Genomic DNA, 230,686 nt, shown 5'->3' on the forward strand with positions numbered 1-230,686 from the left:
GCCCCGGGGCCCGTCTTTGGGGGGGGTTGGCTGTTGCCCCCCCCCCCACCCGCCCCTTTCCGTATACCGGGAGTGTTAGCGTCCCTGGTCGAATCGCTGACCCTCGACCTTGGAAGGGAGGAGGAGCAGGACGAGCAGCACAATGCTTCCGACGGTCGGGATGAAGGACAGGAAGAAGAAGGGGCCGGCGAAGTTGCCGTCGTGCAGTCGGCGCCAGGTGAGAGCGAGCGTCGGCACGAGAATCGCCAGCGAGAACACGGTCATGAGGCCGCCGCCGATGAGCATGAGCATCGCGCCGGTGCCCGCCGCGGCCGAGTCGACCGCGCCCATCGTGGGGTTGCCCATGCTGTCGACCGACATCCCTGCGGCAGTGGCTGACGCGGTCATCCCGATCCCGACGATCGACAGGATGGTCGGGATCAGCAGGACGAGCACCTGGAACAGTGCCACCCACCAGTACTCGCTGCGCGAGGCGCGGCCGGTGAAGTTCGCGTACTGCTTGAAGAAGCGCTTGATCGCCTGGCCAAATGAAGCTCCGTAGTAGGGGAGCGTGATGTCGTCGACGTTCGTGGTTCCCAGCGGCTGCTGCGGCCCCTGCTGGTACTGAGGGGCTGATGGGATAGTCATGATGAATCGCTTTCTCCTGGATGCATGTGCCATGTGATACGCACGGGTCCCCACCCGTGTGCACCGACTATTGCATCACATTCGAGGTCGATACGTTGGGCGGTGCTTGGCGCGTCTCGCCCGCGGTAGGCTGGATGCATGAGCAATCCACGTGCCGGCAAGGTGGCAGAACGCATTCAGCAGATCGTGGCACGGCGACTCGAAAAAGGGTTGCGGGATCCGCGCCTGGGGTTCGTCACCATCACCGATGTGCGCGTCACCGGTGACCTCCAGCAGGCGAGCATCTTCTACACGGTGTACGGTTCCGAGGCCGAGCAGACCGACTCCGCGGCGGCGCTGCGCGCCGCGACGGGCATGCTGCGCACCGAGGTCGGCAAGCAGCTCGGCACTCGTCTGACCCCTGCTCTCGAGTTCATCCACGACGAGTTGCCGGAGTCGGCGCAGCACCTCTCCGAACTGCTCGACGAGGCGAAGCGCCGTGACGCGGAGTCCGCGGCGCTGGCCGAGGGCGCGCAGTATGCCGGCGATGCCGATCCGTACGCCAAGCCGGCTGACGAGACCGAGGCCGAGCGGGACTGAGCGCCGCAGACGCTGCGCGGCCCGCTACGTCGGCAGTGAGGCGAGTCCGCCGTTCTCCACGATGAGTCCGTCGCTGACGAGCGAGTCGTAGGCGCGTTGCGCCTGCTCCGGCTCGCGAAGGCCGCCGTCCGCCGCTGCGGCGAGAGCCGCTGCGACAGTGATCGGGGTCGATGCGTCGCGGAGCGACTCCAGAATGCGTCCGCGCACTTGACGATCGCTCCCGGAGAACGCCGCCTGGCGCGGACGCTTCGCGGGTGCGTTGTCCGGGTATCCGGCGCCGCGCCACTCGCACCACTCGGCTACCGGGCACACGCCGCACTTCGGAGCGCGCGCGGTGCAGACGGTGGCACCGAGTTCCATGGCGGCCGCATTGAATCGCGCGGCCGCTCCGGGCTCCTCGGGCAGGAGTCGCTCCATATCGGTCAGGTCGGTCGGCGACGGCATGCCCGCAGCCGCGCGCCCGTGCATGACCCGGGCGATCACGCGACGCGTGTTCGTGTCTACGACGGGGTGGCGGTCTCCGAACGCGAACGCGGCGACGGCGCGAGCCGTGTACGGACCGATCCCGGTGAGTGCGAGGAGCGCGTCCACGTCGGCGGGAACGCGGTCGTCGTGCTGCTCGGCGATCTCCACGGCCGCCCGGTGCAGCCAGAGTGCGCGGCGCGGGTAGCCGAGACGTCCCCAAGCGCGGACGGCTTCGCCGGGTTCTTCGGCGGCGAGGGCAGAGGGCGTCGGCCAGCGCTGCATCCACTCCGACCAGCGGGGGAGGACGCGGTCCACTTGCGTCTGCTGCAGCATGAACTCGGAGACGAGAACCGCCCACGCGTCGATGTGCGGATCCCGCCACGGAAGATCGCGGGCGGCGGTCGCGTACCAGTCGTTGACGGCCGATGCGACGCGGGAGAGTTCTGCGGGCACTCGCCACAGTCTAGGTGAGTAGGCTGGACGGGATGGATGCGAAGTCAGAGCTCCCCGCCCAGGGCGGCATTCTGCTGGTCGATAAAGCCGAGGCGTGGACGAGTCACGATGTCGTCGCGAAAGCGCGACGCGCGCTCGGCACGCGGAAGGTGGGGCACGCCGGAACGCTCGACCCGATGGCGACCGGACTGCTCGTGCTCGGTGTCGGCCCGGCGACGCGCCTGCTGACGCATCTCGTGGGACTCGACAAGACGTACGAGACCACGATGCGGCTCGGTGAATCGACCGTCACGGATGATCGCGAGGGAGACCGGCTCGCGGTCGCCGACGCTGAGACCGTTGCCGAAGTGCTCGCCGATCCGGAGCGGATCGCTCGGGGGATCGCTGCGCTGAGCGGCCCGATCGAACAGGCTCCGAGCGCGGTCAGTGCGATCAAGGTGGACGGACGACGCGCGTACGATCGCGTGCGCAGCGGCGAAGACGTCGAGCTGAAGCGCCGGCCGGTCACGGTGCATCGCTTCGATGCGGGGGATCCGCGGCCGACGCAGACCGCGGACGGGTTCGCGACGATCGATGTCGATGCGACGGTGGACTGCTCGTCGGGAACGTACATCCGCGCGCTCGCCCGCGACCTCGGCGCGGACCTGAACCTCGGCGGTCATCTCACCGCGCTCAGGAGGACGCACGTCGGTCCGTTCTCCGTCGATGGCGCGGTGGCGATGGAGCGTCTCGCGGCAGGGGACCCGGGCCCGTTGCTCGACCCGGCCGACGTCGCGCGCGTCCTCTTCCCCGAGTTGACTCTCACCGCGCAGCAGGCGATCGACCTGGGGCACGGGAAACGCCTCGAGGTGCCAGACGCGCCGGACGCGCGACTCGTCGCCGCGACGGATCCGGAGGGGCGCCTCATCGGGCTGATCGAGGTGAAGCGCGGTGTGACGCGCGTGGTCACGAACTTCCCGACGCCCGATGGAGCGGCCTGATGGTCCTGTGGTTAGCGATCGCGCAGATCGCGGTCGCGCTCGCGGCGATGGTCCTGTGCCTCGGAGCGGGTCTGCGTCGCAGCGAGCCGAACGATTACACGATGGGGGCGACACTGCTCGTGACGCTTCTGCTGCTCGCGCAGGTGGTCGTCGCCATCGTTGCTCCGTTCGCCGGCAACCACGCCACGGGTGACCCGCTCGAGTTCTGGATGTACCTGATCGTCGCGTTCGCGCTGCCGATCGGCGGAGGATTCTGGGCGCTGATCGACCGGACCAGGTGGGCGAACCTCGTACTCGCGCTCATGCACTTCGCGGTGGCCGTCATGCTCTACCGCATGCTCGTGATCTGGGGATGAGCGGTAAGCTGGAGGGCGTGCCAGAAACCAGATCGAGTCGCGAGCCCGGCGTGGGATCACGCGACGCTGCGCGCGCACCGGTCAGCGCGGGCCGTGAGCGCCGTCGCGGCGCCGGTCGAGTGCTGATCGCGGTCTACCTGGTGCTGGCGATCGCAGCGACCTTCCGTTCCGTCTACCAGATCCTCACGAAGTTCGATGAGGCGCCGGTCGCATACGCGCTCTCGGCGGCGGCCGGGGTGGTGTACATTCTGGCGACCGTGGCACTCGTGAACCGCGACCGCCCCGGGTGGCGGGGCATCGCCTGGGCGGCGATCCTGTTCGAACTCGTCGGAGTGCTCGTGGTGGGCACGCTCAGCCTCACGGTTCCGGAGTGGTTCTCGCATCCGTCCGTGTGGTCGGGCTTCGGTGTCGGCTATGTCTTCATTCCGCTCGTACTGCCGGTGCTCGGCCTGATCTGGCTGGCTCGGACGCGCGGCGATGCCGCCGCGCGCGCCGGAGGGGGCTCACGCTGATGCGCACGTTCACGGCACTCGACGACCTGGCCGACGAGCCGGTCCGCGGGACCGCGGTCGCCATCGGCAAGTTCGACGGCGTGCACCTGGGGCATCAGGCGATCCTCACGCGACTGCGCGATATCGCCGCCGCCGAACAGTTGGAATCGGTCGTCTTCACCTTTCGCGAGAACCCGCTGAGGCTGCTCCGTCCGGACCGCTGCCCCGAGCCGCTCATGAGCCCGGATCAGCGCGAGACGGCGCTCGCCGAGGCGGGTGTCGACGTCTGCCTCATGGTGCCGTTCGATGAACGACTCTCGTCGATACCCGCCGAGGCCTTCGTGCGCGACATCCTGGTCGGTCGGCTCGGCACGCGCCACGTGATCGTCGGACCTGACTTCCGGTTCGGGCACCGTGGCGTGGGAGATGTGGCGCTGCTGCAGCGGATGGGTGAGGAGCTCGACTACACGGTCGAGGAGGTGTCGTTCGTCGTCGATGACGATCTCGGACGCGTGTCCTCCACGCGGGTGCGCGAAGCCATCGGTCAGGGCGACATCGAGCTCGCCACACGCATGCTCGGCCGTCCCGTTGCGGTGCGGGGGGACGTGGTGCACGGAGATGCGCGCGGCCGGGAACTCGGATTCCCCACGGCGAACCTGGGTGGCGCCGTCGAGGGCTTCGTGCCGAACGACGGCGTCTACGCGGGGTGGGCGATCGTCGACGGCGTCCGCCGCATGGCCGCGATATCGGTCGGCTCCAACCCGACCTTCACGCCCGAGGCGCAGTCGAGAGTCGAGGCGTATCTGCTCGATTACTCCGGCGACCTGTACGGAGCCCGGATCACGATCGAGTTCGTCCACCGCATTCGCGGAACGTACACGTTCTCGGGAATCGATGCGCTCGTGGAGCGCATGCACGACGACGTGCGCGAGACGAGGGCGATGCTGAACGGCGGGATCCTGCGCGACGAGTGCTAGACTGATCGCAGGTCGCAACCCGTGTTCCCCCGGCGCCCAGTGCCAGGCACTTCGTCAGGCGGGGGTGAAGGCGGCGGACCGCGCTCCCGGAAGACAGATCCGGGTCTGTGCTCACATCGATCAGGAGATCCATGGCATCCACCACTGCCACGCGCTCTGCCGGCGCTCGCAGCATGTCCACCACCTCGGCGAAGCAGCAGGGGAAGCGGCGTCACACGCACAATGAAGGCATCATCCCCCTGTTGGCCCGGGCGGTGCGCGAGGTCGAGGCCTCCGCACAGCGCGGAAAAGCGGCGGCGGCGAGCCGGACCAAGTTCCAGGTCATCGCGCTGCTGATGCGCGAGGAGCGCGCGCGGGTGCGCACCGACGAGAACGTCAGCGACTCGGAGCGCGCGGAGACGCTGAAGCGTCTCGACGGCATCGCATCGATCCTGGCCCGCACGGCGGCGCGCGACACGTCGCTCATCGCCCTGCTCGAGCCGACGGCTGCGCTGGGCGATGCTGCGAAGCAGCTCAAGCGGAAGATGCTGACGCAGGCAGGAATCGAATTGCCGGATGAGGCCCCCGAGCCTCAGCCCGCCCAGAAGTTCGTGCCGCCCGAGCTCGCAGAGCGGCAGGTCGAACCGCGAGGGGTCGAAACCCGGATCCGCACCAATCCGTTCCTCCCGCCGGATCTCAGCGGCGTCAGCGCGCCCACCCCGGTGGTGCGCCTCGCGAATTGGGAACTCCTCGGACCGCTGCTGAAGTCGTTCGAGCAGGGCGGAGGCGGGTCCGCCTGCATGGAGCTGCCCGAGCCCCCGCAGCCCGATCGACTTGCGCCGCGCGGGCAGGAGCTCATGCCGCACCAGGCCAAGTTCCTCGCCGCTGTCGCTGACGGGCACCGAAGCTTCCTGCTCGCCGATGAGCCGGGTCTCGGCAAGACGGCGCAGTCGGTGCTGGCGGCGTCGGTCGCGGAGTCGTACCCGCTCCTCGTCGTCGTGCCGAACGTCGTGAAGATGAACTGGGCGCGGGAGGCCGAGCAGTGGACGCCGCGCAGGCGCGTGACGGTGATCCACGGCGACGGCGACGACATCGATCCGTACGCCGACATCTTCATCGTGAACTACGAGATTCTCGATCGTCACTTGAGCTGGATCTCCCGGTTCGGGTTCCGCGGCATGGTCGTCGACGAGGCGCACATGATTAAGAACGTGCAGTCGCAGCGCTCGCGCAACGTGCTCGCGATCGCCGAGCGGATGCGCGAGCGCACGCCGACGGCGCTTCCGCTGCTCATCGCACTCACGGGTACGCCGCTCATCAACGACATCGATGACTTCCGTGCGATCTGGCGATTCCTGGGGTGGACCGAGACCGATCTGAGCGGCAACGAGAAGCCGGGTCGCGAACTGCTCGCAGCGCTCGAGGCGAACGGATACACGCCCGCGGATTCGGGGTTCTACCCGGCGGCGCGGCACAGTGTCGTCGACATGGGGATCGTGCGCCGGCGCAAGATCGATGTCGCCGCCGACCTGCCGTCCAAGCGGGTCGTCGACCTTCCGGTGGAACTCGACGACGATCTCGGGCGCGGCATTCGCGAGGCCGAACGGCAGCTCGCGCGGAAGCTGCTCGAGCGCTTCGTCGCCGCGAAGCGCGGGAAGCTCGGCGAGAAGCTCTCCGACGACGCGCTCATCCGCATGGTGTGCGCGCAGGAGCTCGAGGAGTCGAACGCCTCGGCAGACGGCATGAACGTCTTCACGATGGTCCGTCAGATCGGTCAGGCCAAGGCTCCCCTCGCGGCGGACTACGCGGCACAGCTCGCCCGCTCGGTCGGCAAGGTGGTGTTCTTCGCGAAGCACATCGATGTCATGGATCAGGCCGAGACGATCTTCGCCGAGCGGGGTCTGCGCACGATCTCCATCCGCGGTGATCAGACGTCGGCATTTCGTCAGGCCCAGATCGACGCGTTCAATCAGGATCCGGACGTGTCCGTCGCCGTGTGTTCGCTCACCGCGGCCGGCGTGGGCGTGAACCTGCAGGCCTCCTCCGATGTCGTGCTCGCCGAGCTCAGCTGGACCGATGCCGAGCAGACGCAGGCCATCGACCGCGTGCACCGCATCGGTCAGGAGGAGCCGGTCACTGCATGGCGCATCATCGCCGCGCAGACCATCGACGCCAGGATCGCGGAACTCATCGACGGGAAAGCAGGTCTCGCGGCACGCGCGCTCGACGGTGCCGACGCGAAGGACGAGGACGAGGACTCGGTGCAGCTCCACGCGCTCATGCAGGTGCTGCGCGACGCCATCGCTCTGGGGGCGGAGGGTCGCAACGCCTCCTGAGCCCGACGGAACACTGATGCGCGTCTTCCCCTAGGCTGGACCCGCGTGCGGATTCGCGCGTGGTCTTCTGGGCAGGAGGAGAGCAATGCGTATTGGAATGCTGGTCTCGGGCGGCGATTGCCCCGGGCTGAACGCCGCGATCCGCGGTGCCGTGCTTCGCGGTGTCGATGTGTTCGGGTTCGAGATGATCGGGTTCATGTCGGGGTGGCGCGGAGTCATCGAGAACGACTGGATTCCGCTCGACCGCCGTGCCGTTCGCGGCATCTCGCCCATGGGAGGAACGATCCTCGGCACGAGTCGGGTGAGTCCGTTCACGGACGAGGGCGGCGGAGCCGAAGGGATCCGTGCCCGCATGCGCGAGAACGATCTGGACGGCCTGATCCTGATCGGCGGCAACGGCACCCAGACGGTGGCTCAGATGCTGTCGGACGAGGGCATCAACGTGGTCGGCGTGCCGAAGACGATCGACAACGACTTGGGCGGGACCGACTTCACGTTCGGCTTCGACACCGCGGTGTCCATCGCCACCGACGCCATCGATCGACTCCGCACGACCGGAGAGTCGCACGGGCGCTGCATGGTGCTCGAGGTAATGGGGCGCGACGCCGGGTGGATCGCCCTGCACGCGGGCATGGCGGGCGGAGCGCAGGTGATCCTGGTGCCGGAGTTCCCCGAGTCGATCGAGCAGATCTGCGAGTGGGTCGAGAGCGTACGCGATCGCGGTCGCCACTCGCTCGTCGTCGTCGCCGAAGGGTTCCGCCTCGAGGGCATGGAGTCCGAGGTCACCCGCGCGGGCGTCGACGGGTTCGGGCGCCCGAGGCTCGGCGGTGTCGCTGAGGTCCTCGCTCCGATGATCGAGGAGCGGACCGGCATCGAGTCCCGGGCGACCGTTCTGGGCCATGTGCAGCGCGGTGGCGTGCCGACCGCGTTCGACCGGGTGCTCGCCACGCGCGCGGGCATCGCGGCCTCGGACGCCGTCGAGGCGGGAGACTGGGGCGTCATGACGTCGTTGCAGGGCAACGACATCGTGACCGTGCCGCTCGCCGAAGCCGTCGGATCGCTGAAGGTCGTGCCGCGGGATCGATACGAGCAGGTGCGACTGCTCTTCGGGTGATCTCCTTCGGGTGATCGCCGAGTCCATCCGACGAAGGTGAACAGTGCATGAACTCTCCAGGTGAACGGCGTGTGAAGGTTCGGTGAACTTGACCTGTCCGGGATGCGATGTAACGATGATCCGGTGGAATTCACCCTGATCGTCCTGCTGGTCATCGCTCTGGCACTGTTCTTCGATTTCACGAACGGATTTCACGACACCGCGAACGCGATGGCGACGCCGATCGCCACGGGAGCGCTGAAGCCGAAGACGGCGGTCCTCCTCGCGGCGGTGCTGAATCTGGTCGGTGCGTTCCTCTCGACGGAGGTCGCCAGGACCATCTCGGACGGGCTCATCAACGAGGGCGACGGCGGAGTCCTGATCACTCCGGAAATGATCTTCGCCGGCCTCATCGGTGCGATCGTGTGGAACCTCGTGACGTGGCTGTACGGGTTGCCGTCCAGCTCGTCGCACGCGCTGTTCGGCGGCCTCATCGGCGCGGCGATCGTGGGGGCCGGGTTCCAGGCCATCAACGGCGGTGTCTTCCTCTCGAAGATCATCCTGCCGATGCTCGCCGCACCGCTGACCGCCGGACTCGTGGCGTTCACCGCCACGAAGATCGCCTACTCGATCACCCGTCGTCACGATGGGAAGAAGGACGGGCGCGGGCGGTTCCGCTACGCTCAGATCGCTTCGTCCTCGCTGATCGCTCTCGCGCACGGCACGAACGACGCGCAGAAGACGATGGGCGTCATCACCCTGACCCTCGTCGCGGCGAACCTGCAGGAGCCGGGCACCGGCCCCCACTTCTGGGTGATCGCGTCGTGCGCGTTCGCCATCGCCCTGGGTACGTACTCCGGCGGATGGCGCATCATCAGGACACTCGGGGCGGGCCTCACCCAGGTCAAGCCGGCGCAGGGCTTCGCCGCCGAGACGAGCACCGCCGCGACGATCCTCGCCTCCAGCCACCTCGGTTTCGCGCTCTCGACCACGCAGGTCGCGTCGGGATCGGTGATCGGTTCGGGTCTCGGGCGCCGCGGCTCGAGCGTGCGCTGGCGCGCCGTCGGCCGCATCAGTCTCGGCTGGCTCTTCACCCTGCCCGCCTCGGCGGCGGTGGGTGCCATCGCCGCACTGGTCGCTCATATCGGTTTCTGGGGCATCATCGCGAACGCGGTCTTCGGCCTCGGATTCATTCTCTTCATCTTCTGGCGGTCGCAGCGCAACAAGGTGGATTCGTCGAACGCGATCCCGGTGCCGGACGTCGCCGAGTCGGGGTACGCCGTCCGCGTGCGCAAGGGCAAGAAGATCCGCAAGGTGAAGACGGAGACCGGAACCGTCCCGCCGCTCACCCCGGTCGCTCAGTCCGCGGTACGTGATGACGAGGCCGCTCGGGCCGCGCGTGAGGCCGAACGAGAATCCGGATCGACGGGAGAGGGGTCGGCTCGATGACGATCGAATGGATGGCATTCATCACGGTGTTCGTCGCGGCACTCGTGTCGGCCGCGGTGGTCGTGTCGCTGTATTCCCTGGGCATCCGCTTTCTGGCGATCCCCGCGCGTCCGGTTCGAGGCGCTGATGGAAGCGTCGCTCCGAACGGCCCGTCGCGCGACGATGAGAATGACGATGTCGACGCCGTCGGACGCCCGCAGTGGGCCACGGTCGCCGCGAACATCTGCTTCGTGCTGTCCGCGTGCTGCGTGCTCGTCGGGATCTTCCTCATCGTGCCCGGCCTGCACTTCTGGTGAGCCCCGGCAGCTTCCGTCGCACCGGCCGGACGCCTCGACGTATCCCAGCTTCAGTACGGGCCCGCGGTTAGTATTGGGGCGTGCCAGAAACCCCGCCATCCACTGACGCCGCGCACGAGCTTCCGCTCGGCATCCGCGTCGCGTCCGCGTGGTCCTGGCGACTCATCGTCATCGGCGTCGCGCTCGCCGGTTTCCTGTGGCTCGTCGTTCAGGTGCGGATCATCATCATCCCGCTCCTCGTCGCGATCCTGCTCACCGCTCTGCTCGCTCCGATCGTGCACTGGTTCCAGCGCATCGGCGCACCCAAGTGGGTCGGTGTCATCGCCGCGCTCGTGTCGTTCGGCGTGGCGGTGTGGTTCCTCGTCGCCCTGATCATCCACTACTCCCGAAGCGGCTTCCTGGACCTCGCGCAACGGTCTGAGGCGCTCTGGGCGCAGTTCCTGCAGTGGATGGATTCCGAGGCGAGCTTCCTCGGTCTCGATGCCAGTCAGATCGACGACTTCGTCGTGCAGATCCAGGAGACCATTCAAGATCACCAGTCGGAGATCTGGAGCGGCGCGCTCGGCGTCGCCACCACGGCCGGGCAGTTCGTCGCCGGCTTGCTGCTCGCGATCTTCTCCCTCATCTTCCTGTTGATCGACGGCAAGAAGATCTGGTACTGGGTGCTCGGGTTCACGCCGGCGAAAGCCCACGCTCCGCTCGATACGGCGGGCGTCGCCGGATGGGTGTCTGTCGGGCAGTACGTCCGGGTGCAGATCTTCGTGGCCTTCGTCGATGCCGTGGGCATCGGTCTCGGAGCGTTCCTCCTCGGGGTGCCGCTCCCGGTGCCGATCGCGATCATCGTCTTTCTGGGCTCGTTCATCCCGTTCCTCGGCGCGATCAGCACGGGCGCGCTCGCCGTCTTCATCGCCCTCGTCTACAACGGGCCGGTGAACGCTGCGATCATGCTCGGTGTGGTGATCCTCGTCAACCAGATCGAGGGTCACGTGCTGCAGCCGCTCGTGATGGGCAGTGCCGTCAAGGTGCACCCGCTCGGGGTGGTGCTCGTCGTCTCGGCCGGTGCGCTCGTCGCCGGTATTCCCGGCGCTCTGTTCGCCGTGCCGTTCGCGGCCTCTGCGAATTCGATCGTGAATGCGCTCGTCGCACGCGAGTGGGATCCAGACTCCGATCCGGTTGCCGAATACCATCTGCAGAACAAGAAACGACAGCGTGTGCGCAGCCGTGCCCGCTGGGTGGCGCGTCTGAGGCGCAGAGAGGGAAGTGCATGAGCTTTCACACCCCGACCCTGGAAGACTTCGAGCGGGCGCGTGACGTGGTGCACGCGATCACGCAGCGCACCCCGCTCGAGTCGTCGCGATATCTCGCGGAGGTGCTCGGTGTGCCGAAGGTCTACATGAAATGCGAGAACCTGCAGCGGACCGGTGCGTACAAACTGCGCGGTGCATACAATCGTCTGTCACGGCTCACTCCGGAAGAGCGAGCCAGGGGAGTGGTCGCGGCCTCGGCGGGCAACCACGCCCAGGGTGTCGCGTTCGCGGCGAGCGAGCTCGGCATTCAGGCCACCATCTTCATGCCGTTGGGCGCCGCGCTTCCGAAGCTGCAGGCCACGCGCGACTACGGTGCCGAGGTCGTGCTCTCCGGTGCGGATTTCGCGGCGACCAACGAGGCGGCGCAGCGTTTCGTGCGTGAAACCGGGGCGCTTTTCGTGCCGCCGTTCGATGACGATGCGGTGATCGAAGGACAGGGTACGGTCGCGTTGGAGATGTTCGAGGTAGCGCCAGAGATCGAGACGCTGATCGTCCCGATCGGCGGCGGTGGACTCATCTCGGGCGTCGCCGCGGCGGCGAAACAGCTCGCGGCACGCGACGGGCGCGAGGTGCGGATCATCGGGGTGCAGGCGGAGAATGCGGCGCCCTACCCGGTCTCCCTCGAGCAAGGGGAACCCGTCACGGTGAAGACCCGCCCGACGATCGCGGACGGTATCGCGGTGTCGCGCCCGGGCGAGCGCAACTTCGCGTTGATCAGCGAGTACGTGGACGAAGTCGTGACGGTGAGCGACGACGACATCGCTCGAGCGATCGTCATGCTGCTCGAGCGAGCGAAGCTCGTGGTCGAACCGGCGGGAGCCGCCGGTGTCGCAGCGATGCTCGCGGGGAAGATCCACGCGAGCGGCGTCACCGCGACGGTGCTCTCCGGAGGCAACATCGACCCCCTGCTGTTGCAGCGCGTCATTGGTCATGGACTCGCGGCCTCGGCCCGGTACCTCAAACTGCGCATCCTGCTCCAGGACGTTCCCGGCCAGCTCGTGAAGACGGCGTCGATCGTGGCGGAGAACAACGCGAACGTCGTCGAAGTGATTCACACGCGGCACGCCACCGAATTGCCGATCAGTGATGTGGAACTCGAGTTGCATATCGAGACGCGCGGAATCGAGCACGGCGAGCGCGTCATCGACGCGCTGCGGAGCGCGGGGTACACCGTGCGGGTGGGCGAGCGGTACTGAGACATCGTTCAGCAGCCGGACCGGTGACGGGGATCGGTCCGGCTCAGGTTCTCGCGCCCGCTTGCGCGGCGTAGAGCCTGATCGCGCGTCGTGCATCGTCGACGGTGATGCTACCCCCGGCGACGATGTGGAGACCGTACGCGTCCTCGAGGGCGACGAGGTTCATCGCAGTGTCTTCGAGAGGCCCGGTGAGCGAGAACTCGCCGGACGCGACTCCGTCCTCGAGAATCTCGCGATACAGCTGCAGCTGCTCGCGATAGAGCTGCTGGACCAGCTGATCGTGCAGCGGTGACTTCCCGGCGAGCACGTCGAACTCGTACAGGAGGCGCATGAGCGCGTCGTCTGGGCCGCTGGGGAGACCGGCGTCGATCGCCGTGCGCAGTTTGTCCGTGGAGCTCTCCTGCTGCGCGACGAGCGCGATGCGCTCGGCGCCGACGCGCTGCATGCCGGACGCGTGCGCCTCGACGAGGATCGCCTCGAGATCGTCGTAGTAATAGAGCAGGGCGCCGCGCGTCACCCCGGCCTGATTCGCGACGTCGGTGAGGGAGAGGTGTCGCAGACCGCGTTCGGCAGCGGCGTCCAGGGCGGCATCGATCACCTCGAGGCGTCGCCGCTGTTGGGTGTTCGGTCTGGCCATGACCCTCAGTATGCCAGTCGACGCACGCGCACGGTCCGGATCGTCGGGTTTCTTGACTTCTGCGTAAATTAATTTACTCTGGAGTGAAATAACTTGTGAGCGTCAGGATGGACATGGTCGTCGACACCCTTTACACCGGCGGGAGCATCCGCACCTTCGATCCCGAGCACCCCTGGGCAGGGGCGCTCGGCGTGACGGGCGATCGGATCAGCTACGTCGGGCCTGCCGACGGCGCGCCCGCCGCCCGTCGTACCGTCGACCTCGCCGGTCGTCTGTTGACGCCGGGCGTCGCGGACACGCACAATCACCTCCTCCTCGGCTTCGACGACCTCGCCGTGAGCCTCGATCAAGTGACGAGCCTCGACACCGTCCGCGCCCGGATCGCCGAGTTCGCGGAGCGGCACCCCGACCTCGAATGGATCTGCGCCGAGAACGCGCTCTATTCGGTCGTCGAAGGACGCAGGCCCCGCGCCGACGACCTCATCGGCGTCACCGATCGCCCCGTCTTCATCACCACCTACGATCAGCATTCGGTGTGGCTCAATCGCCCGGCGCTCGCGAAACTCGGGATCCTGGACGGCGGCGACATCGCCTGGGGCAACCCTGAGCGAGACCACCGCACCGGTGAGCCGACGGGGTGGGTCACCGACTTCTACACGAGCGCGATGACCATCGCCGGACTCGCCGAACTGCAGCGCAACATTCCGATGTACTCGCCCGACCGCCGCTACCGCAAGATCACGAACAGCCTCGATATGGCGGCCCGCTTCGGTCTGACCACCGTCGTCGAGCCGCAGGTGCCCCTCGCCGAGCTCGACCTCTTCGACCGCGCCGAGCGCGAGGGCAGGCTGACGAGCCGCACCATCGCGGCGATCTACCATCCGGTCGGTGCTGACGGCGACTTCCGCACGCGCATCACCGAGGCGATCCGTGAGACTCCGCAGCACGATCGCTTCGCCCTCGGGCCGGTGAAGCTCTATGCCGACGACGTGATCGAACCGCACACCGCCGCAATGCTCGCAGACTACGCGAACCGGCCAGGGCACCGCGGTCATCCGAGTCTCGAACCGTCGGAATTCGAACGGCTGTTCGTTGAGCTCGATCGTCTGGGGTACCAGGTGCACACCCACGCCACGGGCGACTGGGGCGTTCGGATGACGCTCGACGCCATCGCCGCCGCGCAGCGCACCAACGGACGCCTCGACACGCGGCACGGCATCGTGCACGTCGAGTGTCTCGCTCCGGAGGATCTGCACCGATTCCTCGACCTGGGTGTGGTCGCCGCGATGCAGCCGCGTCATGCGTCGCCCGACCTCGTTGCGGGTACCTGGATGGAGAACGTCGGCGAGTCGCGCTGGGATCGTGCCTGGCGCTTCCGTTCGATGATCGAGTCGGGCGCGCGCGTCACGTTCTCGAGCGACTGGCAGGTCGGTGAGATGGATCCGCTCGTCGGGGTGTACAGCGCCATGACCCGTGCCGGACTCGATGGGACCGTAGCCTGGACCGCTCGCGAACGGGTCGGACTCGATGCGACGCTCCGGGCCTACACGCTCGGGGGAGCGGAGGCCTTCCATCGCGAGCACGCGCTCGGCATGCTGCGGCCGGGATATCTCGCCGACCTCGTCGTGTGGTCCGGTGACCTCTACGACATGGAACCTGCCGAGATCCTCGACCACCGAGCCGACCTGACGGTGGTCGGTGGGCACGCGATCCACGATGACCACGGCGAACTGGACGGCGTCGCCGCAGCGGCATCCGTGCAGGATCCGGCGGGCGCGGGTCAGACCTGCACCGAACCGTCCGCCGATCACCACTGCCACGACCATGCCGGATAACCCCGGCCCGCCCAGCGCACCCACAACGTTGTGAAGGAGCACCCGATGTCCGCTCTCCCCTCCCACTCCTCGGTCGCCGCCGGCGACGATCAGCTCGCGCACGCCGCGACGCACGAGCCCGCTCGGTTGAAGCGCACGCTGAAACTGCGGCACCTCGTCTTCATCGGCCTCGCCTACATGGCACCGCTCGCCGTATTCGACATGTTCGGCATCGTCTCCGAAGAGACGGACGGGCACGTTCCGCTCGCGTACCTGGTCGTGATGGTCGCCGTACTGTTCACCGCCTTCAGCTACTCGCGGATGGTGCGCTTCTTTCCGATCGCGGGCTCCGCATACACCTACGCCAAGGAAGCGATCAACGCGCACGTCGGCTTCCTCGTCGGATGGGTCGCGACGCTCGACTATCTCCTCCTGCCGATGATCAACGCGATCCTGTCAGGCATCTACATGGGGGCCGTGTTCCCGGATGTCCCGTTCTGGGTCTGGGTCGCGCTCACGGTCGGCATCTGCACCGCATTGAACCTCGTCGGCGTGAAACTGGCGGCGAAGATGAACGTGCTGCTCGTATCGATCCAGCTCGTCGTCGCCGTCGTGTTCGTCGTACTCGCGATCACGAACATCGTGTCGAACAGCGTGCCCGTGACGTCGCTGCCGTTCGGGTCGAGCGACACCGCCGCGGTCTCGATCGCTGCAGGAGCGGCGATCCTCGCGCTCTCCTTCCTCGGATTCGACGCCGTCTCCACACTCGCCGAAGAGGCTGAGCGCCCGACACGGGACATTCCGCGAGCGATCTTCATCATCGTGCTCGTCGCCGGCGCCTTCTTCATCACGGTCACCTACGTGATGCAGTTGCTCTTTCCGGATGTCACGCAGCTCGCCGACATCGTGGGGGCTTCGCCCGAGATCGCGAAGTACATCGGCGGGGCGGCGTTCCAAGCCGTGTTCGTCGGCGGGTACATGATGGCCGTACTCGGGTGCGGCATCACCCAGCAGATGAGCGCCGCGCGACTGCTGTATGCGATGGGACGCGATGGTGCTCTGCCGCGACGATTCTTCTCGCGGGTGAACGCGCACACCGGCGTACCCGTGATGAATGTGCTCCTCGTGGCACTGGTCGCCCTGACCGCACTGTTCGTCGATCTCGACCAGGCCGCCTCCATGATCAACTTCGGCGCCTTCATCGCATTCACCTTCGTGAATCTGTCGGTCGTGTTCACGTTCTTCCGCTTCATGCAGCGGCGCACGGCCGGCGCGTGGTTCGGGTTCGTGCTGGTGCCCCTCGTGGGGGCCGTCATCAACGTGGCACTGTGGGTGAATCTCGATACGGTGTCGATGATCATCGGCGCGTGCTGGTTCGCTCTCGGACTCGGATACCTCATTGTGAAGACGCGCGGGTTCCGGGCGCCGGCCCCCGACCTGACCGGACCCGTCAACATCGACGTGTACGAGTAGGCGCCGCGCACATGACAAGAGGCCCGGCCCCGCGGTGAGCGGGACCGGGCCTCCGAGCGCAGCAGCGGGCTGCTAGCCGGTGTAGGTATCGACCGCGACGATGCCGACCTCGATCTTCTTGCCGTTCGGGGCCTCGTAGCTGGTCGAGTCGCCGATCTTCAGGCCGAGGATCGCCGATCCGAGCGGGCTCTCGGCGCTGTAGACCTCGAGATCCGAGCCTTCGCCGAGTTCCCGGCTGCCGAGCAGGAACTTCTCCCGGTCGCCGAGGATCTCGGCGGTGATGACGGTGCCGACCTCGACGACGCCACGGCTTTCGGGGGCGTCGCTCACGACTGCGTGCTTCAGGAGCTCGTCGAGGTCGCGGATGCGCGCCTCCATTTTGCCCTGCTCGTCTTTCGCGGCGTGGTATCCGCCGTTCTCTTTGAGGTCGCCCTCTTCGCGCGCCGCCTCGATGCGGGCGGCGATATCGCGGCGACCGGGGCCGCTCAGCTCGTCGAGCTCGGCCTTGAGTCGATCGTAGGCATCCTGGGTCAGCCAGGTCTCGTTGGATTCAGCCATGCTGGTCCTCACTCTCGCGGAAGCTGGTGCGACAGGTGCGCAGATGTCAACAACGCCTCGGTTTCCCGAGGCGCTGTTTCAGCGTAGCAGCCTCCGCGAGCTTCCGTGCCAGGTTGACCGCGTGTGCCTCACTCCGGGTCTTCGAGCACCCAGCAGCTCTTCACGCTGCCCGTCGTGGCGCGGTTCGTCGTTGTCACCGTCGTGCTCACCGAGTGGGATCGTTCTTCCGTGACGGGGAGTTCGACGATCTTCCAGCCGACGATCGCCTTGGTCGGGTTCTGCGCTTCGACGGCGCACGCGACGGGCGTGTGGGCGGGGCCCGTGACTTCGAAGCGCACATCGACCCGGTGTTCGTCCACAATGGTGCGGCCGATGTCTTGAAACTCGACCGTCGCGGTCTGCTGCCAGCCGCCGACGAGCAGGATCGTCATGCCGGCGATGACCGCGATTCCACCGGCGATCCAACCGAACCGCCGGTCGATACCGCGGCTTCGGGTGCGGCCGTACCGGTCATCGAGCGCGCGGCGCGCATCGTCGGCGTCGACCCCGGTGTTCGCCGACGGCGTCGGCTCGGGAGCCTCGGACACGGGTTCCTCCGAACTGCGCTTGGGTACACTTGAGGGTCGGGAGTCAGCTTATCGCGCCCCGCCCTCCTCGAAGTGAAAGGACGCCGATGACGTTCAGGCTGATCGCGGTGCACGCGCACCCCGACGACGAGTCGAGCAAGGGGGCGGCGACCTACGCCCACTATGTGGAGCGCGGCGTCGAGGTCCTGATCGTGAGCTGCACGGGGGGCGAGCGGGGTGACGTGCTCAACGAACTCGTCGCTCGGGATCCGAAGAGCCGTCGAGATCTGGCCGGTCTGCGGCGCGACGAGATGGCCGCGGCGCAGCGGATCATCGGGTTCGATCACCGCTGGTTGGGGTACCAGGATTCGGGACTTCCCGATGAGGGGATCGCGGTCCCGGTCGACTCGTTCGCGCACATTCCGGTGCAGGTGTCGGCCGAGGCGCTCGTGCGTATCGTCCGAGAGTTCAAGCCGCACGTCATGATCACCTACAACGAGCAGGGCGGGTATCCACACCCCGACCACATCCGGTGCCACGAGGTGAGTCGTTTCGCGTGGGAGGTCTCCGGCGACGCCGAGTCGTACCCGGACGCCGGCCCGCCGTGGACGATCAAGAAGCTGTACTACGAAGAGATCTTCAACTCGGAGCGTGTGAAGCACATCCGCGACACCCTGCTCGAGACGGATCCCGATTCGCCCCTGCGCGCGCAGATGGAAGAGATCGCGGAGCGCATGTCGCTCAGGCCGTACAGCGGAACGACCCGCATCGACGTCGGAGAGTACTTCGATCGACGCGACGAGGCGTTGCGCGCCCACTCGAGTCAGGTGCCACCCGACAGTCCCTTCTTCTTCTGGCCGAACGACCTGCAGCGACAGGCGTGGCCGTTCGAGGACTACCGGCTCGCGGCGTCGCGCGTGGCGACGACGGAGTTCGAAGCCGACCTGTTCCAGGGAATCGAGGAGGACGAGTGAACGTGCTGTACTCCGCGCCGCTGCTCGCGGCGACGGCGGCGCTCGTGGCCGCTGAGGACACGGAGTTCGATCCGGACCGGGTGACACCCGGCACGGCCGGCTTCATCGCGACGGGCATCTTCGCACTGGCCGTGATCCTGCTCGGCGTCGACCTCGGGCGTCGCTTGCGGCGCACGAAGTACCGCGCTGAGATCCGGGAACAGTTGGAGCGCGAGATGGCCGAGAACGAGGCGGCCGCGTCCGGTGAGCGGCTCGACGGTCGCGAGGAGTTTCCGGACGATCGCCCCGATTCCGAGGATCCGCGCGGACCGCGCGCCTGACATGGCGGGCGCTGACCCGCAGCGGGTGCTCGCGGAGGTCTTCGGGTACGACGAGTTCCGCGGTGACCAGGAGGCGATCGTACGCCGGGTGATCGCCGGAGGCGACGCGGTCGTGCTCATGCCGACCGGTGGCGGCAAGTCGCTGTGCTACCAGATCCCGGCGATCTGCCGCGAAGGCACGGGCATCGTGCTCTCGCCGCTGGTCGCGCTCATGCACGACCAGGTCGCGGCGCTGCGGCTCGCCGGGGTGCGCGCGGCGGCGCTCAACTCGTCGATGGACCCAGGCGAACGCCAAGATGTGATTCGCGCCTACCGCGAGGGCGAGCTCGATGTGCTCTACCTGGCTCCCGAGCGCCTCAGTGCGCCGGGAACCGTGGAGATGCTGCAGCAGGGCAGGGTGGCGCTGTTCGCGATCGACGAAGCGCACTGCGTCTCGCAGTGGGGTCACGACTTCCGACCCGACTACTTGCGTCTGGGTGAGCTCGCCGAGCATTGGCCCGATGTGCCGCGGATCGCGCTCACCGCGACCGCGACCCCCGAAACGCACCGTGAGATCACGGAGCGCCTGCGACTCGACAATGCCGAGCACTTCGTGGCCAGCTTCGATCGGCCGAACATCCGCTACCGGATCGAACCCAAAGGTCAGGTGCGTCGCCAGCTGCTCGACTTCATCCGGTCCGAGCATCCGGGCGAGGCGGGCATCGTCTACGCGCTCAGCCGGAAGCGTGTGGAGCAGACTGCGGCTGCGCTCGCCGAGGCCGGCGTGGACGCGGTCCCGTACCACGCCGGTCTGCCGGCGGAGCAGCGTCTCCGTGCGCAGACCAGATTCCTGCGCGAGGACGGCGTTGTCGTCGTCGCGACCATCGCGTTCGGCATGGGGATCGACAAGCCCGATGTCCGCTTCGTCGCGCACATCGATCTGCCGAAGTCCGTCGAGGGGTATTACCAGGAGACCGGGCGAGCGGGCCGCGATGGTCTGCCCTCGGAGGCCTGGCTGGCCTACGGACTGTCCGACGTGGTGCAGCAGCGGCAGCTCATCGACATGTCAGACGGTGATCAGCAGGTGCGGCAAAATCAGTTGCGCCATCTGCATCAGATGCTGGCGCTCTGCGAGGGGATCGCCTGCCGTCGCGTCTTCCTGCTCGAGTACTTCGGTGAAACCGGAGCGGAGCCCTGCGGCAATTGCGACGTGTGCCTCTCACCGCCGCGCACCTGGGATGCGACCGTGCCGGCTCAGAAGCTGCTCTCGACGGTGCTGCGTACCGCTAAAGAACGCAATCGCACGTATGCGGCGGGTCAGCACATCGATGTCCTGCGCGGCGTCACCTCCGAGCGGGTCACGCACATGCGGCTCGACGAACTTTCGACGTGGGGCATCGGTGGCGACCTCGCAACGCACGAGTGGCAGGCGGTCGTGCGCCATCTTCTGGCCACCGGCATGCTCGAATCACAGGGAGAGTACGGTGTGCTCGCACCGACTCAGGACGCGAAACCCGTGCTGCGCGGGGAGACGACGGTGCTCATGCGCGAAGTCCCGGCGCCGCGACGGGGCGGACGGAGCGTGGGGCGCGGGTCGGCAGGCGGAGGCAGCAAGCGGTCGGCCGCGGCGGCGGATCTCACTCCGGAGCAGGCGGAGGTCTTCGAACGGTTGCGGCAGTGGCGTGCGGCCGAGGCGAAAGAGCAGGGAGTGCCGGGCTACGTCGTCTTCAGCGACGCGACGCTCGCGGCGCTCGCCGCGCATCGTCCCACTCAGCGTGCTGCGCTGACGGCGATCCAGGGCATCGGCGACGTGAAGCTCGAGCGGTACGGCGACGCCGTGCTCGCGGTGCTCGCAGACGCGTAATTCACGCATCGATCCCGAGCGCCGGAGCGGGAAGCCCGTACTGCCGTCGCAGCGCCGACTGGGCGGCGTACCAGCCGTTCAAGCCGTGCACACCGGGGCCGGGCGGTGTGGACGACGACGCGAGGTAGACGCCGGGGAGCGGGGTCCGCCACGGTTCGGCGCTGAGCGTCGGCCGAGCGAGCAGCTGGGGCATCGTGATGGCTCCGGCGCTGAAGTCGCCCCCGTGGTAGTTCGGGTTGTACGCTTCGAGCTCGCGCGCGGTCGTCACGCGGACGTCGACGATGCGATCTCGGAAGCCGGGGGCGAACCGTTCGATCTGGGCGGTCACCCGTTCTCGCATGTCGGTGTCGGATCCGGAAGGAACATGCGCGTAGCTCCAGATCGCGTGAACGCCCTCGGGATTCCGGCCCGTGTCGAAGCCGTCCGGCTGAGCGAGCAGCACGTACGGGTGCTCGGGGATCGTTCCGCGGCTGACATCCAGTTCCGCTCGCGCAGTTTCTGCGCGGGTGCCGCCGAGATGAACTGTCGGGGCGATCGCGACCTCGGGGTCGCCCCAGGGGATCGGCCCATCGAGTACGAAATCGACTTTCGTCGCACCGTCCCCGTAGCGAAAACGGCGCAGCGAACGCGCGTACCGAGTCGGGAGTCGTGAGCCCGCGATCTCGGTGAAGACGCGTGCCGAGGTGTTGCAGATGATGGTGTCGAATGCGGAGAGCTCGGACAGATCGGTGATGCGGTGGTCCGTCTCGATGCGACCGCCGTGATCGATGAGGTCGGCGGCCAAGGCATCGGTGATGCTGCGTGAGCCGCCCACGGGCACCGGCCAACCGGTCGTGTGCGCGAGAGCTCCGAGCACCAGTCCGACGGCGGCGGGTGCGAGACCCGGGAGGGCGCCGATGCTGTGTCCGGCGACGCCGGTGACGAGTGCGGGCGCGGCCTCGCCGCGGAAGCGCAGTGCCCCGGCAGGGGTGCCCTGCTCGGCGACCCGGAGACTCATCGCGAGCGCAGCGCGAAGGTCGCGCGGTCGACGCAGCATCGCCCCGCCGAGCGCGAAGTCGACCACGTCATCGATGCGGTCGACGAGTGGACGGAACAAGCGTGAGTATCGTCGTCCGTCGACCCCGAGGCGCGCGGCGGTCCTGTCGAGGTCGCGATAGGCGACGGCCGCGTAGCGATCGCTCAGCGGGTTCGCGTAGGAGGCCTCCGGGACGACGAACTCGGTGCGCCGCTCGATCTCGAACGCGCGCATGAACTCGGTGGCGAGCGCCATCGGATGGATCGCCGAGCAGACGTCGTGCAGGACTCCGGGGCGCACCACCTCCGCCGTGCGCGTGCCCCCTCCGATGCTGGGGTGCGCCTCGAACACGGTGACGGGCACCCCGGCTCGGGCGAGGGTGACGGCGGCGGCGAGCCCGTTCGGGCCGGCGCCCACCACTGCCGCACCTCGATCGCTCATACGGTCAGGCTACCGGAGGACGCTCGGGTACGTCTCGTCATCTCAGGCGGAACGGATCCAGCGCGAGCAGCAGTGCGGCGGTCCAGTGACACAGGAATGCGAGCACCGTGAGCGCGTGGAAGATCTCGTGGAACCCGAAGGTGCCGGGAAGCGGGTTCGGGCGTTTCAGGGCGTAGACGACTGAGCCCACGGTGTAGAGCAGTCCGCCGACGATGACGAGGACCATCGCCGCTGGGCTCGCCCGAGAGATGTCGACGAGATACATGACGGCCGCCCAGCCGAGCAGCACGTACAACGGCACGTAGAGCCAGCGCGGGGAACCGATCCAGAACACCCGGAATCCGATTCCCAGCAATGCTCCGGCCCAGACCAGTGCGAGCAGGAGCGTGCCCTTTTCAGCGGGCAAGGCGAGCAGGGCCACCGGGGTGTAGGTTCCGGCGATCAGCAGGAAGATGTTCGCGTGGTCGAGACGACGGAATAACTGCTTCGTCCGCGGTTTCCAGTTGATGCGGTGGTAGAGCGCCGAGATGCCGAAGAGCAGCATGCTCGTGAGCATGAACACCGCCGACGCCCACTTCGCCACCGCTCCATGAGCGAGGCTGATCAGGACGATGCCCGCGGCGATCGAGATCGGGAAGGTTCCGGCGTGGATCCAGCCCCGCCACCGCGGTTTCGGATCCGCGGCTCCCGGTGCGGATCTCGCGCGCTCATGATCGATCGATTCGTCGAGCAACGGCACCGACAGACTGTCGGGTTCTGGGAAACTGCGGTCGCGAGACTCGGCTTCGGGTTCGCGTCGCTCGGCCATGGAACGAGTCTACGCAGCAGCCCTGAGCGGACGGGTATACGGGTGCTCGGTCGTCACGAGGGTGCACCGCGATAGACTCGCGACGTGCATTCCGATCCTGCGAGCGAGCTCGAGACGCCCCGTCCCGGGCTGCTCTATCGGCTGTACCAGCGCCGTCTGCGACGTGAGATCGATGCTGCGCGCGTGCCCCACCACATCGCGGTGATCGTCGACGGCAATCGACGCTGGGCCAAGCAGCGCCTGCAGGAGCGCGCGGCGTACGGTCATCGAGCGGGTGCACGGAAGATCCCCGAGTTCCTCTCCTGGTGCGAGGACGCGGGAGTGGAGGTGGTGACCCTGTACCTCCTGTCCGCCGATAATCTCGGCGCCAGGGATCGGCAAGAGCTCGAAGACCTCTTCGGGATCATCGGCGAACTCGCCCGCGAGCTCGCCGAGAAGCCGCGCTGGCGAGTGAAGCACGTCGGGGCCTGCCACGGTCTGTCCGAAGGACTCGCCGATGCGCTCGCCGCAGCCGAGGAGCGGAGTGCGGAACGGTCGGGCCTCCACATCAATCTCGCGGTCGGGTACGGCGGACGAAGCGAGATCGCCGCGGCGGTGCACGCCATCATCGAAGAGCACCAAGAGGCGGGCGGATCGATCGACACGCTCGCCGACCATCTGACACCCGAGAGCATCGGTGAACATCTCTGGACGAGGGGCCAGCCGGATCCCGATCTCGTCATCCGCACGTCGGGTGAGCAGCGTCTCAGCGATTTCATGATCTGGCAATCGGCGCACTCCGAGTTCTACTTCGTCGAAGCGCTCTACCCTGACCTGCGCGAGGTCGACTTCTTACGCGCGCTGCGCGACTACTCGACCCGGCAACGGCGCCTCGGCGGGTGACCGGCCCAGATGGCCTCCGCCCGCAATAGCATGGGAGGATGACTCCGCATATCCGCTCCGTCACGCCCGAGGTGCTGCGCGCCGATGCCATGCTCACGCCCGAGGGGGCCATCGACGGTGGCGAGCTCGAGTTCGACGAGACGGGCACGATCATCTATGCGGGACCGGCTCGCTCGGCATCGCGCGTGACTCGGGATCTCAGCGGACACGTCCTCATGCCGGGGCTCGTCAATGGGCACACGCACTCGGCGATGACGCTGCAGCGAGGAGTCAGTGACGATGAGGGGTTCATGCCCTGGCTCGCCGCAGTGCAGGCGATCGAGCAGCACCTCACCCACGACGACGTCTCGGCGGGACTCGATCTCGCGCTCGTCGAGATGATCGAGACCGGGACGACCGCGTTCGCCGATATGTACGTGTGGGACGAGTCGCTCATCGAGCAGGTGCGTGCTTCGGGAATGCGCGCCATGGTCGCTCCGGCCACATTCACTCGCGAGACGATCGGATTTCCCGGCGTCAGTGACGCGACCGGGTACGAGATCACCGAGGCGACCGAGCGGTTGGCCGAACGGTACGCCGGTGATCCGCAGATCAGGATCGCTTTCGGTCCGCACGCCCCCTACACCTGCGAGCCGGAGTTCTTGCGCGAGATCGCCGAGCGGTCGTCGCGGACCGGTATCCCGGTGCACACGCACGTCTCCGAATCGATCGCCGAGATCGATGATGTCGAGACGCGGTTCGGGGCGACTCCAGGGGACCACCTGGCCGCGCTCGGGGTCGTCAACGACCGACTCCTCGCCGCGCACTGCGTGCACCTCACCGCTGGTGAAGTCGCGCGATTCGGCGCAGCGGGTGCGTCGGTGAGTCACAACCCCGTCTCGAATCTGAAGCTCGGCAACGGTGTCGCTCCATTCATGGAGCTCCGCGCCGCTGGCGCCCGCCTCACGCTCGGCACCGACAGCGTCGCGAGCAACAACTCGCTCGACCTGTTCGAGGAGATCAAGACGGCGACGATCCTGCACCGCGGTGTGCGGCACGACGCGGCCGCTCTTCGCGCAGCCGATGTCCTCGATGTCGCCACCCGCGGGGGAGCGGAAGCCATCGGGTTCCCGTCGAGCGGGGTGCTGCGCGCCGGAGCGAGCGCCGACGTCATCGCCCTGGATGTCACCGGTTCTCACGCCACGCCGTTCTCCGGCGCAGAGGCACTGGTATCCCATCTCGGATTCGCGGCGCGCGGCACCGATGTGCGGCACGTCTTCGTCGGCGGACGACACCTTTACGCGGAGGGCGAGCACCTCACCCTCGACGCTCGTGCCGTTCGCGCACGAGCGCGGGCCGCAGCCGCTCGCGTGCGGCGCGGAGCAGCGTCGGACTAGGCGATCTGCGATCGATCGAACGCGTCGAGACTGATGCCCTGGCGCAGCACCTCTGCCGACCACTCCTGCGCCGAGAAGAGGCTGTGATCGCGATAGTTGCCGCAGCTCGTCGCGTCTGTGCCAGGCACGTCGTCCCAGGTCACGCGATGCGCGAGGTCGTCGAGCGATGACTTGATCGCCGCGCCGACTTCTGCCGGCGTCGGTTCGCCCCAGACGATGAGGTGGAACCCGGTGCGGCACCCGAACGGCGAGATGTCGATGAGTCCCTCGAGTCGGGTCCTCAGCAGTGCCGCGATCGTATGCTCGATCGTGTGCAGTCCGGCGGTGGGAATCTCGCCGGCGTTCGGTTGCACGAGGCGAATGTCGTAGTTCGAGATCGCATCGCCGCGGGGTCCGTGCTCGACACCGATGAGCCGGACGTAGGGGGCACGGACTTTCGTGTGATCGAGCGCGAAGCTCTCGACTTCGGCCAGTTCGATGTCGCCCATGGAATGTCCTCTCGTTGCCGGTCGGTCGCCGATACCGTCCCAGGCTACGCTGCTCGCCGCGAAACGTGCGGAGCTGACAGAGTGTTACGCCGCCTGAGGCAGGTCGGACTGGCTGAGCAGGACACGGGCGACCGCGCTGTGGCTCTCTCGTTCGACCTGCACATCCCAGCCCGTGCGGGCGAGCAGGGTGAGATCTGCCGAGGCAGAACTCAACTCATCGGTTTCAACGAGGTAGGTCGTGCGTCCCGGTCCGCGGAAGACGGAACGATGCTGCGCCCATTCGGGAACGCGGGTACCGCGCTCGCCGGCGAGGGCGTGATAAGGGGTAAAAAGTTGTGTAGACATGAGTGAAAATGCTTTCTATACGTGCGCGGTACGTGATCCGGCCTGGATCATCCGCGAATGTCGGTATCAAGCCGGAAGAAGGGGTGCCATCGTTCAACGGGCATCGCCGAGATCTCAAGGATCTGTGCGATGCGGTCCAACTGGACGCGGTCACCATCCGTGCTCGGGATGAAGAGCCATTCGTTCGCTCCGCCGCACCTCCCCGCACTGGGATGGGCCTGGCGAACAATCGTGACTCAACGACCTAGTATACACGTTCGGCACAGAATTGCTAGGCTGGTCCGCTATGGCGACTGTCGAACCACCCCTCTTGGTCTTTGCGCACGCGGATGAGGCGACGGCGTTCGCCGATGTACCCCACCTCGTGACCGGCGTCGGCAAGATCAACGCCGCCGCCGAACTGACGCGTGCCCTCTGCTCGGCTCCTGCGGTGCCGGCGGAGGTCATCGTGCTCGGTACGGCCGGCATCGTCTCCGACGGGACCGACGCGCCGCAGCTGAATCACGTCTACCGGGTGTCGGCGGCGGTGCAGCACGACTACTCCCTCCCGTCGCCCCGCATCGAACTCGCTCCCAGCCGGCTCGACGAGCGCGCAGCCGTGATCGCGACGGGTGACGTTTTCGTGCAGAACGACGGTCAGCGCGCGCAGGTGGCGAGCCTGGGAGCGTCGCTCGTCGACATGGAGACCTACGCGTACGCGGTCGTTTGCGAGCGGCTCAGCGTGCCGCTCCGGGTCTACAAGGTGCCATCCGATTTCGCGGACAGTGCGACGACGGGGGAGGAGTGGGACGAGATCGCTGAAACGAAGAGCGAGCAGCTGCGCCGCTTCTGGGATGAGCACCTTCGTGTGAGCCGACCCTGATCCCCGAGCGCGTCCGCTGAGACTCCTGTGCGTCACCCCGAACCTCGACCACGGGCGTGGAGAGTGGTCGAAAGTGTGCAATCCGGTATATCCTGCACCAATGGCTGAAAACGGATTCGCGACACTGCCTCAGAACGTACAGACGATGGTTATCGCGGGACTCGATCGCGAGATCGCCGACCGCACGAGTCTGATCGAGCGCGAGAAGAGCACGCGTCACCCCGACCAGAATTCGATCGACTGGTGGGAGGGGGACATCGTGGCGTCGCGCAATCTCCGCGATCGATTCCTGCACTTCAGCAGCCTGAGTCCGAACGCTTCCCGCGACCGCTAGTTCACGGCGCGCCGACGCGCGCGCCGGGGGCGTCTCGATTCGCATTTCAGATGCGGATCCCCTATTCTCTTTAGCGGTGACGTGTCCGAGCGGCCGAAGGTGCGACACTCGAAATGTCGTGTAGGGTAACCCCCTACCGCGGGTTCAAATCCCGCCGTCACCGCCGCAGAACCCCCGAACAGCACTGCATTCCAGTGAGGTTCGGGGGTTCTTTTCGTCTGCCTCGCGGGCGCTGGCTCGAGAGGCCCGGGAGCCCCTTCCCCTCAATTCCTGCGGAGCAGGCAGAGCTGGTCGAGCAGCGGGATAGCGCCGTGCTCGCTTCGCCAGCGAGCATGGACGAAGAGGAGCGCGCAGAGCGCGACGAAGCCGGAGACAAGTGCGTCGGGGATCGCGGTCATCAGTGTCCCCGCGAAGACGGCGGCGACGGTCGGGAGACCGAGCGCTCGGAATGTCTCAGCCAGTCCGTCGGCGGCGTGGCCGGTGCCATCGTGGAAGAGTGCGAGAACGACCGGCACGGCGACCGCAGCGCAGATGCACCCCGCGATGAGGCTCAGCGAGAAGTAGCGGGCGAACGTCCGTCCCATCGCGAACGAGCGCACTCCGTACCCCCAGACGAGCGCTCCGCTGATATTGACCAGTGTGAACGGCAGGGAAGCGGTGCTCCCGGCTGCGACGGCAGCGAGGCCGTGCGAAGTGGTCGCCACTGCGACACCGTACCCAGGTCCCAGCGCGACAGCGGCCACCGTGGTGCCGATCATGTCGAGGAAGAGTCCGAGCGAGAGCTCGGCGACGAGGAGCGCGCCGAGGGCGTTCATGGACACGCACGCGAGCAGCAGCAGAATGATGCCCCACCGGCCGAATGCCCGAGCCGAAGATGCAGCGTCGTGGTCTGGCGCGTGCGTGAGGTCGTCGTTCGGCGGCTGCTCGAACGAGGTTTGCTGCGGGGCCTCATCGGAGCGGGTGACAGGTTCCATCGGGGCGGGCGTTGACGCCCGTGCGCGGTGCGCGCTCTGGCATCGATCGCGCAGGGTGTCCGCCCGCGCCTCGCTCTCTCCCAGCGCGATCGCGATCTCGCGGATGAGCGCGGCGTCCATGCGAGCGCGTCCGTCACGAAATGCGTGGTACACCGTCGATCGCGGGGGCGTTGCAGCCGCCTCCGAGACACCGTCCGCGCTCCGGTCCACGCTGATGCGACGCGAGATCTCTGCAAAGCTCGTCTCGCCTCGCTGCGCCCTGAGGGCGCGAAGTTCGGCGGCGATATCGTCGAAGGTGACCGCGGCCTTCCGTTCGTCATCCACGTCGGGTCTCCCGTCTTCCGGCGTTCGGTTCATCCTATTCGGACAGTCCGTAACGGCGTCATCTCCTGAGTAACTGTTCGAGAACTGTGCGAGAACCGCTGAGATCTCGTGGAAATCGGGATCATCTCGGTAGCGTCGAGGTGAACATCACACCAGGCATGTCACACCTTTGGGGGAGGGCGGGATGGCAGGGTTCATCGAGTCGAGATCTGAACGGGAGCAGGTGTACGGATTGCTGGACCGCATCGAGTCCGGCATCGTGGCCTACGAGGAATGGGAAATCGACGTTCGCGAGTTCTCATCACCCACAGAGTTGCAACGGTCGCTTCGTGAGGTCCTGCCCCATATTCCCGTACCGGTCATCGTCGTCGCCCTCGACCTGCCGGCGCTGCGTGCCGCATCGAACGCACCGATGCTGTTCGAACGCCATCGAGGGGGTCGATCGCACCGCGGAATCCTCGAAGTCGACCGCCGGTACTTCAGCGGCGTGCCGCGCTCGGTCGAAGACCTCGCTGAAGAGTGGTTCGTCTCGTCCGGGGGTCGGGCACGGACCTTCACCCTGTCCCTGTCGATCGACGGCGGTCGAGTGCGTGGCTTCGCCGCCGATCACTGCCTCTCTCTCGATGACATCCGGGACCGTCAGACCGAGGAGGAGCGGGTCGTCAGTGAGGCCGGCTGGTTCGGCATCGGTTTCGCGGGCCTGCCGAGCCTGCTCGTGGTCCCGGCCCGTCGATCCCGATTGCAGGTGCATCTGGATCACGACGGATCGTACGTCGCGCTCACGGCTCGGGACGCGGGTGACCGGGATCGCGAACTGGTTCGAGAGCGTGCGTACGACGCCCGGTGGACGAAGTGGCTCGACGACGATGTGCTGCTCGAACAGCGGGAACTGGACCAAACTCAGCTCCGCGTTGAGGCGGCGGTGACCGCGCTCGTGTCCGACCGGAACACGCGGTGAGCCGTCACCTCGACGTCGTCCGCGCGATGTCGATTGAGATCGCGGATGTGGGATCGGTGTGTCACTGGACCCGGTCCGCGTGCGCCGTTGCGCCGCAATGGTACGTCGTCTGGGCCGTCGGTGATGAGCGCGAGGTCGAGCTGTACTGTCAACGGCACTATGTGCTCGCACTGGACTGGTGGGTCTCTGTTGAGCGCCACTCGGCGTCTCGAGTCTTCGACTACAGCGATCGGGGCCGGCTGTAACCCGGATCTCTCCGCGTTCCCGCCGGCCCCGATTCGTCCGAGTCGTCGTCGGGCTTACGCCGTCTGACCGCTGTGCTTGCCCTCGCCGATCTCCTCGACGAGCTTGGCGTTGAAGGCCGGAAGATCATCGGGCGTGCGGCTCGACACGAGTCCTTCATCGCAGATGACCTCGGCGTCGACCCACTTGGCGCCCGCGTTCTGCAGATCGGTCCGCAGGCTCGGGTACGAGGTGAGCTCGCGACCCTGCAGCACATCGGCATCCGTCAGGATCCATCCGCCGTGGCAGATGACACCCACCGGCTTGTGCTCGGCGAAGATCTGACGGACGAAGGCGACGGCGTCCGCGTCGAGTCGGATGTCATCGGAGTTCACCACGCCTCCGGGGAGGACGAGGGCGTCGTACTCACTCGCGCTGGCTTGCGCGGACGTCTGATCGACGCTCGCCTCGTGGCCGTTCTTCCCGGTGATGGTTCCGGACTCGGTTGAGATGAGTTCAGCGACGGCACCGTGCTCCGTCACTGCGTCCCAGGGGCTCGTGAGTTCGGAGTCTTCGAATCCGTCCGTAGCGAGGAATGCGACTTTCTTTCCGGTGAGATGCGACATACTTCTGCTCCTTCTCATTGGATCTGCGGTTGCACACGAGTCAATCGCGCGTCTCCGGCGTGACGCAACCGGTTGAGCGGTCGGCGGAATTCGGCTACGTCGCGCGTGTGCGGGCTGCGCATTCCGGACGTGCGGGTGCAGCGTGCGGGCAGGTGAGCGGAATACCATGAACGTATGACCCAGCTCTCACCCGATCTCGCGATCATCGGTTCCGGATCAGGCAACTCGCTCGTGACGCCCTTCTGGGACGACCGGCATGTCGTCATCGCCGAACAGGGCGTGTTCGGTGGAACCTGCCTGAACGTCGGGTGCATCCCTACGAAAATGTTCGTGCGGCCCGCGCTTCTCGCGCGCTCACCCGAGGAAGCAGCGCGACTGAACGTCACGCAGCGCACGGAGGGTGTCGACTGGCCCGCGATGCGCGATCGTATCTTCGGGAGAATCGACCCCATCTCGGCGGGTGGACGCGACTATCGTCTGGGCCTCGAACACGTGGAATTGATCGAGCAGCGCGTGCGGCTCACCGGGCCTCGATCGTTCGTGGCGGACGACGGCACTCAGGTGGAAGCCGAACGTCTCGTGATCGCCGCAGGGTCTCGCGCCGTGCTTCCGGACATCCCCGGCATCGACCTTCCTCAGGTGCACACCTCGGATACGATCATGCGCGTCGAGCGTCAGCCGCAGCGTGTCCTTGTCGTGGGCGGCGGATTCATCGCCTGCGAGTTCGCGGGTATCTTCTCCGGGCTCGGTTCGGAGGTCGTGCAGATCAACCGGAGTCAGCGACTCATGCGAAGCCTCGACGAGGAGGTCTCAGCGGCCTTCACCGAAGAGGCTTCGCGGCACTGGGATGTGCGTCTCGGCCGGGTGCTCGCCGGAGTCCGTTCCGGAACCGCAGGACGGGTGATCGCCGACATCGCGGTGCGTGATGCAGATGCGAGCACCGTCGCACGCGAGACCCTCGAGGTGGATGCCGTGCTCGTCGCAATGGGTCGGCGTCCGAATTCGGATCTCGTCGATGCCGCCGCGGCGCACCTCGATCTCCATGACGATGGGCGCATCATGGTCGATGAGTTCCAGCGCGTCCTCTCGGGCGGCTCGCCTGTGCCGGGGCTCTTCGCACTCGGCGACATCTCCTCGGCTGCGCAGCTGAAGCACGTGGCGAACCACGAGGCTCGCGTCGTAGCCCACAACCTCGAGCACCCCGACGACCTGGTCGCATCGCGCGCCGATGCGATCCCGCTCGCGGTATTCACCCACCCGGAGCTCGCCACGGTCGGCTGGACCGAGACGCAAGCGGTCGAAGCGATCGGGGCGGAACATGTGACGACGAAGACGCAGCGGTATGGCGACACCGCCTACGGGTGGGCGATGGAAGACGGGAACAGCATCTTCAAGGTCGTCGCCGATCGAAGAGACGGCAGGGTGCTCGGCGCCCACGTCATGGGACCCGAGGCGTCGAACCTGGTGCAGCCGATCATCACGGCGATGAGTTTCGGGATCGATGCGCACACGTTCGCCCGTGGTCAGTACTGGATCCATCCGGCGCTCATGGAAGTCGCCGAGAACGCGTTGCTCGGCCTCGACGTGCCTAACTCGCGAGACCCGGGTGCAATCTGAGGTCCTGACGGCTCGCGAGTCCGAGCTTCGCCCGTGCCTGTGAGAGGTGCGACTCGACGGTCCTGATGCTGCAATCGAGACGGCGAGAGATCTCGAGATTCGACAGGCCCCGCGCTGCGAGACGCGCAGCCTCCACCTCGCGGGGGGTGAGACTGGCGGCCGAGCCCTGCGGGAGGTCTTCGTCGCGCAGCCAGGGGACTTCACGCAGCATCTGCACGCGCACCTCCGCGATCTGACGGTCGCATCGCGTTGCGGCGCCTGAAGCGCGACGCTTGACGAGTATGGCGCGGGTTTCTCGCAGTGCGGTCAATGCGGGACCCGGGAGGCTCGCCTCCGTCAGCTTGTGGGCGACGCGCTGCAGCGCGGCCGGGTTCTGCTGGGCGGAGGCGGTGGTGTGCTCGTGCATGAGCGCGAGGATGCGGAGGTGCTTCTGCTCGTCGGGGGGAGTATCGAGCTGCGGGAGCCGTTCGGTCTGGCCGAGAAGATAAGCGAAGAGATGGTGAAGATTCCAGCGTGTTTCGCGCGCGGAACTGCGCTCGGTCGCCGCAGTCCACCTGCGCTCTTTCGGCGACTTCTGAGCGTAGGCCGTCGCCTGCTCGAGGATGCGCGTGACCGCGGAGATGCGTTCGCGTAGCCGGCGAGGAAGGAACCTGGGGGTGCGCTGCTCGAATCCACTCCATTCCATGAGCGAGCGCTCGGCGTGACCGGCGGTGACCGCGGTCGCCGTGGCCAGCAGATGCGTCAACCAGCGACGGTGCAGATCAGCTCGGGGCAGACTGTTCACCAGCGACGTGAGCTCCTCGGCTCGAGAGCGATAGTTGTCCGAGAGCAGAAGCGTCATGGCGTAACTGACCACCGCGGTATCGATGAGATCGCGAGAATCGGCCTCCTCAGTGAAGCCTGCGCGTTCGAGCAGGTGCAGGAAGCGCGTGTAGTCGGCCGGTGCAGGCTGATGTCCGTTCCACAGCAATTCGAATTTGAAGAGCGCGGCGGCTATCAGTTGCAGGTCCGGGGCACGATCATCGCGTGCCACTTGCCGGATGAAGGGCATCTCATCGGCGATCGATCCCGTGGCGTTCCAGAGGCGGAAGAGGCGAAGCACGGTAGCGTCCTCACCTGCCTCTTCATCATCGGAAGCAGATCGGAGCGTGGCCAGCCCGGATTCCGACTCGAGAATGCTGCGCAAGAATACCGATGCGAGACGTTCCGGCCGCGGGACTTCAGCGGCCTCGGCACTCGGGCTCGGTAACTTGACCAGCCCGTGCTTCGGTCCGCCGATGACACTCATGGCCCGAGCGCCGAAGGCACCGTCCAGTTGCATTCCCAAGCCGGCGCTTCGCAGGAGGAGCGCTCGAGCGCTTCCCTCTCGTCCGAACGCGACGAGTTCTTCGGTCGTCCGGCGCAGCACCGCACGGAGAGCCGAAGCTGCACCGGGTGCATCCGAGAACGATCCGGATGCCGCGAATCTCGCGCAGAAGAGCGAGTCAGCGGAACTCAGCGGGATGCCGAGCGTCTCTTGCAGCAGCAAGCGTTCAGCGGCGCTCTGCCGTGCGTGATCGAGCATCACGGGGGGCGCCTGGGTACGCACGGCTGCTGCGAGGAACGGGGGGACGCTGAGCAACTGCGTGGCCTCGTCCAGCACGATGACCCCGCGAGAGAGCAACTCGTGCACCGATTGCGAATCCGTCAGATCACCCGCTTGTGTCTGATCGAGAGGATCGAGCTCGGAGAGTACGACCGCGGCAGCGGCAGCCTGTTCCGGAAGCGGCCCGACGTTGAGCGCCGCCTCTCGGAGCGAGACGAGATGCAGTTCGCGGAGACCTCGCGTATCGATCGTCGATCGCAGGTCGTCGACTAGAAGGCCATGCTCGGCCAACATCAAGAGGTCGGTTGCCCACCCCGGCCGCCCGCGCGCGAGCTGCACGATCATGGACATCGTCACTGAGTCCACGAGGTGCTCGCTGCGTTCGTGCACCAAACGCTCGATCTCGGCGTCTGTCATCGGGTCGAGTCTGAGGTGCAGCCACCGATCCCAGTCGGCGAGCAGCGCGGGAATGTCCTGCATCACCTCCGAAACAGATTCGGCGAGCTGATTGGTCGCATGCCCGTTCTGCACCGCCGACACGCTGACGCCGCCCTCGGAAAACCGCTCGGCCAGCGCCGCAAGTAACTCGGGTTCGATGTACTCGAAGTCGTCGATGAAGAGAGCGGCTTCGGTCGGGGTGGACTCTGCGATACGAATCGCTTCTCGACCCGCACGGCAGCTCAGCCGCAGAGCCGGACGGCCGCTCGCGGACCACTGCGTCGCGAGGGTGTTGAGGACATGCGTTTTCCCGATTCCGCTCTCACCCATGAGAATGACGTGACGGCCATCTTCGAGACTGCGCAAAATTTCGGCGATCCGTGTTCCCCGAGGGAAATGTCGTCTGAATGGCATCCGCTCCCCGCTCCCCGTTCTCTGCGTCGTGGTGTCAACGAGAGTGCGTCGTCGCCACAGATGTTGTTCACCACATCCCCCAAACTCAGATTACCTGGGGGTTTCAGTGTTTTCAGCCACGATACGTAAACGAAAGCCGGATATCTCAGATCGGATCGGTACAAATCTGCGTGATCAGATGTGACTTTCTCAGTAGTCGATTTCTCATCGTCAGGGACGCTCGATCGGCGCATCAGCATCTCGCAGACCCATGGAGAACACTCCCAGCTCGCTCCTAGGCTCGGCCTCGTCGCGTGTGTCGTATTGCGTGCCGCAGTCGCACAGGGGAAGCGACTCTCGGCGTGCCGAGATGCACACATACGTCAAGGGGAGGGGATCCTTTGGGATACTCAGCAGATACCCGCGCGCGTCTCCGGAGAAAGCGGAAACGGGTGCTCGGGGGAGTTACGGCGGGGGCCACAGCCTTCGCCCTGATCGGCATGGGCGCCTCCGTCGCTCAGGCCGATCAAGTCACCACGGATGCCGACTCGGCCGCGCACGGGCACTTCGTCTGGCTCGAGGGGCTCGGCATCGACGTGGCTGGCGGCGCGAGCACCATCACCGAGTTCGATGCAGAGCCTGGGCCGACGAACGCATCCCTCAATCTTGAAGCTCTGGAAGCCGTTGAATTGAGCCTGGGGAACCTCACGCTCCCGTTGCTCTCGGACGGAGAGAGCCCCGGCTTGTTGAGCTTGGGGAGCGCGGGTCTGCTCGAGAGCTACTCAGCGTCTCCCTCGAGCACGGAATCCAACGCGGCTTCCGGACTCATCACAGCGGAGGGCGGCATCAACTTCGACGCGGCGGATGATCCGGCATTCGCTCCGGCGAGCATTGATCTCACGAGCCTCTTCAGCCAGCTGGGTATCGACGGTCTGACGGACGACGTCCTCGACGAGGCAACGTTCGAACTCGGCGCGCTCGCGTCGGAAGCTCAGAAGACCGGACCGGATCAGTCCAGCCAATACATGCTGAGCAATGCCGAGATGGCGCTGCACAGCCCCGCGCTCGACGATGTGGTCGGAGCGGTCGACGAGGCGACCGGAGCGGCGGGAGCAGCGCTTGACGGTCTGGTCGGCAGCGGCGGCGCCATCTCTGCGGTCGTGCAGACCGCAGTGAACGCGCTCCAAGGATTGTCGGTCGTTGGTCTTTCCATCTCGGTCGCGGACCTCGGAATCGACACCACCGGCCTGGTCGACAGCGTGCGTGAGGAGCTCTTGCAGACGCCGATTAACAACGCCGCCACCGCCGACGGCCCGGCATCGATCAACATTGACCTCTCTACCGGCACGATCTCCGTCAATGTTGAAGATCTGCTTATCGGACCGGGTGGCGTCTACGAGGGCCTCACACTGAGTACCCTCCCGGCGAATGCGGACCTCCTTTCAGACGATGTTCTGAACTCGATTGTCAGCGGAGTGACCGATGCTCTCACGGGAACGGGGCCGAACTCCCTGACGACGAAAGCGACTGATCTGTTGACGCAGGGCATCTACAGCCTGGCTCTCGATCTGAACATCCAGGCAACGGCACCGATTCTCGGAACAACGAACATCACTCTCGAGGACAGTGCTGGCAATCCTGGAACCCTCGGAGGCGTGCTAGGGATCGATGGTTACCCTGCCGCGGACCTCGAGGTGTCCGGTGGCGTACTGGGTGCTGTGGGAGGTCTCGTAACGCCCATCCTGTCAACGCTGCTAACCGGACTCGGAAACGCGGTGCAGCCCGTGGTGGACACTGCTGTCACGAACCTCAGCGTGGTGTTGAACGCGGCGCTTCAGCCGCTGATCACCGCGTTGACGGGTGAAGACGCGCTGTTCAAGGAGGCGCTCGACCAGGTTGCGACGTTCACGGTCAATGCGCAGCCCGGAAGCGGTGACTTCGGTGAGGGCAGTTTCACTGTTCGTGCTCTCGACCTTCAACTGCTCCCTGGCGTCTTGACTGATCCAGTGAACCTGCAGCTCGCCTCGTCCACGGTAACGGCGCTCGACGAAGCCGCGGCGACGCTGACGGGGACTCCGAACCCGGTGGAGCAGGGTGGCACGGTCACCCTGACCGGTGATGGGTTCGATCCGGGTGAGGATGTCACGGTGACGTTCCCTGATGGGACGACGACCACGGTGACTGCTGAGGAGGACGGGACGATTTCCACGACGTGGGATGTTCCGGCTGATCAGGAGCTCGGTGATGTGACGTTCACTGCGGTGGGTGGCACGAGTGGTCAGGAAGCGACGGCGACGGTGACGGTTGAGGCCGCTGCGGTTGATGCGACGCTGACGGGGACTCCGAACCCGGTGGAGCAGGGTGGCACGGTCACCCTGACCGGTGATGGGTTCGATCCGGGTGAGGATGTCACGGTGACGTTCCCTGATGGGACGACGACCACGGTGACTGCTGAGGAGGACGGGACGATTTCCACGACGTGGGATGTTCCGGCTGATCAGGAGCTCGGTGATGTGACGTTCACTGCGGTGGGTGGCACGAGTGGTCAGGAAGCGACGGCGACGGTGACGGTTGAGGCCGCGGTCGCTGACGCGAACGTCAACGCATCCGCATCGGCATCGGCTTCGGCAGACGCCGCAGCGGACGACGACGCAACCGCTTCGGCTCAGGCCGCCGCACAGGCAGCGGCTGATGAGGACGCGAACGCGACGGCTTCCGCCGCCGCAGATGTGTCGGCAAATGCTGCTGCCGAGGCGGCGGCGAACGAGGACGCCTCGACGGACGCTTCGGCCGAGTCCAACGCTGCAGCATCCGCTGCGGCCGAGGCGAGTGCCGACTCGACCGCTGATTCGGCCCAGGATGCGGACGCTTCGGCAGCCGCTTCCGCCGCTGCTGAAGCTGATGCGACCGCTGCGGCATCCGCTGCCTCGGAAGCCGCAGCTGAGACGGATGCGTCAACGGATGCGTCGTCGGCTGCGTCGGCCGACGCGACTGCGAACGCGAATGTCAACGCATCCGCTTCGGCTTCGGCTTCGGCTGACGCCGCTGCAGACGATGACGCGACCGCATCGGCAACCGCGGCCGCTGTGGCTGCCGCCGATGAAGACGCGAACTCGACGGCTTCGGCTGCGGCCGACACCTCCGCGAACGCTGCTGCTGAGGCAGCGGCGAACGAGGACGCGTCGACCACCGCTTCGGCCGAGTCCAACGCTGCAGCATCTGCTGCAGCCGAGGCGAGTGCCGATTCGACGGCTGACTCGGCGCAGGACGCGGACGCTTCGGCAGCCGCCTCTGCTGCCGCTGAAACTGACGCGACTGCAGCGGCATCCGCCGCCTCGGAAGCCGCCGCTGAAACCGACGCCTCGGCCACGTCGTCGAGCACCGCCTCTGCCGATGTGAGTGCTGACGCCGCCGCTGACCCGGCTGCAGATGCAACGGTTACCGCGGATGCTGACGCGAATGTCAACGCATCGGCCTCGGCTTCGGCGTCTGCGAATGCGGACGACGAGTCGAACGCAGCGGCGACCGCCGCCGCACAGGCCGCCGCTGACGAGGACGCGAATTCGACCGCTTCGGCTGCTGCCGACACCTCCGCGAACGCCGCTGCTGAGGCGGCGGCGAACGAGGACGCGTCGACGACGGCGTCGGCTGAGTCGAACGCTGCGGCCTCCGCCGCGGCTCAGGCGAGTGCCGATTCCACGGCTGATTCGGCTCAGGACGCTCAGGCTTCGGCTGCGGCCAATGCGGATGCGACTGCTGCATCTGAGGCTGCCGCGTCGGCTTCGGCGGAGGCTGCTGCCGAGGCGAATGCCTCGGCCTCGGCTTCGAGCTCGGCCTCGGCCGATGTGAGCGCTGATGCGACGGCTGCTGCAGCTGCCGCGTCGCAGGCGGATGCGGACGCATCGGCTGCGGCCTCGGCGGACTCTTCCGCGAATGTTGATGCTGATGCCTCGGCTGCTGCCGGTGCTGCTGCGGACGACAACACCTCGGCTTCGGCGAACGCTGCCGCGGACAACGCGGCATCGGGTTCGGCCGCAGCCAAGGGCGATCTGTCGAACACGGGAGCCTCGAATCTGGCGCTGATGGGGACCGCGGCGGCACTGCTGCTGCTCCTGGGTGCTGGTGCCTTCGCGCTCCAGCGGTACCGTAGTCGTCAGACGCAGTAATCGCTCTCTGCGCCCGGTGCGGGTGAGGTCGTGATGTCACGGCTTCGCCCACACCGGGCGTTTCGGGCGTCGCAAGCGTTCGACCGCCGTACGTCGCAGATCGAATCGAAGGAGAGCTGTGGGCTCAGAGTCGTTCCCCTCAGGCACTCGGAAGCCGAAGGTGTGGGTGCGCGTCATCGCATTCGCGGCGGTGCTGGCGACCGCTTGGCACATCTTCGCCTCGTTCCTCTGGATCGCACCACCGTCGCCGTTGCGCGAGGTGGTGCCGGGGAGTGCGTTGAGTTCGTACATGCTCCCGATGTTCGGGCAGTCGTGGAGCGTGTTCGCTCCGGAGCCGATCAACGGAGATTTCCACTTCAACGTCCGCGCCAAGGTGCAGGGCGATGATGGTGAGTTGCGGGAGACCGGCTGGGTGAGTGCGACCGATGTGGAGCTCTCCATGATCCGCTACAACCTGACGCCTCCGCGCGGTGGTTTGCAGTCGAGCGAGGTCGCATCGAGTTACAAGACCGCCTACGACAAACTTGAGCAGGTGCAGCGGACGACCGTGGGCGGAGATTTCGCCGTCGATGAGTGGCTGGTGGGTCTGGAGGCCGCGCTCGAGAATCAGGCGGAGGCGGCGACGCAGAACGCCGATGCGGATGAGGAGCCGGTGGAGGTGAACACCGCGGAGATCGCGCAGTTGGTCGCCGAAGAGCGCCGAGCCGCTGCGTATGCGACGCAGGTGGCCCGCGCGATCTGGGGTGCCGATGTCGAGGAAGTGCAGTATCGCGTCAGTCGTCAGAACGTGGTTCCGTTCGCAGATCGCCACAACGCCGACGCGGAGCGTCCTGAGCCTTCGGTGATCCTGCCGGGCTGGCGGGGTCCGGTCGTCGAGGAGGGGCAGGACGACGGCAACTTCGCCGAGACCTTCCGCAAGCAGTATGAGAGGAATGCCGAATGAGCGATCAGCCCACCACCCCGGTCGCGCGATTCGGCGCATTCATCGGGAGTCTCATCGCGGGTGCATGGATGGCCGCGATGAACGGACTCGGTCGAGCGATCGAGACGCTCGAACGTTGGCTCTTCAGCGGAAAGAAGTCACTGTACGGCTTGGCCGTCACGCGCATCATCTTCGGACTGACGGCATTCGGATTGCTGCTGACCAACTTCAGTACCCGTTTGTACACCTTCGGATCGGGATCGGCTTGGAACGGAGAGATGCGCGCGCCGCTCAGCGATTTCCCGCAGATATGGCTGTTCAGCGCATTCCACCGCGTCGCCGCGAACGATGTCGCCTTCACGATCCTCTATCTCCTGCTCATGGGCCTCGCAGTGCTCTTCGCGCTCGGCTGGCGGTTCCGGATCGTCCTGCCGGTGTTCTTCGTGATGTGGGTCAGTTTCATCGAGATGAACGACATGGTCGGCGATCAGGGCGACAATATGTTCAGGATCGCGTTGATCCTGCTCTTCTTCGCGGATCCCGCCGCGCGCTGGTCGCTCGACGCCAGACGGCGCGCGAAGCGCGAATGGTTCCCACCGGGAAGCTCGGGTCATCAGATCGGTACCGTACTGCACAACCTCGCCCTCGTCGCCCTCACCGCGCAGGTCGCGTTCGTGTACGCCGCGGGTGGCCTGTACAAGGCACAGGGCGCGCCATGGGCAGAGGGGTATGCGGTGTACAACCCACTGCAGACCGCGCGATTCGGGACCTGGCCCATCTTGAGCGATCTCGTGACCGCGTGGGGGCCGATGGTCGCGATCGCGACCTGGGGTTCGGTGCTGCTGCAGATCGCGTTCCTGTTCATGCTGCTGTCGCGTCCGACGCGACTTGCGGGCCTCTTCGGCATTCTGAGCTTCCACATCGCGATCGGCGTCCTCATGGGACTGCCGTGGTTCTCACTCACCATGATCGCGATCGACTCGATCTTCATCCGCGATCGGAGCTGGCACGAGCTCGGATCGCAGATCCGAGAGCGGTGGCGGGCGACTGCGCGGCAGGAGCCCACAAAGGCCGATGCGGTGGCTGACGCTGAACCGGTCGGTGTCGGAGGTGAGCGCTAGGCTCGCCGCATGGCGAAAACCAAGAGCGGGTACGTCTGCTCCGAGTGCGGGTGGCAGACGAGCAAGTGGGTCGGTCGCTGCGGCGGGTGCCAGCAGTGGGGCACGCTGCACGAGAAGGCGCCGGAGGGCGCGAAGCTCGCCCGTACCGTTGCCGCCACGGTGCCTGTTTCAGGGCGCGAGGCTCAGCCCATCACTCGGGTGAGCGGTGAACGGGTAGCGCATATGCCGACGGGCATCAGCGAACTCGATCGAGTGCTCGGCGGCGGTGTCGTCCCGGGAGCGGCGATCCTGTTCTCCGGCGAACCCGGAGTCGGCAAGTCCACGCTGCTGCTCGATGCGGCTGCGCGCGTGGCCGCGTCCGGTGCGCGGGTGCTCTACGCGAGCGGTGAAGAGTCGACCGGGCAGATCCGGTTGCGCGCCGAGCGCACCGGTGCGCTGCACGACACCCTCTTTCTCGCCAGTGAGACGGACCTGGCGACGGTGCTCGGGCACATCGAGCAGGTGCGCCCGGGGCTGATCGTCGTCGACTCGGTGCAGACGTTGGCGAGCGCCCAGGTCGAGGGCGGGGCGGGCGGTCCCGCGCAGGTGCGAGAGGTCGCGGCGGCGCTGATCCGCGTCGCGAAAGAGAGCGGAATCCCGGTCATCATCGTCGGGCACGTCACCAAAGATGGCACGGTCGCCGGCCCTCGGTTGCTCGAGCATCTCGTCGATGTCGTGTGCCACTTCGAGGGCGATCGGCAGACGGCGCTGCGCTTCCTTCGCTCATTGAAGAATCGCTACGGACCCACGGATGAGACCGGTTGCTTCCAGATGGCGAGCGGAGGCATCGAAGAAGTCTCCGATCCGAGCGGACTGTTTCTCAGTCGCACTGAAGAACCGGTCAGCGGAACCTGCGCGACGGTCTCGCTCGAAGGCCGCCGTGCGCTGCCCGTCGAGGTGCAGGCGCTCACCGCGACGAGCTCCACGCCGAACCCGCGTCGCGTCACCAGCGGCGTGGACTCCTCACGTATCGCCATGATCCTCGCGGTCCTGGAACGCCACACCGGCGAGAAGCTGCACGATGTCGACGTGTACGTCTCGACGGTCGGTGGGGTGCGGCTGACCGAACCCGGCGCCGACCTCGCGATCGCACTCGCGGTGCTCTCCTCCATTCGGGATCGTCCGCTGCCGCGAGACTTCGCCGCCGTCGGCGAGCTCAGCTTGGCCGGAGAAGTGCGTGCAGTGGTGGGTGGTGATCAGCGTGCGGCGGAAGCGAAGCGCCTCGGGTACGCGCAGTTCATGGATGCCGCGGTGAAGACCGTCGCGGCGGCGCGAGACCGACTGCTGCCACGGTCCTGAACCTCCGATTTCGTCGGCTCCGCGCACGTCACGCGTGCCCAGTTACGAGGAGTAGACTGAATTTTGTGAGTAATAACACGGTAGATGTCGTCCTGATCGGCAGCGGCGTGATGAGCGCCACGCTCGGTACCTTGATCAAGCAAGTGCAGCCGGACTGGTCGGTCACGATCCTTGAATCCCGCAGCGCCGTCGCCACCGAGAGCAGCAACGGATGGAACAACGCAGGCACCGGCCACGCCGCACTCTGCGAGCTCAACTACATGCCCGAGGCGATCGACGGCACGTTGAACGTCGACAAGGCCGTGAGCATCAATGAGCAGTTCCAGCTGTCGCGTCAGTGGTGGAGTTCGCTGGTCCGCGAGGGTGTGCTCAATGATCCGTCGTCGTTCATCAACGCGACCCCGCATATGACCTTCGTGCGGGGCGAAGAGAACATCGCCTACCTGCGTCGGCGCTGGGAACTCCTCCGCGACGAACCGCTCTTCTCCGACCTCGAGTTCAGCGAGGATCCGGAACAGATCGCGCAGTGGGCGCCGCTGCTCATCGACCGTCGGGCGAAAGATGAGCGCTTCGCGGCGACCCGCTCCGAGAGCGGAACCGATGTCGATTTCGGGTCGCTGAGCGTGCAGCTCATCGATCACCTGAAAGCGCAGGGCGTGGACGTCGAGATGTCGACCGAGGTTCGTCGCCTGCGTCGGCTGCCCGACGGCACCTGGGACGTGCTCGCACGCAACCGGAACGGCTACGGTCGCACGCGCATCAACGCGCGATTCGTGTTCGTCGGTGCGGGCGGCGGGGCGCTCTCGCTGCTGCAGTCGTCGAAGATCCCCGAGATCAAGGGGTTCGGCGGGTTCCCGATCAGCGGCAAGTTCTTGCGCTGCGACAACCCCGAGATCGTCCGTCAGCATCAGGCGAAGGTCTACGGCAAGGCCTCGGTCGGTGCACCCCCGATGTCGGTGCCGCACCTCGACACGCGTGTGGTCGACGGTCAGGAGAGCCTGCTCTTCGGCCCGTACGCCGGGTTCAGCCCGAACTTCTTGAAGAAGGGGTCCTGGTGGGACCTGCCGGGCTCCATCCGGTTGCACAATCTCGGACCGATGCTCAAGGTCGGCCTCACCGAGTTCTCTCTCGAGAAGTACCTGCTCAAGGAGCTCATGGCGAGCCGCGAGAAGCAGATGGAGACGCTGCGCGAGTACATGCCGGCCGCCCGGGCGGAGGACTGGTCGATGATCTCGGCCGGTCAGCGTGTGCAGGTCATGAAGAAGGATCCGGAGAAGGGCGGCGTGCTGCAGTTCGGCACCGAGCTCGTCACCGGCGCCGACGGCTCCATCGCCGGCTTGCTCGGAGCCTCCCCGGGAGCCTCGACCGCGGTGCACGCCATGCTCGACATCATGCAGCGCTGCTTCCCCGAGAAGTTCGAACACGAGTGGCGCGAGAAGATCGTCGAGCGCGTACCGTCCTATGGGTCCGGGCTGAACCACGATCGCGACGTCGCCGCCGCGTCGCTGGCCGAGACTGCAGAGGTTCTGGGTCTCTCGCGGCAGGCCGTCGAAGCCTAACGGGTGCGATGACCGGCGCCGGGAGAGCCGGTGCCGGTCACCACGGACCCCGGTCAGTCTTCAGTGATGAGCTGCTCCACGAAGGAGGCGGTGTCCTGCCACCCGGTAACGGCGTGACAAGCGACGCCCATCGCCCGCACCGGGTAGTCGTTCCCGGCGGGATCCAGGCGGTCGCCGACGAACAGCATGTCGTCCAGTGAAATGCCCGTGTGCTCGGAGAGTTTGCGCATCCCGTACGCCTTGTCGATGCCGCGCCTCGTGATGTCCACCGAGGTTGACCCGCCGCTGCGGACCTCCAAGTGCGGGAGCCGGTCCGCGACGGCGGCGCGCAGCGCATTCTTCTTCGCGCCGTCCGGATCCCAGACCTGCTTCGCTGACACGGGAGCGCTCTGGCCCAGTGCGGAGAACGTGACCTGGGATCCGCGATCCTCGAGGATCTCGCCCCACGGCTCGTGTTCCCACAGGCCCAGCCGATCGGCTTCCTCGCGGAGCGCCATCAGGGCGGCATCGCGTTCATCGGCGGTCAGATTCTCCTGGTACACCGTGTGCCACGCGGCGCGCTCGCGCCGCTCGTAGCGGGTGCCGCAGGTCGGCAGAAGGTGGAGTCGCTCCAACGATGCCTCGGTGACGTCGGGGGAGCGCTCGAGGCCGCCGACGAGCTGGGAAGCGAACTGCGCGAAGTTGCCGCCGGAGATCACCGCGACGGTCGTCCGCTCGAGGAGACCGAGCAGGGCGGCCACCATGCGGGGATCGACTGCCGACTTCGACGGAGCGAGTGTGTCGTCGAGGTCGAATGCGACCAGGAGAGGAAGCTGAGGCATCCGCTCATTCTTCCACAGGAGCTCACGCGAATGCGTACGCTCAGCCGTTGTGCAGCCAGACGGTTGTTTCGCCGCGAATGAGCGATGCGTCGCTTCGCAGCGGTCGAGTCGCACTGCTCAGCACGAGTCGGCCACGCATCTGACGCGGGAGTTCAATGGCCCGCGTGCTGAAGTTGGCGACCGCCGTCCACCCGCCGAGCCGGTCGATCCCGATGAGTTCAGGATGGCCGGTGTCGATCCATGCCAGTTCCGGGGTGTGCTGCAACGCGCGTCGCAGCGCGAGCGCACGACGGTAGAGCGCGAGTGTGGAACCGGGATCGCCCTCCTGGCATCGCACCGACACGTCCGCGAACCACGGAGGCGGCGGAAGGTCGGTGGGGCCGCCGAACCCGAATGAGGGGCCTTCCGGAATCCAGGGGAGCGGAACGCGGTGCCCATCGCGGCCGGGAATGGACTCCCTGCCGCGGAAGAACCAGGGGTCCTGCCGCTCGTCATTACCGACGTCCGTCACCTCGTGCAATCCGAGTTCTTCGCCCTGGAAGAGGCATGCTGATCCCGGAAGTGCCAGCATGAGGAGGGTCGCAGCTCGAGCGCGCCGGAGGCCCTGAGCGTCATCGTCCGCGGCGTAGCGAGTGGGGTGGCGCTCCACAGCGTCATGGGAGAGCGACCACGAGGGCGTGGCGTCGGACGCCGCTGCTAGCGCGAGGTGTTCGCCGATCGCCCGGCGAAAGGTATCTGCGGAGAATGGCATCGCGGCGAGATCGCAGGCGACCAGCTGCGCACAGCCCTCCGGCGGTGGAACGGGGGTTCGCGGGCCCGACTGAGCGCGGATCGCTCCGATCACGGTGCCGGGGGCGACGCCTGCGTCGAGTTCTCGCCGCCAGCATCGCGTGATGTCGTGCAGATCGCGACGGGCCCAGAACGACTCATCGGCTTCGACGCAGAACCCGTCCGCGCCGCGATCGGACCAGAAACGGAGGGTGCGCGAGAAGTCCGCGCGAACGTCGTCGTCGTCCCAGTCGAGTTCGGGGTGCTCCGCGGAGCCGCGATGACGAAACCACTGACCATCACCGACGGGTGCCCACACCGGATCTCCTTCGGCGGAGCGCTCACTGTCGGGAGGGTGTTCACCGCGTGCACCGCGCCCGTCTCGAAAGCGATACCGACCTCGAGCCCCTGATCCCGGTCCCGCCGCCACCGCCTCCCGAAACCAGGGGTGCCACTGCGACGTGCGGTCGGGAACCAACGTGAGGATCGCCCTGAGACCCGCGCCGTGCAGTCGTCCGACCAGGTCGTCGAAGTCGCCGAGCGTGCCGAGCCGCAGGTCGACATCGCGCGGATCGACCACATCGTATCCGTCATCTGTTCGGGCCGAGGGGAAGATCGGGCCGAAGCGCACCGCATCGATGCCGAGGGTGCGCAAGTACGGCACGCGAGAGCTGATTCCGCGAAGATCGCCGATCCCATTGCGGTCGGCGTCGGCGAACGCGTAGGGGAGCAGGTGGTACACGATGCACCCCAGCCAGGGTTTTGCAGGTGTCGAGCGGTCCGACATGCCATCCTCGTCGACTCGGATTCCCCACCGGCAACGCTTCGGAGCGACCGGCGGCCCACCCCAACTGGACACTGGCAATAATAACCGGCCACGCGTGAATGGACAAATGAAACTGGCAACTCGTGTGCATCCGCGCGCGGATGCGCTGAGTGAGCGATCTTCCACGCGCGCGAACGCTTCAGGACCGGGGAGCCGGCGGAGGAACCGGTGCGCCCTCGGGCGCGGGGATCTTCGCGTATGCCGAGGCTGCCGTCGCGGCTTCGGCGGGTTCATCCTGAGCACCGGGGCGCGGGCGACGCGGTGCCGGATCCCACCCCCGATCCACGAGCCGACGCTGCACCAGGATGGCGGCGCCCAGCACGATGAGGCCGATCACGACGATCAGGACGAGGCCGCCGACCGCACCGATCCGTGCTGCGGAGCCGATCGCCAAGCCGAACCACCCGAAGTCCGCATCGCCGAAGGTCGTGTTCTCGCCTCCGAACGCGCCGAGCACGGAGAGCAGGAAGGCGGGCAGGAAAGTGATGATCAGTCCGTTCACGAACCCGCCGACGAGCGCGCCGCGTCGGCCGCCGGTCGCGTTGCCGTACACTCCGGCCGCGCCGCCCGTGAAGAAGTGGGGAACCAGGCCGGGGAGGATCAGCGCGATGCCGAAGGCCGGGTTCAACCAGGTGGAGAGGATGACGAGTCCGACGAGTCCACCGCCGAAGCTGGAGATGAAGCCGATGAGCACGGCGTTCTGAGCGTACGGGAACACGATAGGGGCGTCGAGAGCGGGAATCGCCCCGGGCACGACCTTGGCCGCAATGCCCTGGAAGGCGGGAACGAGCTCGCCCAGGATCGTGCGCACGCCGAAGAGGATCACCGCGACCGCGACGCCGAACTGCAGGCCGTAGGTGACGGAGGTCATGAGGTAGTTGCCCACGTTCTCCGCTCCTCCGTCGAACGCCTGGAACGCGACGTCGGTGCCGGCGCGCACCATGAAGAGCACGGCGAGGATCACGTACATGATCGCCATGGAGAGTGCCGTCGCGACCATGGAGTCGCGGAGGAAGCGCAGTCCCTCGGGCAGTTTGAGGTCCTCGGTGGAGGGGCTCTTTCCGCCGACCAGCCTGCCCGCGGCTCCCGCGGCGATGTACCCGGCGGTTCCGAAGTGACCGATCGCGATGCTGTCGTCACCCGTGATCCGGCGGGTCCACGGGTGCGCGAGAGCCGGCAGCGACACCATCAGGATCCCGAGCAACAGCGCCCCGACCCCGACGACGACCGCTCCGCTGTACCCCGCGGTCGCGAGAATGATGGTCAGCATCGTCGCCATGAAGAGCACGTGATGCCCGGTCAGGAAGACGTACCTGAGCGGGGTGAACCGAGCGAGCACGAGCGAGAACACGAAGCCGAGGATCATGAGCCACGCGACCTGGCCCCCGAACTCCGCCTGGGCGATCCCGGCGATCGCCTCGTTGGTCGGCACCACACCCCGAGCGCCGGTCGCGCCCTGGATCATGACGCCGAGCGGTTCGAGCGAGGCGACGACGAGCGTCGCACCGGCGCCGATCAGCAGGAAGCCGAGGGTGGCCTTGATCGCTCCGCCGACCACCTGTCCGCTGCTCTTCCGCAGCGCGATCAGGCCGACCGCGGTGATGATGCCGATGAGGAACGCGGGCACCGAGAGGATCTCGTTGACCAGGAACTCCGCGATTGCAATAAGCCAGTCCATGATGTCCCTGTCAGATGTCGTATGCGTCGCGCAAAGCTGCGTCGACCTCGTCGGTGCTGGTGAAATTGGAGATGACTTTGACGGGGATCCCGACATCGCCGAGCGTGCGAGCGATCTCCCCGGAGGTCAAGATGAGGTCGGCGTCCTTCGACTTGCCGCGCGCTGAGATGGTGTCGGTCGCCTCTACCGAGAGGAACGGACTCCATCCCCAACGATCGAGCACCTGTTCGAGGGTGTTCTTGAGGAACAGACTCGTGCCGAGGCCGTTGCCGCACACCGTGAGGATGTGATTCCGCGTGCGTGCCGTCGATCGGGCCTGGCTCGGCTCGTCGGTTCCCGCCGATTGCCGAGACGAGTCCGCGTGATCGTCCGCGCGCAGCGGCTCACCACCGAGCGCGCGCAGGAAGTCCTCGGGAGCCTGGGCGTCTGCGAGGGCGCGACGCGTGTCCGAGTCGCCGAGGATCCCGGCGAGCTGCCGCATCGCATCCATGTGATCGGATGAATCGCTCGCTGCGAGTGCCGCCACCAGCGATACCGGATCATTGGTGGTGTGGCCGAACGCGACCGGCGTTCGCAGGCGGAGCCACGACATTCCGGTGCGGTGCACGTCGCCATCGGCGCGAGCGTGCGCGAAAGCGAAACCGGGCGCGACGACGATGTACGGGCCGTTCGCCTCGACGTTCCGCACCATCGACTCGCTATACGCCGCGTCGCTCACCCCTGCGGTCTCCAACAGCTTGCCAGCGGCGCGTATCGCTTCGCGCCAGTCGCCGGCGTCTGCGTCGAGAACGATCGATGAGGGTGCGGTGAGATCGTACAGCGTGGGCATCACAGCAGGATATCGTGCGCGATGACGCCGTCGTGCGCCTCGATCGTCATGAGAGGCGCATCGGCGCTGCCCGGCAGCTGGAAGCAACCGGCGAAACCACTGGGGATGCTTGACACTGTCGTTGCCGAGGCCGAAGCATGTTCCCATGGGACTGGGAAAAATCGTGAAGACCGTCAAGACGCTCGCCAACGATCCGAAGGTGCAGCAGCACCTGAAATCGGAGAAGGCGGAGCAGATCAGCGATTCCGTGCTCGACAAAGCCGCGGGAGCCGCGAACAAGGTGACGGGAGGCAAGCACGAGGAGAAGATCACGCGGGCGCGGGACGCCGCGGATCGAGCGATCGGGACCGACGATGACCCGGATGCGCGTCCGGGCAGCGCGCCGAAACAGTAAGCCGCGCGTCACACCCCCGTTGCGGGTCGCCCGCTGCGCAGGACCCCTCGCGTGACGAGTCCGAGGAGCAGCGCCCAGAAGGCTGCGCCGATGCCCCACACGGTGATCCCCGATGCCGCCACGAGGAGCGTCAGGGCGCAGGCGACGCGATCAGCGGTATGCGCCCACGCGCTCTGCACCGCGGAGGCCAGGGTGCCGATGAGCGCGAGTCCGGCGACCGCGGGGATGAGTCCGCCCGGGGCGGCGAGCGCGACCGTGGAGACGGCTGCGGCTCCGACCGCGAGGGGCACGTAGAATCCGCCGGCCCAAGCGGCACTGCGCCAGCGGCGCGCGAACGGCACACCGCTGTCGGGGCCCGCGGCGAGTGCAGCGCTGATGGCGGCGAGATTGATCGCGTGCCCCCCGAACAGTGCGGCCGTCGCGGAGCCGATCCCGGTCGTGATCAGGGCTGGACGCCACGGGGCGGTGTAACCGAACGATTGCAGCACGGCGGCACCCGAGACGTTCTGCGACGCCATCGTGACGATGTAGAGCGGGAGCGCGAGGCCCAGAACGGCCTGCCACGAGAACGTGGGCAGGACGAGAGCGAGCGACGGCGCCCACCGGATCTCGGCGGCGTCCGCCGCCCCGGTGGCGAACGCGATGCCGATGACCACCAACGCAGCGCCGAACGCCACGGGCACGGCCCATCGAGCCCAGAATCGCACGCCGAGCAGCCAGACGAGGGCGACGGGGAGGATCACCGCAGGGCTGGACACCGCCGCCTCGATCGGTACGAGGCACAGCGGTATGAGCACGCCCGCGAGCATGGCCTGTGCGATGCCCGCGGGGATCCGCGACATCAATCGACCGAGGAACGGCCAGAGCCCCGTCAGCACGAAGAGCGCTCCGCAGATCATGAATGCGCCGACCGCGTCGGAGAATCCGCCGGGCAGCCCGCCCGAACCCGCGAGTACGGCGGCGCCCGGCGTCGACCAGGCGAGGGACACCGGGACCCGATACCGCAGCGAGAGCACCAGACCGCCGAGGCCGACCACCAGACACAGGGCGCCGAGACCTGAAGCCGACTGGGTTGCGGACGCGCCCACCGCTTGCAGTCCGGTCAGTACCACCGCGAATGAGGCGGTGAAGCCGACGGCGGTGGTGACGAACCCGGCTCCTACTTCGTTCGCGTGCACACCTTCCATTATGGCGAGTTCGCGCCTACAGAGCGGACTCGCCCAGACCCCGGAGCGCCATCCACGCGGTGGCACGGTCGTCCGCTCGTTCGAGGGAGAGGCCGGTCAGCTCCTCGATGCGGGACAGACGTGCGGCGAGGGTTTGCCGGTGCATTTCGAGATCGCGAGCACTCGCGCGGTGCTGCCCGTTCGACGCGAGGAAGACGCGCAGCACACGCAGGAGCTCACCGTGCGCTCCCGAGGCATCGCGCAACGGGTCGAGCACGCGTACGAGCGCGGCGCGACCCGTGTCAGTGCTCCCAGCACGAACTCGACCGAGGGCAGGCGCGCGTACCGCACCACGATCTCGTTCTCGGCGAGCGCCGTCTCGAGCGCCTGCCGCGCTTGGACCGCGGTGTCGGCGAGCGCGTCGACGGCGGCCGGTTCGCCCACCCCGATGTGGAGCCGTCGCCCGGCGAACGGGGTGAGGTTCTCCACGCGCTCGGTCAGGGCCTCGATCAGGTCGCTGCGGACGAAGCCCAGCATGCGCGCGGGTGACGACGAGAACACGTACTCCGCTCCCAGCTCGTCGAGCCAGCGGCGCAGCAGCCGATCGGCATCGATCGTGCGGGTCCTCGAGCCGAGCGCGAAGCCGGTGAGGGTGGGATCGTGGACGCCCCATCGGCGCAGTAGGCCCAGCGCGGCGGGCCCGCCCGCGAGGAGGGTGTTCATCAGCGCCTCCCTACCGAGCTCTTCGGTGGTCGACGAATCATGCGAGCGCAGCAGGAGATCGAAGAGTTCAGCCGCGAGGGAGGCGAGATCGCGGGCGTGGCTCGTCGTCCCCGAACGCGTCGAAATCACGAGGGATCCGGCACGATCCCGATCGGAGCCGACCTGGTGCAGTTGCAAGCCGTCGTGCCGGATCCGCACGGGACGTCCGAGGGCTACCGCGGTGGCATCCGCGAGGTGCAGCCGCCCGGCACCGGCGCTCGTAATCAGTTGACCCTGCGCGTCGAGGAGCACGGCCCAACCGGTGATGCGATGCGCGAGTTCGGAGATCACGGCGCTCGCGCCACCGCGTCTGGCCGCCTGCGTGAGCACCTTCATGCCGGCCGACACCAGACGGTCCGCAGCGGCGCGGTCTTCGGAGACGAGTGCCGAAAGCGTTGCGTGCAGCGCCTCGCCAGTGAGGCGGCACCCGGTGATCGCGCTGATTCCCACGGCTTGCAGCCGCGCGCTCACCTGCTCGCCCGCCCGGTCGGTCACGAGCACCACACGGTCGAGGACCGCGGCTTCCTCGGGGACCGATTGACGGCGCGCGAGCAGTTCGTCGAGGTCTCCGGTGGCCAAGATCGCGTACCCCGGATGGCCGCCCACCACGATCTCCGAGAGTCGGGCCACGCTCTCGACTGGAACGCGCGCGGTGATCCCTCCGGTGACGAGGGTGCCGCCGACGGCGCGAGCCGCTGCCGAGAGAGTGATGGGCACGTGCGTAATGTACCAAATGTTGATTCTTCGTGTTGTTTATCGCCATCTGGTGCAGTGACAGGACGTGGTCGGGCTCCGTAGCATCTGGCAGGAGCGTCGAACGGTCCTGGCCGGATCGAGCGATGCGTGCACACCACGACGAAGGAGTTTCAGATGCAGGCGGTAGTGTTCCGGGATCCCGACAGCCCCGTAGAGGTTGTCGATGCGCACCTGGCCGGTCCTCGTGCGGGGGAGGTGCGGGTGAAGATCGCCGCCGCAGGCGTCTGCCACTCCGACCTGCACGTCAAACGCGGGGAGTGGGACGCGCCCGCCCCGCTCGTCATGGGCCACGAGGGATCAGGCGTCGTCGTCGAACTCGGCGCAGGCGTCACCTCGCTCGCCGAGGGCGACCACGTGGTGCTGAGCTGGGTGCCGCCGTGCGGTGAGTGCCGATACTGCCAGCAGGGCCACGAGGCCCGCTGCCAGAAGGTCGTCGACGTGAACAACGCGAACGGTTCGCTGTTCGACGGCACGTCGCGCCTGTCGAGCGCAGAGTCGGGCGAGGCGCTGCACCACTACCTCAGCGTGTCATCCTTCGCCGAAGAAGTCGTGGTGCCGGTCTCGGGTGCCATCAAGGTGCGCGATGACGCGCCGCTCGACGTCATCTCGGTCGTGGGGTGCGCCGTCGCAACCGGCGTGGGAGCGGTGTTGAACACTGCGGCGGTCGAACCCGGCGCGATCGTCGCCGTTATCGGATGCGGGGGCGTGGGTCTCAACGTCGTGCAAGGTGCGAAGCTCGCGGGAGCCGAGCGGATCGTCGCGATCGACGTCGTCGAATCCAAGACGGCGATGGCGATGCAGTTCGGGGCGACCGATCGCATCGATGCCTCGCAGTCCGACGCGGTCGCGCAGCTGCGCGCGCTCATTCCCGACGGCGTCGACTACGCCTTCGACGCGATCGGTCGCACGACGACGACCGAGCAGGCGGTGCAGATGCTGGGGCTCGGAGGCGCGGCCGTGATCGTCGGCCTCCCGCCGACCGGTGCGAAGGCCTCGTTCGAGCCCCTCGTTCTGGCAGAGGCGGACCAGCGGATCCTCGGATCGAACTACGGGTCCGTTCGACCCTCCATCGACATCCCCGCGCTCGTCGACCGCTACATGGACGGGCAGCTGAAGCTCGATCCGCTCATCTCGGGTCGGCGTCCGCTGAGCGAGGCGGCTGCAGCGCTCGACGACCTCGAGGCCGGCGGCGTGCTGCGCACCCTGCTCATTCCTTGACTCGCCGCCCCCTTCCACTCCTGCGGATCCCTCCGCTTCGGATCCACCCACTCAGAGGAGAGTGACGTCCTATGTCCACTACACACTCATCGGCTCCCGTCGACGCCGGGCTGCGTCACGGAGTCATGTCGGGGCCCGAGCTCGCGGCTCAAGCGATCGCGAACATCGCTCCCAGTGCCGTGATCGCGTTCACCGCTGCCGGGATCTTCGTCGGCGCGGGCAACGGCACGATGCTGTCCTTCGTCCTCGCGACCATCGTGATTCTCTGCGTCGGCTGGTGCGTCGCAGTGTTCGCGAAGAAGAACGCATGAGCGGGGTCGCTCTACACCTACGTGGCGAAAGGCCTCGGGCCGACGGGTGCCTACGTCGCGGGCGTCGCCCTGGTGATCGGCTGCTGGGGCATCGCCGCGGGTTCGCTCGGTGGTGCCGTCTCGTACTCGTCCGATCTGCTCCAACTGTTCGGTGTGCCCGCATCGAACATCGTGTGGCCCGTAATTCTCGCCATCGCGATCGGCAGCCTCGCCACGTTCTTCACAATCCGCGGCATCCGTATCTCGGCGCGCGTCTCGCTCGTGCTCGAGCTCGTCTCGGTCGCCATCATCCTCGTGCTGCTCGTCACCGCACTGACCGTGATCGGACCCGCCGCGTGGGACCCGGCGCAGTTCAGCCTCGAGGGGGCGCCGTTCCAGGGTGTCGCCGCCTCGTCTTCGGGGTGGCGGCGTCATTCTTCGCCGTCGTCGTCGCGCCCCTGAACGTCGTCGGACGCATCGTCTACGTGATGGGCAAAGAAGGTGTCGTCGCGGAGCGCTTCGGCCGCACGCACGACACGCACCTCACCCCGCACCGGGTGCTCCTCGTCGCCGGCCCGGCGGCGATCGCCCTCGACGTGATCCTGCTGGTCGCCGGAGTCCACCCGATGGACATCGTCGTGTGGGTCGACACGTACGGCACCTACGGCTACATGGTGGCGTACGCACTCGTCGCGGTCGCCTGCGTCGTCTACGTGCGCCGCGAGCGCATGCCGAGCGCGCTCGTCAGCCTCTGCGCCACAGTCGCCGTGCTCGCGATGGCGTACGTGTTCTTCGCGAACATCTGGCCTGTGCCCGCGTTCCCGCTCAACGTGATCCCGTACCTGTTCCTCGCGACCATGGTCGGTGCGCTGGCGTGGTTCCTGCATCTCCGAAAGGCTCGCCCCGAGGTGATGCGCATGATCGGCAACACCGAGACGAAGATGCTCGAGGGCGTCGGGTAGCGTCCCCTACCCAGGACACGAAAAAGCCGCGGAAACTGAGGAGTTTCCGCGGCTTTTTGGTCGGGATGACAGGATTTGAACCTGCGACCCCGTCGTCCCGAACGACGTGCGCTACCAAACTGCGCCACATCCCGATTGCGCTGTTTGCGCAACGACTACTCTAGCGGGTTCAGGGTGAAACGCGAAAACCGCGCGGATCCGAGTGTCGAGGCCCGTGCCGCCCGCATCACGCCGAGATTGCGCGAAGTCGCCCTTCGCGAGATGTGAACCCAGCACAACTGCGCTCTCGGTGACGAAGGAGGGCGCGGCCCGCACCCGCATCAGGCCGCGGCGCCCCGCCGCGCTAGGCCCCCGCGTTGTCCGCGCCGACGCGCACGTGCGCGACGAGGAATGCCGCGATATCGGCAGCCTCACCGGGTCCGATCGAGTGACCGATCCCCGCGTACTCGCGCACGGTGGCTTCGACATGGTGGGGGAGCCACTCGGCGAGCGACTGCACCCGCGCCGCGTCGATGACGGGGTCGGCGGGATCCCGCCCCCAGAAGACGGGCGGGCGCACCTCCGAGAGCAGCACGTCGTACTCTCCGAACCCTGGCGCGACGAAACCCGAGCAGATGACGCCTGCGGCGAAGCGCTGCGGTGCGACTCGCAGGAGCGAGGTGACCATGCATCCGCCCTGCGAGAAGCCGAGCAGCACCGCGGCGGCGATGCCGCGACCGGTCTCGGCAGTCACCTGTTGCTCGATCGCGTCGATCCACGCGATGACGCCACGGGCCGCGCGTTCGTACGGGGTTCCCTCGAACCGTTCGACGGAGGGTTCGGGCGCGGCCTGACCGGCTTCGGTGATGACGAGCGGCGCCCACGCGAAGCCGCCGAACTCTTGAACGGGGAGCGGAGCGCGCAGCGACGCACACACGTATCCGGGTGGGAGCGCCGGGGCGAGGCCCAGCAGATCCGTTTCGGATGCTCCGTACCCGTGGAGCAGGACGAGGAGCGGACGCTCGGCGAGCAGTGCGATCGCCCGCGCTTCGCGAGCCGGCGCACCGTCCACGGTCCACCGCACGAGAGTCTGGTCGATCGTCACGTCGCTCATGCCGACAGCCTACCGACGCGCCCGGTGCACGTGGCATTCGATTCGACGGTGCACAATGGCAGTATGAGCATCGATACCGCCGACCTGCCGGATCCGGACGATCGCCCCACCCCGAACGATAATCCGGGTTGGCTCAGCGAAGACGAGCTCAGGTTCGTCCGCGGGCGCCTGCCGATCGTGTATATCGAGGCGGTCCCGGTGAGGCTCGACAGTCTCGGACGCATCACCGAGGTGGGTCTGCTCCTGCGCAGCACACCCGAGGGGGTGATGACCCGCTCCTTGATCGCGGGCCGTGTGCGCTTCGGCGAGACGCTGCGCGAAGCGCTGTTCCGGCACCTCGAGAACGATCTCGGTCCGATGGCGTTCCCGCAGATGCCGGTATCGCCCGTTCCGACGCAGGTCGCGGAGTACTTCCCGATGCCCGGCGTCAGCGCGTTCGTCGACGAGCGCCAGCACGCGGTCTCCCTGGTCTACGTGGTACCGGTGACCGGCAGCTGCGATCCTCGGCAGGACGCGCTCGAGGTGTCGTGGATGTCTCCGGAAGAGGCGTTGGCGGTCGACACGCTCGATGAGTTCCACGGGGGCCGCGGCCAACTCTTGCGCCAGACGCTCGCGGCGCACGGCTGCTGACGCGCCGACGACCCCCCGATCGGGATCAGGCGGGGTCGTCGGACCGCTCGAACGTTTCCGCCGTGACGGTCGGCAGTGGTCCGCCTTCGCGAGCGTCTCGCCAGTTGTCGATTCCGGCATCCACGGCGAGTTCGTCGATCGCGGCGAGTTCGTCGCTCGAGAACTCGAGTCGATCGAGCGACGCGAGGTTCTCCTCCAGCTGTGTGACGCTGCTCGCGCCGGCCACGAGGCTGGTAACGCGCGAATCGCGGAGGGCCCAGGCGATCGCGAGCTGAGCGAGCGACTGATCGCGTGCTGAGGCGATCTCGTTGAGGCTGCGCAGCCGGTCTCGCAGTTCGTCCGTCACCCACGACGCGTCGAACGAGCCGCCCTGAGCTGCGCGGGCGTTGTCCGGGATCCCGTCGAGGTACTTGCTCGTGAGCAGTCCCTGCCCGAGCGGGCTGAAACCGATGATGCCCATTCCCTCGTCGTCGGTGGCGTCGAGCAGGCCCTCGGTCTCGATCCAGCGGTTCAGCATGGAGTACGAAGGCTGGTGGATCGCGAGCGGAGTACCGAGGTCGCGCATCAACGCCGCCATCTGCCGCGTCGCCTCGGGGGAGTAGGAGGAGATGCCGACGTAGTGGGCTCGGCCGGAGCGCACGACGAAATCGAGCGCGCGCGCCGTCTCCTCCAGCGGAGTGCCCGGATCGGGTCGGTGCGAGTAGAAGACGTCGACGGTGTCGAGGCCCATGCGCGCGAGCGAGCGGTCGAGGCTGGACACGAGGTACTTGCGAGCGCCACCGGATCCGAAGGGACCCGGCCACATGTTCCAACCGGCCTTCGTGGAGATCACGAGCTCGTCGCGGTAAGGCGCAAGGTCGGTCGCGAGCAACCGGCCGAAGTTGCTCTCGGCCGAGCCGGGAGGCGGGCCGTAGTTGTTGGCGAGGTCGAAGTGGAAGACGCCGAGGTCGAACGCGCGGAGCACGATCTCGCGCTGCGTCTCGACGGTGCGATCTTCGCCGAAGTTCTGCCAGAGTCCCAATGACAGTGCGGGGAGTTGCAGTCCGCTCGCTCCCGAACGGCGGATCGGGGTGCGGGCGTATCGGTTGTCTGCTGCCTCGAAGGTCATGCCGCGATGCTATCGGTCCGGCTACTTGGCGACCAGGGTCGTCTCGAAACGATAGAGATCGGGACGGTAGCAGTGGATGCCGTACTCGACGACTTCTCCGGCGTCGTTGAAGACGACTCGCTCCGTCGTGAGGACGGGTCCGCCGCGCGAGATCCCGAGCAGGTCGGCCTCGTCGCCTTTCGCCCGCCGCGCGCTGATCGCCTGGTTCGCCACGCGGATGGCGACGCCGCGCGCGCGGAGCACCTGGTAGAGCCCGCGGGTATCGAGGTCGTCCTCGGCGATGTCGGTGAACGGCGCCGGAAGGTAGTTCTCGAGGATCGCGACCGGCGTGCCGTCGGATCTGCGCACGCGGCGCAGGTGCAGCACATCGGTGCCCTCGGCGATCCGCAGCTGTTCGGCGATCTCCTCAGGCGCCGGAATGATCGCGTGGAGCAGGGTGCGCGTCGTTGGCTCGTGGCTCGTGCTCTGCAGATCGTCGTAGAGGCTCGTGAGCTCGACCGGTCGACTCACCTGGCCCTGGACGACCTGGGTGCCGATGCCGCGGCGACGGACGAGGAGACCCTTGTCGACGAGTTCCTGGATCGCGCGGCGCACGGTCGGGCGAGACATGCCGAGCCTCTGCGCGATAGAGATCTCGTTCTCGAGTCGGGATCCCGCTGGGATAACGCTGCTGCGGATCGCGCGCTCGAGTCGGCTCGCGACCTGGTAGTACAGCGGGACGGGGCCGTTGCGGTCGAGATCCGAAAAAACTTCATCGGGCCAGATGGTTTCGCTCGACATGGCTGCTCCCCAGCGTTTGAATGACATGACAATATGTCGACAGAGTGTCTATGTCACTCTACACCTGGCGGATTTGAGTCCGCGACTCCAGAAGAGTCCGTTTGTGCTATTGTTCATACAAATAAGAGCGTGGCGGGTCCAGTGGCGAGTACCGGACGGCCCGCGGGTTCCGCAGAGAGGGTGGTGACGAGGGATGCACGAACACGTCAGAGACGAGGTGCTCGCATTCGGGCGGCTCGGGGTGGATGTCTATCCGCTTCAAGACGGGGTGGGACTCGAAGACGTCGAAACGTTCGGCAAGTTCCTCGGCGGCAGCGCGGCGAACGTCACCGTCGCCGCGGCCCGGCACGGCCGGAATGCCGCGCTCATCTCACGCGTCGGCGACGATCCGTTCGGACGCTACCTGCTGCGCGAGCTCGATCGGCTCGGTGTCGACCCCCGCGCGGTCGGAACGGATCCGCAGTACCCGACACCGGTGACCTTCTGCGAGATCTTCCCGCCCGACGACTTTCCACTGTACTTCTACCGCAAGCCGAAGGCCCCGGACCTGCAGGTGGAGAGCGACGACCTCGACCTCGCCGCCGTGCGCGACGCGGCGATCTTCTGGTTCACCCTTACGGGGCTGAGTGAGGAGCCGAGCCGGAGCGCGCACCTCATGGCGCTCGAGGCTCGGCAGGGTCGCACGCACACCATTTTCGATCTCGACTACCGGCCGATGTTCTGGGCGACTCCCGACGAGGCGACCGCGCAGGTCGAGCGCGCGCTCGCCCAGGTGACCGTCGCGGTCGGCAACCGTGAGGAGTGCGAGGTCGCTGTCGGCGAGACCGAACCGCTCCGAGCCGCCGATGCGCTGCTCGAGCGGGGCGTCGAACTGGCGATCGTGAAGCAGGGCCCGAAGGGTGTGCTCGCGAAGACCCGCGACGAGACGGTCGAGGTGCCCCCGCACTTCGTCGAAGTCGTCAATGGGCTCGGATCAGGTGATGCGTTCGGTGGTGCGCTCTGCCATGGGCTGCTCGCGGGGTGGGGGCTCGAGCGGATCCTGCGATTCGCCAACGTGGCCGGAGCGATCGTCGCCACCCGCCGTGAGTGCTCGACCGCGATGCCGACGACCGCAGAGGTCGAGGCGCTGCTCGGAAAGGACGCCTGAGATGCAGACCATCTCCGAGGACGCATTCGCGAGACTTCGCGATCTGCGCGCGCACACGCCGAACGGAATCCCCGATGCGCTGGCACGACGGACGCGTCGACACCTGCTTCGCGGCGACGGCCGACTCTTCATCGTCGCCGCCGATCACCCGGCGCGTGGCGCGCTCGCCGTCGGTGCGAATGCGACGGCGATGGCGAATCGGTACGAGTTGCTCGATCGCCTGGCGCTTGCCCTCTCCCGGCCCGGCGTCGACGGCGTGCTCGGGACGCCCGACATCATCGACGATCTCGCCGGCCTCGGTCTCCTCGACGACAAGATTGTCGTCGGCTCGATGAACCGCGGCGGCCTGCGAGGCGCGTCGTTCGAGCTCGACGACCGCTACACCGCGTACGACGTGCCCTCGATGGTCGCGCAGGGCATCGATTTCGCGAAGACGCTGGTGCGCGTCGATCTGAGCGACGCGGGAACGATCGCGACGCTCGAGGCGACGGCGCGTGCCGTGGATGCGGCAGCGAACGCGCGTCTGCCGATCATGCTCGAGCCGTTCATGTCGAACCGCGTGGGGGGCAGGGTCGTGAACGATCTCAGCGCTGAGGCCGTGATCCAATCGACCGCCATCGCCTCGGGACTCGGCAACTCGAGCGCCTCGACCTGGATGAAGCTGCCGGTGGTCGAGAACATGGAGGCGGTGATGGAGGCGACCACGCTGCCGACATTGTTGCTCGGCGGCGACAACGGCGGCGATCCCCAGCAGACGTTCGCCACCTGGGAGCGGGCCCTCGCTCTTCCCGGCGTGCGCGGCCTCACGGTCGGTCGCACGCTGCTGTACCCGGAGGACGGCGATGTCGCCTCCGCAGTCGATACGGCCGCACGCCTCGTGCACCGAGATCTCGACTGAGCATTCCACCGACACTGTTCGCAACACCGAAGGAGCGAAGATGAGCAACGAGCTTCCCACCATTCACAACTGGGTCGACGGTGCACTCAGTACCTCGACGTCGGGCCAGACGGCTCCCGTGTACAACCCCGCGACGGGGCAGGTGCAGGCGCACGTGGCGCTGTCGAGTCAGGCCGAGATCGACGCGGCCATCGACTCCGCGCAGGCCGGCTTCGAGGTCTGGTCGGCCACCTCGATCGCGAGGCGCCAGACAGTGATCTTCAAGTTCCGCGAGTTGCTGAATGAGCGCAAGGCGGAATTGGCCGCGATCATCTCGTCGGAGCACGGCAAGGTCGTCTCCGACGCGATGGGCGAGATTCTGCGTGGTCAGGAGGTCGTCGAGCTCGCGACCGGGTTCCCGCACCTGATCAAGGGCGCGTTCAGCGAGAACGCGTCGACGGGCATCGACGTGTACTCGATCAAGCAGCCGCTCGGCGTCGTCGGCATCATCTCGCCGTTCAACTTCCCGGCGATGGTGCCGATGTGGTTCTTCCCGGTCGCCATCGCGGCGGGCAACGCGGTGATCATCAAGCCGAGCGAGAAAGATCCCTCGGCGTCGATCTGGCTCGCCGAACTGTGGAAGGAAGCAGGTCTTCCCGATGGCGTGTTCACGGTGCTCAACGGCGACAAGCTCGCCGTCGACGGACTGCTGCATTCTCCGGTGGTGCAGTCGATCTCGTTCGTGGGGTCGACCCCGATCGCCCAGTACATCTACGAGACAGCGTCGAAGAACGGGAAGCGGGTGCAGGCGCTCGGTGGTGCGAAGAACCATATGCTGGTGCTGCCGGATGCCGACCTCGACCTCGTCGCCGACCAGGCGATCAATGCCGGGTACGGCGCGGCGGGCGAGCGCTGCATGGCGATCTCCGTCGTTCTCGCGGTCGAACCCGTCGCAGATGAGTTGATCGCGAAGATCACCGAGCGCATCGGCAACCTGAAAATCGGGAACGGCGCCGGTGGTCCCGACGGCGAGCCCGATATGGGGCCGCTCATCACTGATGCGCACCGCGAGAAGGTGTCGGGATACGTCGACATCGCTGAGGCCGACGGCGCCAAGATCGTCGTCGATGGTCGCAACTTCCGGGTCGACGGGCACGAGGACGGCTTCTTCTTCGGGCCCACGCTGATCGACGAGGTGCCGACGACCTCGCGCGCCTATCAGGAGGAGATCTTCGGACCGGTACTGGAGGTGGTGCGCGTGCAGACCTTCGAGGAGGGCGTCGCGCTCATCAACTCCGGCCAGTTCGGCAACGGCACCGCGATTTTCACCAACGACGGCGGCGCCGCGCGCCGGTTCCAGCACGAGATTCAGGTCGGCATGATCGGGATCAACGTACCGATCCCCGTGCCGGTGGCGTACCACTCGTTCGGCGGGTGGAAGGCGTCGCTGTTCGGCGACGCGAAGGCATACGGCGTGCACGGGTTCGAGTTCTTCACCCGGGAGAAAGCCATCACATCGCGGTGGTTGGATCCGGCAACGCACGGCGGCATCAACCTCGGATTCCCGCAGAACGACTAAGTCGGCTTGAGCACCGACGCACCAGCACGCACGGCTGAGGAGGACGACATGACGCAGGATGCACAGCAGTGGTTTCACCGCCGCGGCGAACTGGCCGCGGAGGGGTGGGAGACGGTAGTCGATGAGCGGACGCCGGGGTGGGAGCACACCGGACTGCGGGTCGGTCGACTGTCCGCCGGCGAATCGCTCGAGCTCACGGGCGTCGGCGTCGAGCGCCTGGTCGTGCCGCTCAGCGGACCGCTGTCGGTGACCCACATCGAGAACGGGGCCGCGCAGGTGACCGAGCTCACCGGACGCGCTTCGGTGTTCGACGGACCCACCGACGTGCTCTATCTCTCGGCTGCGACGGAGGGGAGCGTCACCGCGGGTGTCGATGCGTCGGGCGACGTGCGGTTCCTCGTCGCGACCTCGCCGACCGACATCGTCCGGCCCACGCGCTACATGTCCGTGGCAGAAGTGCCCGTCGAGCTGAGAGGTGCGGGGGCGTCGAGCCGGCAGGTCCACAATTTCGGTCGCCAGGAGTCGCTCGATGCCGCACGGTTCATCGTGGTGGAGGTGATCACTCCGGCCGAGAACTGGTCCTCGTACCCGCCGCACAAGCACGACGAGCATGTGCCTGGCCACGAGTCGGAGCTTGAAGAGATCTACTACTTCGAGACCGCGCCCGTGCGCGATGCCCCGGAGGGTGTGCGCGAAGAGGATGCCTTCGGCATGTTCAGCACCTATTCGTCATCGGCCGGCGAGATCGAGATCGATGCGCGAGTGCGGACCGGCGACGTGGCGCTCGTGCCCTACGGGTACCACGGTCCCGCCGTGGCCGCGCCGGGGTACGACATGTACTACCTCAACGTGATGGCCGGTCCAGACCCCGAGCGGTCGTGGAACATCAGCGATGACCCCGCGCACGGCTGGGTCCGCGACACCTGGGAGGGGCAGGACCTCGATACGCGCCTCCCGTTCACCGCAGCACAGCAGTAGGCCCGAAGGGATCCGATATGAGCACGCGTCGCATGACGGTCAGCCAGGCACTCGTCGAGTTCTTGGCGAATCAGTGGACGGTCGACACGGCCGCCGACGGCACCGAGATCCGTGAGCGCACGATCCCCGGGATGTTCGGCATCTTCGGGCACGGCAACGTTGCAGGCATCGGACAGGCACTGAAGCAGGTCAACGTCGAGAACCCCGATCTCATGCCGTACCACCAGGCGCGGAACGAGCAAGCCATGGTGCATCAGTCGGTCGGTTACGCCCGCATGCACCGGCGACGCGGCACCTACGCCTCGGCGGCCTCGGTCGGGCCCGGCGCGACGAATCTGCTCACGGGGGCGGCGCTCGCGACGACGAACCGCCTCCCCGCGCTGCTCCTGCCGAGCGACACGTTTGCGACGCGGACGCCCGACCCCGTGCTGCAGCAGCTCGAGCAGCCGCACGACATCGGCCTCACGGTGAACGACGCGTTCCGTCCGCTCTCGAAGTTCTTCGACCGGGTGCAGCGGCCAGAACAACTCTTCTCCATCGCGCTGAGCGCCATGCGCGTGCTCACCGATCCGGCGGAAACCGGAGCGGTCACCATCGCGCTCCCGGAGGACGTCCAGGCAGAGGCGATGGATGTACCCGAGGCGTTTCTGCAACCGCGCGAATGGCGGATTCGCCGCCCGGTGCCCGAACGCGCCGCGCTCGCCGCAGCGGTCGCGGCGATACGCGCGGCGGAACGACCGGTGATCATCGCGGGTGGCGGAGTGCTCTACTCGGGCGCCGAGGAGCAGCTGCGCGCCTTCGTCGAGGCCACCGGCATTCCGGTCGGCACATCGCAGGCGGGCGGTGGCGCGCTCCCGTGGGATCATCCGCAGTACGTCGGCGGGATCGGTGCGACCGGCACGCTCGCCGCGAACCGCCTCGCCGCCGAGGCCGACCTCGTCATCGGCATCGGCACGCGCTACAGCGACTTCACGACCGCTTCGCGGACCGCGTTCCAGAACCCCGGTGTGCGATTCGTGAACGTGAACGTGGCCTCGTTCGACGCCTACAAGCACGGTACGCAGATTCCGGTCGTCGCGGATGCGCGCGAGACGCTCACGGCGCTGAGCGAAGCGCTCGTCGGCCTCGGTGTCAGTGATGCCTACGCGGATCGCATCGCGGCCGAGAACGCCGAGTGGGATGGACTCGTCGACGAGTCGTTCACGGCATCGGGGCTCGAACTGCCCGGCCAGCCCGAGATCATCGGGGCGGTGCAGCGTGCGAGCGCCCCGGCAGATGTCGTCGTCCAGGCGGCGGGATCTCTTCCAGGAGACCTGCACAAGCTGTGGCGGGTCCGCGACCCGCTCGGCTATCACGTCGAATACGCGTACTCCTGCATGGGATATGAGATCGCGGGCGGGTTGGGGGCGAAGCGCGGCCTGCTCGCCGACGGTGACCATCGCGATGTCATCGTGATGGTGGGCGACGGCTCGTACCTGATGCTCAACTCCGAGCTCGTCACGGCGGTCGCCGAAGGGATCAAGCTCATCGTGGTCCTGATTCAGAACCACGGCTATGCATCGATCGGGCACCTCTCCGAGACCGTCGGGTCCGAGCGCTTCGGCACGTGGTACCGGGAGTACGACGCGTCGGCCCGGAACTTCCAGAGCGGCGACCCGCTGCCGGTCGATCTCGCGGCGAACGCGCGCAGCTACGGCCTCGATGTCATCGAGGTCGAACCCTCCGAGCGAGCGATCATCGACCTGCGCGAGGCCGTGACGACCGCGAAGGCGTCGGATCGTTCCACGCTCATCCACATCAACAGCGATCCGCTGATCTACGCCCCTGACGGGGCCGGGTGGTGGGACGTGCCGGTGCCCCAGGTGTCGACGCTCGAGTCGACCCAGCGCGCTCGCGATGAGTACGAGGAGCAAGTCGCCTCTCAGCGCCCGCTGCTCGGATAGGGTGCGGAGAAGCCCTCGCAGAACCATGATCATATGTCTGAACAAAGTCGGCGAATTGCGCTAGGCTGGACTCGTGCCCACGGAGGCATCAGAGAGGATGTGCAGAGGTGAACGCTGACGTCAACCCGCAGGAGCAGGGGCTCCGCATCGGAACCGCGCCCGACTCGTGGGGCGTGTGGTTTCCCGACGACCCGCAGCAGGTTCCGTGGGACCGCTTTCTCGATGAGGTCGTCGCCGCCGGCTACGAGTGGATCGAGCTCGGTCCGTACGGCTATCTGCCGACCGACCCGCACCAGTTGGCGGATGAGCTCGGCAGTCGCGGGCTGAAGCTGTCGGCCGGGACCGTGTTCACCGGGTTCCACAAGGGTGACGACCAATGGCAGCGGGCCTGGGATCAAGCACTCGCGGTGGCCGGCCTCGCTTCGCAGCTCGGAGCTGAGCACCTCGTCGTCATCCCTGATCTGTGGCGCAGCGACGCCACGAGTGAAGTGCTGGAGTCCCGCACGCTGACCGATGAGCAGTGGACGAAGCTCGGCGCCGGTCACGATCGTCTCGGCAAGGCTCTGCTCGAGGAGTTCGGGGTGAAGCAGCAGTTCCATTCGCACGCCGACAGTCACATCGGGACGACGCGCGAGGTCAATCGGTTCCTCGATGAGACCGATCCCCGCTACACCAACCTCTGCCTCGACACCGGTCACTTCGCCTACTACGGTGGCGATAACCTGCGGCTCGTCGAGGAGCGTCCGGATCGGATCGGATACCTGCATCTGAAGCAGGTCGATCCGACCCTGCTCTTCGACGTGCTCAAGAACGACCAGCCATTCGCCGCCGCCGTGGCCGACGGCATCATGATCGAGCCGCCGTACGGGGTGCCCGACCTGGCGCCGATCATCGAGGCGGTGGCGCGGATCGATCCCGACATCTTCGCGATCGTCGAGCAGGACATGTACGGGTGCGCGGTCGACCGGCCGCTGCCGATCGCCACGCGCACGCGCGAGCACATCTTCGGGTGCACGCATCTGGCGCGCATCTCCTGACCGCGGTTCGATCGGCCGCAGCAGTAATCACACAACGAGCAAAGGAGTCGTCATGGTTCAGGATCTCCGGATCGCCGTCGTCGGCGCCGGCCGCATGGGGTCGGATCACATCCAGCGCATCACGCGTGTCGTGAGCGGCGCGTACGTTTCGGCCATCGTCGAGCCCGACGCGGGACGCGCGCAGGCGGCGGCGGCCGAGGCGCCCGGTGCTGCTGTGTTCAGTCGGATCGAGGAGGCGATCGCCGCTGAGGCGATGGACGCCGTTCTCGTGTCCACTCCGGGTCAGTTCCATGCGCCCGTGCTCGAGCCGGCGCTCGAGGCTCGATTGCCGATCCTGTGCGAGAAGCCGCTCACCCAGGACTCCGCATCCTCGCTCGACATCGTCGAGCTCGAACAGCGACTCGATCGCCCCCACATCCAGGTCGGGTTCATGCGTCGGTTCGACGACGAGTACGCTCAGCTCCGCGAACTGGTCGCCTCGCGGGCCAGCGGCGAACTCATGATGGTGCGGGCGGCGCACCGCAACCCCGACGTGCCCGAGCAGTACACGCAGAACATGCTCATCACCGATTCCGTGGTGCACGAGTTCGACGTGCTGCCCTGGGTCGCGGGGTCACGTGTCGTGAGCGTCGAGGTCAAGTACCCACGACGCAACTCGCTCGCCCTTTCGCACCTGCGCGAGCCGATCCTGGTCATTATGGAGCTCGAGAACGGAGTGCTGATCGACCTCGAAATGAACGTGAACGTGCAGTTCGGGTACCAGGTCACCACCGAAGCGGTCTTCGAGCGCGGTATCGCCCGCACCGGGGAACCCTCGGGGATGCAGGTGTGGCGCGATGGTCGAGTGTCGACGACCGAGCACACCGGATTCGAGACGCGCTTCGCTCGCGCGTATGACGCGCAGGTGCAGCGCTGGGTGGACGCGGTGCGCGACGGGCGCCTGGTCGACGGTCCGAACGCATGGGACGGCTACCTGGTCGCGCTCTGCTGCGAAGCGGGTGTCCGTGCGCTCACCGACGGCGGGGTCCAGTCCGTTGTCGCCCCCGAGCGCCCAGCGTTCTACGCCTGAATCGCAGCACACCGAACACCGAGGAGCCCTCATGGCACGCATCGCACTCGATCCGACGCCGTACAACGCGACGGTGCACCTGCTCGACTTCCCCGACCTCGTGGCTCGGCTCGGGTACGAGTACCTACAGCTCACCCCGAATCCCGACTTCGGCAGACACTTCCACCACCCGAAGGTCGACAGCGACCTCATCGCGAAGTTGAAGAAGCGATCACGCGATGCGGGGGTCACGATCACCTCGGTGCTGCCGGTGCAGCGCTTCGGCGGACCCGAAGAGCACCAGGTGCAAGCGGCGATCACCAACACGACCCGATACATCCAGATCGCCGCCGAGCTCGAGGCACCGATCGTGAACACGGAGTTCTCGGGGAGACCCGAGCAGGAGGAGGAATCCGAGTTCGCGTTCTACCGCTCCATGGAAGCGCTGATTCCCGTGCTCGAGCGCGAGGGCGTGAGCATGAACTTCGATCCGCACCCCGATGACTTCGTCGAGGACGGCCTCGAGGCGTGGCGCATCATCCGTGGACTGAACTCGGACCGCATCGGCTTCGTCTACGTCGGTGCCCACACGTTCCACTATGGTGATCGTGCGCGCACGTTGATCCCCGAGCTGGGCGACCGCCTGCGCGCGGTCTACGTGTCGGACACGTTCGACCACACGCGCTCGAACGGACTCCGCTACATCACGAACCCTCCGGGCAACGCGGTCCGGGTGCACCAGCACCTCCGGGTCGGCGACGGCGACGTGAACTGGCAGGAGCTGTTCAGTACGCTGCGTGCATCGGGATATCTCGAGGACCCGAACGCCCTGTTCGTCTCGAACGTCTTCGCCGAAGACGAGTACGCCGACGAGGTGTCGCGATTCCAGCTCGCGAAGATTCGCGAACTCATCGAATCGGCGGCTTGAATCGCTAGCGTGAGGACATGACCACTACGATTCGACTCAATAACGGCACCCAGATTCCGCACATCGGGTTCGGCACGTTCCCGCATGACGGGGAGGACTCCGCCGAGCCGACGCGTCACGCGATCGAGGTCGGCTATCGGTTGATCGACACGGCGCTCCGCTACGAGAATGAGCGGAGCGTCGGAGCGGGGATTCGAGCATCCGGAGTGACCCGCGATGAGATCGTTGTGACGTCGAAGCTCCCGGGGCGGCATCACGGTCGCGATGAAGCCAGAGTCGCGGTCCGGGAGTCGCTCGAGCACCTCGGTCTCGAGCGCATCGACCTCTACCTGATCCACTGGCCGCTGCCGAAACTCGATCGCTACGTCGACACCTGGAAGACGCTCATCGAACTGCGCGATGAGGGGGTCCTCGGGTCGATCGGGGTCTCGAACTTCACCTCGGAGCATCTGGATCGTCTGGTGACCGAGACCGGCGTCGTGCCCGCGGTCAATCAGATCGAGATGCACCCATACTTCCCGCAGGTCGATCAGCGGCGGGCCCACGCCGAGCTCGGTATCGTCACCGAGTCCTGGAGCCCGTTGGGGCGCGGGGGAGGCGTCCTGTCGGAACCCGTGGTGCTCCGAGCTGCGGATGCGCACGGGGTGACCCCGGCGCAGGTGGTGCTGCGCTGGCACGTGCAGCTCGGAACGGTGCCGATCCCGAAGTCGCGCAGTATCGAGCGGCAGCTTGAGAATCTCGCTATCCACGGCTTCACGTTGAGCGACCAGGAGGTGGCGAGTGTGACCGCACTCGGTCGACCGGACGGACGCATCGCGGGTCAGGATCCCGATGCCTATGAGGAGTTCTGATGCGGCGGGTAGCAGTATGCTGCACCTCACTTGATGTGAATTGACTATATGTCTTAACAATGTTAGGGTGACCTGGAGCGCTCCACAACCGGAGGTGGGGCGACTGCCGAAGGAGGCGAGATGTCATCAGGAACATCGCATGATCATGCGAGCACACTGCCGCCGTTGACCGCGGGGCCGCACCGCAAGCGGCTCGGATTCGTCGCGCTGATCGCGACCTTCGGCGGATTGCTCTTCGGCTACGACACGGGCGTGATCAACGGAGCGTTGATCCCGATGTCGGAAGAGCTGGGCCTGAGTTCCTTCACCGAGGGCATCGCGACGAGCTCCCTCATCTTCGCGGCGGCCGTCGGCGCCATGCTCGGGGGGCGTCTCTCCGATGGGTGGGGGCGGCGAAAGACGATCATCCTGCTCGCCGTGCTGTTCTTCGTGGGCACGGTCGTCGTCGTGGTCACACCCGGCCTCTGGGTGCTCGTAGCCGGACGCATCCTGCTCGGTCTCGCCGTCGGTGGCGCCTCGACCGTCGTACCGGTCTTCCTCGCCGAACTCGCCCCCTACGAGATCCGAGGTTCTCTCGCCGGACGCAACGAACTCATGATCGTGACCGGGCAGCTCGTCGCATTCGTCGTGAACGCCATCATCGGCAACCTGTTCGGCCACATCGACGGGGTCTGGCGCATCATGTTCGCGATCTGCGCGATCCCCGCCATCGCGCTGTTCATCGGCATGCTCCGCGTGCCGGAATCGCCCCGCTGGCTCGTCGATAAAGGCCGCCACGGCGAAGCGCTCGCCGTGCTCAAGACCGTGCGGAGTGCAGAGCGAGCGGAAGCCGAGATCGGCGACCTCGAGCAGGTCGTCGCTGTCGAGGACTCCCGGCAGCAGCTGGGGTGGCGAGCCGTGTTCAGCAACAAGAACCTCGTCAAGATTCTGCTCATCGGTATCGGGATCGGCGTGGCCCAGCAGCTCACCGGCATCAACTCGATCATGTACTTCGGTCAGACGGTGCTCATCGAGTCGGGCTTCGACCGGAGCGCCGCCCTCATCGCCAACGTGGCTCCCGGTGTCATCGCGGTGATCGGCGCGTTCATCGCCCTCGCGATGATGGACCGCGTCGATCGGCGCAAGACGTTCATCATCGGCCTGACGTTGACGACGACCTGCCACCTACTCATCGGGCTCGCGTCCATGCTCCTTCCCGACGGCAACCCGATGCGTCCCTGGGTCATCCTGTTCCTGGTCGTGGCCTTCGTCGGGTCGATGCAGACGTTCCTGAATGTGGCGGTGTGGGTCTACCTCTCCGAGATCTTCCCGCTGCACATGCGCGGCTTCGGAATGGGCGTCGCAGTCTTCGTCCTCTGGGTGACGAACGGCTTCCTCTCCCTGTACTTCCTGTCGCTCGTCGACGCGGTCGGCATCAACGGGACGTTCTTCCTCTTCGCCATCGTCGGAGCGCTGGCGCTCGCGTTCGTGTGGCGGTTCGTGCCCGAGACGCGCGGTCGCACGCTCGAAGCACTCGAGGAAGACGTGACGACCGGCGCGATCTACCTGCGCTGACCGCGAGGGGTTACGCCGGAAGCGCGGTCTCGATCGCCCCGATGATCTCAGGATCATCGGGGCGAGTTCGCGACCGGAATCGACTGACAGTGCCATCCCTCCTGATCAAGAACTTCTCGAAGTTCCACTTCACCCGGCCATCCTTACCGTTCGCATCGCGGGCGTCATGCAGTTCGGCGAAGAGCGGGTGCTGGTGGCGACCGTTCACCTTCACCTTCTCCATGAGGGGGAAGGTGGTGCCGTAGGTGACGGAGCAGAACTCCTGAATCTCGCCCTCACTGCCCGGCTCCTGCCCGAGGAACTGATTGCACGGGAACCCCAGCACGCTGAACCCGCGCGGGCCGTAGCGCTTCTGCAGTTCTTCGAGCTGCTCGTACTGCGGAGTGAAGCCGCACTTCGACGCCACGTTCACGACCAGCACGACCTGGTCGGCATAGTCGGCGAGGGACGTCGATGCGCCATCGATGGTGGTCAGCGGAATATCGCGGAGGTTCATGACGTCAGCGTACGCCCACCTCGACCGATCTGCGCTCAGCATCGCTCCGGCGGGCGGCATCGAGTACTGCGACGGTGTGCAGCGCCTCGTCGAGACGCACGGGCAGCGGTCCGTCTTCGGCGAGAGCGCGGTGCAGCCTGCGGTAGAACTCGGTGTGATCACCCGGGATCGCGGGAATGACGCGCTCACCGTCCGCGGTGGAGAGCACGCCCCACCGGTCCGGATCCTCGGCGCCCCAGGTGTCTCCCGCCGCGCGGACAGTCACCGGGCGCAGCCCAGCGAGCGCATCGTCGGCCTGCACGTCGCGCATGCGCGAGGCGTACGACCCCCGCGACCCGTAGACGATCATGCCCCGTTCGGCGCGGTACCCGAGTTTGCTCGACGAGACAGAACTGTACGCGCCCGAAACGTGGTGCAGGCCGAGGGCGAACCCCACGTCGACGCGGGCATGATCCGCATCGACCCAGTCGAGATGCGCGTCGACGCGCGCGACCGGTCCGAGTGCTTGAATCGCCTGATCGACGACGTGCGCGCCGAGATCGCGGAGCAGGCCATCACCGACACCCGGCTCGAGGCTGCCAGGCTCGTCCTGGTCGAGAATGAACGTTGCGCGCGCAGGCGTCCCCAGCTCACCGGACGTGAGTACGGACTGCAGCGTGACGAAGTCGGTGTCCCAGCGTCGGTTGTGGAACACGGTGAGCACCTTGCCTGCGGCGTCGGCTGCGTCGGCGAGCTCCTGCGCCGTCTCCAGATCGGGCGCGAACGGCTTATCGGCGACGACGTGGACGCCGCGTTCGAGGGCGCGAAGCACCAGTTCGCACCGCGTCGACGGGGGAGTCGTGATCACGACCACTTCGGCTCCCGCGTCGATGACGGCATCGAGGGAATCCATCGCCGGAACGCCCGGTGCCTCGCCCGCGAGCGAGGAGCAGCGTTCGGGGGAACGCGTCACGACGCCGACGAGCTTCCACTCGGGAGCCGCCTGGATGTAGGGCAGGTGGAAGAACTGGCCGCCCGAGCCGAATCCGACGAGTCCGAGGCGCATGGGGTCTCCTTCAGGTGGTGTGCGTGCGATCAGGGGAGGGGGCGTGCCAGGAGCGCGCTTCAGTGCGGGGTTCTGTGCAGAATAGCGTCCGATAGCGCACAGAATCCCGCACTCGGCGGTCAGGCGAGGGGTGTCGTCCGCCCCTCGTGACCAGCAGGCGGGGAGGCGGTTGGCCGCCGGGGTGGAGGCTGGCTAGTCGAGTGCCGCGTCGGCGTCGCGCAGCACCCGCGCAGCGACCTCGAGACCTTCGATCCGGCCGAGGGACACGTCTTCATGTTCGATGTTCACCCACATGTCGGGGTCGACCTCGCGGAGGGCGCGCAAGAAATCCGTCCAGAACGCCGTGTCGTGACCTCGACCGAGTGCCACGAAGTCCCACGCCGACTCCTTCGGCCACTCGTTCGCCCACTCGTCACCACCGAGGTTCGTGCGCGGTTCGTCGGGCGAGAGCCGGCGGAACGAGTTGTCGAGCACCCCGTTGATCGCCGCGACCTCGGGATTCACCCGCACGTCCTTCGCTGCGGCGTGGAAGACGAGTTCCCCGAGATGCCGCACGACCGCGACGGGGTCCATCTGCTGCCAGAACAGGTGGGACGCATCGAGTTCGACCCCGACGTGCGTGGCGCCCGTGAGCTCGATGAGCCGGTGCACGTCGGCCGAGTTGAAGACGAGGTTCTGCGGGTGCAGCTCGAGCGCGACCTTGACGCCGTGGTCCGCGGCGAACCGATCGATCTCGCGCCAGAACCGCGCGGCGATGTCCCATTGGTAGTCGAGGACATCGAGTGCGGCCGAGTTCCAGGCGTTGACGATCCAGTTGGCGACGGTCGCGCCGGGCTCGCCCCCGGGAAGACCGGACATGGTGACGACGCGGTCCTGACCGAGTCGTGCGGCGAGCTCGATGGAACGTCGCACGTCGGCCGCGTGCGCGTCGCCGATCGCTGTCTTCGGGTGCAGCGGGTTTCCGTTGCAGTTGAGGCCGGCGATCGAGACACCGGTACCGGCGAACTGGCCCAGGAATTCGTCTCTCGCCGCGTCCGAAGCAAGGATCTGGTCGCGGTTCGGCAGGTGTGCCGGAGGGAGGAAGCCACCCGAGTTGAGTTCGATTCCGGTGAGGCCGAGGTTCGATACGACCTCGAGCGCTTCAGACAGCGAGCGGTCGTGCAGGATCGCGTTGTAGACGCCGAGTTTCACGATGTTCAGTGCTCCTTCACTGTGACGGTGGCGCCGCCCTGTGCGGCGGACTCCGCCACGGCGGCGAGGAACTCCATGTTGTGGACACCGTCATCGAATGTCGCGCAGCGGGGGAGCGACTCGCTCTCCGGGATACCCGCCACTTCTTCGAGGAACGCGCGTGCCTGGTGGACGAAGAGGTCGTTCTGCCCGACCCCGACTCCCGGGGCGTCCATCGCCCAGCCGCCGGCGAAGCCGGGGTGCGCGGGTCCGAGCTGCACCGTCCGGTATCCGGTGAGGGCATCGTCGTCATCGTGCACGATCACCTGCACCTCACCCGGGTGTCGCTGGTCCCAGCGCGCAGCACCGTTCGACCCGAACACCTCGAACATGAGCGACGTGGGGTGTCCGGCGGCGACGCGAGACACCTCGAGCGTGCCGACCCCGTGCGCGAATCGGGCCGAGAACGCGGCGTAGTCCTCGTTCTCGACCGGCGCGGTCTCATCGCTCACGTTGCCGCGAGTATGTCCGACGACGGCGCCGAGCGGTTTCGGTCGTTCGGTGATCGAGGTGTGGAAACGTCCGCCCGAAACCTCGATGACGTCGCCGCTGATGAATTCGGCCACGTACGACAGGTGGCTGCCGACGTCGCCGAGCGCGCCGGATCCCGGACCACCCTGGTAGCGCCAGCTCATGGGCGCATCCGGTCGGCAGGCGTAGTCGGTCCAGTAGCGTCCGGAGAAGTGGAGGATCTCGCCGAGTCGTCCGGATTGCACGAGTTCGCGGATGAACGCGATACCGGGAGCGCGTCGGAAGCTGTAGCCGATGCGCGCGAGCACGCCGCGGTCGGACGCGGCTCGCGCGGACTGCGCCATGGCGCGCGCGTCTGCGATGGAGTCGCTCAGCGGCTTCTCGCACAGCACGTGCTTGCCGGCGGCGAGGAGCGCCTCGACGATCTCGCGGTGCAAGAAGTTCGCGACGACGACGCTCACGACGTTGATGCGGTCGTCGTCGAGGATCGCGCGCCAGTCCGCGTCGTGGCGTTCGAACCCGTACCGCGCCGCCGTCTCGGCACCGAGCTCGGTGTTGATGTCGGCGATGGAGACCAAGCGGATCGACGGCAGCGTCGGGCGATACACCGTGGATGCCGCTCGGTACGCGGCCGCGTGCGCCTTTCCTGCCATGCCCGCCCCGATGACGGCGACGCCCAATGAATCGGTCATAGTGTTCCTCCGTGCTCCTCTGCACCGCGGACGCTCCGGTATTGGAGCGCTCCATAATGCAGCGTACGGCGCATCTCGCGGCACGTCAATACGGGGACGGAACGCGTCCGTTGGAGTGCGGCTGTGCCAGGATTGAGCATCATCGACAGACATGGCGAAGGAGCACGCATGGGAACCGCACCGACGATTTACGACGTCGCCGAGCGTGCGGGCGTGTCGAAGTCGCTCGTGTCCCTGGTGCTTCGCGGCTCCGCGCAGGTGAGCGAGGAGCGGCGAGAAGCCGTGCTCACGGCGGTCAGCGAGCTCAACTACACCCCGAGTCGCCTCGCCGCTGGTCTGGCCGGAACGCGCACGCGCAACATCGGTGTCGTCGTCGATGATTTCACGAACCTCTGGTTCGCCCCGGCGCTCGCCGGTATCCGGGAGGCGCTGCAGGCGGGCGGCTACTCGATCAGCATCTCCGATACGGCGCTCAATGCGCACCTCGACCTCGACCCGCTCGAGGTGTTCCGCTCGCTGCGGGTCGATGGGGTGATCCTCGCCGGCGAAGTCTCCGACGAAGCGGCGCGTCGACTCGGCATTCCAGCGGTCGTGCTGGGCACGCGCGCCGTTCAGCCCGACAACGTGCCAGTGATCTCGAGCGACGAAGTCGCGGGCGGCCGTCTCGCCGCCGAGCACCTGATCGGACTCGGGCATCGTGAAGTGACGTTCATTTCCGCCCCGGGTGCCACGGCCGCGGCACGGGAGCGCGGGTACCGCGAGGCGATGGGCGCAGCGGGACACCCGGCGGTCGTCGCACCGGGTGCGGGCACGACCGAGATCGCCGGTCGTGAAGCGACTGCCGTTCTGCTCGAGCGAGGCGGTCGCCCCACGGGGCTGGTCACCGCCAACGACCGCATGGCGGTCGGGGCACTCGGTGCTCTGCATCGCGCCGGGCTCAGCGTGCCCGCCGATGTGTCACTCGTGGGGTACGACAACTCGCCGCTGGCCGCCTACGACTGGGTGTCCCTGACCACGGTCGATCCCGACTCGGCCACGGTCGGCCGGTCGGCCGGGGACGCGCTCATTGACCTCATCGAGGGAGCGTCATCCGACGCCGCGATGGTGCTGCTGGAGCCCCGCGTCGTCGTGCGGGACTCCAGCGGTCCGGTTCAGTAGACGATCCCGAACACCCACACCGCGAGGGTCATCGTGGTCAGGCTGATCAGCACGATGCCGGCAAGATTCAGGAAGACGCCGGCCTTCGCCATCTGGCCGATGCTGACGTAGCCGGTGCCGTACACGACGGCATTCGGGGGAGTCGCGACCGGGAGCATGAAGGCGCATGTGGCCGCAAGAGCAACCGGGATCGTGAGCAGCATCGGATCCACCCCGATGCCGATCGCGATGCCTCCGACGAGCGGCAAGAAGGTCGCGGCGGTGGCAGTGTTCGAGGTGATTTCGGTGAGGAAGAGGATCGCGGCCGCGAGAATCACCACCATCAGGACGACGGGAAGACCACCGATCCCCGCCGAAACCTCGCCGATCCAATCGGTGAGACCCGAGCTCGAGAACTGGCCCGACAGCGCGAGCCCGCCGCCGAACAGCAGCAGCACGCCCCAGGGGAGCTTGACCGCCGACTCCCAGTCGAGCAGTCGAACGCCTCTGGCGGCCCCTGCGGGAATGAGGAAGAGCAGGAGGCCGGCGGTCATCGCGATGCCGGCGTCTGAGATCGGCGGCTCCTCGAAGAGCAGTGGGATCGCGATCCAGCTCACCGCCGCGAGGGTGAAGATCGCGAGAACGAGCTTTTCACCGGTGGAGACGGGTCCGAGCTTCGCGATCTCGCCGCGGATGACCTCGCGGCCGCCGGGGATCGTGGTCACCTCGGGCTTGTAGAGCACCTTGACCAGCAGCCACCAGGTGAACGCGAGCATGATGATCGAGAGGGGCATGCCCACGAGCATCCACTGGCCGAAGCCGATGTTGATGTCGTGCTCCTGGCTGAGGTATGCGGCGAGCAGTGCGTTCGGCGGCGTGCCGATCAGCGTGCCGAGCGATCCCAGTGAGGCAGCATAGGCGATGCTGAGCATCAGCGCGGTTCCGAACTTCGTCTTCAGTGCGCCGGCTGCGCCTGAGCCCTTTTCGATGACACCCTTGCGCTCCATCGCCTCACTCACCAGCTCGAGCACTGAGAGGCCGATCGGCAGCATCATCACTGCCGTCGCGGTGTTCGACACCCACATCGAGAGGAATCCGGTGGCGACCATGAAGCCCGCGATGAGTGCTGCGGTGCGCTCACCCATCGCATTCAGCACCAGCAGTGCGATTCTGCGGTGCAGATTCCACCGCTGCATCGCCAGGGCGATCATGAATCCGCCCATGAAGAGGAAGATGATGTTGTTGCCGTAGCTCGCTCCGACGGAGTCGACCGTGACCGGGCTCTCTTCGGTTCCGGTTGCCAGAAGCGGGAAAGCCACGAGCGGCACGAGGGCGGTCGCGGGGATCGGGAGCGCCTCCGTCATCCACCACACCGCCATCAAACCGGCGATCGCGGCGGTCAGCCTGGCATCATGCGGAACATCGTCCGGCATGATCGTGTAGAGGAGGGCGGCGAGAATCAATCCACCGGCGAAGCCGAGCCATCGTGTGCTCGCGGTCCTGGGCGAGAGGCCCTCTGCCCGCTCACCGGGGGACTGGAGCTGAATCTCCGTGTTCGTGGTGGGTAACGGGGACATATGCGACGCGCGTTCGCCGGCTGGGCGTGAGCCAGACATCTCGATGCTCCTTTGAATCGGGTGCCGCGGGACCTGCCACGGGCACGTTCATTGTCATCACAGGTTCGGACCGCACCGCAACCTTCGCGCGCATCCCGGGGACGTGCTTACCCGGCCACGACCTCGATCGCACCTCGAACGATGGCGGCGGCGCCGCCCAGCGCGGCAAGGGTCAGCGCGAGTCGACGTGCAGCGTGCACTGAGACGTGTCGGACCAGTGCCGTGCCGATCATGATGCCGATCACGACCGTCGTGGGAATGCCGATGATGAGCCCGATCAGCGGCAGTTCGAGCGCGGCATGCTCGCCCACTGAGCCGACGACGAGTTTCGAGGTCACCGATGCGGCTCCCATCGTCATGAAGATCGGTTGCAGCGTTGCCGAGAATTTCAGCTGATCCCACCGTGAAACACGTGAGTAGATCACCATCACCGGCGCCGCGACACCGGATGTCGTGTTGAAGAAACCGCCGAAGAAACCGGCGATCACCGCGGCCGACCGGTGCTTCCACTCGGGGAGGCGACGCATCGTGACGGTGACCAGGAGGGCGAGGACTACGAGCGACCCGAGCATGATCGAGAGCCATCCGGACGGAAGGGCACTCACCAGCCAGGCGCCCGGCCACGCACCGATGACGGCCGCCGGAGCGATGAAGAGGTACGCCCGCCAGTCGATGCGGGTCCACACGGCGAACATGATGAGCAACCCGGACACGATGGTCGTCATGTTGGTCACCAGAACTCCGAAAGCGGGGCCCAGGAGGAGCGAGAGGACCGGGGCGACGACGAGGCCGACACCGGTGCCGGACAGGCGCTGCAATACCGTTCCGATGAGTACCGCCGCGGCGATGATCAGCGCTGTTCCGAGAAGACCCACGTTCGGCAGTCTACTCACGCGGGAGATGCGCGAATGTCTTGACAAATATTGTACCGGCCTCCATACTCTTGAAACGTACCTCATTGAATACGTTTTAATCGAGACAAAGGTGTCTAGTGACGACGACAATCCTCATCCCCGACCCGAATGAGCGCGCTCGGGCAGGCCGACGTCGAAAGTCCCGGGGCGGGCGGACGCCGTTCCGCTACCGCTTGCGTCTCTACGCGCAGAACCCAGTGGTCACCATCGGTGTCCTGGCGCTGATGCTCTTCGCCTACTTGATCGTCGCGCCGATCGTCTCTCTGCTCATCGATAGTGCGGTGGTGCATCGTCAGGACACGGGGATCACGCAGCAGGACGAGGGGACGCTGACCTCCTACTATCTCTGGCGCGTATTCGCCTCACCACAAGCGGTGAGTATCTTCTGGGACCCGCTGGGCAACACGTTGCTGATCGCCGTGTGCAGCATCGTTCTCGCGCTCGTCATCGGTATCTCGGTCGCGTGGCTGATGGTTCGGACGAACATGTGGGGGCGCAAGTGGTTCGCCACCGCGCTCATCGTGCCCTACATGCTCCCGGCGTGGACGTTCGCCCTGGCGTGGGTCACGATGTTCAAGAACCGCACCACGGGCGGTCAGCCCGGCTGGCTCGAGAACCTGGGGTTCACGGTGCCGAACTGGATGTCGTACGGGCAGTTCCCGATCATCCTGATCTTCGCGATCCACTTCTCGCCGTTCGTGATCCTCCTCGTCGGGAACGCACTCAAGCGTTTCGACGCCACACTCGAGGAGTCGTCGCGCCTGCTCGGAGCGTCGCGGGTGCGCACCACGTTCACCATCGTTCTCCCGATCCTGAGGCCCGCCCTGATTTCGGCCGTGACACTGATCCTCGCCAAAGTGCTCGGGGAGTTCGGGGTGGCCTATGTGCTCGGACTGCCGGTGAACATGAATGTGCTCGCCACGAGTCTGTACCGCAACATCTACAGCGACCAGAGCGGATCAGCGGCGGTCTTGGTGGCGGTCATCGTGCTCATCGGCGCGATCTCGCTGTGGGTCGACATGCACTTCTTGCGCGAGGCGAAGCGGTTCGTGACCATCTCGGGGAAGAGCGGAGCCAGCAATGCGGTCACCGAACTGCGTTCATCTCGGATCTTGGCCACACTGTCATGCACCGTCCTGTTCCTGGTGAGCGTCGCCATTCCGATCCTGGTGCTCGCGCTCTCGACGGTGATGCGTCAGCCGGGCATCTTCCGTTCCGAGAACTTCACGCTCGCGTTCTGGACGGGCCGGGATCTGCCGACGATCGGGTTCCCCGATGGCGTCCTGTTCAACGAAGAAGTCTGGGGTGCCGCCTGGAACAGCGTGTGGATCGTCGGGCTCGCGGCGACGATGGCCGGCATCATGGGTCTCATCGTCGGATACGTGGTGGTGCGCTCGCCGTCGAGGTTTGTCTCCGGGGCACTCAGGCAGATGGTGTTCTTCCCGTATCTCGTCCCCGGTATCGCGTTCGCGGTGGCGTACTTGTCGCTCTTCTCGGTGCAGCGGGGGCCCGTCCCCGCGCTGTACGGAACGGCGGCGATCCTGGTGCTCATCTATTTCACCGAGCAGATGCCGTTCGCGTCTCGGGCGGGGATCTCGTCGATGATGCAGCTCGGATCCGACCCGGAAGAAGCGGCGCAGATGTCCGGCGCCGGTTGGTGGCGTCGGTTCTTCACTGTCGTGCTGCCGATCCAGAAGGGCGCGCTCGCGACGGGAATGGTGATGGCGTTCATCTCGGGCATCAAGAGCTTGTCGCTCGTGGTGATTCTCGCCGTGCCGGGGATGGACGTGCTGACCACGCTATCAATCCGTCTCCTCGACATCGGCTATTCGCAGGCGGGGAACGCAGTCGTGCTGCTTGTCGCGGCGATCGCGTTCATCGGCACCTACAGCGTGCAAAAGATCATGAAGACTGACCTGGCTCAGGGAATCGGAGGCTGACCATGCCCACCATCACGCTCGACAACGTCGAGAAGAACTACGGGGGAGAGACGAACGCGGTGGAAGGGCTCGACTTGACCATCAACGACGGAGACTTCATGTGTCTCTTGGGCCCTTCCGGGTGCGGGAAGACCACGACCGTCCGCATGATCGCCGGCCTCGAGAACATCACTGACGGCAGCATTCGGATCGGCGACCGCGTGGTCGATGAGCCGAGCGCTCAGACCTTCGTGGCTCCCGAAAAACGCGACATCGGCTTGGTGTTCCAGAACTACGCGCTCTGGCCGCACCTGAGCGTCGCTGACAACGTCGATTACGGTTTGAAGCTGCGCAAGCTGCCGAAGACGGAGCGCACGGAACGAGTGGCCCGGATGACGGAGAAGCTGGGCATCGCGCCGTACCGGGACCGCTACCCCTCACAGCTCTCCGGTGGGCAGCAGCAGCGCGTGGCGCTCGCACGCATGCTGGCGGTGAATCCGCAACTGATGCTGTTGGACGAGCCGCTGTCGAACCTCGATTCCCGGTTGCGTCTCGAGATGCGAGCGGAGCTGAAGCGCATTCACGCCGAGTTCAACGCCACGGTCGTGTTCGTGACTCACGATCAGTGGGAGGCGATGACGCTGGCCACGCGAGTGGCCGTCATGAATCAGGGGGTGCTGCAACAGGTCGGCTCGCCCATGGATATCTATGACCGGCCCGTGAACCGCTTCGTCGCGAACTTTCTGGGGGTCCCCCCGATGAACTTCGTCGAGATGACGGAGGCAAGCCCGCAGCGGGAATCGGTTGTCGCATTCCTCGGTCGCCGCGTGCCGGCTCTTGATGAGATCGGGTCGATCGGTGTCAGGCCGGAGTCGCTGATCATCGAGCCGTCCGGGACGACATCTGCGTCCGAGCATCTGGTGCTTCCCGGTCGGATCGAATCGGTGATGCCCACCGGTGGCAGCTGGACCGTGGAGACGGCCGTGGGAACGCAACGCGTCTACGCGACGACGCTGCAGCGCGGTGCGCTCCACACCGGGGACGACGTCGATCTCGTCGCCCAGGCAGCGAGCGTGCACGTCTTCGATCGCAACGAACAACGAGTAAAGGTGGACCAGTCATGACCGATATCCGTACTCTCTCCGACTTCACGAAGCGGATCGCGCTCGAGGCGGGAGGCATTGCCATGGAGGGCTTCCGCTATCGCGACCTCGGGATCGACCTGAAGAAGGACTTCCACGACATGGTCACCCAGTACGACCGTGCCTGTGAAACGCACATCCGGAGCGAGATCCTGAAGTACTACCCCGACTCGACCATCGTGGGAGAGGAGGAGGGGTCGACGACGGGTACCGGGAGTCTGGCCTGGCATATCGATCCCATCGACGGGACCGCGAATTTCGCGCGCGGCGTCGCGATGTGGGCAGTCAGTATCGGCGTGATGCTCGACGGAGAGCCGGTGGTCGGGGTGGTCTACGACCCGCCGAACGACCACCTCTTCTGGGCTGACGATCGGGGCGCCTTCCTCGGTGACGAACCCATGCGCAGTTGGGGCTTTACCGAACCCGCTCAAGCGACCGTCGTCTTGAATTTTCCCCTGCCCCGAGATCTCGTCCATTTTCCGGACTTGGCGCTCAGACAGTTCGCCGAGGCGACCGAACAGTTCGCCCAGGTGCGCGCGCTCGGAAGCAGCTGCATCTCGTTGTGCTGGGTAGCCGCCGGGTGGGTCGACGCAACCATCTCATTCGAGGCGAACTCGTGGGACGTCGCCGCCTCGGCGTACATCATTCGTCAGGCGGGCGGAACGTACCTCACGTACGCCGATGGCGAGCCTCAGCCGCACCACCGCGACTACGAGAACCCCCATTACTATGCGGCGACGCCCGGCGGGAACTTCGAAGTGCTGCACGAAATCATGCGCACCCAGAGCCAGCGTCCGATGCCGGCGACCGCCGCAGCGTGACCGCAGCGAACCAGAAGCACAGAGACAGGAGCTCAACGATGAGACAGCAGATCACGCACCGAGCCGTCGGAGTGGCGGCGCTGACAATCGCATTCGGACTCGGCATCAGCGCGTGCGCCCCTCCAGGAGTGGCGGAAGGTGAGGCGCAGGAAGATGTTCGCGGCGAGGTCGAACTCCAGGCGGACGAAACGGCCGAGGGGTTCGACCTCGAAGCCTTGGTTGAGGCCGCACAGCAGGAAGGGCCGATCACGATCTACGACGAGACCGGAAAAGTCACGCAGATCGCTGAAGCCTTCACTGAGAAGTACGGTATCGATGCGGAAGGCGTCAAAATCGAGACGAACGCCATCGACAAGGTGAAGCGCGAGAGCGCGTCGGGCAACATCATCGCCGACATTCTGGCGATCTCCGAACCGCCCGCGGTGTATACGGAGCTGCTCCGTGACGAGGTGCTCACTAACTGGGTGCCGGGAGACGTGTACGACCAGTTGCCCGAAGAAGCACGGTATCCCTACCTGACCAGCGGAAACTGGCTCTGGTGGAGCTACAACACCGAGGCATACGGCGACACGTGCCCGGTGAGCAATATCTGGGAGCTCACCGATGAGGAGTGGACGGGGAAGGTCGCGATCCCCGATCCCGAGGCGCGCGCCATGTACACGAACATCTGGAACCAGTCGGCGCGCGATCACGCAGACGCATGGGAGGACGCATACGAGAAGCTGTACGGGGAACCTTTGGAAACTGACGAAGAGACGGCGTTCCACGAGTGGCTCAAGCGACTTGCGCAGAACTCACCTGCAGTGTTCAAGAGCGATGAAGAGGTCTCCGAAGCGGTGGGTGCGCCTGGTCAAGAGGATGCGCCGATCGGACAGATGGCGGCGGCGAAGTACCGCAACAACGATGAGAAGGGGTACCAACTCGCCCCCTGCACCGGTCTCGATCCGTACGTTGCGGGACCGATGCCGCAGACCATGGGGTACGTCACCCAGACGGAGAGCCCGAATGCCGCGAAGCTGTACATCCACTTCGCGACTTCACAGGAGGGGATGGAGTTCATCATGCCCGACGGCAAGCGCTCCTACGACCCTCGAGTCGTCGCTCCTGAGGACGCGCACGAGCTCGATCCCCTCATCTCTGCCGAGGTCCAACCGTTCAGTACGTCATACATGGAGGATGACTTCATGAAGACCGTGTCCTGGCAGGATTTTTGGCGCTCGAGTCGCTGACACAGAGTTCCCATGCTCGTGGGGTCGGGCCTCACTCCCTCGACCCCACTAGCATGGGTGCACACTCGGCGATCGACCGAGCCCGGGGGAGGAGTCGCAGTGCGCGTACCTTTCGCTCAGGCCTTCTCGCCGGTGGACCGGTCGTCGTCGATCCCGCTGAATACGCAGATCGTGTTCCAGATCGACGAGGCGGTGAGATTGGGACGAGTGCAACGCGGCGACCTCCTTCCGTCTGAAGAGGAACTGTGCGCGGGATTCGAGGTTGCGCGGTCGACATTGCGCCGAGCCCTCGCCCAGATGGAGTCGACCGGAGTCGTCACGCGCGAGCGGGGACGCGGGAAGGGAACACGCATCGAGACCGTGGCGCCGATCCCGCGAACACCGGGCACTTTCGACACCGTCTACGAGATGATCGCGGCGTCTGCACGGAAGCCGATCACGAGACTGTTGGCGTTCGAGCCCCTCGTCGTCGACGAGGAGTTCTCGGTTACGGCCGGATTCCCGGTGGGCGCGCACATCGTGCACATCCTTCGGCATCGGAGCGCGAATGATGTTCCGATCGCCGCTCTTGAGAATTGGATCCTCGCAACCCACGTTCCGTTCGCATCCCAACGACTCGAGCGGGAGAGCATGGAAGTACTGCTGCGAGAGAGCGGCGTGAGAATTCGATACGCCGAGTTCGAGTTCCGACCGGCGCTCGCGGGCGCGCACGCCGCGTTCTTCGGGGTCGACGCGACCGTACCGGTGATCAACGAGGTTCGCCGTTCGTTCGATGCCGGCGGGCAGTACGAGTACTCGTTCCACTACAGTCACCCGGAGAACGAACGCGTCGGAGGGCGGTCGACTCCGCCGCCGCGGGGGAGCGAGTGAACACGGTCTGGCAGATGACACACCGGTGCGGTACGCTCGCAGTGTTTGTCCTATCATTCTGACGGGCAACCCATCCTCTGGACGTGAAGGACATGTGCAATGACGCAGCACCCCGTTCGTTTCGGTCTCCTCGGATCCGGCCGCATCGGTCAGGTCCACGCGGCGAGCATGGCCGCGAACCCCTCCGCGGAGCTCGCGTGGGTGGCGGACCCGTTCATCAACGGCGCTCGTGATCTGGCGTCCCGGTTCGGCGGGCGGGCAACCGAGAATGCTCACGAGGTGCTCGCTTCGGGCGAGGTCGACGCGATCCTGATCGCGTCCCCGACCCCGACCCACGTCGAACTCATCGAGGCTGCGGTGGATCGCGGCCTTCCCGTCCTCTGCGAGAAGCCGATCGACCTCGATCTCGCGAGGGTCGATGACCTGCGCCCGAAAGTGCGAGCGAGCGGCGTGCCCGTGGCGCTCGGCTTCAACCGACGTTTCGATCCGGCCTTCGCCGAGGCCCGCGGTCGCGTGCAGGCGGGGGAGATCGGCGCGCTCGAACAGCTCTCCATCATCAGTCGGGATCCGGCGGCACCGCCCGCGGACTACATCGCCGTCTCCGGCGGGATCTTCCGCGATATGACGATCCACGATTTCGATATGGCACGGTTCTTCGTCGGAGACGTCGTCGAGGTCACCGCAGTCGGAGCCAGGCTCTTCGATGCGGGTGCCAAGGCCTACGGAGACTTCGACACCGCTGTGACGACGCTGCGATCTGCGGACGGCGCTGTTGTGACGATCACCAACTCCCGACACAGCGCGATCGGCTACGACCAGCGCATCGAGGCGTTCGGTGCGCTCGGGTCGTTGAACGTCGGGAATGCGCCGTCGAGCCTCGTGCAGCACTCCGATACCGTGCGCGTCGGGGCGCAGTCCCCGCACCCGGCCTTCTTCCTCGAGCGGTACACCGAGGCGTACGCGCTCGAACTCGCAGAGTTTCTGCGGCTCGTCCGCGGGGAGCCCTCGACGAGCCCCACGTTCGAGGACGGCCGCGCGGCGCTCGTGCTCGCCGACGCGGCGCAGCGCTCGGCCGAGGAGGGCGTCGCGGTGAGTGTCGCCCTCGCGTAGGTGAGGGAAGCGCACCTGCTACCATCATCTGGCATGACGGAAACCCAGGGCATCGCCGCGATCCGCGGCACCGCTGGGTACGCCAATGATTCCTGGACACCGGCGGCCATCGGCTGGTGGGGGAGAGAGCCGTAGCGACCCGCTGCGCAGACTCCATCCACCCTCCATTCGATGTCGAGAGGCCGACCCCGTCATGCCCGAAGATCGTCCGTCCACGCCCGATCGAGAATCCCATCCGAGAGCAGATCGACCGCAGCGACCCGGGATTCCGTTCGCCGGACTCGACTACCAGCGGCCGGACCTGCAGGACTCCGAGTACCCGCACAACATCCACCCGGCGCTCGTGCCGGGGATCGCGATCGACGAGCAGCGACGCGATTACCGCATCGGCAAGTTCGTCTTCTCCGTCGCCGGAATCCTGACGGTCGCCTTCGTGATCTGGGGTGTCGTCAGTCCCGAGAGCGTCGCATCCGTCGCGCAGGTGGCGTTCGATTGGGCGACCGGCAATCTCGGCTGGTTGTTCAACGCGATCGCGACCGTCGTGCTGGTGGCGCTCCTCATCATGGCGTTCTCCTCCTACGGCAAGATCAAGCTTGGGAAGGACGACGAGAAGGTCGAGTTCAGCACGTTCGCGTGGGTGGCGATGCTGTTCGCCGCCGGCATCGGCATCGGCGTCCTGTTCTTCGGCCCCTCCGAGCCGCTCACCTACTTCACCTCGCCGCCTCCGCTCACCCACGAGGCGGAATCGACCGAGGCGCTGCACCGGGCGATGGCGCAGACGTACTTCCACTGGGGATTCCATGCCTGGGCGATGTACGCGCTCGTCGGCGGCTCGATCGCCTATGCCGCGTACCGGCGCGGACGCTCGCTCCTCATGTCATCCGTCTTCCGCACGCTCTTCGGCGAGCGCGCCACCGACGGGTTCGCCGGCAAGCTGGTCGACGTGTTCGCGATCGTCGCGACGCTCTTCGGCACGGCGGCTGCGCTCGGCATCGCCGCGATGCAGATCGGCACCGGCGTGAGCATCGTCACCGACGCCGGGCCGCTGACGAACAATATGCTCGTCGTCGTCATCGCGATCCTCACGGTCGGCTTCATCGTCTCAGCGGTCTCCGGCGTCTCGCGCGGCATCCGCTACCTGTCGAGCATCAACATCGTGCTCACCGTCGGCATCGTCGCGCTGGTCCTGTTCCTCGGGCCCACGCTGTTCCTCATGAACCTCCTCCCGTCGGGCCTCATGGAGTACTTCGGGTCGATGTTCGACATGATGGGCCGCTCCCTCTCGTGGGGCGCGGAGACGCAGGAGTTCCAATCGATCTGGACGGTCTACTACTGGGCGTGGTGGATCTCGTGGTCGCCCTTCGTCGGCACGTTCATCGCGCGCATCTCCCGCGGGCGGAGCATCCGCCAGTTCATTCTCGGCACGATCTTCATCCCGTCGTCGCTGCTCTTCGTCGCCTACGGCGTCATGGGTGGCACCTCCATCTGGATGTACCGCGAGGGAAAGCCCGGTTTCTCCGCCGACATGGCGCCGCCAGAGGTGTTCTTCACACTGATCGACAACCTGCCGTACGTGGAGTGGCTGCCGTTCGTGGTGATCCTCGTGCTGGCCATTTTCTTCATCACCTCGGCCGATTCCGCATCGGTCGTCATGGGCATGCTCACGACGCGGGGGGATCAATCGCCGAGCCGCTGGGTCGTGATCTTCTGGGGCCTCGTGATGTCGGGGATCGCCGTTGTCATGCTGCTGCTCGGCGACGCGACCGCGCTCGAAGGGCTGCAGCAGCTCGTCATCGTGACGGCGGTACCGTTCGCGATCATCATGATCCTCATCATCATCGCCTGGTTCAAAGACCTGAGGACCGACCCCTATACGCTCCGCCACCACTACGCAGACAACGCCATGCGTAACGCCGTGGTCGAGGGCGTGGACCGCTACGGAGACGACTTCGCCCTGCAGGTGGTCGAAACGAAGCCCGGCGAGGGGGCCGGAGCGGACGTCGACTCGCACGATGAGATCTACACCTCCTGGTATCAGCGGACCAACGAGGACGGCGAGCCGGTGGGGTACGACTTCGAGACCAACACCTGGGAGGACGGCTACGACCCCGAGACGGGGGAGATCACCGCGATCACCGGCGAGGACGGCCGGAAGCCCGACGAGGACGACCGGAAGACCGGAGAGGAACGCACGCCAGGCGAGGAACGGAAGTCTGGTGACGAATCGGCGTGAGCCCGGGATCGGTTCGCCGTCACCCGGTGTCGACGGCGAGCCGGAACCCGGTGTGCCCGAGCGAGGTGTCTGCCGTCGCGGCAGTCCGGGCGGAGGTCCGGTAGCGGCGGCAGTAGGAGTCGTGGCAGAGGTACGAGCCGCCGCGCATGACGGGGCGCTGATCCGCGGGACTGAAGGCGTCGGCGGACCACTCCCAGACGTTCCCCGTCATCTGGTGCAGGCCGAAGGCGTTCGGGGGGAACGCCGTGACCCGGGTGGTGCCGACGGGTGCCGACGGTGCATCGGGGAATCGCCCCGGGAACGTGTTCATGCGCGGGACGCCTCCCGGCTCGCGCACGGATCCCCAGGGGAACGGCTGCTGCTCCAGACCGCCCCTGGCGGCGAACTCCCACTCCGGTTCGGTGGGCAGTCGGCAGCCCGCCCAGGAAGCGTAGGCCTGCGCATCGCGGTGCGACACGTGGGTCACCGGATGATCGGCGCGATCCGCGACCGAGGCGCCCGGTCCCTCCGGGGAGAACCAGTGCGCGCCGGCGACCCGGCACCACCAGGGGGCATCCGCGACACGGGGCGAACCCGCGCGCGTGCGCTCCGTGAGCCTGCCGGCGAAGACGAGCGAGTCACCGTGACGCTCGGCGTCGGTGCGGTACCCCGTAGCTGCGACGAAGACGGCGAACTCCGCGTTCGTCACGGTCGTCGCCGCGATCGCGAACGGTGCGACCCACACCGGTCGCACTGGTCCCTCCCGGTCGGCAGCATATGCCGCGGGTTCCTCGGATCCCATGCGGAACGCCCCTCCGGCCAAGCCCACCATCCGCAGGTCCCGCGGCGCACCTGCGGCGAGCGCTTCGAGGTCGGATCGTCGGATCGTCCCGCGGCCACCCGTCGGGGGCGGCTCCGCCGTCCGATCCGGCCCGCAGCACGCACTCACCACCCGCACCCCCAGATCGTCGTAATGAAAGGTACCGAGAGTCTATGAGACCGCCGAACATCGTCGTGATCCAGGCCGACCAAATGGCGGCGCAGGTACTCGGAGCTTACGGAGACGAGGCGGCGCAGACGCCGCACATCGACGCGCTCGCCGCAGAGGGCGCGGTGTTCGACCGCGCGTACTGCAACACGCCGCTGTGCGCGCCTTCTCGGGCCTCGATGATGACCGGCCGCATGCCGTCCGACATCGAGTGCTTCGACAACGGCGACGACTTCCCCGCCTCCACGCCGACGTTCGCGCACCACCTCCGAGCGGCCGGGTACCACACGGCACTCATCGGGCGCATGCACTTCATCGGCCCCGACCAGCATCACGGCTTCGAGGAGCGCCTGACCACCGATGTCTACCCGGCCGACCTCGACATGGTCCCCGACTGGCGGCGGCCGCTCTCCGACCGACTGCAGTGGTATCACGACGCCGATTCGGTCTTCACCGCGGGCGTCTCCCTGGCCACGGTGCAGCAGGACTTCGACGATGAAGTGGGCTTCCGCGCGCTCCGCCATCTGAACGACCGCGCCCGTGCGAACCGGTGGGAGGGGGAGGAGATCCCGTTCCTCATGGTGACCTCGTTCATCCACCCCCATGATCCTTACGAGCCGCCGCGCGAGCACTGGGATCGCTTTGACGGGGTCGACATTCCGCCACCGACGCATCCGGACGCACCGGATGCCGTGCAGGATCCCCACACCCATCGGCTCCGAGCCATGAGCGGGTTCGACCTGCGCGAACCGTCGGCCAGTGATGTGGAGCGCGCGCGTCGCGCCTACTACGCAGCCGTGAGCTACATCGACGATCACGTGGGGCGGATCCGCGATCGGCTCGCCGAGCTGGGCCTCGCGGAGGACACCGTCGTCATCGTGACGAGCGACCACGGCGACATGCTGGGTGAGAAAGGGCTCTGGTACAAGATGTCGCCCTACGAGCAGTCGGCGCGGGTGCCGCTCATCGTGCACGGCCCTGAGCATCTCGTGCCCCGCGGGCGCTTCGTCGCGCCGGTCAGCCTGCTCGACCTTCTGCCCACCCTGCTCGACCTCGGCGGTGCCGACGCCGACGGGGCCGCTCCGGGCGACTCCCTCCTCAGGGTCGCTCGTAACGAAGCTCGCGGCGCAGCGGACGTGCGGGCGAGGCAGGTGGTGATCGAGTATCTCGCGGAGGGGACCCATCAGCCGCAGCTGACGCTCGTCAGCGGCTCGCACAAGCTCGTGGTGTGCCACGGAGATCCCGATCAGCTCTTCGACCTCGATCGGGATCCGGATGAGCTCACCAACGTCGCCGCCGACGCCGCGCACGCCGATGCGCTCGCAGCGCTCAAATCCGCGCTCGCAGCGCGATACGACGTCGACGCACTCGAGTCCGCTGTCTCGCACAGTCAGGCGCGCAGACGGCTCGTCGCGGCGGCGCTGCAGACCGGTCGCGCGCGGCACTGGGACTTCGACCCCGACCCTGAGCAGCGGTATGTACGGGGCGACTTCTGGGACGCACTGGAACGCGGCAGGCTCCCCGATGAGCCCAGATCAGGCGACGCCACCGAGAGGTCTCGATAGGCTGTCCTCTGCACGACGACGGCGGGAGGAGCGGCGCATGAGCACCGAGCAGAGCGCCGGACGCGCGCCCACGATCCGCGATGTCGCCCGTGAGGCGGGGGTCTCGAAGTCGCTGGTGTCGCTGGTGTTCAACGGCGGGGACAACGTCGGCCCGGAGCGGCGCGAGCGGGTGCTGCGGGCTGCGGAACAGCTCGGGTATCGCCCGAACCTCGTCGCCAAGTCGCTGGCCGCGCGCAAGCCCGACTTCATCGCGGTGCTCATGTCGAACCTCAGCAATCCGCTGTTCGCCGAGATCCTCGGTGCAGCGCGTGCCCGGCTGAGCGCCGCGGGGCGGCGCACCATGATCCTCAGCGCGGTCACGGAGGGGCCGGACGGCGAGCCGATGCTGGATCGCGAGAACCTCGACGTGCTCCACGGTCTGCGCCCGTCGGCGATCCTCGCGATCGGCACGATCCCGGACCTGAACGATCTCGCGGACCTCACGGGGACGCTGCCGACGGTCGTCGCGAGCGCGACCGAGCGCGCGGGAGGGTCGGTGTTCGTCGTGCGCAGCGACGACTTCGCGGGCGTCGAACTCGTGCTCGACCACCTCGTCGCAGAGGGGCTCCGCGAAATCGCGTTCGTCGGCGGCGATGGCGGAGACGTCTCCGCCGCTCGCGAGCGGGCGTACCGGGAGGGGATGACGCGTCACGGCCTCGCCGACCTGGTGCGGGTGATCCGCGCCGACTTCACGGAGGAATCCGGGCGTCGCGCTGCGCGCGAGCTGGTCGAGGGCGGCCGGATCCCCGAGGCCGTGGTCGCGGTCAACGACCTCGCGGCGATGGGCGCGATGGCGGGTCTCGAGGAGGCGGGCGTGCGCGTGCCGCAGGAGTGCCGGGTGACGGGGTACGACGACACCTCGCTCTCCGCCATCCCGCGGATCTCCCTGACGAGCGTGGACCCCGACAACCGCAGGATCGGCGAGACCGCCGCCGACGCCCTGCTCGACGCCGCAGGCCCGTTCGCCGAGCCCAGCGAGATGCTCGTGGCCCCGCGGCTCGTGGTGCGCGACTCGTCGGGCGGCGGGCAGGTGGGCGTGGCGCGGCACCTCTGAGGGGTTCGGGAGTTGCCTTCCTTGACTGAACGCGATGGGGGAGTTCCTGCTCTCGAGTGAACGCGATTCGTTGCTCAAGCGGGGATTCGAAAACACATTGCGTTCACTCGCGGGGGGTTGCGGGGCTCGCGGGAGTTCACGGGGCTCGGGTGCGCGGGGTTGACTCCGCGACGCACCGGGCGTAAAGTTTGGACCGGTCCAAGTTGCGATCGGGAACAGCTCAAGGAGGAGCCCGAATGACGAAGTTCGACCTACTCATCGGCGGGGAGTGGCGCCCCGCCTCCACGGGTGAGACCGCCGCCGTCCATTCGCCGTTCGACGGCAGCGTGGTCGGGGAGGTCGCGGTGGCCACGGAGGCCGACGCGAAGTCGGCGCTTTCGGCCGCCCAGCGCGGCGCGGCGATCTGGTCGCGCACTCCGGCGCACGAGCGGGCGGCGATCCTGTTCCGCGCTGCCGAGATCGCCGAGCTCCGGGCCGAAGACATCGCCCGCACCATCTCGCTCGAGAACGGCAAACCCCTCGCAGAAGCAACCGGTGAGGCGCGCCGATCAGGCGCGTTGCTCCGCTTGGCCGCGAGCGAAGGAACGCAGTTGTACGGCGAGGGCCTCCCGCTCGACGCCAACCCGGGCACGGGACAGGACAAGGTGGGCTTCACCCTGCGACAGCCGGTCGGCGTCATCGTCGCGATCACTCCGTTCAACTATCCGGCGCTGCTCGTGCTGCACAAGGTCGCCCCGGCGATCGCGGCGGGCAACGCGGTCGTGCTGAAGCCGGCAGGCGCGACCCCGCTGACCGCCCTGATGCTCGCGAAAGTGCTCGTCGACGCCGGTGTGCCCGAGGGCGTCCTCTCCGTGGTGACCGGGCCGGGCGGCACGCTCGGCGACGTGCTCGTGAGCGACCCCAGGGTGCGCAAGATCTCGTTCACCGGATCCACCGCCGTCGGCGAACGCATCGCCGCCATCGCCGGTGTGAAGAAGCTGTCGCTCGAACTCGGCGCCTCCTCGCCGACGGTGATCCTGCCGGGCGCCGACCTCGAGCGGGCGGCGTCGGCAGTGGCCGCAGGAGGGTACGTGAATGCCGGGCAGGTGTGCATCTCGGTGCAGCGGGTGATCGCCCACCACACGATCGAAGCGGACTTCCTCGACGCACTGCTGCCGAAGGTCGCAGCGATCCGCTCGGGAGACCCCTTGGCCGACGGCACGACGCTCGGACCGCTCATCTCCGAGCACGAGGCGCAGCGCGTGGAGCGCAGCATCGCTCGCGCGGTCGACGACGGATCCCGACTGCTCGTCGGAGGGGAACGGAGCGGCGGGTTCGTGAGTCCCGCCGTGCTGACGAACGTCGATACCCGTCAACCGTTCGCGCAGGAGGAGCTCTTCGGCCCGGCGGTATCGGTCACGACGGTCGACTCGTTCGACGCAGCGATCGCGGCCGCGAACGGCACTCCGTACGGCCTGGCCGCCGGTGTCTTCGGGGGCACACTCGCCGAGGGCATCCGCGCCATGCGCGAGATCGAGGCCGGCAGCGTGCACCTGGGGTGGACGCCGCTGTGGCGCGCCGACCTCATGCCGTACGGCGGACTCAAGGCGAGCGGGTACGGAAAGGAAGGCGTGCGCTCTGCGGTCGCCGAAATGACCGAGGTCAAGACCGTCGTGCTGCACAGCTGAACCACCTCCACCCACCACTTTGCAGAGGAGCACACATGGTGCACGGAACCTCGGGCCGCACGGTCCGGCTCACGGCGGCGCAGGCCGTCGTGCGGTACATCGCCGCGCAGTACACCGTCGCGGACGGCGAGCGGCGCCGATTCGTGCCTGCCGCGCTCGGCATCTTCGGGCACGGCAACGTCGCGGGCATCGGTCAGGCCCTCGCACAGCACCACGACCGGTTGCCGTTCGTCCAGGGACGCAACGAGCAGTCGCTCGGACATCTCGCGACCGGATTCGCGAAGGCATCGAAACGCCGGCAGACGCTGGCGGTGACGGCGTCGATCGGCCCGGGATCGACGAACCTGGTGACGGCAGCCGCGCTCGCGACCGTCAACCGGGTCCCGCTGCTGCTGCTGCCCGGCGACACCTACGCGACGAGGCGGCAGGGCCCGGTGCTGCAGCAGCTCGATCTGCCGGGTACACCCGATGTGACCGTGAACGACGCCTTCCGGCCCATCTCCCGCTTCTTCGACCGGATCACGCGACCCGAGCAACTGCTCACGGCGCTGCCGCAGGCGTTCCGCGTACTCGCCAACCCCGAGGAGACGGGTGCGGTGGTGCTCTCGCTGCCCCAGGACGTGCAGTCGCACGCGTACGACTACCCTGAGGAGCTCTTCATCGAGCGCGACTGGCCCATCCGGCGTCGTGTGCCGGATGCGGGGGAGATCTCCCGCATCGCGGCGCTCATCAGGGAGGCGGAGCATCCTCTGGTGATCGCGGGCGGCGGCGTGATCTACTCCGATGCGCAGCAACACCTGACGGATCTCGGGCGCGCGACGGGGCTGCCCATCGCCGAGACCTTCGGTGGCAAGGGCGCGGTGACGGAGGACGGCCCGTTCCGCGTGGACGGGATCGGGCTCGAGGGCTCCCCGGAGACGAACCGGCTCGTCGCGCAGGCCGACCTCATCGTCCACATCGGAACGCGACTCACCGATTTCGCGACGGGATCCCAGTCCATCTTCGAGAACGAGCACGTGCGCTTCGCCTCGATCAACATCGTCGAGCACGATGCCGTCAAACAGGGGGCGATCGCGGCGCTCGCAGATGCGAGGCTCGGCATCGCGGCACTCTCGGACGAGCTCGCCGACTACCGGGTGACCGAGAACTGGGCCCTACGCGTCTCCGACGCGCGATCCCGCTGGTCCGCCACGCGGTCGGCGGCGCTCGACCCCGATGTGCGGTTCGCGACAGAGGAGCATCCCGAATTCCCCGAGACCGACGCCGTGCTCACGCAGGGGCAGCTCATCGGCCTGCTGCAGGAGCACGCTCGGGCGGGCGACACCATCGTCGCGGCGGCCGGCGGGCCCCCCGGCGACCTGCAGAAGGTCTGGGATGCGACTGGCGCGCGACACGCGCACCTCGAGTTCGGCTTCTCATGCATGGGGTACGAGATCCCGGCGGCGATGGGAGCGCGTCTCGCCGACACCAACGAGGCGCACCGGGTTACCGCGTTCATCGGCGACGGCACCTTCGTCATGGCGCCGACCGAGATCGTGACGGCGGTGCAAGAAGGGATCGCGTTCACGGTGGTGGTCTCGGAGAACCACGGGTACCAGGTGATCCGACGACTGCAGATGTGGCGCACCGGGGAGCACTTCGGCAACGAGTTCCGGCACCGCGAACCGAGCGACGGTGCCGCATCGCACGCATCGGGCGTCCTCGCCACGATGCTCGGTCGACTCGACGGCGACTACCTCGGCATCGACCTCGCGCAGATCGCCCGCGGTCTCGGCGCCGAAGTGCGCGCGCCGAAAACTGCAGCGGACGTGCGCGCCGCGCTCGCGGAGACGCGTGACGCGCGCGGCCCCGTGGTGATCGTCGTGCCGACGATCCCGCACGCCGATCTGCCCGGATCGGAGCTCTGGTGGGACGTCTCGCCTGCCGAGGTCTCCGTCGACCCCGATACCGAGGCGAACGGCAGACTCGACGAGTACCGCGCCGGGCTCGCGCGTCAGCGGTGGCACGGGTGAGCGCGTCAGGGCCGCTCGATGCGGGTCGCGCGCTGCGCGCCCGTATCCACGCCGGCGAGGCGACGGTCGGGACGTTCCTCGGGCTCGGCTCGGTGACCGCCGCCGAGGTCTGCGCGGCAGCCGGTCTCGACTGGGTGCTCGTCGACCTCGAGCACGGCGGCGGCGACGAGGAGCAGGTCGGCGCCATCACCGCCGCGACCGGCGCCTACGGGGTCGCTGCGCTCGTGCGCGTCGAGCAGTCGGAGCGGATCCGCATCGGCCGGGTGCTGGACGCCGGCGCGGCGGGTGTGATGATTCCGCGCATCACGAGTGCCACCGAGGCCGCCGAGGCGCGTACGCACCAGCTGTATCCGCCGATGGGCGACCGCGGCGTGGCGAGCTACAACCGCGCCGCCCGCTGGACGCTCGACACCGGCGCCCTCGACCGTGCCGACGCGCAGGTCATCGGCATCGTGCAGATCGAGACCCGCGCGGCCGTCGACGACATCGAGGCGATCGCCGCGACCGATGGCGCGGACGTGCTGTTCGTGGGGCCGCAAGACCTCAGTTCCGCGCTCGGGGTGCCGCGTCAGTTCGACGCCCCCGTGTACCAGGAGGTGCTCGACCGCGTGGTCAGCGCCTGCACCGCGCACGGCACGTGCGCCGGGATCCTCGTGAACGATCGAGCCGCGGCGGAGGCCGCGCTCGCCCGCGGATTCCGCTTCATCGCGATCGGGTCGGATGCGACCCTGCTCGCGCAATCGGTGCGTGCCGCGACGCCGCATCGACCACCCTTCCCGACGACCCCCCGAGAGAGCGAGATACCCCCATGCACGTGAACGACGACGGCACCACGACCCTCGGCGTCGGCCTCATCAGCGTCGGCTGGATGGGCCAGCTGCACACCCGCGCCTACACCAACCTGCGATTCGCGTACCCCGATCTCGGGGTGCGCCCGAGGCTCGTCCACGCGGCCGATCCAGCTGAGGCGCGCGCTCGAGAGGCGGTCGAGGTCCTCGGGTACGATCGCGCGTCGGCGGACTACCGCGAGGTGTTGGACGATCCAGAAGTCGATGTCGTGTCGATCTGCGCCCCGAACTTCCTGCATGCCGAGATCGGCATCGCCGCGGCGCGCGCGGGCAAGCACTTCTGGATCGAGAAGCCCGTCGGCCGCGGCGCGGACGAGACGCGTGCCGTGTCGGACGCCGTCGATGCGGCGGGAGTCGTCACGTCGATCGGCTTCAACTACCGGCACGCACCGGCAGTCGAGTATCTGCGCGACCTCATCGCCTCCGGGAAGCTCGGTCGCATCACCAACGTGCGCGGGCACATGTTCGCCGACTACTCGTCCGACCCCAGAGGAGCACTGTCGTGGCGCTTCGTGCGGGAGCTCGCGGGGTCAGGTGTGCTCGGCGACCTCATGGGTCACCTCGTGGATCTCGTCCAATACACGCTCGGCCCCGTCGCGGAAGTGAGTGCGGTGACCTCCACCGTCTACACCGAACGGCCCGAACTGCCCATGGGCACCGGCACGCACTTCGCCCTCGTCGAAGACGGCGAGATGAAGCCGGTCGAGAACGAGGACTACGCGGCGCTGCTCGTGCGCTTCCGGGACGACGCCGTCGCCGCCGGCGCGGTCGGCACCCTCGAGGCCTCCCGCGTGGCCGTCGGACCACGGGCGAGCTACGGCATCGAGATCTACGGCACGAACGGGTCGGCCCACTGGGACTTCGAGCGACTCAACGAGTTGCACCTCTCGGGCGGACTCGGAGAGGCTGATCAGGGATACCGCCGCGTCATGGCTCGGCACGGCATGGGCGACTTCGCACGGTTCCAGCCGGGCGCGGGCACCTCCATGGGGTACGACGACCTGAAGGTCATCGAGGCCCGGAAATTCCTCCTCGCCGTGGTGGGGCGCGAGGAGCACAACTCGAACCTGCGCGACGCGCTCTCGGCGAACGAGGTGGTGAGCGCCGCCGAGCGTTCAGCCGAACAGCGGATGTGGGAACGCGTGCCGGCCGTGACCGGCACGACGTCGGCGGGGGCCGCATCGTCCGCTCGGTCCGCGGAGAGCAGCGCAGGGTGACCCCGCGGGTCGTCGTCGGGCTGGGACCGGTCGATCCCGAGCTCGTGGTGCCGGTGCTCGGGCCGTCCGTAAGGTTCGTCCCCGACCCCACTCCCGAGGATTTCGCGATCGCCGAGGGAGCCATCGTACGCGCCGCGGTCGATGTGGATCGGACCCTGCTCGACCGCATGCCCGCGCTCCGCGTGCTCGCTCGGACGGGGGTCGGGGTGGACCGCATCGACCTGGGCGCGGCGGCGGAGCGCGGGATCCCCGTGACGATCACCCCGGGCAGTAACGCCCGGGCCGTCGCCGAAGGCGCGTTCACGATGCTCGCGTCGCTCATCAAGCGGATGGGGGAGTCGCACGCCCACGTGGTGGGCGGTCGGTGGGGAATCGCCGCAGCGCCGACGCCAGGCGACCTGTTCGGCGCGACACTCGCAGTCATCGGGTACGGCCGCATCGGCCGCATCGTCGCCGGGTTCGCCGCGGCGTTCGGCATGGAGGTGCTCGTGCACGACCCGTTCGTGCAGGCCGAAACGCACGAGAACGTGAGTCTCGACGACGCCGTTCGCCGCGCGGACGCGATCACGCTCCATCTCCCCGGCGACGGAGGCGAACTCGTGACGCCCGATCTGCTCGCGGCGGCGCGGCCGGGACTCGTGCTCGTCAACTGTGCGCGAGCGAGCCTCGTGCGCACGGAGACCCTCGCACGTGCGCTCGCCGACGGCACGCTGGGTGGCGTCGGGCTCGATGTCTTCGACACCGAGCCCGTGACGGCGGCGGCGATCGACACCCACCCGCTCGTCGGTCACCCCGGGGTGATGTTCAGCCCGCACACCACCGGACTCTCCGAACGAGCGCTCGTCGAGACCATGCGCCTGGCCGCGGAGTCGGTGCGTGCCGTGCTCCACGGGCGTGCGCCCGCCGCCGTCGCCCCGGCGGCACCACCGCATCGACACACACCCCCGCATCGACACACACCCCCGCATCGACACACACCCCCGCATCGACACACACCCCCGCATCGACACACACCCCCACCGCAGACGCCGGCGTCCGAGCCGCAGACCGGAGAACACACATGATCTCAGCACCGCGCATCGCCGCCGCCCCGATCTCCTGGGGCGTCATCGAGGTTCCCGACTGGGGTGTGCAGCTTCCGCCCGACCGTGTCCTGCGCGAGATGGTCGAACTCGGCGTCCAGGCGACCGAGTTCGGCCCTGAGGGGTTCCTGCCGGCTGAGCCCGTCGAACGCGCCCGCGTGCTCGACGACGTCGGACTCACGGCGGTCGGCGGGTTTTTCCCGACCGTGCTGCACGACCGAGACGCCGACCCGCTCCCCGCGATCGAACGAGAACTCGAGGCGTACGTCGCAGCCGAGGCGGGAGTACTCGTGCTCTCGGCGATCACGGGAGCAGCGGGCTACGAGCAGAAGCCGCAACTCGGCGACGACGAGTGGGACACGCTCATCGCGAATCTCGATCGGGCGCTCGTCGCAGCCGAACGGGTCGGCGTCGTGGCGACGCTGCACCCGCACCTCGGGACCGTGGTGGAGGCACCGGCCGAGGTGCGGCGGGTCGTCGATCGATCGCGGATCGGGTTCTGCCTCGACACCGGTCACCTCACGATCGGCGGCGGGGATCCGCTCGCGTTCGTCGAAGCCCACGCCGACCGCGTCACGCACGTGCACCTGAAAGACGTGTCGAGCGCCATCGCCGACCGGGTGCAGTCCGGCGAGATCAGCTATCGGGAGGGCGTGCGCCAGGGCATGTACCGTCCGCTCGGCGCGGGCGACGCACGGGTTGCGGAGATCATCGCGGCCCTGCGCAGGGTCGGATACGCGGGGTGGTACGTGCTCGAGCAGGACACCGTGCTCGAGTCGGAAGCCGACGCCGCACGAGCCCTCGCAGATGCCCGCATCGGCGTCGAGCTCATCAGGCGCGAGGTCGGGCGATGACGGATGCACCGCTCCGCATCGGACTGCTCGGGGCTTCGCGCATCGCCGAGCGCGCGATCACCGACGCGAGTCGCGAGACCGGCGACCGGCGTGCGGTGGTCGCCGCTCGTGACCCGGCGCGCGCAGCGGCATACGCGGTCGAGCACGACTACGAGCGGGCCGCGGGCGGGTACGCGGAGCTCGTCGCGGACGATCGACTCGATCTCGTCTACATCGGTCTGCCGAACGCCATGCACGCCGAGTGGACGGTCGCCGCGCTCGATGCCGGCCGTCACGTGCTCACGGAGAAGCCGTTCGCCGCGAACCTCGCGGAGTTCGATCGGGTGTTCGAGCGGATGCGCGTCGCCGACGGGTGGGCGTGGGAGGCGTTCCATCACGCCCACCACCCGGTCACCCGGAGGTTCCTCGAGATCGTGGGATCCGGCGAGATCGGCGAGCCGCGTGACGTGCGGATCCGCATGGAGATGCCGGCGCCACCACCCGACGATCCGCGATGGAGCTTCGCGCTTGCCGGCGGTGCGGTGATGGATCTCGGCTGCTACGCCCTCCACGCGCTCGGTGCGATCGGCGAGGTGCTCGGCGCGGACCCGCAGCTCGTGGCCGCCGAAGCGCGCGTGGCCGACGGCGATCCGCGCGTGGACGCCGCGGTCCTCGCCGAGTACGCGATCGGACGCGTGCCGGTTTCGGTCGGTACGAGCATGGTCGCCGACGGATGGGATTTCTCCCTGCATCTCGAGGGGGATCGCGGCAGCGTCACCGCCCCGGGCTTCGTGCGGCCCTTCGACGACGATCGGGTCATCGTGACCGTCGAGGGCGCGACCCGGGAAGAACGGCTCGGCACGGTCTCGTCGTACCGGTACCAACTCGAAGCGATCCGCGGGCACGTGCGCAGCGGTGCACGCTCGGAAGTCGAACTCCAACGCTCTCGTCGCGTCGCCGCGCGCATCGACGAGCTGTATCTCGCCTGCGGTCTGCCGCGTCGCGAAGGCACCCTCGGGGCTTGATCGCGCACGGGCCGAAGTCTGCCATCGTTGCCCCCTCGTTATGCTTTCTCTCGCGAGGGGCGTGCTCTTCCGACCAAGGTGTGCAATACTCAACCCGGAACGAACACTTTGTAACGACATTCGTTCATTTAACACACAATGGAGTGAAACCATGATCAAGTCACGTATGGGGCGCTGGACCACGATCGGTCTGGCCGGAACCGCTGCTGCGGCGGCGCTGGTGCTCGCGGGATGCAGCGGGGGTCCGGCCGGCGCAGGCGCCGGAGGCGACGCCGCCGAAGATCTCGACCCGCTGAAGGTCGCGCTCGTCACGCACGCGGCCCCGGGAGATACCTTCTGGGACACGATCCGGTCGGGTGCCGAGGACGCCGCGGAGCGCAACAACCTCGAACTCCTCTACAGCTCGGACCCCGATGGCGCACGTCAGGCGCAGCTCGTCGAGCAGGCCGTCGACCAGGGCGTCGACGGGATCGTCGTGACGCTCGCCAAGGCCGACGCCATGTCCGGAGCCGTCTCGGCAGCGATCGACTCGGGCATCCCGGTCTTCAGCATCAACGCCGGCGAGGAGCAGTACAAGGATCTCGGTGTGCTGGCCCACTTCGGCCAGAACGAGTTCATCGCCGGCCAGGCAGCCGGCGAGCAGTTCAACGAGGGCGGCCAGTCGAACGTCATCTGCGTGATCCAGGAGCAGGGCCATGTCGGACTCGAGTCCCGCTGCGAAGGTCTCGCCGATACCTTCGAGGGGGAGTCCGAAGTGCTGTACGTGCAGGGCACCGACATGACGAACGTCGCCTCGACGATCACCTCGAAGCTGCAGACCGACAGCAGCATCGATGGGGTGCTGACGCTCGGGGCACCGTTCGCCGTGACCGCCGCCGATTCGATCGCCGACGCCGGCAGCGACGCGGTCCTCGCCACCACCGACCTGAACTCCGAAGTCTTCTCGGCGATCCAGGACGGATCCATGGTGTTCGGCATCGATCAGCAGCCGTACATGCAGGGGTTCTCCAGCACTGAGGCCGTGCGTCTCTACCACGATGGCGGGTACGTGCTCGGCGGTGGTCAGGCCGTACTCACCGGACCGACGGTCGTCAACGCGGAGAACCTGGACTCGGTCGCCGCGCAGTTCGAGGGCGGCGACGACGAGAGCGTCGAGGACGAGGGCTGAGCATGCCGACCGCAACTGTTCCGAAGGGTGACGAGCGCGTCGCCACGGGCAACCTCTTCACGAAGTTCTTCACGAAGCCCGAGGCGGGCGCGACAGCGGCGGCGATCGTCGTCTTCGTGCTCTTCGCCATCGCTGCACCTCAGTTCACCCAGCCGAGTTCGCTCGCGACGACGCTCTACGGAGCGTCCACGGTCGGCATCATGGCGCTCGGGGTCTCGCTCCTGATGATCGGTGGAGAGTTCGATCTCTCCACCGGTGTCGGCGTGATCTCGAGCGCCCTCGCGGCGTCGCTGTTCGTCTACTGGTTCGGCACGAACGTGTGGGTCGGCGTGGTCGTCGGTCTCGTCTTCTCGCTCGGTGTCGGGGCACTGAACGGCTGGTTGCTGATGAAGACGAAACTCGCGAGCTTCATCGTGACACTGTCGACGTTCTTCATGCTGACGGGTCTCAACCTCGGCCTGACGCGCATGATCACCGGAGGCGTCGCATCGCCCTCGATCCAGCAGTGGGCCGGGTTCGAATCGGCGGAGGCGGTCTTCGCCTCCGACATCCCGGTGTTCGGAGTCAACGTCAAGATCACGGTTTTCTACTGGATCCTGCTCGTCATCATCGCCACGTGGATGCTCCGCCGGACGCGGGTCGGAAACTGGATCTTCGCCGCCGGCGGAGCGCCCGAAGCCGCTCGAGCGGTCGGGGTACCGGTCGCCCGCACCAAGATCGGCCTGTTCATGGGCGTCGGGTTCTGCGCATGGCTGCTCGGCATGCACAACCTCTTCGCCTTCAAGACCGTCCAGTCGGGCGAGGGCATCGGCAACGAGTTCCTCTACATCATCGCGGCGGTCGTCGGCGGCTGCCTGCTCACCGGCGGCTACGGATCGGCGATCGGTGGCGCCATCGGCGCCCTGATCTACGGCATGGCGCTGAAGGGCGTCGTGTACGCGGAATGGAATCCCGACTGGCTCCGATTCTTCCTCGGCGCCATGCTGCTGGGCGCGACCGTGCTGAACTTTTGGTTGCAGCGCCGCGCCGCGAAGGGAGGCAGGAAATGAACGCCACCACTGAGACGACGACGAAGCCGCTGGTCGAACTGCGCGAGGCCGGCAAGCGCTACGGCAACATCATCGCCCTCCGAGACGTCAGCTTGAAGGTCGGGGCCGGCGAGGTCATGTGCGTGCTCGGCGACAACGGAGCGGGCAAGTCCACGCTCATCAAGATCATCGCCGGCCTGCACCAGCACGATGACGGGGTGTTCGAGATCGAGGGCGCCCCGGTGAAACTCGGTTCACCGCGAGAGGCCCTGAACCACGGCATCGCGACGGTGTATCAGGATCTCGCGGTCGCGCCGCTCATGCCGGTCTGGCGCAACTTCTTCCTGGGATCCGAGATCACGAAGGGGTGGGGGCCGTTCAAGCGGCTCGACGTCGCCTTCATGAAGCGGACCGCCAAGCAGGAACTGCTCGACATGGGCATCGACCTGCGCGATGTCGAGCAGCCCATCGGCACGCTGTCCGGCGGCGAGCGCCAGTGCGTCGCGATCGCGCGCGCGGTGTATTTCGGCGCGAAGGTGCTGATCCTCGACGAACCGACGGCCGCGCTCGGGGTGAAGCAGTCGGGTGTCGTGCTGAAGTACATCATCCAGGCGCGCGACCGCGGTCTGGGCGTGATCTTCATCACGCACAACCCGCACCACGCGTATCCGGTGGGCAACCGGTTCCTGCTGCTGAAGCGCGGACAGAACATCGGGTATCACGAGAAGTCGGACATCACGCTGGAGGAATTGACCGGTCTGATGGCGGGTGGCGCCGAGCTCGAGCAGCTGGTGCACGAATTGCGCGACTCGGGGGCGGACGTCTCGGAGGTGCGCGCGGTGCGCGACGACATCGAACAGGACGGCACGGCGGGCGTGGGGCGGGTGTCCGTCACGGAAGTCGTGGACCTGCGCGACCTGGAGGAGGACGAGCGCTGATGCGACCCCTGTTGACCGATCGGGTCGTGCTCGTCACCGCGGGCACCCAGGGTCTCGGCCTCGCAGTCGCCGAGGCCGCCGCTCGCGAGGGGGCCGCCGGCGTCGTCATCGTCGGACGATCCGAGTCGAAGCTTCCTGATGCGCTCGCCCGCATCGAGGCGCTTGGCGCGGTCGCGCACGGCGTCGTCGCCGATGTGGGCGTGCCCGGGGAGGCCGAACGCGTCGTCGCCGAGACGATCGCTCGGTTCGGCCGGGTCGACAGCCTGGTGAACGCCGCCGGTGCGACATCGCGGGGATCCCTGCTCGACACGACGCGCGCGCTGCTCGACGAGCATCTCTCGGTCAACCTGGTCGCCCCGTTCATGACGATGCAGGCTGCCGTCACGAATATGCGCGATCGCGGTGCGCCAGGCACGATCGTGAACATCCTCTCAATGTCGATGCACGGCGGCCAGCCCTACCTGGCTCCGTACGTCGCGGCGAAGGCCGGCCTCGCCGGACTCACGAAGAATGCGGCGTTCGCGCACCGGTTCGACCGGATCCGCATCAACGGACTCAACATCGGGTGGACGGCGACTCCGGGGGAGTCGGTGACGCAGCAGCGCTTCCACGGGGCGGACGACGACTGGCTCGCACGCGCCGAGGCCGCGCAGCCGATGGGCAAGCTCGGCAGGCCCGATGAGATCGCCGACGCGGTAGTGTTCCTGTTGAGCGATCGGAGCGGGGTCGTGACCGGATCGATCATCGACTGGGATCAGAACGTTCCGGGTGCGCACGAGTGACGGGCGGCGGCGCGTCATCGCGTCGCCGCGCTCGTCCGCGGTGTGATGCCGCCCATCGCGTGTTCTGAAGGAGTCGTTCGTGCCCGAATCGGGACCCCCGTTCGCACCTGCATCCGAGGTGCTCAGGCAGTCGGCCGAGATCGCGGCGCGGGCGGGCGCCGCCGTCGCGATGCGCGGCTTCCGCAGCCCCGATCTCGTCGCGCATGAAAAAGCCGACCACCACGACCTCGTGACCGAGTTCGATCGCGCGAGCGAGGAGGCGATTCGTGCGGTACTCCTCGAGCGGCATCCCGACTCCGCGGTCCTCGGCGAAGAGTTCGGGCTCCTCGGCGATGCGAACGCCCGGCTCGTTTGGCATGTCGACCCCATCGATGGCACCGCCGCGTTCGCGACGGGGCTCGCCATGTGGTGCGTCTGCATCGGCGCCGAGCTCGACGGGACGGTCGTCGCGGGCGTCGTGTTCGATCCCGTCGCCGATCAGATGTTCGCGGCCGACGCGCACGGTGCGACGCTGAACGGCGATCTGCGACTGGTCGCGCGCGGGCGGGTCGAGCCGTCGCGGGCGACGGTCTTCTCGCACTTCCCGTGGCCGCGCGACCTCATCTGGGCCCCGGAGGCGGCGATGGCGCAGTTCCGCGAGGTGACCGACGCCTACGGGACGGTGCGATCGATCGGCAGCGGTGCGCTCGCGATGTGCGCCATCGCAGCGGGGTGGGCCGACGCGGTCCTGAACCTCGGCGCGAACTCCTGGGACGTCGCGGCGAGCGCGTTCATCCTGCGTCGCGCCGGAGGCGAGTACACGGCGTACCTCGCGGGGGAACGGGTCGACCCGGCGCAGGATCATCGATGCGGCAACTACGTCGCCACAGTGGCGGGCGCCCGGTTCGACGCCCTCCACGAGCTCGTGCGCTTTCAGAGCGGCCGCGACTCGGCTCCGATGTCCCGGCAACGCTGAAACCGGTGCATCGCCTTAGCCGTGGAACGTGCGGTAGGCCTCTGCGGCTGCCGGATGGAGCGGCTGACCCGCGGTCGAGATCAGGGTTTCCGGGCTCAGGAATTGGATGCCCGCGCTCGACTCCGGCACGAGATCGGCGGCGTGCTCGATGAGCAGCTCGACGACCCTCGAGACGACTCGTCCGTCGAGGTCCGGACGGCAGAGCAGGAGGTTCGCGACACCGATCGTGCCGACCGCATCCATGCCGGGGTAGGTGTGCGCCGGGACGACTCCGTGCTCGTACAGGCCCGGGTACCGCTGGCGGAGCGGCGGCAGCAGGTCGGCGAGGTCGAGCAGACGCAGTCCCACACGGTCGTTGACGGTCGTGATGCTCCGGATCGGGATGCCTCCCGAGATCATCATCGCGTCGACCTCGCCGCGTTCGAGAGCATCGAGGCCGTCGTTCAGACCGAGGCGCCGCGCGCGGGCCGGAGCCGCGCTGCCGACGAGTCCGGCCGCGGCGAGGAGACGCTCGCCGGTGAGGCGCGTTCCCGACCCGGGAGCACCCGTCGCCACCACGCGCCCGGCCAGGTCGGAGAGCGCGCGGACCGGGCCATCGCCGCGGACGACGCAGTGGAAGTAGTTCTGGTACATGCGTCCGATCGCGACGACCTCGCCGGCGTCGACGGCATCGGAAGCGGCGACGCTGTCGAGGAGCGCGAGCCCGAGGTCGGCCGCTCCCGACACGATCAGCTCGAGGTTCTCCCGGCTCGCCTCCGACCCGAGGGCGTCCGAGCGCTCGGAGACGTCGTGCCGTGTCAGCGCGTCGGCGAGCAGCGTCGCGAACTCCTCGTACAGGCCGCCTGCCTCTCCACCGGCGACACGGAGTCGCGCGGCCGGCGGGGCCGCGACGCACGAGGCGAGCCCGAGCGACGCCGCGGCGCCGAGCGATCCGATACTCGCGAGTCGGAGCAGACCGCGACGACTCATCGGGATTCCGTGGGCGGGGTCGGTCATGCGGGTACCTCGTGCTCCGGACGGCACGGCAGCTCGAGTGCGGCGACGAGTCCGCCTCCGTCAGCGGCGCGCACGGAGAACCGTCCGGCGTTCGCTTCGGCGAGTCGGGAGACGATGGTGAGTCCCAGTCCGGTGCCGGCTATGGCGCGGTGCTTCGTGCTGCGCCAGAAACGTGCACCCGCCCGGTCGAGTTCGTCGGCGGAGAGGCCCGCACCATGGTCTCGCACGGCGAAGGTGGCCCGCGATCCCGTTACGCTGATCCGGATGTCGACCGGTGCACCCGGGGCGTACTTGAGTGCGTTCTCGATGAGTTCGGCGACGATCTGCCCGAAGTCGGAGCGGTGGCATCTCACGGCGACATCGTCGCGATCCGGGCCGGACACCCGCACGGGTGCGGCGTGGTGGGCGATGAGCGGGGCGAGTCGTTGGAGCTCCTCCGCGACCACGTCGACGGGATCGATCACGGGCAGGAGCAGGATCGCCGCGGTGTCCGTAGGACCGTGCGCGTTCCGCTCGCTTGCCCGGTGCTCCGCGCTCGCCACGCGCAGAACGGCATCGAGCAGGTCCTCCACGCGCGCGAGTTCAAGTTGGACGGTGTGCAGCGCGTGCTCGCGAGCCTCATCGCCGACCAGTGCGAGCGTGTCGATGCGCAGGCGCAGAGCGCCGATCGGATTCCTCAGCTGATGCGAGGTCTCCGCGATCAGCTGCCGTTGCTGCTCGAGGCTCTCGGTCACCGTCGTCGACATGGCGGAGAAGGCGCGCTGCAGTTGCCTGAGCTCGGGGGGACCGGCCTCGTCGAGCACGCGCGCCTGCTCGGTCTGCGCGAAGTCGTGCACGGCGGCGCGAAGTTCTCCGATGGGGCGAAGGATCCACAGCGTGAGACGCCAGGCGAGCAGCAGTAGCACTGTCCCCGAGACGACGGCGACGCCCATGATCACGAGCCAGCGCTGCAACACATCTGCGCGGGCTTCGCCCGTGTCCACTTCGAGCACGACCGCCCCGAGCACTTGACCCGACGTCCCGAACGGTCGGGCGACGAACTCGTGCGCGGAGCTCCACGGTGTCACGAGCGGCAGTTCGGTGCGCGGCAGACTCATCGCGACGCGCCGGAGTGTGTCATCGAGTTCCCCGCCCCCGCGAACGAGATCGCCCGAGGTCAGGTACCGGTCGCCGATCCGGACGAGGACGCCCTCGTCGTAGAGCTCGGAGTAGCGGCGCATCTCGGCGTCGAGCTGATCCGCGCTCCCGTTCGACTCGGCCTCCGCGGCGAGTTCGACGAACCGATTGAGCGATGCCGCGCGATTGATCTGCAGCTCGCGGGTGGCATCGCGACTCGCAGCGAGCATCAACGTGATCGAGGCGAGAACGACGAGCAGTGCGAGCAGCGCGCTCAGCAGACCCAGCACCCGGAGCCTCACGGCGTTTCCGGGTCGAAACGGTATCCGACGCCGCGGACGTTGACGATGCATCCGGGTCGGTTGAGCTTCGCGCGCAGGCCGCTCAGATGCACGTCGAGCGACCGAGACACCGCGGCGAACGCATCGCCCCAGAGTGCATCGAGGATCTGCTCGCGCGTAACGACGGATCCCGCGCGCGCCGCGAGCAGGGCGAGCAGATCGAACTCCTTGGCGGTCAGACCGAGCGCCCGTCCCCGGAAGTGCGCGGTGCGTCCGTCGAGATCGATGGCCAGATCGCCGGCGACGATCTCGCGGCGCTCGGGGATCGCCGCCCGCACGCGTCTCGCCACGGACTCGATGCGCGCGAGCAGCTCGGCGAGCCTGACCGGTTTGACGAGATAGTCGTCGGCCCCGAGACGCAGACCGCGAACGACGCTGCGCTCGTCGTCCCGCGCGGTGAGCACGATCACGGGAGCGTCGGTGATCTGCCGCAGCTTGCGCATCGTCTCGAGTCCATCCATATCGGGCAGGCCCAGGTCGAGCAGGATCATTTCGACCTCGCGGTGCTGCAGCAGCGCGTCGGCTCCGCGCTCCACGCGGACGGGGGAGTGGCCGGCGGCGCGCAAAGCGTCCGTCAGTGCGGCCGCCATCGCGTCGTCGTCCTCGACGATGAGCAGATCCATGCGTCTCAGCGTAGCGGCGTCCGAGCGCGCGTCCGCGGTGCGCGGAAACTGCATGACGGGAGGATCGCCTGTAGTCCTAAGAGACTGTTAAGAGTCGCAGCCCCGCTTCACGCGGCCAGGATCCGGTCGTACGGTGGAACGGCACATGGCCTGGACCGTGCGTCCGGGCGACACCGCAGACAAGGGAGTCATGGGCGCGATGGAGCAGTCCGAGCCGACGCAGTTCGTCGGAAACGAAGGTATCGAGACCGGAAACGAGCCGAAGTGGAGAGTCATCGGGCCTGGCCTCGTCGTCGCGGCCACCGGTGTGGGCGCTGCCGACATGGTGGCGACGCTCGTCGCCGGCAGTCTCTACGGGTACGGACTGCTGTGGGCGGTGGTGCTCGGCGTCTTCCTGAAGATCGTGCTCGTCGAAGGCGCCGGACGGTTCACGCTGGCCACCGGGCAGACGATCTTCCAGGGGTGGCGTTCACTCGGGAAATGGACGACCTGGTACTTCGGCCCGTACATCATGATTTGGGGCTTCGTCTACGGTGCCACCGCCATGAGTTCCGCGGCAATGCCGCTCGCGGCGCTCTTCCCGGCCGTCGACCTGAAGATCTGGTCGGTGCTCATGGGGCTCGCAGGCTTCACCATGATCTGGTTCGGCAAGTACGCCTTCTTCGAGAAGATCACCGCAGTGTTCGTCGGCATCATGTTCGTGACGGTCGTCGGACTGGCCGTCATCGCCGCGCCGAACATTCCCGAGATGTTCGGCGGACTCGTCCCGATGATCCCCGAGGGCGGCGTCGTGTACACGCTCGCGCTCGCCGGGGGTGTCGGCGGCACCATCACCCTCGCAGCCTACGGGTATTGGCTTCGCGAGAAGGGGTGGGCAACGCCGAAGTGGATGCGGGTGATGCGCATCGACAATTCGATGGCGTACGTCATCACCGGCATCTTCGTGATCGCGATGCTCATCGTCGGCGCCGAGGTGGTTCGTTCCGCAGGCGTGGTCCTCTCCGCGGGAGACGCGGGCCTGCTCGACCTCACCGATGTCCTGAAAGCCCGCTACGGCGACGTGATCGGCATCGGCTTCCTCATCGGCTTCTGGGCGGCGTCGTTCTCTTCCATCATCGGCGTGTGGAACGGGGTCTCGCTCATGTTCGCCGATTTCTGGGGCAACATGCGGAAGAAGGAGTCCGGTCACCCCGACACCCGTATCGGCGGCAAGTACTTCAAGTTCTACGTGCTGTGGCTCACGTTCCCACCCATGATCCTCTTCCTCCTCGATCGGCCGATCGCTCTGATCCTGGCTTACGGCGTGCTCGGATCGCTCTTCATGCCGTTCCTCGCCTTGACCCTGCTCGGCCTGCTCAACGGGAAGCGCGTGCCGAAGGAGTGGCGCAACAAGATCCACACGAACATCGCCCTCGGCATCACGGCAGCGCTCTTCCTCGCGCTCGGGATCAGCGAGCTCGTGAAGGCGGTCGCGCCGCTGTTCGGCGGCTGACGACCGTGCTCGGCGCGCTACGCCACGATCAGGTACAGCGCGCCGAGCACGGTCAGACCGAGGACCGCGCGCTCGAACAGCCGCTGCGAGATGCGCCCGGCGATCCATCGACCGCACAGCGCTCCGAGCAGCACGGCGGGTACGAGCAGCAGGTCCATGAGCACGGTCTCGACGGTGATGAGCCCGAGCCCGATGGAGAACGGCACCTTCGTCAGGTTGATGATCGCGAAGAACCAGGCGGCGGTGCCGAGGAACGTGCGCACCGGCATGCGGGCAGCCAGGAAGTACATCGACATCACGGGTCCGCCCGCGTTCGCGACCATGGTGGTGAAGCCGCCGAGCGAGCCGTACGCGAGTCGCCCGAACAGGCTGACCTCGGTGCCGCCGCGCCGCGCCGCGCGTCGCCAGATCGTGATGCCGACGAGCGCGATCAGCACGATGCCGATGACCCGCTGCACACCGGTGTCGCCGACGAACGCGAGAAAGACGACCCCCAGGAGGAGGCCGGCGAGCACTGCGGGCGCGAGTCGGATGAGGGCGCGCCAGTCGGCGTGCTGTCGGTACATCGACAGGGCCACCAGGTCGCCGACGATCAGCAGCAGGAGAAGCGCCCCGGTCGACTCCTTGGCCGGCATCAGTGAGGCGAAGATGGCGATCGAGATGGTGTTGGCGCCGGGCATCGACGACTTCGAGAGTCCGACGATCAGGGCGGCGACGGCGAGCAGCGCCCACGCGACCGGAGTGAACCCGGGCAGCAGTGCGGTCATGACGTCTCCCGCCGACGCCACGCGATCCGGTGCGTCTCGGAGTACCCGCGCGCGCATGAGCCGCACGAGAGCGGTCGCGTGGGACGTCGGAAGCGCACGTGCTCGTGACCCGCGGCGCAGGTGCCGATCCACGGGGCGAGCTCCGCGGCGATCTCGCCGTCGTGCGTGCGGCCTCCGATGTACCCGATGTCGGCGGCGACCCGCTTCCAGCGCGTCCCGTGTCCCGCCGTGGGTCCGGCCATCGCGTGCGCGACTTCGTGGAGCAGGACCTGATAGATCTCGTCGTCGTCCCACCGCGATGCGAGGTAGCGCGACACTGAGATGCGGTGCTCGGAGAAGTTGCACAGCCCGGCTCGCCGCTTCGCGGAGTCGAAGCGGAAGGACCAGCGTCCCGGGTCGAGGTGCATGCGGATCAGGGCATCGGCCCAGATGCGGACGCGTTCGAGATCGGCCACCGTTCAGCCCTGCTCGAAGAGCGAGCGGGCAGGTGCGGGGGAGTCGGTGGCCGTGGCATCGGTGACGGGTGATGCGCCACGGATGAACTCGGCGAACTCGTCGCCGACGAGCTGGCGCGCCGGGTGCGGGCCGCTCGCCAGCAGCCGCGGGAGCCACTCCCACGCGGCGCCGCTGGCACCGGCGACGAGGATCACATTGCCGAAGCGGCGCCCCTTCAGCACCTGCGGTTCTCCGATCGCCGCGACGGCGGGGAACAGCGCGTTCAACGTCGCTGCCTGTCCGCGGACGAACCGCATCCCCGCGCCGTCCGCGGCGTTCACGACGACGACGCCGTCGGCGGAGAGCAGGGGTGCGATGAGCTCGTAGAACTCGCGGCTCGACACGTGCGCCGGGGTCTGCGCGCCCGCGAAGATGTCGACGACCACGAGATCCATGGCGCCGCGCATGCCGGCGGGCAGACGGCCGAGCACGTCGCGCGCATCACCCCGTCGCACGCGGATACTCGCCTGCTTCGGCAGCGGCGCCGCCTCCCGTACGAGATCGACGAGGGCGCCCTCGAGCTCGATCACCTGCTGACGACTCCCCGGCCGCGTGGCCGCGATGTACCGCGGCAGCGTCAGTGCACCGCCGCCGAGGTGCAGTGCCGAGATCGGCTGACCGGGAGCGCGGCACAGATCGATGACGTGGCCGATGCGACGCACGTACTCGAAGAAGAGGTCGGTAGTGTCGCGGAGGTTCACGTGCGACTGCGGAGTGCCGTCGATCACGAGCTGGACGGCTCCGGGCACCCAGCGGTCCTCCTCGACGGTGGCGACGAGTCCCGAGGACAGGGTGATGGAGCGGGGGAGGGTCACCCCCTCAGCCTACGCGCGACTGCCGTGGTTGGGGTGTCGTCACCCGTCGGGTACGCGGTCTGATCGCGATCCTCCTGGCGATGATCGCGACCGCGAGGCCGAGCAGGGCCCCGGCGAACGTGTCGGTCAACCAGTGCACGTGCAGCGCGGTCCGACTCCACATCATGGCCAGGATCCAGGCCGTCGCCAGGAACGCCGCGGCGCGGACCACCTCTCGCCGGACGCCCTCGGTACCGAGGACGACGAGGAACAGGGCAGCCGCGAGCGCGGCCGCCCCCATGGAGTGTCCGGACGGGTAGGAGAGTCCGGTGGCGTGCGCGAGCGGATCCGACGGTCGTCCCCGCTCGACGATGACCTTGAGCAGTTCCGAGGCGACGACTCCCAGTAGCGCCGCGAGCATGACGGCGCAGGCGTCTCTCGGCCGTCTGAGCGCGAAGAGCGCCGCTCCGGCGATGGCCGCCGTCGTCGCACCGCCGACGCTGCCCCCGATGTCGGCCAGACCGATCGCCACGGCGAAGAGGAGCGAGGCGGGGGAGGCCTCGACGGCTCCGTGCCACCACCGGTCGATCGGGAGCGCGCCGAGTTCGCCGAAGCGGATCCACAGTCCGCCGACGACCACGAGTGCGATGGCGGTGACGGCCCACGCGAGGGCCGCGCTCGAGGGTCGCGCGGGGGTGCCCGCCTCGAGGAGGACTGTGCCGGCAGGTGTTGAACGACCCATGCTCATTCACGCTACAGGGTGCGCGCTGTGAGCTCCGGCTCCCGGGATAGCCGACGGAATCGGCCGAGCACCGAGGACCCCGGCGGGTTCGACGGCCGCGGTTGACCTGTGGTATGAGATCGGGTACAGTTGGCAGTTGCACTACGGACACCAGTGTGCCTTCATATAGCGGTCGGCCCCGGGAGTACACGCGCAAGCGCGGTGATGTCCCGCCCGTGATCCAGAAGCAATATCACTGCAAGACCAGGTCAACCGGCCCGACGGGGCCCACGGAGGTAGTTTCCTTGGCTGCTGCGCCCAACGCATCTTCCACTCATTCACCCCAGAACGGCCGGAATCATCACCGGCTGTCGTTCGCCAAGATTTCCGACACGCTGTCGGTACCGAACCTGCTCGCGCTGCAGCTCGAGAGCTTCGACTGGCTCGTCGGCAACGACGACTGGAAGCAGCGCGTCATCGATGCTCAGGCCGAGGGGCGCGACGACATCGCTCTGAAGAGCGGGCTCGAGGAGATCTTCGACGAGATCTCACCGATCGAGGACAACGCCGGCACGATGCAGTTGTCCTTCGAGAACCCGATCCTCGACGAGCAGAAGTTCTCGATCGAGGAGTGCAAGGAGCGCGGCAAGACGTACTCGGCTCCGCTCTACGTCGAGGCGGCCTTCTACAACACCGAGACCCAGGTGCTGAAGAGCCAGACGGTCTACATGGGCGACTTCCCGATCATGACCGACAAGGGCACGTTCATCATCAACGGCACCGAGCGCGTCATCGTGTCGCAGCTCGTCCGCAGCCCCGGCGTCTACTTCGAGCGTTCGCAGGAGAAGACGAGCGATAAGGACGTCTTCACCGCACGCGTGATTCCGAGCCGCGGCGCGTGGCTCGAGTTCGAGGTCGACAAGCGCGACCAGGTCGGCGTGCGCATCGACCGCAAGCGCAAGCAGTCGGTCACGATCTTCCTGAAGGCGCTCGGCATGACGAGCGAGGAGATCCTCGAGGAGTTCGCCGGGTACGAGTCGATCGCACTCACCCTGGAGAAGGACGGCATCGTCACCCAGGAAGAGGCGCTGAAGGATATTTACCGCAAGCAGCGGCCGGGCGAGCAGGTGGCGATCGAGGCCGCGCGTGCGCTCCTCGACAACAGCTACTTCAATGAGAAGCGCTACGACCTCGCCAAGGTCGGTCGGTACAAGATCAACCGCAAGCTCGGTGTCGACGCCCCGATCACCGACTCGGTGCTGTCGCTCGAAGACATCGTCGCGACGATCAAATACCTCGTCGGGCTGCACGCCGGCACCGAGACCCTCCCGGGCAACCGCGACGGCAAGTCGGTCGACGTCCGTCTCGACACGGATGACATCGATCACTTCGGCAACCGCCGCATCCGCGCAGTCGGCGAGCTGATCCAGAACCAGGTGCGCACCGGCCTCAGCCGCATGGAGCGCGTGGTCCGCGAGCGCATGACCACGCAGGACATCGAGGCGATCACGCCGAACACCCTGATCAATACCCGCCCCGTGCTGGCGGCGATCAAGGAGTTCTTCGGCACCTCGCAGCTGTCGCAGTTCATGGATCAGAACAACCCGCTCGCGGGTCTGACCAACAAGCGCCGTCTGTCGGCGCTCGGCCCGGGCGGCCTCTCGCGCGATCGCGCGGGTGTCGAGGTGCGAGACGTCCACCCCTCCCACTACGGCCGTATGTGCCCCATCGAGACCCCTGAGGGTCCGAACATCGGTCTGATCGGCGCGCTCGCGACCTTCGCGCGCATCAATGCCTTCGGCTTCATCGAGACGCCGTACCGCCGGGTGCTCGACGGCAAGGTCACCGACCAGGTCGACTACCTGACCGCGCACGAGGAGGACGAGTTCCTCATCGCGCAGGCGGGTGCTCCGCTCACTGACGACGGCCGCTTCGCCGAGGAGCAGGTGCTCGCGCGCCCCCGCGGCTCCGAGGTCGAGCTCGTCGGCGCGGACCGCGTCGACTACATGGACGTCTCCCCGCGCCAGATGGTGTCGGTGGCGACCTCGCTCATCCCGTTCCTCGAGCACGACGATGCGAACCGCGCGCTCATGGGCGCGAACATGCAGCGTCAGGCCGTCCCGCTTGTCCGGAGCGAGAGCCCTGTCGTCGGCACCGGTATGGAGGGCTACGCCGCGATCGACGCCGGCGATGTCGTGACGGCCGACAAGTCGGGCGTCATCAGCGAGGTCTCCGCAGACTTCGTGACCATTCAGCAGGACGAGGGCGGCGTCGGCCGGTACTTCCTGCGCAAGTTCGACCGCTCGAACCAGGGCACGAACTACAACCACCGCGTCATCGTCCGCGAGGGCGAGCGGATCGAGGCCGGCGAGGTCATCGCCGACGGACCCGCCACCGAGAACGGCGAGCTCGCACTCGGCAAGAACCTGCTCGTCGCGTTCATGTCGTGGGAGGGCCACAACTTCGAGGACGCCATCATTCTGAGCCAGAACCTGGTGAAGGACGACACGCTCTCCTCGATCCACATCGAAGAGTACGACGTGGATGCCCGCGATACGAAGCTCGGCAAGGAAGACATCACGCGCGACCTGCCGAACGCATCGATGGAGGCCCTGAAGGACCTCGACGAGCGCGGCATCATCCGGATCGGCGCCGAGGTCAACCCCGGCGACATCCTGGTCGGCAAGGTGACGCCGAAGGGCGAGACCGAGCTGAGCGCCGAGGAGCGCCTGCTCCGCGCCATCTTCAACGAGAAGAGCCGCGAGGTGCGTGACACCTCCCTGAAGGTGCCCCACGGCGTTTCGGGAACGGTCACCTCGGTGAAGGTCTTCGATGCGGAGAACGACAACGACGACGAGCTCGGCTCGGGTGTGAACCAGCGCGTCGTGGTCTACATCGCCCAGAAGCGCAAGATCACCGAGGGCGATAAGCTCGCCGGACGTCACGGCAACAAGGGCGTCATCTCGAAGATCCTGCCGATCGAGGACATGCCCTTCCTCGCGGACGGCACGCCCGTCGATGTGATCCTCAACCCGCTCGGCATCCCCGGTCGCATGAACTTCGGTCAGGTGCTCGAGATCCACCTCGGATGGATCGCCAAGCAAGGCTGGAAGGTCGACGAGTCGGCGATCCAGGAGTGGGCGGCTCGCCTGCCCCAGGAGGCCATGCAGGCCGACCCCGACACGAAGGTCGCGACCCCCGTGTTCGACGGTGCGACCGAGGCCGAGATCGCCGGTCTGCTCGACTCCACGCTGAAGAACCGCGACGGCGAGCGGCTCATCGATTCGACGGGCAAGACCCGTCTGTTCGACGGACGTTCGGGCGAGCCCTTCCCGTACCCGATCTCGGTCGGTTACATGTACATCCTGAAGCTGCACCACCTCGTGGACGACAAGATCCACGCGCGCTCCACCGGACCGTACTCGATGATCACCCAGCAGCCGCTCGGTGGTAAGGCGCAGTTCGGCGGCCAGCGCTTCGGCGAGATGGAGGTGTGGGCGCTCGAGGCATACGGTGCGGCCTACGCACTGCAGGAGCTCCTGACGGTCAAGTCGGACGACATCCTCGGACGCGTGAAGGTCTACGAGGCCATCGTGCGCGGCGAGAACATCCCCGAGCCCGGAGTGCCCGAGTCGTTCCGCGTGCTCATGAAGGAGATGCAGTCGCTCTGCCTGAACGTCGAGGTCCTCGGCGCCGATGGCACGGCAGTGAACCTCCGCGATAACGACGACGAGGCGCACCGCACCGCGGAAGAACTCGGCATCAACCTGTCCACCCGCTTCGAGTCCTCGTCGATCGACGAGATCTAAAGCGCCCAGACGTCAATTTTCAAGCAAGGAGAACCATTGCTCGAGGGTACGAGTTTCAACGAGCTGCAGATCCGTCTGGCGACCGCCGAAGACATCCGCAGCTGGTCGTTCGGCGAGGTCAAGAAGCCGGAGACCATCAACTACCGCACGCTGAAGCCTGAGAAGGACGGTCTGTTCGGCGAGCAGATCTTCGGTCCCAGTCGCGACTGGGAGTGCGCCTGCGGCAAGTACAAGCGGGTCCGCTACAAGGGCATCGTCTGCGAGCGCTGCGGCGTCGAGGTGACGAAGTCGAGCGTGCGACGCGAGCGGATGGGCCACATCGAGCTCGCCGCGCCCGTCACGCACATCTGGTACTTCAAGGGCGTCCCGTCGCGCCTCGGGTACCTGCTCGACATGGCGCCGAAGGACCTGGAGAAGGTCATCTACTTCGCCGCGTACATGATCATCGACATCGACGAGGACGGCCGTCACGAAGACATGGCCGGTCTTGAGTCGGAGCTGCGCCTCGAGCTGAAGACGCTCGAAGACCAGCGCGACATCGCGATCGCGCAGCGTCAGCAGCAGGCCGAGTCCGATCTCGCCGCGCTCGAGGCCGAAGGAGCGAAGGCCGAGCAGCGTCGTCGCGCCGAAGCCAGCGCCGAGAAGGAGATGACCTCGCTGCGCAAGAGCTACGAGGATCAGATCGCGCTGCTGCAGCGGGTGTGGGAAGACTTCCGCAACCTCAAGGTGGGCGACCTCAAGCCCGAGGACGCGAACTTCGCCGAGCTCATGGACCGGTACGGCGATTACTTCGAGGCCCACATGGGTGCCGAGGCGATCAAGAAGCGTCTCGAGTCCTTCGATCTCGCTGCGGAGAGCGACGCACTCCACCTGCAGATCTCGGAGGGCAAGGGTCAGAAGAAGATCCGCGCGATCAAGCGGCTGAAGGTCGTCAACTCGTTCCTGCAGACCGGTGCGAGCCCCGCAGCCATGGTCCTCGACGTCGTTCCGGTCATCCCGCCGGAGCTCCGTCCGATGGTCCAGCTCGACGGTGGCCGTTTCGCCACGTCCGACCTCAACGACCTCTACCGTCGTGTGATCAACCGCAACAACCGTCTGCGGCGACTGCTCGATCTCGGGGCTCCCGAGATCATCGTCAACAACGAGAAGCGCATGCTGCAGGAGGCCGTCGACGCACTGTTCGACAACGGTCGCCGCGGCCGCCCGGTCACGGGTACGGGCAACCGTGCGCTGAAGTCGCTCTCGGACATGCTGAAGGGCAAGCAGGGCCGGTTCCGTCAGAACCTGCTCGGCAAGCGCGTCGACTACTCGGGCCGTTCGGTCATCGTGGTCGGCCCGCAGCTCAAGCTGCACCAGTGCGGTCTGCCGAAGCAGATGGCGCTCGAGCTGTTCAAGCCGTTCGTCATCAAGCGCCTCATCGATCTGTCCCACGCGCAGAACGTGAAGGCCGCCAAGCGCATGGTGGAGCGCGCGCGCTCGGAGGTGTGGGACGTGCTCGAGGAGATCATCCGCGAACGCCCTGTGCTGTTGAACCGTGCGCCGACGCTGCACCGTCTCGGCATCCAGGCGTTCGAGCCGCAGCTCGTCGAGGGCAAGGCCATCCAGCTGCACCCGCTCGTCTGCACGGCGTTCAACGCCGACTTCGACGGCGACCAGATGGCGGTTCACCTGCCGCTCTCCGTCGAGGCGCAGGCCGAGGCACGCGTGCTGATGCTCGCGTCGAACAACATCCTGAAGCCGTCGGACGGCCGTCCGGTGACGCTGCCCTCGCAGGACATGATCATCGGTCTGCACCACCTCACCACCGTCAAGAAGGGCTCCGTGGGCGAGGGCCGTGCATTCGGTTCGATCGCCGAGGCGATCCTCGCGATGGACGAGGGCACGCTCGACCTCGGTGCGCAGGTGAAGATCCGCCTCATCGGGTACACCGATGAGCACGGCAACACCAGCGAGAAGCCGCTGCTCGTCGAGACGACGCTTGGACGCGCGATCTTCAACGAGGCGCTCCCCGCCAGCTACCCCTATTTCGAGCGGGTCGCCGACAAGGGATCGCTCTCGGGTCTCGTGAACGACCTCGCCGAGCGCTACCGCAAGGTGGACGTCGCGGCGACGCTGGACGCGATCAAGGACGCCGGCTTCTACTGGGCCACCCGTTCGGGTGTGACCGTGGCGCTGTCGGACATCGTCAGCCCGTCGAACAAGGCGGAGATCCTCGAGGCGCACGAGCAGGCGGCTCAGGCCGTGCAGAAGAAGTACGACCGGGGTCTCATCACCGACGCCGAGCGTCACCGCGAGCTCGTCGACATCTGGAGCGAGGCGACCGAGGAGGTCGCCACCGCGATGCGCGAGGCGTTCCCCGAGGACAACACCATCTTCCGCATGGTGTCGTCCGGGGCGCGTGGTAACTGGCTGCAGATTCGCAACATCGCGGGTATGCGCGGTCTGGTGAGCGATCCGAAGGGCGAGATCATCCCCCGCCCGATCCTCAACTCGTACCGCGAGGGCTTGTCGGTGGCCGAGTACTTCATCGCGACCCACGGTGCGCGTAAGGGTCTCGCCGACACGGCACTGCGTACGGCCGACTCCGGGTACCTCACCCGTCGTCTCGTCGACGTGTCGCAGGATGTCATCATCCGCGAAGAGGACTGCGGCACCCGTCGCGGACTCGACATGCCGATCGCCGCCGCAGACGCCAACGGCACGCTCGTTCGCGACGAGAACGTCGAGAACTCGGTCTACGCCCGGACGCTCTCGTCCGAAGCGACGACCGAGGACGGGACCGTCGTGGCCAGCGCGGGTGAAGACGTCGGCGACGTGCTCATCGAGAAGCTCGTCGCGGCGGGCGTCACGGAGATCAAGGTCCGTTCGGTGTTGACCTGTGAGTCGGCAGTCGGCGTGTGCGCGACCTGCTACGGCCGTTCGCTCGCCACGGGTCAGCGCGTCGACATCGGTGAGGCCGTCGGCATCATCGCGGCGCAGTCCATCGGTGAGCCGGGTACCCAGCTGACGATGCGCACGTTCCACACCGGTGGTTCGGCGTCTGCCGACGACATCACGCAGGGTCTGCCCCGCGTGCAGGAGCTCTTCGAGGCGCGTACCCCGAAGGGCGCGTCCCCGATCGCCGAGGCCGCAGGCCGCATCACGATCGAGGACACCGAGAAGAGCCGTCGCATCCTCCTCACGCCGGACGACGGCACCGAGGAGAAGGCGTACCCGGTGCTGAAGCGCGCCACGCTGCTCGTCGAAGACGGACAGCACGTCGAGCTCGGACAGCCGTTCCTGCTCGGCACGCTCGATCCGAAGGACATCCTCCAGGTCGGCTCCACCGAGAGCGGCAAGCACATCCCGGGCGAGCGCGCGGTGCAGAAGTACCTCGTCGAGGGCGTGCAGGGCGTGTACCGTTCGCAGGGCGTGCCGATCCACGACAAGCACATCGAGGTCATCGTGCGCCAGATGCTGCGCAAGGTCACCGTGGTCGATCACGGAGCGACCGAGCTGCTTCCGGGCGAGCTCGTCGACCGTGCCCGGTACCAGCGCATCAACCGCGAGGCGCTCATCGACGGCAAGCGTGCCGCGACCGCGCGTCCCGAGGTCATGGGTATCACCAAGGCATCGCTCGCGACCGAGTCGTGGCTGTCGGCCGCGTCGTTCCAGGAGACGACCCGCGTGCTCACGCAGGCGGCGATGGAGGGTCTGAAGGACCCGCTCATCGGCCTCAAGGAGAACGTCATCATCGGCAAGCTCATCCCGGCCGGCACCGGCCTGGATGCCTACCGCAACGTCGAGGTGACGCCGACCGAGGAGGCGAAGGCGGAGCGCTACCCGAACCGTCTCTTCGCCACCGAGGGAACCTTCGATGAGAACGACCTGTCGTTCGTGGATTTCGACAGCTTCACCGCTGACGAGTTCAACCCGGGCAACTACAGCTAAACGCTGAACGACCCAAGAACGGGCCCCGATTCCCCTGCGGAATCGGGGCCCGTTCTGCTGCGTGCCGGACGAGTCACGCGTGCACGGCGCGCCACGCGCACCACACCGGCGCGGGATCGCCGCTTTCCGGCGAAGTGCTTGTATCGTGGGGCTCACAAGCCGGCGACGAGGGGTGCGCGCGCGGCCGCGACGAAAGGTGGGACGATGAGCGATACGCGCGATCCGCAATCGGCGGGTGCTCCCGTCGAGGAGTCCGAGTCGAGCAATACCGAGGTGCTTGCCGCCGTCGAACGCTCTCGCGATGCCGGATCCGGGGCCGATGCCCGCGGGTTCGGGTCGGCCGAGCGACCGGTCGAGGGTCTGGGTGAGGCTGCCGATGCCGATCCGGGGCCGCCGACCGAGCAGTGGGACGCGTCAGAGCAGCGCGCCGCCGAGTGGCGGAGCGAGGATCCGGCTCCCGTCGAGGCCGCCGAGTCGGAGCGGGACGGTGCGACGACGCCGTTCGACCGTGATGCGAACCTCGATCACCGCCCAATCACCCTCGACGACCTTCCGAGCGCCGGGTACGACACCAGCCGCGCGGCGTTCGCACCCGCACCGGTTGCGCCGGCGGCGACGGGCGATCCGACTCTCGCTCCCGTCGATGCGCCCCGCGACGGCGAGATCCGCATCAGCTCCGATCACCCGATGGCCGCGCTCTACATGCAGACGCCGATGCCGCCCGATCTCCGCGGCAACCGCGGCGCGGGCGTGCTCATCAGTCTGCTCGCCGCGGTGGCATTCGCGATCGTGTACGCCGGAGTCATCGCCCTCCGCCTCGCACCGGTCACTCCTCCCTCGCAGTTCGTGATGGGTGGGCTGGTGCCGTTCCTGATGTCCTGGGGATTCATCGCCGCGGTCGCGGCGTTCCTCATCGGCATGATCGTGCTGGTGCTGATCGTCGGACGCGCCGGATGGTGGGCGTACGTGCTGGGCGGATTCCCGGTCGCGGTGCTCGTCTGGGCGGCGGCGGTACTCGGGTACGCCTTCGATCCTGCCGTGATGGGTCTGTCATCGCCCGGCACCTGGGATCCGGTCGAGCTGGCGCGGATCTTCGGATTCACCACTCCGGCGCTCGGTGCGGCGATCGTCGCGCGCGAGGTCACGGTCTGGTTCGGCGCCTGGATCGGTGCACGTGGCCGCCGTGTCACCGCCAAGAACGCGAAGCTCGTCGCGGACTACGAAGAGGCATTGGCCGAGGTGCGGTCGCAGCGATGACCCCAGAGCCGCGGCACCGGGTGACCCGCGGCTACGTCGGGATGCTGATCTTCGCCGTGGTCACCGCGGCCGTGGCGCTCACGGTCGCGGCGTGGGGCGTGCTCGCGTTCGCGCTCGAAGTGGATCCCGTGACCACGGTCGATCGACCGCGGTGGGCGGGACCGCTCGCCATCGCGCTCGCCCTCGTGCTGCTGGCGTGGACGCTGTGGCGTCAGGCGATCACCATGTTGCGTGGCCGACGGGCCCCGGCGTGGGGCTACTGGATCCTCGCGGCGGGCGGAGCGTACACCGTGTGGGCTCTGCTCGGTTCCGCGATCGGACTGTCGGCCGCGGAGACCTGGGGGAGCCCGTTCGCGCTGCTCCTCGTGCCGATCTGGGTCCTGGTGTCGCTCGGTTTCTGGGCGCTGCTCGTCCGTCGCATCTTCACGGATCGCAGTCGCCCGCGCTGGCCGTGGGAGAAGGACGATGATCTCGGTCCCGACTGGGTGAATTACGGCCTCGACCCCTGGCACGAGGGGCCAGCCGGATCACAGGGCGGGTCGCCCGGTGACGACGCGTCGGCTGAGCCGGATGAAGATCGACCGGACGGCGATCGCGGTCCGCGGGACGGGCGAGGGTGACGGTGGCGACGGGAGAATCGGTCGAAGAGCGCGTGGCCGCGGGCGTCGACGCCTGGCTGCGGTGGCTGCCGAAGTGGGAGCCGGCGACGCACCGCGGGCGCGCTCGACTCTGTCGACGCTGCACGGGATCCCCGATCGTGACGGCGGCGGGGATCGCGGCAGATGTGCCGCACCAGGTCACTCACGCGCTGGTATCGCGCATGCAGCGCATCATCGATCGCCGCGTCGACGATTTCACCGCGTCGGGGCTGCCCCTCTTGCACGCCGAGCTCACCGGAGAGGCGCTGTGGCTGACCGGGGGATTCGACCCCACCGCCGGACTCGACCCCGAGTACGACGGGCTCGATCCCGACCCCGAGCCGGATCGCGGCGAGCAGCCCTTCCTGTTCACCATGGCCGGCCTCGCCGAGGAGAGTCGGCCGGAGCAGCCGCTGCCGCGGCCTCCGCTGACGTCGGAGGAGAAGCGGCAACTGCGGCGCGAGATCGAACTCGCCGATGAGTGCGCGCTCGAGACCGGCCAAGCGGTGTGCCTCGCGCTGGTCGGGCACCGTCCTCGCGTGGTGGCCGCGATCGCCCGCTTCGTCGACCCGCAGGTGCAGGCGCTGCTCGACGAGCTCAGCCGTACCCTCGAGCCGCCTGAGTGATCCTTGCAGCGCGGGGCTCCAGCGCTTATGATTGTTTCTTGGTGTGCTCCATCGCTTTCACCGTGCCCGCGGGCGGGTGGTGACGAGGGAGAACGCCAGGGTCACTCGCCTGACGGCTGACACCCCCACGGCATAGCTGCACTCGGCCTCCGGATCGGCGCGTGCGTCGGAAACGAGGCAGCAGCTCAGCGACAATGCAAATCGTCGCACATGCTTGTCCATGTGAAGCATTCCTGTCACCGTGCAGGACGAAATAGGAGAATCAGTGCCTACTATTCAGCAGCTGGTTCGCAAGGGCCGGTCGCCGAAGGTCACCAAGACCAAGGCGCCCGCTCTGAAGGCGAACCCTCAGCAGCGCGGTGTGTGCACGCGTGTGTACACCACCACCCCGAAGAAGCCGAACTCGGCGATGCGCAAGGTCGCTCGTGTGAAGCTCTCGAACGGGACCGAGGTCACCGCCTACATTCCGGGCGAGGGCCACAACCTGCAGGAGCACTCGATGGTGCTCGTGCGCGGCGGTCGTGTGAAGGACCTCCCCGGTGTCCGCTACAAGATCGTGCGCGGTGCGCTCGATACTCAGGCGGTCAAGAATCGTCAGCAGGCTCGTAGCCGCTACGGTGCGAAGAAGGAGAAGAAGTAATGCCTCGTAAGGGTCCTGCTCCGAAGCGCCCCGTTGTCGCCGATCCGGTGTACAGCTCACCCGTGGTGAGCCAGCTGGTCAACAAGATCCTGCTCGACGGCAAGAAGGGTCTCGCCGAGCGCATCGTCTACGGTGCACTCGAGAACGTCGCAGCCAAGAGCGATCAGGATGCGGTGACGGTCCTGAAGAAGGCGCTCGACAACGTGCGCCCGACGCTCGAGGTCCGTTCGCGTCGCGTCGGCGGCAGCACCTACCAGGTGCCCGTCGAGGTCAAGCCGCACCGTGCGAACACGCTCGCACTCCGCTGGCTGACCAGCTACGCCAAGGCGCGTCGTGAGAACACGATGACCGACCGTCTGACCAACGAGATTCTCGACGCTTCCAACGGCCTCGGTGCCGCGGTGAAGCGCCGTGAGGACACGCACAAGATGGCCGAGTCGAACCGGGCCTTCGCGCACTACCGCTGGTAGCCCGTCGCCGTCCGGGCGGGCTCGCCAGCCTGAGGCCGCCCGGACGCCGCGGTTGCGCCGGCTTCCGCGTTCCCGAACTTCCACCCCCTACGGAGGAGACACCTGTGGCACAAGACGTGCTCACCGACCTGAGTAAGGTCCGCAACATCGGCATCATGGCTCACATCGATGCCGGCAAGACCACCACCACCGAGCGCATCCTGTTCTACACGGGTGTCAACCACAAGCTGGGCGAGACCCACGACGGCGCTTCGACCACCGACTGGATGGAGCAGGAGAAGGAGCGCGGCATCACGATCACCAGTGCCGCGGTGACCTGCTTCTGGGATAACAACCAGATCAACATCATCGACACGCCTGGTCACGTCGACTTCACCGTCGAGGTGGAGCGGTCGCTGCGCGTGCTCGACGGCGCAGTCGCGGTGTTCGACGGCAAGGAGGGCGTGGAGCCCCAGTCGGAGACCGTGTGGCGTCAGGCCGACAAGTACGGCGTGCCGCGCATCTGCTTCGTCAACAAGATGGACAAGATGGGCGCCGACTTCTACTTCACGGTCGACACCATCATCAACCGCCTCGGTGCGAAGCCGCTCGTGATGCAGCTGCCGATCGGCTCGGAGTCCGACTTCGTTGGCGTCGTCGACCTGCTCTCGATGCAGGCGCTCGTCTGGCCGGGCGACGCGAAGGGCGACGTCGCGCTGGGCGCGGCGTACGAGACCCGCGAGATCCCCGAGGAGCTCAAGGCCAAGGCCGTCGAGTACCGCGAGAAGCTCGTCGAGTCGGTCGCCGAGGCTGATGACGCGCTCCTCGAGAAGTACTTCGGCGGCGAAGAGCTGTCCATCGACGAGCTCAAGGGCGGCATCCGCAAGCTCGTCATGGAAGGCGAGACCTTCCCGGTGTACTGCGGTTCCGCATTCAAGAACCGCGGTGTGCAGCCGATGCTCGATGCGGTCGTCGACTTCCTGCCGAACCCGCTCGACGTGGGCTCGATCAAGGGTCACGACCCCCGCGACGAGAGCATTGAGATGTCCCGCAAGCCGTCGAAGGACGAGCCCTTCTCGGCGCTCGCCTTCAAGGTCGCGGTGCACCCGTTCTTCGGACGTCTCACCTACGTTCGCGTCTACTCGGGCCAGATCCCGTCTGGCACCCAGGTCATCAACTCGACCAAGGGCAAGCGCGAGCGCATCGGCAAGATCTTCCAGATGCACGCGAACAAGGAGAACCCGGTCGACGACCTGACCGCCGGCAACATCTACGCGGTCATCGGTCTCAAGGAGACCACGACCGGCGATACGCTGAGCGACTCGAGCAACCAGGTCGTTCTGGAGTCGATGACCTTCCCCGAGCCCGTCATCGAGGTGGCCATCGAGCCGAAGACCAAGGGTGACCAGGACAAGCTGTCGACGGCGATCCAGAAGCTCGCCGAAGAGGATCCCACGTTCCGCGTGAGCCTCAACCCCGAGACCGGTCAGACGGTCATCGCGGGCATGGGCGAGCTGCACCTCGACATCCTCGTCGACCGCATGAAGCGCGAGTTCCGGGTCGAGGCGAACGTCGGCAAGCCGCAGGTGGCGTACCGCGAGACGATCCGCAAGGCCGTCGACAAGTACGACTACACGCACAAGAAGCAGACCGGTGGCTCCGGCCAGTTCGCGAAGGTGCAGATCGCGCTCGCGCCCCTCGAGGACGCCGATAGCGACACCACCTACGAGTTCCAGGACAAGGTGACCGGCGGTCGCGTGCCGCGCGAGTACATCCCCTCGGTCAACGCGGGTATCCAGGACGCCATGCAGTACGGCATCCTCGCCGGCTTCCCGGTGGTCAACGTCAAGGCGACGCTGCTCGACGGGCAGTACCACGACGTCGACTCCTCGGAGATGGCGTTCAAGATCGCCGGCTCGATGGCCTTCAAGGAGGCCGCGCGCCTGGCGAAGCCCGTGCTGCTCGAGCCGCTCATGGCGGTCGAGGTGCGCACGCCCGAGGAGTACATGGGCGATGTGATCGGTGACATCAACTCGCGTCGCGGTCAGATCCAGTCCATGGAGGACGCGAGCGGCGTGAAGATCGTCAACGCGCTGGTCCCGCTCTCCGAGATGTTCGGGTACATCGGTGATCTGCGGTCGAAGACCAGCGGTCGCGCCGTGTTCTCGATGGCTTTCGATTCCTACGCAGAGGTGCCGAAGGCCGTGGCCGAAGAGATCGTTCAGAAGGCTAAGGGCGAGTAATCACGCCCGCGGTCGGTGGCGGGTTTCGCACTCGCCGCCGACCGCACCGCTCGGGTCGCGATCCCAGGCCCGAGCTTGTAACATAATGAGGCAACCCGTACTCGTGCCCTTCGAAACCGTCGGAGGGAAAGAGTACCTGACGTCCTGAGGAGGACCATAGTGGCGAAGGCCAAGTTCGAGCGGACCAAGCCGCACGTAAACATCGGTACGATCGGTCACGTCGACCACGGTAAGACGACCCTTACCGCGGCGATTTCGCAGACCCTCGCCGAGAAGTTCCCGTCGGAGGTGAACGTCAAGCGCGACTTCAACACCATCGACTCGGCTCCCGAGGAGCGTCAGCGCGGCATCACGATCAACATCTCGCACGTCGAGTACGAGACCGACAAGCGCCACTACGCGCACGTCGATGCCCCGGGTCACGCCGACTACATCAAGAACATGATCACCGGTGCCGCTCAGATGGACGGCGCAATCCTCGTGGTTGCGGCGACCGACGGCATGATGGCGCAGACCAAGGAGCACATCCTGCTCGCCAAGCAGGTCGGCGTTCCCTACCTGATGGTGGCGCTCAACAAGAGCGACATGGTCGACGACGAGGAGATCCTCGAGCTCGTCGAGATGGAGGTCCGCGAGGAGCTCTCCAAGCAGGGCTACCCGGGAGACGACGTCCCCGTGGTGCGCGTCTCGGGCTACGAGGCGCTGCAGGGCAACGAGAAGTGGGTCAACTCCATCGTTGAGCTTATGGAAGCCGTGGATGAGAGCATCCCGGACCCCGTGCGCGACAAGGACAAGCCCTTCCTGATGCCTGTCGAGGACGTCTTCACGATCACCGGTCGTGGCACCGTCGTGACCGGCCGCGCCGAGCGCGGCACCCTCGGCATCAACAGCGAGGTCGAGATCGTGGGCCTGCGCCCGACGCAGAAGACCACCGTCACGGGTATCGAGATGTTCCACAAGCAGCTCGACGAGGCCTGGGCCGGCGAGAACTGTGGTCTGCTGCTTCGCGGCACCAAGCGCGAGGACGTGGAGCGCGGTCAGGTCGTGGTGAAGCCCGGCTCGATCACGCCGCACACCAAGTTCGAGGGCACCGCCTACATCCTGAAGAAGGATGAGGGTGGACGTCACAACCCCTTCGAGACGAACTACCGTCCGCAGTTCTACTTCCGTACGACTGACGTGACCGGTGTCATCACGCTTCCCGAGGATAAGCCCATGGTCATGCCCGGTGACACCACCGACATGTCGGTGGAGCTCATCCAGCCCATCGCGATGGAAGAGGGCCTCGGCTTCGCCATCCGCGAGGGCGGCCGCACCGTCGGCGCCGGCACGGTGACGAAGATCGTCGAGTAGTTTCGACTCATCGGAGCATCACGCTCCGACACTGCACCCCCGGGGCCTCGCCCCGGGGGTGCAGTGCGTTCCGGGCCGTTCGGCGTCCGCTCTCCGGCTCGCCAGTGGCGCAGAGCGATCGTGGGGCTCGGGCACGGTATCCTCGGTGGGTGGGTCCGGAGACTCCTCGCGGAGGCGAGGGGGACACCTCACCGGCCCATAGCCGCCGAGCCCGACACGAGAGGATCACTGTGCCGCAGTCCACGCAGCATCGTTTCTCGCACTTCGTGCGCCAGTACGGGTTGCTCTTCGTGCTCGACGCCGCGGCGTGGGCGACCGCCATCCTCGCGGCGCTGGTGCTTCGCTTCGACTTCAATCTCATGCGCATCCACTGGACGTGGACGCTCGTGGTGATCGCGATCACCGCCCTGCTGCAGCTCGTCGGTGGGTGGCTCTTCTGGCTCTACCGCAGCAGGTGGGAGGTCGGCAGCTTCGACGAGGTGCGGGCGCTGGTGCTCAACGTCGTCGTCGTGATGTCGTTCGCCTGGGGTGCGGCGTATCTGGTGGGCTACGGCCGTGGCATTCCCCGCAGCACGCTGATCATCGCCGCTCCGATCGCCTTCACCCTGATGGGGGTGGTGCGGTACCTGGTCCGCCTCTCAGCCGAGCGCCAGATGAAGCCTGGCGAAGAGGCGGAGCGCGTCCTCCTCTACGGTGCCGGGTACCTGGGCGTGCAGACGGCCAAGCGCCTGCTGACCGACGCGGCGGGATCCGCGTTGCCCGTCGGCTTCATCGATGACAACCCGACGAAGCGCAATCAAGAGGTCAGAGGCGTCCGCGTTCTCGGCGGCTTCGACGACCTCGCCGCTGTCGCGCGACGCACCGACGCCACCACACTGCTGGTCTGCATCGGCGATGCCGACGCGACGTTCATGCGTCGCGTCGACGATGCCGCGGACGGTCTCGGACTGCGCGTGCTCGTGCTCCCGCCCCTCGACCAGATCCTGCGCAATTCGGCGGCGATCAGCGAAGTACGCGAGCTCTCGATCGAGGATCTCATCGGTCGCCACCCGGTGCGGCTCGACACGGACTCGATCGCGCCGTACTTGCAGGACCGCGTCGTGCTCGTCACCGGTGCCGGCGGATCCATCGGCGCCGAACTCTGCCGTCAGCTCGCACGCTTCGCGCCGCAGGAGCTCATCATGCTCGACCGCGACGAGACGTCGTTGCAGGCCACTCAGCTCTCCATCAGCGGTCATGGCCTGCTCGACACGCGGGATGTCGTGCTCGCCGACATCCGCGACGAGGAGACGCTCCAGCGGATCTTCGCCGAGCGAAAACCCGAGGTCGTGTTCCACGCCGCCGCGCTGAAGCATCTGCCGATGCTCGAGCAGTATCCGGACGAGGCGTGGAAGACGAACGTGCTCGGAACGCTCAACGTGCTCAGGGCGGCGCGAGCGGCCGGCGTCGACACGTTCGTGAATATCTCGACGGACAAGGCGGCGAATCCGACGAGTGTGCTCGGCCACTCGAAGCGGGTCGCCGAGAAGCTGACCGCGTGGATGGCGCAGCAGACGGGGGAGCGGTACCTCTCGGTGCGGTTCGGCAACGTCATCGGGAGCCGGGGATCCATGCTGCCGACGTTCCGGTCGCTGATCGACGCCGGAGGGCCGCTGACCATCACCCACCCGGAGGTCACTCGGTTCTTCATGACGATCCCGGAGGCCTGCCAGCTCGTCATTCAGGCCGGTGGCATCGGACGGCCTGGCGAGGTGCTGATCCTCGACATGGGGGACCCCGTGCGCATCCTCGACGTCGCCAAGCGCATGATCCAGCAGTCGGGCAAGCAGGTCGACATCGTCTTCACCGGCTTGCGCCATGGCGAGAAGCTGCATGAAGAGCTCGTGGCCGAGGGGGAGGGCGACGCCAGGCCCTTCCATGACAAGATCACGCACGCGCAAGTGGACTGGCTCGAGCCCGAGCGTCTCGATCACGACGGCTGGGTCGCGCGTATGGACCTGACCGACGACGCCGGCGGGCGGGTGGCGCGGTGATCCTCATCCCGGCCATCGTCTGCTTCGTGCTGAGCCTGTCGCTTCCGTTCCTGGTGCGCCCCCTGCTCGTGCGGCTCGGCATCATGGACGTTCCGAACGAGCGCTCCTCCCATGAGCGGCCGATCCTGCGCGGACTCGGCTTGGCCGTGCTCATCGCGATGACGGTGTCCGGGGTGGTGGCCGTGATCGCACTGTCCGTGGCGAGCGCCGGGTTCGGACGATGGGACCTCCTGCTGCTCGTCGTCATCGGTGCGTTCGCCGCCGGATGCCTCGGACTCGCGGAAGACCTGCGCGGGTTGAGCGTCGGGGTGCGGAGCACCTGTCTGCTCCTCATCGCCTTCGTGATCCCGGTCGCTCTCGTCCTGCTGCGGCAGTACCCGCTGGCATCGGTCGACTTCGGGTTCGTCGGCGGTTCCTTCCTCGGATCGGGAGCGGGTGAGTTCGCACTCGAACCGTTGCCGTTCTGGGTCACGATCGCGCTCGTGCCGTACGCCGTGCTCTTCATCTCCAGCTACATCAACGTCGCGAACTTCATGGATGGACTGAACGGGATCAGCGGCTTCCACGGTGTCATCGCGGGGTGCGCATTCGCCGCTGCAGGGTTTCTCAGCGGTCTGACGTGGCTCGTGCTGGCGGGCCTCATCCTCGCAGCGGGATTCGCGGGGTTCCTGCCCTGGAACTTGAGCAAGCCCGGTGCCTTCCTCGGAGACGTCGGCAGCTATCTGCTCGGGGGAGCGACGGCGGTGACCAGTTTCGCGGCTCTGCTCGCCGGCGTCCCCGTCCTCGCGACCATCGGACCGATGGTCATCTCCTTCGGCGATGTCGGAGTGACGCTCGTGAAACGCGTCCGTGCCGGACACAAATGGGACGAGCCGCACAAGGAGCACGTCTATCAGCGCGTGCAGCAGCTCGGCTACTCGCACGTCGCATCGTCGTCGATGACCGCGGCCTGCACCCTGGCGGCGTCGCTCCTCGGGCTCGCCTCGTTCTTCGTGGCGCCGATCTGGTGGGTGGCGCTGCTCTGCGGCGGGCTCCTCGTGCTGGCCGGTTACCTGTCACTGCCGCGCCTCCTCGGCGGTCGCGCGGGCGCCCGCTGAGCGCGACACGCCCGGGTTGCACGGTGGGTGCCACTGTGCCAGAATAGTTGAGTTCAGTACTTCCGGGCATGCTCGGAATCACTGCCAGGCAGTGCATAACCGCTCGGTGCATCCGGGTTCAGGGTTAGGCCGCGGGCAGCGAACACCGCTCACCATCGGAACGGCCCGGCACTTCGCGCCAGGCCGTCTTCGTGTGTGAGGGCCCCGACGGGCGGAGGGCGACTTCCGATCCCCGTCGGATTGACAGGTGAACAGAGACCCAGTGCTTCCTCGTGGGGTACCAGGGCGCTGATACGCAAGACGTCCAATGCTGCGCACATCCACGCAGTACGACGCAACCAAGAAAGAGAGAGTCACATGGCGGGACAAAAGATCCGCATTCGACTGAAGTCGTATGACCACGAGGTCATCGACAGCTCGGCACGCAAGATCGTCGACACGGTCACCCGCGCGGGTGCGACCGTGATTGGCCCCGTGCCGCTCCCCACGGAGAAGAACGTGGTCGCAGTGATCCGTTCACCCCACAAGTACAAGGACAGCCGGGAGCACTTCGAGAAGCGCACCCACAAGCGTCTGATTGACATTGTGGACCCCACCCCGAAGGCCGTCGACTCGCTCATGCGTCTCGACCTGCCTGCCGATGTCAACATCGAGATCAAGCTCTAAGGGGGGTCTGAACATGTCGCACAACGATCGCAACGTCAAGGGTCTCCTGGGCACCAAGCTCGGTATGACGCAGGTCTGGGACGAGAACGGCAACGTCGTTCCCGTCACCGTCATCGAGGTCGCACCCAACGTCGTCACGCAGATCCGCACCCCCGAGGTCGACGGCTACAGTGCCGTGCAGATCGCGGCCGGCGAGATCGACCCCCGCAAGGTGAACCAGCCCAGCGCCGGTCACTTCGAGAAGGCGGGCGTCACGCCTCGTCGCCACCTCACCGAGGTGCGCACGGCCGACGCCGCCGACTACACGCTCGGTCAGGAGCTCACCGCCGAGGCCACCTTCGAAGCCGGTCAGAAGATCGACGTCGTGGGCACCTCGAAGGGCAAGGGCTTCGCCGGCACGATGAAGCGTCACAACTTCAAGGGCGTTTCCGCTTCGCACGGCGCGCACCGCAACCACCGCAAGCCCGGTTCCATCGGCGGCGCAGCGACCCCCGGTCGCGTGTTCAAGGGCCAGAAGATGGCCGGCCGCATGGGCGGCGACCGCGTCACCGTGCAGAACCTGTCGGTGCAGGCAGTCGACGCAGAGAAGGGTCTCATCCTGGTCAAGGGTGCGGTTCCCGGTGCTCGCGGCCGTCTCGTATTCGTTCGCAACGCAGTGAAGGGGGCCTAGTCCATGGCTACCGCTACCACGCTCGAGGTGCTCGACGCGAAGGGCACGAAGGCCGGGTCCGTCGACCTGCCTGAGGCCATCTTCGCCGCCGAGGCCAACGTCCCGCTGATCCACCAGGTGGTCACGGCCCAGCTCGCCGCTGCTCGTCAGGGCACCCACAAGACCAAGGGCCGCGGTGAGCGTTCCGGTTCGGGTGCCAAGCCGTTCAAGCAGAAGGGCACCGGCCGTGCACGTCAGGGTTCGGTCCGCATGCCGCAGCACCGCGGCGGTGGCATCGTCCACGGTCCCGTACCGCGCGACTACAGCCAGCGCACCCCGAAGAAGATGATCGCTGCAGCGCTCAGCGGCCTGCTCTCGGATCGCACCCGCGCGAACCGTCTGCACGTCGTCGAGTCCTTCGGTCTCGGCGATCAGCCGAGCACGAAGACCGCGCGTGAGTTCCTCGCCTCGGTCGCTCCCGGTCGTCGCGTGCTCGTCGTCGTCGATCGCGCTGATGAGACCACGGTCCTCAGCGTCCGGAACCTGCAGCACGTCCACGTGCTGTTCCAGGATCAGCTCAACGCCTACGACGTCGTCGTCAGCGACGATGTCGTGTTCACCAAGGCGGCCTTCGACGCATTCGTCGCCGGTCGTTCCGCAGGGGAGGAATCCAAGTGAGCCTCAACAAGAACGTCCACGACGTCATCATCCGCCCGATCGTCTCTGAGAAGAGCTACGGCATGATCGACGCGAACGGCCAGTACACCTTCGAGGTGCAGCCGTCCGCTTCCAAGACCGAGATCAAGCTCGCGATCGAGCAGGTCTTCAACGTCAAGGTCGCGAAGATCAACACGCTGAACCGCAAGGGGAAGACGCGTCGTACTCGCTTCGGCATGGGAAAGCGCAAGGACACCAAGCGTGCCATCGTGACCCTGAAGTCGGGCACGATCGACATCTTCACGGCTGCGCTGTAGTAGGAGCGAAGAGGAAACATCATGGCTATTCGTAAGTACAAGCCGACGACCCCTGGTCGTCGCGGCTCGAGTGTTGCCGATTTCGCTGAGATCACGCGCTCGACCCCCGAGAAGTCCCTGCTGCGCCCGCTGCCGAAGACCGGTGGCCGCAACAACCAGGGCCGCATCACCACCCGCCACATCGGCGGTGGCCACAAGCGCCAGTACCGCGTCATCGACTTCCGTCGCCACGACAAGGACGGCGTGAACGCCAAGGTCGCGCACATCGAGTACGATCCCAACCGCACGGCGCGCATCGCCCTCCTCCACTTCGAGGACGGTGCGAAGCGCTACATCCTGGCTCCGAAGCGTCTCCAGCAGGGCGACGTCGTCGAGTCGGGCGCGGGCGCCGACATCAAGCCGGGCAACAACCTGCCGCTCAAGAACATCCCGACGGGTACGGTCGTTCACGCGATCGAGCTGAAGCCCGGCGGCGGTGCGAAGATGGCACGTTCGGCCGGTGCGTCGGTTCGCCTCGTGGCGAAGGAGGGCCCGTACGCCCAGCTGCGTCTGCCCTCGGGCGAGATCCGCAACGTCGACGCGCGCTGCCGCGCGACCGTCGGCGAGGTCGGCAACGCCGAGCAGTCGAACATCAACTGGGGCAAGGCGGGCCGTATGCGGTGGAAGGGCGTTCGCCCGACCGTCCGTGGTGTCGTCATGAACCCGGTGGACCACCCCCACGGTGGTGGCGAAGGCCGCACGTCGGGTGGTCGTCACCCGGTCAGCCCCTGGGGTCAGAAGGAAGGCCGTACGCGTCATCCCAACAAGGAAAGCGACAAGCTCATCGTTCGTCGTCGTCCTTCGGGCAAGAAGCGCTAGTCGGCAGGTAGGAGAGAAGAGAAGATGCCTCGTAGTCTCAAGAAGGGCCCCTTCGTCGATAACCACCTGCTGAACAAGGTGGCCACGCAGAACGAAGCCGGCAGCAAGAACGTGATCAAGACCTGGTCGCGCCGTTCGATGATCGTCCCGGCCATGCTCGGACACACCATCGCGGTGCACGACGGTCGCAAGCACATCCCGGTGTTCGTCACCGAAACCATGGTCGGGCACAAGCTGGGCGAATTCGCCCCGACCCGTACCTTCCGTGGTCACGTGAAGGACGACAAGAAGGGCCGTCGCCGCTGACGCGGTGACGTGAAGGAGGAAGAGTCATGGTGGAGTCGATCGCACGTGTGCGTCACATCCGCGTTACCCCCCAGAAGGCCCGTCGCGTCATCGACCTGGTCCGCGGAAAGAACGCTCAGGAGGCCCTGGCCATCCTGAAGTTCGCACCGCAGGCCGCTTCGGAGCCGATCTACAAGCTCGTCGCATCGGCCATCGCGAATGCTCGCGTCAAGGCCGATAACGAGAACCAGCGTCTCAACGAGGACGAGCTCGTCGTAGCCCGCGCCTTCGTCGACGAGGGCACGACGCTCAAGCGTTTCCGCCCCCGTGCACAGGGCCGCGCATTCCGGATCAACAAGCGGACCAGCCACATCACGGTCGTACTGCAGACCGCCGATGAGCTTGCCGCGAAGAAGGGAGCCAAATAATGGGCCAGAAGATTCATCCCTACGGCTTCCGCCTCGGGGTCACCACCGACCACGTGTCGCGCTGGTTCTCGGACTCGACGAAGCCCGGTCAGCGGTACGCGGACTACCTCGCAGAGGACGTTCGCATCCGTGAGCACCTCGGCAAGTCGCTGGACCGTGCAGGTGTGTCGCGGATCGAGATCGAGCGCACCCGCGACCGCGTCCGCGTGGATATCCACTCGGCGCGACCCGGCATCGTCATCGGTCGCCGCGGCGCCGAGGCGGAGCGCATCCGCAGCGAGCTCGAGAAGATCACGGGCAAGCAGATCCAGCTGAACATTCTCGAGGTCAAGAACCCCGAGGCCGATGCTCAGCTCGTCGCTCAGGGCATCGCCGAGCAGCTCGCAGCGCGCGTGGCCTTCCGCCGCGCAATGCGTAAGGGACTGCAGGGCGCCCAGCGCGCAGGTGCCAAGGGCATCCGCATCCAGGTCTCCGGCCGCCTCGGCGGCGCCGAGATGAGCCGTTCGGAGTTCTACCGCGAGGGTCGCGTGCCGCTGCACACGCTCCGCGCGAACATCGACTACGGCTTCTACGAGGCAAAGACCACCTTCGGCCGCATCGGCGTGAAGGTCTGGATCTACAAGGGCGACCTCACGAACAAGGAACTCGCACGCGAGCAGGCGGCCCAGAAGCCGTCCCGTGAGCGCGGCGACCGCCGCCGTGCACCCCGCGGTGCACAGGCCGAGGCTGCGCCCGCCGCAGCAGGAGCGGAGAAGTAAGCATGCTGATTCCCCGTCGAGTCAAGTACCGTAAGCAGCACCGTCCCGGCCGTTCAGGTCAGGCAAAGGGCGGCACGGAGATCAACTTCGGTGAGTTCGGTATCCAGGCCCTGACGCCCGCGTACGTGACGAACCGTCAGATCGAGTCCGCTCGTATCGCGATGACCCGTCACATCAAGCGCGGCGGCAAGGTGTGGATCAACATCTACCCCGACCGCCCCCTCACCAAGAAGCCCGCTGAAACCCGCATGGGTTCCGGTAAGGGTTCACCCGAGTGGTGGGTGGCGAATGTCAAGCCGGGCCGCGTCCTCTTCGAGGTCGCCGGTGTCAACGAGGAGCTTGCACGTGAGGCGCTGACCCGCGCCATTCACAAGCTGCCCCTGAAGGCCCGCATTATCAAGCGCGAGGAGGGCGACGCGTAATGGCGATCGGTAGCAAGGAATTGGTCATCACCGAACTCGACACGTTCGAGAACGAGCGACTGACCGAAGAGCTCAAGAAGGCGAAGGCCGAGCTCTTCAACCTGCGGTTCCAGTCGGCCACCGGCCAGCTGGAGAGCCACGGACGCGTCCGTCAGGTGAAGCGCGACATCGCGCGCATCTATACGGTCCTCCGTGAGCGCGAGCTCGGTATTCGCGAGACCCCGGTTGCGACCGAGGCCCCCGCGAAGGCCAAGAAGAGCACCAAGAAGAAGACCGAGCAGGCGGATGCCGCCGCTGATACGAAGGAGGCCTAAGCATGGCTGAGATCGAGAAGGAACAGCGCGGCTACCGTAAGGCCCGTCGCGGCTACGTCGTCAGCGACAAGATGGACAAGACCATCGTCGTCGAGGTCGAGGATCGCGTGAAGCACGCGCTGTACGGCAAGGTCATGCGCCGCTCGTCCAAGGTGAAGGCGCACGACGCCGAGAACACCGCGGGCATCGGCGACCTCGTGCTCATCCACGAAACCCGTCCGCTCAGCGCCTCCAAGCGCTGGCGCCTGGTCGAGATCCTCGAGAAGGCGAAGTAAGCTCCGGCTTACGGAAGAAGGAGTAACAAGTGATTCAGCAGGAATCCAGGCTCAAGGTCGCCGATAACTCCGGCGCCAAGCAGCTGCTCACGATTCGTGTGCTCGGGGGATCGAAGCGTCGGTACGCGGGGGTCGGCGACACCATCGTCGCCACCGTGAAGGACGCCATCCCGGGCGGCAACGTGAAGAAGGGCGACGTCGTCAAGGCGGTCGTCGTCCGCACCCGCAAGTCGACCCGTCGTCCCGACGGTTCGTACATCAGCTTCGACGAGAACGCCGCCGTGATCCTGAAGGCAGACGGGGAGCCCCGCGGCACCCGTATCTTCGGACCCGTCGGCCGTGAGCTCCGTGACCGGAAGTTCATGAAGATCGTCTCGCTCGCACCGGAGGTGATCTAGTCCATGGCTAGCAAGATCAAGAAGGGTGACCTCGTCGAGGTCATCTCGGGCCCGTCGCAGGAGCGCGGTGGGTACAAGGGCAAGCAGGGTCACGTCATCGAGGTGCTCCGCGACAGCGACCGCGTCGTCGTCGAGGGTGTCAACTACGTGACCAAGCACGTGCGCCGCGGTCAGTCGTCGCGTGGCACCCAGGAGGGTGGCATCGAGACGCACGAGGCACCGATCCACGTGTCGAACGTTGCCGTCGTCGATCCCGAGACCAAGAAGCCGACCCGCGTGGGCATCCGCCTCGACGAGGTGGAGAAGGACGGCGTCACCAAGACCGTCCGCGTCCGCTACGCCAAGAAGTCAGGGAAGGACCTCTGATGACCGAGACTGCTGCGCCCGCTGGCAAAATCCAGCCGCGACTCAAGCAGAAGTACCGTTCCGAGATCATCTCGGCGCTCACCGAGCAGTTCGGTTTCGCCAACGTGAACCAGGTCCCCGGCCTGGTGAAGGTGGTCGTGAACACCGGTGTCGGTGACGCCGCTCGCGACAGCAAGGTGATCGAGGGTGCGATCGCAGACCTCACGCTGATCACCGGTCAGAAGCCGATGGTCACCAAGGCTCGCAAGTCCATCGCGCAGTTCAAGCTGCGCGAGGGTCAGGCGATCGGCGCGCACGTCACCCTTCGCGGTGACCGCGCGTGGGAGTTCCTCGACCGTCTCATCACGCTCGCACTCCCGCGCATCCGGGATTTCCGCGGGCTGTCGCCCCGTCAGTTCGACGGAAACGGCAACTACACCTTCGGATTGACCGAGCAGAGTGTGTTCCATGAGATCGATCAGGATAAGATTGATCGGGTGCGCGGTTTCGACATCACTGTCGTCACCAGCGCCAAGACCGACGACGAGGGCCGTGCGCTGCTGCGCGCATTCGGTTTCCCGTTCAAGGCCGAATAACTGAATAGTCCATTCGGGGGAGGCACCGCGGAGTTGTTCCGCGGTGCCTGCACCCGTGTCACCCAGGTCGGCGGTCGTGTAACGGCCGTCGATACCAGGCGAGAAAGAAGAGTCACTCATGACGATGACTGATCCGGTCGCAGATATGCTGACCCGGTTGCGCAACGCGAGTAGCGCACATCATGACGACGTTTCGCTCCCCGGCTCGAAGCTGAAGGAGCGGATCGCAGAGATCCTCAAGCGCGAGGGCTACATCACCGACTGGAAGGTGGAAGACGCCCGCGTCGGTACCACCCTCAGCCTGTCGCTGAAGTACGGCCCGAACCGCGAGCCGGCCGTGGAGGGCATCAAGCGTGTCTCCAAGCCCGGTCTCCGCGTGTACGCGGGCTCGACCGAGATCCCGAGCGTGCTCGGCGGTCTCGGAATCGCGATCCTGTCCACCTCCTCGGGGCTCCTCACCGACCGCGAGGCCGAGCAGAAGGGCGTAGGCGGAGAAGTTCTCGCCTACGTGTGGTAGTCCGTCATGTCACGTATTGGAAAGCTTCCCATCAGCGTTCCTGGTGGAGTCGAGGTCAAGATCGACGGCCAGCAGGTCTCGGTCAAGGGTCCGAAGGGTGAGCTGTCGCTCGTCGTCTCGGAGCCCATCCGCGTGTCGCTCGAAGAGGGCCAGGTGCTCGTCACCCGTCCCGACGACGAGCGCGAGTCGCGTGCACTGCACGGCCTCACCCGCACGCTCATCAACAACAACGTTCTCGGGGTGACCCAGGGCTTCGCGAAGCAGCTCGAGGTCGTCGGAACGGGCTACCGCGTGCTGCAGAAGGGTCAGGGCCTCGAGTTCGCCCTGGGCTTCTCGCACCCGGTCTCGTACGAGGCTCCCGAGGGCATCACCCTCGAGGTCGAGGGCGCCAACAAGGTCACCGTCCGCGGCATCAGCAAGCAGGTCGTCGGCGAGACCGCCGCGAACATCCGCAAGCTGAAGAAGCCTGAGCCCTACAAGGGCAAGGGTATTCGCTACGCCGGCGAGAATGTTCGCCGCAAGGCAGGAAAGGCTGGTAAGTAACCATGGCCGCTTCAGTGTCACGGGCTAAGGGCCGTTCGGCAGCGCGTATCCGCCGCCACGCCCGGCTGCGTAAGAAGATCGTCGGTACGGAGGTTCGTCCCCGTCTCGTGGTGACGCGTTCGTCGCGTCACGTGTTCGTCCAGGTCATCGACGACGGCAAGGGCCACACCGTGGCCTCGGCGTCGACGATGGAGAACGACCTCCGCTCGTTTGACGGAGACAAGTCCGCCAAGGCCCGCAAGGTCGGCGAGCTCGTCGCCGAGCGTGCGAAGGCCGCAGGTGTCGAGGCAGTCGTGTTCGACCGCGGTGGCAGCAAGTACGCCGGCCGCGTCGCGGCGATCGCCGATGGCGCTCGCGAGGGAGGTCTGTCCCTGTGAGCGAAGAAACGAAGGAGCAGGAAGTGACTGCACAGCCCCAGGCTGAGACGCAGGGTGCCGAGGCACCTGCTCAGGCTCAGGATCACCGGAACGAGCCCAGGGAGCAGCGTCGCGGCAGTCGTGACCGCGGCACCCGCGGGGAGCGCGGCGGTCGCGATCGCAGCGACAGCCAGTTCCTCGAGCGCGTCGTCACCATCAACCGCGTGTCGAAGGTCGTCAAGGGCGGCCGTCGCTTCAGCTTCACCGCGCTCGTCGTGGTGGGCGACGGCAACGGCACCGTCGGTGTCGGCTACGGCAAGGCGAAGGAGGTGCCCCTCGCCATCTCCAAGGGTGTCGAGGAGGCCAAGAAGAACTTCTTCCGTGTGCCCCGCGTCGGCAGCACGATCCCGCACCCGGTCCAGGGCGAGGCCGCCGCAGGTGTTGTCCTGCTGCGTCCGGCTGCTGCCGGTACGGGTGTGATCGCGGGTGGCCCCGTGCGCGCCGTCCTCGAGTGCGCCGGTATCCACGATGTGCTGAGCAAGTCGCTCGGTTCGTCGAACACCCTGAACATCGTGCACGCGACCGTCGAGGCGCTGCGACTGCTCGAGGAGCCCCGCTCCGTCGCAGCCCGTCGTGGTCTCGACTTCGACCGCGTCGCTCCGGCCCGCATCGTGCGGGCCGAGGCGAAGGCCGCGGCCGACGCTGCCGCCAAGGCGAAGGCAGGTGCGTAATGGCGAAGAGCCTGAAGGTTACGCAGACCAAGTCCGTTATCAGTGAGAAGCAGAACCAGCGCGACACGCTGCGGAGCCTCGGTCTCAAGCGGATCGGCGACTCGGTCGTCCGCGAGGACACCCGGGCCAACCGCGGTTACGTTCGCGCGGTCGCTCACCTCGTAGAGGTTGAGGAGATCGACGCATGAGCGAGAACAACGAGGAGCGCCAGCAGGTGCTGAAGGCGCACCACCTGCGCCCCGCGCCCGGAGCCAAGACCGCGAAGACCCGCGTGGGTCGCGGTGAGGGCTCCAAGGGCAAGACCGCGGGCCGCGGTACCAAGGGTACGAAGGCTCGCTACCAGGTTCGTGCCGGCTTCGAGGGTGGGCAGATGCCGTTGCACATGCGCACCCCGAAGCTCCGCGGATTCAAGAACCCGTTCCGTACCGAGTACCAGGTCGTCAATGTGGGCAAGCTCGCCGAGCTCTACCCGCAGGGCGGCGAGGTGACGGTCGCCGATCTCGTGGCCAAGGGCGCGGTTCGCAAGAACCACCCGGTCAAGGTCCTCGGCGACGGTGACCTGCAGGTCAAGCTCTCGGTTCAGGTCGACAAGGTTTCGACCTCGGCCGAGCAGAAGATCACCGCCGCGGGCGGCGAGATCAAGTAGTACGGCTGCAGTTGCAGTAGCACCAGGGGGCAGGACCCGGCAGCGCGAGCTGCCGGGTTCGGCCCCCGACGTGTGTTTCCGTCGGTTTCCCGACTCAGTTGTACCCTGGAAGACGCCGTGTAGGCTGGGGTACTGGTTTTCCGTGTTCGGTCGCGTCTGTCGCGACATCTTTCAGGAGGCAAGATTTGTTTAGCGCCATCGGTCGTATCTTCAAGACGCCCGATCTCCGGCGGAAGATTGTCTTCACGCTCGCGATCGTCACGCTGTTCCGGCTCGGCTCGTTCGTTCCGGGACCATTCGTCAACTACAACAACGTGCAGGCGTGTCTCGTGGCGAACCAGGCGGATACCTCCGGCCTGTACCAGATGATCAACCTGTTCAGCGGCGGTGCGCTGCTGCAGCTGTCCATCTTCGCGCTCGGGATCATGCCCTACATCACGGCGTCGATCATCACCCAGTTGCTCCGCGTCGTCATCCCGCACTTCGAGGCGCTCCACAAGGAGGGTCAGGCGGGCCAGGCGAAGCTGACGCAGTACACCCGCTACCTCACGATCGCACTCGCGATCCTGCAGGCCACCACGCTCGTGACGGTCGCCCGCGCCGGCATGCTCTTCGGCGCCTCGGCGAACGCGGCGTGCCAGAACCTCATCTCGCAGGAGTGGTGGTCGATCCTGATCCTCATCATGACGATGACCGCGGGTACCGGCCTCATCATGTGGTTCGGTGAGCTCATCACCGAGCGCGGCATCGGCAACGGGATGTCGCTGCTGATCTTCACCTCGATCGCCGCCACCTTCCCCGGTGCGCTCTGGATCATTCGCGAGTCGGAAGGCTGGGAGGTCTTCTTCCTCGTCATCGCGGTCGGCCTCGTTGTGATCGCCGCGGTCGTCTTCGTCGAGCAGTCGCAGCGTCGCATTCCGGTGCAGTACGCGAAGCGCGTCGTCGGCCGCCGCACGTATGGCGGGTCGAGCACCTACATTCCGATCAAGGTCAACATGGCTGGTGTGATCCCCGTGATCTTCGCCTCGGCGATCCTGTACCTGCCGATGCTCATCGCGCAGTTCAACGAGCCGGGCATCGGCGAAGAGCCGCAGCCCTGGGTGGTCTGGATCTCGAACAACCTCGTCCAGGGCGATCAGCCGTTCTACATGCTCGTGTTCTTCCTGCTCACGATCGGCTTCACCTTCTTCTACGTGCAGATCACCTTCAACCCGGAGGAGGTCGCCGACAATATGAAGAAGTACGGCGGGTTCGTTCCGGGCATCCGCGCGGGTCGCCCCACGGCGGAGTACCTCAACTACGTGCTTACCCGCATCACCAGCGCCGGATCGCTCTACCTCGGCGTGATCGCGCTCATCCCGCTCATCGCGCTCTCGTTCTTCGGTGCGAACCAGAACTTCCCGTTCGGCGGCGCTTCGATCCTCATCATCGTCGGCGTCGGACTCGAGACGGTGAAGCAGATCGACGCGCAGCTGCAGCAGCGCCACTACGAAGGGCTCCTCAAGTGACCGATTCCCGTACCACGCGTCTGCTCATCATCGGCCCGCCCGGAGCAGGCAAGGGGACCCAGGCCGCGAAGATCACCGAGCGCTACGACGTTCCCGCGATCTCGACCGGCGATATCTTCCGGGCGAACATCAAGGGGCAGACCGAGCTCGGTCAGCAGGTGCAGGCGGTCATCGAGCGCGGCGAACTCGTGCCGGACTCGCTGACCAACCGCATCGTCGAAGACCGTCTTCAGCAGGACGATGTCGCGCACGGATTTTTGCTCGACGGCTACCCGCGCAATGTCGAGCAGGTGCACGCGCTCGACGAGATGCTCCACGGAGACTCGCTGGACGCGGTGGTCCTGCTCGACGCCGATACCGAGGAGGTCGTCGCTCGCCTCATCAAGCGCGCGACGATCGAGGGTCGCGTCGACGACACCGAAGAGGTCATCAGGCACCGGCAGGAGGTGTACGCCGAGCAGACCGCGCCCCTCGTGCAGCTGTTCACCGAGCGCGGCATTCTGGTCCGTGTCGACGGTCTCGGCTCGATCGACGAGGTGTCGGAGCGTATCCGCGCGGGGCTCGACGCTCATCTGGGTGCGCGCTAAATGGCACGAGGCCTGATTCGCCGCTCGATCTACAAGTCCCCGGCACAGCTGCGCCTGATGCGGGCGCCGGGTGAGGCGACGGCGGCGGCGCTCAGTGCGGCGCGCGCGGCGATTCGACCGGGTGTGACGCCGCTCGAACTCGATGCCCTCGCGGAAGCGGCGATCCGTGCACGGGGCGGCGACCCGAACTTCATGCTCGAGCCGGGGTATCGGCACACGATCTGCGCCAACGTCAACGAGAGCGTCGTGCACGCGATTCCGACGGACCGTCCGCTCGAGCCCGGCGACATCATCGCGGTGGACGCGGGTGCGGTGGTCGACGGCTGGAACGGCGATTCGGCGTTCACCGCCGTCCTGCCCGACCCCGAGCGGCCGGAGCTGACGGACGCGAACGAGCGCCTGAGCCACGTGACGGAGCAGGCCATGTGGCGTGGGATCGCGAAGCTCGCCTCGGCGCGGCACCTCAACGAGGTGGGGGAGACGATCGCCGAGTACGTCGAAGACGTCAGCGAGTTCGGCATTCTCGAGGACTACATCGGTCACGGCATCGGTCGCCGCATGCACGAGGATCCGCCGGTGTTCAACTACCCCGTCGGCCGCAAGGGCCCTGAGGTGAAGCCCGGACTCGTCGTCGCCATCGAGCCCATCATCTCGGCCGGGGGGATCGACACGGTCACCCGGAGCGACAACTGGACCGTCGCGATGGCCGACGGCTCCATGAGCGCGCAGTGGGAGCACTCCGTGGCCGTGCACCGCGACGGCATCTGGGTCCTCACCGCCGACGACGGGGGAGCCGCTGGTCTCGCTCCACTGGGTGTGACACCCGTCCCGATCCCCTGACCTGCCTTTACATCTCGGGCGTTTCGGAGTACTGTTGGTCTTTGGTGCTTTGCGCCTGGATTCGGTGTTGCCGTTTCCCAGCAGAGCATTCGCATGACGAGTGTTCACGAACCGAAGCGATAGTGAGGCTATGGCCAAGAAAGAACGTGCCCAGAAGGATAAAGAAGGCGTCATTGAGGTTGAGGGACGCGTGCTCGAAGCGCTGCCCAATGCCCAGTTCCGCGTGGAGCTGACGAACGGCCACATCGTCCTGGGTCACATCTCTGGCAAAATGCGTCAGCACTACATCCGCATCCTCCCCGAGGACCGCGTGGTCGTAGAGCTGACCCCGTACGACCTCACCCGCGGACGAATCGTCTACCGCCACAAGTAGGCACTCCGAAGTAACGACCCGCGGCACCCCGCGGGTACGAGGACAGCGAGCATCACGAAGGAACCATCATGAAGGTCAAGCCCAGCGTCAAGAAGATCTGCGACAAGTGCAAGGTCATCCGCCGCCACGGCCGCGTCATGGTGATCTGCGACAACCCGCGCCACAAGCAGCGCCAGGGCTAGTCCAGAGCACGGACACAACTCAATAATCGATCCAGCGCATCGAAGAACCCGCCCGCACGCCAGGCGGGGGACACCTCGGGACGGAGGCCCGAACCCCCGATGCGCACCATACCTCCACCACAGTTAGAGGAGAGCCAGCATGGCACGTCTCGCAGGAGTCGATATCCCACGCGACAAGCGCGTGGAGATCGCACTCACGTACATCTACGGCGTTGGACGCACGAGCGCGCTGAAGGCGCTCGCCGAGACCCAGGTCGACGGGAACATCCGCGTCAAGGATCTCAGCGATGAGCAGCTCGTCGCACTTCGTGACTACATCGAAGCGACGTTCACGGTTGAGGGCGATCTGCGACGCGAGGTCGCCGCGGACATCCGCCGCAAGGTCGAAACCGGAAGCTACCAGGGTCTTCGTCACCGCAAGGGCCTGCCGGTGCACGGTCAGCGCACCAAGACGAACGCTCGTACCCGTAAGGGCCCGAAGCGCACCGTCGCCGGCAAGAAGAAGTAATCGCGGTTCGCGACCCAGATCACAGAGCTTTTCAGGAGAAGACACCACTCATGGCTGCACCCAAGACCGCGGCTCGCAAGCCGCGTCGCAAGGATAAGAAGAACGTCGCAGTGGGCCAGGCCCACATCAAGTCGACCTTCAACAACACCATCGTTTCCATCACTGATCCCAGCGGGGCCGTGATCAGCTGGGCTTCGTCCGGCGGCGTCGGCTTCAAGGGTTCGCGCAAGTCGACCCCCTTCGCCGCCCAGCTCGCCGCGGAGTCCGCAGCGCGCAAGGCGCAGGAGCACGGGATGAAGAAGGTCGACATCTTCGTCAAGGGTCCCGGCTCGGGACGAGAGACCGCGATCCGCTCGCTGCAGGCAGCGGGCCTCGAGGTCGGCTCGATCAACGACGTCACCCCTCAGACGCACAACGGCTGCCGCCCGCCCAAGCGGCGCCGCGTCTAAGGAGTCGAGCGCGCGACGGCGGAGCTCCGGCTCCGCCGTCAACCCCCACATCCCGATACCGCATGAGTCATATAGCGGACTCCAGCGAAAGGACCCCATACCGTGCTGATTGCACAGCGACCCACTCTGACTGAAGAACCCCTCTCCGAGTACCGCTCGCGTTTCGCGATCGAGCCCCTCGAGCCCGGCTTCGGCTACACCCTGGGCAACTCGCTCCGCCGCACGCTGCTCTCGTCGATCCCCGGTGCAGCCGTCACCAGTGTTCGTTTCGAGGGCGTGGCGCACGAGTTCACGACCATTCCCGGCGTGACCGAGGACGTCACCGAGATCATCCTCAACATCAAGGGACTCGTCGTCTCCAGCGAGCACGATGAGCCGATCACCGCCTACCTGCGCAAGACGGGTGCCGGCGAAGTGACTGCGGCCGACATCTCCGCTCCGGCGGGCGTCGAGGTGCGCAATCCCGAGCTCGTCATCGCCACGCTCGGCGAGGACGCGCAGTTCGAGCTCGAGCTGACGGTCGAGCGCGGCCGCGGGTACGTCTCGGCAGCGCAGAACCGCAACGAAGACGCTGAGGTCGGCCGGATTCCGGTCGACTCGATCTACTCGCCCGTGCTCAAGGTCACCTACCGCGTCGAGGCGACGCGCGCCGGTGAGCGCACCGACTTCGACCGCCTCGTGGTCGATGTCGAGACGAAGCCTGCCATCACCCCGCGCGACGCGATCGCGTCGGCAGGATCGACGCTCGTCGAGCTGTTCGGCCTCGCCCGCGAGCTGAACACGGCGGCTGAAGGCGTCGAGATCGGTCCCGCGCCGGTCGAGGTCGCGTCGGATGGCGAGCTCTCGATCCCGATCGAGGATCTTGATCTCTCCGTGCGCAGCTACAACTGCCTGAAGCGCGAGGGCATCAACACCGTGAGCGAGCTCCTGGCTCTCTCCGAAGCTCAGCTGATGAACATCCGCAACTTCGGTCAGAAGTCCGTCTTCGAGGTGCGCGACAAGCTCACCGAGATGGGACTGTCGCTGAAGGACGCCGTGCCCGGTTTCGATGGCGCGCAGTTCTACAGCTACGAAGACGACAGCAACTAACGATCGCCCGCCGGTCGATCGCACACCTCAGGAGATACCATGCCCAAGCCCACCAAGGGCCCCCGCCTCGGAGGCGGACCCGCTCACGAGCGCCTCATGCTCAACCAGATGGCTTCGCAGCTGTTCGAGCACAAGCGCATCCAGACGACGGAGACCAAGGCGAAGCGCCTGCAGCCCATCGCTGAGCGTCTCGTAACCTTCGCGAAGCGCGGGGATCTGCACGCTCGCCGTCGCGTGATGCGTCAGGTGCTCGACAAGTCGGTCGTTCACGAGCTCTTCACCGAGATCGCACCGCAGGTCGAAGACCGCCAGGGTGGTTACACCCGCATCGTCAAGACGGGCTTCCGCAAGGGCGACAATGCGCCGCTCGCGATCATCGAGCTCGTGCTCGAGCCCGTCGCATCGAAGCCGAAGGCCGCGCATGCGGCTCCGGTCGCTGAAGAAGCGCCCGCCGAGGAGACCGAGGCCCCCGCTGAGGAGACCGTCGAGGCTCCTGCGGAGGAGACCGCGCCCGAGGCAGAGGCCGAGGAGACCGCTGAGGCTCCCGCCGAGGAGAAGACCCAGTAGTCCGTCTCCCGCACGCCCGAACGCCCCGCGAGTCCCGGTGACTCACGGGGCGTTCGTGCGTGTGCACGGGGCGGGCGGTCGCTCGTTCGTGCGCGCGGCTGAGAGAATGGGTGGGTGACCGTCCTCCCCTCCACGCCTGCAGCGTCGTCGATCGAGCCCGAACTCCGCGTGCGTCTGGACCTCGGGTACGACGGGACGGACTTCCACGGGTGGGCGGCCCAGCCCGGGCTGCGAACGGTGCAGGGCGAACTCGAAGCAGCGCTCGCGACGGTGCTGCGGGCCGACCGGGCCGCGGTGAGCCTGACCGTGGGCGGCCGCACCGATGCGGGTGTCCACGCTCGGGGGCAGGTCGCCCATCTCGACGTGACCGCGGAGCAGCTCGCGCGCTGGAACGGCCGCGGCGCCGGTCCGGGACTGGAGGGCGCCGAAGCGGCGCGTCTGCGCGCTCGTCGCCTGCAGGGTGCGCTGCGTCGGTCGGCTCCGGACATCGCGATCCGGAGCGTGACGCTCGCCCCACCCGCGTTCGACGCCCGATTCTCCGCACTCGAGCGACGGTACGAGTACCGGATCCGCGACGAGGCCGCTCCGCCCGACCCGCTGACATCGCGGTTCACCGTTGATGTGCCGCGACCGCTCGACCTGCGGCGGATGCGCCGAGCATCCGAACGGCTGCTCGGGTTGAACGACTTCACGAGCTTCTGCAAGGCGCGCGAGGGTGCGACTGCCGTGCGGACGCTCCTCGAGTTCAGCTGGCGCGAAACGGAGGACGGCGCGTTCGCCGCCCGAATCGCAGCGGACGCGTTCTGCCACTCGATGGTGCGAGCCCTCGTCGGCGGCGTCGTCGCAGTGGGCGCGGGTCGGCTGCCGGAGGAGGAACTGACGGAGATCCTGCACGCCCGCGTGCGCACCAGTCGGTTCACCGTCATGCCGGCCCACGGGCTCAGCCTCGAAGCGATCGGCTACCCCGATGACGACGGTCTCGGTGCCCGGGCGGCCGCGACGCGCGCGCGACGGTCCGAGCTACCTTGGGTGCTGGAGCGGGGAGAGCGGGACCGCTGAGACGACGTGTGCTAAAGTAGACCCTTGGTGCGTGCCCATTCGTGAGCGCGCACCGAAATGTTGAGCCCTCCATGGGTCGGCTCGCGGACCGACGTCCGCGAATCACCACCGGAGCGGGATACACGAACACCTCCATTTCGACAGAAAGCAGCACGACAGTGACTCGCACTTACTCGCCGAAGGCCGCTGACCGGACGCACGATTGGCTCGTCATCGACGCAGCCGACGTGGTGCTCGGGCGCCTCGCCACGACCGCCGCAGCTCTGCTCCGCGGCAAGCACAAGACCACGTTCGCCCCCCACATGGACATGGGCGATCACGTCATCATCATCAACGCCGACAAGGTGGTCCTCACCTCGAACAAGGCGGATCGCAAGCGCGCCTACCGTCACTCGGGCTACCCGGGCGGCCTGAAGTCGGTCAGCTACACCGAGCTGCTCGAGAAGAACCCCGAGCGCGCCGTCGAGAAGGCGATCCGCGGCATGCTGCCGAAGAACTCGCTGGGTGCTGACCTGTTCCGCAAGCTGCGCGTCTACGCCGGCTCGGAGCACCCCCACGCTGCGCAGCAGCCGACCGCCTACACCATCGGCCAGGTCGCGCAGTAACGCGGCTCGAGAGACTTTGAGAGAAGGACACCACACATCGTGAGCACCCCAGAGCAGACCGTGGCCACTGAGAGCTACAGCACCGAGACCCCGGCTTCGCAGGCCACCGAAGCGACCCCGCGCCCCGCGCTCACCGTTCCCGGTGCAGCAGTGGGCCGTCGCAAGCAGGCCATCGCGCGCGTGCGCCTCGTTCCCGGTTCGGGCGAGATCCGCGTGAACGGTCGCGAGTTCGCCGACTACTTCCCGAACAAGCTGCACCAGCAGCTCATCACCGATCCGTTCACGGTGCTCGAGCTCAGCGGCTCGTACGACGTGATCGCCCGCATCGTCGGCGGTGGCCCCTCGGGTCAGGCCGGCGCGCTGCGTCTCGCGATCGCTCGCGCGCTCAACGAGATCGACGCGGAGCACAACCGCCCGACGCTGAAGAAGTCCGGCTTCCTGAGCCGCGACGCGCGCATCAAGGAGCGCAAGAAGGCCGGCCTCAAGAAGGCCCGCAAGGCACCTCAGTACTCGAAGCGCTAACCCGCGACGCACTGATGGCACGCCTTTTTGGCACCGACGGGGTGCGCGGGCTGGCCGGCGTCGATGTGACGGCCGAGCTGGCTCTCGGCCTCGCTCATGCAGCGGCTCTCGTGCTCGGGCGTTCCGCCCGGGCCGAGAGCCGTCGCGCGACCGCCGTGGTGGCGCGAGACCCCCGTGTCTCCGGTGAGTTCATCGCCTCGGCGGTCTCCGCCGGGCTCGCGGCAGCCGGCGTCGATGTGCTCGACGCAGGAGTGATCCCGACTCCCGCAGCCGCCTACCTCGTCGCCGACACCGGCGCCGACTTCGGCGTGATGGTCTCCGCCTCGCACAACCCGGCGCCCGACAACGGCATCAAATTCTTCGCTGCGGGTGGGCGCAAGCTCGCCGACAGTATCGAGGACGAGATCGAGGCGGCCATGGCCGGCCCCATCGTCGCCGTGACCGGTCGCGAGGTCGGCCGGATCCGACGATTCGCCGACGCCGAGGACCGGTACCTCGTGCACCTGCTCGGCACGCTCGAGGGTACGCGGCTCGACGGCATCCACGTCGTGCTCGACTGCGCCCACGGGGCGGCAGCCGGCATTTCGCCCGATGCGTTCGCCGACGCCGGTGCACGTGTCACCGTGATCGGCAACGATCCCGACGGCTTCAACATCAACGACGGCATCGGGTCGACGCACTTGGAGCCGCTCATCGCACGTGTGCGTGAGGTCGGCGCCGACCTCGGTATCGCCCACGACGGCGATGCCGACCGCTGCCTCGCCGTCGACGCAGACGGCACCGTCATCGACGGCGACAAGATCATGGCGATCCTCGCACTGTCGATGGCCGAGCGCGGCAAGCTGCATCAGCACACCCTCGTCGCGACGGTGATGAGCAACCTCGGACTCAAACTGGCCATGGCCGATCGCGGCATCGACGTCGTCGAGACCGGGGTGGGCGACCGCTACGTGCTCGAGGCGATCAACGAGCACGGCTATTCGCTCGGCGGCGAGCAGTCGGGCCACGTCATCATGAGCGATCACGCCACGACGGGCGACGGCATCCTCACCGGACTGCACATCGCCCTGGAGGTCGTGCGCAGCGGAAAGTCGCTCGCCGAGCTCGCCGAGTGCATGCAGGTGTATCCGCAGGTGCTCGTGAATGTGAAGGGCGTCGACCGAGCCGGAGTGCACACCGATGACGTGCTGCAGTCCGCCGTGACCCAGGCGGAGACGGTGCTCGCGGGCAACGGCCGCGTCCTGCTGCGCCCGTCCGGAACCGAACCGGTCGTCCGCGTCATGGTGGAGGCCGCCGAGACCGAACTCGCGCAGCAGCTCGCCGATGATCTTGCCGCGGTGGTGCGCGACCGCCTCGCCGTCTGACGCGGAGCGACGCGCGACGCGACGCGAGGGGTCGCACCGCCTGATTGGGCGGCGTGCGCGCCGCCGAACGCTCACATCTTCCTCAGGAGCACCTTCTGCACGCGGTGGTCGGCTTCCTTTCGGAGGACCAGCGTGGCGCGCGCGCGGGTCGGACGGATGTTCTCGACGAGGTTCGGTTCGTTGATGTTCGTCCAGAACTCGTTGGCGAGCGCGATCGCGGTGTCGTCGTCGAGTCCGGCGAACCGACGGAAGTGGGATGACGGGTTGCTGAAGGCGTGCTCGCGCAGGCGGAGGAAGCGCTCCTGATACCACCGCCGGATATCGGCGGTGCGGGCGTCGACGTATACCGAGAAGTCGAAGAGGTCGCTCACTGCGAGCGGGTGCGCTGTCGACGGCGGCTGCAGCACGTTCAAGCCTTCGATGATCAGGATGTCCGGCCGCTGGACGATCGTCACCTCGCCCGGCACGATGTCGTACGTGAGGTGGTCGTAGTGGGGCGCGCACACCTCGGGGACCCCCGCCTTGACCTGCGACACGAACCGCAGCAGGGAACGCCGGTCGTAGGACTCGGGAAATCCTTTGCGGTGCATGATGCCGCGTCGTTCGAGTTCGGCGTTTGGGAAGAGGAAGCCGTCGGTCGTGACGATCTGCACGTTCGGCGTCTCCGGCCAGCGCGCGAGCAGATCGCGCAGGATGCGCGCGACGGTGGACTTGCCGACCGCCACCGATCCGGCGACGCCGATGACGAACGGGCTCTGGCGCTCGCCGTTCAATCCGAGAAAGCCGCGCGTGCGCTCGTGCATCTCGCGCGCGGCGATGGCGTACTGGTTGATGAGCCGACTGATGGGTCGGTACACGGCGCTCACCTCGGCCATGTCGAGCGGTTCGCCGAGGCCGCGGAACGCGTCGATCTCGACCTCGGTGAGCGGCATGGGCGTCTCGCCCGCGAGCCGGGACCAGGCGTCGCGGCCGATCTCCGTGAACGGCGAGGTGAGGTCGGGCCTGATAAGGGCCTGCGTGTCCGTGGTGCGGTCTGTCATGGTTCACTCATCGTGCCACTAAACTAGAGTCCATGTGTGGAATTGTGGGATATGTCGGCCCGAACGACACGGTCGATGCACTGATCAGCGGCCTGCGCCGCCTGGAGTACCGCGGGTACGACTCCGCCGGAATCGCGGTGTCGACCCCTGAGGGGTCCATCACGACGCGGAAGAAGGCGGGCAAGCTCGCGCGCCTGGAGGAGCTCCTCGAGGTGCAGCCCGTCGAGGCGACGAATACCGGCATCGGGCACACGCGGTGGGCGACCCACGGTGGCCCGACGGACGTCAACGCGCACCCGCACCTGGGTGACGACGGCAAGCTGGCGCTGATCCACAACGGGATCATCGAGAACTTCGCCGCGCTGCGCGAAGAGGCCGAAGCCGCGGGCATCGCGCTCGAGAGCGAGACCGACACCGAGGTCGTCGCGGCGCTCCTCGGGCACCGCGTGGCGCAGGGCGAGGATCTCGAGTCCGCGTTCCGCGGGCTCGTGCCGCGGCTCGAAGGCACCTTCACACTCCTCGCGATGCACCGCGACGAGCCGGGCAAGGTCGTGTCGGCGCGGCACAACTCCCCGCTCGTGGTCGGTATCGGCGAGGGCGAGAACTTCCTCGGATCCGATGTGGCGGCATTCGTCAGTTTCACGCAGCGCGCGGTCGCCGTGGACGAGGACAATATCGCCGTCATCACGCCGGAAGAGGTGCGCATCTCGACGTTCGCCGGCGAACCGGTCGAGTTCGAGGAGTTCGAGGTGGCGTGGGACGCCGAAGCCGCGGACAAGGGCGGGTGGTCCTCCTTCATGGCGAAGGAGATCAACGATCAGCCCGATGCCGTCGCGAACACCATTCGCGGACGCCTGCACGATGGTCAGGTCGAGATCCCCGAGCTCACCGCCCTCGGCGACGAGGTGCTGCGGAATATCGATCGCATCATCATCATCGCCTGCGGGACCGCCTCGTACGCCGGGATGACCGGCACGTACGCGATCGAGCAGTGGGCGCGCGTGCCCGTCGAGGTGCAGCTGAGCCACGAGTTCCGCTACCGCGATCCGGTGCTCACCGATCGCACCCTGCTGATCTCGGTGAGCCAGTCGGGCGAGACGATGGACACGCTCATGGCGGTCAAGTATGCGGTGGAGCGCGGCGTGAAGACCATTTCGGTCTGCAACACGCAGAGCGCGACCATTCCGCGGGAGTCGCACGCGGCCGTGTACACGCACGCCGGCCCCGAGGTCGCCGTCGCATCGACGAAGGCCTACGTGGCTCAGATCACCGCCCTCTACCTCATCGGGCTGCACATCGCTCGGGTGCGCGGGACGATGTCCGCGGAGGAGACGCAGCAGGCTGCGCACCAGCTGGATGAGCTGCCCGAGAAGTTCCGCGAGGCCGTCGCCACGCACGAGCAGGTCGCGCAGCTCGCCCACTGGATGGCGGATACCCGATCGGTGCTTTTCCTCGGCCGTCACGTCGGCTACCCGACGGCGCTCGAGGGCGCGCTGAAGCTGAAGGAGATCGCGTACATCCACGCCGAAGGGTTCGCCGCAGGCGAGCTCAAGCACGGCCCGATCGCGCTGATCGACCACGGCCAGCCGGTGTTCGTGATCGTGCCGAGCCCGCGCACCGCGCCGATCATGCACTCCAAGGTCGTGTCCAACATCCAGGAGATCCGTGCCCGCGGCGCCCGTGTCATCGCGATCGTCGAGGTGGGGGACACCTCGGTGCTGCCGTATGCGGACGACGTGATCCGACTTCCTCTCGCCGACGCGCTGTTCGAGCCGCTGCTGCAGGTCGTCCCGCTGCAGTGGTTCGCCCTCGAGCTGTCGACCGCGAAGGGTCTCGACGTGGATCAGCCGCGAAACCTGGCCAAGTCGGTCACGGTCGAGTAAGCGCGGGCGGCAGCACGGCGATGATTCGCGGGATCGGGGTCGACACGGTCGACATCGAACGGTTCGCGCGCCACCTGGAGTCCGCTCCGGCGCTGCGGGCGCGACTGTTCGCCCCCGCAGAGCGGACGCTCGCCGTCCCGTCGCTGGCCGCGCGCTTCGCGGCGAAAGAGGCGCTCGTCAAGGCGCTGCGCGGTTCCGGCAGCCTCGGGTGGCAGGATCTCGTCATCGAACGCGATGCGGATCGTGCTCCGGCGTTCGCGGCGACACCCGGCCTCGAGCAGGGGCTGCAGGCGCTCGGCATCGGCCGCGTGCACCTGTCGATGACGCACGATGGCGGTTTCGCGACCGCATTCGTCGTGGTCGAGGCTCGTGAGGAAGGAACCGTATGAGTTCGGGCGCGGCGCCCGCCGCTGGAGAGCGCACGCTGCGGATCGCCGATCCCGAGGCGATGCACGACCTCGGCGTGCGTCTCGGTCACGCGCTGCGTGCGGGGGATCTCGTGATCCTCACCGGGCCGCTCGGGGCGGGCAAGACGACGCTCACCCGAGGGATCGGCGAGGGTCTCGGTGTGCGCGGGCCGGTGACGAGTCCGACGTTCGTGCTCGCGCGGACGCACCCGTCGCTCATCGGCGGACCGCCGCTCGTGCATGTCGATGCGTACCGTCTGGCCGATGCGACCGAAGCCGAGGATCTGGACCTCGACTTCGCGGGCTCGGTCGTCGTGGCCGAGTGGGGCGCCGGGCTCATCGCCGCGCGCGCGTCGTGGCTGGAGGTCGTGATCGATCGACCGACGGGCGCGGACGGAGCCGGCGCGGCGGATCGAGCGGCCGGATCGGCACGTGAGCGCATCGACTGGGACGCAGAGCTCGTGGAGCCGCGAACCGTGAGGGTCGTCGCGTACGGCGACCGATGGACGAGTGGAGATCTCCCGCTGTGACCGAGTTGAGAGTGACCGAGACGCATCGCGCCCCCGCCGATTCCCGTGAGGTCGGCGTGCTGCTCTCGATCGACACCGCCATGGGGTCGAGCGTCGCCGTCGGCACTCCCGCACGCATCGTCGAGGTCTCGAGCGACGACCCGAGGCGGCACGCCGAGGTCATCGGCGACCTCATCGCCCGTGCGTACGCCGAGGCCGGCGCGACCCCCGCCGAGACGACGGCGGTCGTCGTGGGCATCGGCCCGGGCCCGTTCACCGGCCTCCGCGTCGGTATCGCGGCCGCCACCGCCTTCGCGACCGGACGGGGCATTCCGCTGCTGCCGGTGCAGGGGCATGAGGGCGTCGCGCTCGCCGTGCTCGAAGCCGGCTCCGTGGCGCAGCCGCGCGTGCTGCAGGATGCGAAGCGGCGCGAACTGTTCGTGACCGCGTACGCGGGCCTCGACGACGCGGGGATTCCGCAGCGACGCCATGATTCGTCGCTGCTGTCGCGCGCATCGCTCATCGATGAACCGGGTGACATCTGGCCGACCGGGATTCCCGCGGGACAGCTCGTTCGGCTCGCGGAACGGCGGCTCGTCTCCGGACGCGCGTTCGCGCCGAACCGTCCGCTCTATCTTCGTCAGCCCGATGTGCAGCAGCCCTCGGCCCCGAAGCGGGTGAGCACGTGAACGGTGCGGCCGGCTCGGACCTCGGTGACGGTGCACTGCGACGCTCGACCGACGCGGACTTCGACGCGATCCACGCCATCGAGCTCGAGACCTTCGGCACCGATGCGTGGAGTGCGGCGACGCTGGCCGACGAGCTGGCGGGTCCGCATCGCATCTATCTCGTGCTCGAGGTCGCGGGGGTCGTGCGCGGATACGGCGGTCTGCTCGCCGTGGGGACGCAGGGCGACATCCAGACGATCGCCGTCGACGGATCGGTGCGCGGTGCCGGATACGGCCGACGCCTCATGGAAGCGATCATCGTCGAGGCGGAGCAGCGCGGCGTCGCAGAACTGTTCCTCGAGGTGCGCGCCGACAACCCCGTGGCGCGCGGACTCTACGCGTCGCTCGGCTTCGCACCGATCGCGGTGCGCCGCGAGTATTATCAGCCGGACGGCGTCGACGCGATCGTGATGCGGCGCGACACAGGAAAGGCATCGGTGGACGGATGACGGCAGACGAGCACATCGCTTCTCGGCCCGAGAACGACGGACCGCTGGTGCTCGGGATCGAGACCAGCTGCGATGAGACGGGCGTCGGCATCGTACGCGGACGCACGCTGCTCGCGAATGCGGTGGCGTCGTCGATGGACGAGCACGCGCGGTTCGGCGGCGTCATTCCCGAGGTCGCCGCGCGCGCCCATGTCGAGGCCATCGCGCCGACCATCGAGCGCGCCGTCGCCGACGCCGGTGTGACGCTCACCGACCTCGACGCGATCGCCGTGACCTCCGGGCCGGGCCTCGCCGGGGCGCTGATGGTCGGTGTCGCTGCGGCGAAGGCGCTGGCGCTCTCCCTCGATGTGCCGCTCTACGCCGTCAATCACCTTGTCGGACATGTGGGCGCCGACGTGCTGCAGGGCAACGGACTGCGAGAGACGCACGGGACGGTCGGAAAGCTCGAACTCCCCACCGTCGCGCTCCTGGTCTCGGGCGGACACACCTCGCTCCTGCTCGTCCGCGACCTCGTGTCCGACGTCGAGATGCTCGGCGAGACGATCGATGACGCGGCGGGGGAGGCGTTCGACAAGGTCGCACGGCTGCTCGGTCTGCCCTACCCCGGCGGCCCCCACATCGATCGCGTCGCTGCGGCGGGCGATCCGCAGGCGATCCGATTCCCGCGCGGGCTCACGCGCCCGAAAGACCTCGAACGTCACCGCTACGACTTCTCGTTCTCCGGGCTCAAGACGTCGGTCGCCCGGTGGGTCGAGCAGCGCGAAGCGGCGGGCGAGAAGATCCCGGTCGCCGATGTGGCCGCGAGTTTCCGCGAAGCCGTCGCCGATGTGCTCACCGCCAAGGCGCTCGCCGCGTGCCGGGACCTCGACGTGCCGCGATTGCTGCTCGGCGGCGGCGTGGCGGCGAATGCGCGCGTCCGGGCGCTCGCCGCTGAGCGCGCGGATGCTGCCGGTGTCGAGCTGCGGGTGCCTCCGCTCGCGCTCTGCACCGACAACGGTGCGATGATCGCCTCGCTCGGCGCGCAGCTGGTGTCCGCGGGAGCAGCGCCCTCGACGCTCGCGTTCGGAGCCGATTCCACGCTCCCGGTCACCACCATCAGAGCTTGACGCGCTCCGCACCGATATCGTAGGAGTATCGGGCCGACACGCTCGGGCCCGGAGCACGCACACCCCCGAACGAGGAGTGAGACATGTCCACGCACACCCCTGATCACGAGCCCGATCTGCCCCGGCAGGGTGACGGCGGTCACAGCGCGAACCCGCAGCCGGACACCGAAACGTCCGCTGGTCAGGCGTCGCCCGTCGCGCCGGCCGCGCACGAGCCATTGGCCCCGCCCGTGCCGCAGGCCGCTCCGGTGCCGCAGGCCGGAGCCGAATCCCTCGGACTGCAGTCCGAGCCCGTCGTGCAGACGCCCGTCGCCCCCGGTGACGCCGGACCGCGCGGGCTGGCCATCGCCGCGCTCGTCCTCGGTATCGCCGGCCTCGTGCTGGTGTGGCTGCCGTTTCTCGCGGTGGTCGCGCTGCCGGCGGCGATCGTGGGGCTGATTCTCGGCATCATCGCGATGCGGAAAGGGCAGCCGAAGGGACTCGCGCTGACGGGAGTGATCCTTTCGGGTGTCGCGATCCTGATCTCGGTCATCTCGGTGGTCGTCGTGCTGATCGGCCTGGCGCTCCTCGGAGGCTCGGGAGCCCTCGCACCCTGAGCTCGGGCTCAGACGGACGGGTCGGCGGCCGGCACGCGCTCCGCGAGGAGTGCCGTGTGCCGGCCGCCGACGCGAGTGAGTACGAGCGTCGCGCGGCGGTCCCCCCGCCGATTCAACCGGGTGCGCAACCCCGCGGGGTCGACGTCGGCTCCGCGCTTCTTGATCTCGAGGCGACCGATGTCGCGTTCCGCGAGTGCGCGGCGGAGATCCTTCTCACGCATCGGCAGTTCTTCGACGATGCGGAAGGTCTGCGCGAACGGCGTGCGCACCAGGCGGTCCGACGCGAGATAGGCGATCCCCGGGCTGATCGTCCCGGCGTCGAGACGCTCGGCCAGGAGGCCGATGAGCCGTGCCCGGATCACCGCCCCGTCGGGTTCGTACAGGTATTCGCCGAGCTCGGCGGACTCCGGATCGGCCGCATCCGCGGCCTCGGTGAGCTCGTGACGCCGCCCGCCGCGCAGGATCAACGCGGCGCGGCGGACGCCCGGTCGCGCGACGGCGCCGAACCAGAGCCCCATTTCGACGACGTCTCCGTCGACGGAGACCCACTGCGCTTCGGCGTTGGCGGGAATGAGTTCGCGATCGAAGCCCGGCCCGAGCTTCACGCCCGTGGGCATGCGCTCGCCGAGCGCGAAGGCGAAATCGAGCGAGGGCGTGTAGTCGTCGACCGACGCGAGTCGGCGCGTGTCCCGCGATCCGGCGGTGCGCCTGGCGGGATCGAGGAACGCGCCGTCGATGCCGGCGAGGTCCAGGGTCGTCGCATCGGCGATCCGCACGTCGCTCGTCGTCTCGGAGTCGTGCCCGCACACGGACGCTACGGCGACCGACACGTTGTGCTCGGTGAAGCGCGCCGTGAACGGATCGATCTCCACCGCGGTCACACCCACGCCGGCTGCGACGAGCGCCAGCGATTCCGCACCGATACCCGCACCGAGATCGGCGACCCGCCGGCACCCCGACGCGCGGAAGCGCGCCGCATGGGTCTCGGCGACGACGTGCCGGGACGCCTGCTCGAGACCCGCCTGCGTGAATAGCAGGGCGCCCGCTGCGTCGCCGAACTTCGTCACCGCGCGTCGCCGCAATTCCGCCTGGGTGAGGATCGCGGCAACCGCGTCGGACGCTACACCCGCCCGACGCAGTGCGGCGCCCGCCTGTGCCGACGATGCGCCGTCGGCGATCGCCCGCTCGGCGTCGGCGAGATGCGTGCGCCCCTCCGGGGTGAAGAGCGCGTCCCATCCGGGAGGCGGATCCGGAGCACCCACAGCGCCGTCGCTCAGAAGGAGTAGGGGTCCGAGTACTGGCCGATGACCGAGCCGAGGCTGGCGATCATCGAGAAGATCACGACGACGTAGAAGATGATGAAGGCGATCCAGAACGCGACCATGGCGTAGCCGACGATGAGACCCGTGAGGGCCAGACCGCGGCCGGCGTCGCCGTTGCGCTTGATCTGACCGAGCGCCAGGTGGCCGAAGACGATCCCGGCGATGGGCTGCATGAACCCGAGGATCACGGCCACGATCGCGAACGTATTCGTGTACGCCATCGTGGTCGGCTGCTGGGCGCGCTGCGTCTGCGGTGACTGCGGAGCCTCCGCGCGGTAGGGCGCCTGGCCCGGGCCGGCGGCCTGACGCGGCGCTTCGCCCCGGTACGGTGCGCCGGCGTCCGGCTGGGGAGCGGGTGCGGCATTCGCTGCGTGACCCGACGGGGGGCCAGGGGGAGTAACGGGGTGCGACATGGTGGTGGCTCCTTTCCGCGACCACACTATCGCAGGCCACCGTCGCCTGCCCGCGCTCAGAATTGGCACTCGCCTTGCACGAGTGCCAACGCACGGCATAGACTTTCGCGTGTGCGATCTCACCCGAGTTCGCTACACATTCTTCGTCCCCGAGTTCACCGAGAAAGAGGTCAACCGTGTCGGTCGCCATCAAGCCGCTCGAAGATCGTATCGTCGTCAAGCAGGTCGAGGCAGAGCAGACCACCGCGTCTGGTCTGGTCATCCCTGACAGCGCCAAGGAGAAGCCGCAGGAGGGCGAGGTCGTCGCTCTCGGTCCGGGTCGCATCGACGACAACGGAAACCGCGTGCCGCTCGACATCTCCGTCGGCGACATCGTCATCTACTCCAAGTTCGGCGGCACCGAGGTGAAGGTCGGCGGAGACGACTACCTCGTCCTCTCCGCTCGCGACGTCCTCGCGGTGGTCACCCGCTAAGCGGAGCAACGAAATTCCCTGCGGGGCCGGCGCATCTGCGTCGGCCCCGCAGTCGGTTCACCGGACAGATCGCACGAGGGGAGACGACCGTGGCACCGGCGCAGCGCACGGCTCCGAGCGGACTCGCTTTCGGCGTGTCCGCGTATCTCCTCTGGGGGATTCTGCCCCTGTACTTCGTCGCGCTCGGCGCGATCGGTCCGTTCGAGATCGTTGCCGGCCGCGTCGTGCTGACGCTGATCTTCTGCGCCGTGGCGGTGACGGTGCTGCGTCAGTGGGGTCCCACCGCCGCGCTCCTCCGCGACCGGGGGGTGCTGCTGCGTCTCGCCGCGGCCGCCGCCGTCATCTACGTGAACTGGCAGGTCTTCGTGGTCGCCTCGACCACCGGTCACATCATCGATGCGTCGCTCGGGTACTTCATCAACCCCGTCGTGACGATCCTGCTGGCGGTGCTGTTCATGCACGAGCGCCTCACTCCGGTGCAGTGGGCGGCGGTCGCTCTCACCGTCGTGGCGTTCGCCATCATCGCGATCGGATACGGCATCTTCCCGTGGACGGGGCTCATCCTGGCGCTCTCGTTCGGGTTCTACGGGTATCTCAAGAGTTCGGTCGGCGATCGGGTGCCAGCGCTCGGCGGGCTGTTCGTCGAATCCCTCGTGCTCACCCCGCTCGCCATCGCGATCCTGAGTCTGCTCGGCATCGTCACGGGCCTCTCGGTCGCGGACGCGGATCCGGTCACGGTCATCCTCTTCGCGGGATCGGGCGCGGTGACCGCGGTTCCGCTGCTCTGCTTCGCAGCTGCGGCGCGTCGGATCCCGCTGTCGGTGCTCGGGTTCCTGCAGTACCTGGCGCCGTCGCTCATGTTCCTGCAGGGCTGGCTCCTGCTCGGTGAAGCGGTGCCGCCCGCTCGCTGGGCGGGGTTCGGTCTCGTCTGGCTCGCGCTCGTGTGCCTGTCGTTCGACACCGTGAGACGGGCGCGTCGCGAGCGTCGCCTGAGGCGGCTCGAGTGAATCGAGCGCACGTCGAGGGAGGTGCCTCTACGATAGAGGGGTCGGTGTTCTCCGGCGTCGTGTCGCAATCAGAAAATCGAGGTCTTCATGGAACAGCGTGATCCGTTCGCACTCACGGGTCTCACCTACGACGATGTGCTGCTCCTTCCGGCGCACACCGACGTCATTCCGAGTGAAGCGGATACGTCGACGCAGTTGACGCGTCGCATCCGCCTCGGGATCCCGCTGATCTCCGCGGCGATGGACACCGTGACGGAGACCCGCATGGCGGTCGCGATGGCGCGCAACGGCGGTCTCGGGATCCTGCACCGGAATCTCTCGATCCAGGATCAGGCCGAGATGGTCGACCGGGTGAAGCGCTCGGAAGCCGGCATGATCACGAATCCGGTGACGACGTCGCTCGATGCGACGGTCGCCGAGGTCGACGCGATCTGCGGCGAGTACCGCGTCAGTGGCCTGCCGGTCGTCGACAAGCAGGGCATGCTGCTCGGCATCATCACCAACCGAGACATGCGCTTCATCGACCCGAAGCAGCGCGCTCGGGTGCTCGTGCGCGACGCCATGACGCCGATGCCGCTCATCACCGGGAGCCCCGGCATCGCCCGCGCGGACGCCGAAGACATCTTCCGACAGCACAAGATCGAGAAGCTGCCGCTCGTGGACGACAGCGGCAAGCTGACCGGACTGATCACGGTCAAGGACTTCGACAAGGAGGAGGAGTACCCGAACGCGACGAAGGACGACGCGGGTCGCCTCCGCGTCGGTGCGGCGGTCGGGTTCTTCGGTGACGCCTGGCAGCGCGCGACCGCGCTCGTCGAAGCCGGCGTCGACGTGCTCGTGGTGGACACTGCGAACGGCGACAGCCGCGGCGTGCTCGACATCATCTCCCGGATCAAGAACGATCCCGCCTTCGACGGCGTCGATGTGATCGGCGGCAACGTCGCGACCTACGCCGGTGCCCGTGCGATCGTGGAGGCCGGAGCCGACGCGATCAAGGTCGGTGTGGGGCCGGGGTCGATCTGCACGACCCGCGTCATCGCCGGCGTCGGCGTGCCGCAGGTCACCGCGGTCTACGAAGCGGCGAAGGCGGCCACGCCGGCGGGTATTCCCGTCATCGCCGATGGCGGCCTGCAGTACTCGGGCGACATCGCCAAGGCGCTCGTCGCCGGCGCGTCGTCGGTGATGATGGGCTCGTTGCTCGCGGGTACCGATGAGAGCCCGGGCGAACTCGTGTTCGTGGGCGGCAAGCAGTTCAAGAACTACCGCGGCATGGGATCGCTCGGCGCGCTGCAGACGCGCGGAGAGCGCACCTCGTACTCGAAGGATCGGTACTTCCAGGCTGACGTTCCGAACGACGAGAAGCTCATTCCCGAGGGCATCGAGGGCCAGGTCGCCTACCGCGGCCCCCTGGGCTCGGTGGCGCATCAGATGATCGGCGGGCTGCGGCAGTCGATGTTCTACGTCGGCGCGCGCACCGTGACCGAACTCAAGGAGCGCGGCGAGTTCGTGCGGATCACGGCGGCGGGGCTGAAGGAGTCCCACCCCCATGACGTGCAAATGGTCGTCGAGTCGCCCAACTACAAGCGATAGGGAATCCCGGTGAGTACAGAGATCGAGATCGGCAGAGCCAAGCGCGCCCGCCGCGTCTACACCTTCGACGAGATCGGCATCGTGCCGACGCGGCGCACGCGCGACCCCGAGCTCGTCTCGACCGCGTGGACGATCGACGCCTTCCACTTCGAGATTCCCGTGATCGGCGCGCCGATGGACTCCGTGATGTCGCCTGCCGCGGCGATCGAGCTCGGCAGGCTCGGCGGGTTGGGCGTGCTGAACCTCGAGGGGCTGTGGACGCGTCACGACGATCCGGACACGCTGCTCGGCGAGCTCGCCGGCATCACCGACGCCATCGAGGCCGTGCGCCGCATGCGCGAGCTCTATGCCGCGCCGATCCGGCCTGAGCTCATCCGCGCGCGCCTCGGCGAGATCCGCGAGGCCGGTGTCACGGTCGCCGGAGCGCTCTCGCCGCACCGCACTGCGGAGTTCTGGGAGACCGTGGTGGGTGCCGGTGTGGATCTCTTCGTCATCAGGGGCAACACGGTGTCGGCCGAGCACGTCTCCGTCGAGGGTCGTGAACCGCTGAACCTCAAGCAGTTCATCTACGAACTGGACGTCCCCGTCATCGTGGGCGGCGTCGCGACCTACCAGTCCGCACTGCACCTCATGCGCACGGGCGCAGCGGGGGTGCTCGTCGGGTTCGGCGGCGGCGCCTCGTCGACGACGCGCGCCACGCTCGGGATCCGCGCGCCCATGGCATCGGCGATCGCCGATGTGGCGGGTGCGCGCACCGACTACCTCGACGAGTCGGGCGGCCGGTACGTGCACGTCATCGCCGACGGAGGCCTCGGCACGTCCGGTGACCTCATCAAGGCCGTCGCCTGCGGCGCCGACGCCGTCATGCTCGGAACGGCCCTGGCGCGTGCGACCGACGCCCCCGGTCGAGGATGGCACTGGGGTCAGGAAGCCCACCACGAGGATCTGCCTCGCGGCAAACGGGTCCGGGCCGACCGGGTCGCTCCGCTTGCGGAGATCATCGCCGGCCCCGCCAATGTGGCCGACGGGACCGCGAATCTCATCGGTTCGCTCAGGCGCGCCATGGCGACCACCGGCTACTCGGATCTCAAGGAGTTCCAGCGGGTCGACGTCGTGCACGCCGAGCGCTAGCGGCGTGCGCAAGAACCGGGAAGGCGTATGACGGGACGGCAGGGGCCGCAGTACACGGGGGAGCCCACGCTCGCCCAGATCATGCGACGGCCGGTGTGGATCCTCGCGCTGCTCTTCGCGCTCGCGGTCGCGGGTGCTTTTGCCTGGCTCGGGCAGTGGCAGCTCTCGCACGCCATCCAGGAGGACACCCAGCAGGGGACCGATTTCGAGGACCCCCGTCCGCTCGCCGAGCTGAACCCGCCCGGCGAACCCGTGACAGACGCTTCGGCCGGCCATATCGTGACGGTGGGTGGTACGTGGGTGGCGGAGGACTTCGCCGTCGTGACCGAACGCGCGAACGACGGCGAGACGGGTGCCTGGGTCATCGGTCATCTCGTGGCTCCGGCCGGCGACGCGACCGGGCACCTCGCCGTCGCGGTCGGGTGGGCCCCCACCGAGACCGAGGCCGAGCAGGCGCGCGACGAGATCGCCGATGCGCTGGGAGGCGCGTCCGAGGAGGCCGCGGTACTCGGCCGGTACATGCCGTCCGAGGGCGTGAGCGTGCCCGCACCCGATGCCGATCCGTTCGCGCTCGAGACGATGGCTCCCGCTCAGCTCGCGAACATCTGGTCCGGAATCGAGGACCCGGTCTGGTCGGGCTTCCTCGTCTTGCACGCGGACGGCTCGAGCGCACCGTTCGACGAGGCCGGACTCGCCGCCCAGGGCCTCGATCGGATCGATTCGGTTCCGCCGATCCCGCAGGAGCGCGTGAACTGGCTGAACGTCTTCTACGCCGTGGAGTGGGTCGTGTTCGCCGGCTTCGCTGTGTACTTCTGGTTCCGCCTCACTCGCGACGCTTGGGAGAAGGAGCACGAGCTCGCCGCGCTGACCGCCGAGGCCGAGGCCGAGGCCGCAGCCGCCGGCGACGTCATCACCCCCACCCGAGACACGTAGAATGGAAGCCATGCAACTGCAGCCCAGGACCTCCGACATCCCGCGTATCCGCAGGGCGCTGAAGATCTACAAGGTCGCATCGATCATCACCGGAACCATGCTGCTCCTGCTGCTCGCCGAGATGATTCTGAAGTACTCGCCGACGCACGTCGAACTCTTCGCGGGCGGCGGCCAGTTCCTGCACTTCGCGCCGGTCGTGGTCGGGGAGGGATGCCAGTGGTATTCGCTCTTCAACCCGGCTCAAGAGATCTGCGAGCTCTCCTCGACCGGAGACGGGCTGAACATCTCGCTGCTCATCCTGATCGTGCACGGCTGGCTCTACGTCGCCTACCTCGTCGCGTGCTTCCTGGTGTGGAGCCCGATGCGGTGGCACTTCGGCCGGTTCCTGCTGCTCGCGCTCGGCGGCGTGATCCCGTTCATGTCGTTCATCCTCGAGGTGCGCGTCGCCCGCGAGGTCACCCGCTTCCTCGACTCACACCCCGCCGCCGCGGATCCCGCGGCGCTCTCCACGGAAGGCACCCGATGACGGACCAGACCCTGACGCGCCCCGTGCTCGTCGTCGATTTCGGCGCGCAGTACGCCCAGCTCATCGCGCGACGCGTGCGCGAAGCCGGGGTATTCTCAGAGCTCGTGCCGCACACCATCACGGCTGCCGAGGTGACGGAGCGCGATCCGCTCGGCATCGTGCTCTCAGGCGGGCCGTCCTCGGTCTACGAGGAGGGCGCTCCGCAGTTCGATCCCGCCATCTTCGAGCTCGGGGTGCCCGTGCTCGGCATCTGCTACGGCTTCCAGGTCATGGCGCGCACGCTCGGCGGTACCGTCGCCCACACGGGCGACCGCGAGTACGGTGCCACCGATGCGTCGGTCGTCGGAGACGGCGGACCGCTGCTCGGCGGGCAGCCCGCTGAGCAGAACGTGTGGATGAGCCACGGCGATGCGGTGCAGGAGGCACCCGACGGTTTCGAGGTCTTCGCCCGCACCGCCGTCACGCCGGTCGCCGCGTTCGGGTCCGCAGCGCGCAAACTCTACGGCGTGCAGTGGCACCCCGAGGTGCGTCACTCCGATCACGGACAGCAGATTCTCGAGAACTTCCTGCACACGATCGCTGAGATCCCCTCCGACTGGACACCGGGCAACGTCATCGCCGATCAGATCGCGCGCATTCGCGAGCAGGTCGGATCCGCGAGGGTCATCTCGGCGCTCTCAGGCGGCGTCGACTCGGCGGTCTCGACCGCGTTGGTCCAGGAGGCGATCGGCGACCAGCTCACCGCCGTGTTCGTCGACCACGGGCTGCTGCGGCAGGGTGAGCGCGCGCAGGTCGAGCAGGACTACGTCGCCTCGACCGGCGTCAACCTCGTCACCGTCGAGGCGGCGGACACGTTCCTCGGGCATCTCGCCGGCGTGACCGACCCTGAGGAGAAGCGGAAGATCATCGGCCGCGAGTTCATCCGCTCGTTCGAGGGCGTGCAGCGCCAGCTCGTCGAGGAGGCCAAGGCCGAGGGGGAGCCCATCAAGTTCCTCGTCCAGGGCACGCTCTACCCCGACGTCGTCGAATCGGGCGGCGGATCAGGATCGGCGAACATCAAGAGCCACCACAATGTCGGCGGCCTGCCCGACGACATGACCTTCGAGCTCATCGAGCCGCTGCGCGACCTCTTCAAGGACGAGGTGCGGGCCATCGGCCGCGAGCTCGGTCTGCCCGAGGCCATCGTCGGACGCCAGCCCTTCCCCGGCCCGGGTCTCGGCATCCGCATCGTCGGCGAAGTCACGCGCGACCGGCTCGAGACGCTCCGCGCCGCGGACGCGATCGCGCGCGCCGAGCTGACGGCAGCCGGTCTGGACGCGGAGATCTGGCAGTGCCCCGTCGTGCTGCTCGCCGATGTGCGCTCGGTCGGGGTGCAGGGCGACGGGCGCACCTACGGTCATCCGATCGTGCTGCGTCCCGTGTCCTCCGAGGACGCGATGACGGCCGACTGGACCCGGGTGCCCTACGACGTACTGGCTCGCATCTCGAACAAGATCACCAACCAGGTGCCCGAGGTGAACCGCGTCGTGCTCGACGTCACCTCGAAGCCCCCGGGCACCATCGAGTGGGAGTGATCGCCGACGACGTCTCGGCGTGACTGCGGCCCGGGTCCCGAGCGGGGCCCGGGCCGCAGTTGCACAAAGGGCCCTTCCCGCACGGGAAGGGCCCTTTGTGTCTGAGGTGAGCGCTCGTGACTAGTCGCCGCGCAGGATCGCGAGGATGCGCAGGATCTCGAGGTACAGCCATACGAGGGTGACCGTGATGCCGAACGCCGCGGTCCAGCCCCACTTCTCAGGAACGCGGTTCTGTACGCCGTTCTGCACGAACTCGAAGTCCATCACGAGGGAGTATGCGGCGAGCAGGACGGCGAGCACGCCGATGATGACGCCGAGCGGGATGCCCATGATCGTGATGCTGCGTGCACCGAACATGCCCTCGGTCGTACCGGTGAGCATGAGCACGACGTTCACGACGGAGAACGCGAGGTAGCCGAGCATGGCGACGAGGAAGATCTTGGTCGCCTTCGGGCTGGTGCGCACCTTGCCGCTGCGGAAGAGCAGCAGCGTCACGGCAAACACCGCGAGCGTGCCGATGACGGCCTGCGACACGATGCCGGGGAACATGCCCTCGAGCATGCCGGAAATGCCGCCGAGGAACAGGCCCTGCGCAGCCGCGTAGGCCACGATGAGGCCGGGGCTCGGCTCCTTCTTGAAGGCATTGACGAGTCCGAGCACGAGCCCGGCGATCGCGCCGGGGATCATGAGGATCGGCACGAACCATCCGACTGCGGCGCCAGCGACGACCAGGACGAAGAGCATCACGATCTTGTTGATCGTGTTCTCGTAGGTCATCGGTTTGTCTGAGGGCGCGTCGATCGGCGGCCGCTGAGCCGTCGTCTCGGGGGTGTCGACGCCGGGTCGCTGCGTCTGCGCAGCGGGCTGATCGTAGATGCGGCGCAGCTCCTCAGCGGAGAGCGATTTGCCGTTCAGGGCCGGGTTGTTGTTCAGGGCCGGGTTGCTCATGCGTCTGGATCCTTTGATTCGGGTCTCGGACAGGTGATTCCACACTATCGGCGCACGGTCACGTCTGGCTGAGGATTCCGCGCCAATTCGGGCGTGTTCACTGTGGGCTGAGGGGTGCGTCTCCTCTACGGGTGAGACGACCTGCGTACAGTGGGGCCATGACTCCTCTCGTCATCGGTCACCGTGGAGCCTCCGGTTATCGTCCCGAGCACACGGCGTCGGCGTATCGGCTGGCGATCGCGCAGGGCGCGGATGCGGTCGAGCCGGACGTCGTGCTCAGTCGCGACGGCGCGCTCGTCATCAGGCATGAGAATGAGATCGCAACGACCACCGATGTGGCCGAGCACCCCGAGTTCGCGGACCGTCGGACGACCCGCGTCGTGGATGGGGTGGAGCGCACCGGCTGGTTCACCGAAGATTTCGACTGGCATGAGCTCGCGACGCTCAGGTGCCGGGAGCGGTTGCCCGATATCCGGCCGGCCAACGCGGGCTTCGACGGCAGTGAGCCGATCCTGCGCCTGAGCGATGTGCTCGCCATCGCGCTCGAGGCCGATCGCGACGTCTCGGTCGTCATCGAAGTGAAGCACGCGCAGTACTTCGAGGATCGCGGCTTCGCGGTCGCGGCGCTCGTGCTGGCGGAGCTCGAGCGGTCGGGGTGGGGTGCGCGTCAGGCGCAGGTGCTCTTCGAGTGCTTCGAACTCGCCGTTCTCGACGCCCTCACGCCGTTCGGTGCGCCGGTCGTGTTTCTGACGGAGACGCGCGGGGCGCCGGCCGATGAGGTCGCGTCGATGGGGGATCGGGCGCGCCCGTTCTCCTGGTTCCGCACCGATTCGGGCCTCGACGCGCTCGCGGGGCGCGTCGATGGCATCAGTGTCGCGAAGCGCGATCTCCTTACCGTCGACACCATCGGTCGCGCCACCGGTACGGCAGACCTCGTGGCCCGAGCGCATGCGCGCGGCCTCCTGGCCTTCACCTGGACGCTCCGACCGGAGAACCGTTTTCTCAATCCGAGGTTCCGCTCGGCGGGCGGACCCGCCGAGTGGGGTGAGTGGGAGGCGGAGTACCGTGCGATCCTCGCCACCGGCGTCGACGGGGTGTTCGTCGACCACCCGGACCGTTACCTCGCGGTGCTCCGCGACGCCGCGTGACGGGCCGCGGAGCACCGGCCTGGCATCACACCGCGGAGTCGAGGCCGCGGGTCTTCAGGAGCTCGCGCTGGTTCGGATTCACCGAGGGGCGGAACGGCACCTCGACGACCGTCGCGCGGACGGGCTCGCCCGGCGTCTCGGCGTACTGCTCGGGGAGGTGCACCCACATCTCCGTACCGATCGCCGAGAGCTGCAGCGGCACGTGGGCGAGGGCGATGTTCGTCTCCAGCTCGGGGGAGAACCAGGGCGAGGTGACGTAGCCGACCGCTTCGCCGTCCTGCTGCTCGCTGATGAGCCAGAAATCGGGAGCGTAGTCGTCGATCGGCCTGCCGCCGACCGCGAGGCCGACGAGCTGCGTGCGGTACGGCTCTTCACCGGCCTCCAGTTGCGCTCTGACTTCGTCGAGTCGCGCCTTGCCGATGTAGTCCGCCTCCTTCTTCCGCGGGACCTGGTAGCCGAGATTCACCTGGAAGGGGAGTGTCTCGAAGTCCATGTCCTGGCCCCAGGAGAGGATGCCCGCGGCGATGCGGCGGTGGTGCGCCGGGGCCACGACGCGGAGGCGGTGACGCTCGCCCGCGGCGACGATGACCTGCCAGAGATCCTCGGCGAACCGGGTCGCATCGATGAGATACACCTCGTACCCCTTCTCGCCGGTGAAACCGGTCTGCGAGATGATGACGTCGCGGCCCCCGATCTGGGTCGCGTGGAGGCCGTAGCTCGGGATTTCCCGTGCGACGGACCCGATGAGATCCTCCAGGAGGTCGACGGACTTCGGTCCCTGGATCTGGACGGGAGCGACGTCGATCTCGGCGATCGCGACATCGAAGCGTCGACCCACGTTCACTCCCTGCAGCCAGAGCATGAGATCGGTGTCCGACAGACTGAACCAGAACTCGTCCTCCGCCACGCGGAGCAGGACCGGATCATTCAGGATCCCGCCCTCCTCGTTGCAGAGGATCACGTAGCGCGCGCGCATCACCGGAATCTTCGTCGCATCGCGCGTGATGACGTAGTTCACGAACGCCTCCGCATCTGGACCCTTCACCTGGATCTGGCGCTCGACGGCGACGTTCCACAGCGTGACGTCGTTCACGAGCGACTGATACTCCGTCGTCATGCCGCCGTCTTCGCGTGAAACGTACCCGCGCGGGTGGTACATCCGGTTGTAGATGGACGCCCGCCAGCATCCATGCTCCATGGAGAGCTCCCAGTAGGGGGACTTCCTGACACGGGTGTCGATCAACATTTCAACGGGGGTGGGGCCTGACTGGCGCAGGTTGATCGGGACGCGTCGGTCGCTCTGATCAACGGACGGGACGTTGTAGCTCATGGGTCCTCCTGTCACATCATTGTGGTCCCATATTGTGAAACACACGTTCCACCTCTCCGGGATGGCGCCAGTGTAGGCACGCCCGCTCGGGCCGTGCAAGGGGGTGTCGCGACGCGGTTCAGTGCTCGAGCGACAGCGGCGGCGCCTGACGCTGCAGCGAGCGCGACAGCGTCTCGGCCTCGCGAACGAGCAGCGCGCCCAGACGGGCGTGATCGGGCTCGAGCCGGAGCGTCGGACCCGAGATGCCCACGGCAGCGATAATGGTGCCGCCCGGTCCGAACACCGGCGACGCGAGTGCGTCGAGACCGTCCTCGAGCTCGTCGTGCGCGACCGCGAAACCGGCCTCCCTGATCGTCTCCAGATCGGCGAGCAGTGCCGAGCGGCTCGTGAGCGTGCGGCTGGCCCGACGCTCCAGACGCCCGGTCGGCAACGGGATGGCATCGTACGCGTACAGCACCTTGCCGAGCGCCGAGCAGTGCGGCGGCACCTCGATATCGACCCAGTTGCCCGAACCGAGCAGATAGGTGGAGTCGACCTGCGCGACCTGCACGACCTTTCCGCCGCTCGGCACGGCGAGATGGCTCGCCTCACCCGTCTCCTCGCTCAGACGCTGCAGCGTGGACCCGGCCACGGCTGAGAGCGACTCCTCCCGGTCGAAACGCGCAGCGAACTGCGTGAACATCGCGCCGCCGCGGTACTTCCCGTCCGCATCGCGATCCAGCAACGCATTGTGCTCGAGCGCCTGCAGCAGACGCGACGCAGTGGAGCGCGAGAGACCCGTCTGCTCGACGACTGCGGTGAAAGAGATGGGGTCGTCCGCACCGAGCACGCAGGAGAGCACCTGGGCAGCCCGGTCGATCACCTGCGCACCGCGGGGGCTGCGAGACGCGCGCGGGTCGCTGGCCACTCCGAGCTCCTCTCGTCCGCGGCCGACGAGTGGTGCCTCGATACGACCGAATGCTCAGACTACCCGACCGGCCGACGATGTCGGAGGCCATCGGTAGGGTGGCAGCATGCTCCGATTCGACGAGACCCAGCGCCTGGTGCTGGCCCTCGACGCCACCCGGCACGCGAGTGTGCTCGGTGCTCCGGGAACCGGAAAAACGGAGACGCTCATCGAGTCGTTCGTGAGTCGCGCCGGCGCGGACGGCTGGGAAGAAGGGGATCTGTTGATCCTCGCCCCGAGTCGTACTTCGGCCGCACGGGTACGGGATCGCGTGCACGACCGCCTCGGTCGCGCGTCAGGGGGCACCCTTGTCCGCACGCCGGCATCGCTCGCGTTCGCTCTGCTCGCCAGACGTGCCGCGGAGGAGGGGCGCGAACCACCCCGCCTGCTTACCGGCACGGTGCAGGATGAGCTGATCGGAGAGGTGATCGAGTCCGCGCTCGCCGCAGTCGACACGGCGCAGCCGCAGTCCTGGATCGAGCGATTCCCGGCGGAGCTGCTGCGCAGTGCACCCTTCCGAGCCGAGCTTCGAGAGCTCGGGCGGGTGCTCGACGACGCCGCGCTCGCGCCCGAGACCCTCATGCATCAACTGGAATCGTTGGTCGGAGAACGTCGTCAGGAGGCGGTGACGGCGCTGCCGCCGCACGAGCTCGTCGAGGTCTGGGCCGCCGCGCTCGGGCTCCTGGCGCAGGTCGCCGAGCGGACCGCCAAGAACCGCCCGGGCGAGCTCACGTCGAGCGGGTTGTTGCGCGAGGCATCGTCGATGGTGCGTGCGGCGGGAGCGGGCGACGGCATCGTCGGACTGCCGCGCCTGATGCTCATCGATGACGCCCATGAACTGACGGAGGGCGATCTCTCCCTCGTCGCAGCGTGCGCGGGGTTGGGCAGCCGAGTGTGGGCGTTCGGTGATCCCGATGTCGCGACGAGCGCGTTCCGCGGAGAACGGGTCGACTTGCTGACGCGGATGGACGAGGAGCTCGCGAGAGCCGGCGCCGGGTCGGGTGCGCGCGTCCCGCACTCGCGAACATCGCCGGCGCAACGAGTGGTACTGAGCACCGACCATCGCAGCGACCCGGCGATTCGCGCCGTGGTGAGCCGACTCACCGAACGGGTCGGGGCGGCGGGAGCCGGGGCGCAGCGCGTGGCGGTGTCGGCGCGTGCGCACGGGCCACACTCCGCAGGCGAAGACGACGCGGCGCAGGCCCGTTCCGCGACGCAGTTCGTGTCCGTCTCCGCCGTCTCCGAGCAGATCGGCGTCGTGGCGCACCGACTGCGCCGGCGACGGCTCGGACTCGACGGAGGGGCCGCGACCGCCTGGAGCGACATGGCCGTGGTGTGCCGCACCCGTGAAGAGGCCGGCTCGGCGGCGCGCGCGTTGGCGGGTCTCGGTGTGGTGACGGCGGTCACCACGGGCGGAATCGTGCTGCGGGAACAGCGCATCGTTCGTGAACTCGTGCGCCTGCTGCAGCACGCGCTCGGCATCGCACCGATGACGTCGGCCGATGTGTTCGAGCTGCTCGGGGGCGACATCGGCGGACTCGACCCCATCGTGCTGCGCCGGTTCCGCGCCGCGGTGCGCCTCGGCGAACAGCGCGCCGCGCGACAGGAGGAACGCGAGACGCGCGGCATCGACGAGCTCGTCGTCGCGGCGATCGAACGACCCGAGGCCGAGCCGATCGTCGACAGCGCAGCCGGACGAGCGGTCCGCCGCATTGCGCGTCTTGCTGCCGCCGGTACACGAGTCAGCTCGGCGGGGGGAACACCGCGCGAGACGCTCTGGGCGATATGGGACGCGTCGCACCTCGCGACGCCATGGCAGGAGGCCGCGCTCGATGGGCGCGGTTCCCGGGCCGACGACGCGCACCGACGACTCGACGCCGTGCTCGGCCTGTTCTTCGCGCTGCAACGCCACGAGGAACACGACAGCGAGGTGCCGATTGCGGAGTTGCTGGCCGAACTCCTGGCCAGTGCGGTGCCGGAGGACTCGCTCGCCGCGAGGAGCGCGCGCGAGGTCGTCACGGTCACGACGCCGCAGGGGCTGGTGGGCACCGACTTCTCGCTCGTCGCGATTCTCGGACCGCAAGACGGTGTCTGGCCGAACCTGCGCTCGCGCGGTGCACTGATCGGGGTCACCGCTCTCGAACGCTGGTTGCGCGGTGGCGCCGCCGAACCCCCGGCACGTCGCGACACGCTGCACGACGAATTGAGACTGTTCGCTCACGCCTGCTCCCGTGCTCGAGACGAGCTGCTTGTCGTCGCCGTGGCGGACGAAGATCACCACCCCTCGACCTTCTTCAGCATCGCGCATCCGCGTTTCGCCGGCGTGCTGCCGAGCTCGCGCCTCACGCTGCGCGGAGCCGTCGCCGAGATGCGACGCCGTCTCACGCGCGACCCGCTCGACGCGGAAGCGCGCGCGTCGCTCGCTGCACTTGCGCGCGAAGGGGTGCCCGGTGCGCGCCCCGACGAGTGGTACGGCGTGCTGCGACCATCGACGGAGTCGCCGCTCGTGGACCTCGACGGCGACCCCGAGGCCGTCGTCCGGGTTAGTCCGTCGCACCTGGACACCGTCGAGCGCTGCCCGCTCGACTGGGCCGTATCGCGGCTCGGCGGCGGGACCACGACGTTCAGCTCGCAGCTCGGCACGCTGCTGCATCGCGCGTTCGAACGCGTCGACTCCGGCGACCCCGAAGCCCTGCTCGCGGTCGTCGCGGCGGAGTGGGGGAGTCTCGAGTTCGAGTCGGGCTGGGAGGAGACCCGCGCGTTCCGGCTCGCGGAGCAGATGACGCGCGGGCTCGCCGAGTACCTCGCCGACTTCGCCGCGTCCGGACGCGAACTGGTGGGGCGTGAGGCCGAGTTCAGCGTGCGCGTCGGTCGCGCCGAACTCCGGGGAACCGCCGACCGCGTGGAGCGCGTGCGCGGAGCGGACGGCCGAGAGGAGCTCCTGGTCATCGATCTGAAAACCGGGAAGACCGCCCCGGGAGGGAGCGCACTCGACGAGCACGCGCAGTTGCAGGCGTACCAGTTCGGAGTCCTCTCCGGGGGCTTTGATGCGCACACGGGCAGCGCGGGTGCGGCGCTCGTATTCGTGCACCCCGGCGCGCTCCGCGCCCGTGACGGCGAGTACAGTCTGCGGGCGCAGCAGCCGCTGTCACCCGAGGCTCAAGGTGAGTTCGGCGAACGTGTCGCTGAGGCAGCGCGCGTCATGGCCGCAAGTGCGTTCACCGCGAGAGTCGAGCATCACTGCTCGGACGAACACAGCCCCGGCGGGGCATGCCGGCTTCACATCATCCCGGCGGTGAGCGCCGGATGAGCGTCGAAGGACACACCGAGGCGGCGTTCTCCGCCGTCGACATCGCGAAGCTGATGGCGGACGATCCCGCGGCAGCGCTGCTCCCGACCGACGAGCAGCGCGCCGTGATCGAGCACGGACTGAACGGCAGCACGCTGGTCGTCGCGGGTGCCGGGAGCGGGAAGACCGAGACGATGGCGAACCGGGTCGTCTGGCTCATCGCCAACGGGCTCGCCGACCCGGGTGCGATCCTCGGGCTCACATTCACGCGGAAGGCGGCAGGTGAACTCGGCGAACGCATCGTGCGGCGCCTGACACGGTTCCTGGACCGCGTCACCGACGCCGCAGACGGTGGCGCGCTCTCCGAGTTACAGCGCGCACAGGCAGACCACCTCGCCTCGGCACTCGAAGACGGACTCGTCCAGCCCGAGGTGAGCACGTACAACGCGTTCGCCTCGAGCGTCGTGCAAGAGTTCGGAGTGGCCGCGGGCGTCGCCGCCTCGGCGACGGTCGTCGATGCCGCCGGCGCGTGGCGTCTCGCGCGTGAGACCGTGCTGGCGAGCGAAGCTCCCGGTCTCATCGACAGCGATATTCCTCTGCCGACGATCATCAGACGAGTGATCGACCTCGACCACGCCGTCTCCGATCACCTGACGTCGCTCGACCGAGTCGACGCTGTGGTCGCCGAGTTCGCGCGCATCATCGAGCTGCCCTACAGCGAGACCCAGGCCACTGGGCGCGGAGGCAAACCCTACAAGGCGGTGGCGGACGCGGTCGAGGCGCATCGCGAAACCCCCCTCATCAGTCGGCTGGCCCGCGAATTCGCCGCCGCGAAAGAGCGCAACGGCGTGGTCGAGTTCTCGGATCAGGTGCGACTGGCCATGCGTACGCTCGAGTACTCCCGTGACGCGCGGACGACGGTGCGCCGACGCCACCGCGTCGTCCTGCTCGACGAAGTCCAAGACACCTCGGTCGGACAGACGCGTCTCCTGGCGAGCCTGTTCTCCGGAAGCTCGGTCATGGCCGTCGGCGACCCGCACCAGTCGATCTACGGGTGGCGGGGCGCGTCGTCCGACAACCTGCGTCGTTTCCACGCGTCGTTCGCGCCGACCTCTGAGCGCTCCGGCTCCACACTCACGCTGTCGACGAGCTGGCGGAACCCCGCCGGCATCCTCGCTGCGGCCAACGTCATCGCGGCCCCGCTCATCGCGGACGCCGCGGTTCCCGTCGAACAGTTGCGCGCGGCGCCCCACACCGGGGACGGCGTGGTCGACTGGAAGTACCCCGAGACCGTGACCGAAGAGTTCTCCGCAGTCGCCGAGTGGGTCGCGACGGGGCGAGCGCGCCGACTCCGCGACACCGGTCGACTGCCCACCGCTGCGGTGCTCTTCCGCAATCGACGGCACATGCCCGCCGTCGCCGCCGCACTCGGTGAACGCGGCGTGCCGAGTCGCATCATCGGTGTGGGCGGGCTGCTCGGCACACCCGAGGTGACCGATGTGGTCAGCACCCTCCGATGCCTCTGGTACGCCGAAGCCGGGAGCGAGCTCATCAGGCTCCTCGCCGGCCCCCGCTTCCGGATCGGCGTGGCCGACCTCGACGGTCTCCGCCGCTGCGCCACCTGGTTCTCCGAACGCGACGCGAGCCACCAACGGCTCACCGAGGCCGACCTCGCGGAACGACCGGTGCTCTCCGACGCGGACCAGCGCGTGACGCTGCTCGACGCACTCGACGAGATCGCCGACATGCGCGACCTCGATCATCGCTCCCTGGCGGCGATCAGCGCGGTGGGGCGCGAGCGTCTGTGCGAGGCCGGGCGCATGCTGCGTCGTCTGCGCCGCAGCGTCGGAGCGGGGATCCCCGAGCTGATTCGCGCGGTCGAGCACGAACTCCGGCTGGACATCGAGCTCGATGCGCACGAGCGGAGCGGTCACGACGGTTCCGCCGTCGCACGCGCCAATCTCGACGCGTTCACCGACCTGGTCCAGCGATTCCTCACCGTCGATCAGCACGGCACCCTGGCATCCGTGCTGGCCTGGCTCGAGCGGGCGACGGAGGACGACGAACCGGCCGAGCACGTGCCCGAACCCGAACCCGGCACCGTCGACCTCATCACGGTGCACGGTTCCAAGGGGCTCGAGTGGGATCTCGTGGCGTTGCCGCGGATGGTCACGGGCGAGTTCCCCGGCCCATCACGCGAGGGGCGGGGCTGGCTGCGGCCCGGCCAGTTGCCCGACGAACTCCGCGGCGATGCCTCCGGACGACCTGAGCTGCGCTGGCGGATCGCCGAGACGCAGCAAGACCTCCATCGCGCCATCAACGGATACACCGAGGGACGCGGCGAGGACGCCGAGTACGTGCCCGGGTATCTCGACGCGCTCGCCGAGCGTCACGCGGCGGAGGAGCGCCGCCTCGCCTACGTCGCCATCACGCGCTCGGCGGACGCGCTGCTGCTCAGCGGTTCCTTCTGGGCCGGTCAGCAGAAGCCGCGCATCCCCTCGACCTTCCTGCGCGAACTCGACGCTGCCGGGATCATCAGCGGGGTGCCGGAGGCGAGTCGCTGCGAAGCCGACCCCAGTGACCGGCCGGAGCGCACGCTGAGCTGGCCGCAGGATCCGCTCGGCCGGCGTGCTGCGGCGGTGCAGCACGCCGCCGAGTCGGTCTGCGCCGAGCTCGCGAGTGATACCGCTGATGGGGTGACCGCTCCCTCCGTCGACCCGACGGTCGAATTGCTGATCGCCGAGAAGCGCAGCAGTGAGGACCAGGGCGCTCGCGGACGCAGGGGCGAGGGTGCGGCATCCGGCCGCATCACCGCCTCAGGTTTCCACGAGTTCATCGACGATCCCGAGCGCGCCGACCGTCAGGCGCGGCGGCCGTTGCCCGTGCGACCGTATCGGCGGACCCGCGTCGGCAACCGGTTCCACGAGTGGGTGGAGCGACGCGCCACCACCGCCATCGGTACCGCGCTGCCGCTCGGGGGTCTCGAGCCCGAATCGGACGAGGTGCACCGGACGGAGTTCGACGGGGCAGCTGAGCTCGCGCCGCTCATCGCCCATTTCGAGCGGTCGCGTTGGGCGAACCTGCAACCCATCGCCGTCGAGCAAGAGATCACGCTGCCCTTCGCCGGCAGGCAGCTGGTCTGCAAGCTCGACGCCGTCTACCGGGTCGGCTCGGGCGAGGAGTCGCGCATCGAGATCGTCGACTGGAAGTCGGGCCGCCCGCCGAAGTCGGACGCCGAGCGTACGAACCGCCTGTACCAGCTCGAACTGTACCGGCACGCGTACGCTCGTTGGGCCGATCTGTCGCCCGATCGTATCGACGTGTCCCTCTACTACGTGGCGGAGGACATCGAGATCCGCGGCACGCATCACCTCGACTTCGCCGCGCTCGAACAGCTGTGGTTCGGTGCCGCCGAGAGCTTGTGACCGAGTTTCTCGGGGCCGATGATCACCGGTCTCGGTCGGGAGCGTCCTCCGGCTCGGATGCGTTGTCGTCGCTGCGGATGCGCACCGGTGCGACCTCGGGGGTCTCCTCGGGGTCGGCGAGCGGGTCGAACCCTGCGGTCTCCTGCACGTCCGGCACGTCGGCCTCGTCCGCTGCGGTGGTGTCGAGCGGTTCGATGAAGTCGGTGTCGGCGGCGAAGACGCGATCCTCATCCAACGCTTCATACTCTGCGGTGTCGGATCGACCGTCGTCGACGCGGGGAACATCGTCGAGCAACTGCGACAGCTCCGCTTCGCCGATCGCCGCGGATCGGGTGCGGGGTTCCGGGATCGAGGTCAACCGGTCGACGAGGCGATCCAGCATCGCGACCGCATCGTCGATGATGGTCTGGTCGCGCGTGTCGAGGCCGTGCATGAGCCATCTGGCGATCTCGAGCTCGTGGTACAGCACCGCTCGAGTGCGCAGGTGACCGCGATGACCGGTGTCGCGCTGCTGCCCGTACCGGGCGACGACGCTGTCGAAGACCTCCGACCCCGATGCGAGCAGCCAGGCCAGGTCGCTCGCCGGGTCCCCGATGGAGAACTCGCCCCATCCGAGTACCCCGGTCACTTCGTCTTCGGCGACGAGCAGACGGTCGAGAGTGAGGGAGCCGTGGATCGCGGTGGGCGCGAAGTCCCAGAGTTCCTGCTGACGAAGCAGCTGCTGCCAACGGTGCTGCACCGTCTGCGGGAGGAGCCTCGTCGCTCCCGCCCGCTCCACGAATCGGGCGGTCTCGAGGCGTACGTCTTGGGCTGATCGAATCGTCAAACCGCCTTGGATCACGATGCTGTGCGGAAGTTCGTGAATGGCGCTCAACATGTCGGCGATCGGTTGGAGCAGGTAGGCCCCGGGGTCGAGGGAGTCATCAGCGATGTGCGCACCCGCGAGGAAGGTGGTCACCACCGCGCGGGTATCGCCGGAGCGTGTGACTCCGCGCGCCTCGGGGACGGCGAAGGGTAGCCGAGCGCGCGCGCCTGATGTCAGTGCGGCGAGACCGAGCAGTTCAGCGGACTGCTCGGTCTCGGCCGAGGGGGTGCGCGGGATGCGGACGATGAGCTCCTCCGACTCCGCGGTCACGACCACGGAGGTGTACCCGCCCTCCGCTCCGCTCGTGTGCGTGCGAGCGCCGTGCACGATGAGGCCGGGGACCGCCGAGGTCGCGAGCGCGGCTAGAGTGAGAGGAGTACTGGCCATGTCTATCAGCGTAAGCAGCGCTCGGCCGGCTCGGCGCGCGCCACGCGCACCGACGCGCACACCGATCGCGGGGAAGGAATGCGATGCCCGACTCTCGCCCGCCACTCGCCACTGGAGCGTTCGACCGCGATGCGGTGACGCGGAGCAGCGAGGCGGCGCTCGCCGAGGCGTGGTCGGACCCGGTCGCACGGGTGCTCGGCATGCGAGGCTCGCTGGTGCCGGTGGTGTCCAGTGGAGACGCCCTGGCGCTGCGAACCACATCGGGTGAGTTCTCGCTGCGGGACGATCGCGCGGTGCGATCGTACCTCGGCCGTATCGACGGGGCACCGATCTTCGCGGAAGAACTCGATGCCGGCTCGACTGACGGATCGCACGAGGCGGGGGCGGTCGTCCCCGGTGCGAGCGCTGAAACGGATACGGGGCTCGCCGAGTCGCAATGGGCGCACCCCTTCGAATGCGCGGCACGGCTGGTGCCGGTCGAACGCGAGGTGCTCGCAGTCGCGGCTGCACTCGCGCGGTGGCATGAGTCGGCGGGGTTCTCACCTCGGGACGGGGAACCGCTCACGCCGACGATGGGCGGGTGGGCCGGCGTCGATCCGCACGGGGGAGAGCACTTTCCGCGTACCGACCCCGCGGTGATCGTCTTGGTCGAACACGAGGGGCGCGTGCTCCTCGGTTCGAACGCTCTCTGGCAGACGAATCGCTTCTCGCTGCTGGCCGGATTCGTCGAGGCCGGCGAATCCGCTGAGCACACGGTGGAGCGTGAAGTGTTCGAGGAGGCCGGTGTTCGCGTGGACCGTGTGACGTATGTCGCGTCGCAGCCGTGGCCCTTCCCGCGCTCGCTGATGCTCGGGTTCCACGCACGATTGGTGCCGGGGTCCGACCCGGACCAGCTCGAGCCGGATCGGTCGGAGATCTCGGAACTCCGCTGGTTCTCGCGTGACGAATTACGCGATCCGGCACCTGAACTGCAACTCCCCGGCTCCCTGTCCATCGCCAGGTGGATGATCGACGACTGGATCGCGGAGGGCGATGGCGCTGATGAGCGGGCCTGAGGACCTGCTCGCCGCACTCGACCCCGATCAGCGGGCGATCGCCGAGTGCTTGCGGGGACCGGTGCGGGTGCTCGCCGGAGCTGGAACCGGCAAGACCCGCACCATCACGCATCGCATCGCCTATGGGGTCCGCAGCGGTGTCTACGCTGCCGACCGGGTGCTCGCGGTGACGTTCACCCGAAAGGCAGCGGGGGAGCTGCAGGGCCGTTTGCGCGCGCTCGGCGCTGAGGGTGTCCGCGCGCACACGTTCCACGGGGCGGCTCTGGCGCAGCTCGGGTACTTCTGGCCGCAGTTCGTCGGGGGCCCCGCCCCCAAGGTGCTCTCCGGCAAGGTGGCCACGGTGTCGCAGGCGGTCGAGTCGCAGGGGTGGCGCTTCGGCGCCGAAGCGCTCCGGGACATCGCCGCGGAGATCGAGTGGCGCAAGGTGTCCATGCTCAGCATCGACGCGTACGCGCGACGAGTCGATGATCGTGCGCTGCCCTCCGGGATGCGCGCCGAGCAGATGGTGGAGGCCCATCGCGCCTACGAGCGCTTGACCGACGAGCGCAGGCAGATCGATTTCGAGGACGTGCTCATTCTGCTCACGGGCATGCTGGAGACCGAACCGCGTGCGGCGCTGCAGGTGCGGGAGCGGTACGGGTTCTTCACGGTCGACGAGTATCAGGACGTGTCGCCGCTCCAGCACGCACTGCTGCGCGTGTGGCTGGGGGGTCGAGACGAGATCTGCGTCGTCGGCGATGCCAGTCAGACGATCTATTCCTTCGCCGGGGCGTCGAGTGAGCATCTGCTGCGCTTCGGTTCGGAGCATCCCGGCATGCGCGCCTTCACACTGGAGCGGAACTACCGATCGGCGCCGGCGATCGTGCGCGCGGCGAACCGTCTCATGCGAGATCGTCCGGGTGCGCTGACCCTGGAGCCGCTGCGCGAGGGGGGCAGCGATGTGGCTCCGCTGTCGTGGTTCGGCAGTGAGCACGATGAGGCCGAAGCGGTTGCGGCGTCGATCGCCGAGCGGATCCACGTCGGGGTCCCGGCGTCGGAGATCGCGGTGCTGTACCGCACGAACAGTCAGTCCGCGCTCGTCGAGGAGGCGCTGACTCGCCGAGGGGTGAGTTTTCGAGTGCACGGGGGACAGCGGTTCTTCGACCGCGCGGATGTCCGCCAGGTCGTCATCATGATGCGAGGACAGGCGAAGGTCGCTGATCCGCGCCCCCTGTTTCAGATCGTCAGCGACATCCTGAGATCCGCCGGATGGACCGCGCACCCTCCGGAGACCGCCGCGGGTCGCGAGCGATGGGAGGCGATGAATGCGATCCTTGGGCTCGTCGACGAGATGCCGCCGGGGGCCGGGGTGCGCGAGTTCGCCGACGAACTGACCGCGCGGCAGAACGCGCAGCATGAGCCGACGCTCGACGCGGTGACGTTGAGCGCGATTCACTCGTCGAAGGGGCTGGAGTGGTCTCTGGTGCACGTCATCGGGTTGGTGGAGGGCACGCTGCCGATCGCGTACGCGAGTGATGAGGCCGGTCTCGAAGAGGAGCGCCGCCTGACGTACGTCGCCCTGACGCGTGCCAAGGAGGAGTTGCGCATTTCGGGAAGCGGAGGGCGCGCCGGTCGCCGCGGCGGCCGTCCGCCGTCGCGGTTCGCGGCGGAGGCCGGCCTCGAACCGCGTCCGCTCGACGCTGTGACGTGAGCGCAGCACCGCGCTCATCCCGACTTCGTGCTTGAGCCCGCCCCCCACGCGCACCCGCACGACCCGTGAGGGGCGACCGGTTCGCGCTGCGGGAGGCCGGCGAGAACGCCGTGGAGCACCGGAAAGCGCAGTCGTGAGCGATGCACGTCCGTCGCCCCGGCTCGCCAACGACGTGCGATCGCGAGGGCGATGACCGCGGCTGCTTCGGAGACGGGACCGGTCTCCGCTGCGGGCGCCGCGCCGACGAGCTGAGCGGCGAGCGCGGGCAGCGCGGGGTCGCGATCGACGTCGGCCAACGAGACGCAGTCGAGGCACGGACCCTGTGAGGTCTCGACGAGCGGTCCGACGACGAGGCTGTGGTCGGTGAACCGAATACGCAGCCGACTCGACGCGGGCGCGGAGAGCCGCGCGACGCTCTCGAGCGGCTCGATGAAACGTTCCACGACGAGCGTGAGGTCGGGGGCACGGCCCCTCGGGTCGCCGGGCGTGAGGATCTCGCACCCCGTCAGCGCGAGCATGTTCCGCAGCTCGCGCGGGGATCTTCCGCGGTGCTCGATCGCGAGAGCGAGCGGACGATCCTCCCGGGTTCCTCCGGGATCATCGCGAATCTCGATGAGAGCCGGGCTCAGCGTGTCGAGCGTCTCGTCGAGGTCGTTCGCGCTCACCCCGAGCGCGAATGCGGTGGAGGCGAGGTCGGTCCGTCGCACGCCAGTGCGCAGAGCGGACACGAGTCGCTGCACACCGGCGGACGGACGTTCGACCCGTGCGATCGCTCGATCGAATCCGAGGCGGAGCGTATGGATGTCCTCCCAGCAGAGCGGGAGCTCGGGACGGATCTTCAGGCGTGCGGTCGTCATGGATCCAGTGTGCGTACCCGTTGTCGTTCTCGACCGTCTATCCCCAACGAGGTAAGGCGATCGGCATTCAGGTGCGCATGTGGACGATCAGGCCATCAACTGACCTTCGGACCTGGCCCATCACTCGCATCGTCGGGACCGTCGCCAGGGCCGTCGCGGCCGTCAGCAGGCTCACCGTCCAGCAGTTTCGCGAGCTCGCGATCGAAGTCGTCGGCCTCAGCGGTGTCCGCGGACTCTCCGGCAAGACCCAGCCGCTCGAGCAGTCGAGCAGGATGAGAGATCTCCTCGGCACTCGGGAGGAGGTCCGGGTGGGCCCAGAGACCGTCCCGCGTCTCGCGTCCACCGACCTCACCGACGAGACGCCACAGCGCCGCGCCTTCTCGCATGCGTCGAGGCCGCAGCTCGAGACCGATGAGTGTGGAGAACGCCTGCTCGGCCGGGCCACCGGTCGCTCGTCGTCGTCGTACCATCTCCGCGATTCCCTCCGCCCCCGGAAGGCGCGATACCGCATCGGCCGTGACGACATCGACCCAACCCTCGACCAAAGCGAGCATGGTCTCGATGCGTTCGTGCGCAGCCTCCTGCGCGGGGGATTTGGGCGGAATCAGCGCGCCGTTCGAGAGCAACTCCTGGATGTCCTCGGGTCGTTGCGGATCCAGATCCCGAGCCATCTCCTCGATGCGGTCGGTCTCGATGTGGATGCCTCGTGCGAACTCGGCGATCGCGCTCGTGAGGTGCAGTCTGAGCCACTTCGTGTGACGGAAGAGCCGGGCGTGCGCCAGTTCGCGCACCGCGAGGTACAGCGTGACCGCATCCAGATCCTGATCCAACCCCGCGGCGAACGTCTCCACGCTGGAAGGGAGCAGCGCTCCACCCTCGTGACCGGGGCCCGACAGCAGCGGAACGCCCACGTCGCCGCCGGAGAGCACTTCGCCGGAGAGCTTGCCGATGATCGTGCCGAGCTGCACCGCGAACAGCGTTCCCCCGACGTTCTTCAGCATCGGGCCGGCATTCTGCAGTGCACCGCTGAGCTCTTCGGGCATCTGCTGCGTCAGCGCATCCATGAGTGCGGTGGTGATCGAATCGGCGACCGGCTGAGCGAATCCCACCCAGGTGTCCACCGACTGCTGCACCCAGTCGATGCGCGAGAGCGTGCGCGGGGCGTCAGGGGTGGTTCCGACATCGGTGACCTCGTCCAGCCACAGCGCCGCGACGGGGAATGCGCGGTCCGCGACCGCACGATCTCCGCGAGGCGCGTCGGCCCCTTCGCTGTTCGCCACATCGATCGCGGTCTTGCGGGTGATCGACCAGTCGATGCCATCGCCCTGCTGCTGCATCGCTCCCTGGAGGGTGGCGAACAGCCGCTGCAGCGCGGCCGGGTCGCCCGGAAGCCCCGCGGCCGCCGCGACCTGCGCCGGATCGAATCCTTCGGGAGTCGCCGAGGGATCCCCGGAGAGCATGTCTCTGAGGATGCGCTGCAGCTCTTCGAAGTCGCGGTTGTCGTTGGAATCCTGGGAGTCGTCGTGCTCGTTCATCGGTGTGCTCGCCTCACTCTCGCCGGTCACATCAACGCTACGGCACTGGCTTCAGTTTCTCCTGCTAGATTGGCCGCTTCCGGCGGGAGAGCGTTGCGCTCAGTGCGAACAGAGGCGCATCTGCGAGGCCGGAGGAGAAGGGACAGTCGCATGCGGGATCCGGGGGCCGAGCGTCGGCGCAGCAGACTCACCATCGGGTTCGCGATCGCGGCGCTGCTCGTTCTCGTCGCCGCCGTGACGCCCTCGCCGTACGTCGTCGAGCGCCCCGGACCGGTGATCGACACGCTCGGCGACGTCCAGGTCGAGGGAGAGGACGTGCCGGTCCTGTCCATATCGGGTGCCGAGAGCTTTCCGACGACGGGCTCGCTCTCGCTCACGAGCGTCACGCTGATCGGCGGGCCCGAGCATCCGACGAAGTGGTTGTCACTGGTCGCGCCGCTCTTCGACCGCGATCAGCGGATCGCTCCGCGGACCGAGTTCTACCCGGAAGGCGTCTCGGAGGAGCAGCGGACCGCGGTCAACACCGCGATGATGGGCTCGTCTCAGACGCAGGCCGCTGCCGCCGCCGCCCGGGCGCTCGGCGAACCGGTGACCGCGCGCGTACTGGTCGCCGATGTTCTCGCGGACGGTCCGGGGGAGGGCGTGCTCGAGCCCGAGGACGAGATCCGCACGGTGAACGGGGCCTCGGTCTCCGACGTGGATGAGCTCAGGGCGGCAGTCGCCGAGGGCGGCGACGCTCCGGTCGAGCTCGGGATCCTGCGCGGCGGCGATGCGGTCACGGTGTCGGTCGTGCCTGAGACACCCGACGGATCCGATACTCCGGTCATCGGTGTGTCGATCGGCGTCGACTACGACCTGCCATTCGCACTTGACTCGAGTCTCGAGGACATCGGAGGCCCCAGCGCCGGAATGATCTTCGCTCTCGCCATCTACGACAAGCTCACCCCCGAGTCGCTCACGGCGGACCGGGCCATTGCCGGCACGGGCACCATCGACGGTGAGGGGCGCGTCGGTGGTATCGGCGGACTCCCGCAGAAGATCGCCGGTGCCGCGACGGCCGATGCCGAGCTGTTCCTCATGCCGGCTGAGAACTGCGGCGACCTCCCGAAGCGGCCTCCCGATGACCTCGTGATCACGCCGGTGGCCACGCTCGACGACGCCCTCTCGGCGGTCTCGGCGTTCACCTCGGGTGAGGATGTGCCCGGGCCGGAGACGTGCGACACCGCCGCCGCGACGGCTGCCGAGTAACGGTACGTCGAGGGGGTATAACGATCCCCTGATCCCGGCGATCCGCGGACCACCCGACCGGTAGGGTGGACAGCGTCCCCGTACCTATACGAAAGTTCAGACGTGACCGACCAGAACAGTTCTGCTCCGGCCGCCCGTCAGCGCCGACTCTCACCACTCGTCCTCACCGTGATTATCGTCGCGGTGCTCATCGTTGCGTTCCTCGGGTTCGCTTCGGTGTTCACCGAGGTGCAGTGGTACCGACAGCTCGGATTCCTCCCGGTGCTCGCGACGCAGTGGATCGCTGCTGCCGTGATGTTTGCCGTCGGATTCATCGCGATGGCCGTCCCGGTATTCTTCTCCATCGATTTCGCGTACCGGAAGCGGCCGGTGTACGCCCGCCTCACGGCGCAGCTCGACCGCTATCAAGAGATGATCGAGCCCCTCCGCCGCGTGGTGAAGTGGGGCCTCCCGATCGTGATCGGCATCATCGGCGGTATGACCGCTGCGGCCTCCTGGCAGCGTGTGCTGCTGTGGATGAATCGTGAGGGCACGGGTCAGGTCGACCCGCAGTTCAACCTCGACGTCTCGTTCTTCATGTTCGACCTGCCGCTGCTGCGCGGTGTCGTGGGCTTCGCTTCGGCCGTCGTGCTGACTTCGCTCATCTTGGGTGCCGCCACGAGCTACCTCTACGGGGGCATCTCGATCAACGGGCGCGAAGTGCGTGTGTCGAAGGCGACGCGCATCCAGGCCGCCGTGCTGGCGTTCCTGTATCTCGCCCTCCAGGGCGTGAGTCTCTGGCTCGATCAGTACGCGACCCTCACGGACCCGCAGGGGCTGCTGACCGGTGCGATGTACAGCGACGTGTTCGCCGTGATCCCCGGCAAGCAGATTCTCGCCGGTATCGCCATCCTGATCGCCCTGCTCTTCCTGATCACCTCCTTCACCGGGAAATGGCGGTTGCCGGTCATCGGCACGGCGCTCTTCCTCGCATCCAGTCTCGTGCTGGGTGTCGGATACCCCTGGGCCATTCAGCAGTTCCGCGTCACCCCCGACGAGGGCAGCCTCGAGTCCGAGTACATCGAGCGCAACATGGCGGCGACGCGCGCGGCGTACGGGGTCGACGAGGTCGAGCAGGAGTCGTACGACGCGACCACCGACACCGAGTCGGGCGCGCTGCGCGACGATGCAGTGGCTACGGCCAACATCCGCATCATGGACCCCGAAGTCATCTCCCGCACCTTCGCGCAGCTCGAGCAGAGCCGTCAGTACTACACGTTCCCGAATTCGCTGAACGTCGACCGGTACGTCATCGACGGCCAGGTCGAGGACACGGTGTCCGCGATCCGCGACGTCAATGTCGAGTCCCAGAGCGGGTGGTACAACCAGACGCTCGTCTATACCCACGGGTACGGTCTCGTCGCCGCGTACGGTAACCAGCGCTCGCCGGGCGGTGAGCCGGTCTTCCTGGAGAACGGCATTCCAACGAGCGGCATGCTCGGCGAATTCGAGCCCCGCGTGTACTTCGGTATGAACTCGCCGCCGTACTCGATCGTCGGTGGCGAGCGCGACCGTCCGATCGAGGTCGACTACCCGGCAGACGCCGAAACGGCTGCCGAGGCGAGTGCCGATGAAGACGCGGTCGAGGCCGAGCCCGCCGAGGGCGAAGACGCCGTGGTCGAAGAGGCTGAGGGTGCCGATGGTGAACGTCAGAACCTCACGACCTTCAGCGGAGACGGCGGGCCGGAACTCAGCAACGCCTTCGTGAAGCTGCTGTACGCGCTGAAGTTCCAGGACTTCGAGGTCGTTCTCTCGGGCGCCGTCGTCGACGGGTCGCAGATCCTCTACGATCGCAACCCGGTCGAGCGCATCCAGAAGGTCGCGCCGTACCTGACGATGGACTCGTCGCCGATCGCCTCGGTCGTCGATGGGCGAGTCGTCTGGATCGTGGACGGGTACACCACCTCGGCTGATTACCCCTACTCCGAGGTGCGCGACTTCAACGCCATGAAGGTCGACGCCGATACCGACAACCAGTCGATGACGCAGAACCCGATCAACTACATCCGGAACTCGGTGAAAGCCACGGTGGACGCCTACGACGGCAGTGTGAAGCTGTACGCGTGGGACACCGAGGACCCGATCCTGAAGGCCTGGGACAAGATCTACCCGGGGATGCTGACCGATCAGTCGGAGATGAGCGCGGATCTGCTGAGCCACGTGCGGTACCCCACCGACCTGTTCAAGGCGCAGCGAGACATCCTGTCGCGCTACCACGTCAGCGGCCCGGGCGTCTTCTACTCGTCCGAGGATGCGTGGCGTACGCCTGACGATCCGGTGAGCGCCGCGGGTGGGGAGACCAACGCTGCCCCGCAGCCGCCGTACTACCTGACGCTGTCGGCGGGAGACGAGGATCCGAACTTCTCGATCTACTCGACCTACATTCCGGACGCCACGGGTGAGGGGTCGCGAGACATCCTTACCGGTTACCTCGCCGCGAACTCCAACGCGGGTGATCAAGCCGGAGAGGTGGCGGAGGAGTACGGCCGACTGAAGCTGCTCACTCTGCCGCGCGGGGACACGGTGCCAGGCCCCGGTCAGGTGCAGAACTCCTACAACACCGACCCCACGGTGTCGACGGAGCTCAACATCCTGCGGCAGGGAGAGACCCGAGTCATCAGCGGTAACCTGCTGACCCTCCCGGTCGGCGGCGGTCTGCTCTACGTGCAGCCGGTGTACATCGAGGCCTCCTCGGGCACGAGCTTCCCGCTCCTGCAGAAGGTGCTGGTCTCCTTCGGCGACAAGATCGCGTTCGAGGACACGCTCGACGATGCGCTCGACGAGCTCTTCGGCGGCGACTCGGGAGCGAGTGCCGGTGACCAGGAGGTCGTTCCCGAGGACACGGTGGAGGGCGAGACTCCCGCGGACGGCGGCGAGACCGAGACTCCGGCTCCGACTCCGGAGGCCACGGTCGACGACGCGCTGCGCGACATGCAGTCCGCGCTCGAGGATCGCGATGCCGCCATGGCGGACGGCGACTGGACCGCATACGGTGAAGCCGACGAGCGCCTGAAGCAGGCGATCGAGCAGGCGATCTCGAATGAGGCCGACGGGGAGTAACGCTCTCCTGGTGATGTGCACAGCGGAGGTCGGGCGTCATGCCCGGCCTCCGCTGCTGCATGGTGCGGCGGGTGAGGGCGGCATCGAGTTCAGCGCAACACACTGCGTGTCGCCGAACTGCGTGATGCGTGCCACCGTGTGGGATCGCGCATGCTGCACGGAGGGGCACTCGCCGCCGACCAGGAACACCATGCAGTGCCGAAGAGTGATCGCCGTCGCGCTGGGCGCTGTTGCCGGACTCGCTCCGCTGCAACACGGCCTCCGTCGTTCGCAATGGCTGGAGGTGCCCGGTCTCGTGCAATTCACGTTCGCTCAAGTGCGTGTCTGCGCTGATCTCATCGCGGCTGGAGCGTTCGCGTTGTCCGCGATGCACATCGACTGGGCGATCATGGATGAGGGGTGGGGGTATCGGACAAACTCGAGGTCCTGAGCGGGACGATCCTTCTCGCGGAAGTGACCGTCGCCTCCGCGATTCTGATCGGTGCGGGTGTGACCGCCAGCTGATGGCAACGGCGACGCACCGTTCCGCCGACGACGCCGAGCGTGCCTCGAGTCACGCTCATCCGCGGGAGACCCGGCCGAGCGACTGACGGCTCCGGACTGCTCGATCCGTTCGTCCCCATGGTCGAGTTGCGGGGAAGCATCGATATGGACTCCGGCGCTCCAAGGACACACAAAAAAGAGGTACTGGGGGTGATCCCAGTACCTCTTTCGGTGCCGCTTGCGGCGTATTCTCGTTGCGGGGGCAGGATTTGAACCTACGACCTCCGGGTTATGAGCCCGGCGAGCTACCGAACTGCTCCACCCCGCGGCACAAGAATTAACTTTAGCACGGTGTTCAGGGCAATGCAAAACGGGCCCAGACTGCAGTCGGTCGAGGGGTCGAACGCCCTGTGGAGAGCGCGCTCGTTCGTGTCCGATTCCGCGAACGATGGGGGTGAGCGGCGCACCCGTCGTCGCGAGAGGAGAGTGCCCTGTGAAATCTCACGCGACCACCACCGGCCGCAGAACAGCGCGGTGCATAGCGCTTGGAATCGTATTCGCACTGATGTGGATGATACTGCCGCACGCCGACCCTCCAGGAGTCGCCGCAAGCCGCGGTCACATGCTCAACGTCGGCGGCTGGATGGTCGGTACGTTCATCTCGTCGAACGGAGCTCACACGTACTGCGTGGAACCGGGAACCTCGGAGCCCGTCGCCGCACAGCAGAAACCGCGCAAGACCGGCACCCTGCCGGGGTACTCGGGCTATCAGCCGGACTCCACGGGGTGGAACGGCCGAGTGACCAGTGGTCCGGCATCGGGCGAAACGGTTCGGCGCATGAACTACGTCATGTGGAAATACGGCCGCACGACCGATGCGGCGCAAGCCGCGAGCGTCCAGTTCGCGGTGTGGTTCATCCGCGACGACCCCGGCGTGCGCGAGTGGTTGAACCATCGGGTGAAGTGGGTGCGGGACCATGGACACGGCGCCGTCATCAGTCGCGCTCAAGACTATGCGGCCGAGGCCCGTCAACAGGCCCGGGCGCCTCAACAGCCGAAACCCGGTGCACTGAAGTTCAGCGAGCGGCGCCTCACGACCGATGCGTCCGGCGTCACCTCCGGGAGCGGGGTCGTCGCCTTCCCCGCAGGCACCACGAAAGTGACGATCTCGGGTGCCGTGTTCGCAGGTGGGAAGACGGTGCTGGCGAACCCCTCGCAGCGCGCGGGTCGGGCATCGTGGACGGTACCGATGCACGCGAAGGCGTGGCAGCGCCACCACGAGGTCTCCGCCAGTGCCACCTGGGAGGGACGGTCCTCTGGCTGGCCAGCCAGCGTGGTGGTCCACCCCGCGTCGCAGCAGAATCAGCAGTGGCTGGGCTCCGGGGTTTCACCGGTCAATGACACCGTACGCGCTGACCTGAAACCGATCTCGACTCGGTTCGACAGCCAGTTCGCCCCCGAACTCAGCACTGAGGTCCCTGAACGGATCGTCTCCCGGGAAGCGGGCGCGTTCGCCGACACGGTCACGATCGGCGTCACGAAGCAGTCAGCCCCGTGGCCGGCGCGACGAAACGCGGACGAAGATATCGAATACGTCCCCATCCGTGCCGAGGGCACCCTGTACGGCCCGTTCGAACACCCCCTCAAGACGACGGAGACGCCCCCCGATGACGCTCCGATTGCGGCACGCGCCGAAGTGACGGCGGACCGCGGACCCGGCACCTACGATGTCGCAGTCGAGGAGCCTCCGCAGAGCTCGGGGTACTACTCCTGGGTCTGGGAGATTCGAAACGCGGGACAGACGGAATCGATTCGGGCGAGCGATCTGCTCCCTGAGAGCTATCGGTTCGCCGATCGGTTCGGTCTCGCCGAGGAGGGTCACGCGGTGCCCACCTCGTTGCGCTGGGAGACGCAACTGATCGAGGACCGACTCGGACTCGATGACCTGCGGATCCGTGACCGCATCACGCCGTCGCCGGTGGACGGACCGTGGTTGCGCGGAGAGACTGGCGGACCGCTCGACGCGGTGCTGACGCTCACCGCGTATCTCTCCCCGGACGAACCCCAGCGTGCCGCGAAGCCGCCAGCGGGTGCGACAGTTATCGGTACGAGTCAGGTGCAGGTCTCGGCCGACGGAGAGACCGTGGAGGCCGAACCGATCCCCGTCCCGTTCGAAACGCGCGGATGGGTGACGGTGCAGACGTGTCTGCGTGAGGAGGACCAGGTCGAGGCGGCTCGTGGTCTGTTCGAAGAGTGGTGCGACGATTACGGAATTCCGGCAGAGACCGCGGTCATCACGCCGCCAGAAGTCGTCACCGAAGCGCAGCCGAGCGCCGTGGTCGGCGAGCAGATCAGTGACACGGCGATCGTCGAAGGACGAGTGCCAGAGCACTCCGAGATCGGGTTCACGTACTACCTGGAGCCCGAAGCGGGAGCGCCGAAGTACGACGAGCACTGGAGGCCGCGGACGGATGCGCAGGGCGAGCCCGAGACCTGGGGCCGCGCTGAACTGCGCCAGCTGTCCGATGCAGAGCGATGTCTCGCGCAGCCGGTCGGACGCACGGACCGGGTGCCCGTCACGGAGGCCGGTCGCGTCTCGTCACCGGGCATCACGGCGCAGAGCGCAGGAACCGGGTACTGGGTCGAAGATCTGCAGACGCGGAACCCGGATACCGACGAGCCCGTCGAACTGCACCGCGGAACGTGCGGTCTGGAGAACGAGCGGACCGTGGTGAGCGAGCGCTCCGGCGCACTCGCCGACACCGGTTCGGACATCGCTCTCGTCGGCGTGGGTGTCGGCGGGGCACTCGGGATACTCGCTGGGCTTCTGCTCTGGGCGGGGCGGCGCTCGCATCGGTTCCACCGCGGCGACGCTGCGGCGTCGGTCGGGCAGGGGAGCGTGGCAGCGGGCGAGGCGCGTTCGAAGGGCGGACTCGTGGACTGAACGTGTGGCGGGGCCGGTCGGGTGCGCCGTCGATGAAACGGCACCCGGCCCCCGTCCGTCGGGCGGCGGCGCCAGCATCGCACGATCCGGATTCCGCAGGCTCTCTGGAGCCGGTACAGAAGTTATTCATAGACTTCTCCGACAGCCTGAGTGTCAGGAAGGGAACCGAGATGCATAGAACTCCTGAATCAGAACCGCACGACCGGAACTCCGAGCGCGAGCCCGGCACCGGTTCGGAAGACCACGCCGCGACACGCCCGCTTCCACCGCGAACGGAGCACGACAGCGGGACCGCAGAGACGCGAGCCGTGCCCACGCAGGGGTCGCCCTCGACTCCGCAGCCGTACGGCGGGTCTCCGCAAGCGTCGCCGGATCAGAACAACGCGTACCCCCGATATGCGCCCCCGCAGTACGGGACGCCGCAGCACACTCCCTCGGGAGATGCTGCAGCCGCCTATCCCGCCGGAACGGCTCAGAAAGCGACACATCAGGGGACGACGCATCCGGGGGCCGCCCCGCACGGTTCCCCGCAGTACGGTGCTCCGCAGTACGGTGCCCCGCCGGCGGGTCAGTATCGCGAGCAGTCGGCGAGCGAGACGCCGGTGCTCGTCGGCGGCGGCGGTCAGCCTCCCGTCACGGACGGCTCGGGACCCACAGGTCCGTCCGGTCCGGGGGCGAGCGGTTCCGGGAAGAAGAGCCGGAGCGGGACGCTCCTCGCGGGGCTCGCGATCGGCGCCCTGCTCGGCGGCGTCGTCGGCGGCGGGGTCGGCGCAGTCGTGTCGGCGAACCTCTCGCAGACCTCGGTCGCGGCGGGCGGCAACGGAGGCACGTTGACGCTGCAGAACACCGACACGGCGACCCAGGTCTCGGGGGTCGCCGCCGCCGCGACGCCGAGCGTCGTGACCCTCGAAGTGCAGTCGAGCAATGCTCAGGGATCGGGCTCGGGCATCGTCTACAGCGAGGACGGGTACATCGTGACCAACGCCCACGTGGCGACGCTCGACGGTGCGGCGATCGACGGCGCTGACATCAAGGTGAAGTTCTCCGATGGTCGGATCCTGCAGGGCGAACTGGTCGGTACCGACCCTTACGCCGATCTCGCCGTGGTGAAGGTCGACGCCGAGGGTCTGAGCCCCGCGACCTTCGCGGATTCCGACCAGATCAACGTGGGCGACCTCACGGTGGCGATCGGTGCTCCGCTCAACCTGTCGAATACCGTCACGAGCGGCGTGGTGAGTGCGCTGAACCGCGGCATCTCAGTCGGCAGCCCGCTGATCCCGGACAACACGGAGCAGCCCGATCAGTCACAGCCCGAAGAGGGCAACGGATTCCCCTGGGACTTCCGATTCGGTACACCCGATGAAGAAGGACAGCAGCAGCCCGAGCAGCAGCAGGCGAGCGGCAGCGTGACCCTCCCGGTCGTGCAGACCGACGCATCGATCAACCCGGGCAATTCGGGCGGTGCGCTGCTGAACGGCGAAGGTGAAGTCATCGGCGTCAACGTCGCGATCGCTTCGAACGCCGGCTCCGAGGCCGCGGGCAGCGACGGGCTCGGATTCGCCATTCCCTCGAACCTGGCGAATCGCATCGCTCAAGAGATCATCGACGGCGATCAGCCCTCCCACGGCCAGCTCGGCATCAGCGTCGCAGATTCGTCCACGGACACCGACGCGGACGCGAGCGTCGCCGGCGGACTGGTCGCCAGCGTCGAGCAGGGCGGCCCCGCCGCCGAGGCCGGTCTCAAACAGGGCGACGTCATCACCGCGGTCGACGGTATCCCCGCGATCGACGGCACGTCGGTCTCCGCACTCGTCCGGTACCACGAGGGCGGTAGCGACGTGAAGATCTCGTACACCCGCGACGGCAAGGCGAGCGAGACGACCGCCACCCTCGGCACTCTGGAGTGGTGAGCCGCTCGGACTGAAAACCGCACTCACCCGCTCCGGCTACAGTGGAGCGGGTGAGTGACGGCAACTTCCGATTCGCACGAGGCAACCTCGAAAAGCTCCTCGCGATTCCGCGGTACCTGATCTCGGTGGTCGTCTCGTGGTTCGTGCCGCGCGACGATCGTCGCTGGGCCTTCGGATCCGGTATCGGCGTGGCTGAAGGAGCGCTGGCCCTGGCACGGCAGCTCCGCGCCGCCGACAGCGCGGCGGAGATCGTCTGGCTCGTCGCCGACGACCAGGAAGCGGAACTGGCGCGCAGCGAGGGATTCACCCCCGTGCTGCGGCGCGGACGAGCCGGATACTGGGCCACCCTGCGCGCGCGGACGCTCGTGGTGACGCACGGTCTCGGGGACGTCAACCGCTTCGGGGTCTTCGGCGGTACCGTGGTGCAGCTGTGGCACGGTGCGCCGCTCAAACGTCTCCACCTCGACTCCCCGGTGACGACGGCGGTGCGCGGCCCGGCGATCGTGCGTCGTCTGCTCAAGCGGATGTATCTCTCGGGCGCAGGCCAGGTCGACCTCTTCGTCGCCGGATCGCCGCTCGCAGCCGACCGGTTGCGGTCGGCGTTCCGCGTCGATCCGGGTCGGGTCGCCGTGCTCGGCGACCCGAGAGACGACGAGCTCGCCCTGCAGATCGCGGACACGGAACGGCGCGATGCGGTCACGAGGCGGGTGCGCGAGATGCTCGGACTCACCGAGTCGACGGCGGAGGGCGAATCGCTGGTGCTCTACGCCCCGACGTGGCGGGATGGCGCGGGGGACCCCGGAGTTCCGACACCGGAAGAAGTGTCCGCGCTGCACGCCACGCTCGAGGCAGTGCAGGCGCGACTCGTCCTCCGACCGCACCCGCTCGGCGCCGGCGCCTACGCGGATGTGCTCGGGCCCCGAGTGCATCTGCTCGACACTGTGATGGCCCGAGACCTCACGCCGCTGCTCGGCGCATTCGACGCGCTGGTCACGGACTACTCTTCCGCGGCCGTCGACTTCTCACTCTTCGCGCGCCCGATCGTGTGGTTCGCCCCCGATCTCGACCGGTACACTCAGAGCCGCGGTCTCTACGAGCCGCTCGAAGTCACCAGTGATCGCCGAGTCGCGGCGGACTGGGCGGGCGTCTCCGATCAGTTGATGTCCGTGCTCCCGTCGCACGGATCCGGCCGCCGATCCGCTGCAGCGCGGTCCCGGGCGCTGGCCGCTCGGTTCCACACGTTTCCCGAGGGCGGCGCCGCGGCACGCGTGCTGGATCGCATCGTGCAGCTCCGTCGCTCGGATGCGGAGCTCATCCCGGAGGGTGCCATCTTCTTCGAGAGCTTCTACGGCACCCAGGTCGGCTGCAATCCGCTCGCGCTCGATCGAGAGATCGCCCGACGGTTCCCGGAGGTTCCCAGGTACTGGAGTGTCACCAGCGAGCAGCAGCGCGTGCCCGACGGCGCCACCGCCGTTCTCGTCGGAGGACGCGAGTGGCGCGCAGCGCGCCGTCGAGCTCGGCTGCTCATCGTCAACGACTGGGTGCGCAGAGGGTTCTCCCCGCGGCGGCAGCAGACGGTGGTGCAGACGTGGCACGGCACGATGCTCAAGCATCTCGCGCTCGGGCGTCCGAACGTCGGCCTGCGCACGCGGATCGCGATCCGGCGAGAGAGCCGCAAGTGGGATCTGCTGCTGTCGCAGAATCCGCACGCGACGGAACAGTTCCGCAGCAGTTACGCCTTCCGAGGCCCGGTGATCGAGACGGGCTACCCGAGGGACGATGCGCTCGCGAACGCGGTGCTCGGACCGCACGCACTGAATCCGGTGTCCGTGCGAGCGGCGCGGCAGGCGCTCGGCATCGCCGACGAACAGCACGTGTGCGTCTACGCGCCGACCTGGCGCGACCGCGGCATCACACTCGTCGACGAGCTCGATGTCGTGGCGCTCGCCGAGGAGCTGGGGGACGGTTGGACGGTCGTGGTGCGCGGGCACACGCGCACCCTCGGATTCGGTACCTACGGGAGAGGGCACCCCCGCGTCGTCGATGCGTCGCGGCACCCCGACGTGAACGACGTCATCCTTGCCGCCGACCTGCTCGTGACCGACTACTCATCGATCATGTTCGACGCCGCGATCACTCAGATCCCGATGCTGTTCTTCGTCCCGGACCTCGCCGCCTATCGCGATCGCGAACGCGGATTCACCTTCGACTTCGAGCGGGAGGCGCCCGGCCCGTTGCTCACCACCCGCGACGAGGTCGTCGCGCATGCCGCGGCGATCGCGCAAGACGCCGCGCACGCCGGGTGGGTGCAGCGGTACGCACCCGCGTCGGCCGCATGGCGAGCGCGTTTCGCACCGCACGATGACGGGCACGCGGCGGAACGCGTGGTCGACGAGCTGATCGAACGCGGCGCGATCGGCTGATCAGGCGCGGGAGGTGTCGACGGTGCGACCCCCGCCGAACAGGATTCCGCGCAGGAATCCGGCGCCCCAGCTCACGTGCATGGTGATGAGCGCGGCGCCGCTCAGCGCACGATCGCGCGGGCCCCGCTGCGGAGGATCTGAGAGCCGCGTCACGGCGAATCCGATTCCCGCCGCATACCCGGCCGACGCCAGGTGCAGCAGCGACCACGGCGATCTGCGGGGGAGCACCCCGATGAGTTGCAGTGCCCCGACGCCCGCACTCGCGGCGAGGGCGACGACCAGCGCTCCCGGAGCGAAGAAGCGCCACGGGTTCGCCCCCCGGTACCGGCGCACGAGTACGGCTCGCCAGGTCCCCGTCGCGAGGAACTGGCGCGAGAGATCGCGGAAGCTGCCGCGCGGCCAGTACGTCACCCCGAGCGCAGGATCGAACCAGACGGTGCCCCCGGCTCGTCGGATGCGCAGGTTGAGCTCCCAATCCTCGCCGCGCAGAATTCCGGGATCGTAGCCGCCGACGGCCTCGATCGCCGCCCGCCGGAAGATCCCGAGGTATGCGGACTCCGCCGGACCGGCCGTGCCGTCTCCGTGATAGGCGCCCCCGCCGAGACCGAACGGACTGTTGTACCCGCGTGCGATGGCCCGCTGCACCGGCTTGCGTCCCGCCGCCCGCATCACACCGCCGACATTGACCGCGTCGTGCGCTCGCAGTGCGGCGATCCCGGCACGGGTGTAATCGGTGGTCAGTTCCGAGTGGGCATCGACCCGGATCACGACGGGGTGCGAGCTCGCCTCGATCGCGCGGTTCAGTCCGATGGGGATGTGGCGTTCGGGATTGTCGACGAGGCGCACCCGCGCGTCCTCCGCAGCGAGCCCGCGGGCGATGTCCGAACTGCGGTCCCGCGATGGGCCGAGCGCGAGCACAATCTCCTTCTCGCCCGCGTAGTCCTGCGCGAGGATCGTGCGCACGGCGCGTTCGAGATATCCCTCCTCGTTGAGCACCGGCATGACGTACGAGACCGCTGGGGTCTCCGGAAGCGCAGGCAGGGATCGCACACTGCGATTGTGCCACGGCCGCGCGTGCGGAGTCCGCGGGTAAACTGTGCGCGTGCAAGGACTGAGGATCGGCAGGCAGGTCGTATCGCTGGGGAGGCGTGCGGCACTGCGGTGGCGCGCGAACCGGGAGGCGCAGCGCATCGTCGCGCGGCGCGGACCGCTCGAGCCCGGCACGTTCCGCGTGGGCGTCTACTTCGCCGACAGCGACGTCAACATCTACCAGATGCGCCAGTGGTACGCCCCGCTGCGTTCCCTCGCGCGTCGTTCCCCGGTGCTCGTCATCGCACGCGATGCGTCGGGGATGCGCACGATCGCCGATGAGAGCGGTCTCGACGTCGTGCTGGCACCTCAACCGCCCGACCTCGAGCGTGTGCTCGACGAGCAGCCGCTCGAAGTCATTCTCTACGTGAATCAGAACACGCGGAACTTCCAGATGCTGCGGTACGGTCGCCGCTGGCACGTGTTCATCAATCATGGCGAGAGCGACAAGGTCTACATGTCGACCAACCAGCACAAGACCTACGATCGCGCCTTCGTCGCCGGGGACGCCGCGCGCGATCGTCTGTCTCGGGCGCTCTGGGACTACGACGTCGATGAACGGACCGTCGCGATCGGACGGCCCCAGACGGATCACCTCGACGGGACGCCGCCGTATCCGGTGGACGAGCGAACGGTCGTGCTCTACGCGCCGACCTGGGAGGGGGATCGGCCGGCGGCGACGTACGGTTCGGTCCGATCCCACGGCGTCGAGCTGGTCAAACGTCTGATCGCGACTGGCGAGCATCGCGTCGTCTATCGCCCGCATCCCCGCACCGGGGTCGTCGATCAGGCGTTCGGCCGCGCGAGCGCCGAGATCGCCGTCCTGCTGCGCGAGGCGAATCGGCGCGACGCATCGGCCCATCACGTCTTCGACGAGTCACCGCAGATCGGGTGGCAGCTCCGGGAACCGGACATCGCGATCTGCGACATCTCGGCGATGGTCTACGACCGACTCTCAACCGGGAAACCGCTCATGATCACGCGTCCGACATCGGCAGCGGCCGAGGTCGAGGACGACCGCGGGTACCTCGCGGACTGCGACTGGCTCGCCGCGGCCGATGCTCAGAACATCGTGGCCGAGATCGAGCGCGCGCTCCACGACGAGCAGGCGCGCGACCGACTCGGGCACTGGTCGAAGCACTATTTCGGCGATACCGAGCACGGCGCGCCGACCGCCCGATTCGAATCCGCGGTCGCCGAGCTCATCGAACGGGCCGAAGAGTACCGCGCGCGGACGTCGGACCCAGATAGGGTTTGATAGATTGTGGGAGTGCCGCCCGAAGACTCGCGATTGGATGCTGATCAGGTGCCGGAAGATGATGCAACGGTAGACAAGTCCGCTGCTCAGGCGACCGATCGGCAGGGTGGCTCCTCTCGAGTCCGGCCCAGTCGGACGGCGGGGTCCCGGTCTCGGAAGGCCGCCGCAGATCCCGGGGTGGAGACCGATGCGGCGTCGACGCCCGCGAGCGCGGCCGCTGCACCCTCTGACGCCGCCGATGTGCAGCACGAGGCGCAGCTGGATGCTCCGGACCGATCGGAACGCCCGAGTAGCAGTGCGCCCGCAACGGGACGCATCCAGGTGCCGGTCCCCTCGGTGGTGCGGGCGCGCGAGCGCGGCCGGCTGGCCGAGCACAACCCGGTGGTGCTCCGGACCGAATCGCTGACGAAGAGCTACGGCACCGTCATCGCGGCGAATGAAGTCACGATCGATGTGCATGCCGGCTCATTCACCGGCATCGTCGGTCCGAACGGCGCGGGCAAGACCACGACGCTGTCGATGCTCAGCGGCCTGAACCGCCCGACCTCCGGTCGCGTGACGGTGCGCGACGTCGACGTCTGGGCAGATGGAGCTGCGGCGAAACGCCTCATCGGCACGCTGCCTGATCGGCTGCGGCTGTTCGATCGTCTGACCGGTGCTCAGCTGATGTACTACTCGGGTGTGCTGCACGGGGTGGAAGAGTCAGCGGTCGCGCAGCGCGTCGCCGAGCTCGCCGAGGCCTTCAGCCTCGAGTCGGCGCTCGGGCGTCTGGTCTCCGACTACTCCGCAGGCATGCAGAAGAAGATCGCGCTCGCCTGCTCCATGATCCACGCACCCGATGTGCTCGTGCTCGACGAGCCCTTCGAAGCGATCGACCCGGTCTCGGCATCGAACGTCACGGAGATCCTCGAGAAGTACGTCGCCGGAGGCGGCAGCGTCATCATGTCGAGCCACAGCCTCGACCTCATCCAGCGCGTCTGCGACCACGTCGCTGTCATCATCGACGGCAGCGTCATCGCGCAGGGCACCGTCGACGCCGTGCGCGACGGGATGAGTCTCGAAGACCGCTTCAGGCACCTGACCGAGTCCAGTGAGGCAGGGGAGGGGCTCGAGTGGTTGCACGGATCTTCAGACTCCGAGTAGCGCTGCTCGCGGCGCCCTTCCGCGAGACCTTCACACGGTCGGTCGGCGCCGTGGTGACCTTCGCCGCACTGTTCGCCGCGGCGGTCCTCGCCGCCATCCTGCCGCCGCGATGGTTCGCCTCGACGGGGCAGCTCGCGACGTTCGATACCGCCGTCGGTGCCGTGATCCTCGGCGCGGTCGTGCTCGTGCCGTTCTTCGCGAATCGCGGACACCTGGAACCTCGGCAGTTCGCCGGGTACCCGATGTCCGCTTCGCAGATCGCGTTCGGGTTGCTGGGCTCGACCGTGATCTCCTGGCCGTTCCTGCTCCTGCTGAGCTGGATCATCGCACTCGGTGCCACCCGCCCGGAATGGCAGGCGCACCCGCCTGCGCTCACGGCGACGCTCGTGCTCGTGCTCGTCATCGCCGTGTGCGGCGCACGAGTCGCGTCGGCGCTCTCGAGACTCGTCGTGGGGTCCGACCGCGCCGGGATCGTCCGCGCCGTCGGATCGGTCCTTCTGGTCGCGTTCGCGCCCGTCGCGGTCTTCGTCGCGGCCACGACGTTCGGCGATGCCGACGGCGCATTCGTGGACGTCACCTCGGTGCTGTCGTGGACGCCGTTCGGCGCTCCGTTCGCCGCACTCTGGCAGCTCGCGTCCGGCGACGAGAGCGGTCTTGCGATGCGCTTCATCATCGCCGGGGGATTCGCCCTTCTGTGCCTCCTCGTCTGGTTCCCACTGGTGAAGGCATCGAACGAACGCGTCGAGCGACCCGCAGACAGTGCGGTTGCGCGTCGGGGTCTCGGATGGTTCGAGCGGTTCCCCGCTCGCCCCGCCTCCGTCATCAGCGCGCGCACACTGACCTACTGGGCGCGCGACCCGCGGTACCGCGTGGCACTGGTCGCGATCCCGATCGCCCCCATCGTGATGCTGCTGGCGTTCTGGGTGGCCGGAGCCGGGATCACCGTGCTCGCGCTGCTGCCGCTCCCGGTCATGCTGCTGCTGCTCGGATGGTCGCTGCACAACGATGTGGCGATGGATTCGACGGCGATCTGGAGTCATGTCGCGAGCGGGATCCGCGGGCGCGAAGATCGCGCGGGGCGTCTCGCGCCGGTGCTCGTCGTCGGGGTTCCGCTTGCAGTGATCGGGTCCAGCCTCACCGTCACCGTCCTCGGCGAATGGCGCATCCTCCCGGCCGTCATCGGACTGAACCTCGGAGTGCTCTTCGTGGCCGCTGGCGTGGCGAGCGTGTTCTCGGTGCTCATGCCCTATCCGACCACCCGCCCGGGCGACAGTCCCTTCCTGCAGCCGCAGTGGTCGGGCTCGGGCTCGGGCCGCGCGCAGACCATGTCGATCATCGTGGCGATGCTGCTGTCGCTGCCGCCCGTGTGGTTCGCATTGAACGCCGTGTTCGACGTCGAATTCACCGCGAATCTGTGGGCGCTGCTCTTCGGCATCGGCTACGGCGCGGTCGTGCTGCTGCTCGGTGTGCTGATCGGCGGCGCGGTCTTCAATCGCAGCGCACCCGAACTCATCGCGGTCACCCAGGTCTACGACTGACACTCGCGCCCGAGCGGCGTAGAATGGGCGCATGGGTATCTTCACGCGTGACCAGGGCCCCGCAGGCGGCACCGATGTACTCGATCGCGAGCTCGAGAAGCTGCTCGAGGATCAGCAGCTGGAGGATGGCGACCACGAGCGCTTCTCGCACTACGTGCCGAAGCACAAGATCATGGAGTCGGCGATGTCCGGCAAGCCGGTGCGTGCGCTCTGCGGGAAGAAGTGGACCCCCTCCCGCGACCCGGAGAAGTTCCCCGTCTGCCCGGAGTGCAAGAAGGTCTACGAAGAGATGAAGAAGTAGACGCGTTCGCTCATTCCACGTAGAGCGTCGGAACCGCCGGGTCTCCGCGAGTGAGGCTCATGGCGACGGGCGGCAGCGCCGCCACACTCAGACGATGCCGCTCACGAGCGGCCGCGATACCCGCGGTGCCCGTGTGGCCGGACTGCACGACCCCGTCGATGACGAGGGGGACCACGACCTCTTGAGCGGTTTCTCCATGGCCGAGCTCGAGGTGATCCGCGGCTCCGTCGTGGAGCAGCACCTCCTCGCTCAAGACCGTCCCGGTCGCCGATACGAGTCGACGCACCCCCTTCCGCCCGCCGATCGACGCCTTCGCGGCCGAACGCTTCGCCACGGGCACCCACGCGCCGTCGTCACCCGTACGGGCGACCAGCTTGTAGACCATCCCCATGGTGGGCGAGCCCGAACCGACGACGACCGACGTGCCCACGCCGAAACTGTCCACCGGTGATGCGGCGAGTGTCGCAACGGTGTGCTCGTCGAGATCGTTCGTGACGGTGATGCGGGTGTCCACCGCCCCGAGCTCGTCCAGCAACCGGCGTACCCGCCCGACGACGACGGGGAGGTCGCCGGAGTCGATGCGGACGGCGCCGAGCCCGGGACCCGCCACGTCGACGGCGTTGCGCACGCCCTGTTCGATGTCGTAGGTGTCGACGAGCAGGGTAGTGCCCGGGCCCAGGGAGGCGACCTGAGCGGCGAAAGCATCCCGTTCGCTGTCGTGCAGCAGGGTGAAGCTGTGCGCCGCGGTGCCCATGGTCGGAATGCCGTAGCTGCGGCCAGCCTCGAGGTTCGAGGTCGCGCTGAACCCCGCGATGTACGCCGCGCGTGCCGCGGCGACCGCACTGCGTTCGCCCGTGCGCCGCGAACCCATCTCGGCGATCGGCTTGCCTGCGGCGGCGTGGCTCATCCGCGACGCAGCGGTCGCCACCGCCGAGTCGGCGTTCAGGATGCTGAGAGCGAGCGTCTCGAGGAGCACGCCTTCGGCGAAGGTCGACTCGACCGTGAGCAGCGGGGATCCGGGGAAGAACACCTCGCCCTCGGGGTACCCCCAGATGCTGCCACTGAAGGAGAAGTCCGCGAGCCAGTCCAGGGTCTCCTGCCGCAGAAAGTCCTCTTCCGCGAGCCACGTCAGTTCGGCATCGGTGAAGCGGAACAGTTCGAGCGCTTCGAGCAGGCGGCCGGTGCCCGCGACGACGCCGTATCGCCGCGCTCCGGAAAGTCGGCGGGCGAAGAGTTCGAAGACGCTGCGACGGTGGGCGGTGCCTGCGGCGAGGGCGGCATCGACCATCGTGAGCTCGTAGCGGTCGGTGAGGAGCGCGGTTGAGGCTGACACCTCGCCAGCATAGCGGCGCTGCTTCGATCAGCGGAAGTCGCGTGACGAGACGCTCGGAGGCGCAGCGAGCGGTTCGAACTGCGACGCGATGATGTTCACGACACCGTCGGCCGATCGTTCGAGCGTCCCGCTGACGATGAGCGCAGGGGCGGACCCGGCGACGAGACGGCTGCGCTTCCAGAGCTGGGGCCACGTGACGATGTTCACCGTGCCTGCCTCGTCTTCGAGCGTGATGAAGGTGATGCCGCCGGCGGTGCCAGGACGCTGACGGTGCGTCACGAGACCCGCCACCTCGACGAGCGACCCCGCAGGCACGTCATGCACCCGATCGGAACGCACCACCCGACGCGCGTCGAGCGTCTGCCTGAGCAGTGCCACAGGGTGCGTCCCCGAGACCACGCCGGTGGTCCACAGATCGAGTGCGGTCTGCTCCGCGTCGCTGAGCAGGGGGAGCAGGGGAGGCTGCACCTGCACCACCGATCCCTCGAGATAGCGCGCCCGATTGTCCGACGCCGGTGCCGCGGCCCACATCGCCTCGCGGCGTTCCAGTCCGAGACCGGCGCACGCCCCGGCGGCGCCGAGGGCCTCGATGGTCGTGCGATCCAGATCCGCCCGTCGCGCGAGGTCGGCGAGATCCCTGAACGGTGCGTCGCCACGTGCCCGCTCGATCCGCTCGGCCGCACCCCGCTCGATGCCGCGCACCTCTTCCAATCCCAGTCGCACCGCGAACGCGCCGTCGCGACGGTGGCGCGCTCCCGTGTCGGGTGAGGAGGTGTCGAACGGGCCAGGGGTCGGCTGGTCGTGGTGCGCGCACGACGGCATGCCGGTGATGCGCGGGGCTTCATCCCGATCGTCCTCCAACGGTTCGAGCGCTGAACCGGCGCGCGAGCGCTGCACGTCGGGCGGCAGCACCTGGACGCCGTGACGCCTGGCGTCCTCGACCAGCGATCGGGACGAGTAGAACCCCATCGGTTGCGCGCGCAGCAGACCGGCCAGGAACGCCGCGGGATAGTGCAGCTTGCACCAGGAACTCGCGTAGACGAGCAGCGCGAAGCTGATCGAGTGGCTTTCGGCGAATCCGAATCCGGCGAACGCTTCGATCTGCTGGTAGAGCAGCTGAGCCTCCTCGCCGACGATGCCGTGCTCGTGCATGCCCGAGAACAGCTGGTCCTTGAGTCGGTCGATCCGCTCCACGCCGCGTTTCGACCCCATGGCGCGCCTCAGCTGGTCGGCGTCCTCAGCTGAGCAGTTGCCGACCGTCATCGCCATCTGCATGAGCTGCTCCTGGAAGAGCGGTACCCCGAGCGTGCGTTCCAGCACCGGTTCCAGCGCGGGGTGCGGGTACGTGACCGGTTCTTCCGTGTTGCGGCGGCGCAGGTACGGGTGCACCGCGCCGCCCTGCATGGGACCTGGCCGGATCAGTGCGATCTCGATGACGAGGTCGTAGAAGCGACGCGGTCTGAGGCGCGGCAGCGTGTTCAGCTGCGCGCGGCTCTCGACCTGGAAGACCCCGATGGCATCGGCGCGGCACAGCATGTCGTACACCCCGGCCTCCTCCTTCGGGATCGTCGCGAGCGTCCAGGTCTCACCCGTGGCGTCGGCGATGAGGTCGAGTGTTCCCTGCAGCGCATTCAGCATGCCGAGCCCGAGCAGGTCGAACTTCACGAGACGCATCGCGGCGCAATCGTCCTTGTCCCACTGCAGCACGGTGCGCCCGTCCATGCGGGCGTGCTCGATGGGGCAGACCTCGCCGATCGGTCGCCGGGTGAGCACCATGCCGCCCGAGTGGATGCCGAGGTGCCTCGGGCTCTTGAGGAGCTGAGACGCGAGGTCGCGCACGGGTTCCGGGATCGGACTGTGCGGGTCCTCGCCGATGGAGTTCCACTTGTCCAGGCTGCGCGTCCAGGCCTTCTGCCGATCCGGCGGGTATCCGAGCGCCTTCGCCGCATCCCGCACGGCGGCCTTCGGGCGGTATGAGATCACGTTCGCCACCTGGGCGGCACTGCGCCGTCCGTAGCGTTCGTACACGTACTGGATGACCTCTTCGCGCCTGCCGGAATCGAAGTCCACATCGATGTCCGGTTCTTCGTCGCGCATGCTCGAGAGGAACCGCTCGAACGGCAGGTTGTAGAACACCGAGTCCACATCGGTGATCCTGAGGACGAAGCACACCGCCGAGTTGGCCGCGGATCCTCTGCCCTGGCACAGGATGCCCCGCGTTCGCGCGTACCCCACGAGGTCGTGCACGATGAGGAAGTATCCGGGAAAGTCTTTCTCCTCGATTACGTGCAGTTCGCGTTCGAGGCGCGCGCGAATCCCCGGATCCAGCGGATCGCCGTAGCGCTCGGCTGCCCCTCGCCACACCAGGTCGCGGAGCCAGCTCATCTGCGTGTGCCCCTCGGGGAGCGCGAGGCGGGGCAGCTCGGGCGACGCCGCCCGCAGGGGGAACGCGAGCGACTGCGCGAGCGGAGCGGTGCGCTCGACGGCTTCGGGATGACGCGCGAATCGCCGAAGCATCTGCGCGCCGCTGCGCAACCGCGCGGCGGCGTTCGCCGGCAGGTACCCGTCCATTTCGTCGAGACTTCGCCGCGCCCGGACGGCGGCCACCGCCTCGGCGAGCGGTGCGTGCGCGGCGGTCGCGTAGTGCACGGCGCCCGTGACGACCGTCGGAAACTTGGCGCGCCGCGCGATCTCCGCGAGCTCGTCGCAGCGCACGTCGTCTCCGGGGTGACCGTGGTCGCTGAGCTCGACGTACACGTTGTCCCGCCCGAAGCGGTCGCCGAGGCGAGCGAGCTCGCGCGCCGCCGCGTCGGATCCGCCGGTATCGAGCGCCTGTCGCACCGCGCCCTTCCGGCACCCGGTGAGCACCGCCCACTGCCCGTCCGCATCCGCCGCCAGTGCGTCGAGGTCGTAGCGGGGGCGCCCTTTCTCACCGCCGGCGAGCTGTGCTTCGGTGATCGCCGAAGAGAGCCGATGGTAGCCGCCCACGCCGCGAGCGAGCACGAGCAGGTGGGCGCCGGCGGGGTCGGCGACGCCGAGTTGCGGTGCATCCAACCCGAGGGAGAGCTCTGCGCCGTAGACGGTGAGTAGATCGGGGTGTTCGAGGGCTGCCTCGGCGAAGCGCGCGGCCCCGTAGAACCCGTCGTGATCGGTGATGGCGATGCCGGTGAGCCGCAGTCGGACGGCTTCGGCGATGAGGTCCTCGGGAGAGGAGGCGCCGTCCAGGAAGCTGTAGTGCGAATGAGCGTGGAGCTCGGCGTACGGAACGACGGGCGCCTCAGGCTCGGGGATCGGGATCTCCGGTGGGGGCGCGGGCTGCGTCGACGCGGGCGTCGTGGGTGCGGGGCGAGTTCGACGGGTCCGCGGCGCAGCAGGTCTGCCCGAGAGGGTCCGCTCGAACGTGTCCCATGAGAGTGCCGGGTTGTTCCAGTCCATGAGTCCTCCTCGCAGCGTGCGGTCAGTCGTATCGGCCTTCGGCGAACCACGATCCGCGCTGGTGCAGCAGCAGCCAGGCGTCCCCGTTCTGCAGGGCCAGTTGCAGACGGAAGCGCGGCGGAGTGCCGGCCCACCAGCGTTCGCGCAGCGGCCACGGCGGTGACCAGGTCTCCACGGGTTCGTCGACACCCGCAGTGGGGATGCGCAACCGGGCCGGTGGGGCGGTGAGGGTGTCTCCGTCCTCGCTCAGCGAGACAGAGGATTCGTCGGCGGCGACGCACTCGACCTGAACCGGGGGATCGAAGACGAACACGGGGTGCGGCGGGGGGAGTGATCCCGGCCACGGCTGATCGGGAGGTCGGCGGTGCGCCGCCGTCTCGGATGCGCGTGTGCCCCAGGGGACCCACTGCCGTCGGTCGCGCAGCAACCGACCTCCCGTGAGCTTCGCCGTGACGACCCCTTCATGACCCACCAGGCTCTGCACGCGACTGAGCACGTGATGCACCCTGGGGTCGGAATCGCTGCTCCAGAGACCCGGTTCGTGGTGGGCGGCGCGATCGGTGCGGATCGGCGCGATCAGCACGTGCACCACGCCCGCCCCCGCCCGGTCGGCGTCGCGGGGGAGCGTCTCCGCCTGCCAGCGCACCCGGTTCAGCACGTCAGCGCCGTCGAAGTGCTTCGGGTGGGCCCAGTTGCGCTCGTGTCTCACGCCGATGTCGTCGGTCAGCTGCACGCTGATCTCGGTGCAGATGAGCCCAGCGCCCACGAGATCGGCGACGAAGCGCTCGGCGGCCGCGCTGCAGGCGAACGCCAGCGGATCGGCTCCGTCGACCGGGGGCTCGAAAGCGAGTTCGACCCCGAACTCCTGCGGCCGTTCACGCGGCACCAGCGACGGTCCGGCGTCGGGATCATCGCCGGCCGCGAGTCTGCGGGCGACGCCTCCGGCGCGTCCGAACCGATCCTGCACCGCCGAGGGCGGGAGCGCCGCCAACGCGCCGAGCGTGTGAATGCCGAGACCGCGCAGCACATCGCCCAGGTCGGAGCCGGTGGCGCGTGCGATCGGCAGCGGACCGAGGAAAGCCGCGGTCTCTGCGGCGGCGATGAGCCTGACGCCCGGCGACGGCGAGGTCACCTGCGGATCGTCAGCGGCGGATCGAGCAGCCTGCTCGGCGGCGAAGCGCCCCTCGGCCACTCCGACCCGCGCATCCGAGAACCCGAGACCGGCGATCGCCTCCCTGAGTGCCGCAGCGGCCTCCGCCTCGCCTCCGTAGTAGCGCGCCGGGCCTCTGGCCCGCACGGCGCAGAGGCCCGGCCTGACCGCCTCGACCTCCGGTACGAGCGCTTCCAGTGCGGCGAGCACGGGTTCGAAGCGCCTGGCATCGATTTCGGGGTCGTGCGGCAGCAAACGAAGGTCGGTGCACCGGAATCTCGCCTCGTGCTCTTTGAGGCCGACGCGCACCCCGGCGGCGCGTGCGCCGGCAGAGCACGCCGACACTCTGCGGGACGCCAACAGTGCAACGGGGGCGCCCGGCCCGTCGGCTCGGGGATCGGTGCCGGACTCGGTGCCGGTGCCCGTGTCGGTGTCGGTATCGGGGAACTCGGCGAGGTGCGCGTGCACCGGCCAGTCCGGAATCCAGAGAGCCATCACGCGGCGATGAGAGACCGTCATGCGAACTCCGAAGCGGGTTCCGTCGTGAGCTCGACCACGCGCTCGCGCGTCTTCGTCGGCGCGGCAACAGCTACGGGGCGGGGGAACCCCGGTGCGGGCGGTGCTGCGCCTGCCGGCTGTGGCGCAGATTCGGGTTCGCTCAGACGACCGGTTTCCAGGTGCACGCGATGCTCGCGAAGCCCACGCCGATCTTGGGATCGGATCGTGAGCTCACGGCTGCGGAGCACTCCGCTGCCGTGACCGAGCCCCGACCATCGCGAGGCCGTCACGCGCAACTCGCTCTCCGCACGAGGCCAGTCGCCCAGCACGATCAGCGCCGCACCACTGTCGCGCAGCTTTGCCGCGAGGCGAGCGGCATCGCGATGCGCGGGAGTGGAAATGTCGTACACCAGTACGAGTGAGAGCGTCTCGGCGAGCGTGCTGGCGACGCTGAGCGCGCGGGCGCCGGGCCGCGGCACGAGGGCGCAGCGGTCGAGCGCGACCCCGAGTCGCGCAGCGGCTTCGGGGTGCAGGTCGGGTGCGCCCACGATGCCGCACCACTCGCCCGCGGTCGACGCTTCGGCAAGCAGGGCCAGGCCCAGAGTGGCCGAACCGTGCACAGCATAGGTGGCCCCCATGCGCAGGCGGCCCCCCGGAAGCAGCGGGCGCAACGGGCCGGCGGTCGGTAGGGTGCGCTCATCCAGGCGAAGCGACTGCATCTCATCGATGCGGTGCTGCAGCGAGGCGGAGGCGGGCGAGGACATGCACCCATATTCGAACATGTATTCGAGTCTGTCAATCCGGAAACGGGGTGTCCTGTCAGCACGTAGGATGGACGGGATGAATGAAGACGATCTGGACGATTACGAACGCGATGCCGAGCTCTCGCTGTTCCGAGAGTACCGGGACGTCGTCGGTCAATTTCGCTATGTCGTGGAGACCGAGCGGCGGTTCTACCTGGCGAACGAGGTCGATCTCACGCGTCAGGACGCGGGGAGCGATTTCTACTTCGAGCTCTCGATGAAAGATGTCTGGGTGTGGGACGTCTACCGCGCCGACCGATTCGTGAAGTCGGTCCGGGTGCTCACGTTCAAGGACGTCAACGTCGAAGAGCTCTCGGCACGCGAGTTCAAGCTGCCGCAGGAGCTCGCGCTCGACGAGTGAGCGCACTGGATGCGGGTGTGCGTTCCGCGGTGATCCCGCATCGTGCACAGCCAGCATGCTCGATGTGAATCGGCGCATCTTCCACAGCCGTGTCGGCGAGGCAGCGCACCCTGTTCCCCCGATGGCATGGTCAGGGTATGCGCCGCGGACATTCCCTGCTCGAGCTTCGTTCTCATCGTGCGTCGATGGGAGCGTGGGGAGTCGCCCTGCTCCTGCTGCTCCTCCTGCAGCCGGGTGCCTCCGCCAGGGCTGTGGCACCGGTCGAGAAGTGGTCGTCGCCCGCCGGGCACCCACTGGTACTCGCCCGGGGATATGAACCCCCGCCCACCCCGTATGCGGCGGGGCACCGTGGCGTCGATCTCGCCGCGACCGATGGCCAGCCGCTTCTGGCCCCCGCCGACGGCGTCGTGAGCTTCGCGGGTCCCGTCGCGGGACGCGGCGTGATCTCGATCCGTGTCGACCGAGACACCGTGCTCTCCCTCGAACCGGTCGAGACGTCCCTCACGGAAGGCGACCCCGTGCAGCGCGGACGCACGATCGGTACGATCCGCAACGGGCACTGCGCCTCGGCGTGCGTGCACCTGGGGGTGCGGGTCGATGGTGCATACGTGAATCCGATGCGGTTCCTGTCTGGGGTGCCCGAACTCCTCCCCTGGTGAGTGTCATGACGGTGCCGTGGTGCCGAGCCTGTGCCGTGGTGCCGCTCTCGGCTCCGGCTGAGGTTCACGCTCGCGGATGCGCCTGACGGTAGCTTTCCGCGAGTCGTTCGGTCGACACGTGCGTGTAGACCTGGGTGCTCGACAGGCTCGCGTGCCCGAGCAGTTCTTGCACCACGCGGAGGTCGGCGCCGCCGTCGAGCAGGTGCGTGGCAGCGGTGTGGCGGAACGTGTGCGGGCCACGGGGGCCGCCGCCCGGTTCTTGTTCGAGTTCGCGCGCGACGAGGCGGTAGACAGCCTGGGTGGTGAGCGGGGTGCCGTCGCTGCCGAGGAACACTTCGGCCGCGTCGATCATGCCGTCTGATGCGGCGAGGAGTGAGGGTCTGCCGCGCTCGAGGTAGTCGTCGAGTGCACGAGCCGCCGGGGCTCCGAAGGGCACGACACGGTCGCGGTTGCCTTTGCCTCGGACGCGGACGGTGCGCTCGAGGAGGTCGAGGCCGGAGCGGCGGAGCGTGCACAGCTCGGAGACGCGCATGGCCGTGGCGTACAGGAGTTCGAGGATGGCGTGGTCTCTGATCTGCTGGGGTGTGCCGTGTGCGGCGCGTTGTGCGGCCCGTTCCATGATGCGCGCGATCTGCTCGTTTCCGAGTACGCGCGGCAGGGTGCGGGGGGCCTGAGGCGCGCGCAGTCGGGATGCAGGGTTGCCCGGTACGAGTCCGCGGTGCTCGAGCCACTTGCCGAACGACTTCGCGGTGGCGACGCGACGCGCGATCGTCGTGGGGGCCAGACCGCGCTGCTGCTCGGCCCAGAGCCAGTCGCGCAGCAGATCGAGCGTGAGGGCATCGAGACGCATCGAGGCGGCGACTGAAGCCTCTCCCTCGGAGGCGAACGCGACCAGCGATTGCAAGTCGCGCGCGTACGCGCGCAGCGTGTGCTCCGAGTAGCCGTACTCGTGCCGAGTCGCGGCGAGGAACTCGCTCGTGGCGTCGTGCAGGTGCATGCACTCATTCTCGACGGTGGAGACGCCATCGCTCCTCACCACCGTACGGCGTTTCGTCTCGGGTCATGAAGCCGAGCAGTTCGAGTTCGGCCGCAGCGTCTCGGGCGTCGTCCGGGTCGAGTCCGGCGCGGGCCGCCGCGTCTCGGAGCGTGCGGGTGCCGCGCAACGGCAGCGCGTCCAGCAGTCGGCGGTGGGTCGCCGGCTGCCGGGTACCGTCGCCGTCCGCGGGCGAGGGATCAGTGGGAGAGCCCACATCGCCTCCGAGCAGTTCGATGACGTCGGATGTGCCTGAGATGAGGGTGGCGCCGTACTCGCGGATGAGCCGGTGACAGCCTCGGGACGCGGCGGAGGTCACCGGCCCGGGCACGGCGCCGAGCGGACGCCCGATCTCGGCGGCGTGTCCTGCGGTGTTCAGCGAACCCGACCGCGGTCCGGCTTCCGTCACCAGGGTTGCGGCGGAGAGGGATGCGATGAGCCGGTTGCGCATGAGGAACCGCCACCGTGTCGGGGCGGCTCCCGGCGGCATTTCGGCGCAGACCGCACCGTGCTCGCCGATGCGCTGCAGCAGTGTCTCGTGCGCGCGCGGGTAGGCCCGATCCGCTCCGCCGGCGAGGAGTGCGACGGTAGGGCGTTCGAGATGGAGCGCGGTGCGGTGCGCGACGGCGTCGATGCCGTACGCGGCACCCGAGACGATCGTCGCTCCGGCCTGCGCTGCGGCGGCGGTGAACTCTGCCGTCACGTCGGACCCGTAGCCGCTCGCAGCTCGCGAGCCGACGACGGACAGCGCGGTGCTCGAAAGGTGCGCCGGGTCGCCGCGGACCCACAGCATGAGTGGGGCGTGCGCGCCCAGGTCGACCAGCGTCCGGGGCCACAAGGAGTCCTCGGGGAGGACGACCCGGAGCCCTCCCTGCTGGGCGCGATCGAGGTCCTCGTGCGCGCCTCTGCGGTCGAGGCGGGGCACCCATCGCTTCAGCGCCGCGGTGCAGGCGCGGACCGTCAGGTCGGGTGAGAGCGTGTGCGGCTCCTCGGCTTCGGCCGCGTGCCGTTCGCATGCCCTCAGGAGGTCGGTGCCGGTCGTGCCGCGCATGAGCATGAGCAGTGCGTGCTCGGGACCGATGCAGGTGAGGACCTCGTGGGCGACGCGGTCACCCGGTTCGGTGAGACGAGACCATGCGATCCGGGCCAGCAGCGCATCGGCGCGTTCCGCGCTGTGCACGGCTGCCGTGTCCGTGGCCGAATCGATGGCGGCGAGAGCCCCGCGGATCGCGGGTTCGGCGAGAAATCCTGCAGTCGGGCGGCTCATCGTCGACCCCCGCGGAGCGCGAGAGCGCGCGCGATATCGGCGCGACTGGGCAGGTCGCGGCCGGCGAGATCGGCGATGGTCCACGCGACCCTCAGCGTACGGTCGTACCCGCGCAGGGTGAGCGCGCCGCGTCCGAGCGCCTGATCGAGCACGGCGGTGTGGCTGCGCGGCAGCCGTGCTGCCGGTCCGCGCAACCAGTTGCCCGGGACTTGCGCGTTGACCGTCCACGGTGTTCCGGAGAGTCGTGCGGCGGCGAGTGCTCTCGCCCGGCCGACCCGATCCTTGAGCTCTCGGCTGGTGGGTCTGACCGCGCAGGATTCGGTGAGTACGACACTCGACACGCGTCGCACTTCGAGTGACAGGTCGATGCGATCGCGCAGCGGGCCGGATACCCGCTGCGCATACTGACGCCGCGCGTACGGCGTGCACGTGCACTCGAGCGCCGGGTCGGGGGAGTCCGCATTGCCGCACGGGCACGGGTTCGAGGCGAGCACGAGTTGCAGTGCGGCGGGGAAGGTGGCTCGGAACCTGGCGCGGTGGATCTCGACGACCCCCGACTCGAGCGGTTGCCTGAGCGCGTCGAGTACCGTGGAGGAGAACAGCGGCGTCTCATCGAGCAGCATCACTCCGTGGCAGGCTCTCGTGATGGCCCCCGGTCGGATCCCGGCCGCGTCTCCGCCTCCGATGATGGCCGCGGGTGAGGCCGTGTGATGGGGGCGTTCGAACGGCGGGCGCCGGATGAGTTCGGTGACGGGCGAGCCACCCAGCGAGGCGATGCAGCTCGCCGTGAGTGCTTCTTCGGACGTGAGATCGGGCAAAATCGAGGGAAGCCGACTCGCCAGGAGCGTCTTGCCCGCTCCGGGAGGGCCGGAGAGGGAGATGTGATGCCGACCGGCCGCCGCGATCACCATCGCCTCGGTCGCCTCCGGCTGGCCGACGACGTCTGCCATGTCGGGTTCGGCCAGTGCGCGGGACACCCGCGGACCGTTGCCCGACTGCCCATCGTCGCGACGGCGGTCGCCCGGAATCTCCGACCACCGACCGGGCGACCCGCGATGCCAGGCGGCAGCGGCGGCAAGATCGGGCGCTGAGATCACCCCGATCCCGGGGACCAGCAACGCTTCCGCTCGACCGGATTCCGGCACCATGATCCGCTCGAATCCGAGCTCGCGCGCCGCGACCACCGCGCTCAGCAAGCCTGCGGGCCGTCGAATGCCCCCGTCGAGTCCGAGTTCGCCGAAGTGCGCGGTCGTGTGCAGGCGTCCGTCGGGAACCTCCCCCGAGGCCGAGAGCGCCGCCAGCGCGATCGCGAGGTCGAAGGACGAGCCGTGCTTCGGCAGTGCCGCCGGGCTCAGATTGATGGTCAGGAACCGAGAGCTGAGGCTCAGTCCTGCCTGCGCGATCGCCGTGCGTACCCTGAGGCGAGCCTCGGCGAGCGCTGCATCGGGCAGACCGATGACCGCCATGCCGGGAAGCTGACGGGTGACCGCCGCTTCGACCATCACCGGGGTGCCGGTGAGTCCGAGCAGTGCGAGTGCCGCAGCCTTGGGCACCGTTGCGCTCACGCTACGCCCTGCAGGTGGTCGAGGCGGGGGCGCTCGCCGTCGCGCAGGACGATGCCGATGGCGTCGACGCGCAATCGGGTGCCGCGCGCCGTGTGCGCGCGGGCCCAGGCGCCGAGCAGACGCCGGATCCGGTGTGCCTTGCGCGGGGTGATCGCTTCGAGCGGATGCCCGTAGCCGAGCCCCGTCCGGGTCTTCACCTCGACGGCGACGACCGTCTCTCCGTCGCGGACGATGAGATCGAGTTCGCCGTCGCGGTGCCGCCAGTTCTGAGCGAGGATCGTGCATCCGCGTCGCTCGAGGTGCTCGCGAGCGATCGTCTCGCCGCGTGCGCCGATGCGGTGATTGTGCGTGCGGTCCGTCGCGGGGACCGATGGTTCAGCGGGGTGTGGGTTCATGGGTGCCTCCGCGACCAGCGTGGCGCGAGCGACCCGGTCATCGAGCGGCCGTGCGGGAGGTGGGGAAAGATCCGGTGCGGCCAGGCGGTGTGGACGAAACGCAGTGCGTCACGACGCGGGTGCGCCGATGCTACACTGTTCGGAGCACCTCTGTGGAGGTGACTTCGCGTGCCCGCGCACGGATGCAGCGCCACCGGTCTTCACTCGTGAAGCGGCGCTCTCCGGGGCACCAGGATTCCCCCGCACCGCGGGCGGAAGAGACAACCGCAAGCGCGCACGTCCCCGTGCGCAGAACAGGAGAACGGCCATGGCCGTCGTCACCATTCGCCAGCTGCTCGACAGCGGCGTCCACTTCGGACACCAGACCCGTCGCTGGAACCCCAAGATGAAGCGCTTCATCTTCACCGAGCGCTCGGGCATCTACATCATCGACCTGCAGCAGTCGCTCGGATACATCGATGACGCATACGAGTTCGTGAAGAACACCGTCGCACGCGGCGGCAACATCCTCTTCGTCGGCACCAAGAAGCAGGCGCAGGAAGCCATCGCCGAACAGGCCGCTCGTGTGAATCAGCCCTACGTCAACCAGCGCTGGCTCGGCGGACTCCTCACCAACTTCCAGACCGTCACCAAGCGCCTCGAGCGCATGAAGGAGCTCGAGCAGCTCGACTTCGAGGGCGGCACGAGCGGCTTCACCAAGAAGGAGCTCCTGCTCAAGAGCCGTGAGCTCGAGAAGCTGCAGAAGTCGCTCGGCGGCATCCGCAACATGGGCAAGACCCCGGCAGCGCTCTGGGTGGTCGACACCAAGAAGGAGCACCTTGCAATCGACGAGGCGAAGAAGCTGGGCATCCCGGTCATCGCCATCCTCGACACCAACTGCGACCCCGACGAGGTCACCTACCCCATTCCGGGCAACGACGACGCGATCCGCTCCGTCTCGCTGCTCACGCGCGTGATCGCCGACGCCGCGGCCGAAGGCCTCATGGAGCGCCACCAGAAGCCCAGCGAGGGCGACGCCGCAGCCGAGCCGCTCGCCGAGTGGGAGGTCGAGCTGCTGAACGCCGACCAGGCCGAGAAGCCCGCAGCCGAGGAGACCACTGAGGCGCCCGCCGCCGAGGAGACCCCTGCTGAGGAGACCCCCGCAGCCGAGGCCTCGGAAGAGGCTGCGGCCGAGGCGCCGGCCGAGAAGACCGCCGAGTAACTCGGCACACACTCACTCGTACCCACTACTCAGAAGGAGTCACATATGGCTGCAGTCAGCATGGCCGCTGTGAAGGAACTGCGCGAGCGTCTCGGCGCCGGCATGGTCGACAGCAAGAACGCGCTCACCGAGGCAGATGGCGACATCGAGAAGGCGATCGAGATCCTGCGTCTCAAGGGCCTGAAGGGCGTTGCGAAGCGTGAGGGCCGCGAGGCGAGCGAAGGTCTCGTCGCCGTCAAGCAGGGCGACGACACCACCGTCATGATCGAGCTCGTCTGCGAGACCGACTTCGTCGCGAAGAACGAGAAGTTCGGCGCACTGGGCGAGCGCGTGCTCGATGCGATCACCGCTGCCGGTGCGAAGAACCTCGAGGAGGCGCTCGCCGCCCCCGCCGAAGGCAAGACGGTCGGCGAGGTCATCACCGATGAAGCCGCGATCATCGGCGAGCGCATCGAGCTGCGCCGCGTCGCCGTGACCGAGGGCTCGACCGCCGTGTACCTGCACCGCACGTCGAAGGATCTGCCCCCGCAGATCGGTGTCGTGGTGGGGTACACCGGCGACGACGCGAAGGCTGCGCTGAGCATCGCTCAGCACATCTCCTTCGCCGACCCGGTGTACGTCACGCGCGACGAGGTGCCCGAGGCCGAGGTCGAGAAGGAGCGCGAGCTCGTCACCGAGATCTCGAAGAACGAGGGCAAGCCCGAGGCTGCACTGCCGAAGATCGTCGAGGGTCGCCTCAACGCATTCTTCAAGCAGGTCGTGCTGAACGAGCAGATCCACGCGCTGGACGAGGAGAAGCGCACGGTGGCGAAGGTGGCCGAGGCCGCCGGGATCACGGTGAACGGCTTCGCTCGGTGCAAGGTCGGATCCTAATCCGCTGGTGAGAGACCCGGGTGCCATCGGCACCCGGGTCTCGTGCTGTCCGGGGTCGAACGATCGGCGCCGAGCGGATCCTGCAGCCCGCGTGCCGGCATCCGGCACCTCCACTATCCTGGCATCAGCAGGTGCCCCGTCTTGAAGGAGAATCGATGACTCAGAACACCCCCGCTCGCAAGCGTCGCGTCATGCTCAAGCTCTCGGGCGAAGCGTTCGGCGGTGGCACGCTCGGAGTGAACCCCGACGTGGTGAGCCAGATCGCTCGCGAGATCGCGGCGGCGGTCGACACCGTCGAGGTGGCAGTGGTGGTCGGCGGCGGCAACTTCTTCCGCGGCGCCGAGCTGTCGCAGCGCGGCATGGATCGCTCGCGCGCCGACTACATGGGAATGCTCGGCACCGTGATGAACGCGCTTGCGCTGCAGGACTTCCTCGAGCAGGCCGGAGTGTCGAGCCGGGTCCAGTCCGCGGTGACGATGACGCAGGTCGCTGAGACCTACATCCCGTTGCGCGCGGTCCGCCACCTCGAGAAGGGGCGCGTCGTGATCTTCGGTGCCGGTGCCGGTCTGCCCTATTTCTCGACCGATACCGTGGCCGCTCAGCGTGCGCTCGAGATCCACGCCGAGCAGGTGCTCGTCGCCAAGAACGGTGTCGACGGCGTGTACACCGCGGATCCGCGGAAGGATCCCGAGGCCACATTGATCGATGAGATCAGTTACGGTGACGCGCTCGTCCGCGGCCTCAAGGTCGTCGATTCGACCGCGTTCAGTCTCTGCATGGACAATGGAATGCCGATGCGTGTCTTCGGCATGGAGCCCGAGGGCAACGTCACCGCCGCGATCCGCGGCGAGCAGCTCGGCACGCTCGTCCGCCAGTAGCGGAACGTTCGGTCGCGACTGCGGCGGGCTGCGCTGGCCTGCCGTTATGCTGGAAATACTGAGATTTTATGAAGGAGAGCACCGTGATAGACGAGGTCTTCGCTGACGTCAACGACCGCATGACCAAGGCCGTGGAGGCGGCGAAGGAGAGCTTTGCGACGGTGCGCACCGGCCGTGCGAATCCCGCGCTGCTGCAGGGTGTCCAGGTCGATTACTACGGCACACCGACACCGCTGCCGCAGCTCGCCTCGGTGCAGAACCAGGACGCGCGCAGCCTGGTCATCACGCCCTACGACAAGGGGGCGATGAAAGAGATCGAGCAGGCGATCCGCGACATGCCGAACCTCGGTGCCAACCCGAACAATGACGGCACCGTGATCCGCCTCAATCTTCCCGAGCTCACGGCCGAGCGCCGCAAGGAGTTCGTGAAGATCGTGAAGTCGCGCGCCGAGGATGCACGCGTGGCCGTGCGCAACGTGCGGCGACACGGCAAGGACGAGCTCGAGGCGTTGAAGTCCGAGGTCGGCGAGGACGAGATCGGCCGCGCCGAGAAGGAGCTCGAGTCGCTCACCAAGCAGTACATCGATCAGATCGATGACTCGATGAAGCGCAAAGAGACCGAACTGCTCGAGGTCTGATCCGGTGTCCGACCACCCGCGGAGCGAGTTCAGGGCGCACCTGCAGTCGACCCGCGCGCAGCTCGAGGCGAAGAACGCCGAGATCGAGAAGCGCGCGGGTCGGAACCTGTTCTTCGCCGTGCTCTCGGGTCTGGCATTCGCGGCGGTCTTCATCGCGAGTCTCTTCTTCCTGAAGGAACTCTTCGTCGCGCTGGTCGCGATTCTCGTGGCGATCGCGCTCGTCGAGCTCGCGGCGGCGTTCCGCGTCGCCGGACGGCGAGTGCCGAGGGTCGGCGTCGTGATCGGCGGACTCACGATCGTCGCCGGGGCGTACGTCGGGGGACCGGAAGGAATGCTCCTCGGTCTGTTCGCCGGGTCGTTGCTGCTGACCCTCTGGCGTCTGGTCGAGGGGCTGGTGCCCCGCTGGGAGGTGCCGAAGCGCACCTTGATCCGTGACATCTTCTCAGGACTCTTCACGCTCGTCTACGTCAGCTTCCTCGGCTCATTCGCCGTGCTCCTGCTCATGGCGGATCGCGGTGAATGGTGGGTGTTCTCCCTCGTGCTGGTCGTCGTCTCGGTGGATGTCGGAGCGTACGCCGCGGGCGTGACGCTCGGTCGCCACAAAATGACGCCGCGGATCAGTCCCAACAAGACCTGGGAGGGGTTCTTCGGTGCGGCGACGGTGGCGATCATCGCGGGCATCGCCGCATCCGTCTTCGCCCTGCAGCAGCCCTGGTGGGTCGGGGTCGTGATCGGTGCGGTGGTGCTGCTGACCGCGACAGGCGGCGACCTGACGGAGTCGCTGATCAAACGCAATCTGGGTGTGAAGGATATGAGTTCGTGGATCCCCGGTCACGGTGGGTTCCTGGATCGACTGGATTCGCTGCTGCCCTCGGCGGTCGGCGTCTACGGAGTCGCGTTGAGTTGGGGAGTGGTCGTGTGAACGCGCGAAAGGCAACGGAGGTCCAGGTGGACGAACCATCGGAGACGCGGGAGGGGGAGCAGCTCGCCCCGTTCCCCTTCGCGGAGGGCAAGCAGCTCGGGTACGAGACGGAGCCCGTCGACGTGTTCCTGGCGCGAGCGCGGGCGACCTATGAGGACCCGAAGCAGCTCGATGACCCGGTGACATCGGTCGAGGTGCGGCGTGCGGCGTTCCCCGTGAAGAAGCGCGGGTACTCCGCTCGGCACGTGGATGCGGCGATGGACCGCCTCGAGGAGGTCTTCTTCGAGCGTGAGCGTCGCGCGCGCGTGCGCACCGAGGGTGAGGACGCCTGGTGGGCGGAGACCCGGAAGCTGCTGTCGGAGGTGCGGGGGCGTCTCGAGCGTCCGCGCGGTCGACGGTTCAATCGGCGAGGCTTCCTGGCGACCGGGTACCGTCGGGCAGAAGTCGATGCCTTCCTGGATCGGATCTCCGCGATGTTCGCCCATCGGGAGATGACCCTGGACCCGGCCGAGGTACGTGACGTGGTCTTCCACTCGCAGGTGCGCGGGTACGACGAGGACCAGGTCGATGCCCTACTCGACAGCGTGGTCGAACTGATCCTCTCCACGAAGTAGTCCGTGAGCGCGTGCGGTCGATGTCGTCCGACTGCTCGCCTGCGGCGTGCCGGCATCGTTCTCGGACTGGCCAGGAGTCATTCCCTGAGATAGGATCGTTACATTGTGAATCCATGGAATCAGAGTGCCCCCGCCCCGTCAGCCGCTCCCTGGAAGCGCGTACGCGGCTTCGGAGCAGGCCTGGCCGCGGTAGCGTTCTTCGGCACGGTGGTGATCGCTCCGTTCGCGGTGTCCACTGCGTCGTCGGCCGACGAGCTCGCGAGCCCGGAAGAGCTGAACCAGCGGATCAACCAGGAGTTCGTCGCAGCGGACGTTCCCGACGTGGAGTTCGCGTTCGAGAGCTCGTCCGAGAAGCTGCCGGACCCGAAGCCCAAGCCGAAGCCCGAGGCGGATGAGGACGACGCGTCCGACTCGCAGGAGACGGTCGACGGCGACGGCGAAGACGCGTCCGCCGAGCCGGAGTCTCCCGAGTATACGGGCGGCGGCTCGCCGAAGAAGTGGATGACCGAAGCGGGGATCGCCGAGAGCGACTTCGCCTACGTCGATTACATCGCGAATCGTGAGAGCGGCTGGAACCCGAACGCGACGAACGCGTCGTCCGGCGCCTGCGGAGTGATCCAGGCGAACCCCTGCAGCAAGGTGCCCGGAAACGGATACAACCCCGTGGACAACCTGAAGTGGGCCGACGGGTACGCGAAGGATCGGTACGGCAGCTGGCAGGCGGCGCACGCGTTCTGGACCGCGAACCACTGGTGGTGACCGGGGAGACCGGTGGCTCGGAAGCATCGGCGTAGCTCCGAGCGCGCCGGGCGCGATGTGACGCACTTGGCGCACGGCGGAGCCCAGCGCGTCTCGCGACAGGGCGGCGAGTGGTTCGTCAGGCAGGTCCCCGCTTCGCGTGCCGAGAAATCGTATCGATGCCCGGATTGCGGTGGCGACATCCCCCCTGGGCAGGCCCACGTGGTCGCGTGGCGCGCCGATCATCTGTTCGGCGATGCATCGGCGGTGCAGGATCGTCGTCACTTCCACACCCACTGCTGGCGACTCGCCTGAGCGGTTCGCCCGGACCTGAGAACGGGATCGCTAGAAGAGCGTGGCCGAACTGCTGGGATGCTGCGGTGTGGGATCTGTCGTCGGCGTCGGGGCGCTGTCGGGGAGACCTGGGCCGACATCGGGAGTGGTTCCGCGCTGGAACGCCGTCGCCGCAGCACGCGCCCGGAGATCAGCGGCCTCGTTCAAGGGGTGGCCGGCGTGACCCTTCACCCACTCGAAGACGACATCCCGTCCGCGAAGCGCGGCATCGAGGCGTTCGAGCAGTTCGCGGTTGAGCACGGGCTTCCCGTCGCCCTTCTTCCATCCGCGCCGCTTCCAACCGGGCATCCACTTCGTGAGCGAGTTGATGACGTACTGGCTGTCGCAGAGCACGGTCAGACGCTCGTCCGAGCGGTGGGCCGTCGCATGAAGGAGGTCGAGCACCGCCATGAGCTCGCCCTGATTGTTCGTCGCGCGCGGCCAGCCCCCGGCGCGCCACTGCGCATCGTCGATGACCCAGGCCCATCCGGCCGGGCCGGGGTTGCCGAGGGCCGAACCGTCGGCGGCCGCCGTGATCGTCATGCGTCGCGTCCCTCGGGGGTCACTGACGATTCGGTCGAATCGTCGGTGGCCCTTGCATCGTTGATCACCGACGCGGACGTCGCTGAGCCCGCCACTGTTGAGAGTTTCTGCGCGTTCGCGATGACATCGCCGAGGCTCTCGAAGTAGCTGGCGACGGCGCCCCGTTCGACCTTGAGCTGCGTCATCCGGTCCTCTGCGGCGGAGAGCACCTTGGCAGCGCGATCCTCCGCAGAGGCGAACGTGACGTGGGCGCGCTGCTCGGCTTCGCGGACGATCTCCGTGGCCTCCCGCTCAGCCTCGCTGCGAATTGCGCGGGCATCACGCTGGGACTCATTCGCGAGCCGCTCGTACTCGGCGCGCGCTGCATCGAGCTGCTCGCGCAACGCGGCGAGTTCGGCTCGCGACTGATCCGCTTCGTGCTGGAACGCCTCTGTCGAGGTGCGCTGACGTTCGGCGAGCTCCTGCTCGAGGGCCTCCCGCTGTTCGGCTGAGGCGCGCTGGAATGCATCACGTTCCCGATCGATGGCCTCGCGGAGTTCACGGGCGTAGTCCTCGGCATCACTGCGCAACGCGGCGCTCGATGCCTCGACCGCGGCGCGCTCCTCGGCGAGTTCACCGGTGGTCCGCGCGCGGAGCTGCTGGACCTCGTCGGTGACCTGGGTGCGCTGCCCGGCGACTTCGCGCGTGATGGAGTCCTCTGCCTCCGCCCGCTCGCGCGCGAGATCAGCGGCGTGCTGCTCGCGTTCGGCCGCGAGCGCTCGGACGTGCTCCTCGCGCTTGCGATCGAGCTCGGCCGTCAGATGGGCGCGTTGCCGCTCGGCGTCGAGCTGCACGCGTTCGCGCTCGAGACCGAGCTCGGCAGCGGCCTCCTCCTGATTGATGCGGAGACGCTCGGCGGCGGTAGCCGCTTCATCTGCGACCCGCTGCTGGTGCTCGGCGAGCTCGGCGGCGAGGCGGTCGTGCTGCGCCGCGGCCTCCGCGGCGACCCGTGCGTCGTGGTCACTGCGCTCGTGCTCGATCTGCGCGCGCTGCTCACGGATCTCCCGTTCGAGCGCGGCGTCGTGCTCGCGGCGCTCGGCCGCGAGCGTCTCGGCGTGGGTGCGGCGATCCTGCTCGATCTCGGCTGCAGCATCGCCGCGCTCGGACGCCAGCTGGGCGTCGTGCGACTCCCGGTCAGCAGCGAGCTGCGCGCGTTGTTCGGCGGCCGCCGCTGCGAGTTCGAGCTCCTGGCGTTCGCGATCAGCATCGAGGCGTGCGCGATGCTCGGTGAGCTCGTTCTCGATCTGCGTGTCGATGGCGGTGCGTTGCCGCTCCATGCGTGACTCGTGATCTTCGCGCTCGTGCGTGATCCGGTGCTCGTGCTCCTCGCGCTCTCCGGCGAGTTCGGCATCGTGCGACTCGCGACGCGCGCGGATCTCGGACTCGGCCCGTGCGACGAGCTGTTCGCGCTCACGGCGGCTCTGCTCCGCCGCAGCCTGCAGTTCCGCGCGCTGCGCCTCCTCGCGTCGCGCGAGTTCGGCACCCTGTTCGGTGCGCTCGGCGGCCAGCCGCTCGTCGTGCCGCAGCGCTTCGGCGGCGAGGCGCTCGTCGTGCGCGTGACGTTCCGCCGCGATGGTCTCGTCGTGACGGGTGCGCTCTTCCGCGATGCGACCGCGCAGATCGGCCATCTCCCGGTCGAGCGTGCGCTGCTGGGCATCGATCTCGGCGGTGAGCGTACGCTCCTGCTCCGCGAACCGCGCTTCGAGTTCCGCCTGCTCGCGCTGCTGCTGCGCCGTGAACGCGCTGCGTGTGGAATCGATCTCTTCGCGCATCCTGGCGCGTTCCAATTCGAGGGTGCGCTCGGCGTCCGCGTGCTCGCGTGCCACCTGCTCGGCCTGGGCCGCCGTCTCGCGGGCGAGACGCTCCGCTTCCTCGCGAGCGTCGCCGCTCACGCGCACGGCTTCACTCTCGGATGCGGCTCGCAGTGCGGCGGCCTCGCGTTCCGCGGTCTCCCGCGCTGCGGTGGCCTCGCGCTCCGCGGAGGCGCGGGTGAGTTCGGCGGTGCGCCTCGCCTCTTCGAGTAGACGTTCCTGCTCCTCATTCGCCGAAGCCGACTGCGCGGCGACGTCGTTGCGGGCGCTGGTGATGAGCACCTCGGACTGCTCGCGCGCCGTCGCGAGGATCTCGTCCGCGCGTTGCTGCGCCTGATCGAGCAGTCGTCGCGTTTCCTGCTCGGTCGTCGCGCGCAGGCGCTCAGCGTCGAGGTCGGCCTGGCTCATGAGCCGCTGCGCCGTGTCCTCGGCGACCTTCAAGCTCTTCTCCACCCGAAGACCCAGCCCCGTGTAACCGGTGGCACCGAGCTCCGCGACCTGCTCCTGCAGATCGGCGATGAGCGTGCGCTGATTCTCCGTGACATCGGACGCTTGTTGATGAGCGTGCTGCAGGGACTCGAGGTGCGCCTGCAGCGTGGCGATGTGCTGGGTCAGGGCACCGACGCGGTCGTCGACCTCCTCGCGGTTGTATCCCCGGAATGCGGGTGAGAACTGCGCTTCTGCTTCTGTCACGTGATCTCCGTGGTCGTCGGCGGTGCCCGCCGCGGTGCCGCTCTCCGGCGACCGCGGGCATAGTTACGACTATGATAGTTCAATTCCCTGTGGCGACCGGCGGCACCCGCGGTGTCCACCTGCCACTCGGGATGCTCGGGTAGCGTTGCAGGTTGCGGACGCGCCGTCCCGAGCGGGCCGGCCGGAATCCGTTCGACGAACCCCGAATCCCGAATCCAGCGATCAGACCCCGAGAAGGAGCCCACTGTGCGGTATGTGCTTGCGATTGCGACGCTGGTGCTTGCGGGGGTGCTTCTGGTGTTCGGCATCGGCCAGCGCACGTTCCTCGCGGGTCCGGCCGAGATCCGGTACGAAGCGGCGACGGTGGACGGTGCGCCGTACGCGGTGCTCCCCGCCGAGGTGCTCGACGCGGCTCCGGGGCAGCCGAACGTGGTTGTGGAGAGCGCGGGAGCCTTCGTGGCCATGGGGTCCCAGTCCGATGTGGATGCGTGGGTCGAGCCGTTCGACCACGAAGTCATCGGCGCGGACACGCAGAACCGCGAGCTGACGAGCACCGCCGTCGCCGCAACCGCGGAGGCGGACGGCGAGTCGGCCGAGGAGCCCGCGACCGGCATCGATCCGCGCGGCAGCGATCTCTGGCTCGACGAGTGGAGCGCGAATGCGGGCTCCACGGGCGACCAGGAGGCGAGTACCCCGGGCGGGGAAGCCAGCCTGCTGCGCGTACCGATGGATCTCGAACCGGGTCAGGCGGCGCTCATCGCGGTGGATGGCACCGAGCCGCTGCCCGACAGCATCGCGGTCTCCTGGGTGCAGGATCGGTCGACGCCGTGGGCGGGTCCGTTGCTCGCCGGTGGTGGACTGCTCGCCGTGGTGGGGGGAATCCTCTACCTCCTCGCTGTCGACCACAACCGTCGCGGCCTGGGTCCGCGCCGCGGCCGTCGTGGTCCGCTGCAGGGAATCCGCAACAGTTTCGGAAAGAGGAAGCAGATGAGTGCTCTGGACGGTGTCGACGCCGCCGGCGTGCGCCCGCCTGAGGGGCGCGAGTCGGGTCGAAGCTCGGGGAGCGACGCCGCTGTCGTGCCCGATTCGAGCGAGCAGAAACCGAAGAAGCGCACGAAGCGCGGGAAGCAGGCGCAGCGCATCGCTCTCCCGGCGGTCGGTCTCCTGCTCGCCTTCGGTGTCACGGCGTGTTCGCCGAGCTACTGGCCGGACCTGGGCGGTGCTCAGCCGGAGGAGTCTGCTGAGCCGGAAGGGTCCGAGCCGAACGCTGCACCCGTGCCGGTGAGCGGTCAGCAGATCGACCGCATCATCCAGCGGCTCTCCGAGACGACGGGAGGCGCTGATGACGCGTTGGACGCCGATGCGCTCGCCGGGCGGTTCACGGGCGATGCGTTGGCGCAGCGCGCGGCGAACTACCAGATCCGCGAGGAGCTCCCGACGTACGAGGTGGTGCCCCCGAGGATCACGGATGAGGGCCTCGACTACGACCTCGTGCAGAGCACTGAGGGTTGGCCCAGGACCATGTTCATTACCGTCGCCTCGGCGAGCGGGGCGGACGCCGCTGCAGCGGAGGACGCCGGCGAGGCGACCGAAGAGGCGGAGGCCGCCGAGACCGACGCCGGGACCGAGCAGGCCTCGTCACCATCGCTGGCCCTGCTCATGACGCAGCAGAGTCCCCAGGAGAACTACGCGGTCTCGCGCGTGATCGCGCTGCGCGGCGGCATCACGATGCCGGATGCCGCTCCGGTGGAGGAGGGCACCGCGCTGCTCTCCGCCGATCAGCAGGGACTCGTCCTGGCGCCCGCGGAGGTCGGCGACGCCTTCGCGACGGTGCTCCAGGAAGGGCCGGAGAGCGCGGCGGCGGAGAACTTCGACATCGCTGAAGACGACGCGTTGACCACGCGCGGCGGTGAGGCCTGGCGCGCGCAGTCGCAGCGGGACGCCGACGACGACGACCGTACCGTGCAGTACTCCGTGTCCGTGGCGCAGGGAGAGGAGTCGCCGGTGAGCCTGTCGACCGGCACCGGCGGCGCGCTCGTCGCGACCACCGTGATCGAGAACCGCATCGAAGACGCCGACGGCGGCCGTTGGCAGCCGAAGGCTGAGGGCGCCGTGACGGCGCTCACCGGAATCGAGGGCAACGTGGACCGCCTCGAGCGCCAGGTCGCGCACCAGATGCTGTTCTTCGTGCCGAGCGCGGAGAGCGGAGACAAGATTCAGATCCTCGGAGTGACAACGGAACTAGTGGGAGCGAGTGAGTGAGTATGTCGCAGCAGATGCCCGAACGAATCCCCGGCGGCGGAATGGACCTGAGTCATCTGGCATCGCGGCCGGCTGACGGACGGCCCGGCGGCGCGGCGCAGGCCGGCGGCGGTGTCGGCCAGAGCGCCGGCGGCCAGGTCGTCGATGTCCCCTCGCTCGTGATGGAGGTGACCGACCAGACGTTCGAGCAGATCGCGCAGCTCTCCTCCGTGGTCCCGGTCGTCCTCGACCTCTGGGCGGAGTGGTGCGAGCCGTGCAAGACGCTCGGACCGATCCTGGAGCAGGTGACTCGCGACTACGGCGGGCGTCTCGTGCTCGGCAAGATCGATGTGGAGGCGAACCCGCGACTCGCTCAGGCATTCCAGGCGCAGTCGATCCCGATGGTGCTCGCACTCGTCGGCGGACGTCCGGTGCCGTTGTTCCAGGGGGCGATCCCCGAGGGGCAGATCCGGGAGTTCTTCGATCAGCTGCTGCAGCTCGCCGAGCAGCAGGGCCTCACCGGTCGCGTGAACGCCGCGGAGTCCGGATCGGAGGCCGCTGCCGAAACGCCGGAGGAGCCTGAGGTTCCCGAAGCCCACCTTCCCGCCGTCGAGGCCGCCGAGCGCGGCGACTTCGCGACCGCGATCCGCGAGTACGAGTCCGTGCTCGCCAAGGCGCCGGCCGACGCCGAGGCGCGGGCGGCCCTCGTGCAGATGAAGCTGCTGCACCGGCTGTCGGATGCCTCTGCCGAGCAGATCCGCAGTGCGGCGGCCGAGCGGCCCGAGGATACCGAGGCGCAAATGCGCGTCGCCGACCTCGACGTCTCCGGGGGGCATGTCGAGGATGCGTTCCTCCGCCTCCTCGACCTGTTCGCACGCGCCACCGATGACCCGGATCGCAAGGCCATCCGTGAGCGGCTGCTCGAGCTGTTCGAGGTGGTGGGCGTCACCGACCCGCGCGTGATCGCGGCTCGCGGACGCCTCGCGAACCTGCTGTACTGATCGCTCGGGATCGGCAGACGCCGTGAGGGCATACCTCGATCACGCCGCGACCTCGCCGATGCGCGAGGCCGTGCTCACGCGATACGCCGATGCCCTCCGCGAAGCGGGCAATCCGGCTTCGACGCACGGGCACGGACAGGCGGCGCGCGAGCGCTTGGAGGCGGCCAGGGAGCGCATCGCCGCCGGCCTGGGGTGCGACGCGGCCGAGCTGATTCTCACGAGCGGCGGCACCGAATCCATCAACCTCGCGCTCAAAGGAATCTACTGGGCGCGTCATGCGGCCGGCGAACGTCCGGTGGTGCTGGTCGCCGAGGGGGAGCACCACGCCACGATGGAGGCCGCCGAGTGGCTGCGCGACCACGAGGGCGCCGAACTCCAGTGGCTGCCGCTCGACGATACCGGACGGCTCGACCCGGCGACCCTCTCCACCGCACTGGAGCGTGCGGGCGCACATCGGGTCGCACTCGTCTCCTTCATCTGGGCCAATAGCGAGATCGGCACGATCCAACCCGTCGCGGAACTGTGCAGCGTGGCGGAAGCCGCGGGAGTGCCGGTGCACGTCGACGCCGTCGCGGCGCTGGGCCAGGTGCCGATCGATTTCCACGGTGTCGGAGCGGCGGCGCTCAGCGTCTCCGCTCACAAGATCGGCGGACCGGTCGGTATCGGAGCCCTGCTGCTGCGCCGCGACGTCGTCGCCGAGCCGTTGCAGCACGGGGGCAACCAGCAGCGCTTCCGTTCGGGCACGCAGAACGCCGCCGCGGCCGTGGCGTTCGCGACCGCGCTTGAACTCACCGACGACCCCGAGCACGATGCGCATTTGGTCCGGGCACGCGACGCGCTGATCACGGGTGTGCGCGCCGCGGTTCCCGACGCGGTCCTGCGCGGGGCGGATCCCGGGACGCCCGGTGCCCGCCTGCCCGGCAACGCGCACTTCACATTCCCGGGATGCCGAGGCGACTCGCTCCTCTTCCTGCTCGATGCCGCTGGCGTCTCGGCCTCCACCGGATCCGCCTGCCAGGCCGGGGTCGACAGCGTGTCGCACGTGCTCCTCGCGCTGGGCATCGCGGCAGACGACGCCGCCGGAGCGCTCCGATTCACCGTCGGTCCCGACACGCGTCAGGACGAGATCGACCTGCTGATCGCCGCGCTGCCCGATGCCGTCGAGCGCGCACGGCGGGCCGGGACCGCGAACGGATGATCGCGACGCGGAGGTAAACTAGTCCGATGCGAGTTTTAGCGGCGATGAGCGGAGGCGTCGATTCGGCGGTCGCAGCGGCACGTGCCGTGGAGGCCGGACACGACGTCGTCGGGGTGCACCTCGCCCTGAGCCGGATGCCCGGAACCCTCCGGACCGGATCCCGCGGGTGCTGCACGGTCGAGGACTCGATGGACGCGCGCCGCGCCGCCAACCTGCTCGACATCCCCTTCTACGTCTGGGACTTCAGCGACCGCTTCAAAGCCGACGTGGTCGACGACTTCATCGACGAGTACGCCGCCGGACGCACCCCGAATCCGTGCATGCGCTGCAACGAGAAGATCAAATTCGCCGCGCTGCTCGACAAGGCCATCGCACTGGGGTTCGATGCGGTGGCCACCGGTCACTACGCGACGCTGACCGACGGGCCGGGCGGACGCGAGCTGCACCGCGCGAGCGCTTGGGCGAAGGACCAGTCCTACGTGCTCGGAGTGCTCACGGCTCAGCAGCTCGCGCACTGCTACTTCCCGCTCGGTGACACGCCGTCCAAGGACCTCATCCGAGCCGAGGCGGCGGATCGCGGAATCCAGGTCGCGCAGAAGCCCGACAGTCACGACATCTGCTTCATTCCCGACGGAGACACGCGGGGGTGGCTCTCCGACCACCTCGACCGCGAGTCCGGCGAGATCGTGGACGAATCCGGAACTGTCATCGGCACCCACGACGGTGCCAACGGGTACACCGTCGGGCAGCGGAAAGGTCTGCAGCTCGGCAGACCTGCACCCGACGGCAAGCCCCGGTACGTGCTCTCGATCCGCCCGGTCTCGAATCAGGTCGTAGTGGGGCCGAAAGACCGGCTCGCCATCGCGAGCATGGCCGGCGGACGGTACAGCTGGGCCGGAGAACCCGGCATCGATGTCGGTGAGACATTCGACTGCGACGTGCAGATCCGCGCCCACGCGGACCCCGTCCCCGCGCGGGCACGACTCGCCCCGGTACGCGACGAGGATCGCACGGAGCAGCACCGCGACGGCGCCGAGCACGAAATCGTTGTCGACGTCGACCTCGCGCAGACCGAGCCGCTCCTGGGAGTCGCCCCCGGGCAGACCGCCGTGCTCTACCGCGGCACCCGCGTGCTCGGCCAGTTCACGATCGACCGCGCCATTCCGGCACCCGTGGCGGCGTAATGCGCCCGCGCGGCGCCCGCATCGCCCGCCGCGCCCCGGGGTACCCGGCGCGCCGGCCCCGCCCCGGGGTGCCCGCCGCGCCCGCATCGAGAGTGCGCAAAGTCGCGCTTCGCGGGTCGTGAAGCACGACTTTCTGCGCTCTCGGCGGCGCTGCGCGGGGCGCTCTCTCTCGAGCGTCGGTGGTGCTTCGTAGACTGTGGGGGTGAGCACGAACCCCGAGTCGACGCCCGACGCCCTCCCCACCGACTTCGATGCGGCACGGGAGGAGACGCAGCGCCTCGCCGGCGAGGTCGAGCGCTTCAGACGCGCGTACCACGCTGAGGGGGTCAGTCTCGTCTCGGACGCCGAGTACGACACGCTGTTCCGCAGACTCGAGTCGATCGAGCGCGCGTTCCCCGAGCTCGCGGGCCAAGACAGTCCCACGCAAGAAGTGGGATCCGCAGTGGTGTCCGCGGGGTTCCCCGAGCACGAGCACGCCGAGCGGATGCTGAGCCTCGACAACGTCTTCACCGTCGATGAACTGCGCGACTGGATGCGCAAGACCGAGTCGGCGGCGGGGAGACGTGTCCGGTGGTTGACGGAGTTGAAGATCGACGGCCTCGCGATCAGTCTCGCATACCGGAACGGCGTGCTCGAGACGGCCACCACGCGGGGCGATGGTCGAATCGGCGAAGACATCACGGTGAATGTTGATCTGCTCCCGGTGATCCCGCGCGAGCTGACGGGTGACGGGGTTCCCGAGTTCTTCGAGGCGCGTGGCGAGGTGTTCCTGACCGAGCAGGCCTTCCTCGAACTCAACGAGCGCCAGCACGAACTGCAAGAGCAGTACGCCGCCGCGCAGCGGGCCAAGGGCGTGCCCGAGGAGCGCATTTCGGTGCGCTACCCCGAGTTCGCGAACGCGCGGAATACCGCTGCCGGAAGCCTGAGGCAGCGTGCGGACAACAAGTCGGCGGAAGACCTGGCGCTCATGCGCGAGCGTCTCGCGCGTCTGTCGCTGTATGTACACGGTATCGGAGCGTGGGATCACCCGTCGTTCGAGAACCAGTCGGACGCCTACGAGCTGCTGTCGGGCTGGGGGCTCCCGGTGTCGCCCCATTCCCGAGTCTTCGACGCGGTCGATGACGTGTGCGACTTCATCGCGGAATGCGGCGAGCACCGTCACGACTTCGAGCACGAGATCGATGGCATCGTGATCAAGGTCGACGAGTTCGATCTGCACGCCGAACTCGGCGAGACCAGTCGGGCACCGCGGTGGGCGATCGCCTACAAGTACCCGCCGGAGGAAGTCTTCACAACCCTGCTCGATATCCGCGTCGGGGTGGGACGGACGGGTCGTGCCACGCCCTACGCCGTGATGGCACCCGTCAAGGTCGCCGGTTCCACGGTGAGCCAGGCGACGCTGCACAACCAGCAGGTAGTGCGGTCGAAGGGTGTGCTGGTGGGGGACACGGTGGTGCTGCGCAAGGCCGGCGACGTGATCCCCGAGGTGCTCGGGGCCGTGCTCGAGCGGCGCGACGGCAGTGAGCGCGAATGGCAGATGCCGGAGGACTGCCCGGAGTGCGGGACACCCCTGCGCCCCATGAAAGAGGGCGATATCGATCTCCGATGCCCGAACGCCCGCGCGTGCCCGGCTCAGGTGAGGGGTCGTGTGGAGCACATCGGGTCGCGCGGGTCCCTGGACATCGAAGTGCTCGGCGAGATCACGGCCGCAGCGTTGACGCAGCCTGAAGAACCGCCGGAGCCGCCCCTCGAGACGGAGGCGGCGCTGTTCGAGCTCACGATGGAGCAGCTCGTGCCCATCACGGTGGTCGTTCGTGATGCCGAAACCGGAGAACCGAAGCGCGAGGAACCGCGCGCTGACGGCCAGCCGGGCGAACTCGTGCGACGCACGCCGTTCCAGCGGCTCGGTCCGGCCGCGTATCCGCCGGGCTGGGAGCAGGCATCGGCATCCGAGCGCCGGGCGGCGGGCATCAAGAAGGATCACCGGGAGGCCCTGCCGTCGAAGGACGCCGAAACCTTGCTCGCCGAGCTCGAGCGGGCGAAGACGAAACCCCTGTGGCGCCTCCTCGTCGCATTGAACATCCGCCACGTCGGCCCGGTGGCCGCGCGTGCGCTGGCCGAATGGTTCGGGTCCCTCGACGCGATCCGGGGTGCCTCCGTTTCGGAACTCGCCGAGGTCGACGGGGTGGGTGAGATCATCGCCGAATCCGTCGCCGCATGGTTCACCGAGGACTGGCACGTCGAGATCGTCGAGCGCTGGGCGAACGCCGGAGTGCAGTGGGCGACGCCGGGACACCCGGGACCCGGCGGACGAACCACCGAGGGCGGCGTGCTCTCGGGGCTCACCGTAGTGGCCACCGGTTCTCTCGACGGGTTCACGCGCGACGGTGCGAAGGAGGCCATCATTCAGGCCGGAGGCAAAGCGGCGTCGAGCGTGTCCAAGAAGACCGACTTCGTTGCAGCGGGACCGGGTGCCGGGTCGAAGCTCGCGAAAGCGGAAGAGCTCGGGATCCCCGTGCTCGATGCGGCGCAGTTCGCCGTCCTCGTCTCCGAGGGACCCGCGGCGCTCGGAGACTTATCCACAAGCTCCGACGAGGAGGGACCGGAGAGGTCCTGACGCCCCTAGGCTGGGTGCTCCACGGGTGGGGGCTCGCGAAAGGATCGCCGTGACCCCTCTGCGCGCCCCAGCCGACCGCAAGCGTCTGCTCGCGGAGCACTTTGCCGACGAATGGGGGACACCGCGCACGACTGAGCGCGACGTCTTCGAAACCTTGAGTCTGTGCGGGTTCCAAGCCGGTCTCTCCTGGGAGACGGTCCTGCTGCGTCGCCCACGGCTGCGCGAGGCGTTCTCGGCATTCGATCTCGATCGCGTCGCCGCGTACGATACCGACGATGCGGTGCGCCTGCTCGCACACCCCGGCATGATCCGGAATCGGCGCAAGATCTCCGCGGTCATCGTCAATGCTCGGGCCTCGATCGCTCTCAGAGACGAGGGCACCACTCTTGCAGAGCGGATCTGGGCCTACCGGCCCGAACGCACCGTGCCTCCTGCGAGCTGGTCCGATCTGCCGCGCAGCACGCCCGAGTCCACCGCGCTCGCCGCCGAACTCAAGCGGCGCGGGTTCGTCTTCGTCGGGCCGACGATCCTATTCGCCGTCATGGCGACCTGCGGCGTCGTCGACGCACGCCCGACCGGGAGCGCGGGCCAGGCTCCGGCGGACCCGCCACACGCGCGCGGCCCCCGAATTCAGGACGATGCTTCGCTGGGCCGCGTGACGGGAGCGGACCGGTAAGATGGACGGGTTCAATGCCCACCACCTCGATGGAGCAGTATGTCTGAATCCTCCGCGATACCCGGCGCCGGAACGCACGGCGAGATCACGACCGAGACCGTGCAGCACCTCGCCGGCCTCTCGCGCATCGCCCTCTCCGACTCCGAGGTCGAATCGCTCACTAGCGATCTCGACTCGATCCTCACCCACATCGCGAAGGTGGGTGAAGCGGTGTCCGGCGACGTCCCGGCAACGAGTCACCCCATTCCGCTCGACAATGTCACTCGCCCGGATGAGGTCTCCGATGTGCTCACGCGCGAGGAGGCGCTGCAGAACGCCCCCGACGCCGACCAGGGCATGTTCCGCGTGTCATCGATTCTCGGCGAAGAGCAGTAGGGAGACGGAATGAGTGATCTGACTCGGCTGACCGCCGCAGAACTCGCGGCCACGCTCGCATCGGGCGACGCCTCGTCCGAAGAGGCGACGCGTGCGCATCTCGACCGCATCGCCGCCGTCGATGGTTCGGTCCACGCGTTCCTCGCGACGGGCGAGACCTCGGCGCTGCAGGCCGCTCGTGACATCGATGCGCGGCGCGCAGCGGGGGAGCAGCTCGGCGAGCTCGCCGGGGTCCCGCTCGCGATCAAGGACGTGCTCGTCACCACCGATATGCCCTCCACCTCCGGATCGAAGATCCTCGAGGGATACCGGTCCCCGTTCGACGCGACCGCGGTGGCGAAAGCCCGCGCCGCTGGTCTCGTGGCGATCGGCAAAACGAACATGGACGAGTTCGCGATGGGCTCGTCGACCGAGAATTCGGCGTACGGCCCGACGAGGAATCCCTGGAACTTCGATCGCATCCCCGGCGGGTCCGGGGGCGGTTCCGCC

Annotated in this window: 212 protein-coding genes and 3 tRNA genes (1 of these 215 cut by a window edge); 158 read left to right on the plus strand and 57 right to left on the minus strand. The window is 67.7% G+C overall.

Annotated elements, in window-relative coordinates; genetic code table 11:
* Window positions 1–75: 75 nt before the first annotated feature.
* Window positions 76–627, minus strand: a complete 552-nt coding sequence (locus tag J4H85_RS05545; RefSeq protein ID WP_208237717.1) for a DUF805 domain-containing protein — start codon at window positions 625–627, stop codon at window positions 76–78.
* 138 nt (window positions 628–765) lie between these two features.
* On the opposite strand from J4H85_RS05545, the gene rbfA reads away from it, so the two are divergent.
* Window positions 766–1,206: a 30S ribosome-binding factor RbfA gene (gene rbfA / locus J4H85_RS05550; RefSeq protein ID WP_208237719.1), complete on the plus strand. Its 441-nt coding sequence runs from the start codon at window positions 766–768 to the stop codon at window positions 1,204–1,206.
* A 24-nt stretch (window positions 1,207–1,230) separates the two neighbouring features.
* Here the strand turns inward: rbfA and J4H85_RS05555 are convergent, their stop codons facing one another.
* Window positions 1,231–2,124, minus strand: coding sequence for an iron-sulfur binding domain-containing protein (locus tag J4H85_RS05555; protein WP_307863441.1), 894 nt, complete (start codon window positions 2,122–2,124; stop codon window positions 1,231–1,233).
* Between the two features lie 32 nt (window positions 2,125–2,156).
* Between J4H85_RS05555 and truB the strand changes: the two genes are divergently transcribed.
* The 10 genes from truB to ilvA all read left to right on the plus strand — a co-directional run bounded on the left by truB (window position 2,157) and on the right by ilvA (window position 12,584).
* Window positions 2,157–3,104, plus strand: coding sequence for a tRNA pseudouridine(55) synthase TruB (gene truB / locus J4H85_RS05560; RefSeq protein ID WP_208237721.1), 948 nt, complete (start codon window positions 2,157–2,159; stop codon window positions 3,102–3,104).
* Window positions 3,104–3,460 carry a hypothetical protein gene (locus J4H85_RS05565; protein ID WP_208237723.1) on the plus strand — a complete coding sequence of 119 codons (357 nt, stop codon included), beginning with the start codon at window positions 3,104–3,106 and terminating at the stop codon, window positions 3,458–3,460. The genes truB and J4H85_RS05565 overlap by 1 nt, the downstream gene beginning before the upstream one ends.
* Entirely contained in the window at window positions 3,457–3,972 is a 516-nt protein-coding gene (locus J4H85_RS05570; RefSeq protein ID WP_372440187.1) for a hypothetical protein, read from the plus strand. Before J4H85_RS05565 ends, J4H85_RS05570 begins: the two co-directional genes overlap by 4 nt.
* Window positions 3,972–4,928: a bifunctional riboflavin kinase/FAD synthetase gene (locus J4H85_RS05575; RefSeq protein WP_208237724.1), complete on the plus strand. Its 957-nt coding sequence runs from the start codon at window positions 3,972–3,974 to the stop codon at window positions 4,926–4,928. The genes J4H85_RS05570 and J4H85_RS05575 overlap by 1 nt, the downstream gene beginning before the upstream one ends.
* 131 nt (window positions 4,929–5,059) lie before the next feature.
* Entirely contained in the window at window positions 5,060–7,243 is a 2,184-nt protein-coding gene (locus J4H85_RS05580; RefSeq protein ID WP_208237725.1) for a DEAD/DEAH box helicase, read from the plus strand.
* An 85-nt stretch (window positions 7,244–7,328) separates the two neighbouring features.
* Entirely contained in the window at window positions 7,329–8,357 is a 1,029-nt protein-coding gene (locus tag J4H85_RS05585) for a 6-phosphofructokinase (RefSeq protein WP_208237726.1), read from the plus strand.
* 123 nt (window positions 8,358–8,480) lie between these two features.
* A complete protein-coding gene (locus J4H85_RS05590) occupies window positions 8,481–9,785 on the plus strand; it encodes an inorganic phosphate transporter (RefSeq protein ID WP_307863442.1) in 1,305 nt (434 codons plus the stop codon).
* Window positions 9,782–10,081 carry a hypothetical protein gene (locus J4H85_RS05595; protein ID WP_208237728.1) on the plus strand — a complete coding sequence of 100 codons (300 nt, stop codon included), beginning with the start codon at window positions 9,782–9,784 and terminating at the stop codon, window positions 10,079–10,081. Before J4H85_RS05590 ends, J4H85_RS05595 begins: the two co-directional genes overlap by 4 nt.
* A gap of 80 nt (window positions 10,082–10,161) precedes the next feature.
* A complete protein-coding gene (locus J4H85_RS05600; protein WP_208237729.1) occupies window positions 10,162–11,349 on the plus strand; it encodes an AI-2E family transporter in 1,188 nt (395 codons plus the stop codon).
* Window positions 11,346–12,584: a threonine ammonia-lyase gene (gene ilvA / locus J4H85_RS05605; RefSeq protein ID WP_208237731.1), complete on the plus strand. Its 1,239-nt coding sequence runs from the start codon at window positions 11,346–11,348 to the stop codon at window positions 12,582–12,584. The genes J4H85_RS05600 and ilvA overlap by 4 nt, the downstream gene beginning before the upstream one ends.
* A gap of 43 nt (window positions 12,585–12,627) precedes the next feature.
* On the opposite strand, the gene J4H85_RS05610 is transcribed toward ilvA, so the two are convergent.
* On the minus strand, window positions 12,628–13,221 hold the full coding sequence (locus J4H85_RS05610; RefSeq protein WP_208237733.1) for a TetR/AcrR family transcriptional regulator: 594 nt from the start codon (window positions 13,219–13,221) through the stop codon (window positions 12,628–12,630).
* Between the two features lie 113 nt (window positions 13,222–13,334).
* Here J4H85_RS05610 and J4H85_RS05615 point away from each other — a divergent pair, with 113 nt between their 5' ends.
* Window positions 13,335–15,056 carry an amidohydrolase gene (locus tag J4H85_RS05615; RefSeq protein WP_208237735.1) on the plus strand — a complete coding sequence of 574 codons (1,722 nt, stop codon included), beginning with the start codon at window positions 13,335–13,337 and terminating at the stop codon, window positions 15,054–15,056.
* 45 nt (window positions 15,057–15,101) lie between these two features.
* On the plus strand, window positions 15,102–16,508 hold the full coding sequence (locus J4H85_RS05620; protein WP_208237737.1) for an APC family permease: 1,407 nt from the start codon (window positions 15,102–15,104) through the stop codon (window positions 16,506–16,508).
* Window positions 16,509–16,580: 72 nt separating this feature from the next.
* Here J4H85_RS05620 and greA read toward each other — a convergent pair whose 3' ends face one another.
* Window positions 16,581–17,066 (minus strand): transcription elongation factor GreA, encoded by a 486-nt coding sequence (greA, locus tag J4H85_RS05625; protein ID WP_208237739.1) that lies wholly within the window; start codon window positions 17,064–17,066, stop codon window positions 16,581–16,583.
* Window positions 17,067–17,194: 128 nt separating this feature from the next.
* The gene (locus J4H85_RS05630) at window positions 17,195–17,653 is read right to left on the minus strand and encodes a DUF4307 domain-containing protein (protein ID WP_208237741.1); all 459 of its coding nucleotides are present in this window, start codon (window positions 17,651–17,653) and stop codon (window positions 17,195–17,197) included.
* A gap of 86 nt (window positions 17,654–17,739) precedes the next feature.
* Between J4H85_RS05630 and mca the strand changes: the two genes are divergently transcribed.
* Genes mca through recQ form a run of 3 tightly spaced genes read left to right on the plus strand, consistent with a single transcriptional unit; the run spans window position 17,740 to window position 20,769 of the window.
* A complete protein-coding gene (gene mca / locus J4H85_RS05635) occupies window positions 17,740–18,606 on the plus strand; it encodes a mycothiol conjugate amidase Mca (protein ID WP_208237743.1) in 867 nt (288 codons plus the stop codon).
* The gene (locus tag J4H85_RS05640; protein WP_208237744.1) at window positions 18,603–18,926 is read left to right on the plus strand and encodes a hypothetical protein; all 324 of its coding nucleotides are present in this window, start codon (window positions 18,603–18,605) and stop codon (window positions 18,924–18,926) included. Before mca ends, J4H85_RS05640 begins: the two co-directional genes overlap by 4 nt.
* A 1-nt stretch (window position 18,927) precedes the next feature.
* Window positions 18,928–20,769: a DNA helicase RecQ gene (recQ, locus tag J4H85_RS05645; protein ID WP_208237746.1), complete on the plus strand. Its 1,842-nt coding sequence runs from the start codon at window positions 18,928–18,930 to the stop codon at window positions 20,767–20,769.
* Window position 20,770: 1 nt separating this feature from the next.
* On the opposite strand, the gene J4H85_RS05650 is transcribed toward recQ, so the two are convergent.
* On the minus strand, window positions 20,771–22,225 hold the full coding sequence (locus tag J4H85_RS05650; protein ID WP_208237748.1) for a phytoene desaturase family protein: 1,455 nt from the start codon (window positions 22,223–22,225) through the stop codon (window positions 20,771–20,773).
* Window positions 22,226–22,262: 37 nt separating this feature from the next.
* Window positions 22,263–23,033: a PAQR family membrane homeostasis protein TrhA gene (gene trhA, locus J4H85_RS05655; protein ID WP_208237750.1), complete on the minus strand. Its 771-nt coding sequence runs from the start codon at window positions 23,031–23,033 to the stop codon at window positions 22,263–22,265.
* A gap of 84 nt (window positions 23,034–23,117) precedes the next feature.
* Between trhA and J4H85_RS05660 the strand changes: the two genes are divergently transcribed.
* Together J4H85_RS05660 and J4H85_RS05665 are read left to right on the plus strand one after the other, a co-directional pair.
* Window positions 23,118–23,915 carry an isoprenyl transferase gene (locus J4H85_RS05660; RefSeq protein WP_208237752.1) on the plus strand — a complete coding sequence of 266 codons (798 nt, stop codon included), beginning with the start codon at window positions 23,118–23,120 and terminating at the stop codon, window positions 23,913–23,915.
* A gap of 38 nt (window positions 23,916–23,953) precedes the next feature.
* The gene (locus tag J4H85_RS05665; protein WP_208237754.1) at window positions 23,954–25,291 is read left to right on the plus strand and encodes an amidohydrolase; all 1,338 of its coding nucleotides are present in this window, start codon (window positions 23,954–23,956) and stop codon (window positions 25,289–25,291) included.
* On the opposite strand, the gene J4H85_RS05670 is transcribed toward J4H85_RS05665, so the two are convergent.
* Entirely contained in the window at window positions 25,288–25,779 is a 492-nt protein-coding gene (locus J4H85_RS05670; protein WP_208237756.1) for an S-ribosylhomocysteine lyase, read from the minus strand. The genes J4H85_RS05665 and J4H85_RS05670 overlap by 4 nt on opposite strands.
* An 84-nt stretch (window positions 25,780–25,863) precedes the next feature.
* On the minus strand, window positions 25,864–26,124 hold the full coding sequence (locus J4H85_RS05675; protein ID WP_208237758.1) for a hypothetical protein: 261 nt from the start codon (window positions 26,122–26,124) through the stop codon (window positions 25,864–25,866).
* Window positions 26,125–26,410: 286 nt separating this feature from the next.
* Here J4H85_RS05675 and J4H85_RS05680 point away from each other — a divergent pair, with 286 nt between their 5' ends.
* The 3 genes from J4H85_RS05680 (at window position 26,411) to J4H85_RS05690 (ending at window position 27,483) form a co-directional block, all read left to right on the plus strand.
* Window positions 26,411–26,986: a phosphorylase family protein gene (locus J4H85_RS05680; RefSeq protein ID WP_208237760.1), complete on the plus strand. Its 576-nt coding sequence runs from the start codon at window positions 26,411–26,413 to the stop codon at window positions 26,984–26,986.
* A 100-nt stretch (window positions 26,987–27,086) separates the two neighbouring features.
* Window positions 27,087–27,320, plus strand: coding sequence for a hypothetical protein (locus tag J4H85_RS05685; RefSeq protein ID WP_208237762.1), 234 nt, complete (start codon window positions 27,087–27,089; stop codon window positions 27,318–27,320).
* 75 nt (window positions 27,321–27,395) lie between these two features.
* Window positions 27,396–27,483 (plus strand) — tRNA-Ser (locus J4H85_RS05690).
* A 100-nt stretch (window positions 27,484–27,583) separates the two neighbouring features.
* On the opposite strand, the gene J4H85_RS05695 is transcribed toward J4H85_RS05690, so the two are convergent.
* Window positions 27,584–28,618 (minus strand): hypothetical protein, encoded by a 1,035-nt coding sequence (locus tag J4H85_RS05695; RefSeq protein WP_208237764.1) that lies wholly within the window; start codon window positions 28,616–28,618, stop codon window positions 27,584–27,586.
* 184 nt (window positions 28,619–28,802) lie between these two features.
* On the opposite strand from J4H85_RS05695, the gene J4H85_RS05700 reads away from it, so the two are divergent.
* Both J4H85_RS05700 and J4H85_RS05705 read left to right on the plus strand, forming a co-directional pair.
* The gene (locus J4H85_RS05700; protein ID WP_208237766.1) at window positions 28,803–29,576 is read left to right on the plus strand and encodes a hypothetical protein; all 774 of its coding nucleotides are present in this window, start codon (window positions 28,803–28,805) and stop codon (window positions 29,574–29,576) included.
* Window positions 29,573–29,821: a hypothetical protein gene (locus J4H85_RS05705; protein ID WP_208237768.1), complete on the plus strand. Its 249-nt coding sequence runs from the start codon at window positions 29,573–29,575 to the stop codon at window positions 29,819–29,821. Before J4H85_RS05700 ends, J4H85_RS05705 begins: the two co-directional genes overlap by 4 nt.
* Before the next feature lie 54 nt (window positions 29,822–29,875).
* Here the strand turns inward: J4H85_RS05705 and J4H85_RS05710 are convergent, their stop codons facing one another.
* Window positions 29,876–30,424 carry a type 1 glutamine amidotransferase domain-containing protein gene (locus J4H85_RS05710; protein ID WP_208237770.1) on the minus strand — a complete coding sequence of 183 codons (549 nt, stop codon included), beginning with the start codon at window positions 30,422–30,424 and terminating at the stop codon, window positions 29,876–29,878.
* Between the two features lie 174 nt (window positions 30,425–30,598).
* On the opposite strand from J4H85_RS05710, the gene J4H85_RS05715 reads away from it, so the two are divergent.
* Entirely contained in the window at window positions 30,599–32,041 is a 1,443-nt protein-coding gene (locus tag J4H85_RS05715) for a mycothione reductase (protein WP_208237772.1), read from the plus strand.
* On the opposite strand, the gene J4H85_RS05720 is transcribed toward J4H85_RS05715, so the two are convergent.
* Window positions 32,013–34,394 (minus strand): helix-turn-helix transcriptional regulator, encoded by a 2,382-nt coding sequence (locus J4H85_RS05720; RefSeq protein WP_208237774.1) that lies wholly within the window; start codon window positions 34,392–34,394, stop codon window positions 32,013–32,015. The two genes, J4H85_RS05715 and J4H85_RS05720, sit on opposite strands and share 29 nt — an antisense overlap.
* 515 nt (window positions 34,395–34,909) lie before the next feature.
* On the opposite strand from J4H85_RS05720, the gene J4H85_RS05725 reads away from it, so the two are divergent.
* The 5 genes from J4H85_RS05725 (at window position 34,910) to mqo (ending at window position 43,563) form a co-directional block, all read left to right on the plus strand.
* Window positions 34,910–38,623, plus strand: coding sequence for a choice-of-anchor G family protein (locus J4H85_RS05725; protein ID WP_208237776.1), 3,714 nt, complete (start codon window positions 34,910–34,912; stop codon window positions 38,621–38,623).
* 118 nt (window positions 38,624–38,741) lie between these two features.
* On the plus strand, window positions 38,742–39,566 hold the full coding sequence (locus tag J4H85_RS05730) for a DUF5819 family protein (RefSeq protein WP_208237779.1): 825 nt from the start codon (window positions 38,742–38,744) through the stop codon (window positions 39,564–39,566).
* Window positions 39,563–40,666 carry an HTTM domain-containing protein gene (locus tag J4H85_RS05735; RefSeq protein WP_208237781.1) on the plus strand — a complete coding sequence of 368 codons (1,104 nt, stop codon included), beginning with the start codon at window positions 39,563–39,565 and terminating at the stop codon, window positions 40,664–40,666. Before J4H85_RS05730 ends, J4H85_RS05735 begins: the two co-directional genes overlap by 4 nt.
* 9 nt (window positions 40,667–40,675) lie before the next feature.
* On the plus strand, window positions 40,676–42,004 hold the full coding sequence (gene radA, locus J4H85_RS05740) for a DNA repair protein RadA (RefSeq protein ID WP_208237783.1): 1,329 nt from the start codon (window positions 40,676–40,678) through the stop codon (window positions 42,002–42,004).
* A gap of 110 nt (window positions 42,005–42,114) precedes the next feature.
* Window positions 42,115–43,563 (plus strand): malate dehydrogenase (quinone), encoded by a 1,449-nt coding sequence (gene mqo / locus J4H85_RS05745; protein ID WP_243893524.1) that lies wholly within the window; start codon window positions 42,115–42,117, stop codon window positions 43,561–43,563.
* Window positions 43,564–43,616: 53 nt separating this feature from the next.
* Here mqo and J4H85_RS05750 read toward each other — a convergent pair whose 3' ends face one another.
* The 4 genes from J4H85_RS05750 to J4H85_RS05765 all read right to left on the minus strand — a co-directional run bounded on the left by J4H85_RS05750 (window position 43,617) and on the right by J4H85_RS05765 (window position 48,485).
* Window positions 43,617–44,384 (minus strand): HAD-IIB family hydrolase, encoded by a 768-nt coding sequence (locus tag J4H85_RS05750; RefSeq protein WP_208237788.1) that lies wholly within the window; start codon window positions 44,382–44,384, stop codon window positions 43,617–43,619.
* A gap of 40 nt (window positions 44,385–44,424) precedes the next feature.
* Complete coding sequence (locus J4H85_RS05755) at window positions 44,425–45,939, minus strand: alpha-amylase family glycosyl hydrolase (RefSeq protein ID WP_208237789.1); 1,515 nt, start codon at window positions 45,937–45,939, stop codon at window positions 44,425–44,427.
* A gap of 178 nt (window positions 45,940–46,117) precedes the next feature.
* Window positions 46,118–47,656, minus strand: a complete 1,539-nt coding sequence (ulaA, locus tag J4H85_RS05760; RefSeq protein ID WP_208237790.1) for a PTS ascorbate transporter subunit IIC — start codon at window positions 47,654–47,656, stop codon at window positions 46,118–46,120.
* 10 nt (window positions 47,657–47,666) lie between these two features.
* Complete coding sequence (locus J4H85_RS05765) at window positions 47,667–48,485, minus strand: PTS sugar transporter subunit IIAB (RefSeq protein WP_208237791.1); 819 nt, start codon at window positions 48,483–48,485, stop codon at window positions 47,667–47,669.
* A gap of 145 nt (window positions 48,486–48,630) precedes the next feature.
* On the opposite strand from J4H85_RS05765, the gene J4H85_RS05770 reads away from it, so the two are divergent.
* Window positions 48,631–48,879 (plus strand): antitoxin, encoded by a 249-nt coding sequence (locus tag J4H85_RS05770; RefSeq protein ID WP_208237792.1) that lies wholly within the window; start codon window positions 48,631–48,633, stop codon window positions 48,877–48,879.
* A gap of 8 nt (window positions 48,880–48,887) precedes the next feature.
* Here J4H85_RS05770 and J4H85_RS05775 read toward each other — a convergent pair whose 3' ends face one another.
* Together J4H85_RS05775 and J4H85_RS13930 are read right to left on the minus strand one after the other, a co-directional pair.
* Window positions 48,888–50,057, minus strand: a complete 1,170-nt coding sequence (locus tag J4H85_RS05775) for a benzoate/H(+) symporter BenE family transporter (RefSeq protein WP_307863444.1) — start codon at window positions 50,055–50,057, stop codon at window positions 48,888–48,890.
* 25 nt (window positions 50,058–50,082) lie between these two features.
* Window positions 50,083–50,718 carry a helix-turn-helix domain-containing protein gene (locus tag J4H85_RS13930; RefSeq protein WP_243893525.1) on the minus strand — a complete coding sequence of 212 codons (636 nt, stop codon included), beginning with the start codon at window positions 50,716–50,718 and terminating at the stop codon, window positions 50,083–50,085.
* A 959-nt stretch (window positions 50,719–51,677) separates the two neighbouring features.
* Between J4H85_RS13930 and J4H85_RS05785 the strand changes: the two genes are divergently transcribed.
* From J4H85_RS05785 to J4H85_RS13945, 4 genes are all read left to right on the plus strand, one after another.
* Window positions 51,678–52,781, plus strand: a complete 1,104-nt coding sequence (locus tag J4H85_RS05785) for an alcohol dehydrogenase catalytic domain-containing protein (protein WP_208237794.1) — start codon at window positions 51,678–51,680, stop codon at window positions 52,779–52,781.
* Between the two features lie 71 nt (window positions 52,782–52,852).
* Entirely contained in the window at window positions 52,853–53,092 is a 240-nt protein-coding gene (locus J4H85_RS13935; RefSeq protein WP_243893503.1) for a hypothetical protein, read from the plus strand.
* Between the two features lie 21 nt (window positions 53,093–53,113).
* The gene (locus J4H85_RS13940) at window positions 53,114–53,533 is read left to right on the plus strand and encodes an APC family permease (RefSeq protein WP_307863445.1); all 420 of its coding nucleotides are present in this window, start codon (window positions 53,114–53,116) and stop codon (window positions 53,531–53,533) included.
* Complete coding sequence (locus tag J4H85_RS13945; protein WP_243893504.1) at window positions 53,494–54,033, plus strand: APC family permease; 540 nt, start codon at window positions 53,494–53,496, stop codon at window positions 54,031–54,033. Before J4H85_RS13940 ends, J4H85_RS13945 begins: the two co-directional genes overlap by 40 nt.
* 57 nt (window positions 54,034–54,090) lie before the next feature.
* Here the strand turns inward: J4H85_RS13945 and J4H85_RS05795 are convergent.
* Window positions 54,091–54,167, minus strand: a tRNA-Pro gene (locus J4H85_RS05795).
* Between the two features lie 209 nt (window positions 54,168–54,376).
* The gene (locus J4H85_RS05800) at window positions 54,377–55,126 is read right to left on the minus strand and encodes an alpha/beta hydrolase (RefSeq protein WP_243893505.1); all 750 of its coding nucleotides are present in this window, start codon (window positions 55,124–55,126) and stop codon (window positions 54,377–54,379) included.
* A gap of 63 nt (window positions 55,127–55,189) precedes the next feature.
* On the opposite strand from J4H85_RS05800, the gene J4H85_RS05805 reads away from it, so the two are divergent.
* Window positions 55,190–55,756 carry a DUF4916 domain-containing protein gene (locus J4H85_RS05805; RefSeq protein WP_208237795.1) on the plus strand — a complete coding sequence of 189 codons (567 nt, stop codon included), beginning with the start codon at window positions 55,190–55,192 and terminating at the stop codon, window positions 55,754–55,756.
* Window positions 55,757–55,781: 25 nt separating this feature from the next.
* On the opposite strand, the gene mgrA is transcribed toward J4H85_RS05805, so the two are convergent.
* The gene (gene mgrA / locus J4H85_RS05810) at window positions 55,782–56,864 is read right to left on the minus strand and encodes an L-glyceraldehyde 3-phosphate reductase (RefSeq protein ID WP_208237796.1); all 1,083 of its coding nucleotides are present in this window, start codon (window positions 56,862–56,864) and stop codon (window positions 55,782–55,784) included.
* Window positions 56,865–56,885: 21 nt separating this feature from the next.
* Window positions 56,886–57,644 (minus strand): GntR family transcriptional regulator, encoded by a 759-nt coding sequence (locus J4H85_RS05815; RefSeq protein ID WP_208237797.1) that lies wholly within the window; start codon window positions 57,642–57,644, stop codon window positions 56,886–56,888.
* A gap of 193 nt (window positions 57,645–57,837) precedes the next feature.
* On the opposite strand from J4H85_RS05815, the gene iolC reads away from it, so the two are divergent.
* The 10 genes from iolC to J4H85_RS05865 all read left to right on the plus strand — a co-directional run bounded on the left by iolC (window position 57,838) and on the right by J4H85_RS05865 (window position 69,586).
* Window positions 57,838–58,791 carry a 5-dehydro-2-deoxygluconokinase gene (gene iolC / locus J4H85_RS05820; protein ID WP_208237799.1) on the plus strand — a complete coding sequence of 318 codons (954 nt, stop codon included), beginning with the start codon at window positions 57,838–57,840 and terminating at the stop codon, window positions 58,789–58,791.
* 1 nt (window position 58,792) lies between these two features.
* Complete coding sequence (locus J4H85_RS05825; RefSeq protein WP_208237801.1) at window positions 58,793–59,689, plus strand: class I fructose-bisphosphate aldolase; 897 nt, start codon at window positions 58,793–58,795, stop codon at window positions 59,687–59,689.
* Window positions 59,690–59,729: 40 nt separating this feature from the next.
* Entirely contained in the window at window positions 59,730–61,247 is a 1,518-nt protein-coding gene (locus J4H85_RS05830) for a CoA-acylating methylmalonate-semialdehyde dehydrogenase (protein WP_208237803.1), read from the plus strand.
* A gap of 48 nt (window positions 61,248–61,295) precedes the next feature.
* Window positions 61,296–62,225: a 5-deoxy-glucuronate isomerase gene (gene iolB / locus J4H85_RS05835; RefSeq protein WP_208237805.1), complete on the plus strand. Its 930-nt coding sequence runs from the start codon at window positions 61,296–61,298 to the stop codon at window positions 62,223–62,225.
* Between the two features lie 17 nt (window positions 62,226–62,242).
* A complete protein-coding gene (gene iolD, locus J4H85_RS05840; RefSeq protein WP_208237808.1) occupies window positions 62,243–64,168 on the plus strand; it encodes a 3D-(3,5/4)-trihydroxycyclohexane-1,2-dione acylhydrolase (decyclizing) in 1,926 nt (641 codons plus the stop codon).
* 107 nt (window positions 64,169–64,275) lie between these two features.
* Window positions 64,276–65,205 carry a sugar phosphate isomerase/epimerase family protein gene (locus J4H85_RS05845; RefSeq protein ID WP_208237810.1) on the plus strand — a complete coding sequence of 310 codons (930 nt, stop codon included), beginning with the start codon at window positions 64,276–64,278 and terminating at the stop codon, window positions 65,203–65,205.
* Window positions 65,206–65,257: 52 nt separating this feature from the next.
* Window positions 65,258–66,274, plus strand: coding sequence for a Gfo/Idh/MocA family protein (locus J4H85_RS05850; protein ID WP_208237812.1), 1,017 nt, complete (start codon window positions 65,258–65,260; stop codon window positions 66,272–66,274).
* 31 nt (window positions 66,275–66,305) lie between these two features.
* Entirely contained in the window at window positions 66,306–67,181 is an 876-nt protein-coding gene (locus tag J4H85_RS05855) for a sugar phosphate isomerase/epimerase family protein (RefSeq protein ID WP_208237814.1), read from the plus strand.
* A gap of 17 nt (window positions 67,182–67,198) precedes the next feature.
* Window positions 67,199–68,032 (plus strand): aldo/keto reductase, encoded by an 834-nt coding sequence (locus J4H85_RS05860; protein WP_208237816.1) that lies wholly within the window; start codon window positions 67,199–67,201, stop codon window positions 68,030–68,032.
* A 120-nt stretch (window positions 68,033–68,152) separates the two neighbouring features.
* Window positions 68,153–69,586, plus strand: a complete 1,434-nt coding sequence (locus J4H85_RS05865) for a sugar porter family MFS transporter (protein ID WP_208237818.1) — start codon at window positions 68,153–68,155, stop codon at window positions 69,584–69,586.
* 10 nt (window positions 69,587–69,596) lie between these two features.
* Here the strand turns inward: J4H85_RS05865 and J4H85_RS05870 are convergent, their stop codons facing one another.
* From J4H85_RS05870 to J4H85_RS05885, 4 genes are all read right to left on the minus strand, one after another.
* Window positions 69,597–70,082 (minus strand): glutathione peroxidase, encoded by a 486-nt coding sequence (locus J4H85_RS05870; protein ID WP_208237820.1) that lies wholly within the window; start codon window positions 70,080–70,082, stop codon window positions 69,597–69,599.
* A gap of 4 nt (window positions 70,083–70,086) precedes the next feature.
* The gene (locus J4H85_RS05875) at window positions 70,087–71,127 is read right to left on the minus strand and encodes a Gfo/Idh/MocA family protein (protein ID WP_208237822.1); all 1,041 of its coding nucleotides are present in this window, start codon (window positions 71,125–71,127) and stop codon (window positions 70,087–70,089) included.
* 192 nt (window positions 71,128–71,319) lie between these two features.
* Window positions 71,320–72,318, minus strand: a complete 999-nt coding sequence (locus J4H85_RS05880) for a sugar phosphate isomerase/epimerase family protein (RefSeq protein ID WP_208237824.1) — start codon at window positions 72,316–72,318, stop codon at window positions 71,320–71,322.
* A gap of 5 nt (window positions 72,319–72,323) precedes the next feature.
* Window positions 72,324–73,520 carry a Gfo/Idh/MocA family protein gene (locus J4H85_RS05885; protein WP_208237825.1) on the minus strand — a complete coding sequence of 399 codons (1,197 nt, stop codon included), beginning with the start codon at window positions 73,518–73,520 and terminating at the stop codon, window positions 72,324–72,326.
* Between the two features lie 168 nt (window positions 73,521–73,688).
* Between J4H85_RS05885 and J4H85_RS05890 the strand changes: the two genes are divergently transcribed.
* Window positions 73,689–74,678, plus strand: coding sequence for a LacI family DNA-binding transcriptional regulator (locus J4H85_RS05890; protein ID WP_208237826.1), 990 nt, complete (start codon window positions 73,689–73,691; stop codon window positions 74,676–74,678).
* Here the strand turns inward: J4H85_RS05890 and J4H85_RS05895 are convergent.
* Together J4H85_RS05895 and J4H85_RS05900 are read right to left on the minus strand one after the other, a co-directional pair.
* Window positions 74,672–76,234 (minus strand): SLC13 family permease, encoded by a 1,563-nt coding sequence (locus J4H85_RS05895; RefSeq protein WP_208237827.1) that lies wholly within the window; start codon window positions 76,232–76,234, stop codon window positions 74,672–74,674. The two genes, J4H85_RS05890 and J4H85_RS05895, sit on opposite strands and share 7 nt — an antisense overlap.
* Window positions 76,235–76,380: 146 nt before the next feature.
* Window positions 76,381–77,148, minus strand: coding sequence for a TSUP family transporter (locus J4H85_RS05900; RefSeq protein ID WP_307863448.1), 768 nt, complete (start codon window positions 77,146–77,148; stop codon window positions 76,381–76,383).
* A 116-nt stretch (window positions 77,149–77,264) separates the two neighbouring features.
* On the opposite strand from J4H85_RS05900, the gene J4H85_RS05905 reads away from it, so the two are divergent.
* The 7 genes from J4H85_RS05905 to J4H85_RS05935 all read left to right on the plus strand — a co-directional run bounded on the left by J4H85_RS05905 (window position 77,265) and on the right by J4H85_RS05935 (window position 86,511).
* The gene (locus J4H85_RS05905; protein WP_208237829.1) at window positions 77,265–79,127 is read left to right on the plus strand and encodes an ABC transporter permease; all 1,863 of its coding nucleotides are present in this window, start codon (window positions 77,265–77,267) and stop codon (window positions 79,125–79,127) included.
* 2 nt (window positions 79,128–79,129) lie between these two features.
* The gene (locus tag J4H85_RS05910) at window positions 79,130–80,230 is read left to right on the plus strand and encodes an ABC transporter ATP-binding protein (protein ID WP_208237830.1); all 1,101 of its coding nucleotides are present in this window, start codon (window positions 79,130–79,132) and stop codon (window positions 80,228–80,230) included.
* On the plus strand, window positions 80,227–81,069 hold the full coding sequence (locus J4H85_RS05915) for an inositol monophosphatase family protein (RefSeq protein ID WP_208237831.1): 843 nt from the start codon (window positions 80,227–80,229) through the stop codon (window positions 81,067–81,069). Before J4H85_RS05910 ends, J4H85_RS05915 begins: the two co-directional genes overlap by 4 nt.
* A gap of 38 nt (window positions 81,070–81,107) precedes the next feature.
* Window positions 81,108–82,298, plus strand: coding sequence for an ABC transporter substrate-binding protein (locus J4H85_RS05920; protein ID WP_208237832.1), 1,191 nt, complete (start codon window positions 81,108–81,110; stop codon window positions 82,296–82,298).
* Between the two features lie 99 nt (window positions 82,299–82,397).
* The gene (locus J4H85_RS05925; RefSeq protein ID WP_208237834.1) at window positions 82,398–83,168 is read left to right on the plus strand and encodes a GntR family transcriptional regulator; all 771 of its coding nucleotides are present in this window, start codon (window positions 82,398–82,400) and stop codon (window positions 83,166–83,168) included.
* Window positions 83,169–83,267: 99 nt separating this feature from the next.
* On the plus strand, window positions 83,268–84,278 hold the full coding sequence (iolG, locus tag J4H85_RS05930; RefSeq protein WP_208237835.1) for an inositol 2-dehydrogenase: 1,011 nt from the start codon (window positions 83,268–83,270) through the stop codon (window positions 84,276–84,278).
* A gap of 193 nt (window positions 84,279–84,471) precedes the next feature.
* On the plus strand, window positions 84,472–86,511 hold the full coding sequence (locus J4H85_RS05935) for a BCCT family transporter (RefSeq protein ID WP_208237837.1): 2,040 nt from the start codon (window positions 84,472–84,474) through the stop codon (window positions 86,509–86,511).
* A 19-nt stretch (window positions 86,512–86,530) separates the two neighbouring features.
* Here the strand turns inward: J4H85_RS05935 and J4H85_RS05940 are convergent, their stop codons facing one another.
* Window positions 86,531–87,322, minus strand: a complete 792-nt coding sequence (locus J4H85_RS05940; RefSeq protein ID WP_208238196.1) for a formylglycine-generating enzyme family protein — start codon at window positions 87,320–87,322, stop codon at window positions 86,531–86,533.
* A gap of 161 nt (window positions 87,323–87,483) precedes the next feature.
* Between J4H85_RS05940 and betC the strand changes: the two genes are divergently transcribed.
* The 14 genes from betC to J4H85_RS06010 all read left to right on the plus strand — a co-directional run bounded on the left by betC (window position 87,484) and on the right by J4H85_RS06010 (window position 103,691).
* Complete coding sequence (betC, locus tag J4H85_RS05945) at window positions 87,484–89,043, plus strand: choline-sulfatase (RefSeq protein WP_208237839.1); 1,560 nt, start codon at window positions 87,484–87,486, stop codon at window positions 89,041–89,043.
* Window positions 89,044–89,080: 37 nt separating this feature from the next.
* Window positions 89,081–90,136 carry a LacI family DNA-binding transcriptional regulator gene (locus J4H85_RS05950; protein WP_208237841.1) on the plus strand — a complete coding sequence of 352 codons (1,056 nt, stop codon included), beginning with the start codon at window positions 89,081–89,083 and terminating at the stop codon, window positions 90,134–90,136.
* Between the two features lie 236 nt (window positions 90,137–90,372).
* Window positions 90,373–91,803, plus strand: coding sequence for an aldehyde dehydrogenase family protein (locus J4H85_RS05955; RefSeq protein WP_208237843.1), 1,431 nt, complete (start codon window positions 90,373–90,375; stop codon window positions 91,801–91,803).
* Window positions 91,804–91,838: 35 nt separating this feature from the next.
* Window positions 91,839–93,815, plus strand: coding sequence for a 3D-(3,5/4)-trihydroxycyclohexane-1,2-dione acylhydrolase (decyclizing) (iolD, locus tag J4H85_RS05960; protein ID WP_208237845.1), 1,977 nt, complete (start codon window positions 91,839–91,841; stop codon window positions 93,813–93,815).
* Window positions 93,812–94,633, plus strand: coding sequence for an HpcH/HpaI aldolase family protein (locus J4H85_RS05965; protein WP_307863450.1), 822 nt, complete (start codon window positions 93,812–93,814; stop codon window positions 94,631–94,633). Before iolD (J4H85_RS05960) ends, J4H85_RS05965 begins: the two co-directional genes overlap by 4 nt.
* Entirely contained in the window at window positions 94,624–95,880 is a 1,257-nt protein-coding gene (locus J4H85_RS05970) for a Gfo/Idh/MocA family protein (protein ID WP_208237850.1), read from the plus strand. Before J4H85_RS05965 ends, J4H85_RS05970 begins: the two co-directional genes overlap by 10 nt.
* Window positions 95,877–96,944 carry an NAD(P)-dependent oxidoreductase gene (locus tag J4H85_RS05975; RefSeq protein ID WP_208237851.1) on the plus strand — a complete coding sequence of 356 codons (1,068 nt, stop codon included), beginning with the start codon at window positions 95,877–95,879 and terminating at the stop codon, window positions 96,942–96,944. Before J4H85_RS05970 ends, J4H85_RS05975 begins: the two co-directional genes overlap by 4 nt.
* The gene (locus J4H85_RS05980; protein WP_208237853.1) at window positions 96,941–97,816 is read left to right on the plus strand and encodes a TIM barrel protein; all 876 of its coding nucleotides are present in this window, start codon (window positions 96,941–96,943) and stop codon (window positions 97,814–97,816) included. The genes J4H85_RS05975 and J4H85_RS05980 overlap by 4 nt, the downstream gene beginning before the upstream one ends.
* Window positions 97,813–98,820 carry a Gfo/Idh/MocA family protein gene (locus J4H85_RS05985; RefSeq protein WP_208237855.1) on the plus strand — a complete coding sequence of 336 codons (1,008 nt, stop codon included), beginning with the start codon at window positions 97,813–97,815 and terminating at the stop codon, window positions 98,818–98,820. Before J4H85_RS05980 ends, J4H85_RS05985 begins: the two co-directional genes overlap by 4 nt.
* A gap of 151 nt (window positions 98,821–98,971) precedes the next feature.
* Window positions 98,972–99,988 (plus strand): substrate-binding domain-containing protein, encoded by a 1,017-nt coding sequence (locus tag J4H85_RS05990; protein WP_243893508.1) that lies wholly within the window; start codon window positions 98,972–98,974, stop codon window positions 99,986–99,988.
* A 2-nt stretch (window positions 99,989–99,990) separates the two neighbouring features.
* Window positions 99,991–101,037, plus strand: coding sequence for an ABC transporter permease (locus J4H85_RS05995; protein WP_208237857.1), 1,047 nt, complete (start codon window positions 99,991–99,993; stop codon window positions 101,035–101,037).
* Complete coding sequence (locus J4H85_RS06000; protein WP_208237859.1) at window positions 101,034–101,954, plus strand: ATP-binding cassette domain-containing protein; 921 nt, start codon at window positions 101,034–101,036, stop codon at window positions 101,952–101,954. The genes J4H85_RS05995 and J4H85_RS06000 overlap by 4 nt, the downstream gene beginning before the upstream one ends.
* Complete coding sequence (locus J4H85_RS06005; protein ID WP_208237861.1) at window positions 101,954–102,736, plus strand: SDR family oxidoreductase; 783 nt, start codon at window positions 101,954–101,956, stop codon at window positions 102,734–102,736. The genes J4H85_RS06000 and J4H85_RS06005 overlap by 1 nt, the downstream gene beginning before the upstream one ends.
* Before the next feature lie 79 nt (window positions 102,737–102,815).
* On the plus strand, window positions 102,816–103,691 hold the full coding sequence (locus J4H85_RS06010; RefSeq protein ID WP_208237863.1) for an inositol monophosphatase family protein: 876 nt from the start codon (window positions 102,816–102,818) through the stop codon (window positions 103,689–103,691).
* Window positions 103,692–103,706: 15 nt separating this feature from the next.
* On the opposite strand, the gene J4H85_RS06015 is transcribed toward J4H85_RS06010, so the two are convergent.
* From J4H85_RS06015 to J4H85_RS06025, 3 genes are read right to left on the minus strand one after another with little or no spacing between them, the layout of a single operon-like run.
* Window positions 103,707–104,687, minus strand: coding sequence for a TAXI family TRAP transporter solute-binding subunit (locus J4H85_RS06015; protein ID WP_208237865.1), 981 nt, complete (start codon window positions 104,685–104,687; stop codon window positions 103,707–103,709).
* Window positions 104,684–106,105: a HAMP domain-containing sensor histidine kinase gene (locus J4H85_RS06020; protein WP_208237866.1), complete on the minus strand. Its 1,422-nt coding sequence runs from the start codon at window positions 106,103–106,105 to the stop codon at window positions 104,684–104,686. Before J4H85_RS06020 ends, J4H85_RS06015 begins: the two co-directional genes overlap by 4 nt.
* The gene (locus J4H85_RS06025) at window positions 106,102–106,767 is read right to left on the minus strand and encodes a response regulator transcription factor (RefSeq protein WP_208238200.1); all 666 of its coding nucleotides are present in this window, start codon (window positions 106,765–106,767) and stop codon (window positions 106,102–106,104) included. The genes J4H85_RS06020 and J4H85_RS06025 overlap by 4 nt, the downstream gene beginning before the upstream one ends.
* A 199-nt stretch (window positions 106,768–106,966) precedes the next feature.
* Here J4H85_RS06025 and J4H85_RS06030 point away from each other — a divergent pair, with 199 nt between their 5' ends.
* Window positions 106,967–108,259 (plus strand): Nramp family divalent metal transporter, encoded by a 1,293-nt coding sequence (locus tag J4H85_RS06030; RefSeq protein WP_208238202.1) that lies wholly within the window; start codon window positions 106,967–106,969, stop codon window positions 108,257–108,259.
* 17 nt (window positions 108,260–108,276) lie between these two features.
* Here the strand turns inward: J4H85_RS06030 and J4H85_RS06035 are convergent, their stop codons facing one another.
* Genes J4H85_RS06035 through J4H85_RS06050 form a run of 4 tightly spaced genes read right to left on the minus strand, consistent with a single transcriptional unit; the run spans window position 108,277 to window position 111,057 of the window.
* A complete protein-coding gene (locus J4H85_RS06035; protein ID WP_208237867.1) occupies window positions 108,277–109,026 on the minus strand; it encodes a sulfite exporter TauE/SafE family protein in 750 nt (249 codons plus the stop codon).
* Window positions 109,023–109,481: a SprT-like domain-containing protein gene (locus tag J4H85_RS06040; protein ID WP_208237868.1), complete on the minus strand. Its 459-nt coding sequence runs from the start codon at window positions 109,479–109,481 to the stop codon at window positions 109,023–109,025. The genes J4H85_RS06035 and J4H85_RS06040 overlap by 4 nt, the downstream gene beginning before the upstream one ends.
* Window positions 109,482–109,484: 3 nt before the next feature.
* Window positions 109,485–110,336, minus strand: coding sequence for a spermidine synthase (locus tag J4H85_RS06045; RefSeq protein ID WP_208237869.1), 852 nt, complete (start codon window positions 110,334–110,336; stop codon window positions 109,485–109,487).
* A 4-nt stretch (window positions 110,337–110,340) separates the two neighbouring features.
* The gene (locus J4H85_RS06050; protein WP_208237870.1) at window positions 110,341–111,057 is read right to left on the minus strand and encodes a phosphatase PAP2 family protein; all 717 of its coding nucleotides are present in this window, start codon (window positions 111,055–111,057) and stop codon (window positions 110,341–110,343) included.
* Between the two features lie 284 nt (window positions 111,058–111,341).
* On the opposite strand from J4H85_RS06050, the gene rpoB reads away from it, so the two are divergent.
* The 44 genes from rpoB to glmM all read left to right on the plus strand — a co-directional run bounded on the left by rpoB (window position 111,342) and on the right by glmM (window position 148,525).
* Window positions 111,342–114,845 (plus strand): DNA-directed RNA polymerase subunit beta, encoded by a 3,504-nt coding sequence (gene rpoB / locus J4H85_RS06055; RefSeq protein ID WP_208237871.1) that lies wholly within the window; start codon window positions 111,342–111,344, stop codon window positions 114,843–114,845.
* Window positions 114,846–114,881: 36 nt separating this feature from the next.
* A complete protein-coding gene (locus J4H85_RS06060; RefSeq protein ID WP_208237873.1) occupies window positions 114,882–118,775 on the plus strand; it encodes a DNA-directed RNA polymerase subunit beta' in 3,894 nt (1,297 codons plus the stop codon).
* A 204-nt stretch (window positions 118,776–118,979) separates the two neighbouring features.
* On the plus strand, window positions 118,980–120,032 hold the full coding sequence (locus J4H85_RS06065; RefSeq protein ID WP_208237874.1) for an ABC-2 family transporter permease: 1,053 nt from the start codon (window positions 118,980–118,982) through the stop codon (window positions 120,030–120,032).
* Complete coding sequence (locus tag J4H85_RS06070) at window positions 120,029–120,652, plus strand: hypothetical protein (RefSeq protein WP_208237875.1); 624 nt, start codon at window positions 120,029–120,031, stop codon at window positions 120,650–120,652. Before J4H85_RS06065 ends, J4H85_RS06070 begins: the two co-directional genes overlap by 4 nt.
* A 2-nt stretch (window positions 120,653–120,654) precedes the next feature.
* The gene (locus J4H85_RS06075; RefSeq protein ID WP_208237876.1) at window positions 120,655–121,296 is read left to right on the plus strand and encodes a spermidine/putrescine ABC transporter substrate-binding protein; all 642 of its coding nucleotides are present in this window, start codon (window positions 120,655–120,657) and stop codon (window positions 121,294–121,296) included.
* A gap of 265 nt (window positions 121,297–121,561) precedes the next feature.
* Window positions 121,562–121,936 carry a 30S ribosomal protein S12 gene (gene rpsL, locus J4H85_RS06080; protein WP_208237877.1) on the plus strand — a complete coding sequence of 125 codons (375 nt, stop codon included), beginning with the start codon at window positions 121,562–121,564 and terminating at the stop codon, window positions 121,934–121,936.
* Window positions 121,936–122,406, plus strand: coding sequence for a 30S ribosomal protein S7 (gene rpsG / locus J4H85_RS06085; protein WP_208237878.1), 471 nt, complete (start codon window positions 121,936–121,938; stop codon window positions 122,404–122,406). Before rpsL ends, rpsG begins: the two co-directional genes overlap by 1 nt.
* Before the next feature lie 104 nt (window positions 122,407–122,510).
* Complete coding sequence (gene fusA / locus J4H85_RS06090; protein WP_208237879.1) at window positions 122,511–124,628, plus strand: elongation factor G; 2,118 nt, start codon at window positions 122,511–122,513, stop codon at window positions 124,626–124,628.
* Window positions 124,629–124,787: 159 nt separating this feature from the next.
* Window positions 124,788–125,981, plus strand: a complete 1,194-nt coding sequence (gene tuf, locus J4H85_RS06095; RefSeq protein ID WP_208237880.1) for an elongation factor Tu — start codon at window positions 124,788–124,790, stop codon at window positions 125,979–125,981.
* Window positions 125,982–126,211: 230 nt separating this feature from the next.
* Window positions 126,212–128,014: a polysaccharide biosynthesis protein gene (locus J4H85_RS06100; RefSeq protein ID WP_208237881.1), complete on the plus strand. Its 1,803-nt coding sequence runs from the start codon at window positions 126,212–126,214 to the stop codon at window positions 128,012–128,014.
* Window positions 128,011–129,111 (plus strand): MraY family glycosyltransferase, encoded by a 1,101-nt coding sequence (locus J4H85_RS06105; RefSeq protein WP_307863453.1) that lies wholly within the window; start codon window positions 128,011–128,013, stop codon window positions 129,109–129,111. The genes J4H85_RS06100 and J4H85_RS06105 overlap by 4 nt, the downstream gene beginning before the upstream one ends.
* A gap of 357 nt (window positions 129,112–129,468) precedes the next feature.
* The gene (gene rpsJ / locus J4H85_RS06110) at window positions 129,469–129,777 is read left to right on the plus strand and encodes a 30S ribosomal protein S10 (RefSeq protein ID WP_119073194.1); all 309 of its coding nucleotides are present in this window, start codon (window positions 129,469–129,471) and stop codon (window positions 129,775–129,777) included.
* A gap of 13 nt (window positions 129,778–129,790) precedes the next feature.
* Entirely contained in the window at window positions 129,791–130,447 is a 657-nt protein-coding gene (gene rplC, locus J4H85_RS06115) for a 50S ribosomal protein L3 (protein WP_208237883.1), read from the plus strand.
* Between the two features lie 3 nt (window positions 130,448–130,450).
* The gene (rplD, locus tag J4H85_RS06120) at window positions 130,451–131,104 is read left to right on the plus strand and encodes a 50S ribosomal protein L4 (protein WP_208237885.1); all 654 of its coding nucleotides are present in this window, start codon (window positions 130,451–130,453) and stop codon (window positions 131,102–131,104) included.
* Entirely contained in the window at window positions 131,101–131,400 is a 300-nt protein-coding gene (gene rplW, locus J4H85_RS06125; protein ID WP_208237887.1) for a 50S ribosomal protein L23, read from the plus strand. Before rplD ends, rplW begins: the two co-directional genes overlap by 4 nt.
* Before the next feature lie 21 nt (window positions 131,401–131,421).
* Entirely contained in the window at window positions 131,422–132,258 is an 837-nt protein-coding gene (rplB, locus tag J4H85_RS06130; protein WP_208237889.1) for a 50S ribosomal protein L2, read from the plus strand.
* Window positions 132,259–132,282: 24 nt separating this feature from the next.
* Window positions 132,283–132,564, plus strand: coding sequence for a 30S ribosomal protein S19 (gene rpsS, locus J4H85_RS06135; protein ID WP_208237890.1), 282 nt, complete (start codon window positions 132,283–132,285; stop codon window positions 132,562–132,564).
* A gap of 26 nt (window positions 132,565–132,590) precedes the next feature.
* Window positions 132,591–132,971: a 50S ribosomal protein L22 gene (rplV, locus tag J4H85_RS06140; RefSeq protein ID WP_208237892.1), complete on the plus strand. Its 381-nt coding sequence runs from the start codon at window positions 132,591–132,593 to the stop codon at window positions 132,969–132,971.
* Entirely contained in the window at window positions 132,971–133,729 is a 759-nt protein-coding gene (gene rpsC / locus J4H85_RS06145) for a 30S ribosomal protein S3 (protein ID WP_208237894.1), read from the plus strand. Before rplV ends, rpsC begins: the two co-directional genes overlap by 1 nt.
* A 2-nt stretch (window positions 133,730–133,731) precedes the next feature.
* Window positions 133,732–134,151 carry a 50S ribosomal protein L16 gene (gene rplP, locus J4H85_RS06150; RefSeq protein ID WP_208237896.1) on the plus strand — a complete coding sequence of 140 codons (420 nt, stop codon included), beginning with the start codon at window positions 133,732–133,734 and terminating at the stop codon, window positions 134,149–134,151.
* Window positions 134,151–134,465, plus strand: a complete 315-nt coding sequence (gene rpmC / locus J4H85_RS06155; RefSeq protein ID WP_208237898.1) for a 50S ribosomal protein L29 — start codon at window positions 134,151–134,153, stop codon at window positions 134,463–134,465. Before rplP ends, rpmC begins: the two co-directional genes overlap by 1 nt.
* 2 nt (window positions 134,466–134,467) lie before the next feature.
* Window positions 134,468–134,740 carry a 30S ribosomal protein S17 gene (gene rpsQ, locus J4H85_RS06160; protein WP_208237900.1) on the plus strand — a complete coding sequence of 91 codons (273 nt, stop codon included), beginning with the start codon at window positions 134,468–134,470 and terminating at the stop codon, window positions 134,738–134,740.
* Between the two features lie 29 nt (window positions 134,741–134,769).
* Window positions 134,770–135,138 (plus strand): 50S ribosomal protein L14, encoded by a 369-nt coding sequence (rplN, locus tag J4H85_RS06165; protein WP_208237902.1) that lies wholly within the window; start codon window positions 134,770–134,772, stop codon window positions 135,136–135,138.
* A 3-nt stretch (window positions 135,139–135,141) separates the two neighbouring features.
* Complete coding sequence (gene rplX / locus J4H85_RS06170) at window positions 135,142–135,504, plus strand: 50S ribosomal protein L24 (RefSeq protein WP_208237904.1); 363 nt, start codon at window positions 135,142–135,144, stop codon at window positions 135,502–135,504.
* Window positions 135,504–136,079, plus strand: coding sequence for a 50S ribosomal protein L5 (gene rplE, locus J4H85_RS06175; protein ID WP_208237906.1), 576 nt, complete (start codon window positions 135,504–135,506; stop codon window positions 136,077–136,079). The genes rplX and rplE overlap by 1 nt, the downstream gene beginning before the upstream one ends.
* Window positions 136,080–136,197: 118 nt before the next feature.
* Window positions 136,198–136,596, plus strand: coding sequence for a 30S ribosomal protein S8 (gene rpsH / locus J4H85_RS06180; protein ID WP_208237908.1), 399 nt, complete (start codon window positions 136,198–136,200; stop codon window positions 136,594–136,596).
* Window positions 136,597–136,602: 6 nt separating this feature from the next.
* A complete protein-coding gene (gene rplF / locus J4H85_RS06185) occupies window positions 136,603–137,139 on the plus strand; it encodes a 50S ribosomal protein L6 (RefSeq protein ID WP_208237910.1) in 537 nt (178 codons plus the stop codon).
* A 2-nt stretch (window positions 137,140–137,141) separates the two neighbouring features.
* Window positions 137,142–137,516 (plus strand): 50S ribosomal protein L18, encoded by a 375-nt coding sequence (rplR, locus tag J4H85_RS06190; RefSeq protein WP_208237912.1) that lies wholly within the window; start codon window positions 137,142–137,144, stop codon window positions 137,514–137,516.
* On the plus strand, window positions 137,513–138,226 hold the full coding sequence (gene rpsE / locus J4H85_RS14160) for a 30S ribosomal protein S5 (protein WP_208237915.1): 714 nt from the start codon (window positions 137,513–137,515) through the stop codon (window positions 138,224–138,226). The genes rplR and rpsE overlap by 4 nt, the downstream gene beginning before the upstream one ends.
* Window positions 138,226–138,414 (plus strand): 50S ribosomal protein L30, encoded by a 189-nt coding sequence (gene rpmD, locus J4H85_RS06200; protein ID WP_208237917.1) that lies wholly within the window; start codon window positions 138,226–138,228, stop codon window positions 138,412–138,414. The genes rpsE and rpmD overlap by 1 nt, the downstream gene beginning before the upstream one ends.
* Window positions 138,411–138,872, plus strand: coding sequence for a 50S ribosomal protein L15 (rplO, locus tag J4H85_RS06205; RefSeq protein WP_208237919.1), 462 nt, complete (start codon window positions 138,411–138,413; stop codon window positions 138,870–138,872). Before rpmD ends, rplO begins: the two co-directional genes overlap by 4 nt.
* 185 nt (window positions 138,873–139,057) lie before the next feature.
* Entirely contained in the window at window positions 139,058–140,380 is a 1,323-nt protein-coding gene (gene secY / locus J4H85_RS06210) for a preprotein translocase subunit SecY (protein WP_208237920.1), read from the plus strand.
* Window positions 140,377–140,967 carry an adenylate kinase gene (locus J4H85_RS06215; protein ID WP_208237922.1) on the plus strand — a complete coding sequence of 197 codons (591 nt, stop codon included), beginning with the start codon at window positions 140,377–140,379 and terminating at the stop codon, window positions 140,965–140,967. The genes secY and J4H85_RS06215 overlap by 4 nt, the downstream gene beginning before the upstream one ends.
* Entirely contained in the window at window positions 140,968–141,807 is an 840-nt protein-coding gene (gene map, locus J4H85_RS06220) for a type I methionyl aminopeptidase (RefSeq protein WP_208237924.1), read from the plus strand. It abuts the gene before it with no gap.
* Window positions 141,808–141,937: 130 nt separating this feature from the next.
* On the plus strand, window positions 141,938–142,180 hold the full coding sequence (gene infA / locus J4H85_RS06225) for a translation initiation factor IF-1 (protein ID WP_208237926.1): 243 nt from the start codon (window positions 141,938–141,940) through the stop codon (window positions 142,178–142,180).
* 68 nt (window positions 142,181–142,248) lie between these two features.
* Window positions 142,249–142,362 carry a 50S ribosomal protein L36 gene (rpmJ, locus tag J4H85_RS06230; protein ID WP_208237928.1) on the plus strand — a complete coding sequence of 38 codons (114 nt, stop codon included), beginning with the start codon at window positions 142,249–142,251 and terminating at the stop codon, window positions 142,360–142,362.
* A 139-nt stretch (window positions 142,363–142,501) separates the two neighbouring features.
* Window positions 142,502–142,870 carry a 30S ribosomal protein S13 gene (gene rpsM / locus J4H85_RS06235; protein ID WP_208237930.1) on the plus strand — a complete coding sequence of 123 codons (369 nt, stop codon included), beginning with the start codon at window positions 142,502–142,504 and terminating at the stop codon, window positions 142,868–142,870.
* A gap of 50 nt (window positions 142,871–142,920) precedes the next feature.
* Window positions 142,921–143,319: a 30S ribosomal protein S11 gene (rpsK, locus tag J4H85_RS06240; RefSeq protein WP_208237932.1), complete on the plus strand. Its 399-nt coding sequence runs from the start codon at window positions 142,921–142,923 to the stop codon at window positions 143,317–143,319.
* A gap of 102 nt (window positions 143,320–143,421) precedes the next feature.
* The gene (locus tag J4H85_RS06245) at window positions 143,422–144,408 is read left to right on the plus strand and encodes a DNA-directed RNA polymerase subunit alpha (RefSeq protein ID WP_208237934.1); all 987 of its coding nucleotides are present in this window, start codon (window positions 143,422–143,424) and stop codon (window positions 144,406–144,408) included.
* Window positions 144,409–144,447: 39 nt separating this feature from the next.
* On the plus strand, window positions 144,448–144,975 hold the full coding sequence (gene rplQ, locus J4H85_RS06250) for a 50S ribosomal protein L17 (protein ID WP_208237936.1): 528 nt from the start codon (window positions 144,448–144,450) through the stop codon (window positions 144,973–144,975).
* 114 nt (window positions 144,976–145,089) lie between these two features.
* A complete protein-coding gene (gene truA, locus J4H85_RS06255; protein ID WP_307863459.1) occupies window positions 145,090–146,034 on the plus strand; it encodes a tRNA pseudouridine(38-40) synthase TruA in 945 nt (314 codons plus the stop codon).
* Window positions 146,035–146,192: 158 nt separating this feature from the next.
* The gene (gene rplM, locus J4H85_RS06260) at window positions 146,193–146,639 is read left to right on the plus strand and encodes a 50S ribosomal protein L13 (protein ID WP_208237938.1); all 447 of its coding nucleotides are present in this window, start codon (window positions 146,193–146,195) and stop codon (window positions 146,637–146,639) included.
* Window positions 146,640–146,675: 36 nt separating this feature from the next.
* On the plus strand, window positions 146,676–147,161 hold the full coding sequence (gene rpsI, locus J4H85_RS06265; RefSeq protein ID WP_372440192.1) for a 30S ribosomal protein S9: 486 nt from the start codon (window positions 146,676–146,678) through the stop codon (window positions 147,159–147,161).
* A gap of 14 nt (window positions 147,162–147,175) precedes the next feature.
* On the plus strand, window positions 147,176–148,525 hold the full coding sequence (gene glmM, locus J4H85_RS06270; protein WP_208237942.1) for a phosphoglucosamine mutase: 1,350 nt from the start codon (window positions 147,176–147,178) through the stop codon (window positions 148,523–148,525).
* A gap of 71 nt (window positions 148,526–148,596) precedes the next feature.
* On the opposite strand, the gene coaA is transcribed toward glmM, so the two are convergent.
* Window positions 148,597–149,565 (minus strand): type I pantothenate kinase, encoded by a 969-nt coding sequence (gene coaA, locus J4H85_RS06275; RefSeq protein ID WP_208237944.1) that lies wholly within the window; start codon window positions 149,563–149,565, stop codon window positions 148,597–148,599.
* 32 nt (window positions 149,566–149,597) lie between these two features.
* On the opposite strand from coaA, the gene glmS reads away from it, so the two are divergent.
* The 7 genes from glmS to J4H85_RS06310 all read left to right on the plus strand — a co-directional run bounded on the left by glmS (window position 149,598) and on the right by J4H85_RS06310 (window position 155,243).
* Window positions 149,598–151,448, plus strand: a complete 1,851-nt coding sequence (gene glmS, locus J4H85_RS06280) for a glutamine--fructose-6-phosphate transaminase (isomerizing) (RefSeq protein WP_208237946.1) — start codon at window positions 149,598–149,600, stop codon at window positions 151,446–151,448.
* Window positions 151,449–151,468: 20 nt separating this feature from the next.
* Window positions 151,469–151,837, plus strand: coding sequence for a holo-ACP synthase (locus tag J4H85_RS06285; protein WP_208237949.1), 369 nt, complete (start codon window positions 151,469–151,471; stop codon window positions 151,835–151,837).
* Window positions 151,834–152,385, plus strand: a complete 552-nt coding sequence (gene tsaE, locus J4H85_RS06290; protein ID WP_208237951.1) for a tRNA (adenosine(37)-N6)-threonylcarbamoyltransferase complex ATPase subunit type 1 TsaE — start codon at window positions 151,834–151,836, stop codon at window positions 152,383–152,385. Before J4H85_RS06285 ends, tsaE begins: the two co-directional genes overlap by 4 nt.
* On the plus strand, window positions 152,382–153,053 hold the full coding sequence (gene tsaB / locus J4H85_RS06295) for a tRNA (adenosine(37)-N6)-threonylcarbamoyltransferase complex dimerization subunit type 1 TsaB (protein WP_307863462.1): 672 nt from the start codon (window positions 152,382–152,384) through the stop codon (window positions 153,051–153,053). Before tsaE ends, tsaB begins: the two co-directional genes overlap by 4 nt.
* Window positions 153,050–153,541 carry a ribosomal protein S18-alanine N-acetyltransferase gene (rimI, locus tag J4H85_RS06300; protein ID WP_208237955.1) on the plus strand — a complete coding sequence of 164 codons (492 nt, stop codon included), beginning with the start codon at window positions 153,050–153,052 and terminating at the stop codon, window positions 153,539–153,541. The genes tsaB and rimI overlap by 4 nt, the downstream gene beginning before the upstream one ends.
* A complete protein-coding gene (gene tsaD / locus J4H85_RS06305) occupies window positions 153,538–154,647 on the plus strand; it encodes a tRNA (adenosine(37)-N6)-threonylcarbamoyltransferase complex transferase subunit TsaD (RefSeq protein ID WP_208237957.1) in 1,110 nt (369 codons plus the stop codon). Before rimI ends, tsaD begins: the two co-directional genes overlap by 4 nt.
* Before the next feature lie 83 nt (window positions 154,648–154,730).
* A complete protein-coding gene (locus tag J4H85_RS06310; RefSeq protein ID WP_208237958.1) occupies window positions 154,731–155,243 on the plus strand; it encodes a DUF4190 domain-containing protein in 513 nt (170 codons plus the stop codon).
* A gap of 8 nt (window positions 155,244–155,251) precedes the next feature.
* On the opposite strand, the gene J4H85_RS14250 is transcribed toward J4H85_RS06310, so the two are convergent.
* Both J4H85_RS14250 and J4H85_RS06320 read right to left on the minus strand, forming a co-directional pair.
* Window positions 155,252–156,505: a THUMP-like domain-containing protein gene (locus J4H85_RS14250; protein WP_208237959.1), complete on the minus strand. Its 1,254-nt coding sequence runs from the start codon at window positions 156,503–156,505 to the stop codon at window positions 155,252–155,254.
* Window positions 156,506–156,516: 11 nt separating this feature from the next.
* Window positions 156,517–156,978, minus strand: coding sequence for a DUF4190 domain-containing protein (locus tag J4H85_RS06320; protein ID WP_208237960.1), 462 nt, complete (start codon window positions 156,976–156,978; stop codon window positions 156,517–156,519).
* 176 nt (window positions 156,979–157,154) lie between these two features.
* Here J4H85_RS06320 and groES point away from each other — a divergent pair, with 176 nt between their 5' ends.
* The 7 genes from groES to guaA all read left to right on the plus strand — a co-directional run bounded on the left by groES (window position 157,155) and on the right by guaA (window position 164,212).
* On the plus strand, window positions 157,155–157,451 hold the full coding sequence (groES, locus tag J4H85_RS06325) for a co-chaperone GroES (protein ID WP_208237961.1): 297 nt from the start codon (window positions 157,155–157,157) through the stop codon (window positions 157,449–157,451).
* Window positions 157,452–157,540: 89 nt separating this feature from the next.
* Window positions 157,541–158,458 (plus strand): EamA family transporter RarD, encoded by a 918-nt coding sequence (gene rarD, locus J4H85_RS06330; RefSeq protein WP_208237962.1) that lies wholly within the window; start codon window positions 157,541–157,543, stop codon window positions 158,456–158,458.
* 87 nt (window positions 158,459–158,545) lie between these two features.
* The gene (gene guaB, locus J4H85_RS06335) at window positions 158,546–160,048 is read left to right on the plus strand and encodes an IMP dehydrogenase (RefSeq protein ID WP_208237964.1); all 1,503 of its coding nucleotides are present in this window, start codon (window positions 158,546–158,548) and stop codon (window positions 160,046–160,048) included.
* A 9-nt stretch (window positions 160,049–160,057) separates the two neighbouring features.
* Window positions 160,058–161,179 carry a GuaB3 family IMP dehydrogenase-related protein gene (locus J4H85_RS06340; protein WP_208237967.1) on the plus strand — a complete coding sequence of 374 codons (1,122 nt, stop codon included), beginning with the start codon at window positions 160,058–160,060 and terminating at the stop codon, window positions 161,177–161,179.
* Window positions 161,180–161,206: 27 nt separating this feature from the next.
* Window positions 161,207–162,112 (plus strand): SURF1 family cytochrome oxidase biogenesis protein, encoded by a 906-nt coding sequence (locus J4H85_RS06345; RefSeq protein ID WP_243893509.1) that lies wholly within the window; start codon window positions 161,207–161,209, stop codon window positions 162,110–162,112.
* Window positions 162,113–162,122: 10 nt separating this feature from the next.
* Entirely contained in the window at window positions 162,123–162,638 is a 516-nt protein-coding gene (locus tag J4H85_RS06350) for a DUF3817 domain-containing protein (protein ID WP_208237969.1), read from the plus strand.
* On the plus strand, window positions 162,635–164,212 hold the full coding sequence (gene guaA / locus J4H85_RS06355; protein ID WP_208237971.1) for a glutamine-hydrolyzing GMP synthase: 1,578 nt from the start codon (window positions 162,635–162,637) through the stop codon (window positions 164,210–164,212). The genes J4H85_RS06350 and guaA overlap by 4 nt, the downstream gene beginning before the upstream one ends.
* A gap of 120 nt (window positions 164,213–164,332) precedes the next feature.
* Here guaA and J4H85_RS06360 read toward each other — a convergent pair whose 3' ends face one another.
* On the minus strand, window positions 164,333–165,160 hold the full coding sequence (locus J4H85_RS06360) for a Bax inhibitor-1/YccA family protein (protein ID WP_208237973.1): 828 nt from the start codon (window positions 165,158–165,160) through the stop codon (window positions 164,333–164,335).
* Between the two features lie 158 nt (window positions 165,161–165,318).
* Here J4H85_RS06360 and J4H85_RS06365 point away from each other — a divergent pair, with 158 nt between their 5' ends.
* Window positions 165,319–166,308, plus strand: a complete 990-nt coding sequence (locus J4H85_RS06365) for a glycerophosphodiester phosphodiesterase family protein (RefSeq protein ID WP_208237975.1) — start codon at window positions 165,319–165,321, stop codon at window positions 166,306–166,308.
* A gap of 25 nt (window positions 166,309–166,333) precedes the next feature.
* On the opposite strand, the gene J4H85_RS06370 is transcribed toward J4H85_RS06365, so the two are convergent.
* Window positions 166,334–167,638 carry a glycine cleavage T C-terminal barrel domain-containing protein gene (locus J4H85_RS06370; RefSeq protein ID WP_208237977.1) on the minus strand — a complete coding sequence of 435 codons (1,305 nt, stop codon included), beginning with the start codon at window positions 167,636–167,638 and terminating at the stop codon, window positions 166,334–166,336.
* Window positions 167,639–167,756: 118 nt separating this feature from the next.
* Window positions 167,757–168,545, minus strand: coding sequence for an IclR family transcriptional regulator (locus J4H85_RS06375; protein WP_208237979.1), 789 nt, complete (start codon window positions 168,543–168,545; stop codon window positions 167,757–167,759).
* 106 nt (window positions 168,546–168,651) lie between these two features.
* On the opposite strand from J4H85_RS06375, the gene J4H85_RS06380 reads away from it, so the two are divergent.
* Both J4H85_RS06380 and J4H85_RS06385 read left to right on the plus strand, forming a co-directional pair.
* Window positions 168,652–171,894 carry a UrvD/REP family ATP-dependent DNA helicase gene (locus J4H85_RS06380; protein ID WP_208237981.1) on the plus strand — a complete coding sequence of 1,081 codons (3,243 nt, stop codon included), beginning with the start codon at window positions 168,652–168,654 and terminating at the stop codon, window positions 171,892–171,894.
* On the plus strand, window positions 171,891–175,298 hold the full coding sequence (locus J4H85_RS06385; protein ID WP_208237983.1) for an ATP-dependent helicase: 3,408 nt from the start codon (window positions 171,891–171,893) through the stop codon (window positions 175,296–175,298). The genes J4H85_RS06380 and J4H85_RS06385 overlap by 4 nt, the downstream gene beginning before the upstream one ends.
* Window positions 175,299–175,320: 22 nt before the next feature.
* On the opposite strand, the gene J4H85_RS06390 is transcribed toward J4H85_RS06385, so the two are convergent.
* Entirely contained in the window at window positions 175,321–176,550 is a 1,230-nt protein-coding gene (locus J4H85_RS06390) for a phosphotransferase (RefSeq protein ID WP_208237985.1), read from the minus strand.
* 83 nt (window positions 176,551–176,633) lie between these two features.
* Between J4H85_RS06390 and nudC the strand changes: the two genes are divergently transcribed.
* Both nudC and J4H85_RS06400 read left to right on the plus strand, forming a co-directional pair.
* Window positions 176,634–177,605, plus strand: coding sequence for an NAD(+) diphosphatase (nudC, locus tag J4H85_RS06395; RefSeq protein WP_208237987.1), 972 nt, complete (start codon window positions 176,634–176,636; stop codon window positions 177,603–177,605).
* On the plus strand, window positions 177,583–179,295 hold the full coding sequence (locus J4H85_RS06400) for an ATP-dependent helicase (protein WP_243893510.1): 1,713 nt from the start codon (window positions 177,583–177,585) through the stop codon (window positions 179,293–179,295). The genes nudC and J4H85_RS06400 overlap by 23 nt, the downstream gene beginning before the upstream one ends.
* 14 nt (window positions 179,296–179,309) lie before the next feature.
* Here the strand turns inward: J4H85_RS06400 and J4H85_RS06405 are convergent, their stop codons facing one another.
* Window positions 179,310–180,152, minus strand: a complete 843-nt coding sequence (locus tag J4H85_RS06405) for a hypothetical protein (protein ID WP_208237989.1) — start codon at window positions 180,150–180,152, stop codon at window positions 179,310–179,312.
* Window positions 180,153–180,247: 95 nt separating this feature from the next.
* Window positions 180,248–181,687 (minus strand): zinc-dependent metalloprotease, encoded by a 1,440-nt coding sequence (locus J4H85_RS06410; protein ID WP_208237991.1) that lies wholly within the window; start codon window positions 181,685–181,687, stop codon window positions 180,248–180,250.
* A gap of 150 nt (window positions 181,688–181,837) precedes the next feature.
* Here J4H85_RS06410 and J4H85_RS06415 point away from each other — a divergent pair, with 150 nt between their 5' ends.
* Entirely contained in the window at window positions 181,838–182,935 is a 1,098-nt protein-coding gene (locus J4H85_RS06415) for a YlbL family protein (RefSeq protein ID WP_208237993.1), read from the plus strand.
* A 102-nt stretch (window positions 182,936–183,037) separates the two neighbouring features.
* Window positions 183,038–186,034 carry a UPF0182 family membrane protein gene (locus J4H85_RS06420; RefSeq protein WP_208237995.1) on the plus strand — a complete coding sequence of 999 codons (2,997 nt, stop codon included), beginning with the start codon at window positions 183,038–183,040 and terminating at the stop codon, window positions 186,032–186,034.
* A gap of 737 nt (window positions 186,035–186,771) precedes the next feature.
* Here the strand turns inward: J4H85_RS06420 and J4H85_RS06425 are convergent.
* Window positions 186,772–186,845: transfer RNA gene (locus tag J4H85_RS06425), tRNA-Met, on the minus strand.
* A gap of 243 nt (window positions 186,846–187,088) precedes the next feature.
* On the opposite strand from J4H85_RS06425, the gene J4H85_RS06430 reads away from it, so the two are divergent.
* The 3 genes from J4H85_RS06430 to J4H85_RS06440 all read left to right on the plus strand — a co-directional run bounded on the left by J4H85_RS06430 (window position 187,089) and on the right by J4H85_RS06440 (window position 193,794).
* Window positions 187,089–189,461 (plus strand): hypothetical protein, encoded by a 2,373-nt coding sequence (locus tag J4H85_RS06430; RefSeq protein WP_208237997.1) that lies wholly within the window; start codon window positions 187,089–187,091, stop codon window positions 189,459–189,461.
* 308 nt (window positions 189,462–189,769) lie between these two features.
* Window positions 189,770–191,371 carry a S1C family serine protease gene (locus J4H85_RS06435; RefSeq protein ID WP_307863465.1) on the plus strand — a complete coding sequence of 534 codons (1,602 nt, stop codon included), beginning with the start codon at window positions 189,770–189,772 and terminating at the stop codon, window positions 191,369–191,371.
* Window positions 191,372–191,421: 50 nt separating this feature from the next.
* Window positions 191,422–193,794, plus strand: a complete 2,373-nt coding sequence (locus J4H85_RS06440; protein WP_208237999.1) for a CDP-glycerol glycerophosphotransferase family protein — start codon at window positions 191,422–191,424, stop codon at window positions 193,792–193,794.
* On the opposite strand, the gene J4H85_RS06445 is transcribed toward J4H85_RS06440, so the two are convergent.
* A complete protein-coding gene (locus tag J4H85_RS06445) occupies window positions 193,795–194,844 on the minus strand; it encodes a glycosyltransferase family 2 protein (RefSeq protein ID WP_307863466.1) in 1,050 nt (349 codons plus the stop codon). It lies immediately after the preceding gene.
* A gap of 52 nt (window positions 194,845–194,896) precedes the next feature.
* Here J4H85_RS06445 and J4H85_RS06450 point away from each other — a divergent pair, with 52 nt between their 5' ends.
* The 4 genes from J4H85_RS06450 to J4H85_RS06465 all read left to right on the plus strand — a co-directional run bounded on the left by J4H85_RS06450 (window position 194,897) and on the right by J4H85_RS06465 (window position 199,123).
* Window positions 194,897–196,141 (plus strand): CDP-glycerol glycerophosphotransferase family protein, encoded by a 1,245-nt coding sequence (locus J4H85_RS06450; protein WP_307863467.1) that lies wholly within the window; start codon window positions 194,897–194,899, stop codon window positions 196,139–196,141.
* A 177-nt stretch (window positions 196,142–196,318) separates the two neighbouring features.
* On the plus strand, window positions 196,319–197,284 hold the full coding sequence (locus tag J4H85_RS06455) for an ABC transporter ATP-binding protein (protein ID WP_307863468.1): 966 nt from the start codon (window positions 196,319–196,321) through the stop codon (window positions 197,282–197,284).
* Complete coding sequence (locus tag J4H85_RS06460) at window positions 197,254–198,822, plus strand: hypothetical protein (RefSeq protein WP_208238001.1); 1,569 nt, start codon at window positions 197,254–197,256, stop codon at window positions 198,820–198,822. Before J4H85_RS06455 ends, J4H85_RS06460 begins: the two co-directional genes overlap by 31 nt.
* A gap of 31 nt (window positions 198,823–198,853) precedes the next feature.
* Window positions 198,854–199,123 carry a DUF3039 domain-containing protein gene (locus tag J4H85_RS06465; RefSeq protein WP_208238002.1) on the plus strand — a complete coding sequence of 90 codons (270 nt, stop codon included), beginning with the start codon at window positions 198,854–198,856 and terminating at the stop codon, window positions 199,121–199,123.
* A 10-nt stretch (window positions 199,124–199,133) separates the two neighbouring features.
* Here the strand turns inward: J4H85_RS06465 and J4H85_RS06470 are convergent, their stop codons facing one another.
* Genes J4H85_RS06470 through imuA' form a run of 4 tightly spaced genes read right to left on the minus strand, consistent with a single transcriptional unit; the run spans window position 199,134 to window position 206,303 of the window.
* Complete coding sequence (locus J4H85_RS06470) at window positions 199,134–200,456, minus strand: nicotinate phosphoribosyltransferase (protein WP_208238003.1); 1,323 nt, start codon at window positions 200,454–200,456, stop codon at window positions 199,134–199,136.
* Between the two features lie 27 nt (window positions 200,457–200,483).
* Entirely contained in the window at window positions 200,484–203,891 is a 3,408-nt protein-coding gene (locus tag J4H85_RS06475; protein WP_208238005.1) for an error-prone DNA polymerase, read from the minus strand.
* 22 nt (window positions 203,892–203,913) lie between these two features.
* Window positions 203,914–205,560 (minus strand): DNA polymerase Y family protein, encoded by a 1,647-nt coding sequence (locus J4H85_RS06480; protein WP_208238007.1) that lies wholly within the window; start codon window positions 205,558–205,560, stop codon window positions 203,914–203,916.
* On the minus strand, window positions 205,557–206,303 hold the full coding sequence (gene imuA', locus J4H85_RS06485; RefSeq protein WP_208238009.1) for a DnaE2-dependent mutagenesis accessory factor ImuA': 747 nt from the start codon (window positions 206,301–206,303) through the stop codon (window positions 205,557–205,559). Before imuA' ends, J4H85_RS06480 begins: the two co-directional genes overlap by 4 nt.
* Window positions 206,304–206,379: 76 nt before the next feature.
* Here imuA' and J4H85_RS06490 point away from each other — a divergent pair, with 76 nt between their 5' ends.
* Window positions 206,380–206,703: a DUF2469 domain-containing protein gene (locus J4H85_RS06490; protein ID WP_208238011.1), complete on the plus strand. Its 324-nt coding sequence runs from the start codon at window positions 206,380–206,382 to the stop codon at window positions 206,701–206,703.
* A 185-nt stretch (window positions 206,704–206,888) separates the two neighbouring features.
* Entirely contained in the window at window positions 206,889–207,362 is a 474-nt protein-coding gene (locus J4H85_RS06495; RefSeq protein ID WP_208238013.1) for a M23 family metallopeptidase, read from the plus strand.
* A gap of 64 nt (window positions 207,363–207,426) precedes the next feature.
* Here the strand turns inward: J4H85_RS06495 and J4H85_RS06500 are convergent, their stop codons facing one another.
* The 4 genes from J4H85_RS06500 to J4H85_RS06515 are packed head-to-tail and all read right to left on the minus strand — an operon-like array spanning window position 207,427 to window position 211,622.
* Window positions 207,427–208,359 carry a tyrosine-type recombinase/integrase gene (locus J4H85_RS06500; RefSeq protein ID WP_208238015.1) on the minus strand — a complete coding sequence of 311 codons (933 nt, stop codon included), beginning with the start codon at window positions 208,357–208,359 and terminating at the stop codon, window positions 207,427–207,429.
* A gap of 4 nt (window positions 208,360–208,363) precedes the next feature.
* Window positions 208,364–209,662, minus strand: coding sequence for a DNA-processing protein DprA (gene dprA, locus J4H85_RS06505; RefSeq protein ID WP_208238017.1), 1,299 nt, complete (start codon window positions 209,660–209,662; stop codon window positions 208,364–208,366).
* The gene (locus tag J4H85_RS06510; RefSeq protein ID WP_208238019.1) at window positions 209,659–211,227 is read right to left on the minus strand and encodes a YifB family Mg chelatase-like AAA ATPase; all 1,569 of its coding nucleotides are present in this window, start codon (window positions 211,225–211,227) and stop codon (window positions 209,659–209,661) included. The genes dprA and J4H85_RS06510 overlap by 4 nt, the downstream gene beginning before the upstream one ends.
* On the minus strand, window positions 211,224–211,622 hold the full coding sequence (locus tag J4H85_RS06515) for a YraN family protein (RefSeq protein ID WP_208238020.1): 399 nt from the start codon (window positions 211,620–211,622) through the stop codon (window positions 211,224–211,226). Before J4H85_RS06515 ends, J4H85_RS06510 begins: the two co-directional genes overlap by 4 nt.
* A gap of 307 nt (window positions 211,623–211,929) precedes the next feature.
* Here J4H85_RS06515 and rpsB point away from each other — a divergent pair, with 307 nt between their 5' ends.
* The 8 genes from rpsB (at window position 211,930) to J4H85_RS14375 (ending at window position 217,801) form a co-directional block, all read left to right on the plus strand.
* A complete protein-coding gene (gene rpsB, locus J4H85_RS06520) occupies window positions 211,930–212,823 on the plus strand; it encodes a 30S ribosomal protein S2 (protein WP_208238021.1) in 894 nt (297 codons plus the stop codon).
* A 45-nt stretch (window positions 212,824–212,868) separates the two neighbouring features.
* On the plus strand, window positions 212,869–213,696 hold the full coding sequence (gene tsf / locus J4H85_RS06525; RefSeq protein ID WP_208238022.1) for a translation elongation factor Ts: 828 nt from the start codon (window positions 212,869–212,871) through the stop codon (window positions 213,694–213,696).
* 155 nt (window positions 213,697–213,851) lie between these two features.
* Window positions 213,852–214,574: a UMP kinase gene (pyrH, locus tag J4H85_RS06530; protein ID WP_208238023.1), complete on the plus strand. Its 723-nt coding sequence runs from the start codon at window positions 213,852–213,854 to the stop codon at window positions 214,572–214,574.
* A gap of 83 nt (window positions 214,575–214,657) precedes the next feature.
* Entirely contained in the window at window positions 214,658–215,212 is a 555-nt protein-coding gene (frr, locus tag J4H85_RS06535; RefSeq protein ID WP_208238024.1) for a ribosome recycling factor, read from the plus strand.
* A gap of 4 nt (window positions 215,213–215,216) precedes the next feature.
* Window positions 215,217–216,134 (plus strand): phosphatidate cytidylyltransferase, encoded by a 918-nt coding sequence (locus tag J4H85_RS06540; RefSeq protein ID WP_208238025.1) that lies wholly within the window; start codon window positions 215,217–215,219, stop codon window positions 216,132–216,134.
* Between the two features lie 26 nt (window positions 216,135–216,160).
* A complete protein-coding gene (locus tag J4H85_RS06545) occupies window positions 216,161–216,748 on the plus strand; it encodes a DivIVA domain-containing protein (protein ID WP_208238026.1) in 588 nt (195 codons plus the stop codon).
* Window positions 216,749–216,853: 105 nt separating this feature from the next.
* Complete coding sequence (locus J4H85_RS13965) at window positions 216,854–217,507, plus strand: aggregation-promoting factor C-terminal-like domain-containing protein (RefSeq protein WP_307863470.1); 654 nt, start codon at window positions 216,854–216,856, stop codon at window positions 217,505–217,507.
* 57 nt (window positions 217,508–217,564) lie between these two features.
* The gene (locus J4H85_RS14375) at window positions 217,565–217,801 is read left to right on the plus strand and encodes an Rv1322 family protein (RefSeq protein ID WP_502552228.1); all 237 of its coding nucleotides are present in this window, start codon (window positions 217,565–217,567) and stop codon (window positions 217,799–217,801) included.
* Between the two features lie 30 nt (window positions 217,802–217,831).
* Here the strand turns inward: J4H85_RS14375 and J4H85_RS06555 are convergent, their stop codons facing one another.
* On the minus strand, window positions 217,832–218,362 hold the full coding sequence (locus tag J4H85_RS06555; RefSeq protein ID WP_208238027.1) for a ribonuclease H family protein: 531 nt from the start codon (window positions 218,360–218,362) through the stop codon (window positions 217,832–217,834).
* Complete coding sequence (locus J4H85_RS06560; protein WP_208238029.1) at window positions 218,359–220,905, minus strand: hypothetical protein; 2,547 nt, start codon at window positions 220,903–220,905, stop codon at window positions 218,359–218,361. Before J4H85_RS06560 ends, J4H85_RS06555 begins: the two co-directional genes overlap by 4 nt.
* Window positions 220,906–221,151: 246 nt before the next feature.
* Between J4H85_RS06560 and J4H85_RS06565 the strand changes: the two genes are divergently transcribed.
* From J4H85_RS06565 to gatA, 8 genes are all read left to right on the plus strand, one after another.
* Window positions 221,152–223,167 carry a DUF8094 domain-containing protein gene (locus J4H85_RS06565; RefSeq protein WP_208238031.1) on the plus strand — a complete coding sequence of 672 codons (2,016 nt, stop codon included), beginning with the start codon at window positions 221,152–221,154 and terminating at the stop codon, window positions 223,165–223,167.
* A 2-nt stretch (window positions 223,168–223,169) separates the two neighbouring features.
* Window positions 223,170–224,147, plus strand: a complete 978-nt coding sequence (locus J4H85_RS06570) for a tetratricopeptide repeat protein (protein ID WP_208238034.1) — start codon at window positions 223,170–223,172, stop codon at window positions 224,145–224,147.
* A 22-nt stretch (window positions 224,148–224,169) separates the two neighbouring features.
* Complete coding sequence (locus J4H85_RS06575; protein ID WP_208238036.1) at window positions 224,170–225,345, plus strand: cysteine desulfurase family protein; 1,176 nt, start codon at window positions 224,170–224,172, stop codon at window positions 225,343–225,345.
* Window positions 225,346–225,371: 26 nt separating this feature from the next.
* On the plus strand, window positions 225,372–226,529 hold the full coding sequence (gene mnmA, locus J4H85_RS06580) for a tRNA 2-thiouridine(34) synthase MnmA (protein ID WP_208238038.1): 1,158 nt from the start codon (window positions 225,372–225,374) through the stop codon (window positions 226,527–226,529).
* A gap of 202 nt (window positions 226,530–226,731) precedes the next feature.
* Entirely contained in the window at window positions 226,732–229,146 is a 2,415-nt protein-coding gene (gene ligA, locus J4H85_RS06585; RefSeq protein ID WP_208238040.1) for an NAD-dependent DNA ligase LigA, read from the plus strand.
* 49 nt (window positions 229,147–229,195) lie between these two features.
* Window positions 229,196–229,822, plus strand: coding sequence for a DNA-3-methyladenine glycosylase I (locus J4H85_RS06590; protein ID WP_307863471.1), 627 nt, complete (start codon window positions 229,196–229,198; stop codon window positions 229,820–229,822).
* 39 nt (window positions 229,823–229,861) lie between these two features.
* Window positions 229,862–230,197: an Asp-tRNA(Asn)/Glu-tRNA(Gln) amidotransferase subunit GatC gene (gene gatC, locus J4H85_RS06595; RefSeq protein WP_208238044.1), complete on the plus strand. Its 336-nt coding sequence runs from the start codon at window positions 229,862–229,864 to the stop codon at window positions 230,195–230,197.
* Between the two features lie 9 nt (window positions 230,198–230,206).
* Window positions 230,207–230,686, plus strand: partial view of an Asp-tRNA(Asn)/Glu-tRNA(Gln) amidotransferase subunit GatA gene (gene gatA / locus J4H85_RS06600; RefSeq protein ID WP_208238046.1) — the 5' end (the start) only. Its footprint extends 1,050 nt past the window's final position; only the first 480 of its 1,530 coding nucleotides appear in the window; the start codon lies at window positions 230,207–230,209; its stop codon lies off the right edge, out of view.

The organism is Leucobacter tardus (genome assembly GCF_017583045.1).
GTDB classification, from domain to species: Bacteria; Actinomycetota; Actinomycetes; order Actinomycetales; family Microbacteriaceae; genus Leucobacter; species Leucobacter tardus.

Excerpts from the sequence above, each read along its gene's own strand:
- J4H85_RS05545 (WP_208237717.1), bottom strand. The coding sequence starts at position 627 with ATGACTATCCCATCAGCCCCTCAGTACCAGCAGGGGCCGCAGCAGCCG.
- rbfA (WP_208237719.1), top strand. The coding sequence starts at position 766 with ATGAGCAATCCACGTGCCGGCAAGGTGGCAGAACGCATTCAGCAGATC.
- truB (WP_208237721.1), top strand. The coding sequence starts at position 2,157 with ATGGATGCGAAGTCAGAGCTCCCCGCCCAGGGCGGCATTCTGCTGGTC.
- J4H85_RS05565 (WP_208237723.1), top strand. The coding sequence starts at position 3,104 with ATGGTCCTGTGGTTAGCGATCGCGCAGATCGCGGTCGCGCTCGCGGCG.
- J4H85_RS05570 (WP_372440187.1), top strand. The coding sequence starts at position 3,457 with ATGAGCGGTAAGCTGGAGGGCGTGCCAGAAACCAGATCGAGTCGCGAG.
- J4H85_RS05575 (WP_208237724.1), top strand. The coding sequence starts at position 3,972 with ATGCGCACGTTCACGGCACTCGACGACCTGGCCGACGAGCCGGTCCGC.
- J4H85_RS05580 (WP_208237725.1), top strand. The coding sequence starts at position 5,060 with ATGGCATCCACCACTGCCACGCGCTCTGCCGGCGCTCGCAGCATGTCC.
- J4H85_RS05585 (WP_208237726.1), top strand. The coding sequence starts at position 7,329 with ATGCGTATTGGAATGCTGGTCTCGGGCGGCGATTGCCCCGGGCTGAAC.
- J4H85_RS05595 (WP_208237728.1), top strand. The coding sequence starts at position 9,782 with ATGACGATCGAATGGATGGCATTCATCACGGTGTTCGTCGCGGCACTC.
- ilvA (WP_208237731.1), top strand. The coding sequence starts at position 11,346 with ATGAGCTTTCACACCCCGACCCTGGAAGACTTCGAGCGGGCGCGTGAC.
- J4H85_RS05610 (WP_208237733.1), bottom strand. The coding sequence starts at position 13,221 with ATGGCCAGACCGAACACCCAACAGCGGCGACGCCTCGAGGTGATCGAT.
- J4H85_RS05615 (WP_208237735.1), top strand. The coding sequence starts at position 13,335 with ATGGTCGTCGACACCCTTTACACCGGCGGGAGCATCCGCACCTTCGAT.
- J4H85_RS05620 (WP_208237737.1), top strand. The coding sequence starts at position 15,102 with ATGTCCGCTCTCCCCTCCCACTCCTCGGTCGCCGCCGGCGACGATCAG.
- greA (WP_208237739.1), bottom strand. The coding sequence starts at position 17,066 with ATGGCTGAATCCAACGAGACCTGGCTGACCCAGGATGCCTACGATCGA.
- mca (WP_208237743.1), top strand. The coding sequence starts at position 17,740 with ATGACGTTCAGGCTGATCGCGGTGCACGCGCACCCCGACGACGAGTCG.
- recQ (WP_208237746.1), top strand. The coding sequence starts at position 18,928 with ATGGCGGGCGCTGACCCGCAGCGGGTGCTCGCGGAGGTCTTCGGGTAC.
- J4H85_RS05650 (WP_208237748.1), bottom strand. The coding sequence starts at position 22,225 with ATGAGCGATCGAGGTGCGGCAGTGGTGGGCGCCGGCCCGAACGGGCTC.
- trhA (WP_208237750.1), bottom strand. The coding sequence starts at position 23,033 with ATGGCCGAGCGACGCGAACCCGAAGCCGAGTCTCGCGACCGCAGTTTC.
- J4H85_RS05665 (WP_208237754.1), top strand. The coding sequence starts at position 23,954 with ATGACTCCGCATATCCGCTCCGTCACGCCCGAGGTGCTGCGCGCCGAT.
- J4H85_RS05670 (WP_208237756.1), bottom strand. The coding sequence starts at position 25,779 with ATGGGCGACATCGAACTGGCCGAAGTCGAGAGCTTCGCGCTCGATCAC.
- J4H85_RS05675 (WP_208237758.1), bottom strand. The coding sequence starts at position 26,124 with ATGTCTACACAACTTTTTACCCCTTATCACGCCCTCGCCGGCGAGCGC.
- J4H85_RS05680 (WP_208237760.1), top strand. The coding sequence starts at position 26,411 with ATGGCGACTGTCGAACCACCCCTCTTGGTCTTTGCGCACGCGGATGAG.
- J4H85_RS05685 (WP_208237762.1), top strand. The coding sequence starts at position 27,087 with ATGGCTGAAAACGGATTCGCGACACTGCCTCAGAACGTACAGACGATG.
- J4H85_RS05700 (WP_208237766.1), top strand. The coding sequence starts at position 28,803 with ATGGCAGGGTTCATCGAGTCGAGATCTGAACGGGAGCAGGTGTACGGA.
- J4H85_RS05710 (WP_208237770.1), bottom strand. The coding sequence starts at position 30,424 with ATGTCGCATCTCACCGGAAAGAAAGTCGCATTCCTCGCTACGGACGGA.
- J4H85_RS05715 (WP_208237772.1), top strand. The coding sequence starts at position 30,599 with ATGACCCAGCTCTCACCCGATCTCGCGATCATCGGTTCCGGATCAGGC.
- J4H85_RS05720 (WP_208237774.1), bottom strand. The coding sequence starts at position 34,394 with ATGGGTGAGAGCGGAATCGGGAAAACGCATGTCCTCAACACCCTCGCG.
- J4H85_RS05735 (WP_208237781.1), top strand. The coding sequence starts at position 39,563 with ATGAGCGATCAGCCCACCACCCCGGTCGCGCGATTCGGCGCATTCATC.
- radA (WP_208237783.1), top strand. The coding sequence starts at position 40,676 with ATGGCGAAAACCAAGAGCGGGTACGTCTGCTCCGAGTGCGGGTGGCAG.
- mqo (WP_243893524.1), top strand. The coding sequence starts at position 42,115 with ATGAGCGCCACGCTCGGTACCTTGATCAAGCAAGTGCAGCCGGACTGG.
- J4H85_RS05750 (WP_208237788.1), bottom strand. The coding sequence starts at position 44,384 with ATGCCTCAGCTTCCTCTCCTGGTCGCATTCGACCTCGACGACACACTC.
- J4H85_RS05755 (WP_208237789.1), bottom strand. The coding sequence starts at position 45,939 with ATGTCGGACCGCTCGACACCTGCAAAACCCTGGCTGGGGTGCATCGTG.
- ulaA (WP_208237790.1), bottom strand. The coding sequence starts at position 47,656 with ATGGACTGGCTTATTGCAATCGCGGAGTTCCTGGTCAACGAGATCCTC.
- J4H85_RS05765 (WP_208237791.1), bottom strand. The coding sequence starts at position 48,485 with ATGCCCACGCTGTACGATCTCACCGCACCCTCATCGATCGTTCTCGAC.
- J4H85_RS05770 (WP_208237792.1), top strand. The coding sequence starts at position 48,631 with ATGGGACTGGGAAAAATCGTGAAGACCGTCAAGACGCTCGCCAACGAT.
- J4H85_RS13930 (WP_243893525.1), bottom strand. The coding sequence starts at position 50,718 with ATGGGGCGTCCACGATCCCACCCTCACCGGCTTCGCGCTCGGCTCGAG.
- J4H85_RS05785 (WP_208237794.1), top strand. The coding sequence starts at position 51,678 with ATGCAGGCGGTAGTGTTCCGGGATCCCGACAGCCCCGTAGAGGTTGTC.
- J4H85_RS13935 (WP_243893503.1), top strand. The coding sequence starts at position 52,853 with ATGTCCACTACACACTCATCGGCTCCCGTCGACGCCGGGCTGCGTCAC.
- J4H85_RS05800 (WP_243893505.1), bottom strand. The coding sequence starts at position 55,126 with ATGAGCGACGTGACGATCGACCAGACTCTCGTGCGGTGGACCGTGGAC.
- J4H85_RS05805 (WP_208237795.1), top strand. The coding sequence starts at position 55,190 with ATGAGCATCGATACCGCCGACCTGCCGGATCCGGACGATCGCCCCACC.
- mgrA (WP_208237796.1), bottom strand. The coding sequence starts at position 56,864 with ATGACCTTCGAGGCAGCAGACAACCGATACGCCCGCACCCCGATCCGC.
- J4H85_RS05815 (WP_208237797.1), bottom strand. The coding sequence starts at position 57,644 with ATGTCGAGCGAAACCATCTGGCCCGATGAAGTTTTTTCGGATCTCGAC.
- iolC (WP_208237799.1), top strand. The coding sequence starts at position 57,838 with ATGCACGAACACGTCAGAGACGAGGTGCTCGCATTCGGGCGGCTCGGG.
- J4H85_RS05825 (WP_208237801.1), top strand. The coding sequence starts at position 58,793 with ATGCAGACCATCTCCGAGGACGCATTCGCGAGACTTCGCGATCTGCGC.
- J4H85_RS05830 (WP_208237803.1), top strand. The coding sequence starts at position 59,730 with ATGAGCAACGAGCTTCCCACCATTCACAACTGGGTCGACGGTGCACTC.
- iolB (WP_208237805.1), top strand. The coding sequence starts at position 61,296 with ATGACGCAGGATGCACAGCAGTGGTTTCACCGCCGCGGCGAACTGGCC.
- iolD (WP_208237808.1), top strand. The coding sequence starts at position 62,243 with ATGAGCACGCGTCGCATGACGGTCAGCCAGGCACTCGTCGAGTTCTTG.
- J4H85_RS05850 (WP_208237812.1), top strand. The coding sequence starts at position 65,258 with ATGGTTCAGGATCTCCGGATCGCCGTCGTCGGCGCCGGCCGCATGGGG.
- J4H85_RS05855 (WP_208237814.1), top strand. The coding sequence starts at position 66,306 with ATGGCACGCATCGCACTCGATCCGACGCCGTACAACGCGACGGTGCAC.
- J4H85_RS05860 (WP_208237816.1), top strand. The coding sequence starts at position 67,199 with ATGACCACTACGATTCGACTCAATAACGGCACCCAGATTCCGCACATC.
- J4H85_RS05865 (WP_208237818.1), top strand. The coding sequence starts at position 68,153 with ATGTCATCAGGAACATCGCATGATCATGCGAGCACACTGCCGCCGTTG.
- J4H85_RS05870 (WP_208237820.1), bottom strand. The coding sequence starts at position 70,082 with ATGAACCTCCGCGATATTCCGCTGACCACCATCGATGGCGCATCGACG.
- J4H85_RS05875 (WP_208237822.1), bottom strand. The coding sequence starts at position 71,127 with ATGCGCCTCGGACTCGTCGGATTCGGCTCGGGCGGCCAGTTCTTCCAC.
- J4H85_RS05885 (WP_208237825.1), bottom strand. The coding sequence starts at position 73,520 with ATGACCGATTCATTGGGCGTCGCCGTCATCGGGGCGGGCATGGCAGGA.
- J4H85_RS05890 (WP_208237826.1), top strand. The coding sequence starts at position 73,689 with ATGGGAACCGCACCGACGATTTACGACGTCGCCGAGCGTGCGGGCGTG.
- J4H85_RS05895 (WP_208237827.1), bottom strand. The coding sequence starts at position 76,234 with ATGTCCCCGTTACCCACCACGAACACGGAGATTCAGCTCCAGTCCCCC.
- J4H85_RS05910 (WP_208237830.1), top strand. The coding sequence starts at position 79,130 with ATGCCCACCATCACGCTCGACAACGTCGAGAAGAACTACGGGGGAGAG.
- J4H85_RS05915 (WP_208237831.1), top strand. The coding sequence starts at position 80,227 with ATGACCGATATCCGTACTCTCTCCGACTTCACGAAGCGGATCGCGCTC.
- J4H85_RS05920 (WP_208237832.1), top strand. The coding sequence starts at position 81,108 with ATGAGACAGCAGATCACGCACCGAGCCGTCGGAGTGGCGGCGCTGACA.
- iolG (WP_208237835.1), top strand. The coding sequence starts at position 83,268 with ATGACGCAGCACCCCGTTCGTTTCGGTCTCCTCGGATCCGGCCGCATC.
- J4H85_RS05935 (WP_208237837.1), top strand. The coding sequence starts at position 84,472 with ATGCCCGAAGATCGTCCGTCCACGCCCGATCGAGAATCCCATCCGAGA.
- J4H85_RS05940 (WP_208238196.1), bottom strand. The coding sequence starts at position 87,322 with ATGGTGGGCTTGGCCGGAGGGGCGTTCCGCATGGGATCCGAGGAACCC.
- betC (WP_208237839.1), top strand. The coding sequence starts at position 87,484 with ATGAGACCGCCGAACATCGTCGTGATCCAGGCCGACCAAATGGCGGCG.
- J4H85_RS05950 (WP_208237841.1), top strand. The coding sequence starts at position 89,081 with ATGAGCACCGAGCAGAGCGCCGGACGCGCGCCCACGATCCGCGATGTC.
- J4H85_RS05955 (WP_208237843.1), top strand. The coding sequence starts at position 90,373 with ATGACGAAGTTCGACCTACTCATCGGCGGGGAGTGGCGCCCCGCCTCC.
- iolD (WP_208237845.1), top strand. The coding sequence starts at position 91,839 with ATGGTGCACGGAACCTCGGGCCGCACGGTCCGGCTCACGGCGGCGCAG.
- J4H85_RS05970 (WP_208237850.1), top strand. The coding sequence starts at position 94,624 with ATGCACGTGAACGACGACGGCACCACGACCCTCGGCGTCGGCCTCATC.
- J4H85_RS05980 (WP_208237853.1), top strand. The coding sequence starts at position 96,941 with ATGATCTCAGCACCGCGCATCGCCGCCGCCCCGATCTCCTGGGGCGTC.
- J4H85_RS05985 (WP_208237855.1), top strand. The coding sequence starts at position 97,813 with ATGACGGATGCACCGCTCCGCATCGGACTGCTCGGGGCTTCGCGCATC.
- J4H85_RS05990 (WP_243893508.1), top strand. The coding sequence starts at position 98,972 with ATGATCAAGTCACGTATGGGGCGCTGGACCACGATCGGTCTGGCCGGA.
- J4H85_RS05995 (WP_208237857.1), top strand. The coding sequence starts at position 99,991 with ATGCCGACCGCAACTGTTCCGAAGGGTGACGAGCGCGTCGCCACGGGC.
- J4H85_RS06000 (WP_208237859.1), top strand. The coding sequence starts at position 101,034 with ATGAACGCCACCACTGAGACGACGACGAAGCCGCTGGTCGAACTGCGC.
- J4H85_RS06005 (WP_208237861.1), top strand. The coding sequence starts at position 101,954 with ATGCGACCCCTGTTGACCGATCGGGTCGTGCTCGTCACCGCGGGCACC.
- J4H85_RS06015 (WP_208237865.1), bottom strand. The coding sequence starts at position 104,687 with ATGACCGACCCCGCCCACGGAATCCCGATGAGTCGTCGCGGTCTGCTC.
- J4H85_RS06025 (WP_208238200.1), bottom strand. The coding sequence starts at position 106,767 with ATGGATCTGCTCATCGTCGAGGACGACGACGCGATGGCGGCCGCACTG.
- J4H85_RS06030 (WP_208238202.1), top strand. The coding sequence starts at position 106,967 with ATGGAGCAGTCCGAGCCGACGCAGTTCGTCGGAAACGAAGGTATCGAG.
- J4H85_RS06035 (WP_208237867.1), bottom strand. The coding sequence starts at position 109,026 with ATGACCGCACTGCTGCCCGGGTTCACTCCGGTCGCGTGGGCGCTGCTC.
- J4H85_RS06050 (WP_208237870.1), bottom strand. The coding sequence starts at position 111,057 with ATGGGTCGTTCAACACCTGCCGGCACAGTCCTCCTCGAGGCGGGCACC.
- J4H85_RS06065 (WP_208237874.1), top strand. The coding sequence starts at position 118,980 with ATGAGCGATACGCGCGATCCGCAATCGGCGGGTGCTCCCGTCGAGGAG.
- J4H85_RS06070 (WP_208237875.1), top strand. The coding sequence starts at position 120,029 with ATGACCCCAGAGCCGCGGCACCGGGTGACCCGCGGCTACGTCGGGATG.
- rpsG (WP_208237878.1), top strand. The coding sequence starts at position 121,936 with ATGCCTCGTAAGGGTCCTGCTCCGAAGCGCCCCGTTGTCGCCGATCCG.
- rpsJ (WP_119073194.1), top strand. The coding sequence starts at position 129,469 with ATGGCGGGACAAAAGATCCGCATTCGACTGAAGTCGTATGACCACGAG.
- rplC (WP_208237883.1), top strand. The coding sequence starts at position 129,791 with ATGTCGCACAACGATCGCAACGTCAAGGGTCTCCTGGGCACCAAGCTC.
- rplD (WP_208237885.1), top strand. The coding sequence starts at position 130,451 with ATGGCTACCGCTACCACGCTCGAGGTGCTCGACGCGAAGGGCACGAAG.
- rplB (WP_208237889.1), top strand. The coding sequence starts at position 131,422 with ATGGCTATTCGTAAGTACAAGCCGACGACCCCTGGTCGTCGCGGCTCG.
- rpsS (WP_208237890.1), top strand. The coding sequence starts at position 132,283 with ATGCCTCGTAGTCTCAAGAAGGGCCCCTTCGTCGATAACCACCTGCTG.
- rplV (WP_208237892.1), top strand. The coding sequence starts at position 132,591 with ATGGTGGAGTCGATCGCACGTGTGCGTCACATCCGCGTTACCCCCCAG.
- rpsC (WP_208237894.1), top strand. The coding sequence starts at position 132,971 with ATGGGCCAGAAGATTCATCCCTACGGCTTCCGCCTCGGGGTCACCACC.
- rplP (WP_208237896.1), top strand. The coding sequence starts at position 133,732 with ATGCTGATTCCCCGTCGAGTCAAGTACCGTAAGCAGCACCGTCCCGGC.
- rpmC (WP_208237898.1), top strand. The coding sequence starts at position 134,151 with ATGGCGATCGGTAGCAAGGAATTGGTCATCACCGAACTCGACACGTTC.
- rpsQ (WP_208237900.1), top strand. The coding sequence starts at position 134,468 with ATGGCTGAGATCGAGAAGGAACAGCGCGGCTACCGTAAGGCCCGTCGC.
- rplX (WP_208237904.1), top strand. The coding sequence starts at position 135,142 with ATGGCTAGCAAGATCAAGAAGGGTGACCTCGTCGAGGTCATCTCGGGC.
- rplE (WP_208237906.1), top strand. The coding sequence starts at position 135,504 with ATGACCGAGACTGCTGCGCCCGCTGGCAAAATCCAGCCGCGACTCAAG.
- rpsH (WP_208237908.1), top strand. The coding sequence starts at position 136,198 with ATGACGATGACTGATCCGGTCGCAGATATGCTGACCCGGTTGCGCAAC.
- rplF (WP_208237910.1), top strand. The coding sequence starts at position 136,603 with ATGTCACGTATTGGAAAGCTTCCCATCAGCGTTCCTGGTGGAGTCGAG.
- rplR (WP_208237912.1), top strand. The coding sequence starts at position 137,142 with ATGGCCGCTTCAGTGTCACGGGCTAAGGGCCGTTCGGCAGCGCGTATC.
- rpmD (WP_208237917.1), top strand. The coding sequence starts at position 138,226 with ATGGCGAAGAGCCTGAAGGTTACGCAGACCAAGTCCGTTATCAGTGAG.
- rplO (WP_208237919.1), top strand. The coding sequence starts at position 138,411 with ATGAGCGAGAACAACGAGGAGCGCCAGCAGGTGCTGAAGGCGCACCAC.
- map (WP_208237924.1), top strand. The coding sequence starts at position 140,968 with ATGGCACGAGGCCTGATTCGCCGCTCGATCTACAAGTCCCCGGCACAG.
- infA (WP_208237926.1), top strand. The coding sequence starts at position 141,938 with ATGGCCAAGAAAGAACGTGCCCAGAAGGATAAAGAAGGCGTCATTGAG.
- rpmJ (WP_208237928.1), top strand. The coding sequence starts at position 142,249 with ATGAAGGTCAAGCCCAGCGTCAAGAAGATCTGCGACAAGTGCAAGGTC.
- rpsM (WP_208237930.1), top strand. The coding sequence starts at position 142,502 with ATGGCACGTCTCGCAGGAGTCGATATCCCACGCGACAAGCGCGTGGAG.
- rpsK (WP_208237932.1), top strand. The coding sequence starts at position 142,921 with ATGGCTGCACCCAAGACCGCGGCTCGCAAGCCGCGTCGCAAGGATAAG.
- rplQ (WP_208237936.1), top strand. The coding sequence starts at position 144,448 with ATGCCCAAGCCCACCAAGGGCCCCCGCCTCGGAGGCGGACCCGCTCAC.
- glmM (WP_208237942.1), top strand. The coding sequence starts at position 147,176 with ATGGCACGCCTTTTTGGCACCGACGGGGTGCGCGGGCTGGCCGGCGTC.
- coaA (WP_208237944.1), bottom strand. The coding sequence starts at position 149,565 with ATGACAGACCGCACCACGGACACGCAGGCCCTTATCAGGCCCGACCTC.
- glmS (WP_208237946.1), top strand. The coding sequence starts at position 149,598 with ATGTGTGGAATTGTGGGATATGTCGGCCCGAACGACACGGTCGATGCA.
- J4H85_RS06285 (WP_208237949.1), top strand. The coding sequence starts at position 151,469 with ATGATTCGCGGGATCGGGGTCGACACGGTCGACATCGAACGGTTCGCG.
- tsaE (WP_208237951.1), top strand. The coding sequence starts at position 151,834 with ATGAGTTCGGGCGCGGCGCCCGCCGCTGGAGAGCGCACGCTGCGGATC.
- tsaD (WP_208237957.1), top strand. The coding sequence starts at position 153,538 with ATGACGGCAGACGAGCACATCGCTTCTCGGCCCGAGAACGACGGACCG.
- J4H85_RS06310 (WP_208237958.1), top strand. The coding sequence starts at position 154,731 with ATGTCCACGCACACCCCTGATCACGAGCCCGATCTGCCCCGGCAGGGT.
- J4H85_RS06320 (WP_208237960.1), bottom strand. The coding sequence starts at position 156,978 with ATGTCGCACCCCGTTACTCCCCCTGGCCCCCCGTCGGGTCACGCAGCG.
- guaB (WP_208237964.1), top strand. The coding sequence starts at position 158,546 with ATGGAACAGCGTGATCCGTTCGCACTCACGGGTCTCACCTACGACGAT.
- J4H85_RS06345 (WP_243893509.1), top strand. The coding sequence starts at position 161,207 with ATGACGGGACGGCAGGGGCCGCAGTACACGGGGGAGCCCACGCTCGCC.
- J4H85_RS06350 (WP_208237969.1), top strand. The coding sequence starts at position 162,123 with ATGCAACTGCAGCCCAGGACCTCCGACATCCCGCGTATCCGCAGGGCG.
- guaA (WP_208237971.1), top strand. The coding sequence starts at position 162,635 with ATGACGGACCAGACCCTGACGCGCCCCGTGCTCGTCGTCGATTTCGGC.
- J4H85_RS06360 (WP_208237973.1), bottom strand. The coding sequence starts at position 165,160 with ATGAGCAACCCGGCCCTGAACAACAACCCGGCCCTGAACGGCAAATCG.
- J4H85_RS06365 (WP_208237975.1), top strand. The coding sequence starts at position 165,319 with ATGACTCCTCTCGTCATCGGTCACCGTGGAGCCTCCGGTTATCGTCCC.
- J4H85_RS06370 (WP_208237977.1), bottom strand. The coding sequence starts at position 167,638 with ATGAGCTACAACGTCCCGTCCGTTGATCAGAGCGACCGACGCGTCCCG.
- J4H85_RS06380 (WP_208237981.1), top strand. The coding sequence starts at position 168,652 with ATGCTCCGATTCGACGAGACCCAGCGCCTGGTGCTGGCCCTCGACGCC.
- J4H85_RS06385 (WP_208237983.1), top strand. The coding sequence starts at position 171,891 with ATGAGCGTCGAAGGACACACCGAGGCGGCGTTCTCCGCCGTCGACATC.
- J4H85_RS06390 (WP_208237985.1), bottom strand. The coding sequence starts at position 176,550 with ATGGCCAGTACTCCTCTCACTCTAGCCGCGCTCGCGACCTCGGCGGTC.
- nudC (WP_208237987.1), top strand. The coding sequence starts at position 176,634 with ATGCCCGACTCTCGCCCGCCACTCGCCACTGGAGCGTTCGACCGCGAT.
- J4H85_RS06400 (WP_243893510.1), top strand. The coding sequence starts at position 177,583 with ATGGCGCTGATGAGCGGGCCTGAGGACCTGCTCGCCGCACTCGACCCC.
- J4H85_RS06405 (WP_208237989.1), bottom strand. The coding sequence starts at position 180,152 with ATGACGACCGCACGCCTGAAGATCCGTCCCGAGCTCCCGCTCTGCTGG.
- J4H85_RS06410 (WP_208237991.1), bottom strand. The coding sequence starts at position 181,687 with ATGAACGAGCACGACGACTCCCAGGATTCCAACGACAACCGCGACTTC.
- J4H85_RS06415 (WP_208237993.1), top strand. The coding sequence starts at position 181,838 with ATGCGGGATCCGGGGGCCGAGCGTCGGCGCAGCAGACTCACCATCGGG.
- J4H85_RS06430 (WP_208237997.1), top strand. The coding sequence starts at position 187,089 with ATGATACTGCCGCACGCCGACCCTCCAGGAGTCGCCGCAAGCCGCGGT.
- J4H85_RS06465 (WP_208238002.1), top strand. The coding sequence starts at position 198,854 with ATGGGTATCTTCACGCGTGACCAGGGCCCCGCAGGCGGCACCGATGTA.
- J4H85_RS06475 (WP_208238005.1), bottom strand. The coding sequence starts at position 203,891 with ATGGACTGGAACAACCCGGCACTCTCATGGGACACGTTCGAGCGGACC.
- J4H85_RS06480 (WP_208238007.1), bottom strand. The coding sequence starts at position 205,560 with ATGACGGTCTCTCATCGCCGCGTGATGGCTCTCTGGATTCCGGACTGG.
- imuA' (WP_208238009.1), bottom strand. The coding sequence starts at position 206,303 with ATGTCCTCGCCCGCCTCCGCCTCGCTGCAGCACCGCATCGATGAGATG.
- J4H85_RS06490 (WP_208238011.1), top strand. The coding sequence starts at position 206,380 with ATGAATGAAGACGATCTGGACGATTACGAACGCGATGCCGAGCTCTCG.
- J4H85_RS06495 (WP_208238013.1), top strand. The coding sequence starts at position 206,889 with ATGGGAGCGTGGGGAGTCGCCCTGCTCCTGCTGCTCCTCCTGCAGCCG.
- J4H85_RS06500 (WP_208238015.1), bottom strand. The coding sequence starts at position 208,359 with ATGCACCTGCACGACGCCACGAGCGAGTTCCTCGCCGCGACTCGGCAC.
- dprA (WP_208238017.1), bottom strand. The coding sequence starts at position 209,662 with ATGAGCCGCCCGACTGCAGGATTTCTCGCCGAACCCGCGATCCGCGGG.
- J4H85_RS06515 (WP_208238020.1), bottom strand. The coding sequence starts at position 211,622 with ATGAACCCACACCCCGCTGAACCATCGGTCCCCGCGACGGACCGCACG.
- rpsB (WP_208238021.1), top strand. The coding sequence starts at position 211,930 with ATGGCCGTCGTCACCATTCGCCAGCTGCTCGACAGCGGCGTCCACTTC.
- tsf (WP_208238022.1), top strand. The coding sequence starts at position 212,869 with ATGGCTGCAGTCAGCATGGCCGCTGTGAAGGAACTGCGCGAGCGTCTC.
- pyrH (WP_208238023.1), top strand. The coding sequence starts at position 213,852 with ATGACTCAGAACACCCCCGCTCGCAAGCGTCGCGTCATGCTCAAGCTC.
- J4H85_RS06555 (WP_208238027.1), bottom strand. The coding sequence starts at position 218,362 with ATGACGATCACGGCGGCCGCCGACGGTTCGGCCCTCGGCAACCCCGGC.
- J4H85_RS06570 (WP_208238034.1), top strand. The coding sequence starts at position 223,170 with ATGTCGCAGCAGATGCCCGAACGAATCCCCGGCGGCGGAATGGACCTG.
- mnmA (WP_208238038.1), top strand. The coding sequence starts at position 225,372 with ATGCGAGTTTTAGCGGCGATGAGCGGAGGCGTCGATTCGGCGGTCGCA.
- gatC (WP_208238044.1), top strand. The coding sequence starts at position 229,862 with ATGTCTGAATCCTCCGCGATACCCGGCGCCGGAACGCACGGCGAGATC.